235 protein-coding genes, 1 tRNA gene, 1 other RNA gene, 13 pseudogenes and 1 other annotated feature (2 of these 251 only partly in view) are annotated in these 226452 nt (G+C 53.1%); of the genes and pseudogenes, 92 read left to right on the forward strand and 158 right to left on the reverse strand.

The window, feature by feature from the left end; genetic code table 11:
• From pheP to NL510_RS16945, 5 genes and pseudogenes are all read right to left on the reverse strand, one after another.
• Window positions 1-1153: the 5' portion of a phenylalanine transporter gene (gene pheP, locus NL510_RS16925; protein ID WP_253378448.1), read on the reverse strand. Its footprint begins 233 nt before the window's first position; only the first 1153 of its 1386 coding nucleotides appear in the window; the start codon lies at window positions 1151-1153; the stop codon falls past the left edge of the window.
• A gap of 104 nt (window positions 1154-1257) precedes the next feature.
• Complete coding sequence (locus NL510_RS16930; RefSeq protein WP_253378451.1) at window positions 1258-3444, reverse strand: TonB-dependent receptor; 2187 nt, start codon at window positions 3442-3444, stop codon at window positions 1258-1260.
• A gap of 52 nt (window positions 3445-3496) precedes the next feature.
• On the reverse strand, window positions 3497-4576 hold the full coding sequence (locus NL510_RS16935; RefSeq protein ID WP_253378453.1) for a YncE family protein: 1080 nt from the start codon (window positions 4574-4576) through the stop codon (window positions 3497-3499).
• Window positions 4577-4864: 288 nt separating this feature from the next.
• Window positions 4865-5089 (reverse strand): annotated as a pseudogene (locus tag NL510_RS16940) (DUF943 family protein); the annotation flags it as partial.
• Window positions 5025-5316, reverse strand: a pseudogene (locus tag NL510_RS16945) (DUF3289 family protein); the annotation flags it as partial. The pseudogenes NL510_RS16945 and NL510_RS16940, both read right to left, overlap by 65 nt.
• Between NL510_RS16945 and NL510_RS16950 the strand changes: the two are divergent.
• Window positions 5314-5739: pseudogene (locus tag NL510_RS16950) on the forward strand (site-specific integrase); the annotation flags it as partial. The pseudogenes NL510_RS16945 and NL510_RS16950 overlap by 3 nt on opposite strands.
• Window positions 5740-5977: 238 nt before the next feature.
• Here NL510_RS16950 and NL510_RS16955 read toward each other — a convergent pair.
• The gene (locus NL510_RS16955) at window positions 5978-6301 is read right to left on the reverse strand and encodes a hypothetical protein (protein ID WP_253378455.1); all 324 of its coding nucleotides are present in this window, start codon (window positions 6299-6301) and stop codon (window positions 5978-5980) included.
• The gene (locus NL510_RS16960; protein ID WP_253378457.1) at window positions 6301-6540 is read right to left on the reverse strand and encodes a hypothetical protein; all 240 of its coding nucleotides are present in this window, start codon (window positions 6538-6540) and stop codon (window positions 6301-6303) included. Before NL510_RS16960 ends, NL510_RS16955 begins: the two co-directional genes overlap by 1 nt.
• A gap of 99 nt (window positions 6541-6639) precedes the next feature.
• Here NL510_RS16960 and NL510_RS16965 point away from each other — a divergent pair, with 99 nt between their 5' ends.
• Window positions 6640-6882 carry a DinI family protein gene (locus NL510_RS16965; protein WP_253378459.1) on the forward strand — a complete coding sequence of 81 codons (243 nt, stop codon included), beginning with the start codon at window positions 6640-6642 and terminating at the stop codon, window positions 6880-6882.
• A 62-nt stretch (window positions 6883-6944) separates the two neighbouring features.
• Here NL510_RS16965 and NL510_RS16970 read toward each other — a convergent pair whose 3' ends face one another.
• The 28 genes and pseudogenes from NL510_RS16970 to NL510_RS17110 all read right to left on the reverse strand — a co-directional run bounded on the left by NL510_RS16970 (window position 6945) and on the right by NL510_RS17110 (window position 33017).
• Window positions 6945-8180, reverse strand: a complete 1236-nt coding sequence (locus NL510_RS16970) for a phage tail fiber protein (protein WP_253378461.1) — start codon at window positions 8178-8180, stop codon at window positions 6945-6947.
• A gap of 60 nt (window positions 8181-8240) precedes the next feature.
• Window positions 8241-8474 (reverse strand): phage exclusion lipoprotein Cor, encoded by a 234-nt coding sequence (gene cor / locus NL510_RS16975; RefSeq protein ID WP_253378463.1) that lies wholly within the window; start codon window positions 8472-8474, stop codon window positions 8241-8243.
• Window positions 8475-8581: 107 nt separating this feature from the next.
• Window positions 8582-9256, reverse strand: a complete 675-nt coding sequence (locus NL510_RS16980; RefSeq protein WP_253378465.1) for a hypothetical protein — start codon at window positions 9254-9256, stop codon at window positions 8582-8584.
• Window positions 9257-9569: 313 nt separating this feature from the next.
• Window positions 9570-13019, reverse strand: coding sequence for a TipJ family phage tail tip protein (locus NL510_RS16985; RefSeq protein ID WP_253378468.1), 3450 nt, complete (start codon window positions 13017-13019; stop codon window positions 9570-9572).
• 51 nt (window positions 13020-13070) lie between these two features.
• Entirely contained in the window at window positions 13071-13673 is a 603-nt protein-coding gene (locus tag NL510_RS16990) for a tail assembly protein (RefSeq protein ID WP_253378470.1), read from the reverse strand.
• Window positions 13674-13753: 80 nt separating this feature from the next.
• Entirely contained in the window at window positions 13754-14206 is a 453-nt protein-coding gene (locus NL510_RS16995) for a hypothetical protein (RefSeq protein WP_253378472.1), read from the reverse strand.
• Window positions 14203-14775: a Panacea domain-containing protein gene (locus NL510_RS17000; RefSeq protein WP_253378474.1), complete on the reverse strand. Its 573-nt coding sequence runs from the start codon at window positions 14773-14775 to the stop codon at window positions 14203-14205. The genes NL510_RS16995 and NL510_RS17000 overlap by 4 nt, the downstream gene beginning before the upstream one ends.
• Window positions 14776-15112: 337 nt before the next feature.
• A complete protein-coding gene (locus NL510_RS17005) occupies window positions 15113-15832 on the reverse strand; it encodes a C40 family peptidase (protein ID WP_253378476.1) in 720 nt (239 codons plus the stop codon).
• A 1-nt stretch (window position 15833) separates the two neighbouring features.
• Entirely contained in the window at window positions 15834-16589 is a 756-nt protein-coding gene (locus NL510_RS17010) for a phage minor tail protein L (protein ID WP_253378478.1), read from the reverse strand.
• Entirely contained in the window at window positions 16586-16933 is a 348-nt protein-coding gene (locus NL510_RS17015; protein WP_253378480.1) for a phage tail protein, read from the reverse strand. The genes NL510_RS17010 and NL510_RS17015 overlap by 4 nt, the downstream gene beginning before the upstream one ends.
• A gap of 407 nt (window positions 16934-17340) precedes the next feature.
• On the reverse strand, window positions 17341-17550 hold the full coding sequence (locus tag NL510_RS17020) for a lipoprotein (protein WP_253378482.1): 210 nt from the start codon (window positions 17548-17550) through the stop codon (window positions 17341-17343).
• Between the two features lie 192 nt (window positions 17551-17742).
• Window positions 17743-17967, reverse strand: a complete 225-nt coding sequence (locus NL510_RS17025; RefSeq protein ID WP_253378484.1) for a hypothetical protein — start codon at window positions 17965-17967, stop codon at window positions 17743-17745.
• A complete protein-coding gene (locus NL510_RS17030) occupies window positions 17964-21152 on the reverse strand; it encodes a phage tail tape measure protein (protein ID WP_253378486.1) in 3189 nt (1062 codons plus the stop codon). Before NL510_RS17030 ends, NL510_RS17025 begins: the two co-directional genes overlap by 4 nt.
• Entirely contained in the window at window positions 21149-21460 is a 312-nt protein-coding gene (locus NL510_RS17035; RefSeq protein WP_366518968.1) for a DUF1799 domain-containing protein, read from the reverse strand. Before NL510_RS17035 ends, NL510_RS17030 begins: the two co-directional genes overlap by 4 nt.
• Window positions 21460-21771 (reverse strand): phage tail assembly chaperone, encoded by a 312-nt coding sequence (locus NL510_RS17040; protein WP_253378488.1) that lies wholly within the window; start codon window positions 21769-21771, stop codon window positions 21460-21462. The genes NL510_RS17035 and NL510_RS17040 overlap by 1 nt, the downstream gene beginning before the upstream one ends.
• A gap of 61 nt (window positions 21772-21832) precedes the next feature.
• Window positions 21833-22504 carry a phage tail protein gene (locus NL510_RS17045; protein WP_253378490.1) on the reverse strand — a complete coding sequence of 224 codons (672 nt, stop codon included), beginning with the start codon at window positions 22502-22504 and terminating at the stop codon, window positions 21833-21835.
• Window positions 22505-22573: 69 nt separating this feature from the next.
• The gene (locus NL510_RS17050) at window positions 22574-22984 is read right to left on the reverse strand and encodes a DUF4128 domain-containing protein (protein WP_253378495.1); all 411 of its coding nucleotides are present in this window, start codon (window positions 22982-22984) and stop codon (window positions 22574-22576) included.
• Complete coding sequence (locus NL510_RS17055; RefSeq protein WP_253378497.1) at window positions 22981-23565, reverse strand: hypothetical protein; 585 nt, start codon at window positions 23563-23565, stop codon at window positions 22981-22983. The genes NL510_RS17050 and NL510_RS17055 overlap by 4 nt, the downstream gene beginning before the upstream one ends.
• A gap of 1 nt (window position 23566) precedes the next feature.
• The gene (locus NL510_RS17060; protein ID WP_196372420.1) at window positions 23567-23917 is read right to left on the reverse strand and encodes a hypothetical protein; all 351 of its coding nucleotides are present in this window, start codon (window positions 23915-23917) and stop codon (window positions 23567-23569) included.
• 1 nt (window position 23918) lies between these two features.
• On the reverse strand, window positions 23919-24401 hold the full coding sequence (locus NL510_RS17065) for a DnaT-like ssDNA-binding protein (protein WP_196372421.1): 483 nt from the start codon (window positions 24399-24401) through the stop codon (window positions 23919-23921).
• A gap of 36 nt (window positions 24402-24437) precedes the next feature.
• Window positions 24438-24737, reverse strand: coding sequence for an Ig-like domain-containing protein (locus tag NL510_RS17070; RefSeq protein WP_196373398.1), 300 nt, complete (start codon window positions 24735-24737; stop codon window positions 24438-24440).
• Window positions 24719-25672, reverse strand: a complete 954-nt coding sequence (locus NL510_RS17075) for a major capsid protein (protein WP_029882052.1) — start codon at window positions 25670-25672, stop codon at window positions 24719-24721. The genes NL510_RS17070 and NL510_RS17075 overlap by 19 nt, the downstream gene beginning before the upstream one ends.
• Before the next feature lie 11 nt (window positions 25673-25683).
• Window positions 25684-26454, reverse strand: coding sequence for a hypothetical protein (locus tag NL510_RS17080; protein WP_022651278.1), 771 nt, complete (start codon window positions 26452-26454; stop codon window positions 25684-25686).
• An 80-nt stretch (window positions 26455-26534) separates the two neighbouring features.
• A complete protein-coding gene (locus NL510_RS17085; RefSeq protein ID WP_253378499.1) occupies window positions 26535-27632 on the reverse strand; it encodes a structural protein in 1098 nt (365 codons plus the stop codon).
• A 1-nt stretch (window position 27633) separates the two neighbouring features.
• A pseudogene (locus NL510_RS17090) lies at window positions 27634-29023 on the reverse strand (DUF4055 domain-containing protein).
• A 1-nt stretch (window position 29024) separates the two neighbouring features.
• Window positions 29025-30332 (reverse strand): terminase large subunit domain-containing protein, encoded by a 1308-nt coding sequence (locus tag NL510_RS17095; protein WP_253378501.1) that lies wholly within the window; start codon window positions 30330-30332, stop codon window positions 29025-29027.
• Window positions 30310-31290 carry a terminase small subunit gene (locus NL510_RS17100; protein ID WP_253378503.1) on the reverse strand — a complete coding sequence of 327 codons (981 nt, stop codon included), beginning with the start codon at window positions 31288-31290 and terminating at the stop codon, window positions 30310-30312. Before NL510_RS17100 ends, NL510_RS17095 begins: the two co-directional genes overlap by 23 nt.
• A gap of 1223 nt (window positions 31291-32513) precedes the next feature.
• Window positions 32514-33017, reverse strand: a complete 504-nt coding sequence (locus NL510_RS17110) for a hypothetical protein (RefSeq protein ID WP_253378507.1) — start codon at window positions 33015-33017, stop codon at window positions 32514-32516.
• Window positions 33018-33775: 758 nt separating this feature from the next.
• On the opposite strand from NL510_RS17110, the gene NL510_RS17115 reads away from it, so the two are divergent.
• The gene (locus tag NL510_RS17115) at window positions 33776-34060 is read left to right on the forward strand and encodes a hypothetical protein (RefSeq protein ID WP_253378509.1); all 285 of its coding nucleotides are present in this window, start codon (window positions 33776-33778) and stop codon (window positions 34058-34060) included.
• A 13-nt stretch (window positions 34061-34073) separates the two neighbouring features.
• Here NL510_RS17115 and NL510_RS17120 read toward each other — a convergent pair whose 3' ends face one another.
• The 8 genes and pseudogenes from NL510_RS17120 to NL510_RS17160 all read right to left on the reverse strand — a co-directional run bounded on the left by NL510_RS17120 (window position 34074) and on the right by NL510_RS17160 (window position 37680).
• Complete coding sequence (locus NL510_RS17120) at window positions 34074-34304, reverse strand: DUF1327 domain-containing protein (protein ID WP_253378511.1); 231 nt, start codon at window positions 34302-34304, stop codon at window positions 34074-34076.
• Between the two features lie 17 nt (window positions 34305-34321).
• Window positions 34322-34522, reverse strand: a pseudogene (locus NL510_RS17125) (glycosyltransferase family 2 protein); the annotation flags it as partial.
• Between the two features lie 203 nt (window positions 34523-34725).
• Window positions 34726-35001 (reverse strand): hypothetical protein, encoded by a 276-nt coding sequence (locus tag NL510_RS17135; protein WP_253378515.1) that lies wholly within the window; start codon window positions 34999-35001, stop codon window positions 34726-34728.
• A 7-nt stretch (window positions 35002-35008) separates the two neighbouring features.
• Window positions 35009-35638, reverse strand: coding sequence for a glycoside hydrolase family 19 protein (locus tag NL510_RS17140; protein ID WP_253378517.1), 630 nt, complete (start codon window positions 35636-35638; stop codon window positions 35009-35011).
• The gene (locus NL510_RS17145; RefSeq protein ID WP_253378519.1) at window positions 35638-35919 is read right to left on the reverse strand and encodes a phage holin family protein; all 282 of its coding nucleotides are present in this window, start codon (window positions 35917-35919) and stop codon (window positions 35638-35640) included. The genes NL510_RS17140 and NL510_RS17145 overlap by 1 nt, the downstream gene beginning before the upstream one ends.
• Window positions 35906-36301 (reverse strand): phage holin family protein, encoded by a 396-nt coding sequence (locus NL510_RS17150; protein ID WP_253378522.1) that lies wholly within the window; start codon window positions 36299-36301, stop codon window positions 35906-35908. Before NL510_RS17150 ends, NL510_RS17145 begins: the two co-directional genes overlap by 14 nt.
• 172 nt (window positions 36302-36473) lie before the next feature.
• Window positions 36474-37411, reverse strand: a pseudogene (locus NL510_RS17155) (phage antirepressor N-terminal domain-containing protein).
• Window positions 37412-37518: 107 nt separating this feature from the next.
• Window positions 37519-37680, reverse strand: a complete 162-nt coding sequence (locus NL510_RS17160; protein WP_253378524.1) for a hypothetical protein — start codon at window positions 37678-37680, stop codon at window positions 37519-37521.
• 99 nt (window positions 37681-37779) lie between these two features.
• On the opposite strand from NL510_RS17160, the gene NL510_RS17165 reads away from it, so the two are divergent.
• Complete coding sequence (locus NL510_RS17165; protein ID WP_253378526.1) at window positions 37780-38139, forward strand: Arc family DNA-binding protein; 360 nt, start codon at window positions 37780-37782, stop codon at window positions 38137-38139.
• 66 nt (window positions 38140-38205) lie between these two features.
• Here the strand turns inward: NL510_RS17165 and NL510_RS17170 are convergent, their stop codons facing one another.
• The 18 genes and pseudogenes from NL510_RS17170 to NL510_RS17255 all read right to left on the reverse strand — a co-directional run bounded on the left by NL510_RS17170 (window position 38206) and on the right by NL510_RS17255 (window position 46462).
• Window positions 38206-38595 (reverse strand): antiterminator Q family protein, encoded by a 390-nt coding sequence (locus NL510_RS17170; RefSeq protein ID WP_253378528.1) that lies wholly within the window; start codon window positions 38593-38595, stop codon window positions 38206-38208.
• Complete coding sequence (locus NL510_RS23170; RefSeq protein WP_253378529.1) at window positions 38592-38708, reverse strand: PPVAKH motif-containing phage-derived small protein; 117 nt, start codon at window positions 38706-38708, stop codon at window positions 38592-38594. The genes NL510_RS17170 and NL510_RS23170 overlap by 4 nt, the downstream gene beginning before the upstream one ends.
• On the reverse strand, window positions 38705-39337 hold the full coding sequence (locus tag NL510_RS17180; protein ID WP_253378531.1) for a recombination protein NinG: 633 nt from the start codon (window positions 39335-39337) through the stop codon (window positions 38705-38707). The genes NL510_RS23170 and NL510_RS17180 overlap by 4 nt, the downstream gene beginning before the upstream one ends.
• Window positions 39330-39500: a NinE family protein gene (locus NL510_RS17185; RefSeq protein ID WP_253378533.1), complete on the reverse strand. Its 171-nt coding sequence runs from the start codon at window positions 39498-39500 to the stop codon at window positions 39330-39332. The genes NL510_RS17180 and NL510_RS17185 overlap by 8 nt, the downstream gene beginning before the upstream one ends.
• Window positions 39493-39942 carry a recombination protein NinB gene (locus NL510_RS17190; protein ID WP_253378535.1) on the reverse strand — a complete coding sequence of 150 codons (450 nt, stop codon included), beginning with the start codon at window positions 39940-39942 and terminating at the stop codon, window positions 39493-39495. The genes NL510_RS17185 and NL510_RS17190 overlap by 8 nt, the downstream gene beginning before the upstream one ends.
• Before the next feature lie 182 nt (window positions 39943-40124).
• Window positions 40125-40601, reverse strand: a complete 477-nt coding sequence (locus tag NL510_RS17195; RefSeq protein ID WP_253378537.1) for a hypothetical protein — start codon at window positions 40599-40601, stop codon at window positions 40125-40127.
• Window positions 40602-40695: 94 nt separating this feature from the next.
• Window positions 40696-40872, reverse strand: a pseudogene (locus NL510_RS17200) (DNA polymerase III subunit theta); the annotation flags it as partial.
• A complete protein-coding gene (locus tag NL510_RS17205) occupies window positions 40872-41198 on the reverse strand; it encodes a hypothetical protein (RefSeq protein ID WP_253378540.1) in 327 nt (108 codons plus the stop codon). The gene NL510_RS17205 and the pseudogene NL510_RS17200, both read right to left, overlap by 1 nt.
• 93 nt (window positions 41199-41291) lie before the next feature.
• Complete coding sequence (locus NL510_RS17210) at window positions 41292-42056, reverse strand: hypothetical protein (RefSeq protein WP_253378542.1); 765 nt, start codon at window positions 42054-42056, stop codon at window positions 41292-41294.
• A 2-nt stretch (window positions 42057-42058) separates the two neighbouring features.
• On the reverse strand, window positions 42059-42250 hold the full coding sequence (locus NL510_RS17215) for a hypothetical protein (RefSeq protein WP_253378544.1): 192 nt from the start codon (window positions 42248-42250) through the stop codon (window positions 42059-42061).
• Between the two features lie 2 nt (window positions 42251-42252).
• On the reverse strand, window positions 42253-42615 hold the full coding sequence (locus tag NL510_RS17220; protein ID WP_253378546.1) for a hypothetical protein: 363 nt from the start codon (window positions 42613-42615) through the stop codon (window positions 42253-42255).
• Window positions 42612-43178: a hypothetical protein gene (locus NL510_RS17225; protein ID WP_253378548.1), complete on the reverse strand. Its 567-nt coding sequence runs from the start codon at window positions 43176-43178 to the stop codon at window positions 42612-42614. The genes NL510_RS17220 and NL510_RS17225 overlap by 4 nt, the downstream gene beginning before the upstream one ends.
• On the reverse strand, window positions 43175-43675 hold the full coding sequence (locus NL510_RS17230; protein WP_253378550.1) for a hypothetical protein: 501 nt from the start codon (window positions 43673-43675) through the stop codon (window positions 43175-43177). Before NL510_RS17230 ends, NL510_RS17225 begins: the two co-directional genes overlap by 4 nt.
• Window positions 43672-44244, reverse strand: coding sequence for an ArsR family transcriptional regulator (locus tag NL510_RS17235; RefSeq protein WP_253378552.1), 573 nt, complete (start codon window positions 44242-44244; stop codon window positions 43672-43674). Before NL510_RS17235 ends, NL510_RS17230 begins: the two co-directional genes overlap by 4 nt.
• Window position 44245: 1 nt before the next feature.
• The gene (locus tag NL510_RS17240; protein ID WP_253378554.1) at window positions 44246-44935 is read right to left on the reverse strand and encodes a replication protein P; all 690 of its coding nucleotides are present in this window, start codon (window positions 44933-44935) and stop codon (window positions 44246-44248) included.
• Window positions 44932-45840: a replication protein gene (locus tag NL510_RS17245; protein WP_253378556.1), complete on the reverse strand. Its 909-nt coding sequence runs from the start codon at window positions 45838-45840 to the stop codon at window positions 44932-44934. The genes NL510_RS17240 and NL510_RS17245 overlap by 4 nt, the downstream gene beginning before the upstream one ends.
• Window positions 45841-45873: 33 nt before the next feature.
• A complete protein-coding gene (locus tag NL510_RS17250; protein ID WP_253378558.1) occupies window positions 45874-46188 on the reverse strand; it encodes a CII family transcriptional regulator in 315 nt (104 codons plus the stop codon).
• 85 nt (window positions 46189-46273) lie between these two features.
• Window positions 46274-46462, reverse strand: a complete 189-nt coding sequence (locus NL510_RS17255) for a Cro/CI family transcriptional regulator (protein WP_253378560.1) — start codon at window positions 46460-46462, stop codon at window positions 46274-46276.
• A gap of 103 nt (window positions 46463-46565) precedes the next feature.
• Here NL510_RS17255 and NL510_RS17260 point away from each other — a divergent pair, with 103 nt between their 5' ends.
• The 3 genes from NL510_RS17260 to NL510_RS17270 all read left to right on the forward strand — a co-directional run bounded on the left by NL510_RS17260 (window position 46566) and on the right by NL510_RS17270 (window position 48882).
• On the forward strand, window positions 46566-47276 hold the full coding sequence (locus NL510_RS17260) for a LexA family protein (protein ID WP_253378562.1): 711 nt from the start codon (window positions 46566-46568) through the stop codon (window positions 47274-47276).
• A gap of 107 nt (window positions 47277-47383) precedes the next feature.
• Complete coding sequence (locus NL510_RS17265; RefSeq protein WP_366518886.1) at window positions 47384-48067, forward strand: HipA family kinase; 684 nt, start codon at window positions 47384-47386, stop codon at window positions 48065-48067.
• The gene (locus NL510_RS17270) at window positions 48064-48882 is read left to right on the forward strand and encodes a DUF3037 domain-containing protein (RefSeq protein ID WP_253378566.1); all 819 of its coding nucleotides are present in this window, start codon (window positions 48064-48066) and stop codon (window positions 48880-48882) included. Before NL510_RS17265 ends, NL510_RS17270 begins: the two co-directional genes overlap by 4 nt.
• A 145-nt stretch (window positions 48883-49027) precedes the next feature.
• On the opposite strand, the gene NL510_RS17275 is transcribed toward NL510_RS17270, so the two are convergent.
• Both NL510_RS17275 and NL510_RS17280 read right to left on the reverse strand, forming a co-directional pair.
• Complete coding sequence (locus NL510_RS17275; protein WP_253378574.1) at window positions 49028-49231, reverse strand: hypothetical protein; 204 nt, start codon at window positions 49229-49231, stop codon at window positions 49028-49030.
• A gap of 497 nt (window positions 49232-49728) precedes the next feature.
• A complete protein-coding gene (locus tag NL510_RS17280) occupies window positions 49729-49959 on the reverse strand; it encodes an ECs_2282 family putative zinc-binding protein (RefSeq protein WP_436298461.1) in 231 nt (76 codons plus the stop codon).
• Window positions 49960-50232: 273 nt separating this feature from the next.
• Here NL510_RS17280 and NL510_RS17285 point away from each other — a divergent pair, with 273 nt between their 5' ends.
• The 22 genes from NL510_RS17285 (at window position 50233) to NL510_RS17390 (ending at window position 60667) form a co-directional block, all read left to right on the forward strand.
• Window positions 50233-50406 (forward strand): hypothetical protein, encoded by a 174-nt coding sequence (locus NL510_RS17285; protein ID WP_253378578.1) that lies wholly within the window; start codon window positions 50233-50235, stop codon window positions 50404-50406.
• Window positions 50407-50408: 2 nt separating this feature from the next.
• Window positions 50409-50624 (forward strand): hypothetical protein, encoded by a 216-nt coding sequence (locus NL510_RS17290; protein ID WP_253378580.1) that lies wholly within the window; start codon window positions 50409-50411, stop codon window positions 50622-50624.
• Entirely contained in the window at window positions 50621-50779 is a 159-nt protein-coding gene (locus tag NL510_RS17295; RefSeq protein ID WP_253378582.1) for a hypothetical protein, read from the forward strand. The genes NL510_RS17290 and NL510_RS17295 overlap by 4 nt, the downstream gene beginning before the upstream one ends.
• Complete coding sequence (locus NL510_RS17300; protein ID WP_253378586.1) at window positions 50776-51006, forward strand: hypothetical protein; 231 nt, start codon at window positions 50776-50778, stop codon at window positions 51004-51006. Before NL510_RS17295 ends, NL510_RS17300 begins: the two co-directional genes overlap by 4 nt.
• Window positions 51006-51215 carry a cell division protein FtsZ gene (locus tag NL510_RS17305; protein WP_253378588.1) on the forward strand — a complete coding sequence of 70 codons (210 nt, stop codon included), beginning with the start codon at window positions 51006-51008 and terminating at the stop codon, window positions 51213-51215. The genes NL510_RS17300 and NL510_RS17305 overlap by 1 nt, the downstream gene beginning before the upstream one ends.
• A 70-nt stretch (window positions 51216-51285) precedes the next feature.
• Window positions 51286-52257, forward strand: coding sequence for a hypothetical protein (locus tag NL510_RS17310; protein ID WP_253378590.1), 972 nt, complete (start codon window positions 51286-51288; stop codon window positions 52255-52257).
• Window positions 52258-52265: 8 nt separating this feature from the next.
• Complete coding sequence (locus tag NL510_RS17315) at window positions 52266-52463, forward strand: hypothetical protein (RefSeq protein ID WP_001303341.1); 198 nt, start codon at window positions 52266-52268, stop codon at window positions 52461-52463.
• Window positions 52460-52618 carry a phage-type recombination accessory function protein gene (locus NL510_RS17320; RefSeq protein ID WP_253378592.1) on the forward strand — a complete coding sequence of 53 codons (159 nt, stop codon included), beginning with the start codon at window positions 52460-52462 and terminating at the stop codon, window positions 52616-52618. Before NL510_RS17315 ends, NL510_RS17320 begins: the two co-directional genes overlap by 4 nt.
• On the forward strand, window positions 52615-53340 hold the full coding sequence (locus NL510_RS17325) for a Rad52/Rad22 family DNA repair protein (RefSeq protein ID WP_253378594.1): 726 nt from the start codon (window positions 52615-52617) through the stop codon (window positions 53338-53340). The genes NL510_RS17320 and NL510_RS17325 overlap by 4 nt, the downstream gene beginning before the upstream one ends.
• Window positions 53341-53862: a single-stranded DNA-binding protein SSB1 gene (gene ssb1, locus NL510_RS17330; protein WP_253378596.1), complete on the forward strand. Its 522-nt coding sequence runs from the start codon at window positions 53341-53343 to the stop codon at window positions 53860-53862.
• A gap of 81 nt (window positions 53863-53943) precedes the next feature.
• Entirely contained in the window at window positions 53944-54636 is a 693-nt protein-coding gene (locus NL510_RS17335; RefSeq protein ID WP_253378598.1) for a 3'-5' exonuclease, read from the forward strand.
• A gap of 25 nt (window positions 54637-54661) precedes the next feature.
• Window positions 54662-54814, forward strand: a complete 153-nt coding sequence (locus NL510_RS17340) for a DUF1317 family protein (RefSeq protein WP_023306344.1) — start codon at window positions 54662-54664, stop codon at window positions 54812-54814.
• Window positions 54811-56628: a phage N-6-adenine-methyltransferase gene (locus NL510_RS17345; RefSeq protein ID WP_253378600.1), complete on the forward strand. Its 1818-nt coding sequence runs from the start codon at window positions 54811-54813 to the stop codon at window positions 56626-56628. The genes NL510_RS17340 and NL510_RS17345 overlap by 4 nt, the downstream gene beginning before the upstream one ends.
• Window positions 56625-56843 carry a hypothetical protein gene (locus NL510_RS17350; RefSeq protein ID WP_253378603.1) on the forward strand — a complete coding sequence of 73 codons (219 nt, stop codon included), beginning with the start codon at window positions 56625-56627 and terminating at the stop codon, window positions 56841-56843. Before NL510_RS17345 ends, NL510_RS17350 begins: the two co-directional genes overlap by 4 nt.
• A 91-nt stretch (window positions 56844-56934) precedes the next feature.
• On the forward strand, window positions 56935-57153 hold the full coding sequence (locus NL510_RS17355) for a TraR/DksA family transcriptional regulator (RefSeq protein WP_253378605.1): 219 nt from the start codon (window positions 56935-56937) through the stop codon (window positions 57151-57153).
• 1 nt (window position 57154) lies between these two features.
• Window positions 57155-57811: an AP2/ERF family transcription factor gene (locus NL510_RS17360; RefSeq protein WP_253378607.1), complete on the forward strand. Its 657-nt coding sequence runs from the start codon at window positions 57155-57157 to the stop codon at window positions 57809-57811.
• On the forward strand, window positions 57811-58308 hold the full coding sequence (locus NL510_RS17365) for a class I SAM-dependent methyltransferase (protein WP_045286666.1): 498 nt from the start codon (window positions 57811-57813) through the stop codon (window positions 58306-58308). The genes NL510_RS17360 and NL510_RS17365 overlap by 1 nt, the downstream gene beginning before the upstream one ends.
• A complete protein-coding gene (locus tag NL510_RS17370; RefSeq protein WP_063961319.1) occupies window positions 58286-58525 on the forward strand; it encodes a DUF4222 domain-containing protein in 240 nt (79 codons plus the stop codon). Before NL510_RS17365 ends, NL510_RS17370 begins: the two co-directional genes overlap by 23 nt.
• 9 nt (window positions 58526-58534) lie before the next feature.
• Window positions 58535-58891 carry a DUF551 domain-containing protein gene (locus NL510_RS17375; RefSeq protein WP_253378627.1) on the forward strand — a complete coding sequence of 119 codons (357 nt, stop codon included), beginning with the start codon at window positions 58535-58537 and terminating at the stop codon, window positions 58889-58891.
• A 191-nt stretch (window positions 58892-59082) separates the two neighbouring features.
• Window positions 59083-59283, forward strand: coding sequence for a hypothetical protein (locus tag NL510_RS17380; RefSeq protein WP_253378629.1), 201 nt, complete (start codon window positions 59083-59085; stop codon window positions 59281-59283).
• Between the two features lie 8 nt (window positions 59284-59291).
• Window positions 59292-59627: a helix-turn-helix domain-containing protein gene (locus tag NL510_RS17385; protein WP_253378631.1), complete on the forward strand. Its 336-nt coding sequence runs from the start codon at window positions 59292-59294 to the stop codon at window positions 59625-59627.
• Window positions 59510-60667, forward strand: a complete 1158-nt coding sequence (locus NL510_RS17390) for a tyrosine-type recombinase/integrase (RefSeq protein WP_253384988.1) — start codon at window positions 59510-59512, stop codon at window positions 60665-60667. Before NL510_RS17385 ends, NL510_RS17390 begins: the two co-directional genes overlap by 118 nt.
• 15 nt (window positions 60668-60682) lie before the next feature.
• Here the strand turns inward: NL510_RS17390 and NL510_RS17395 are convergent.
• Window positions 60683-60759, reverse strand: a tRNA-Arg gene (locus NL510_RS17395).
• 641 nt (window positions 60760-61400) lie between these two features.
• Here NL510_RS17395 and NL510_RS17400 point away from each other — a divergent pair.
• The gene (locus tag NL510_RS17400) at window positions 61401-62117 is read left to right on the forward strand and encodes a helix-turn-helix transcriptional regulator (RefSeq protein ID WP_253384990.1); all 717 of its coding nucleotides are present in this window, start codon (window positions 61401-61403) and stop codon (window positions 62115-62117) included.
• A gap of 807 nt (window positions 62118-62924) precedes the next feature.
• Window positions 62925-63557, forward strand: a complete 633-nt coding sequence (gene fimZ / locus NL510_RS17405) for a fimbria biosynthesis transcriptional regulator FimZ (protein WP_253378634.1) — start codon at window positions 62925-62927, stop codon at window positions 63555-63557.
• 51 nt (window positions 63558-63608) lie between these two features.
• On the opposite strand, the gene sfmF is transcribed toward fimZ, so the two are convergent.
• From sfmF to fimA, 6 genes are all read right to left on the reverse strand, one after another.
• Window positions 63609-64133, reverse strand: a complete 525-nt coding sequence (gene sfmF / locus NL510_RS17410) for a fimbria assembly protein (protein WP_301308572.1) — start codon at window positions 64131-64133, stop codon at window positions 63609-63611.
• Window positions 64134-64142: 9 nt separating this feature from the next.
• The gene (gene fimH / locus NL510_RS17415; RefSeq protein WP_253378652.1) at window positions 64143-65153 is read right to left on the reverse strand and encodes a type 1 fimbria D-mannose specific adhesin FimH; all 1011 of its coding nucleotides are present in this window, start codon (window positions 65151-65153) and stop codon (window positions 64143-64145) included.
• Between the two features lie 13 nt (window positions 65154-65166).
• Window positions 65167-67728 (reverse strand): fimbrial biogenesis usher protein, encoded by a 2562-nt coding sequence (locus NL510_RS17420; protein ID WP_253378654.1) that lies wholly within the window; start codon window positions 67726-67728, stop codon window positions 65167-65169.
• 14 nt (window positions 67729-67742) lie between these two features.
• Entirely contained in the window at window positions 67743-68435 is a 693-nt protein-coding gene (gene fimC / locus NL510_RS17425) for a type 1 fimbria chaperone FimC (RefSeq protein ID WP_253384994.1), read from the reverse strand.
• A 34-nt stretch (window positions 68436-68469) separates the two neighbouring features.
• Window positions 68470-69012 (reverse strand): type 1 fimbrial protein subunit FimI, encoded by a 543-nt coding sequence (fimI, locus tag NL510_RS17430; protein WP_253378657.1) that lies wholly within the window; start codon window positions 69010-69012, stop codon window positions 68470-68472.
• 62 nt (window positions 69013-69074) lie between these two features.
• Window positions 69075-69638 (reverse strand): type 1 fimbrial major subunit FimA, encoded by a 564-nt coding sequence (gene fimA / locus NL510_RS17435; protein WP_253378666.1) that lies wholly within the window; start codon window positions 69636-69638, stop codon window positions 69075-69077.
• A gap of 311 nt (window positions 69639-69949) precedes the next feature.
• On the opposite strand from fimA, the gene folD reads away from it, so the two are divergent.
• Together folD and ybcJ are read left to right on the forward strand one after the other, a co-directional pair.
• Complete coding sequence (folD, locus tag NL510_RS17440; protein WP_253378668.1) at window positions 69950-70816, forward strand: bifunctional methylenetetrahydrofolate dehydrogenase/methenyltetrahydrofolate cyclohydrolase FolD; 867 nt, start codon at window positions 69950-69952, stop codon at window positions 70814-70816.
• 2 nt (window positions 70817-70818) lie between these two features.
• Window positions 70819-71031, forward strand: coding sequence for a ribosome-associated protein YbcJ (gene ybcJ / locus NL510_RS17445; RefSeq protein ID WP_253378675.1), 213 nt, complete (start codon window positions 70819-70821; stop codon window positions 71029-71031).
• Window positions 71032-71084: 53 nt separating this feature from the next.
• Here the strand turns inward: ybcJ and cysS are convergent, their stop codons facing one another.
• Window positions 71085-72470 (reverse strand): cysteine--tRNA ligase, encoded by a 1386-nt coding sequence (cysS, locus tag NL510_RS17450; RefSeq protein ID WP_253378677.1) that lies wholly within the window; start codon window positions 72468-72470, stop codon window positions 71085-71087.
• A gap of 175 nt (window positions 72471-72645) precedes the next feature.
• On the opposite strand from cysS, the gene ppiB reads away from it, so the two are divergent.
• The 5 genes from ppiB to mnmH all read left to right on the forward strand — a co-directional run bounded on the left by ppiB (window position 72646) and on the right by mnmH (window position 76711).
• On the forward strand, window positions 72646-73140 hold the full coding sequence (gene ppiB / locus NL510_RS17455; protein WP_253378679.1) for a peptidylprolyl isomerase B: 495 nt from the start codon (window positions 72646-72648) through the stop codon (window positions 73138-73140).
• Between the two features lie 3 nt (window positions 73141-73143).
• Window positions 73144-73866 carry a UDP-2,3-diacylglucosamine diphosphatase gene (gene lpxH / locus NL510_RS17460; RefSeq protein WP_253378681.1) on the forward strand — a complete coding sequence of 241 codons (723 nt, stop codon included), beginning with the start codon at window positions 73144-73146 and terminating at the stop codon, window positions 73864-73866.
• 119 nt (window positions 73867-73985) lie between these two features.
• Window positions 73986-74495 carry a 5-(carboxyamino)imidazole ribonucleotide mutase gene (gene purE / locus NL510_RS17465; RefSeq protein WP_253378683.1) on the forward strand — a complete coding sequence of 170 codons (510 nt, stop codon included), beginning with the start codon at window positions 73986-73988 and terminating at the stop codon, window positions 74493-74495.
• Window positions 74492-75559 carry a 5-(carboxyamino)imidazole ribonucleotide synthase gene (gene purK / locus NL510_RS17470; protein ID WP_253378690.1) on the forward strand — a complete coding sequence of 356 codons (1068 nt, stop codon included), beginning with the start codon at window positions 74492-74494 and terminating at the stop codon, window positions 75557-75559. Before purE ends, purK begins: the two co-directional genes overlap by 4 nt.
• Before the next feature lie 84 nt (window positions 75560-75643).
• Entirely contained in the window at window positions 75644-76711 is a 1068-nt protein-coding gene (gene mnmH / locus NL510_RS17475) for a tRNA 2-selenouridine(34) synthase MnmH (protein WP_253378697.1), read from the forward strand.
• A gap of 246 nt (window positions 76712-76957) precedes the next feature.
• Here mnmH and NL510_RS17480 read toward each other — a convergent pair whose 3' ends face one another.
• From NL510_RS17480 to ybbA, 9 genes are all read right to left on the reverse strand, one after another.
• Window positions 76958-77509: a hypothetical protein gene (locus tag NL510_RS17480; protein ID WP_253378703.1), complete on the reverse strand. Its 552-nt coding sequence runs from the start codon at window positions 77507-77509 to the stop codon at window positions 76958-76960.
• A gap of 49 nt (window positions 77510-77558) precedes the next feature.
• On the reverse strand, window positions 77559-78377 hold the full coding sequence (locus NL510_RS17485) for a hypothetical protein (RefSeq protein ID WP_253378704.1): 819 nt from the start codon (window positions 78375-78377) through the stop codon (window positions 77559-77561).
• Between the two features lie 7 nt (window positions 78378-78384).
• Window positions 78385-78756: a hypothetical protein gene (locus tag NL510_RS17490; RefSeq protein ID WP_253378706.1), complete on the reverse strand. Its 372-nt coding sequence runs from the start codon at window positions 78754-78756 to the stop codon at window positions 78385-78387.
• 152 nt (window positions 78757-78908) lie between these two features.
• Window positions 78909-81428 carry a fimbria/pilus outer membrane usher protein gene (locus NL510_RS17495; RefSeq protein WP_436298469.1) on the reverse strand — a complete coding sequence of 840 codons (2520 nt, stop codon included), beginning with the start codon at window positions 81426-81428 and terminating at the stop codon, window positions 78909-78911.
• Window positions 81429-81526: 98 nt separating this feature from the next.
• Window positions 81527-82228 carry a fimbria/pilus periplasmic chaperone gene (locus NL510_RS17500; RefSeq protein ID WP_253378716.1) on the reverse strand — a complete coding sequence of 234 codons (702 nt, stop codon included), beginning with the start codon at window positions 82226-82228 and terminating at the stop codon, window positions 81527-81529.
• A 57-nt stretch (window positions 82229-82285) separates the two neighbouring features.
• The gene (locus tag NL510_RS17505; protein ID WP_253378718.1) at window positions 82286-82819 is read right to left on the reverse strand and encodes a fimbrial protein; all 534 of its coding nucleotides are present in this window, start codon (window positions 82817-82819) and stop codon (window positions 82286-82288) included.
• 878 nt (window positions 82820-83697) lie between these two features.
• Window positions 83698-84843 (reverse strand): porin, encoded by a 1146-nt coding sequence (locus tag NL510_RS17510; RefSeq protein ID WP_253378720.1) that lies wholly within the window; start codon window positions 84841-84843, stop codon window positions 83698-83700.
• Window positions 84844-85025: 182 nt separating this feature from the next.
• Window positions 85026-87440 carry a putative ABC transporter permease subunit YbbP gene (gene ybbP, locus NL510_RS17515; protein WP_253378722.1) on the reverse strand — a complete coding sequence of 805 codons (2415 nt, stop codon included), beginning with the start codon at window positions 87438-87440 and terminating at the stop codon, window positions 85026-85028.
• The gene (ybbA, locus tag NL510_RS17520) at window positions 87437-88123 is read right to left on the reverse strand and encodes a putative ABC transporter ATP-binding protein YbbA (protein ID WP_253378724.1); all 687 of its coding nucleotides are present in this window, start codon (window positions 88121-88123) and stop codon (window positions 87437-87439) included. Before ybbA ends, ybbP begins: the two co-directional genes overlap by 4 nt.
• Here ybbA and tesA point away from each other — a divergent pair.
• From tesA to NL510_RS17550, 6 genes are all read left to right on the forward strand, one after another.
• Complete coding sequence (tesA, locus tag NL510_RS17525) at window positions 88094-88717, forward strand: multifunctional acyl-CoA thioesterase I/protease I/lysophospholipase L1 (protein ID WP_253384996.1); 624 nt, start codon at window positions 88094-88096, stop codon at window positions 88715-88717. The two genes, ybbA and tesA, sit on opposite strands and share 30 nt — an antisense overlap.
• A 28-nt stretch (window positions 88718-88745) precedes the next feature.
• Complete coding sequence (locus NL510_RS17530) at window positions 88746-89516, forward strand: SDR family oxidoreductase (RefSeq protein ID WP_253378731.1); 771 nt, start codon at window positions 88746-88748, stop codon at window positions 89514-89516.
• Between the two features lie 58 nt (window positions 89517-89574).
• On the forward strand, window positions 89575-90429 hold the full coding sequence (locus NL510_RS17535; RefSeq protein WP_253378734.1) for a co-chaperone YbbN: 855 nt from the start codon (window positions 89575-89577) through the stop codon (window positions 90427-90429).
• A 221-nt stretch (window positions 90430-90650) separates the two neighbouring features.
• Complete coding sequence (locus tag NL510_RS17540; protein ID WP_253378736.1) at window positions 90651-91514, forward strand: hypothetical protein; 864 nt, start codon at window positions 90651-90653, stop codon at window positions 91512-91514.
• A gap of 155 nt (window positions 91515-91669) precedes the next feature.
• Entirely contained in the window at window positions 91670-92584 is a 915-nt protein-coding gene (locus NL510_RS17545; protein WP_253378738.1) for an SPFH domain-containing protein, read from the forward strand.
• Window positions 92584-93036: an NfeD family protein gene (locus NL510_RS17550; RefSeq protein ID WP_253384998.1), complete on the forward strand. Its 453-nt coding sequence runs from the start codon at window positions 92584-92586 to the stop codon at window positions 93034-93036. The genes NL510_RS17545 and NL510_RS17550 overlap by 1 nt, the downstream gene beginning before the upstream one ends.
• Here NL510_RS17550 and cueR read toward each other — a convergent pair.
• Complete coding sequence (gene cueR / locus NL510_RS17555; RefSeq protein ID WP_253378740.1) at window positions 93033-93443, reverse strand: Cu(I)-responsive transcriptional regulator; 411 nt, start codon at window positions 93441-93443, stop codon at window positions 93033-93035. The two genes, NL510_RS17550 and cueR, sit on opposite strands and share 4 nt — an antisense overlap.
• Before the next feature lie 108 nt (window positions 93444-93551).
• Here cueR and copA point away from each other — a divergent pair, with 108 nt between their 5' ends.
• From copA to ybaK, 3 genes are all read left to right on the forward strand, one after another.
• Window positions 93552-96050, forward strand: a complete 2499-nt coding sequence (gene copA, locus NL510_RS17560) for a copper-exporting P-type ATPase CopA (RefSeq protein WP_253378745.1) — start codon at window positions 93552-93554, stop codon at window positions 96048-96050.
• A gap of 50 nt (window positions 96051-96100) precedes the next feature.
• Window positions 96101-96895, forward strand: coding sequence for a TraB/GumN family protein (locus NL510_RS17565; protein WP_253378747.1), 795 nt, complete (start codon window positions 96101-96103; stop codon window positions 96893-96895).
• 199 nt (window positions 96896-97094) lie between these two features.
• Window positions 97095-97574 carry a Cys-tRNA(Pro)/Cys-tRNA(Cys) deacylase YbaK gene (gene ybaK / locus NL510_RS17570; protein ID WP_253378752.1) on the forward strand — a complete coding sequence of 160 codons (480 nt, stop codon included), beginning with the start codon at window positions 97095-97097 and terminating at the stop codon, window positions 97572-97574.
• A 43-nt stretch (window positions 97575-97617) separates the two neighbouring features.
• On the opposite strand, the gene ushA is transcribed toward ybaK, so the two are convergent.
• Complete coding sequence (ushA, locus tag NL510_RS17575; RefSeq protein WP_253378754.1) at window positions 97618-99270, reverse strand: bifunctional UDP-sugar hydrolase/5'-nucleotidase UshA; 1653 nt, start codon at window positions 99268-99270, stop codon at window positions 97618-97620.
• Window positions 99271-99432: 162 nt separating this feature from the next.
• On the opposite strand from ushA, the gene NL510_RS17580 reads away from it, so the two are divergent.
• Together NL510_RS17580 and ybaL are read left to right on the forward strand one after the other, a co-directional pair.
• Window positions 99433-100653 carry an MFS transporter gene (locus NL510_RS17580; protein WP_253378756.1) on the forward strand — a complete coding sequence of 407 codons (1221 nt, stop codon included), beginning with the start codon at window positions 99433-99435 and terminating at the stop codon, window positions 100651-100653.
• 230 nt (window positions 100654-100883) lie between these two features.
• Window positions 100884-102560 carry a YbaL family putative K(+) efflux transporter gene (gene ybaL / locus NL510_RS17585; RefSeq protein ID WP_253378758.1) on the forward strand — a complete coding sequence of 559 codons (1677 nt, stop codon included), beginning with the start codon at window positions 100884-100886 and terminating at the stop codon, window positions 102558-102560.
• Window positions 102561-102852: 292 nt separating this feature from the next.
• Here ybaL and NL510_RS17590 read toward each other — a convergent pair whose 3' ends face one another.
• The 9 genes from NL510_RS17590 to NL510_RS17630 form a co-directional block, all read right to left on the reverse strand.
• A complete protein-coding gene (locus NL510_RS17590; protein WP_253378761.1) occupies window positions 102853-104157 on the reverse strand; it encodes an inosine/guanosine kinase in 1305 nt (434 codons plus the stop codon).
• Between the two features lie 62 nt (window positions 104158-104219).
• A complete protein-coding gene (gene hemH, locus NL510_RS17595) occupies window positions 104220-105182 on the reverse strand; it encodes a ferrochelatase (protein ID WP_253378770.1) in 963 nt (320 codons plus the stop codon).
• A gap of 124 nt (window positions 105183-105306) precedes the next feature.
• Window positions 105307-105951, reverse strand: coding sequence for an adenylate kinase (gene adk, locus NL510_RS17600; RefSeq protein ID WP_253378772.1), 645 nt, complete (start codon window positions 105949-105951; stop codon window positions 105307-105309).
• Window positions 105952-106137: 186 nt separating this feature from the next.
• Window positions 106138-108012 (reverse strand): molecular chaperone HtpG, encoded by a 1875-nt coding sequence (htpG, locus tag NL510_RS17605; RefSeq protein ID WP_253378774.1) that lies wholly within the window; start codon window positions 108010-108012, stop codon window positions 106138-106140.
• A gap of 109 nt (window positions 108013-108121) precedes the next feature.
• A complete protein-coding gene (recR, locus tag NL510_RS17610; protein WP_008499298.1) occupies window positions 108122-108727 on the reverse strand; it encodes a recombination mediator RecR in 606 nt (201 codons plus the stop codon).
• Complete coding sequence (locus tag NL510_RS17615; RefSeq protein WP_003858972.1) at window positions 108727-109059, reverse strand: YbaB/EbfC family nucleoid-associated protein; 333 nt, start codon at window positions 109057-109059, stop codon at window positions 108727-108729. Before NL510_RS17615 ends, recR begins: the two co-directional genes overlap by 1 nt.
• A 53-nt stretch (window positions 109060-109112) precedes the next feature.
• Window positions 109113-111029, reverse strand: coding sequence for a DNA polymerase III subunit gamma/tau (dnaX, locus tag NL510_RS17620; RefSeq protein WP_253378776.1), 1917 nt, complete (start codon window positions 111027-111029; stop codon window positions 109113-109115).
• Window positions 109719-109783: a sequence feature (DnaX frameshifting element), on the reverse strand. (Overlaps the previous gene by 65 nt.)
• 88 nt (window positions 111030-111117) lie before the next feature.
• Window positions 111118-111669 carry an adenine phosphoribosyltransferase gene (gene apt, locus NL510_RS17625; protein ID WP_253378778.1) on the reverse strand — a complete coding sequence of 184 codons (552 nt, stop codon included), beginning with the start codon at window positions 111667-111669 and terminating at the stop codon, window positions 111118-111120.
• 151 nt (window positions 111670-111820) lie between these two features.
• Window positions 111821-112198 carry a DUF454 family protein gene (locus NL510_RS17630; RefSeq protein WP_253378780.1) on the reverse strand — a complete coding sequence of 126 codons (378 nt, stop codon included), beginning with the start codon at window positions 112196-112198 and terminating at the stop codon, window positions 111821-111823.
• Window positions 112199-112248: 50 nt separating this feature from the next.
• Here NL510_RS17630 and priC point away from each other — a divergent pair, with 50 nt between their 5' ends.
• Window positions 112249-112776: a primosomal replication protein N'' gene (gene priC / locus NL510_RS17635; protein WP_253378782.1), complete on the forward strand. Its 528-nt coding sequence runs from the start codon at window positions 112249-112251 to the stop codon at window positions 112774-112776.
• Window positions 112777-112790: 14 nt separating this feature from the next.
• Complete coding sequence (rsmS, locus tag NL510_RS17640; RefSeq protein ID WP_253378784.1) at window positions 112791-112949, forward strand: pleiotropic regulatory protein RsmS; 159 nt, start codon at window positions 112791-112793, stop codon at window positions 112947-112949.
• 20 nt (window positions 112950-112969) lie between these two features.
• Here rsmS and mscK read toward each other — a convergent pair whose 3' ends face one another.
• Window positions 112970-116317 carry a mechanosensitive channel MscK gene (mscK, locus tag NL510_RS17645; RefSeq protein ID WP_253385000.1) on the reverse strand — a complete coding sequence of 1116 codons (3348 nt, stop codon included), beginning with the start codon at window positions 116315-116317 and terminating at the stop codon, window positions 112970-112972.
• 82 nt (window positions 116318-116399) lie between these two features.
• A complete protein-coding gene (gene acrR, locus NL510_RS17650; protein ID WP_253378791.1) occupies window positions 116400-117068 on the reverse strand; it encodes a multidrug efflux transporter transcriptional repressor AcrR in 669 nt (222 codons plus the stop codon).
• A 141-nt stretch (window positions 117069-117209) separates the two neighbouring features.
• On the opposite strand from acrR, the gene acrA reads away from it, so the two are divergent.
• From acrA to NL510_RS17680, 6 genes and pseudogenes are all read left to right on the forward strand, one after another.
• Entirely contained in the window at window positions 117210-118403 is a 1194-nt protein-coding gene (gene acrA, locus NL510_RS17655; protein ID WP_253378793.1) for a multidrug efflux RND transporter periplasmic adaptor subunit AcrA, read from the forward strand.
• Window positions 118404-118425: 22 nt separating this feature from the next.
• Window positions 118426-121573 (forward strand): annotated as a pseudogene (gene acrB / locus NL510_RS17660) (multidrug efflux RND transporter permease subunit AcrB).
• A 512-nt stretch (window positions 121574-122085) separates the two neighbouring features.
• On the forward strand, window positions 122086-122460 hold the full coding sequence (gene tomB / locus NL510_RS17665; RefSeq protein ID WP_253378795.1) for an Hha toxicity modulator TomB: 375 nt from the start codon (window positions 122086-122088) through the stop codon (window positions 122458-122460).
• Window positions 122461-122487: 27 nt separating this feature from the next.
• Window positions 122488-122706: a hemolysin expression-modulating protein Hha gene (gene hha, locus NL510_RS17670; protein WP_253378797.1), complete on the forward strand. Its 219-nt coding sequence runs from the start codon at window positions 122488-122490 to the stop codon at window positions 122704-122706.
• Window positions 122707-122913: 207 nt separating this feature from the next.
• The gene (gene maa / locus NL510_RS17675) at window positions 122914-123465 is read left to right on the forward strand and encodes a maltose O-acetyltransferase (RefSeq protein ID WP_253378799.1); all 552 of its coding nucleotides are present in this window, start codon (window positions 122914-122916) and stop codon (window positions 123463-123465) included.
• A gap of 117 nt (window positions 123466-123582) precedes the next feature.
• Window positions 123583-124050 carry a YlaC family protein gene (locus tag NL510_RS17680; protein ID WP_253378801.1) on the forward strand — a complete coding sequence of 156 codons (468 nt, stop codon included), beginning with the start codon at window positions 123583-123585 and terminating at the stop codon, window positions 124048-124050.
• 43 nt (window positions 124051-124093) lie between these two features.
• On the opposite strand, the gene ykgO is transcribed toward NL510_RS17680, so the two are convergent.
• The gene (gene ykgO / locus NL510_RS17685; RefSeq protein WP_253378803.1) at window positions 124094-124234 is read right to left on the reverse strand and encodes a type B 50S ribosomal protein L36; all 141 of its coding nucleotides are present in this window, start codon (window positions 124232-124234) and stop codon (window positions 124094-124096) included.
• A gap of 2 nt (window positions 124235-124236) precedes the next feature.
• Window positions 124237-124497 (reverse strand): type B 50S ribosomal protein L31, encoded by a 261-nt coding sequence (locus NL510_RS17690; protein WP_253378805.1) that lies wholly within the window; start codon window positions 124495-124497, stop codon window positions 124237-124239.
• A 233-nt stretch (window positions 124498-124730) separates the two neighbouring features.
• Here NL510_RS17690 and NL510_RS17695 point away from each other — a divergent pair, with 233 nt between their 5' ends.
• Window positions 124731-126299, forward strand: a complete 1569-nt coding sequence (locus NL510_RS17695) for a cyclic di-3',5'-guanosine monophosphate phosphodiesterase PdeB (RefSeq protein WP_253378808.1) — start codon at window positions 124731-124733, stop codon at window positions 126297-126299.
• Between the two features lie 21 nt (window positions 126300-126320).
• On the opposite strand, the gene NL510_RS17700 is transcribed toward NL510_RS17695, so the two are convergent.
• The 3 genes from NL510_RS17700 to yczE all read right to left on the reverse strand — a co-directional run bounded on the left by NL510_RS17700 (window position 126321) and on the right by yczE (window position 131274).
• Window positions 126321-129410, reverse strand: coding sequence for a beta-galactosidase (locus tag NL510_RS17700; protein ID WP_253378810.1), 3090 nt, complete (start codon window positions 129408-129410; stop codon window positions 126321-126323).
• A gap of 104 nt (window positions 129411-129514) precedes the next feature.
• Entirely contained in the window at window positions 129515-130585 is a 1071-nt protein-coding gene (locus NL510_RS17705) for a LacI family DNA-binding transcriptional regulator (protein WP_253378812.1), read from the reverse strand.
• Window positions 130586-130662: 77 nt separating this feature from the next.
• Window positions 130663-131274: a membrane protein YczE gene (gene yczE, locus NL510_RS17710; protein WP_253378815.1), complete on the reverse strand. Its 612-nt coding sequence runs from the start codon at window positions 131272-131274 to the stop codon at window positions 130663-130665.
• A gap of 87 nt (window positions 131275-131361) precedes the next feature.
• Between yczE and yczR the strand changes: the two genes are divergently transcribed.
• Window positions 131362-132783 carry a MocR-like transcription factor YczR gene (gene yczR / locus NL510_RS17715; protein ID WP_253378817.1) on the forward strand — a complete coding sequence of 474 codons (1422 nt, stop codon included), beginning with the start codon at window positions 131362-131364 and terminating at the stop codon, window positions 132781-132783.
• A gap of 59 nt (window positions 132784-132842) precedes the next feature.
• Here yczR and NL510_RS17720 read toward each other — a convergent pair whose 3' ends face one another.
• The 3 genes from NL510_RS17720 to ffs form a co-directional block, all read right to left on the reverse strand.
• A complete protein-coding gene (locus NL510_RS17720) occupies window positions 132843-133058 on the reverse strand; it encodes a hypothetical protein (RefSeq protein ID WP_253378825.1) in 216 nt (71 codons plus the stop codon).
• The gene (locus NL510_RS17725) at window positions 133055-133306 is read right to left on the reverse strand and encodes a hypothetical protein (RefSeq protein WP_253378830.1); all 252 of its coding nucleotides are present in this window, start codon (window positions 133304-133306) and stop codon (window positions 133055-133057) included. Before NL510_RS17725 ends, NL510_RS17720 begins: the two co-directional genes overlap by 4 nt.
• Window positions 133307-133705: 399 nt before the next feature.
• An RNA gene (gene ffs / locus NL510_RS17730) (signal recognition particle sRNA small type) lies at window positions 133706-133802 on the reverse strand.
• Window positions 133803-133971: 169 nt separating this feature from the next.
• Between ffs and NL510_RS17735 the strand changes: the two genes are divergently transcribed.
• The gene (locus tag NL510_RS17735) at window positions 133972-134283 is read left to right on the forward strand and encodes an MGMT family protein (protein ID WP_253378835.1); all 312 of its coding nucleotides are present in this window, start codon (window positions 133972-133974) and stop codon (window positions 134281-134283) included.
• Window positions 134284-134316: 33 nt separating this feature from the next.
• On the opposite strand, the gene NL510_RS17740 is transcribed toward NL510_RS17735, so the two are convergent.
• Window positions 134317-134844, reverse strand: coding sequence for a YbaY family lipoprotein (locus NL510_RS17740; protein ID WP_253378838.1), 528 nt, complete (start codon window positions 134842-134844; stop codon window positions 134317-134319).
• 204 nt (window positions 134845-135048) lie between these two features.
• Here NL510_RS17740 and tesB point away from each other — a divergent pair, with 204 nt between their 5' ends.
• Window positions 135049-135909, forward strand: coding sequence for an acyl-CoA thioesterase II (gene tesB / locus NL510_RS17745; RefSeq protein WP_253378840.1), 861 nt, complete (start codon window positions 135049-135051; stop codon window positions 135907-135909).
• A 72-nt stretch (window positions 135910-135981) separates the two neighbouring features.
• On the opposite strand, the gene amtB is transcribed toward tesB, so the two are convergent.
• The 5 genes and pseudogenes from amtB to NL510_RS17770 form a co-directional block, all read right to left on the reverse strand.
• Window positions 135982-137268 carry an ammonium transporter AmtB gene (gene amtB, locus NL510_RS17750; RefSeq protein WP_253378842.1) on the reverse strand — a complete coding sequence of 429 codons (1287 nt, stop codon included), beginning with the start codon at window positions 137266-137268 and terminating at the stop codon, window positions 135982-135984.
• A 34-nt stretch (window positions 137269-137302) separates the two neighbouring features.
• Window positions 137303-137641 (reverse strand): P-II family nitrogen regulator, encoded by a 339-nt coding sequence (gene glnK / locus NL510_RS17755; RefSeq protein WP_253378849.1) that lies wholly within the window; start codon window positions 137639-137641, stop codon window positions 137303-137305.
• Between the two features lie 221 nt (window positions 137642-137862).
• Window positions 137863-139644 (reverse strand): SmdB family multidrug efflux ABC transporter permease/ATP-binding protein, encoded by a 1782-nt coding sequence (locus NL510_RS17760; RefSeq protein ID WP_253378850.1) that lies wholly within the window; start codon window positions 139642-139644, stop codon window positions 137863-137865.
• A pseudogene (locus tag NL510_RS17765) lies at window positions 139637-141408 on the reverse strand (SmdA family multidrug ABC transporter permease/ATP-binding protein). The gene NL510_RS17760 and the pseudogene NL510_RS17765 overlap by 8 nt, the downstream one beginning before the upstream one ends.
• 30 nt (window positions 141409-141438) lie before the next feature.
• Window positions 141439-141897: an Lrp/AsnC family transcriptional regulator gene (locus NL510_RS17770; protein WP_253378851.1), complete on the reverse strand. Its 459-nt coding sequence runs from the start codon at window positions 141895-141897 to the stop codon at window positions 141439-141441.
• 125 nt (window positions 141898-142022) lie between these two features.
• Between NL510_RS17770 and NL510_RS17775 the strand changes: the two genes are divergently transcribed.
• Window positions 142023-143090 (forward strand): PLP-dependent cysteine synthase family protein, encoded by a 1068-nt coding sequence (locus NL510_RS17775; protein ID WP_253385002.1) that lies wholly within the window; start codon window positions 142023-142025, stop codon window positions 143088-143090.
• Window positions 143091-143130: 40 nt separating this feature from the next.
• Here NL510_RS17775 and cof read toward each other — a convergent pair whose 3' ends face one another.
• Window positions 143131-143949 carry an HMP-PP phosphatase gene (cof, locus tag NL510_RS17780; protein WP_253378852.1) on the reverse strand — a complete coding sequence of 273 codons (819 nt, stop codon included), beginning with the start codon at window positions 143947-143949 and terminating at the stop codon, window positions 143131-143133.
• Between the two features lie 101 nt (window positions 143950-144050).
• Between cof and NL510_RS17785 the strand changes: the two genes are divergently transcribed.
• Together NL510_RS17785 and queC are read left to right on the forward strand one after the other, a co-directional pair.
• On the forward strand, window positions 144051-145751 hold the full coding sequence (locus NL510_RS17785; RefSeq protein ID WP_253378853.1) for an SgrR family transcriptional regulator: 1701 nt from the start codon (window positions 144051-144053) through the stop codon (window positions 145749-145751).
• Between the two features lie 65 nt (window positions 145752-145816).
• A pseudogene (gene queC / locus NL510_RS17790) lies at window positions 145817-146513 on the forward strand (7-cyano-7-deazaguanine synthase QueC).
• A gap of 315 nt (window positions 146514-146828) precedes the next feature.
• On the opposite strand, the gene NL510_RS17795 reads toward queC, so the two are convergent.
• The 9 genes from NL510_RS17795 to bolA all read right to left on the reverse strand — a co-directional run bounded on the left by NL510_RS17795 (window position 146829) and on the right by bolA (window position 157190).
• Window positions 146829-147227, reverse strand: a complete 399-nt coding sequence (locus NL510_RS17795) for a YbgC/FadM family acyl-CoA thioesterase (RefSeq protein ID WP_253378854.1) — start codon at window positions 147225-147227, stop codon at window positions 146829-146831.
• A gap of 97 nt (window positions 147228-147324) precedes the next feature.
• Window positions 147325-147705 carry a helix-hairpin-helix domain-containing protein gene (locus NL510_RS17800; RefSeq protein WP_253378855.1) on the reverse strand — a complete coding sequence of 127 codons (381 nt, stop codon included), beginning with the start codon at window positions 147703-147705 and terminating at the stop codon, window positions 147325-147327.
• Between the two features lie 148 nt (window positions 147706-147853).
• Window positions 147854-149725 (reverse strand): peptidylprolyl isomerase, encoded by a 1872-nt coding sequence (gene ppiD, locus NL510_RS17805; RefSeq protein ID WP_253378856.1) that lies wholly within the window; start codon window positions 149723-149725, stop codon window positions 147854-147856.
• 211 nt (window positions 149726-149936) lie between these two features.
• Complete coding sequence (gene hupB / locus NL510_RS17810) at window positions 149937-150209, reverse strand: nucleoid-associated protein HU-beta (RefSeq protein ID WP_002444653.1); 273 nt, start codon at window positions 150207-150209, stop codon at window positions 149937-149939.
• Window positions 150210-150419: 210 nt separating this feature from the next.
• Complete coding sequence (lon, locus tag NL510_RS17815; RefSeq protein ID WP_253378857.1) at window positions 150420-152774, reverse strand: endopeptidase La; 2355 nt, start codon at window positions 152772-152774, stop codon at window positions 150420-150422.
• A 184-nt stretch (window positions 152775-152958) separates the two neighbouring features.
• Complete coding sequence (gene clpX, locus NL510_RS17820) at window positions 152959-154233, reverse strand: ATP-dependent protease ATP-binding subunit ClpX (protein ID WP_253378858.1); 1275 nt, start codon at window positions 154231-154233, stop codon at window positions 152959-152961.
• 126 nt (window positions 154234-154359) lie between these two features.
• Complete coding sequence (gene clpP / locus NL510_RS17825; RefSeq protein WP_010428105.1) at window positions 154360-154983, reverse strand: ATP-dependent Clp endopeptidase proteolytic subunit ClpP; 624 nt, start codon at window positions 154981-154983, stop codon at window positions 154360-154362.
• 260 nt (window positions 154984-155243) lie between these two features.
• Window positions 155244-156542 carry a trigger factor gene (gene tig / locus NL510_RS17830; protein WP_253378859.1) on the reverse strand — a complete coding sequence of 433 codons (1299 nt, stop codon included), beginning with the start codon at window positions 156540-156542 and terminating at the stop codon, window positions 155244-155246.
• Window positions 156543-156872: 330 nt separating this feature from the next.
• Window positions 156873-157190, reverse strand: coding sequence for a transcriptional regulator BolA (gene bolA, locus NL510_RS17835; RefSeq protein ID WP_253378860.1), 318 nt, complete (start codon window positions 157188-157190; stop codon window positions 156873-156875).
• Window positions 157191-157495: 305 nt separating this feature from the next.
• Here bolA and NL510_RS17840 point away from each other — a divergent pair, with 305 nt between their 5' ends.
• From NL510_RS17840 to NL510_RS17880, 9 genes are all read left to right on the forward strand, one after another.
• Window positions 157496-158074: a lipoprotein gene (locus NL510_RS17840; RefSeq protein WP_253378862.1), complete on the forward strand. Its 579-nt coding sequence runs from the start codon at window positions 157496-157498 to the stop codon at window positions 158072-158074.
• A gap of 46 nt (window positions 158075-158120) precedes the next feature.
• On the forward strand, window positions 158121-159602 hold the full coding sequence (gene ampG / locus NL510_RS17845; RefSeq protein ID WP_253378864.1) for a muropeptide MFS transporter AmpG: 1482 nt from the start codon (window positions 158121-158123) through the stop codon (window positions 159600-159602).
• Window positions 159603-160073: 471 nt separating this feature from the next.
• The gene (cyoA, locus tag NL510_RS17850; RefSeq protein ID WP_253378866.1) at window positions 160074-161021 is read left to right on the forward strand and encodes a cytochrome o ubiquinol oxidase subunit II; all 948 of its coding nucleotides are present in this window, start codon (window positions 160074-160076) and stop codon (window positions 161019-161021) included.
• A gap of 16 nt (window positions 161022-161037) precedes the next feature.
• On the forward strand, window positions 161038-163029 hold the full coding sequence (cyoB, locus tag NL510_RS17855; protein WP_253378868.1) for a cytochrome o ubiquinol oxidase subunit I: 1992 nt from the start codon (window positions 161038-161040) through the stop codon (window positions 163027-163029).
• On the forward strand, window positions 163019-163633 hold the full coding sequence (locus tag NL510_RS17860) for a cytochrome o ubiquinol oxidase subunit III (RefSeq protein ID WP_253378870.1): 615 nt from the start codon (window positions 163019-163021) through the stop codon (window positions 163631-163633). The genes cyoB and NL510_RS17860 overlap by 11 nt, the downstream gene beginning before the upstream one ends.
• Window positions 163633-163959 (forward strand): cytochrome o ubiquinol oxidase subunit IV, encoded by a 327-nt coding sequence (locus tag NL510_RS17865; RefSeq protein ID WP_253378872.1) that lies wholly within the window; start codon window positions 163633-163635, stop codon window positions 163957-163959. Before NL510_RS17860 ends, NL510_RS17865 begins: the two co-directional genes overlap by 1 nt.
• Window positions 163960-163970: 11 nt before the next feature.
• Entirely contained in the window at window positions 163971-164858 is an 888-nt protein-coding gene (gene cyoE / locus NL510_RS17870; protein ID WP_253378874.1) for a heme o synthase, read from the forward strand.
• 191 nt (window positions 164859-165049) lie between these two features.
• A complete protein-coding gene (locus NL510_RS17875) occupies window positions 165050-166108 on the forward strand; it encodes a peptidase inhibitor family I36 protein (protein ID WP_253378876.1) in 1059 nt (352 codons plus the stop codon).
• 219 nt (window positions 166109-166327) lie between these two features.
• Window positions 166328-167689, forward strand: coding sequence for an MFS transporter (locus NL510_RS17880; protein WP_253378878.1), 1362 nt, complete (start codon window positions 166328-166330; stop codon window positions 167687-167689).
• Between the two features lie 30 nt (window positions 167690-167719).
• Here NL510_RS17880 and NL510_RS17885 read toward each other — a convergent pair whose 3' ends face one another.
• Window positions 167720-168211, reverse strand: a complete 492-nt coding sequence (locus NL510_RS17885; RefSeq protein WP_253378885.1) for a YajQ family cyclic di-GMP-binding protein — start codon at window positions 168209-168211, stop codon at window positions 167720-167722.
• A gap of 124 nt (window positions 168212-168335) precedes the next feature.
• Here NL510_RS17885 and panE point away from each other — a divergent pair, with 124 nt between their 5' ends.
• A complete protein-coding gene (gene panE / locus NL510_RS17890; RefSeq protein ID WP_253378887.1) occupies window positions 168336-169247 on the forward strand; it encodes a 2-dehydropantoate 2-reductase in 912 nt (303 codons plus the stop codon).
• Entirely contained in the window at window positions 169210-169800 is a 591-nt protein-coding gene (yajL, locus tag NL510_RS17895; protein WP_253378889.1) for a protein deglycase YajL, read from the forward strand. The genes panE and yajL overlap by 38 nt, the downstream gene beginning before the upstream one ends.
• 106 nt (window positions 169801-169906) lie before the next feature.
• Here the strand turns inward: yajL and thiI are convergent, their stop codons facing one another.
• Window positions 169907-171355, reverse strand: coding sequence for a tRNA uracil 4-sulfurtransferase ThiI (gene thiI / locus NL510_RS17900; protein WP_253378891.1), 1449 nt, complete (start codon window positions 171353-171355; stop codon window positions 169907-169909).
• Window positions 171356-171533: 178 nt separating this feature from the next.
• Here thiI and xseB point away from each other — a divergent pair, with 178 nt between their 5' ends.
• From xseB to NL510_RS17920, 4 genes are all read left to right on the forward strand, one after another.
• On the forward strand, window positions 171534-171776 hold the full coding sequence (xseB, locus tag NL510_RS17905) for an exodeoxyribonuclease VII small subunit (protein ID WP_253378898.1): 243 nt from the start codon (window positions 171534-171536) through the stop codon (window positions 171774-171776).
• Window positions 171777-172676: a (2E,6E)-farnesyl diphosphate synthase gene (ispA, locus tag NL510_RS17910; RefSeq protein WP_253378901.1), complete on the forward strand. Its 900-nt coding sequence runs from the start codon at window positions 171777-171779 to the stop codon at window positions 172674-172676.
• A gap of 23 nt (window positions 172677-172699) precedes the next feature.
• Entirely contained in the window at window positions 172700-174562 is a 1863-nt protein-coding gene (gene dxs, locus NL510_RS17915; protein WP_253378906.1) for a 1-deoxy-D-xylulose-5-phosphate synthase, read from the forward strand.
• A 62-nt stretch (window positions 174563-174624) separates the two neighbouring features.
• Window positions 174625-175599 (forward strand): aldo/keto reductase, encoded by a 975-nt coding sequence (locus tag NL510_RS17920; protein WP_253378910.1) that lies wholly within the window; start codon window positions 174625-174627, stop codon window positions 175597-175599.
• Window positions 175600-175665: 66 nt separating this feature from the next.
• Here the strand turns inward: NL510_RS17920 and NL510_RS17925 are convergent, their stop codons facing one another.
• The 9 genes from NL510_RS17925 to nrdR form a co-directional block, all read right to left on the reverse strand.
• Window positions 175666-176127 (reverse strand): DUF943 family protein, encoded by a 462-nt coding sequence (locus NL510_RS17925; RefSeq protein ID WP_253378912.1) that lies wholly within the window; start codon window positions 176125-176127, stop codon window positions 175666-175668.
• Window position 176128: 1 nt separating this feature from the next.
• Window positions 176129-176590, reverse strand: a complete 462-nt coding sequence (locus tag NL510_RS17930) for a DUF943 family protein (protein WP_253378913.1) — start codon at window positions 176588-176590, stop codon at window positions 176129-176131.
• 1 nt (window position 176591) lies between these two features.
• Window positions 176592-177053, reverse strand: coding sequence for a DUF943 family protein (locus NL510_RS17935; protein ID WP_253378914.1), 462 nt, complete (start codon window positions 177051-177053; stop codon window positions 176592-176594).
• 4 nt (window positions 177054-177057) lie between these two features.
• The gene (locus NL510_RS17940) at window positions 177058-177900 is read right to left on the reverse strand and encodes a DUF3289 family protein (protein WP_253378915.1); all 843 of its coding nucleotides are present in this window, start codon (window positions 177898-177900) and stop codon (window positions 177058-177060) included.
• Window positions 177901-178297: 397 nt separating this feature from the next.
• Window positions 178298-179269 (reverse strand): thiamine-phosphate kinase, encoded by a 972-nt coding sequence (gene thiL, locus NL510_RS17950; protein ID WP_253378920.1) that lies wholly within the window; start codon window positions 179267-179269, stop codon window positions 178298-178300.
• A gap of 76 nt (window positions 179270-179345) precedes the next feature.
• Window positions 179346-179765, reverse strand: a complete 420-nt coding sequence (gene nusB, locus NL510_RS17955; protein WP_253378922.1) for a transcription antitermination factor NusB — start codon at window positions 179763-179765, stop codon at window positions 179346-179348.
• 20 nt (window positions 179766-179785) lie between these two features.
• Window positions 179786-180256 carry a 6,7-dimethyl-8-ribityllumazine synthase gene (gene ribH, locus NL510_RS17960; RefSeq protein WP_006176874.1) on the reverse strand — a complete coding sequence of 157 codons (471 nt, stop codon included), beginning with the start codon at window positions 180254-180256 and terminating at the stop codon, window positions 179786-179788.
• 87 nt (window positions 180257-180343) lie between these two features.
• Window positions 180344-181447, reverse strand: a complete 1104-nt coding sequence (gene ribD / locus NL510_RS17965) for a bifunctional diaminohydroxyphosphoribosylaminopyrimidine deaminase/5-amino-6-(5-phosphoribosylamino)uracil reductase RibD (protein WP_253378924.1) — start codon at window positions 181445-181447, stop codon at window positions 180344-180346.
• A 4-nt stretch (window positions 181448-181451) separates the two neighbouring features.
• Complete coding sequence (gene nrdR, locus NL510_RS17970; protein ID WP_253378925.1) at window positions 181452-181901, reverse strand: transcriptional regulator NrdR; 450 nt, start codon at window positions 181899-181901, stop codon at window positions 181452-181454.
• A 150-nt stretch (window positions 181902-182051) separates the two neighbouring features.
• On the opposite strand from nrdR, the gene NL510_RS17975 reads away from it, so the two are divergent.
• Together NL510_RS17975 and NL510_RS17980 are read left to right on the forward strand one after the other, a co-directional pair.
• Entirely contained in the window at window positions 182052-182591 is a 540-nt protein-coding gene (locus tag NL510_RS17975) for a SadB/YajI family lipoprotein (protein WP_253378926.1), read from the forward strand.
• A 266-nt stretch (window positions 182592-182857) separates the two neighbouring features.
• On the forward strand, window positions 182858-183736 hold the full coding sequence (locus NL510_RS17980) for a nucleoside-specific channel-forming protein Tsx (protein ID WP_253378928.1): 879 nt from the start codon (window positions 182858-182860) through the stop codon (window positions 183734-183736).
• Window positions 183737-183871: 135 nt separating this feature from the next.
• Here NL510_RS17980 and secF read toward each other — a convergent pair whose 3' ends face one another.
• The 5 genes from secF to queA are packed head-to-tail and all read right to left on the reverse strand — an operon-like array spanning window position 183872 to window position 189336.
• Entirely contained in the window at window positions 183872-184843 is a 972-nt protein-coding gene (secF, locus tag NL510_RS17985) for a protein translocase subunit SecF (RefSeq protein WP_253378929.1), read from the reverse strand.
• Window positions 184844-184853: 10 nt separating this feature from the next.
• Window positions 184854-186701 carry a protein translocase subunit SecD gene (secD, locus tag NL510_RS17990; RefSeq protein ID WP_253378930.1) on the reverse strand — a complete coding sequence of 616 codons (1848 nt, stop codon included), beginning with the start codon at window positions 186699-186701 and terminating at the stop codon, window positions 184854-184856.
• Window positions 186702-186727: 26 nt separating this feature from the next.
• On the reverse strand, window positions 186728-187060 hold the full coding sequence (gene yajC / locus NL510_RS17995; protein ID WP_042320789.1) for a preprotein translocase subunit YajC: 333 nt from the start codon (window positions 187058-187060) through the stop codon (window positions 186728-186730).
• Window positions 187061-187082: 22 nt separating this feature from the next.
• Window positions 187083-188210 carry a tRNA guanosine(34) transglycosylase Tgt gene (tgt, locus tag NL510_RS18000; protein WP_253378931.1) on the reverse strand — a complete coding sequence of 376 codons (1128 nt, stop codon included), beginning with the start codon at window positions 188208-188210 and terminating at the stop codon, window positions 187083-187085.
• A 55-nt stretch (window positions 188211-188265) separates the two neighbouring features.
• Window positions 188266-189336, reverse strand: a complete 1071-nt coding sequence (gene queA, locus NL510_RS18005; protein WP_253378936.1) for a tRNA preQ1(34) S-adenosylmethionine ribosyltransferase-isomerase QueA — start codon at window positions 189334-189336, stop codon at window positions 188266-188268.
• A gap of 92 nt (window positions 189337-189428) precedes the next feature.
• Here queA and acpH point away from each other — a divergent pair, with 92 nt between their 5' ends.
• Window positions 189429-190010, forward strand: a complete 582-nt coding sequence (gene acpH / locus NL510_RS18010) for an ACP phosphodiesterase (RefSeq protein ID WP_253378942.1) — start codon at window positions 189429-189431, stop codon at window positions 190008-190010.
• A gap of 126 nt (window positions 190011-190136) precedes the next feature.
• Window positions 190137-190739 (forward strand): peroxiredoxin C, encoded by a 603-nt coding sequence (locus tag NL510_RS18015; RefSeq protein WP_253378943.1) that lies wholly within the window; start codon window positions 190137-190139, stop codon window positions 190737-190739.
• A gap of 40 nt (window positions 190740-190779) precedes the next feature.
• Here the strand turns inward: NL510_RS18015 and malZ are convergent, their stop codons facing one another.
• The 5 genes from malZ to phoB all read right to left on the reverse strand — a co-directional run bounded on the left by malZ (window position 190780) and on the right by phoB (window position 197921).
• Window positions 190780-192597, reverse strand: coding sequence for a maltodextrin glucosidase (malZ, locus tag NL510_RS18020; protein ID WP_253378945.1), 1818 nt, complete (start codon window positions 192595-192597; stop codon window positions 190780-190782).
• A gap of 131 nt (window positions 192598-192728) precedes the next feature.
• Window positions 192729-194102: a proline-specific permease ProY gene (proY, locus tag NL510_RS18025; protein ID WP_253378949.1), complete on the reverse strand. Its 1374-nt coding sequence runs from the start codon at window positions 194100-194102 to the stop codon at window positions 192729-192731.
• 80 nt (window positions 194103-194182) lie between these two features.
• Window positions 194183-195502 carry a branched-chain amino acid transporter carrier protein BrnQ gene (gene brnQ / locus NL510_RS18030; protein WP_253378956.1) on the reverse strand — a complete coding sequence of 440 codons (1320 nt, stop codon included), beginning with the start codon at window positions 195500-195502 and terminating at the stop codon, window positions 194183-194185.
• Between the two features lie 412 nt (window positions 195503-195914).
• A complete protein-coding gene (gene phoR / locus NL510_RS18035) occupies window positions 195915-197210 on the reverse strand; it encodes a phosphate regulon sensor histidine kinase PhoR (RefSeq protein ID WP_253378968.1) in 1296 nt (431 codons plus the stop codon).
• Between the two features lie 21 nt (window positions 197211-197231).
• Window positions 197232-197921 carry a phosphate response regulator transcription factor PhoB gene (gene phoB / locus NL510_RS18040; RefSeq protein ID WP_003859122.1) on the reverse strand — a complete coding sequence of 230 codons (690 nt, stop codon included), beginning with the start codon at window positions 197919-197921 and terminating at the stop codon, window positions 197232-197234.
• 185 nt (window positions 197922-198106) lie between these two features.
• Here phoB and sbcD point away from each other — a divergent pair, with 185 nt between their 5' ends.
• Both sbcD and sbcC read left to right on the forward strand, forming a co-directional pair.
• Complete coding sequence (sbcD, locus tag NL510_RS18045) at window positions 198107-199312, forward strand: exonuclease subunit SbcD (protein ID WP_253378970.1); 1206 nt, start codon at window positions 198107-198109, stop codon at window positions 199310-199312.
• Entirely contained in the window at window positions 199309-202440 is a 3132-nt protein-coding gene (sbcC, locus tag NL510_RS18050) for an exonuclease subunit SbcC (protein WP_253378972.1), read from the forward strand. Before sbcD ends, sbcC begins: the two co-directional genes overlap by 4 nt.
• 41 nt (window positions 202441-202481) lie before the next feature.
• Here sbcC and mak read toward each other — a convergent pair whose 3' ends face one another.
• On the reverse strand, window positions 202482-203387 hold the full coding sequence (mak, locus tag NL510_RS18055; protein WP_253378974.1) for a fructokinase: 906 nt from the start codon (window positions 203385-203387) through the stop codon (window positions 202482-202484).
• 123 nt (window positions 203388-203510) lie between these two features.
• Here mak and rdgC point away from each other — a divergent pair, with 123 nt between their 5' ends.
• Window positions 203511-204425: a recombination-associated protein RdgC gene (gene rdgC / locus NL510_RS18060; protein ID WP_253378976.1), complete on the forward strand. Its 915-nt coding sequence runs from the start codon at window positions 203511-203513 to the stop codon at window positions 204423-204425.
• A 69-nt stretch (window positions 204426-204494) separates the two neighbouring features.
• Here rdgC and ppnP read toward each other — a convergent pair whose 3' ends face one another.
• From ppnP to NL510_RS18085, 5 genes are all read right to left on the reverse strand, one after another.
• Window positions 204495-204782 carry a pyrimidine/purine nucleoside phosphorylase gene (gene ppnP, locus NL510_RS18065; RefSeq protein ID WP_253378978.1) on the reverse strand — a complete coding sequence of 96 codons (288 nt, stop codon included), beginning with the start codon at window positions 204780-204782 and terminating at the stop codon, window positions 204495-204497.
• A 71-nt stretch (window positions 204783-204853) separates the two neighbouring features.
• On the reverse strand, window positions 204854-205531 hold the full coding sequence (locus NL510_RS18070) for an AroM family protein (protein WP_253378979.1): 678 nt from the start codon (window positions 205529-205531) through the stop codon (window positions 204854-204856).
• 236 nt (window positions 205532-205767) lie between these two features.
• Window positions 205768-205959, reverse strand: a complete 192-nt coding sequence (gene yaiA / locus NL510_RS18075; protein WP_253378981.1) for a protein YaiA — start codon at window positions 205957-205959, stop codon at window positions 205768-205770.
• 44 nt (window positions 205960-206003) lie between these two features.
• Window positions 206004-206528 (reverse strand): shikimate kinase AroL, encoded by a 525-nt coding sequence (aroL, locus tag NL510_RS18080; protein ID WP_253378986.1) that lies wholly within the window; start codon window positions 206526-206528, stop codon window positions 206004-206006.
• 145 nt (window positions 206529-206673) lie between these two features.
• Window positions 206674-207132 (reverse strand): YaiI/YqxD family protein, encoded by a 459-nt coding sequence (locus tag NL510_RS18085; RefSeq protein WP_253378989.1) that lies wholly within the window; start codon window positions 207130-207132, stop codon window positions 206674-206676.
• A gap of 96 nt (window positions 207133-207228) precedes the next feature.
• Between NL510_RS18085 and proC the strand changes: the two genes are divergently transcribed.
• The gene (proC, locus tag NL510_RS18090) at window positions 207229-208038 is read left to right on the forward strand and encodes a pyrroline-5-carboxylate reductase (protein ID WP_253378993.1); all 810 of its coding nucleotides are present in this window, start codon (window positions 207229-207231) and stop codon (window positions 208036-208038) included.
• Window positions 208039-208310: 272 nt separating this feature from the next.
• On the opposite strand, the gene phoA is transcribed toward proC, so the two are convergent.
• The 4 genes from phoA to NL510_RS18110 form a co-directional block, all read right to left on the reverse strand.
• Window positions 208311-209726 carry an alkaline phosphatase gene (gene phoA / locus NL510_RS18095; RefSeq protein ID WP_253378995.1) on the reverse strand — a complete coding sequence of 472 codons (1416 nt, stop codon included), beginning with the start codon at window positions 209724-209726 and terminating at the stop codon, window positions 208311-208313.
• Window positions 209727-209823: 97 nt separating this feature from the next.
• Window positions 209824-210084 (reverse strand): anti-adapter protein IraP, encoded by a 261-nt coding sequence (gene iraP / locus NL510_RS18100; RefSeq protein ID WP_253378997.1) that lies wholly within the window; start codon window positions 210082-210084, stop codon window positions 209824-209826.
• Window positions 210085-210295: 211 nt separating this feature from the next.
• Window positions 210296-211510, reverse strand: a complete 1215-nt coding sequence (locus tag NL510_RS18105) for a multidrug efflux MFS transporter (RefSeq protein ID WP_253385004.1) — start codon at window positions 211508-211510, stop codon at window positions 210296-210298.
• 169 nt (window positions 211511-211679) lie between these two features.
• A complete protein-coding gene (locus tag NL510_RS18110) occupies window positions 211680-212363 on the reverse strand; it encodes an extensin-like domain-containing protein (RefSeq protein WP_253378999.1) in 684 nt (227 codons plus the stop codon).
• 102 nt (window positions 212364-212465) lie between these two features.
• Between NL510_RS18110 and ddlA the strand changes: the two genes are divergently transcribed.
• Window positions 212466-213566, forward strand: coding sequence for a D-alanine--D-alanine ligase (ddlA, locus tag NL510_RS18115; RefSeq protein WP_253379001.1), 1101 nt, complete (start codon window positions 212466-212468; stop codon window positions 213564-213566).
• On the opposite strand, the gene NL510_RS18120 is transcribed toward ddlA, so the two are convergent.
• Window positions 213563-213799, reverse strand: coding sequence for a DUF2754 domain-containing protein (locus tag NL510_RS18120; protein ID WP_253379003.1), 237 nt, complete (start codon window positions 213797-213799; stop codon window positions 213563-213565). The two genes, ddlA and NL510_RS18120, sit on opposite strands and share 4 nt — an antisense overlap.
• 248 nt (window positions 213800-214047) lie before the next feature.
• Between NL510_RS18120 and NL510_RS18125 the strand changes: the two genes are divergently transcribed.
• Window positions 214048-214350, forward strand: a complete 303-nt coding sequence (locus NL510_RS18125; RefSeq protein ID WP_253379005.1) for a DUF2755 family protein — start codon at window positions 214048-214050, stop codon at window positions 214348-214350.
• Here NL510_RS18125 and NL510_RS18130 read toward each other — a convergent pair.
• Together NL510_RS18130 and sbmA are read right to left on the reverse strand one after the other, a co-directional pair.
• Complete coding sequence (locus tag NL510_RS18130) at window positions 214347-215444, reverse strand: DUF1615 domain-containing protein (protein WP_253379007.1); 1098 nt, start codon at window positions 215442-215444, stop codon at window positions 214347-214349. The genes NL510_RS18125 and NL510_RS18130 overlap by 4 nt on opposite strands.
• A gap of 14 nt (window positions 215445-215458) precedes the next feature.
• Window positions 215459-216679 carry a peptide antibiotic transporter SbmA gene (gene sbmA / locus NL510_RS18135; RefSeq protein ID WP_253379010.1) on the reverse strand — a complete coding sequence of 407 codons (1221 nt, stop codon included), beginning with the start codon at window positions 216677-216679 and terminating at the stop codon, window positions 215459-215461.
• Between the two features lie 594 nt (window positions 216680-217273).
• Between sbmA and ampH the strand changes: the two genes are divergently transcribed.
• A complete protein-coding gene (gene ampH / locus NL510_RS18140; RefSeq protein WP_253379012.1) occupies window positions 217274-218434 on the forward strand; it encodes a D-alanyl-D-alanine-carboxypeptidase/endopeptidase AmpH in 1161 nt (386 codons plus the stop codon).
• A gap of 2 nt (window positions 218435-218436) precedes the next feature.
• Here ampH and NL510_RS18145 read toward each other — a convergent pair.
• Window positions 218437-219048: pseudogene (locus NL510_RS18145) on the reverse strand (helix-turn-helix domain-containing protein).
• A gap of 162 nt (window positions 219049-219210) precedes the next feature.
• Window positions 219211-220295, reverse strand: a pseudogene (locus NL510_RS18150) (autotransporter YaiT-related protein); the annotation flags it as partial.
• Between the two features lie 436 nt (window positions 220296-220731).
• Between NL510_RS18150 and hemB the strand changes: the two are divergent.
• Window positions 220732-221706, forward strand: a complete 975-nt coding sequence (gene hemB, locus NL510_RS18155) for a porphobilinogen synthase (RefSeq protein ID WP_253379014.1) — start codon at window positions 220732-220734, stop codon at window positions 221704-221706.
• Window positions 221707-221824: 118 nt separating this feature from the next.
• Window positions 221825-222175: pseudogene (locus NL510_RS18160) on the forward strand (GNAT family N-acetyltransferase); the annotation flags it as partial.
• Window positions 222176-222214: 39 nt separating this feature from the next.
• On the opposite strand, the gene tauD reads toward NL510_RS18160, so the two are convergent.
• The 5 genes from tauD to mmuM all read right to left on the reverse strand — a co-directional run.
• The gene (gene tauD / locus NL510_RS18165) at window positions 222215-223078 is read right to left on the reverse strand and encodes a taurine dioxygenase (RefSeq protein WP_253379018.1); all 864 of its coding nucleotides are present in this window, start codon (window positions 223076-223078) and stop codon (window positions 222215-222217) included.
• Entirely contained in the window at window positions 223075-223902 is an 828-nt protein-coding gene (gene tauC / locus NL510_RS18170; RefSeq protein WP_253379020.1) for a taurine ABC transporter permease TauC, read from the reverse strand. The genes tauD and tauC overlap by 4 nt, the downstream gene beginning before the upstream one ends.
• Window positions 223899-224666: a taurine ABC transporter ATP-binding subunit gene (gene tauB, locus NL510_RS18175; RefSeq protein WP_253379022.1), complete on the reverse strand. Its 768-nt coding sequence runs from the start codon at window positions 224664-224666 to the stop codon at window positions 223899-223901. Before tauB ends, tauC begins: the two co-directional genes overlap by 4 nt.
• A 10-nt stretch (window positions 224667-224676) precedes the next feature.
• Window positions 224677-225639 carry a taurine ABC transporter substrate-binding protein gene (gene tauA, locus NL510_RS18180; RefSeq protein ID WP_253379024.1) on the reverse strand — a complete coding sequence of 321 codons (963 nt, stop codon included), beginning with the start codon at window positions 225637-225639 and terminating at the stop codon, window positions 224677-224679.
• A gap of 146 nt (window positions 225640-225785) precedes the next feature.
• A protein-coding gene (gene mmuM, locus NL510_RS18185) for a homocysteine S-methyltransferase (RefSeq protein ID WP_253379028.1) crosses the window boundary here: on the reverse strand, window positions 225786-226452 show its 3' portion. Its footprint extends 266 nt past the window's final position; the window shows 667 of its 933 coding nt (coding positions 267-933); its start codon lies beyond the right edge, outside the window — the gene reads right to left on this strand; it ends in the stop codon at window positions 225786-225788.

The raw sequence follows: 226452 nt of genomic DNA on the forward strand, positions 1-226452 counted from the left end.
TCAGCAACAGCGTGGCAACCACCAGCGCCATCAGCAGACCAAACGCCTCTTTCGGCAACAGGTAGTTGATCAGCACCACCAGCGACGTGATAGCCCCGGAAAGTAATAATGAATTCACCGGCACGCTGCGACGGCTGACGCGGGTCAAGAATTTAGGGGCATTGCCCTGCACGGAGAGCCCAAACAACATGCGGCTGTTAGAGTACACGCCGCTGTTATAGACCGACAGAGATGCCACCAGGATGACAAAGTTCAACGCAGAAGCCACCACGTTACTGTTAAGATCGTGGAAAATCATCACGAACGGGCTGCTGTCGGATTTCACTTGCACCCAGGGATAGAGCGCCAGTAATACCACCAGGGAACCGATATAGAACAGCAGAATGCGGTAAACCACCTGGTTGACCGCTTTGGGAATGCTTTTATGCGGATCGCGCGCTTCAGCGGCGGTGATACCAATCAACTCCAGCCCGCCGAAGGAGAACATAATCACCGCCAGGGAGAGGATCAGTCCTTTCCAGCCCGTCGCCAGAAAACCGCCGTGCTGCCACAGGTTATCAATCGTGGCGCGTTCGCCGCCGTGACCGGAAAACAGCAGCCAGATGCCAAAGCCGATCATGCCGATAATCGCCAGCACCTTGATAAGCGCAAACCAGAACTCCGTTTCACCGTACAGGCGCACGTTCACGAGGTTAACAGCGTTGATAATGATGAAGAACGCCGCCGCCCAGATCCACGTCGGCACGCCCGTAAACCAGTACTGCATATAAATGCCTGCCGCGGTTAGCTCCGCCATCCCGACCAGCACGAACATCACCCAGTAGTTCCAGCCAGAGAGGAACCCGGCAAACGGGCCCCAGTATTTATACGCAAAATGCGCGAACGAGCCAGACACCGGCTCTTCTACCACCATCTCGCCGAGCTGGCGCATGATGAGGAAGGCGACAACCCCGGCGATACCGTAACCCAGCAGAACCGCCGGGCCAGCCATCTGTATAGCGGGGCCGATGCCAAGGAACAGCCCGGTACCGATAGCGCCGCCGAGGGCAATTAACTGAATATGTCGATTTTGCAAACCACGTTGCAGCGCCGGGATCTGTTCCGACGAGGCCTCAGGGCTAACCTTGCCCGAAGCGGATGACGCGTCTTTCACGTCCTACCCCTGTCTCTTTTTTAGAAGGGGCACGTTTTAACACTTCATGCTGGAAGGAGCAAGGGATTGGGGCATCCTTGCCCCGGATAACGAAAGTGGAACGCTTAGAACGCGTAGCCAACCGAAACCTTGAAGGTCCGTGGTTCGCCCTGAGTAACGTAGGTGCCGGAATCATCCACGCTTGCCCAATAGTTTTCATTGGTCACGTTGTCGATGCCTGCACGTACGGTCATTTGGTTTTCATTATGATTTACCGCGAAGCGATAACGCATGCCCAGATCCAGCGTCGTGTAGCTGTCCAGCTTTTTGGTGTTCGCCAGGTCAGCATACTGGGTACCGGAGTGGTTTACGCGCGCGGTGGCGGTGAGGCCCTCAATCGGTTTGATGTCATACTCCGCGCCGAGCACGGCATAAAAGTTCGGGGTGCCGATGGCGTCGTTACCCTGGTTCAGGCCGTTGTTGGTTTTCGTCAGTTCCGCCTGCAGCCAGGTGGCGCTGGCGTTCAGACGCATACCCAGCATCGGCTCGCCGAAGACGTTAAGTTCAACGCCGCGGTTACGCTGCTCGGCATCCAGACCATAGCGTTTGGTCACGCTGTCGAGAATAGCCGACGGCATTTTAATTTCGAACAGCGCCAGGGACCCGCCCACGCGGCCAAAGTCGGCCTTCACGCCCACTTCATTCTGTTTAGAGTGAACGATACCGGTGCTCTGACCGTAGTTGCTGGCGCTGTCAGGCGCGGTTTTGCCTGGCTGCAGCGCTTCGGTGTGGTTAGCGTAGACCGAGATCTCATCCCAGGGTTTGTAGACCACGCCATAGGTTGGCATCCAGCGGCTACCATCGAAACCATCTGCGGCATTTTCCGCCCCGGTGATTTTGTTGTAGCCGCGGATCACTACTTTCTGATGACGCGCCCCGGCGGTGAACAGCAGTTTATCGTCGAGTACCCCAAGCGTATCGCTCAGCAGCCAGCCCTGAGTGCGAGTGCGCCCGCTGGTCAGCGGATCGCTGTAGTTACCGCCCGAACCGTTGAAGTTAGAGCTGTCCGGCATCGCAACGCCGGTGTTGTGGTAAATATTCGTGGTCGGGTTGTCTGCCGCCGCCGACATTTTCCACCCAATTTTCTCGTTTTTACTCATCGCGGAGTAACCGACGTTTACCTTGTGCGACACGAAGCCGGTATCAAAGTTACCGCGAATCCCTGCCATTCCGCTGACGGAGTCGCTAATGCGGTTTGTATCCAGACGGCTGACCGTCGCCTCACCGCTCTTATCCAAAAGCTTCGGCGCGCTGTAGATCCCTTCCTCATGCGCGTGCTGTGCGCCAAGGCCAGTATAGGCAGTCCAGCTATCGGTGATGTCGTACTCGCTGCGCCACATCCCAAATTCGTTTTCGATATTACTGTAGGCCCATTTCTGCGAGAAGTTGCGATCGTTTTTCGGCGGTTCCGGGACAAAATCCACCGCCGAGATATTGACGCTGGTTGGGCTGCCGTGGAAGGTTTTCTTCTGATAACCCACATCCACGGAAGTGCGGAAGTTGTCACCTTTGTAATCCAGACCGGTAGAGAGCAGCGTGGTGCGGCGACGATCGTTCGCTACGCCGGTTTCGCCTTCACGATGGACAAGGTTCACGCGCGCGCCAAACTGATCGTTGTCGCCAAAGCGACGGCCCGCATCCAGCGTGGTACCAATCCGGGAATCGGAGGTGTAATCGACGCCAACTTTCGCCTGCGGGATTTCACCCGCGTGTTTTGGCTCAAGGTTGATCATTCCGCCCACGCCCGAGCTGGCCGCGCCGTTCATCAGGGAGTTTGCCCCTTTGAAGATCTCAATGCGTTCAACCATCTGCGCATCTATCACCTGACGCGGCAGCACGCCCGAAAGCCCGCCAAAGGTCATGTCGTCACCGTCAAACTTCAGACCACGGATACGGAAGGTTTCCGCGCTGTTACCGTAACCCTGAACGAACTGTACGCCCGCGTCGTTGGCGACGACATCAGCAATGGTTTTCGCCTGCTGATCTTCAACCAGCTTCGAGGTGTAGCTTATGATATTGAACGGCACATCCATCGCGTTTTGCTGACCGAGCATCCCCATGCGGCCACCGTTAGCAACCTGACCGTCGAGGAACGCCGGAACCAGGCTATCGCCGCCCGGTTTAAAATCACTGGCGGGTGTGGCTGTTACAATAAGGGTATCCTCTTTTTTAGCCTCCGCCGCGAAGGCGGTATATGTCGCCGCGCTAATGGCAAGCGCCAGCAGCGTTTTATGCATTTTGGTGTTGTTCATAAATGACTCATTAAAGTGCGCGCAAAAATGGTCCGTCACCGGGCCTTAGAATTTAGTTTAGTGCGATGCGAACAACGCTGTCCGGCCCGTTCGTCGAGTGGTCTTTATTGAAGGGCTGTTTAACGGTGACGTAGAGCGTCTGACCGTCCGCCGACAGCAGCAGGCTGTTCGGATTCGGTGGCAGATCCCAGGATTGTTTAACGGCATATGTGGTGGCATCAAGGCTCAGCAGTTTTCCACTTTCGCGCTGGGTAATGTACAGTTCGTTGCGCCTGGCGTTGAATTTCACCGCCAGCGAGTCGCCCACGTCCAGCAGTTTGATCACGTCACCGGTGTGAATATTCAGCACCAGCGTGGTTTTAGCTTTGGAATTGTCGGTAACGAACAGGCGGCCTGTCGCCGTGTCTTCCGCCAGATTCAGCAGCAGCGCAGGTTTGTCGCCCAGCGGCTTCCAGCGTTTTTCGATTTTGTTGGTGTGCGGATTGACAACCAGGATTTCGCCCCCCCCGTTGGCGGCATACAGGCGATCGGTTTGTTCAGACCACAGTAGCCCGGTCACCCACTGCCCGGCATTTTTGATGGTTTTCTTCAGCTTCAGCGTTTTTGCATCGACTACCCATATCACGCCAGGATCGCCCACGCCGCCTACGTACAGCGTTCCTTCATGCAGCAGAATTTCACGCGCACCAAACGGGAAACCCTCTTTGTTGCGCTCGGTGAACATCAGGCGTTTTATGATTTTGCCGTCTGCCGTATTGAAGGCGCCGATACCACCGTCAAGGGAATGCGTGACGTAAAGCGTTTGTCCATCAGGGGAGATAGCCAGTGCGAAATTTTTCAGATCGGTATGGCTGCGGCCTATCGTTTTCAGGGTTGCGGGATCGAGTTTGTAAATCACCCCGCCCTGCACGTCCTTGAAGCCTTCAGCGCTGGCGACAAACAGCGCATCGCCCTTCGGATTGAGCACCATTTCGTACAAACCATCGGCAAGTTCGCGCTTGATTACGTCCGTTTCAGCCGGGGCAGTGATGGTCTTCCGGGCCGCCGGAGCCGAAGTCGCGGTCTGCTGGACAGCACAGCCGGAAAGTGAAGCAGCGATAAGCAGTGCCAGCGCAGACATTTTTTTGGTCATCAGGAACATCCTTTACCGTTCAAAGAGAGTCAGGCGGGGATCTGCGTCGCACGGGGTGCGATTATGATTATGTTGGCAGGCTGTAAGGCCCGAGCAGGATCCACCGTTATACTCAGTGTTCCATGTGAGATCTGCTCACTGTTAATGCGGAAAATGTCCGTCAATGCCCGCAAACACTAAAGAGAATGAGAACTATACTCATTATACTTTTGCAATCAAGTGTAAACAGGCGTTTCTGTATAAAAAAAGCGGCAGGAAGGAATGCCATTTTTGACGTTGCTGCAGGCTTGGTACGTTATACTTTTCTTTAAACTTAATTTTATTTTTCAACCACCAGTTTATTTTCCCCTTATCCGTTAAAGGAAAGCTCTTAACTAAAACATCACTATAGTTATTTCTGTGATGAACGGCGACAACCTCCACCGAACGCAGAGACAGCCAAAGCCTGCTACCAGGTAGCACACAACCAGCCAGAAACAGCAGAGCAATAGCTTTCTTGCTTTTCACTCTCATTTTCTGGTTCCTGAGAATTCAATGGTGGTTTCCATATTGGCCATAAATGGCTTAAAACTAAACTGACTGTAACGCTGGAGCAAAGACCAGATACGGAAAAATCGGAACTGGCTAAATTTAAATTTTGATGTATCGTCACTGTCCAGCCCAAAGTGATCCTGAACTTTATAACGAACCACAGCCCGGAAACGATCATTATCAATCTGTAGTGATTTTATAGCGATATTGGCGTAGCGCTGAATGATACCTCATGTAAGGTGCTGCGCGATCAGATTGGCAATCATCATAAGTGGGTGTTCGTCCACATGAAAGCCGGTGTTCGACCTGATGGTTCTAAAACGCCATCAGTGAGGAAGATGCGGGTTGATGACCAGAGCGCATGGAATGCTGCATGTCGTCGAGCAGGTATTGAGGATTTCCGATTCCATGAGCTGAGACATACATGGGCGAGCTGGTTAATTCAGTCAGGGGTTCCATTATCTGTACTGCAGGAGATGGGCGGCTGGGAAAGTATCGAAATGGTCCGTCGATATGCCCACTTAGCACCTAACCATTTAACTGAGCATGCGAAGCAAATTGACTCAATTTTTGGGGTTGATGTCCCAAATATATCCCACACCGGAAATGAGGAGGAAGTGAAAGAGGCGTAAGTGCATGAAATTTAATGGTACGCCCTGTAGGATTCGAACCTACGACCTACGGCTTAGAAGAACGTAGAGTACTGTTTAACACACTGTAATATCATTGGTTTTTCCGCGCTCGCACCGCGTTTGTGTCATTACATGTCATTACTTGCTGTCGTATTTCCTTCTGATTCATCCATGCATGACACAACTGTGACACAGAGAGTACACAGCCATGCCTCATGGTATAGCTGTGTGTTTTCCTTCACATCACCGGGCAGTCGTCGTCATCCATCGCACGGTTGATGAAGAATGTCACCCGCCCCAGAACCTCAACTTCTTCAAGCGCCGCACCCTCTATCGCCTCGCCATCAACTGTAATGAGCGCCTTGCCAATCAGCCTGGCAAACTGCGTGTGACCGTCGCACAGGATCAGTAATACATCGCCAGGCGTTTTTTTCGTGGCCGGCTCAATTACAGCGAACCCAACATCAGTTTCAAGCACCCGGCTATCTGCACCAATATTGCAAAGAACGGCTGGAGAAAGCTGGCGCTCTACGTAATCCATCGCTGGTGAAGGAAAACCCATCAGTGAACCCTCCCCATGTTACGGAGAATCCAGTAGTGGTTATCGCTTCCATCAGTCGTCTTATCCGCGAAATCTGGCTGATAGCGTTCTATCCATGAGTTGGCATCAGACCGGGTAAAGTGCCAGTTGTACTCTCTCAGTTTTTCTATGAACCTATCCGTGCTCAGATAGCGATAACCTTTTGGATTGAGTTGAATAGTTGCAACAAAGGCTGCGTGTATATCCGATTGACGAGGCATAAGTTGAATCCTCACTCGCTCATTTACTGTATATGTATACAGTGGTATTTTTAAAAACGAAGATCAAGCACAGGCCTCATTACTCTCTAAGGAATCGTTATGTTTGTAGAACTCGTTTATGACAAAAGGAATTTTGATGGTTTGCCAGGGGCCAAGGATATAATCCTGGGCGAACTGACCAAAAGAGTGCATCGTATCTTTCCCGATGCAGAGGTGCGGGTTAAGCCGATGATGACGCTGCCAGTGATCAACACCGACGCCAGCAAACATGAAAAGGAACAGATAAGCAGAGCTGTTCAGGAGATGTTTGAAGAGGCTGATATGTGGCTGGGTTCTGAGTAGTGCTATCTTACCGCAGGTCATCAAACCATGAGGCGAACTGCGGCGTAAAAATTCGCTGATAGTTATTCTGCCGTAGTATCCGTAATAGAACCTGAAGAATCTAAAAGTTTGGTATTCCAGATACTATTTTTTGGCATATCAAGGCGAAGATCAATCCAGCGACCATCCGGAATATCCATCGAGCCACCAGCAACAACCATTGCCGATTCAACATCAAAACGTCGGCGGAAAACTGACACAGTCAAAATACCATCATCAGCAGTTGCGATATCGACGAAACACAGGAAATTGCCATTGATATCCTGGGGGATCTCCACAGTCCACCCTTCAGGGTTAAGGCCGCAACTCCCTTCGATGCAATAAACCCCTTCTGCAACTCTCGATGCAGTTACGCCCTCTGCCTCATCATTGCATTCAACCTGACCATTTCCAAAAAGTTTTATTACAGGAGATGCTCGCTTGATGAAGCCGTTGGTATCAACGGTAGTATTTCCTTCCATCCACACTTTGCGCCACTGAGGTGTGGCAGAAATATTTCCTACATACATTTCCCCATATGAAAATACGAGGCCAAATTTCAGGGTTGAATAGGGAATTGTTAATACACCATGAGCACTATTTGACGTAATGGGGGGCATGCCGGGTGTTGGGGAAGACGTTCCCTGAGCCAGTCCGTAACCTATCGCTGCACCTGGGTCAGTAACCAGGGATGTAAACATTCGCGTTGTGCCTAACCCAAATGCTCCACTTCGCAATACACGGCCTGAAGTGGTATCCAGAATGTCCGACTGAATATCAAACGTAGCCGAACTTCCTAAACCAAGGTTTGTGCAAGCGTCTTCCTTGGTTGTTGCCCCGGTTCCACCGTCTTTAACCGCCAGCGCTCCGTTGGTGTCCTTCTGCAGCAATTTGCCGATACCTGGAATGCTGCCGGAAGTTCCATTGATCGTTACTGTGATGATCTGGTTTGCTGAGGTAGTAGCGAATGTCTCCCACGCGCCAATATTCTCGTCATACTCTTTGATGAGCTGTGACATCGCCTGCGCCAGCCCGTCGACCGAGATAATGTCCGACACAAGGATTCCATACTTCTGTCCGCTCAGCGCCGGAGAAGCGGCAGGCGTCACTGTCAGAGACGTGGCGCTGTTAACGTTTGAAATCTGAAACATCTGTACCGGGTTAGACATGACGATAATCGTCTGGCCAGCGCGAACCTGGCTGGCCGGTGCCGTCCAGTTGGTTCCGGTTCCCGTTGCGGTGTTTCCGTTGATGGCGATGGTGCCAGTGTTATAAAGCATATTTTCTCCAGGCAATAAAAAACCTCGCCGGAGCGAGGTATGTGTTCGAAACAGAATGGATTACTGACAGGTGGTGCTGGTGAACGTGCCTGCACTCACCCAGGTCCAGTTAAATGGATATCCGGCACGGTACTGCGTCAGATTATTTTGTTTACGGACGCCGTAAATCTGAACGGTGCTTTCCTGCCCGCCGACCATCGCTGTTCCGGTACAAACAGGCTGCTGCTCTTTAAGAACGCCAGCGCAACCGGAAAGCAATATTGCCGCCGTCAGGCAAAGAATAATATTTTTCATATTGTCCATATCCCAGGGTATTCGCGAAGTTACACGATAACAATATGAAAATGAGGAGGATAATTGATTCGATAGATCAATTATGCGTTATTGATCGCTGAAAACGATCAATCGTAACTGGAAAGATTCAGTGCATATACCTGATTTCTCATATTGTGGTAGGTAACGTTCAGGGTTCCAACGGGAGGCGGGCCATTGGTTGAGCTGTTATTCAGTACAGTATTCGAACCATTCCATACCGCCGAAAAATGAAACTGCGATGAAAACGGACGCGTACCACCGGAGGTTATTACGCCTGTAACCAGTCCGCATATTGCCGGAATGATTCCGTATTTACCTGTTTTAGTGATATTTATATTGTACCCACTGGCTGTGTCACTACCGCTGGTACCTGCGGCTTCAATATCAGTCAGCACGCGGGTTTCATTAGTCAGTATGCAGACGCCATTTTCATCCCAGATTGCTATTCCCCAGTCCGGTAATGTTTGAGCAAATATAGTGAAAAAGTAAACATATGCTGTCCCGGCCCCTCTCGGATTGCTTATTCTGACAGAACATGTCGCCCCGCTGACTGAATAACTGACAACACAGTTCACCGATGTACAGACAAAAGGCACAATGGGTCTGCCGGACGTGAATTCCTGCGTAATGGTTGTGACTGCCCCCGACGCCGTTGCTATTGTTGCAGTCTTTTTACTGACCAGCGCCAGAGGTATTGACTGCGGAGTGATAAAAGGGGCTCCGTTGTCTGTCGTCAGCAACGCCCCCCATAAATCTGCCATTATGACGCCCTCAGATAAGCAATTATAAACCCGCCAATTGCCGGAAAAGTTCCGGCACCGAAATCTGTATCTGACGATGCGGCAGAGAGGGTGACTGTACCGCCTGATACCGTGATTTTTCTGCGCTTCGTCGTGTACGCTGTATCAGCGCATACCTGGAGCACCTCCATAATAAAGCCAGTCGGCACTGTGTACGTTGCACTACCGGACTGCTGTCCGTTTGTGACTGGGAAAAAGCCCAGCACACTTATCGGAACCAGACCATAGTTATTGAGGTTGCCGCTGGCATCCCACGTTTGTATTCCCCAGCTCATCAGAACGTCCCCGTAATTTTACCAATTTGCACACGCAGCCGGGCCGTGTCCTTAATGCTGATTGTTACGTTTGTCTGCTTCATTGCACCTGAACTGTCACTCCCGTAATTCTGCATCGTTCCATCCTTACCCCAGCGCCAGCCCGCAGAACCAGCAACGTAGTTTGAAGACTGGATGTAGCTACCAATTTTCGCGTTGCTGATTGTTCCGTCCTGAATGAATGTGTCACGAATAAAGGTCTGGCCGTTCTGAATTACAAAGGGAAGAGACACAGTGCTGCCAGCCTGCGTGGTGACGGCGAAGCGATCTGCCAGGAAGATAACCTGCGACTGCATGCCGTTTGGCGTATTCTCAACGCCGATCCCCATTCCCGCGGCGTAGTACTGCCCGTTGCTGGAGACACCAACCTTGATGTTGTACATCGCGCTGAGGTTATTGTTCACATCCGCCACGGCCTTCGCGTTTACCGTAATGGCTGCGGTATTCTCTCCAGAGGTCACCGTGAGTGTGTTGATTTTAGTGGCCGACGCCTGAGTGAAGTCTGCCAGCGTTTCGGTGAGGTCAGTCGCGTTGGAGATATTCCCACCAACTGACGCATCCAGCGTGACGAGCGCGCGCGCAACCGCCGAGCTGGTGTCGGCTATGGTCGTGTCGATACGGTCAATGCTGGCGCTGTTCCCTGCGTTTGTCGCCGTCTGAGAACGGCGAGCGCTAACTTGTGCCAGCCCGTTCTGGATAATCGCAATGGCTGAGTTCTTCACCCCGCCCGCCATGCCGTCCATCGAAACCGATATCTCGTCGATTTTCACCTCAGCCTGCGCCAGGCCATCAGCACTTTGCTGAATAGCCAGGGCCTGCTGTTCAAGGTCATCGGCGTTCTGTTTGATATCGTTCACCATATCAGCAATTTTTTCATTGCTGTCCACCGCGTTCTCGATCAGGTCTTTGAACGTATCGGAGTCTTTAATTTCCTCCAGGATCACGTCTGTGATGTCGGAAACATCGATGCTGGACTGACCCCGCACCCATTCTGTGTACCCTGATTCGTTGCCGCTGCGGTCCACCAGCTGCGCGCGGTACCAGAAAATTTGCCCAGCCTTAAGGCCCATCTGCTGATATTTGCGCTGCGGGTAAGGCACATCGGCCAGCAGCATCGCATCGTCTTCTGTACCGGTCAGGCTGTACTGAATTTCCGTCTTCAGCGTGTCGTCGGTATTCGCCGGGAACCCCCAGTTCAGCTCAATACCGAATACCACATTTTCAGAGGCGATGAAGCCAACCGGCTTCGGTGGATTGCCCACTTTACCCGTCAGCGTTTTCTCTTCTGAATAGCCCCATCCGGATGAAATTTCTGCGGCATTGATTGCGCGCACGCGCAACAGGTAGCGCCCGGCATAAATCCCCGGGACGTCGAATGACGTGGTGGAGCTGCGCGGCACGTTAACCCAGTTCCCGTCATTTCGGCGCCATTGCGCTTCATAGGCGATAGCGTTCTGCGCCTGGTCCCAGCTTACGCGCATCGTTTCGACGCTGATATTTTGCTGCACCACGGAAAACGAGCTGATCACGATGTTCTCAGGCGGCGACTGGTTGCCCAGCGGGATCACGCTCACCGGCCGCTGGTCAATGATGGCTCCGGTATCAATGCGATCGAATTTATCCGGATCGTGATTTGCACCGACGATTGTAAACGTGCCGTCATTATTATCAGTTACCGTAATAACTCGATACTGCTGTGCGTAGAGCTCATCAGACTCAATGACCCATACAGCCTCAGCCACAGGTGTTTCGCTGTAAGCGATCGTAACGGTCACTTTATTGCCCGTTATTGACTGAATGGTGCGTGACTGTGAAACACCCGATGGAAGATTGACAATCATCCTGTCGGCTGCCGAAGCATCCGGCGCCCTGTCCAGCGTCAACACGCGACCATTCACCGCAGAGATACGGCCGCCCAGGTCGCGCCCGGAGAGATTTCGGTCCGCTACAGCGATTACATAGCCGGGCTGTGGAATGTTGCCATCTTCCCCTACATTGAAAGTAACAACGCGATCTTTGTTATTGGTGAGGATCCCCCATCGCCCTTTCCGATTCGCTTCCGACTGACGGGTACAACCGATCGCAGTTATCTCAAGTTGATTAAACCCATAACGCGCAACCAGCGCCTGCTCAAAAACAGGCTCCATCGCATCAGAATAAGCGTTATCAGGATCTGACCAGGACACCAGCGCATTGGTATAACGGTTCTTTGTAGTGCTGCTGGAATAGGTAAAGCGCCCATCAATAACGTTCGCATGCGTGTATGTAAAATCAACATCTCTCGGCATGTCCGCCAGCGCCACAATCTGGTCGTCGCCCCAGTAGGTCATCCCGCGGAAGATAGCAGCAAAATCACGCAGGACTGTATAAGCGTCGTTGCGTTCCTGAATGTACACGTTGCAGGTATAACGTGGTTCGGTACCACTTCCGCCTTTGCCATCCGGTACCATTTGATCGCAATACTGTGCAACCTGGTAGAGCGTCCATTTATCTATGTTGGCCGTTGTAAGACGATCCCCAAGTCCGAAACGGTCGCTAACCACCAGGTCGTAGAAAATCCATGCAGGGTTATCGGTCCAGGCCCATTTAAATGTCCCAGTCCACGTACCACTATAAGTGCGGGTTTCGGGGGCGTAAGTATCTGGAACGCGGATAACGCGGCCGCGGGGCTCGCAGGAGATCTGCGGGATAGAGCCGTTAAACTGGCTGGAATCGAATTCGATATAGAGCAGCGCTGTGTTTGGATAGCGTAACTTGGCGTCAATTACCTCGGTGAAGCTCTGCAGCATCATCGTGTCGCCGATCTTCGCGCTGTTGGCATCAGAGGTAATCTTACGCAGTCGGATTGTCCAGGTGCTGCCAGCCTGAGGTAAATCGATACGGTGGCTGCGCTCGTAACCAGAAGTCGTTTTGCCGGTCACGCTGGTATTGAGTACCGTCTGCCATGTGCCGCCGTCCGTCTGCAGGTCAATCGCATAATTAACCGAGTAACCGACCAGATCGCCGTCGTCCTCCTGCTTGAAAAGCGAAGGCCATTTCAGACGCAGGCGAACTGCTGAAAGCTGCGTATTGGTAAACGTGCGCGTCCACGCTGTAGCGCTCGATACCTCAGTTCCCACGCTGATTTCGTTTTCGGTACCGGGTATGCCCTGAATATATTTTTGCGCCTGAGTTCCCGCGCGAAATTCCCATGTGACGCCGCTGAAGTTTTGGGAGCCGTCAGCATTCTCCAGAGCCGTTCCGTCCAAGTATATATCTTTCGCCGTCATCTGCCCTGCAAATTCACCCTCTCCCAGCGCAATGAGTATTTTTGCCTTCGCTACCGACTGCAGATCATCAGGCTGTTCGGTAGGAGTTCGGGAACTGGAGCTGCCGCCCTTGCGGCCCTTTAAAACTTTTTCTGTAGCCATATTGCGCCCATAAAAAAGCCACCCGAAGGTGACCTGAAAAAGGTTTGTTATCTACTGCTGATCTTCGACATAAATTCCGGCAGAAATAATCGCCCCGCCTATCCGCCGGCGACCATACAGGAGCGGTACCGGATTCCCTTGGGCTGTCGTATTTGTGACTCCACCAAAGGCATAACTGGCCTTGTTGTCCGCCGATTGCTTGCTGGCGAGTCCGGTTGTCTGCGGTGAGAGCATCTGCACAATGCCGCCCAAGGCCATTGCCCCACCGATCTGGAACATGATGTTGCTCGCCGCAATACCTACTCCTGGCATCCAGATTGCAGCAGCGACAAGTGCAACGCCAAGGATGGTCTGGAAGATACCTCCCCGCTTACTCCCGACCATAATTGGTGCTATTCGGATATCAGCTGAACTCTGATCCATAACGAGTTCATCATTGTTCAGGTTACGCTTGCCGCTGAAAACGGCATAAGTCAGGCCGCGCTGTTTGCTGGTATTCAGAAAACGCTCAAACCCCGGCACGATAACGCTCAGGGCACGGATGGCCTCTTTCGGTGATGCGACTGATAAACGATATTCGCGCCCGAAGGTAGCACCCAGTACACCGTAGAGCCTAACGGTTCGAACAGGCTCCATATTGAGTAAAGCGGCCATATTTTCTCCATAAAAAAAACCGCCGAAGCGGGTGTGTAAGGTAGCAAAAAGCAAAAAACCCGCCAGATGGCGGGTTTAAGTTATGTGCCTGTCAAACCATCTGTCGGTTCAGGCTGATCTATGAGAGGCGGGTTCGTACAATATTTATCTTTAAACCTGATGTGCTTTGGTTTTGCTTGTTCTGAAATATCGAATCCTGAGAGTACTCTTTCGAATGCGGCTTCTGGCATATCATCATGCGCCGTTATTTCACCGGCAGCATGCTTTCTTTCAACATTATCGACGCGCCAGATAACCGCCTCGGCATAGACTATATAACTGGGATGCTGGATAAATCGATGGTCGCCAGGGTTAAGCACGCACGCATCATCATGAGGAACGCCCGGCTTAATGCTGGACACATTAACAACCAAAATGCAGTAACAGTCGTTTACTGGGTAATAAACAGGATCGTTGCAAATCACATGAAGATGATTGCATGGCCCGCTTGGAGCTAAAACCGTTCCTTTTTTATATGGTTGAAATGTGCTCATGACAATTGAGAAGAAAACTCCTTAAGCTCTTGTGATTCGCACATGCTCCTGAAAATATTTTCTGCTTCTTCAGGAGTTTTACCCTCATTCAAAAAAATTTCACGCACATCAATGGGGGTTCTAGATCCGCGAGGGTCATGCCATTCCGGACAAACCTCACGCAGGTGAGTCATGTCGCGCAATTCATACCTATTCATGTGACCATACTGGGCATAAATTTCATCGAGAATGCGGACATCTGCCCGGCTCAATTCATCGAAAACTTCATCGGCATCCATTTCTCGCGGATCAGCACTCAGGCAGACATCATGTCCCGCTGTTTGTATCAGCCGATACCAATATTCACCGCCAGTTTCAGCTCTGCCACGGATTATATCCAAGGTAGTAGACATCACAGGGCCATGAGGCATTGAATAGAGGCGATCCTCACCCATCATGCGTCCATGGCGGATCATAGACTCACGATTGGCCAAGTATAATAACTTCATAAGCTTCAGATATGCCATGCGCCCGCCACGCTTAAGTAGCAGGTAAGCAGCCATCTGAGCTACTTTTTCTTCGCTAAACATATAGAACCTCTAAATCATTGATGAAAGCAGAACTCTACAGTGATTCTATAGCTAGCTATAACTTTTAAGCAATCAACATTTCGTCAAGATAGGCCCACGTTCGACGACGATCGCAATGGTCACTTTGCAAGTTATCGACGCATTCGGCGAAATTACCCCTCGATTATTAGTAAAGTAATATCACGATCTCAGGAGATAGGCTGGGCCTATGACGCGGCTCGGACTGTCAAAAAAGGCATAAATAGCACTTTTTGCACAAAAAGCATATCAAGCATGCAATGCATCACTTAACAAATTGCTGTAGTATCTTGCGCCCTCTGAATGCTGCGCTTATATTTTAACCACGTTCGGATATTGCTTTATGTCTGAGTATCTTCATGGTTCTTTCCATCCAGTAGCCCCCATACGGCACGCGCTGGCTCAAATGCCCATAAAGGTGATGCAGTAGCATATTGCCTTCCAGCAGAATCCCCGCATGATTCCACTTATCAGCCTGAACCTGCATGATCACCATATCGCCTGGTTTTGGTGGGCCGTCGAATTCCCGGAATCCGCACTCATACCAGCAATCCTGATAGAAGTTGTCCGGACAGTCGTTTTCCCACCAGGGATAATCGACCCGGTAATCGTGAAGCTCGATTCCGTGCGTTTGCCAGTAATAGCTCATCACCAGCCCCCAGCAGTCAAAGTGACCAAGCACAAACGGACGCTCGAGCAGCGGCAGTTCTCCACGCGGCTGGATGGTGCGTAAATCCCCCTCCGGCCAGCTCACGATATGCCAGGGTAAAAGGGTTGCATCACATTGCGCTTTATCCAGTTCGCTCGGTTGCGTCGAGGCATCAGGGTGACTGTGAGCGATGGCTATGACCTTCCCCCAGTCCTCAGCAGCTGCATAGTCTTCGGGGCAAAGTACAAAATTGTCCTCCGGCTCCGCGGCAAGATTCCGGCACGGAAAATATCGTTCAACACGGCTTTTCTGCGCCACCACGCCGCAGCACTCGCGAGGATACTCAGCTGCAGCATGGGCCATAATCGCATAGATGGTTTTCTGGCGCATATCAGCTCCTGATCAAAGACGTGCCCGGGAACCCACCATGCGAAAGCTCGTTATCTTCACCGAACCGAAGTTTGCAGGCCGTCAGCGTGCCATTGCATTCGTCCAGAGAAGGGTCGCTCACCGGGTTGTTGTTTTTATCGAAATAGCGGGTTCCGGCATAGTCGCAGCCATCGCCGGTGCGATATTTATTCCGGATACACCAGGTACACAGAGAATGAAGTTGACGTGTGGGGATCATCTTTCCCTGTAACGACATCGGGCTATCGAGCACGAATTCGATACTTTCGCTCGGAATTTCGCTGTTTTTGCTATCAATGTAAAAAACTCGTTTTCTGACCTGTTGCGGATCGGCTTTTGGGTTCCCTTCCGGGAAATTGCGGGCATCGAGATAATGCGCAAAAGTGTCATGGATCGTGACTTTAGCTTGCAGCATATCGTCATAAGCCAGACACAACGCCGTGATGGTGCTATCAATATTTCCCACGGTTAGCGTAGGCTGGGAACCACTTCCCTCTGTGGAAGCATCAAGGCCACTGATTTCATAGGGCCATGCGCCATACTCTTCTCCCTGCCACCAAATACTCTTCGCCTTCAGCTTTGATTCGTCACCTCCAGCGGCGGCAATTTCTTCTTCCGTGTGTGGGAGGTTGTACGCGTGAAATCGCAGTACATGATCCACGCCGAACGTAGAGCCATCAACTTCGATAAGCCGGACTTTATTGCAGGGCTCAAGGCTTTGATAGTCTGCTGTGATCATGGTGCGTACGCCTGTTTGAATGTTGCGGAAATGGTCATGACGTTGCTGGATAAGGGCTGTGACTTGATTGATTCAGCCTCAATCCGGTAGAGCCCAGTTTCACCAATTGGCGATGCCCAGATGAATGACTTTGTGACGTGAGAACGAAAGAACTTCAGGGCCTGAAGCATGTCCGCTTTTTTACCCGTCAGGGTGACAGGCCAAGACTGCTTTTCAGGGTTAATGCCTTCCCCGGTGATCTGCTCATAGCCGTCGCCAAAGGTAGCAGAGCGCGTTTTAAGGCTGAACGCCCCTTCCATTCCCGCCTGTATCTGTGTTCGCCAGGTGAATGTTTCGATTGCCATGCTTTCTCCGGGCATAAAAAAACCCGCCGAAGCGGGTTAAGTAAGAATTTATATGAACTCAATAGATAAATTTACCGACACATCTCATTAAATGAAACTGCTACGGCCTCCGTCTTGCTCGAAAAAATAACCTTTCGGTTGACTGTATAAGTTACCCCAGAAGAAAATATCCCCTTGGATTTCATGCTGAGAAAAATATAGAAAGGCGTATAACCCGCATAAGCCCCATAAGAATTTTTGGAGTTAAATAGCTGCGCGGAATAGTGCTCCACTTTTTGCTAGCCCTTGCGGAGCAAGGGATTGGGGCGGCCACCTCCGCTAAGTGGCATTACGTCCAGCTTGATGTGTTTACTCTTACGTGGCTACCATAGGTCAAAAAATGGGAAGTGTAGCGGTATTAGACGCAGCTATTTAATTTCTCCACATACATATCCTTCAATGGTGCCGTCTTCTTTCTCACCCGCTTTAATGAAACGTAACTCTCTAAACTTAGAACTTTCCGGATCTTTCATATCCGATGATATTTCATCTTTAGCAAGCGCAATAGCTTTGTCTGGACTGGGATTGCATCCAGCAAGCATTACAGCACCCAAAACCACAAGAAGTATTTTCTTCATATCCCTATTCCATCAGTAATAGATGGCTGAATCCTATCAGGGATTGAGCAATGACAAAACCCGCAGTTAAGCGGGTTTGAGATAGCCTGACTTCTCAGGAGATTGGCCGAGGTTTCGGCTGATTAAAAGATCTTGCTCAAATCTACGCCATAGACAAAAGCCCACCTGAGTAGGCCAATAACGTGCTAACCGTTACAAATTATCAATAGTTTTTCGGAGGACCGATTTAGCTTCATCAATCAATTGTTGCTTAACCTCAGAAAGGCTTGATTCCCAATTTAACGGGATCTGCGCATGTACAACCAAGTCGGCAAATGCACTTTCTTCGCTTCGATAAACGCTAACCTTTGCAATCGTGCTCTTACCATTTTCATTGTCAAACGGGGTGATATCATCAACTTGAAATCTCATATTCATCGCGTTCCTTTTATTGCATTCCACAGAGGCGTACCCGGTCGCTGTGCCTGCTCAGACACAACTTTCACTATTGCCGGTTTAAGCTGCTTCATTATATCAACATTGTTGGATGAACTGGTGTTTGTCGTCTGCTGTTGAGCCCCCTGAATCACAACGCCACCAACATTAACATTTATAGCCGCCCCTCCCCCCTGTAACCCATACATAGGTGCGGTTCCAACGTAACCACCGTTTGCATACCCTTGGGCGTTTCGCATCAAAGCGTAGAGGTTGCCAACACCCAACGCGCTCGTTGCTTCTTTCGTGAATACAAATTCCCCACCATGAACAATCCCTTTTGGTTGGTATTTGCCGCCGTCCCCTGTGTAACCACCCACATCGAACTCCGGCATCAGACCTCCGCCTGAAAGTCCAAATATCGCGCCGATACCGGTTCCACCAAAGGCGGATTTCATGCTGTTTACCATCGCCAACTGGACGAGCATTTGAGCCGTTCCCTTGAGAAAGGTAGTCAGGAAGTCAGAAAAATTCGCTTTGCCGGTCGTGAAGAAGTCCGTAAGGCTGCTTGCCATCCCTGTAAAAGCATTGCTGGTTATTGTCTGGATCTGTGAATAAACGTTTGTCGCGTTGTCCTCAAATTCAGCCCACCCTTTTTTTACACCAGCCTCCCAGCTACCACGGAGACGATCCTCTGCGTCGTAGTAGTCATTCGCGGCCTTGAGCTGATTTTTATATCTCTCATCAGCAAGTTTCCCACCAGCATTTATCCAACCGGCTGCCAATTGGCTCCTTGCCAGCTCGCGCTGAGCCAGGCGATCGCTTATGCCAGCGCTGGCAACTAATGCTGCCTGCTTCTCTGCCATTTGTGTGACATATTTCTGCGAGGTGTCCATGCGTTTATTTAGCTGCTCCTGGGCGGTAATCTGATCGCCCAAAAGCGCCTTTTGCCGCGCCAGCTGCAAAACCTGGTCTTTACTCGCAAGCAGTGATTTTTCCTGCTTCGATAGAGTGCGGGTGCGGGATGCCTCTTCCAGTACCTGGAATTTGGCCTCTGTAGTCCACAAATTTTTGCGCTGCTGACTTATCGTGTCATTGACGCTTTTATGCGCCTTAAGCGCCACCAGCTGCGCCTGGAGTGCCAGCAATTCAGCCTGTGCTGCGTCAGTGGTTCGATCGCCTGCAGAGACTGTGGCCTGTTTTCCTTTTGGGGTCTTTTTCCCGAACTCCGCAACTCCTAACCTGTCCTTTTGGGTGGTTACGGTCGCTGTAATTTTTCGGGTGCTGTCCAGATATTTCCCGGCGCTAACGTTGGCAGCATCCCAGTCTTTTTTGAGCTGGGAGACGCTATCACCATAAGCCACGGCCATATCCTCATTGTATTTTTGCCACTTCTTCATAGTGTCGGTTTTGGCAAAATCCGGAATGAGGTCGATAGCTTTGGCGATGGATAAGGAAATCACCTGGTTAAGTTTCTGGAATACGATCGCGATACTGTAATAAATCGCGTTAAATTCCCTCATCGTGTTAGATGCAAGCTCCGCCACCCACTGGCCGATGTTCTGCATTGCCTCAGAGGCCCAATCTTTAACAGACAGCCACAGACGCCCAAACGGCGTTAGAGAGTCATAAGCCTGCTTTCCTCTCGTCTCCATTGTATCGCCAAATAACTCTATAGCCTGTGTGACTGCGCCGGTCTGATCCTTCTGCTTAACCAGATCGTCAATATGCTTGAGCTGGGAAACCGTCAGAAAATTATATTGCTCATTCAGGCTCTGCAAAGCTTTGACAGGGTCTTTTTCAATATCCTTGTAAGCTTTGGCAATGTCCTGCGCCGAAACAATACCAGTTTGAACGGCCATAGAGGTTGCCTTTGCCGCCTTCTCAATCTGCTGTTCAGTCAGCGAACCGATCCCGATAAGTTCAGTCATTATTCCCTGAACGGTTCCCACCGTCGCGCCAGTGGATGCTGATATGGATTCAGAGGCCGCAATTACCTGAAGCGCTGAAGTCCCGGCGATGTTGCCGGTTCGAATAATGGCTTTGTTTATTTCGTCGTAGGTATTGAAATAATCAGTACCGGCTTTCGCCGCCAGGAGAACGGCACCAGCCAGACCACCGAGAGCCACGCGGGCAGGTGTTACCAGCGATAACATGGCCTTCATGGCGCTGCCTACGCCGCCAAATGAATCGCGCAGTTGCCCGCCCTGCTGAATAGCTACCATGTAGACAGGCATACCGGATGCCAGGGAGGTGACAATATCGGTGATCTGCATTGGTAAATATCGCATGGCATTACGATATTGCCCCGCGCTAATCGCTCCGTTCTTCCACGCTCCTTCCTGAGCTTTCAACTGTGCGATCATCGGTGCCACCTGCTGTGAAACACCCAATTCAGCGGCTTTTAATTCGAGGATCTCGGCGCGGGTTTTTCCGATGGCCGCTGCCTGTTCGTTAAGGGACGAAATAAACGAATCACGAATATTTTTAGACCGATTTAATTCTGCTGCTTCTGCCCTTTCAGCGGCCTCCATTTCCGCAATGGCCTTTTTCATCGCTCTGGACTGGCTGGCGGCAATCCTGCGCTGATTAGCCTCACTCTGTACGGCTCGCTCTTGCTCTCGCAGTTGAGCAATTAATGGCGCTGCCTGTTCGGATAGTCCCATCTGGGCAGCCCGATATTCAGCCAGATCCGCTTTAGTGGCTCTGAAGGTTGAAACCTGCGTTCCAAGAGTATCAATAAAGTTCTTGTTAGCCGCCTGCGCTTTTTGTGCCGCCTGCGCCTGCTCAAGTCTCGCCCGGCCCTCTTCGGTTTCCGCCTCCATTACCTGGGCAAGTTTCGTCCTGGTCGTTTCAAGAACGCTGTTGTAGCGCGTGAAATCTTCGTCATCCACCAGCCCTTTACCCCGAAATTTCGAAAGGCTTTCCTGGATGTTATCCAGCTCATCCAGAGCTTTGTTTACCGGGCTGATTTTATTCAGCAGGTTTTGTAATTCCTGGCGCTGTTGCTTCAGGCTTTCGGTGTTTTTTTTCTGGTGATCAACGCCAGTACGAAAAACACTGTTAAGGTCATCCGCTTTACCGGCTGCCGCGGTCGCGGTGTTCTGAAATTGATCCAGCGCCTGATTGCCGCGCTCCAGCTCGCTGGTATTCACGCGTAGCGAGATCGTAGCGATATCGTTGCTCATTTTGCGCCCTCTTTATGCATGATTTTTAGCGCGGCTTGCTCCATTACACGGATATCTGAAAGCGCGGCTGCCTCGTCCTCTACGCCGTGAAGACGCATAACCCACGGCAATACGTTATAGTCCAGCCCGGTCGCCCCACCCATTCCCGCCCGCCACTGCGTGCTGACAGCCTGAAACACCAGGAATGAAGGCCAGATGTCCGGCCAGACGTCGATGTATTGATCGTCGTAGTCATCCGGCGTAAGCCCGTAAGGCGCCAGGTCTGCCGCAGTGGGTTCAGGCGTATAGAACGCAGAGGCAACCGCTATTAGTTTTTTTCGCGCTGCCCCATCAGCTCGCGATAGTAGGTTTCAGGGATAGCTTTCATCGCCGCCGGATAGTTTTCCAGCAGCACCGACAGGTTTTCCGCGTTGAACGCATCAGGAAGTGCCCAGCCAGCAATGATTTCTATCAGAAAATCAGTGGCGGTTTTGCCTTCGAGTTTTTCCAGGTCAGCCAGCTCTTTGAGCGACTTATGATTGAACGTGAATGTCAGCAAACCATCCTCATCACCGGCGCGCGGGATCGAGACGTTGGCCTTGAAAGTTGGTTTTGGCTGTAGAGTGAATTTGGTCGCCATCGTTGCCTCTTCGTGAAAGAAAGCCTCCATGGGGGAGGCTCAGATTATCGTTATGCCTGGTTTATGCTGCGGTGCCTGTGATTTTGTAGAACGTCATCGCTGGCGATTGCAGGTTCAGCACGACGCTTACCGTTTCGACTTCGTTCACCGCCGTGGCCGGCGTGTCGTCAAAAGATGCCGTGGCCGTCCAGTAACGGTTTTCCTTCGCCTTCGGCACGTACATGTACGCCGCCACAGTCTCTTCGTCTTCGTCCAGCTGGCGCAGCAACGGATATACCGGGAGAGTTGAGTCGTGAGCGATCGAGTAAGTCTGAGAGACAGCAGATTTATAGGTGTTCAGGTTGCGCTGGCGATCATCGCTGAGGAACTGAATCTGTGTGGTGTTCTGATCGCCACCAGATTTAGATACCTCAGTGATTTGTGGAAGTTCGGTCCATTCTTCAATCTTGCGAATAAAGCCGGAACCGCCTCCCGGGGCATATTTGTTTTTGTTTGTGGTGTTGATGTTGCGAAGGGTGACGGCATTCTCCGCAATCGCGTCGATTTTCGCGATAACGTTATCAATACCCGACCAGTTGCAGTTCACGTGAACGATATCACCGACCGCAATATCGTCCGCGGCGCTGACGGTGATCACCGCGTGCTCAGCATTCGTCGTACCGGTGAAAGTAATGGCCGGGCCGTAGCCCGACGCCAGATAAACATGAGCGCCGTTAGGCAATGCAAAGCCCATAATGGTTTCTCCTTCAGAAACAAGATAATCGGCGTTAAGCCGGTCAGGTGTGGGATATCAGATAGGGAATCAGCTGGTAATGTCTGCCCGATAATTCAGGCTGACAGGAACGGTGTAGGACACAGGTGTAGGGACGCCGCGGAATATGCCAGGCGCGCTGCTAATCCAGCAGGTAAAGTCTTTACCTGCAATTTCCTGCCCCTCGGGGAACAATTCCGCCACTCTGCCCGCCAGGGCAACGACGGAGGTACGGCCGGAGCTGGCTGGCGCCACGACATTAATCTGGTACACGCCAGAATGAGTCCGGCAGCGCAAGCCGAGATCGATTGTTCGCGGCGTAACGGGCATATCGTGAACGGCCAGGTACATCTCGTTAGCAGGAGGTGTAAACGGCACGTTCTCCCATGCAACCGAAATGCCCTCGGCATCAGCCCAGGTACCCAGTCTGGCGGCCAGTGCAGATGCAATATCAGGAATCACTTAGTCACCTCCCTGACAGCTTCCTCAAAGAAGCGTTGAAACTCAGCTGCAGTTATGCGGACCATGCCGCCCGAAGCCTGTGTGGAATGCCCCATTTCAAGCGGATAGGCATAGGGCACGTTGTTGCAGAAATAAATGGCCTTCATCCCGACTTTGAAGAGCGACAGCGTATAGTTCCCGGCCGCTTTTGTCAGATCACCTGTCTTATCAACCCGGCCTGTCTCGTCAGTCGTTGGCGCATCAAAGGACACCTGCCAGTTACCGCGAAAGCGTCCGCCCGTATACCCCGGCGGTGCTTTGATAGCCATCCCATCCACCACCCGGGCTTTTTTCTTCAGTCGCCCGGTTTTGGTCAGGTTGTCGGGATTGGCGCGCTGCGCCTCGTTGTGGTCGTAAACAGCGCGATTATAGGAAACGGCTGTCTGGTTAACTTCCCACAACTCCGGGTTGCCCACTGGAGACATCACCACCAGCTGGTTAAGAATTTTGATTCCGACGGCGCGCACCACTGCTTCCTGATTCGTTTTCGCCTTGTTAACGAAAGCCGTGATTTCAGCCAGGAAAGCCGCGTTCTCGCCCATGCTAAGCTCTCAGTTGCGCTTTGTAGCAGAGCACCAGCACGGCAGGTTTTGCCGGGTTCGGTTTGACAACACGGTAGGCTGTGCCGTCAATATCAACCACATCACCGATTTTAATTTCCTGCTCTGCCGTAAAAACGATCTGCACGTCGCCGTTAACGATGACCGTTCCATCAATTTCGCCTGGCGCGTATTCGGTCTTCACGCCCACAGCAGTAAAACGGACCGCTTCAGTTTTATGCTCAACGCCGCCGATAACCGTTACTGAGCCTTTACGGGTGACGTTGTACGTCGCGCCGTTCTGCCTGAGCATGCGGGTCGCTCTGGCCTGCATACGTTGGTAATCAATCGCCATATCAGGCCCTCTCTGCAAATGCATTAATGGCGTAACCACGACCACCAGCGAGGTCGCCCAGCAGCGCCATCACGGCAGGATAGGACGGCGTGAAGACTTCACCATCTGCGACCGCATAGGTCATGGTTACAGCACCTTCCACACGTTCAGTTTTCACAGCGGCTTCGCGCACGCTGGAGAGTAAATCGCCCTCGATTGCCTCTACCGCCAGCATGCACTGCGCGGTTACAACCTGCCGTGGAACTTCATCCGGCGGGAAATCATGTTCATCCAGAACGACATTCACGCGTGGCCAGGCCAGAGCCTGTCTCGGGTCAGTTTTTGAGCCAACCCACTCCAGCCCCTCCAGGTAATCCATTGCCTTAATCAGCAAAGGTGTGAGCTTGTCAGGCAGTTCAATGCCGCGTATTTCCGCAAATGAGGCAAGATCCTCTTCACTGGCGTAGCTGTTGGCATCAGGAGAGGTGATATCGGTATTGATCATCGAATCATCCTGTTTATGGGGCTTTCGCCCCATTCGTTATTCTCCGGCAGGCGCAGTGAAGGTGATCTCATCCGTGGTTTTCGCCACTCCTTCAACCGTGCCGGTTACCTTGAAGGTGCCAGCAACGTCTGATGTGAGTTTCACCGTTGCACCACCAGCAGAGCCTGTTTGAGAACTGGCCGTGCTAAGCGTGCCACCTGTGGACGTCCACGCTACGGTTTTACCGGATACACCGGAGCCATTCAGCGTGTACTTCAGAGAAACAGTTACCGCGTCTGTGCTGTCAGCAGTTGCGGAGGTTTTATCCGCTGACAGCGTTACTCCCCCACTGCGGATTCCAGTTTAATCAGCACGCCTGCCGTAGATTTGTTGCTGGTGAAGTGTTTCTTCCAGTTGCCCGCAGTGCCGATGGCGGTCAGGTCAGGGTTATCACCTTTGGCGGTATCCCAGCTGTAGCCCAACAGGTCAACGTTCACCACGCCTTCAGCACGATAGCCAACCGCAAGGTTTTCCTGATCGTTGATATCGTAGGAACGGAAGCCCGGCGCCTGAGATTCGGTGACGGTAACCGCTCCGGCCACCAGCCCAAGGATCGCATCAGCGTCCATGGTGTCAGTAACCAGCACAGGTTTACCCAGGGTGCCCGGCTGCCCGCCGTAAACCACCACGCCCGCTTCTTCATAGATTTTGTTGGCGATCGCCTCATCCACGATGTCGAAGTAGGTAGCGGAGTGCATAACGAAGAGCACAACACGGTTAAACTTGTCGCCGTACTTACGCAGACCGCGCGTCAGGGTCTTCTTACCGTCAGTTTCAATGTCGGCTGTTACGACCATGTCGGCGTTGGCGCCAATAGCAGCCGTCAGCGCCTTCAGACCGTATTTCACGTAGCCTTCCAGCGTCGCGTCAGCCACATCAGTGCCGATCACTTCGGAGAACTCGTCAACCGAGCGGCCGCGGCGTTTGAACGCTTCTTCAGTCGTTTCGTATGGACCGTATTTCCACGGCGCTTTGACGGAAACTGCTTCGCCGGCGCCAATCTTCTTACCCGTCACTTTTTCGGTGGAGTTAACGTCACGCGATTCGATAGAGCCGCCAACCTTGTAGAAGGCACGCTTGCGGAAGTCGCCTTCAATCAGCTCGTTATCCAGCAGGATCGCGCCGTTGGAGGACGCGTTGAAAATAGCCAGGTTGTCCTGGCGGCGCTCGAGGAAAGCGGTCTGCGCCAGGTCATCATAAATAATCAGGTCACTATTAACAGTGGTAGGCATGGGTTAATCCCTTATTTCGGAAGTTTGAGGAAGGCCTGCTGGCCATGCTTGCGGATGTAGTCCGCTTTGTCGCTGGCGCTCATTTCGGAACGTTTCAGGCTGCCACCGCCGTTTGGTTTGTGTCCACCCGCGCCGGTGCCTTCTGCGCGTGGGAACAGATGCGGAGCCGTCTCCTTTAGAGACTCCGCCCACTCAAGTGGGCTTAGTGGAGTTTTGCCGTCTTTACCGAACAGAACATCGCCATTTGCATCAACTGCTACGGCCTCGCCTTCGTCGTTGAGCTGGAATGTGCCTTTGGCACGCAGAATCAGATCGTCGGATGCTTCCGGCAGCGCGCCAGCTTTTGAGGCTGCTGCACGGATTGCATCGCCCAGAACCCGGTCCCGGAATTTGTTGGAGAACGCTTCGGCTTTGTCGGCGCGTTCATTTGCGGCTTTAATCTGCTTATCAACGTCAGCACGCAGACGCTCGGTGCGCTTATCGAGCACCTCATCAATTTTTCCGGCGGCGATAAGCTTTGCCTCTTCGTCGTCGGAAAAACGCTGGAGGATCCCGCGCACTGCGTCAGGATCGATACCATCAAAGCGAGACAGGGTTTCTTTTTGCTGCTTGATGGTGCCCAGCAGCTCAGAGTTTTTTGATTTCAGGCCAGTGACTTCGCTGGTCACACGCTCATCAATCAGCTTCTGTATTTCTGGCGTGATTTCGATACCACCGCCACCGCTGCCCTCTCCGCCGCTTTCTGGTGCGTAAAATTTCAAGAGCATGTTTCGAATTAACATAATTTCCCCTTGGGATTTTGCCGGGCCTCGCCCATAAAAAAGCCCCGGCGGATGCCAGGGCGTGAAGAAAGTAATGGTTGTTAGTAGTCAGTACCTGAGAGCTGTTTCAGACGTTCCAGGCTGATCCATTCGCCTTTGTCAGTGAACATATCCTCCAGGTCGATTTCACCCGCGCGGAACAAACGGCCACGCTCGGCACCCAGAACCTGATCCTGCCGTTGAGCTGGCTGACGCGCGAGCCATTCCAGATACGAAGTTTTCCCCGGTACCTGTCCATCCATGCTGGCACGACTTCCCTCGTCCATCTCATCGATATCGATGCCAAGTTCGCGCCAGGATTTAAGGATTAGGGTTTCAGTAGAACGGCAGCAGAAATGAATTTTCCCTGGTCCCTGCAGGTAAGGCACCTTATGCCCGACCGGTTTGTTATCCAGGGTGTAGCGCAGCAGGTCACGAATAATGCAGTCATGACTTGTTTTATTGTCCAGCGTAGACAGCCACTGTTTGCCTTTCACGATATCGCTGTTGGCACTGGTGAAGCTGTTGCGTGCTGTGGCAGCCAGATGATTCACGGCTGTTTTAGCGATGCTGGCGGCGTTTGCCCTGCTCATCTGCAGCGCGCCGTCGCGATAATCTTTACTGGCGTGGCCGAGAACACTGCGCGCGATTGTTTCTACCGTGTCGCCGGCAAGATACCCCCTGCGGACGGCGTTCACTATCCGCGCCAGCCTGTCCGATTTCAGATTCTCCGCCCACTCACTCAGCAGCCTCCCCTGAAAGGGCTGCGCCATCGCCGCGGCATACACCATATCGGAGGTGATGCCCTGCAGCGGATAGTGAGACAGGACCTGTGAAGGCAGAAGGGAATCGAACAGGCTCATCTGATAACTGGCTTCGTTCTTTGCCAGCGCCACCAGCTCACTCTCGAGCCCGGCCTGCATGGTGGCTACGGCCTGATGGTTAAGATCGCGCACACTGCCCAGTAAACTCTGCAGACGGCTAACGGTGAAGCTCTCAGGAGGTAATCTGTCCAGCGCATCCAGTAGACGTGCCGACAGGTCAGCATCCGTCTCGTTAAGCAACTTCATCATCCGGTTTGCCACGCCTGTTGCATAGCGGCTCAACCAGACGGAATGTGCGATCGACTCATCGCGCAGGCTTTCGTTTACGGTTGCCATATCAGCCACCGGTCAATGTGGGGGCTTGGTTGCGAAGTGCATCAATCACTTCGTCCGGGCTGTCTGCCGGGTCGATGAGGTCGAGCTTCTGAAGCACCCTTATCATGTCGGTATCGCGCAGCGCGCCGGACTGCCACGCGTTTACAATAGCAGTTACCATGCCAGACTCTGCAACCTTCGCGATGAATTCCTGGTTGATGGTGTAGGCTGGCTCATCGCCTTTAATTCCCAGATATTTTGCGCACCAGCCCAGCGCCAGCGTATAGGCCTCTGATACGTTTGAAACGCAGATACCCAGCACAGAGGTTGATGCGCTCTGTTCACCGCTTGCCTGCGTTGCCGTCTTCGCCGTGGCGTTCTGCTCAATCAGCCGCGCGCCAAGCTGCACCATGTAATCACGCTTGCTGTCCATGGCCTCTTTCGCCAGCATGTTCGGCTGCGCCTGGGCATAGCCAAACGAGCCTTCTTTAGGAAGCAATAAGGGTGAGCGGGAACCGATTTTGACGCCTTTTTTTTCCAGGTGGTCGCGCCAGTTGGTATCAAGCCCAGTGATATACGGCTGAACCTGTCCGCAGAACCACACGCTGTCCTCATAGTCAGCACTGTTGCGGTAATGGCCGTGGTTAATTTCCACCAGCGTGGCCAGCGGAGAGTCATCGATAGTAGGGTCGTTGTTCTGGGCACCTACAAAGGTGAACGGGATTTCGTCCCAGTAGTCCTTTCCTTTCGGCTTCGGTTGATATTCGCTGCTAACGGTATAGGCTCCGCTTGCGCTACCACCAGCCCGGCGCCAGACCCGACAGATAAACTTCCCCTCTGCCAGCTCCAGTTCGCGGTACTGGATTTCGTCCTTATAAGCGAAACCGTCAGGCTCTTCTACACATTCACGCAGGATCACCAGCACCAGCTGATCGCGTCCATTGATACGCTTCGTTCGCCAGTTGATGATGTTCTCTGCCTGGTAGCGGAGGATAATCGCTTCGTCGGACTCTGCAGCGTAATCGACGTAAATGCCCTCTCGCGCAACCTCCAGCACGTTCTCGGTCACCAGCTGCGACTGCTGATAAATACTGGTACCGGCCCCGTCAGCATTGTCCAGCAGGTATTTCAGCTTTTCCGGACCGCTGAAGGTGGGATCCTTTCTAAACGCCATACCAAGCATGCCGATCTTCGTATTAGCGGCAATGGCATAGAATACCGCGCGGCTAAGATAGTCCTCATTGCGCTTACGGTTGCGCGTGGATTTATCGGTTGGGTCGAGATAAGGCAGGTACTTATTGCCCGCGGCTTTTACCGCCTCAACTCCCTTACAGAAATCACGATATTTCTTCCAGGCAGCAGAAGCCGCCCCGGTGTTCTGGTCGAACCCAGGTGATGTCGTCGTTTGCCATATCAGAAGGTGGTGTCCATGGTGATTGAGTATGCTGGTTTCACGATCGGGTAATCCTTCACGATGAAGTACCCACCAGCATCATTGGGGTGATCGTTATCCGCTTTTTTGTCCGGCTCGCCGTTCGCTGCCCAGACTTGTTGTTCAAGGCTTTCGGTATAGACCGGGCAGTTTTGCACGTTAACCAGATAGCGGCGTTCGCCGTTGGCGTTGCAGAACATGGCGCTCATCGAGTTGATGCGGTCTTTAACCGGCGGGTTGGCATCATCAACGATGACGCTGAATCCGGCATCGTTGAGCTGGGCGATATCGGTCTTGCTGGCGTTCTGGGACTTGCGGGAGTCGCCTGACGCATCCGGATAGATGTAAATCTCCCGGCTCTTCACGTAGCGACCATGCTCATAGCGCCAGAACTCTTCCTGAATGCGCTTAATCATCGCCGGCGTGTCGTAGACTTTCACTAACTCACGAACAGCGCGCGGCAGGCCGTTTCGCTTAACGTGAACAATCGCGGCCATTTTCCCCACGTTGAAGTCCATGCCGATAAACAGCGGATCCCCATCCTGAATCTCGTCAGAACAGTTATTTAGCTTGCGGTTGAAGGTGTGGTAGATGGTCCCGCTGTTGAGGTTGGTGAACTTCCCGCGCAGGTATGCCTGAATCAGTTCATCAGGATAAGAACTTAGCAGCGACGGGATGTAATCCGGGGGCAGATTCTTCGCGTTGTCGAACGTACTGGCCTGTATCAGACCGTACAGAGCAGAAAGCTCGGGCTTTTCACGCACCGCCTTCACGAACTGCTGGTAGACGAATTTGAAGCCTTCCGGCGTTGTGGTGACATCGATGCCGTTACGCAACCCATCGACCTTGTAACGCATACGGGCTATGATTTTTCGCCATGCCTGTTGCGCTTTGGCTGCCGCCATGACGTCCAGCTCATCAACCATCGCGTTACCGATTTTGAAACCGACTATCGAGCCGGGCTTCTCCATTGAGCGGCAGATTGTGGTCCCGCGGTATCGTCGCCCCTCGTAGAAGTGAACCTCTTTGTTCCCCTCATTGATTATGACGCTCAGCCCCCAGTCAAAGGCCACTTCCTCAATCGTCGGGTAGAAGATGTCACGGATCTGCGGGTACGTCGGCGCGAAATACCCCTGGTTGATTTTAGGGTGCTCCCACATCCCTTTGCAGATGCCGCCACAACCCACCCACGTTTTACCGGAACCAAACCCGGCAACGTAGGCTTTGAATTTGTGCTGCATCGCAAGGAAGCGCGCCTGAGGGATGTTAAGTGTCGGGCTGATCCCCATCCTCTGCCCTCGCATCCACTACGTTGATATTGATCTGCACTGGGGTAGGTTCATCGTCATTACCATCACCGGCTAGCTCTTTGCGGAGTTTCTCGACCTCAAGCTGCCGGCGTTCGATTTCAATCTGCTGCAGGCGCTGCGCGAATTCGCTATCGGCCAGGCCCAGGCGCCTCATAACCGCTTCGTACATGCGCTCGCGGCTTATGGCCTTTATCTCCACTCCACTCTTCCCCAGCTTGACGCCGGAGTATGCCAACGCAGCATCAGGGGAAAGTTTCCTTGTGTCAGCGAAGTAAGGCTGGCCAATGCCATCGCCATTGCAGCGCGGGCATTCAGGGTTTGGGTCTCGGTTGTGGTCATATCCATAGCCGCCCACGTCGACTGGCTCACGCTTGTCGCGTTCTTTAACTTCCAGCCGCTTCTCTTCAAACTCCACGGCATCGCGCCATTGATATTGATGGCCAAAGCCCCAGCAGTGACGACACGCACCACGACGATATTGTGAAAGCTGGTTTGCGTCGAAGGTGGCGAGCTGCCACATCTGCGCGAGGACTTCATCGGCACCGCCAAGCGTGCGCGCAATGGATGCTTTCTGCTGCTGCGCAATGGGCTGAGCAACGTTAGGATTCGTTATAAGCTGACGACCGTAATTTGGGTCACTATAACCAGCGCGTGCAGCGGCGGCGGTGGCGTTACCATCCTTCAGGTATTCTGCGACAAAACGTCTTTGCTGTGCCGTTAATCCATCATCATCCATCAGCTCATTTGCGCTTTGTTCTTTTTGCGCAGTGCGCACTTTTTTCTGCGCAGATTTTTGCGCAGAAGGTTTTTTGATATATCGACGGGCGGTAGCGTAATTCAGTCCCTGCGCTTCACACCATTCCTTTGGTGATACGCCGGTTGCGGCATGTTCGGACAGGAACCGTTGCTGAAGCTCGCCCCAGTCCGGTTTTGCCATTACTCACTCCAATAAAAAAGCCACCAGCGGATGCCAGTGGCTTGAATAGATGTGGTGTCCTGTGCTGCCACGGCGTGCATTACAAATTACACGGCGGGGATTCACCGAAGTGAATCTGGTTTCAGGCTTGCCCGTTTTTCACGGGACGCTTCTATGGCGCGCAGGTCAGCATCCTGCATTCACCACAATTCGTCATTATCACAGACACTCTGTGAATACCCATTGTAATGTTCAATGTGATGGCAATAAAAACCGCCCGGAGGCGGCCTGAAATAATCGAATCTTGTTCAGTGAGGTGGGGGTATTGGTCCTTTGAGAACGACAGCTTCACCGTTATGGCAAAGATCGTAGCCACGAGTTAGATGCCATATACCTCTGATTATTTTCCCTGTAACCATATCTTCGGTTTTACCATACGAAAAGTAAGCTATCTGGACACATTCATTGTGTCTGATCCAATAATATCCCTCTTTCATTATTCACCCCTTAAATTGTTTCATTAAGAAGTGTATATGACGATTCAGAACCCGGTGGTCGAGGAAATGTTTTTTTTCAAGTATGTGATGCCGGGTGCCTCCCGGTGACCTCTCGCTGGTTATCAAAGCCACGTGCATATATGCAGACAGAAGTCAACAAGGCGTACCACCGTCTGGAGGGATTCATCACATCAATAACTTAATCAAAATGAATTCATGCGGTCAATGAGTGGTTTAAGTTGCAAAAAAAAGCCAGTTCGGACTGAACTGGCTGGGTCTTGCAGTAAGTAGATAGCACATCACACTTAGCTCGATGTTTAGTCTATTCCTTTAGTTATGCCTTCGGATGCCGGGTGCCTCCCGGTGAATTTGCCACAGTCTGCAAATCCGCAAACGTTACGTGCAACAGCGACTGCTTGCCCCACCGCAGAGGGGGATTCAGCCGAATGACAAAGATATCGATTCACTTGTGTATATTGAAATTAGTACACAATTCCAATTTTGAAAGTCACTTTAGGAAAAACAAATAATTACAACACTAACTATAACTCATGAAATTAGTTATCACTTATAAATCACCATATAAAACATTTAAACTTATAACTGAGATTTCTCTTAGGCTTTGCTTTAAAGTCCGAGCCTCCTTGAAACGAAGACCGTTTTGGTCACCCTTCCGAAGTGCTGGATTTCAGTTCGGAAGGGAAATTTTTTCGAAGCATAACACAGTCAGATTAAACGCCTTAAGGTTCACTTACTTAGCCTCTCCAGGAGGTCTTTTTCGAATGCACCTGTGCTTTTGCATTCTACTGGCTTGACTTTATCATTCCCGTCCGCAGTTACGAGACCAGCAGTCCCTGTGACTGATACTGAGACATTTGATCCTTCTCCTGCACTCCATACCTGCGTGACTACACGATAACGCTCCTGAATGTTTTGAGTTTGCTTAACCTCTGTGCAATCGAGAATTAAGGAAGCAAATTCAACATCTTCACCAACAGCAGCAACGATCCCAATGGTTTGGTCATTTACAACAGGGGTCATCCCTTTTTTTTGATAATAAAGTTGAACTGCGTTAATCAGTTCATCAGGCTTGCGGTTGCCAATTTTTATTGAGGGGGCAGAAGTTAACATTCCTAACGCATCAACACTCTGCTCTGAATTACTTGACTGCCCTCCTGCTTTCACAGGGCCATAAACGTTAATACAGCCAGTGATGAAAAAGGGAATAAGGAAATGCTCAACCTTTAACATAACATTCACCGATAATATAGAGTGGTGCACGCAGAAAGCTGGGAGCATAAAACTACCAGTATAAAAATTCTAAATTTCATCACAGAACTCCTTTTTTATACAGGACCATTTTTGGTGTAAATAATCAGCTTTGAACGTCGTAAACAGTTTTGCTCAATCTGCCTACAAGCTTGGCTTTTGTTATAACGGTATCGGCTTAGATGTATCATCGACATATCCTCAGTAAGTTATGCCTGTTCCTTTATCCGCTTGTGAGGATATTGAAAAAGCATTTCCTGTAGGGAATAATCCTAAGGTAATTCCTAAAAATTACCGCTTACGCTTGTTAAAACGACAGTAGCGTCCATCATTAAGACTCTCTGAGCTGGCTCCTACCAACACCAGAGAGAGCAACTCCTTAGAGTAAGATGCTCAAAATTAAGCATCTGCCTGCCCTCCTCGTGAGGGCTTTTTTTCATTATCGAAGCCCTCAGTGAAGAGCTTCTGTAATGAGGTTTTGCATAATTTTCTTAAAAAATCAGCGGGCGCAATTTTACGCAGGCTACCCGTAAATGGTGGCCAACCACAACATACTTAATCTCTTCAGCCACCAGCGAATCTCCAATAAAAAAGCCGCACGATGGCGGCTACTGTCTGAATATCAGGGTGTTACTTCATATTAACCCTAGTCAAAGTTGTTGTTCAGCCCGTCAGTGATGGGACACTGTCGCACTCAGGCACGGAGGGATGGCTGATTACCTCTGGATTTGGAAATATAAATGGATCAACAAACAGCTTCTCTTCTGCACAAAATCGCTACTCTTGAACAGCAGATGGCAAAAAAAGGTGCAGCCGCAAACTTTGTAATCACTCGCATGATCAAGCTTCTCGATGAACAATCGGGCGATAGTCAGTTTTCTTCCAAACTCAGAGAGACTCTTTCAGAATCTCTGGATAAACTGAATCACAGTCAGTCAGCACCTATCAAGTCTGCCATCAACGAGTTGCTTCAGCCGTCTGTGCAAATAATGCTCCAGCCGAAACCAGAGAAGTTTATTAAATAATTGTGAGCGGCCTTCAGGCCGCTTTATTAATTTCGTCATTTACAACGCTGATGATATTTGCAGCAGTTTTTATGGCTTCACCTTCATAATATTCAAGCGTGCCTCCCTCAATTCGAGCAATATAAACCGCCATACTGAAAATGTTTAACATTGGTACCGCCTTCGCCCTTACGCTCACGGTAGCATTAATAACTTCACCGTTAGCGATGAAAGACGAAACTACTAACTCGTGGTTCTGCATCATTCTTAACCCCGTCAAAATTATTTATGTTTAAACCAAGCGCTTTCTTTACCGATACCATCAGTTTTAAAGATTGTATGAACCTTAGGGCCGGTAACAATGCAATCACCTAACGACTTCGCAGCCATACCAAACGCGCCCATATCCACCAGCGTGGCGGGTGCTGTCTCCATCTTCCAGAAACGATGGCTCTCTATCCGGTAGTTAAGGCGAATGATGCGAGGCTGTGAGAATTTGCTATGGTTAAAGTCCAGAGGAGAGACTGTGCCAGAACCTCAGGGACGAGGCTCTTTTTTCTCTTACATTCTCGCAATTGTTTTGCCACGATTTGTTGTGTGCCAGGACATCGCGCTTCGTCTGCCTGTCCATCACAACGATATCCTGTCTGGTCAGATAGAGCGGCTTACTCCATTCACAGGCAGTATCAATCACCACCGGGGCGCTGCCACGTGTCACGCAGCTCGCGATCAACATCGTCATCATGCATACGGTTAACAGTCTGCTGTACATTACTGGCCTCTTTTGCTGCCTCAACCCGGCGTTCCGCTGCTGCGATTTTTGCCGCTGCGTTCTCTTCGGTGCGCTGCTGGTTTGCTTTCACTTCTGCTTTGCTGGCGCCGCGCATGTGGCCCAGGCCAAAAGCGCCAGCGATGGCAGCTAAAACTGCGGCAACCAGGCCGATTAACGTTTCAATCCCCATAGTCACCTCACATCAGCACTGATTTCGCCAGGCTGAACCGCGCGCGGCGGTCATCAAGACCGTTGCGTCCACCATTAATAATAAGTGTTACGCGCTCCACGTCGCCGGAATAAAGCAGACAGCCGTGAGAGACATAGAACCATGCCGCTGAGCGGGCAGCATATTCATCCTGCTCCAGGAGTTCTGGCCGGGTTACAAGATCCAGCTTCAGTGCGTGGCCACAGTTGCGGTAATTGCTTAGCCCGGTGATTTGCTTCAGTCCGCGACCGCGATATCTCCAGCCATCACCAGCAACCTGATTACCCAGGTTCTTTTTACCCCACTCACCGCCGTAAACCAGATTGGCTATCGCTTTCTGATTTGCCGGTTGCGTTGCCGTTCTGCCGAGTGCGGCCGCCTGCTGTACGGTAATGCGGTGTCTTCCGAATGTCGGCACCAGATTTTCTGCCGCATAGTTCAGGTTTTCTACCAGCCGGGTGAAGCCGCCGGACTCATGGCCCATCTGCGCGATAAACATGGCCTGATCGATCGGTGCAATGATGCCGGATTCGCTCATAGCGGAATCAATATGCGGAAACCAGCGCGAAGCAATCCCGGCGCTAATGCCAGCCGCCTTCTGAAATTGTTTTTGGTTCATTAGTGCCTCAGAGCATCAACCAGGCGTGCAACGTTTCCCCTGGCCCAAAGAACAGCAGCGCAAATCAGGACATTCACCAGCACAATGAACCAGTGCGATTCATGGTAAAGGCCGAACAGGAAACGGAAAGGAACACTGGCGTATACCAGCACCGTGAAATAGGCCATCAGCGATATCAGTGGGCGATGTCTCGACCCGCCACGCTGGTAAAACATCAGGAGAATAACGATTACGCCGCAAATAAGGGCGTTGATCATTGCTGCAGGATCACTTGTTACCATTACTGGTCCCTCCTCCACGTAAGCGAGAGAGAATTCCAAACAGGCTACCCAAATCCTGATTATGGACAAACGTTAGCAACTTAATTGCCACGGCGGCCACCATTACCGCCCCCAGTGCATCAAGCGGCCTGTCGCTGTAGTTGGTCCACTTCGAGAAGAAGGAGCCAACCAATGGAGCACCAAGAACGCCAAAGATGAATGACGTGATGAAGTAGCCCACCAGCTTAAGGCGGGTGATATTTACCGCTGTAGCGACGTAGAACACCGCGCCAGCAAAAGCGCCAAACACCACACCGTAATCAATGCCGGTTGCCAGACCGAACATACTGGCACCCATCAGACCACCAGCTGCTACAGTAGTGCCAGAAACAGGATCAGACATTTAGTCCCCTCTTATTGCCGTGAGTCCTCTCAGAGTGAGGGGAATAAAAAAGGCCGTCAGATAGCAGCCCAAATAAAAAGCCCAAGGCGTTAACCTCGGGCTTGTTTGTTTAAGTTCGTGTCGAAGTGACCACTCTTACCATGATATTCATGTTTTTACGTACGTAAAGTATTTAGTTGATTACGAACTCAGCTTTAACCCCTCGGAAGGAGATTGTTTTATTGCCAGCCCGGCGGCAAGCGTCAGCGATGGCTTTCATTCCATATTCAACATTAGCCAGATGACTTCGCATTGCTACGATTTCAGCCTTGGGTGCAGACACATCAAATCCCGCAGCCTCAAGAATGTTGATCAGGCGAATGGCTGCCGACGTTGAATTATCACCCACAACATCGGCATGGTAACGTCAAGAGCCGGAGCGCACATTGACTTCCCGAATGACAGGTTTCCGCTGCGCACCACCGGATTGTTTTCGATCCACCACTGGATGGGAAGGTTAACGTCAAGCTTCGGTGCCGGAAGCACCTCCTGCTTTCCGAGGAACTCCCCATCCAGTGGTACACGCGCGGCGATAGAAAGTGCCTCGGTAAACTGATCGTCGCTGATTTCCTTGTAGCTGCAACCAAAGTGAGATTTCAGTGAGGACCACATGGTAATCATCGCCTTGGCCTGATTCTCTTTCGGCAGCGCCTTGCCGCGCGTCATTACCAGTTGCTTGATCGCCTCCTGCTGCTCAGCGGTGATTTTACCAGGTAACGCCTTTTTAGCTTTGCGCGGGTTTTTGACCTCGCCCTTCGTCCAGTATTCGTAGAGAACGTCGTCGCATTCTTCCTGGTACTGGATCACCCGGTCACGGATTTCAGGGCGAACCTTGTTCGGGCTAATGCTGTTCAGCCAAGCAGCTAGCTTGCGTAACGCCAGGCAAATCATAGATTGCATCCCGCCAGTCGAAGGTATGGTGATTTCGACCATACCTTTCGCAAAGCGTTGAGAAATCTTCTTATGTTGCGATTTCCAGTCCAACCCCATACCTTCAACAATCGGCTTCATTGGGGTGTACGCCTCTCCGTTATGCTCAACAACGAAAAGAGAATTACCATAGAAAGGCACGTTGATTGTACGATCTGCAATTGCTAAAATTGTCATGTCAATATTTCCCAATCAGATTTGTTGATATCGAAGCCTCGATGGTTGCAGCCATTGGGGCTTCATCATTTTTACAGTGCATGTTGCATTTTCTCTCTGTACTTGAGCCACCATACCAATCCTTGAACCAAAGCTGCATTTTCTGAAAGCCCCTCCTCATCGGCTATGCGTTTAAACTCCTCTTTCAACTTCTGCGGATAACGCAGGGTCGTTTTTACTTCAGTCTTTTCCACTCTCATCTCCTTAGAGGCCACAACGCCACCACGAGGCCATAATGCCACCATTGAAATGATATGGCAATATGGCACCATTGATTTTTTGAGGGATTTGCAATGGCCGAAAAACAAGTAAAAGACTACGACAAGTTCAACCTACGTTTCCCGGACGGGATGCGTGACGCCATAGCAGAGCGGGCCAAGCGAAATGGAAGGTCGATGAACTCTGAGATTGTGCAGATACTTCAAGAAACGCTGGATACCGATAAGGCTATTTCTGAAAGCGACCTTGTTGATTTCGACTCAACTCAAGCCGCTTTTAATGCCGCATCGACAGCAGAAGAGAAAGAGCGGTTCCTTGGTGACCTTGCGAAAAAAGATCCTTTCACAGCAGACATTCTTCGCGAGGGAGAAGAGCACGCTAGGCGACTTGCTGAGATACTTGGTCGCCGCATGGAGTATCTGGACGATAATTAAGTAAAGCCCACCTGAGTGGGCTATCTACGGCAACCATATTCATATGAATACAGTTTAATTTTCCTCTCATGCCGCCGGAAAAATCCTTACATCCCTGTCCATTTCCAGCCTGATTTCCAGCGCCATAAGGAGGCCATCAACAATCCCCTCAGCGTTGGATAGTTTTTTCCCTATGTGCCCGTCAGAACAATGATGCGCATTCGCCAGTTGCATGAAGGTTTTTCCGAAAACGTAGTAATCGAAAAGCAGGTCGTGAGCCACAGGATGCTTTGACCTTAATCCAGCCATCAGGTTTGAGATAATCAGACCATCATCATCGCAGCACTGAAGACGAGTGCGCACCTTCGATGGTATGAGCCCAGAGAAACCAGCTGCAATCGGCGGCCAGTAAACATCTTCGCTGTTATCGGCGGCCCACGCTCCCCAGCGCTCTAATACTTGCTGAATATTTCTCATGCGGCTTCCTTCTGAGGCTGGTTTATTTTGGTCTGGCCGTACTTTGCTACTGGAGGCATGCTGGCGCGCTTAACGCTTTCAGCCTGGTACCGGAGGAAGTCGGTAAGGTTCATGCGGCCTCCTGTCGGCGGGCCCGGCGTTTTTCCAGTGCGCGGGCTTTACGGGTGAAAATGGATTTGATGCGCTGCAGGTATGGGATGTCGAACCGGCGGACAGCGTTATCGTTGTTTATCGCCTCAACTTTCTCGGGACCGATGCGCTCAATAAGGCCCTGTTCAAAAGCCTTTTGCGCGCCGTCCCGATCCCGGTTGCAATAGACACACTGGGCTGCGGTATTGTGAAGGTTAAAAGCCAGATGCGCCGCTGCGCCGCGGGTGCGGTAGTGGCCGCAGTCCATGGTACCGCCAAACTTCTGCTCTGTTAGACGGCCGCAGCTGATGCACGGCTTACCGGCATCCCTCAAACGGACATACCGGTTGAAAGCCGCCTGCGCTTCAGCTCTCCACTGCGGTTTCGTTTTTAGTGCCACCTTTCTTGCTTTCAGATCCCGGCGTTCCGCGCGCTCCTTCTCTTTGCGTTCCTTGATGCGCTTAGCAGCGGCTTTAACCTTCTCCTTCTCGCGTTCTTCCATCGCGAGGATTGCGCCGTGCTCCGGGCAGCACCAGCGGATCCGGATGTCGTGAAATTTCGGCACGAAGTATTCACCGCATACTTTGCACTTACGGCGGGACGGTTTACGCATGCTTCCTCCTTGCCGCGAGACGCAGCCATTTCTGATCCACAAGACGGGCGGTGTAACCCTTCAGTGTCGGGATGTCGGACGAGTTAACCGCGCGCTTTCGCTGGCGGCGCGCCGGAACGCGGAAGATTTCGTTTGTGATGACGCGTGCGAGAGGATTACCCACGGGAGGCCCTCCATTCTTGCGCCCAAGCAATACGCTTACTGGATGCTTCGGAGAACTTTACGCCGCGCTCGGTGCCGAACCAGTAAATCGCCTCGATGACGTCGACCATGTAGCGCTTGCTGGATTTAGATGTGCGAACGCCGAAATAAACGCGGCCGCCGTTGATGCCCGGTGCGGATTTCTGCTCCTGGTCTTGAGTCTGATTCACCAGAACGGTGATCAGGTCCTTCCACTCTTCGCGGTTCAGCTTTTCTCCGTGCCACACTACCTGATCAGATAGGTCTTTCAGCAGCGGCCACATCAAACGATTTTGCTTGTCAGTGCGGGTTTCTTCCCGGGCCTCGACCACCATCGGCGCGCGAGGGTTTACCGGCAGGGTGCGAATGTACGCGATGAGGTTGTCTTTAACGGTGTCGTTAACGATGCAGTAGTGCTGCTTCATACGCCACCTCCTAGAGGTAACGCAGAATGCAGAAAATCGCAGGTGCATTTCTGCATCTGTGACAAGGTGAAGAGTTCAGGTTGTGATCGCATTTAAGTCCCCTTAAATGCGCAGAAGTCACCGCCGGGTGTTCAGGCCTACGGTGATTTAATTATGGCTGGTTGATTCCAGAAAATCAAAGGTCAGGGACTAAAATTAACATCTCTAAATCCCAAAAAATGGGCATTAGCATTCCATAGCGTAACTAATTCACGAATCTCCGATATAGGACCTTTGCTTTGGTAGGCCACATCAGGTGGTGATCCGTTTCTGAATGAGGTTACGATATTGTGGTTCAGCCGTTCTAAGAAATATTCCCCCGCTTCTTCCTTGCTCATTCCTGCGTTTTTATCCATACGCGATACCATGTTTCTCGCCGTATCGATGGCGAAAATAATGTTCGCAAATTGCGGAAAAGTCCATTCTGCGTCACTTTTCCCCGTAGAGGATAAATTTGCCCTCTCAGCCTGATAAGTGAGTGCATCCTGAATATTTCTTCTTAGTGTTTCTCTGAATGCTTGCTTCTGAAAATGAATTCCTTTGCATGTAACAAAAAGGCTGATGCCAGCAGCGACGGCAGAGGCGCAACCAGCTATAGCACTCCATGAGTCTGGGCTCATAAATCCCCTTGAGTTATTTTTTCTCGTTCTAGATGGCCATCTCGATATAACGCGGATCGGATGCCCGCGGCAACTGTATGCTCTGCTCGCGTTAGTATCGCACGCGATCCATGAAATACTCGCGTAGATGCTCTGGTTGCTCACGCGCTACTTGCTCTGCGATAACCGGCATGTTCAGACGTTCTTTGTACGCCACGCCGCTGGCCGCCAGGTCAACGTTAACCTTGTCGCGCTCTTCCTGTGGCTTTGCAGCAATATTCCAGTCAGACATTAGTCAGCAGTTCTCCCCCGCCAGCGTTTATTACTTTCTGAGATTCGATCCGTATCGACGGACTCGACCTCCCCTTCGGAAAATCTAATGGCATTTGCTTTATTTAGTACTGCCCTGGCTGCTTGTTCCGCCTTACTGAAATGTACTTTCTTTTTTCCCCTAAAACTGCCAACGAGGATTTTGGAAGAGGTATGCGTCTTGTACTTGCTGATCCGCAACTGTGCAGCCAAATGTGCTTTTGCTTCGGTCCGGTTAGCGGGCTTCTTCTTAACTAATTCAAGATCTAATTGATACTGCTGCTTAGCATTTAGCTTCTTCGGCTTCATGGTGTCACTCTCAAACAAAGTCCGTTTATCATAGAATAAAAGGCCACTAAGGGCCTTGATTTATATCTATGGTAATTCTCGTCAACTTTCTCGTCACTTCACCTCCTGCTGCGGTGCTGCTGCTATCATCCGGCGATACACATCGTAAGTTCCGAATTGTTCATCATCAGCCTCAAGCATTTCATGGGTGGGTTCTTCTGGAACAATCACCCAACCATCCGGAATCACCGGAGAGTTGCTGCTCATAGCATCCTGAAAGCGTTCAAGCTCCACGTATTCCTGACATGACCAGCCGCCATCAATGAAATCACGAGCTTCAACAGCGTCGAAAGTGAATGATGTTTCGCTGCCAGTTGGTGAGGTTAGGCCGTACAGGTCTGCTACCGACTTAAACTGTGTGACTGGAATATTTTCCGGAATATTTTGCGGTACGTTTTGTGGTCGATCTGCACCCTGAAGCATGGCGTTGCGTACGGTTCTGGCGATGCGTTCACGAAGCTGCTGTGTACCGTGATACTCTACGGCGATATCACGCAGCTCGTTCACCAGCTCACGAATCTGATGGTCTTTCATTGATACCGGCGCTGGCGGGGCGGCGTAGACCTCAATAACGCCGTCATCAATGGGCCACTCGCCATCCTTGATATAATCCGTGTTTCCGTCCACTTGCTGATCGGCGATGTGAAAAGCTCCTATCGGTTTAGCTTCGAGCGATGCCAGCGCGATACGCGCCAGCTCAAGCTCTTCTTCAAGATCAGCCCGTGAATCAGCGAAAGAGGTCTGCGTGACGGCAAACTCCAGACTTTTAACCTTTTCGCGCGCACGTTCGCGTAACTGCTCTCTGGTAATAGTGCTCATGGCTACTTAACCTCAATCTCAACGTTTCGCAACTTAAGCTCTGCCGGCAGGTCTGATTTGCCAGTTAATGCCAGAGCAAGGTTTTCTGGAGTCATCAGAGCGGTGATTGTTTTCCCCATCGCCAGACGAATGATTAGCCTGATTTCTTTGTCATCAGCAGCACCAGGCCGAACTATTGATATCTGCGCTTCCATGCTCAGTCTCCTTTACCGGCGGCTGTGTCGATACCAGCAGCGGACAAGGCAATGATGAATGCCTCTTTCAAATCTGCAATCTGCCTGTCTTTAGCTTCCAGCGCATCTTTTGTCTCTTTGAGCTTTTTATTCATCCGATCGTGTTCGTCAACTATTTTGCGCACCTCGCGCAGTAGATTTTCCTCAGACCTCTCCAGCGCTTCTCGGAATACGCGCATACTAACCACTTTCTGAGGTAGCTCGCTGACGTAATGCAGTGGCGTGAAGAGTTCACGACGGGCAATGCGAGCAGCCACAATGAGCAGGATGTTTCCTGATTCGCGCGCTGATTCAGCAGTCAACGCCTGTTTGTCGATGTTGCTCATTGGGCGGCCTCCCGGCTATCTGCGAGCACTAAGCGCCCATCACAAAGCGCCTTGATGATTTCCTGATACTCCCACCCGAAGTACATGCTCTCGACGTAGACCCGCAGAGGAGGATAATCATGCTGCTTACGGCGAATGAAAGCCTCCGCTGCTTCACGGGTAAGATGAGCGTTGATGTTCTGCCACTCTTTACGAGTTCCGCAGACAGTGTGGCCGTCAAGGTCAGCCAGCACTTCCCACTGAGCGTCTTCGTCGAGATCGGTAAATGCTGTATCGCACTTGTCAATGCAGAAGGCGTTTAACTCTTCCTGCTGCTGTTCATCCAGATCGTCCCAATATTCTTGCGGGCTATCCCATTCGCAGTCTTCGACATGGACTATCTTCGATTCTCCGAACTCCTCCGCCAAGCCATAAATGGTTGCCTGCTTCTGAACCATGAAAATTGGATCGGCGGTGGCATGACGATTAACCCCCTCGCCGCGATGGTGATACTTCAAACGCTCAATGAAATCTGCGAATGTTTCCGGCGTTAATTTCGCGCCGTCTGCGATAGAGTTGCTCATGACTGCACTCCTTTGCGAAGCTGGGCGGCGATGTCTTCGAGTACGCCATCAGCGAACGAGCGATCGAAATCCCCCTCCGGCGCATTAGCCATAAACTCTGTAGATGTGAGAATCATCCGCGCGATGTCAGCCGCGTTTTTCGCCGTGTCGTCGATAAAACCCGCATCCCATGCGGCCAGCATCCGGTTAGCAACAAAGTGAGCGCCTTCCTTGTGGGCCTGAGCCCGCACTCCAGCCAGAAAAGCGTCGGTCTCTGGGGTTTCCATTGAGCGATAAAGTGCAATGATATCGTCTGTTTCGCTCGGCTCTTCATGTGAGCAATTTGGACACACAGTAATGGATCCAGCGTGCTGCTCAATAAGCTCCTTCAGCTCCTCATTCTCCGCAGCCAGCGCAGCGGCTTCATTACGAACCTTACGTAGTTCCAGAACAGCAGCACGGAACTCGCGCTGTGACTCTGCAAGCTTCTGCTCTAACTCTTCATAACTCGGTTTCATGCTCTCACCCCGTATACGCTTAAAATTCGTTTCATCACCGCACTGTTGCGGCACTCCTGGCAGATCACGTTCACCGAATCAGCACGACGGCCGGCTTTCTTTTTTGCCTGCGCCAGCGAATAAACGCGGTGACCTTTCGGACCTTCAAACTTCAGCTCACCAGAGTTGACCATCACCGAAATAACGCTGGAGATGCTCCGGTAACTGGTACCCATGGCTTCAGCAATTTGAGCTGCTCCCAGTTTGCTGCCATCACTCAGTACAGACGCGATCCGCACCGGATAGCTGTCATCGCTTACTCGTCGCGCTGCCGCACTGCTGAATGCGCCATTCATCGCCCGGTTTTTCAGATGGAGAGCGCCTGCGCCTTTTCGCCATTCCTGATAGTCAGCTTCACTGGAGAAGTAGCCGAAGCCCGCCATGCTGAAAATCAGACCCAGACCGCGTAGTGCAGCGACTTCCCGATCGAGGCCCTTACCACTAATGCCAATCACCACAATGAGGTCAGCGCGCTTAACAGGCTGGTTAGCGGCCACGTAATCAACGATGCGTTGTTTTAAGCTATCCATCTCACACCATCCCGTTCGACTTGTTGCGGTTGTACTTCGCCTGGAGTAACTGGATCGGCGTCGGCCCGTGCTGGGCAGCCGGCGCCGCAATTGCCCGGCGTACCGGCGGCACTGGCTTACCCTCAGTGACACGCTTCTCCCACATATCCAGCAGATCACCCGCCTCGCGTGCCAGCTCACCATGAGTCAACTGGCGCTCTGTGCTGCGGTGGCGCAGTTCGACGCAGATGTGGTACATGACCGGCTGCGACCAGGGGTATTGTTCGCTGGAAGTGAACTCGAACGAACGGTTACGCCAGTCCCAGTATTCGGCGATCACCTGGTCAACGGTGATACCCAGCGCCCCGCCGCTCTGCTTGCACCATGCGACGAACTGGCCCGGCGATGGCAGGAATGGGCGCTCCTGGCGGCGGGCAATGCGCATGCCGGCATCGACCTGGGCCATTGAGTGGATCCCGTTCTCCTGGAACGCCAGCAGCCACTGACGGCGGAATTCGTTCAGGTCGTCCTGGCTACGGAAGTTCGCCATGCTGGCCGGGAATGCGGCGCGCAGCTCGTTGAACAGCTTGTTGAATACCTGCGCAACCTGCTCGACCGGCGCGCGCTCCTGGTAATGCTCTGGCAGGTTATGGGCCATGCGGCTCATCTGCTCGCGGTCGTGGTTACGCATCTGCTCTGCAAGAGATTTCATCGGATCACCCCGTAGGCCCAGTCAGTGTTGTTGAAGTCCAGGTCTGGCTTAGCGGCGCGCTGCTCGCCACCAGCATTGCGCTGCATCGTCAGCTTGTCCCACTGCTTGCGCAGGCTTTCAGGGCTGAGGATGTTGGTCTGCCAGAAGTGGTGTTTGCTGGCCCAGTCGTACAGCGCGCAGATGTCCTGGTGCGACCGGTTATCAATCTGGCGCATCAGGCGAACGGTGTTAGACCAGGAGGTTATGTCCGGGGCTTTGCAGGTTGGGTTAATCAGCTTTACCCTGGCAGATATCCATTGGGCGGTTTTTTGGTCTTCAGCCGATCCCCACTTCGCACCGGATGGTGTGTAGACTGCAGCTTCAGGATGAGCTGATAAAAATTTCTTCAGACGTGCGTCGGAGGATTCGTCAGAATTCCCGGACGAAGATCTTTTAATACTGTTCTTGTTCTTGTATTGGGTGTCTACCGTTTTCGGGAAGGTTATTCCTGATTTCGGGAAGGATTTTCCCGTTTTCGGGAATTTTCTTCCCGTTTCCGGTTTGTCTAAAATCCAGGCTGAAAGGTCAGTATTTACACCGACAATTTTCATCATTCCTTGCTTCTGAGAGAAGATGATTTTGCGCTCAGCGAGTGACTTAAGAGCGTCGGAAACATGGGTATCACTCAGGCCCGTAAGCTCTGCGATTACCGTATTCGTAACGCGGTCCTGTTTCTTGTTCCAGCCGTAGGTAAGCCAGATCACCGCCTCGAAACACTGCCATTCCCGACCTGACAATCTCAGGCGAGGCTTAAGCTGCTGGATCTCGTTAGCGACTTTGGTATACCCGTTCGACAGGTCGGCCATACGACCTCCCGTTTTTTCGGTATTGGTTGGGAAATTGATAATTTCAGCAGTATTTGACATACTTACTCCCGTTACTTGGCGTAACACAGTGTGTTAGAAATCCATACTGATCTGGTCTGAGCGCTCTGTTACCGCAGGGCGCTTTTTCTTTCCCAATCCCCTTTCCTCCAGCAAGTCAGCCAGCCCAACCACAACACGAGATATGTCGTCGTCAGTAATGGCGTAACCAATGAATTCCAGAAGCGCAGCCATGCGAGGGATGTAATGCTTCTTCCATTGAGTGACCGATGACTTGTTCACTCCGAGATGCTCAGCGACCTGAGTGGTACCGAGAATCGCGATTCGGTTGAGGATCCAGCTCTCAATTTTTCGAGCGCTGGTCTTGTTGCGTGTTGTTAAGTCTTCCATTAGTTAAAATCCTTAATAAGTTGTTGAGTCGGCTGATTACTCAGCCGGTTTAATTGGGTTCCAGATTGTTAAAGAGCGGTGGTGCTTACGGGGATTTGCTGTGCGGGAACGGCTTAATCTCTTCAGCCTTAATCTTCCCGCCTGGCAGTTTTTTGATAAAAATCTGACGCCCAACCCTAATTGCCTTGCTGATTGCCGTCTGGTGTACACCGATAGCGTCAGCTGCTTTGGCCTGGCCGACTTCGCCAACAAACTCAGCTAAAGAAATCTTCATGTGGTTGCTCCTTTGAGTGCATAAGCAAACAATACCATAAGTATTACATAAAGCAATACCTGCGGTATTTTTAAAATATGAGATTTGGTATTAATATTTGAAAATGGAAAAGAAAAAGATTCTCACCCCTGCTCAAGTGGCTGATTCACAGCGCCTCAAAGCCATTTACGAAGCGAAGAAGAAAGAGCTGGGTATTACTCAGCAATCCATTGCGGATGCGCTGGACATATCCCAGGGTGCTGTCGGCCACTACTTGAATGGAAGGAATGCTTTAAATACATCTGTAGCATCTGTATTTGCCCGGGTTCTCAGGGTTAGCGTATCTGATTTCAGTCCGACTTTAGCGAAAGACATCTCAGATATGAGTTCGGTAGCATCCGAAAATACTTCTTTCGCCGGACATTATTCCACGGGATCAAAGTATCCAGTATTAAGCAGGGTTCAGGCTGGCGCGTGGTGTGAGGCTGTTGAGCCATACACTCTGAAAGATATCGACTTGTGGCTTGAGTCTGATGCTCACATTCAGGGTGAGGCTTTCTGGCTACAGGTGGATGGTGACTCAATGACTGCGCCGGCAGGACTGAGCATTCCTGAGGGTACATTCGTTCTTTTTGATATGGGCCGCGAGGCGATAAGCGGCAGTCTGGTGATAGCAAAGCTATCCGATTCGAACGAGGCGACGTTTAAAAAATTGGTGATCGATGGGGCGCAGAAGTACCTGAAGGGGCTGAACCCGCAGTGGCCTCTTGTGCCAGTGAATGATAGCTGTCGAATTATCGGTGTTGCTGTAGAGACGAAGCTGCGGCTGGTTTAAGGGCTGAAACAGGCTTTTGATAGCGGAAAGGCGTACATCAGGGAGCATAGGTTTTGCAAAATAATTATCTGCCCGTTACGGCCTATACAAGACGAATGAATGATGGGATGACACAGCCTTTCCTATGCACTTGTCAGGATGGGTTCGCTTACATAGTCAAGGGAAGGCCAAAACTACGTCAAAGGGAGCTTGTGGCTGAATACGTCTCAGCTTATCTTGCAAAAAAGATTGGTCTAACATGCCCTGATTTTTGTATTGTGGAAGTTGGTCAAGAGATTATCGAATTCATGCCGGATCTGCGTGGGGAGCTTTCGCCCGGGCCAGCATTTGCCACAAGATTCGTCGAGAATGCATCAACGATTAACATTCAGCAGGCTCGTAATGCAGTTAACCTACAAGATCAAAAAAAGATTTACTTCTTTGATAGATGGATAAAAAACGCTGACAGATCCCTTACAGTAATTGGGGGAAACGTAAATATAATTTTCGACACAGTCAATAATAGGCATTTCCTGATTGACCACAATCTGGCCTTCGCTCACGATACAACTAATGATGAGTATGATGTCCATGTATACTCTCCAAAATGTAGAGACTGGGTCTATGACATAATCGATGAGCCTGAGCTTATGGATCTAGCAAATGATGCCATTGACACTTTAGGAGAGGCGTTCAATCAGATACCTGATGAGTGGTTTTTATCTGATGAAGAACGCGAACGTTTGCAGAGTGAGATCATGGCCTGCCTAAGCAGGGTAAGAAGCAAAGAATTTTGGAGTAACATCACATGACCACGCCATGCCTATACAGCATAATTAGATATGCGCCGTATGCTGAGACCGAGGAGTTTGCAAACATCGGTGTGGTTCTCTGCGCTCCAAAGTTAGGACAATTTCACTACCAGTTAACTCAAGGAAACAACGCCAGAGTAAAAAATTTCTTCCAAGACGAGATAATCTTTCCGCATGCGAAAGATGCAATCGCAAGAGAAATGAAATTTGCTCAAGAGCAAAGCTGTCAGTTTTTGACGCCGGAAAAATTGGCTAATTTTTTCAATTACATGGTTGCTAAAAAAGAATCAATTGTTCATTTCAGCCCTGCCAGAGTCATAATGTCTGACCGACCGCAGGAAGTGACATCTGAGCTGTTCAATAAGTATGTAAATCACTCAGAAATAACAAAAGAATCTCGTGAGGCCATCCTTACTAGAGAGCTAAAAAATCGTTTCTCCCATTATAACGACCTCAAGAATGCATTTAGAAAAGAAACGCTTGGCGGTGAATTGACACGGTTCTCTATACCCTTTGTGGCTCGGCAAGATGGAGAAATTCTATGCGCTATCAAACCACTGGCATTCACTCAAGATAAGCCAGAAAAAATGATGGAACACTGTGACTCTTGGACGGCAAAGGTTTTGCGTGCTGCCAGTGAGAAAATTTTATCAGTCTCTAATGTTTTGTTTACGATAGATCCACCATCCAAACCAAGTGACGTGGAAGTAAAGGCGATGCGTGAGATTCGCAAGACTTTTGATGATAAAGGAATACAGCATATAGAACACAAAGATGAGTCATCAATTATCAGCTTTGTCAGACAGGCTATCTAATCCAGCCCGGCCACCGCGCCGGGTTTTCTTTGCCTGCCGATCCCCATAACGACAGCACCCGCCCACCAGTATAAGCTATTGATAATTAACGGATACCGGATGATGCGGCGCCCACTTGCCCGCCAGCAGGTCACCACCACGATCCCTACTCTTTCGGCAAGCTCAGCACATCAATAGCCAGCTCTACAGCCAGATCCACATCATCCTCCTGCCATAGCACCTGAATCATCTCTATCAGCGCCTCACGTGACGGCTCGCGCTGCTCTACCAGCACCTGCATGACCGCCAAACCCAGCACCTCAACCACCTGCGGGTGCATCTCCGCGAAAAATCTATCTTCATACGACATACCCAGTCCTCAATGATGTTTTTTTCAGCATATCACCGGCATTTACAAAAATAAAATCACTTCAATTTCATATTCTTAGTATTAAACCATGATTTATTAATACTGGCGGTATTGCTAAATGTTAATACCTCTAGTATTTTTAATCCATCGAAACGAAACATCGACAGCTGAGCGAAGTTAGCCAGCGGCGGACAGCAAGTCGCCTGCTCATTAAGAATTCAGTCAAGCAGCAAATCACCCGGAGCGCTCCTGGCAAATTGAAATGGCGCCCAATGGGATTGAGGCAGGTGTGTAACGCGTGGCGGTTATAGCACACGAAGAGGACTCCGCACCGGAATGGTTTGCTGCTCAGTTCCCGAACATCGGGGAATCTTTATCAGCAGCTCTTTGCGAGGGGCTGACGATAAATGAATAGAAGTAGGTGGCAAAAAATAGCGTCCGCACAGGTTAATGCGAACGCCAGTTAAGTGTTAAATCTGATTACCTGTCTAAAACCACTAAAACTTCCAGTCAATCCCTTTAAGTGAATTTCTGAGCATGTCATCAAGTTTGTTTTTAACAGGGTCTGTGGCCTTACTTAAAAAATCATCTTTAGTGATTTCTCGACCACAATCTTCGCAACTGACTCCTGTGAAGTATCTATCAAATTCATAATTTTCGAACTTATTGGACATCTCACTTCCACAGTCCGGGCACACGGTATGTAAGATTGGCATAAAAATATCCATTTTATAAATATGGGTATTAAAAAGGTTAGACGAATTTTTGCTGTTGTGGAATAGCAGGAAAGCGTCTGCCGGGCGTGGCTAAACATCCCGGCACTAATTCAAATTGAGGCTGCCTGATGGCGGCCTTTTTAATACCTCATACCTCAGTCGCTTCACCGAGGCGGCTTAGTTATGACAACCGGCGGCAATCCACCGCCCATTGAAACACTGAATAAATGCGTTGAAGTCTTGTATTAACCGTTCGGCGGCGCGGCCTTAAGCGCGGAGATGATTATGAAAAATATAACTGTTTTAGATAACGAAGAATTTAAATCCTCAGTTGAAGCCGTGATGAAATACCTGGCTGAAAATCATCACCCACATACCAAGGTCATCATCGACAGCGATAGTGCTGAACTGGTTGAAGGCCTAGCAACCCACCGCACTGAAAAATTCATTAAGGATTAATCATGGATAAGTCCTTAGTCACAGTTCACCCAACTACTGAAGCTAACTGGCATAATAAGAACGTTCGCACCGAAGGGATGCTCCTCCGCGACTATTTCGCGGCTAAGGCCATGCAGGCCAGATTATCCAACCCGCAATGGATAGCCAGTGATGAGCGTACTGCGTTGGATGCTTACCAAGTCGCAGACGCAATGCTCCGCGCCCGGGAGGCATCATGACAGTCACCCACAACGGCAAGCAGTACACCGCCAAAAAGCTCAACGATAACGAGTGGCAGCTGACGTCGGTATCTAACCCGCGCGATAAGCTGACAATGAACCGATGGAACATGAAACTGGCAGGGTTACTTGAGCAGATGGAGAAGCAATCATGACGGTAATTGTTGAATGCACTGAAAGTAATGGAAATTGGACTGTCGGTCACCGCTACGCGGGAAGATTAGGACCGGGAGGTTTTTTGTACCTCAAAGATGATGATCAAGAAGATGACTTTGAGTGGTCTGCCGACTCCTTCCAGAAATACGGTAGTGAAACCGATGAATTTGAAACAATTTGGTTTCTGAATGGCATCGATGGAGTAGCGTTTAGGGAGGTGGAATAATGCTCAGTCATTACGGAACGACTCCAATTATTCGCCAGTGCGTCACGCCCGGCATGATGGCAATGCATGAAGGCCGAACCTATCGCGTCTCAGCAGTCATTCAGGAGCGCAAATGGGTGTACCTGCACACCGATGCAGAAATCATCCGCCTCAGTGACTGCGTGATTGATGTCCTTCTGGACGGTCACGGCAACCCTATCCAGCACTAACCACCCTATTCAACCGATCGGCCTGGCTCAATGCGGGCGGGATCTGCACATCCAAATTTCAGGAGAAACCATGAGCGAAGTAACGGACTTAACTGTCATCGAAATCAAGCCGGAGCAGGCGCCAGTACTTTACGTATCGGGCGGCCTTGATGCTTACCTCGAACAGATCCGCCAGGCGGTAAACGAAGTGCCGGACCTGTCCACGAAGAAAGGTCGTGACCGTGTCGCCTCTCTGGCGGCGCAGGTATCACGCAGCAAGACGGCAATTGAAAAGCCGGGCCGTGAGTACCTGAAGCGACTGAAAGAGGCTGTCCGTCCTGCTGAGGCCGAAATTAAGCGTTTCGTTGATGCCTGCGACGAGCTACGCGATGCCACCCGCCGACCACTCACCGAATGGGAAGCCGAGCAGGAACGCATTAAGGCTGAAGAAGCCATGAACGCGCTGCACACCGAAGCGTTGGTGATGAACGAAGAGTTCGACCACCAGCTCGCCGCGCAGATCGAAGCAGACCACGAAATGGCTCTGCTGATGAATGACAAGTTTGACCGTGACCGCGAAGAGCTACGCCGCCGGGCGGAACAGGCTCAGCGTGAACGTGACGAACGGCTGAAGCAGGAAGCGGCAGAACAAGCCCGCCGCGATGCCGAAGCGAAGCATAAAGCAGAGATTGAAGCCGCAGCGCGCCGTGAAGCTGATGAGAAAGCACGCGCAGAGCTGGCTGAGCGCCAGCGCATTGAAGCAGAACAGCGTGCGGCTCGTGAGAAGCAGGAAGCGGAAGCTAGGGCAGAACGCGAAAAAGCTGCGGCAGTGGAAGCCGAGCGCCTTAAGGCAAAGCAGGCAGACGAAGCCCGCCTAGCTGAGCAGAAGCGCATCGCCGACGAACAGGCAAAACGTGAAGCTGACGTTAAGCACCGCAAGACGGTCGGAACTAACATCGTTAACGCGCTCACCTGCCACACCAGCATTACGCGTGAACAGGCTATTGAGGTACTGACAGCTATCAAGGATGAGCTCATTCCAAGCACAAAAATTAACTACTGAGGTGAATCATGAATATTACATGCGAGTGCGTAGATATGCGCACGTCCGTCGGCCCCCACAACACCATCAAAGTAGAGATGGAAGGCGTTGTGCTGGCCGGTACCGTTAAAACCCGTGACGTACTACCCCAGCTCGACGGCGCAGAAGTCATCGAGTGGCTGGCTGAACAGGGATACGTCATCACTCATCAGGAGCGTGCAGCATGACGGCGGCAGAACGGTGGGATGAAGAGTCTTTCCTGCGCCTTATGCGCGACGAGCTGCCGGAAAAGCCGGAGGGTGATGACGAGCCAGTCAACCTGGACGCTGAGCGGCAGAACCCGGTCATTAGTTGGGATGAATTTGCGGGGAACTACACATGAACCTTGATGATTTAAATGCGCCATTTGCCAGTGAGGATATTGAGTGGCGCATTCAGCAGGTGGGAAAAAACAATAACGGCATCTGGGCAAAGGTGCTGGCCTACGTAACCAACCGCGCAATCATGAAGCGCCTGGATGAAGTCTGCGGCAAGGCTGGCTGGCGTAACGAGTACCGAGATATTCCGAACAATGGCGGCGTTGAGTGCGGTATTTCCATCAAGGTAGAAGGCGAGTGGATCACTAAGTGGGATGCGGCAGAAAACACACAGGTTGAAGCTGTGAAAGGTGGTCGCTCTGGCGCCATGAAGCGCGCCGCCGTGCAATGGGGTATCGGTCGTTACCTCTACAACCTGGAAGAAGGCTTCGCAGTGGTTTCAGCAACGCGCGCGCCCGGGTTCCAGTACGCCAAATCAAAAGAGGTTGGCGTGTTCTACTGGAAAGCGCCATCGCTCCCCGGATGGGCATTGCCATCAGGAACACAGATTGAGCAGAACCAGCAACCTCATGATGGTCACCAGCAGGAAGACCAGGCACCTCAGTCAGTGGATGCGGACAAGATCCTCGCCGAATTCTCTGCATACGCCAGTTCGGAAAATGATAGCGACCAGCTAAAGCATCGTTATGAAGATACATGGAAATTACTGAGCGGATTTGCTGAGCACCAGGCCAAATGCAAAGACGTTACTGGTATTCGACTCAAAGAACTTAAACAGGCGGCTTAAATGGCAAAGGGCATCAACAAAGTGATCCTCGTCGGCAACCTCGGGCAAGACCCCGAGGTCCGTTATCTTCCGTCCGGAGGCGCAGTATGCAGCCTGACGCTGGCGACATCGGAGTCATGGCGAGATAAAGCCACTGGCGAGCAAAAAGAGCAAACGGAATGGCATCGCGTTGTTCTGTTCGGAAAGTTGGCTGAGGTGGCCGGAGAATACCTGCGCAAAGGCTCTCAGGTCTATATCGAGGGCCAGTTGCGCACCCGCAAATGGACAGATCAGGCTGGCGTCGAGAAGTACACCACAGAGGTGGTGGTCAACGTCGGCGGCACCATGCAGATGCTTGGTGGCCGTAATGGCGGCGGAGCACCAGCAGGTGGCGGACAGCAGCATGGCGGGTTGGGTCAGCCTCAGCAGCCACAGGGCGGCAACCAGTTCAGCGGCGGCGCACAGTCTCGCCCGCAGCAGCAGTCCGCGCCGGCACCATCTAACGAACCGCCAATGGACTTCGACGACGATATCCCGTTCTGAATGACATAAACGCTTCGAAAAAAATGTAATGACTGCTCAGCAGCCATCGCAAACCCATGCCCAAATTTCATAGGAATTATCATGAATATTTTTATCGACATCGAAACAATCCCATCGCAAGACCCAGCCGTAAAAGAAAAAATCGCTGAATCCATCACTGCTCCTGGTCAGTATAAAAAGCCTGAAAGCATTAAGGAGTGGCTGGACGCTAACCGCGAAACAGCAGCAGAGGAGGAATGGCGAAAAACCAGCTTTGATGGAGGTCGAGGACAAATCTGCGTCATATCAGCAGCCGTTGGCAACTCACCAGCACAGACATTTTATTCAGAAGACTGGGGGAACTCAGAAAGATCTCTCATTACAGAATTTTTCCAGTTCCTGAATCAAAACTATGACCCGTCACGTAACGTTCCTCCTGTTTTTGTAGGCCATAACGTTGCCGCTTTCGATCTGCGATTTATATTCCAGCGCGCCGCTGTTCTTGGCATCTCCCCACCGCGCTTTATTCCTTTCCAGGCTCGCCCATGGGACAAAGCAGTGTTCGACACGATGGTCCAGTGGGCAGGGTATAACGGAAAAGTGGGTTTGGAAAAACTCTGCGAAGTGCTCGGATTGCCTGGGAAAGGTAGTGAAATTGGTGAAGAGATTGACGGAAGCAAAGTGTGGGATTTTGTCCGCGACGGGAAGATTTCCCAGGTAGCCAAATACTGCGAAGGCGACGTTGAGCGTGTGCGAGAAATTTATAAACGCCTCAATTTCACCGAAGAAGTCTAACTCATCAGGCTTGAGGTGCATCGTTATGACTCACGCTCACGACGACATCAGGGTTGGCACTCTGTGCCTTCCCTTCATTGGTAAAGGCTGGCTAATGCCATGGGGTGAAGTGGTCAGCAATCCATTAAAGGCGCAGCGGCTCGCTGAGGAATATCGTGAAAGGCAGGAGGCGGCATGAAATACGGAAGCGTGTGCAGCGGTATCGAAGCCGCCAGCAAAGCCTGGGAACCTCTCGGCTGGAAACCTGCATGGTTCTCTGAAATCGAACCCTTCCCCTCCGCTGTTCTTGCCCAGCACTGGCCGGAAGTATCAAACCTCGGCGACATGACCAAAATCGCGGACGCGGTGCGCGCTGGTGAAGTAGAAGCGCCGGATGTTCTTGTTGGCGGTACGCCGTGCCAGGCCTTCAGCATTGCTGGTTTACGTAACGGCCTCGCCGACGCGCGCGGGCTATTAACCCTTTCTTATGTGGAGCTGGCAGATGCCATCGATGACAAGCGCCGCGAAGCCGGTGAAGAAGAAGCCATTATCGTCTGGGAAAACGTCCCCGGCGTGCTCAGCAGCAAAGACAATGCCTTCGGGTGCTTTCTGGCAGGACTTGCCGGAGAAAGCAGTGAATTGCAGCCAGCAGGGGGAAAATGGACGCACTCAGGTTGTGTGTCTGGACCAGAAAGGGTTATTGCCTGGCGCATCCTTGATGCTCAATTTTTCGGAGTGGCCCAACGACGCCGCCGTGTGTTCGTTGTCGCAAGTGCTCGAAAAGGATTCGATCCCGCAGCGGTACTTTTTGAGCTCGACAGCGTGCGCCGGGATTCTGCGCCGCGCCGAGAAACGCAAAAGGCTGTTGCCGCCCTTACTGCACGAGGCGTTGGAACGTGTGGCGCAGACGACAACCAGGCACAAGCTGGACATCTGATTGCTTTTGGCGGTGGCAATACTACCAGCCATATTGATGTGGCAACCGCCTGCACCGCGCATGGGATCAGGTTGGATTTTGATACTGAGACTTTCGCAGTGCACGGTACGCAGGATCCTGACACCAACCGAGAACTGGCGCACACTCTTGGACGCAACAACGGACAGGAAAACGCTATAGTTACTGAACCATTCACATTGGCAATCCGTGGGCGCTCAGAAGGAAGTACGGTCGAGGTGAGAAATGACGGCACAGCCAACGCGCTGTTGACGCCGAATGGCGGCCGTGCAGGCATGGGTGTAGGGGCTATCGGGTGGGGTATGCAGGTTCGCCGCCTAACACCAATTGAGTGTGAGCGCCTTCAGGGTTTTCCTGATAATCACACTCTGATCGGCTGGCGCGGAAAGGATGCTGCCGAATGCCCGGACGGCCCACGATATAAAGCCATCGGCAATAGCATGGCGGTACCTGTAATGCGCTGGATAGGTGAGCGCATCGCCGCAGCACTGCCAGTAGAGAAGTTGAATGGTGATTATGGCGGAAGTACAACACCGCTCGACCAGCGTGACCTATGGCGCACTCCGCCAGCCCTCTTCGCTTCCCTTAATGCTGAGTTCTGCTTCCAGTTGGATGCCGCTGCGGCGCCGCATAACGCGCTGTGCAGCAAATTCATCACCGCCGAGCAGAACACGCTGCAAACGCCATGGGCTTATTACCTGAATGTTCCTGGCTACGTCTGGCTCAACCCGCCATATAGCGACATCACGCCGTTTGTGAAGAAGGCCGCCGCCGAGAGCGCCAATCAGATCGGCACGGTCATGCTGGTTCCGGCAGACACATCGGTTGGCTGGTTCAGGAAAGCTATCCAGACCGCCAGCGAGGTTCGCCTCATCACCGCCGGGCGGCTGGCATTTATCAACCCGGTCACCGGTAAGCCAGTATCGGGAAATAACAAAGGGTCGATGCTCATCATCTGGCGACCGTATCCGCGTACACACTGCCACTTCGCAACTGTGGACCGGGACGAGCTGATGGCTTTCGGGGCGAAACTTCTCGCCCGCCGGGAGGCCGCATGACGCCAGAAACAGACAATGCCATCCGCGCCGCCTGCCGCCGCTGCACCGAGGAAATCCAGCAGGCCATGCGCAAGAAGCCAAAGCCTAACTGGAACGAAACGGTGCCTCCCATCATCAACAAGCATCACAAGAAAATTGAAGCTCTTGGAGTTAGCCTCCCGGAGTTCGTCGTCAAAACTGGCCGCCTTAACAAGCGGTTTGGAGCCGAACAATGACAACATCATTCCCCGGGTCGCTAAGTCGGCCTTTTTTATTGCTGGCATTCACATTCAACCAAATTAACCGACAGTTCCGGGAGCATTGACCATGGCCGACATCATCGATACCGCAGCTGAGATTGAAGAGCTTCAGCGTAACGCTGCCCTTTCCGCTCACCGGCTCAACCGCAACGCCGTATCAGCTGAACGTTGTGAAGAATTCGACGAACCAATACCGGAGCTGCGTCGCGCTGCCGTTCCCGGCTGCCAGACGTGCGTTAGTTGCGCCAATGATATCGAACTACGGTTGAAACAGGTGGGGAAATGATATGCGCGTGAAATTTGATGTTGGCGAAAAGGTGGGCATGCTCACGCTAATTGAGCCTTTCCCCAAAGATGAAAAAGGGGTTTACAAGGGTAAATTTTCCTGTGATTGCGGAAGCACTAAAATTATTCGCCTTTGTTTCGTTAAAAGTGGACACACAAAATCATGTGGCTGCTTAAAGATTGAAGCAAAAAGGACTCACGGAATGTCGAGTTCTTCAGAATATAGGATTTGGGAGTTGATGTTACATAGATGCGAAAACCCTAAAGATAAGAGATACAAGGATTATGGCGGGAGAGGAATAACTGTCTGTCATCAATGGCATGACTTCAACTCGTTTTACGCTGATATGGGCGCTCGTCCTGATGGGCTTACACTGGACCGCATCGATAATGACAAAGGGTATTCACCGGAAAATTGTCATTGGGCCACGCCATCTGAACAGCAGTTGAACAGAAGGAAATTGAAGGGAAGCAAATCTCGATTTGTTGGTGTAACTCAACGTCCATCAGGTAGGTGGTCAGCAAGGATAACTGTCAATTACAAAGACATTTATCTTGGTGATTACGATACAGAAGAAGCGGCTTCCGAGGCCTACCAGAAAGCAAAGAAAAGGGTTCTTGAAGAGTTTGAACTAATGCGTAAGCAGAGGGGGCTGTAATGCAGCAGGCAATTTTAGACATGTGCTGCGGGTCGCGCATGTTCTGGTTCGACAAGCAGGACGAGCGCGCGGTGTTCAGTGATATCCGCGCCGAACAGCATGAGCTTTGCGACGGTCGCCAGTTGGTTATTAGTCCGGACCTTATTGCCGATTTTCGCGCCCTCCCTTTTGCCGATAACACTTTTCCTGTCGTCGTGTTCGATCCGCCGCATCTCGAGCGTGTCGGCGATAACGCGTGGATGGGTAAAAAATACGGGCGGCTCAATAAAGAAACATGGCGAGATGATTTACGCGCAGGCTTCGCCGAAGCGTTCAGGGTGTTGTGGCCACACGGCGTTCTCATCTTCAAATGGAACGAAACGCAGATCCCGGTAAGCAATATCCTGGCGCTTACCGACGAGAAGCCGGTCATCTGGCAGCGCACCGGCAAGTCTGACAAAACTCACTGGGTGATCTTCGTCAAAGGTGGTCCCAATGTTCAGGATAATCCAGCCTAATACCTGGTACGCCGATCCCCACGGCGCGCCATGCAAAATCCTCCGCGCTACCCACGAAGTCATTCACTACATCAGAAACGGCCGCACCTGCATCGCCAGCATGGGTCGCTTTCAGCAAGAATTCGAGCCGCTTACTAAAGCACAGGCCGAGCGGATCGCCGAAGAAATTGAAACAGCAGAGCACCTGAAGAAGCTGCGCGCCCAGCGTGCGGCGTAAGGAGTAATTATGGCAACAATGAAACAACTCGTTGAGTCAGAAATAAGTGACTTCTTTGCTATTTTTGGCAGCCCCGGCGAGCCGGTGACTATTGAGGAGGCGCAGAAAACGCTTCTCTCACGAATTTCCCATTTGCTCAGCACCGATATGGCATGGATCAAATGCGTCGAACGTCTTCCAGAAACACATGAACAGGTTTTGGTTAACGATCTCAATGGTGAGGGCGTGCTTATTGCCTGGCGGGCTGAATGGCAGAGCGTTTCCGGCCCCACAGGAAAGTGGCAGTGGGTTTTCCAGATCGAAGGCATTGAGCATGATGACGTTCGAATCGAAGAGTGGCTTCCATACCCATCCCCTTCTGCCTGACGCAACTGATAGCCGGTTATGAGCTGGCTATTGGGTGCGAAAGCACTGCCACGTAATCCCTTTTGCCCTCCACTGTGAGGGCATTCTTTTTGGGAGTTCACCATGCAATCAAACCCCATGACCTGGCTCATCGCAGCACTTATGGCACTGGGCGCTCTCATCTCATTTCTTCACGAACCGGAATGTGTGCAATGACTGCTTTTAATGTGGGTTCATTAGTCCAGAAGAAGACCGGCGGTATACATGGCGTGGTGGATGGCCAACTGGAGCCGGAAGGCGATCACCCGAAGGCCTGGGTGCGTTGGGATGACGGTAATTATTCAGTGCACGCGGAAAACGAATTACGCGCGGCCACGCCAGACGGACCGCAGTTTTATAAAACGATGTCATAGGAGGGGAGATGGTTACAGCAGAGCCACTCACTGCGCAAAAGGCGGCAAAACTCCTGAAGGTTTCACCAAGGACTGTCTATCGGCTAATCGACTCAGGCCAGCTCGCCGGGAAGAAGATCGGGAACAAATACCGCACGACCGACGTCGCCTGTATTGCGTATTTACATGACCCACGCGATCCTGTTTCCGCGAGCGCGGGTGAACATAAAGGAGAAATTTTATGTCAATCACCCTCAGAGGCGGCGTCTGGCACTGTCATTTCGTTACGCCGTCAGGGAAAAGAATTAGACAATCTCTTGCAACGGGGGACAAGAAACAAGCGCAGGAGCTGCACGACAAGCTGAAGGCTGAAGCATGGCGGGTGGATAAAATTGGGGAACTGCAGACGAGGACGTTCGAGGAGTGTTGCATCAGGTGGATCCGCGAGAAGGAACATAAGCGGTCCCTTGATGACGATAAGACCAAAATCAAATATTTCCTGCGGCATTTCTCCGGCCGGGATATTTCAACCATCACGGCTGATCAGGTGCATGAAGCTGTTTCTAATATGGTCAACCGTAAGCATATTCAGGTCTGGGAGTCTCGACGGGACGCGGCTATACGCCGGGGGAAAGAACCGCCGTCGTATGTTGAGAAACCGGTAAGCCAGGCTACAAAGAGCCAGCACCTTTCGTTCATGCGCTCTCTGTTCAAGGCTGCGGCTAATGACTGGGGCTGGATTAAAGCGGCCCCGGTTATCAAAACCAAAAAGCCGATCAGCAAGCGCATCCGATGGCTGACCAGGGGCGAGGCAGAACGGTTAATTGCCTGCATGCCGGAGTCGATAAAGCCGGTGGTGATATTTGCGCTGGCAACCGGCCTGCGCCGCTCCAACATCATTGATCTGGAGTGGCAGCAGGTCGATATGCAGAGAAAGGTTGCATGGGTAAATCCGGAGAACGCGAAGGCGGGCAAGGCTATCGGCGTGGCTCTGAATGATACCGCATGCAGGGTGTTAAGGGATCAGATTGGTAAAAGCTCGCGATGGGTATTCGTTCACACGAAGCCATCGACGCGCCCGGATAAAACACTGACTCCGGCAGTCAGGAAAATGCGAGTGGACGACAACAGCGCCTGGCGCATTGGTCTGGTAAAAGCGGGTATTGAGGATTTCCGTTTTCACGACCTCCGGCATACCTGGGCGAGTTGGTTAATTCAGTCCGGCGTGCCGCTGTCCGTACTGCAGGAGATGGGCGGCTGGGAGTCGATCGAAATGGTGCGTCGTTATGCTCACCTGGCACCGAACCATTTAAGCGAACACGCACGGAAAATAGATGCCATTTTTGGCAACCATGACACAAATACGACACAAGGAGAAAATCAGGCTGGTTTGAAACTGGCGTAAGTGCCTGTTTCTAAATGGCACGCCCTGTAGGATTCGAACCTACGACCTACGGCTTAGAAGGCCGTTGCTCTATCCAACTGAGCTAAGGGCGCACGGAGAAGAGTAAACTTCGTGGTGGTGAAACGCCTGGAATTATACGGCCAATGACAGGTGAGTCAATGCCTTTTCCATATTCTGCGCCGATAACGGCTAGCTGATTGTAAATACGGCTGTTTTTTCGACATTTTTGTACTTTATGCTGACACAATGAGACGCTGCGAAAAGGCTTAGCGCCATTTAAGTAACGCCTTCTGTTTTCTTGCGCATTACCTCGCCACACTGGATGACGTATCCCGGCCATCTGGATGCTGGCAGATAGCAGGACAGTGTCGAGACAGCGCCAAACCTCACGTATACGCCCTGCCCTGTTACAATATTTTCATCAACCTGCCGATAACTGTCTTAACGAAGCCAGAAAGTGTCAGCGGCTAACAATCCCGGGTCTTTGCCTCTGACAGGAGGATGTTGAGAAAGCGTTAGTCCACGCACTCTTATTCTGTCGGCGAACTCTATACGGCGTCAAAATCATTAAATACGCGTTCTGGCGTTACGTGCTCCCCCTGCGCGACGGAAATGGCTTTCGCATGGCGTTCAACTCGCCGGAATGCAGGCAGGAGCCTGGCTCGGCCAGGGACAATATTGGCCGTCCTGGACATGGCCGGAGGATTAAACAGCCATCTCCAGGAGGGAGGCCATACGAATGACAGTGCGACGTTATCGTCGGCGTCGTACAGGAAGTGATACTCTGGGATTTACGTACTCGCCTTTTGCTCCCCCCTTTTTCGACCGGCTTGAATTTTTGAGTCAGTCCATAAACCTGAGCCGCAAAACGGACGCCCCCTTTATCATTCTGGTTACGGAGGATAATTTTCTGCGCACCGGGTTTCTGCACGGGCAGTTTCCGCTCAATTGCTGCTGCGACTATGCAACGCTGGAGGACGCTTTTGGCGCGCTGAGCCAGTGGCCATCTGCTCGACTGGTGGTCGATATCGAAAGTCCTGCAACGCCCCTCATCGAGAGACTGGATCAACTGCGCAGGCATAGCCTGTACCCTCCCTTTCTGGTACCACATCTGTTAATCAGCGCTGATGATTACGACACCCGTTTGTTCTGCAAAGCTTCAGGACCTTTTCATGTACTCGAACGACAACTGACCGCCGCGACGCTACAGCAGAGCCTGCTGGAGGTAAAAAGCGCGCCGTTTTTAGCTAAAGAGTGGTTCACGCGCACCGAATGGCCCATTTTGCAGGCGCTCTCACAGGGTAAGACGCTGCGTCAGATTGCTTTGATACAAAACCGCCCTTACAGCCGCATCATTTATCGCCTCAGCGGTATCCTGTCTAAACTTGGGCTGACACATCGTCAGGAATTGCTGCACCTTATCAATAACATCTCAATTCACGCTATTTAACCTATTGACTTAACTATTAATTCTTAAATGCACTTAAGAATTTACTTAGCAATAATGTTGATTTTTTGTTTAATTCTAACAATTTTGTTGAAATTACAACTATTCCTAATTACTCCACTTCTTCCATGTTAAATGTTACAGAATGGCATAAAATCAGTATTTTACTCCATCCGTCAAGAGATGAGCTGTTCCGTTAATGGGATGATAATGATGAAAAAACACGCAACTCAGCGGCGGGAATGGCGTGTGTAAAACAGAATAGGCAGCATATCCTGCTGTTCGCGTAAGGATTTTTAGCAAAGGGACGGACGTGCTTTCAAACGAAGTTATCATGCCAAATGCAGACAAATTTTGAGCCAAAGAGTGATGGCGCTCAGCCGCTGAGTCGGCTTAATTTTATTAACAACTGTTCAACATACAGGGACATCTGTCATTTTTTGTTATTACATAAAGATGAAAGGACGCGGTAAACGGAATAGCAGGAGATTTGCGCTGATTTTAAAATAATAGCGATTAAGTTCCAGAATATAATACAAACGCAAATTCCGGACTAAATTTACAGGGTTTTCGGAAAAAACTTACGCGGTATAATAGGACGCGTTTCAAATATGAATAAGAAACCCCTTTTGCCAACACCAGCCAAATGAGACAACCGCGCTGAGGCACTGATTTCTCGCTACGTTAACAAGGATGCTTTCGCTCTTCCAGGGAAAACCACCGTATAAGGATCTGCATATTTATCCTTCCGGCTTTTGAGAGTTTTTACAAAACTCAGCATAACGCTTTTAACAATCTGAGGCATAAAAAATGAAACCGGCATCCGTTATCATTATGGACGAACACCCTATTGTCAGAATGTCGATAGAAGTCCTGCTACAGAAAAATAAAAATATCGTCGTCAAACTCAAGTCCGGCGATAGCCACGAAGTACTTGACTGTATCCGCAACCATGCGATTGACCTGGTAATCCTCGACATCGAACTCACGGGGACGGATGGGTTTGCATTACTTAAAAGAATCAAATACTTAAACAAAGATATCAAGGTACTCTTCTTGTCTTCTAAGTCAGAGTCGTTTTACGCGGGGCGGGCCATCCGCGCTGGCGCAAACGGGTTTGTCAGTAAACGAAAGGATCTGGGCGAAATCTATAATGCGGTAGAGATGATCCTCACCGGCTATTCATTCTTCCCGTCGGAGACGCTGAATTTTATAAACCATCTGGGTACGCGGACCGGAGCCGCGGTAGATATGCCATTATCCAACAGGGAGGTCACGGTACTGCGTTATCTGGCGAATGGATTATCAAATAAGGAGATTGCAGAACAGCTTCTTTTAAGCAATAAGACCATCAGTGCGCACAAATCCAATATTTATTCCAAACTTGGCGTACAAAGTATCGTTGAATTAATTGACTACGCCAAAGCGCACGAGCTGCTATAAGCAAAATTCACTCCCTGCAACCCAGTGGAGTTGCAGGGAGAAGAAGCAATGCTAATTGTAATTGATCATAAAGGTCGCATCGGCATCAGCCCGACCGGGCTGAGGGTTATCCGCCGTGGCAATATAGTTTGCATAAAACGATAATTCTGCATTCCCTTGCGCATCCACCATCACCGGCTGGCTGGCCTGCTGTAGCGCCAGGCGCGTTTTGTCTCCATTGCGGATCTCAACCGCAACCTTGCCTGCCGTACTGCCCTCGCTCAACGCCAGCAAATCGCCATTGCTGCCGTCCGCTTTACCTGAAAAGGTCAGAGAGGCGGCCCCGGGTGGACAACCGGTCAACTTCAGCGTAAAGGGGATGGGTTGCGTGCGGCTTCCCGTGGTACGGAGCTGCCTGGTCGGCCAGGTGCCCAGCGTAATAACCTTGTCGCTATCGCTACCCTCAGCCACACAGGTAAAGTCGATAATGTTGCCGTGCATCAGCATGTTGATTTCCCCCAATGCCGTTACGGCCTGCGCGGTAGAATGAATCATCAACAGTACCGTCGCGGCAAAATAGCGCCTGCGGATAAGCATCACTCCTCCTTAATCGTAATCCACACGCAAATAGCCGCGGGAAGTAAAACGTCCCTCAGCGGGCTTATTACCCGTCACGCTTACCGGCCAGACGCGGATGCCCACCTGCGCCTGGCCGCTATCGTCGAGGCGGAACGGGACTTTACTGGCCAGGCTGTTGGGCGTTAACGGCGTCCCGCTGGCGTTAGCCACTACAAACCCCAAATCTTTATTATCAGACACCAGCGCATTCCCCTGGACGTTGTCGCTATCCGCTTCAATGCGCATTGTCAGGTAGGCATTCGCCTCGACGTTGGTGCATTTAATGGCGACAGTTTTGCTTTGCGGGGAGATTTTTTGCGGTCGATTCCCTGCCCCGGCATCACTGAACAACGACGCGCGAATGTCACCGAAATCAAATTCCACTATTTGGCCTGCATTAATTGCACAACTCTGAGGTACCTGAATCGTCCCGCTGTAGCTTATGGAGTAGACCTCTGTATTGAGCGGATCGGACGATGTGGTCGTCACATAGACGCTAAACATCTTCTGCGGCGGGATCACCACCATGTTGATAAACCGGCGCGTGACCCTCAGGCGAAAGACCAGCCTCGAGTCGTTAACCGGGAAGGGACTGTTGTTCGAGACGTTATGATGCTCGCCCATCTGAATAAAATTGGCTGGCGGGTAAAACGTGCCGACGAAATCATCATGGATCTGCATCGCCCCATCAAGGTAATCATTAAGCTTCAAATATTTATAGCTATCTATCACTGTCGTCACCGGGAGGCTGGTGACATAGCTACGCATAGTGGACCGTCCGGTTGTTCCACGGGGACAAATGGCGTTTACCCCCACCAGCCCGGATTTTTGCGCCAGGGTGACAATCTCTCCCGGCCTGTTGTTGGCATGGTTAAATACGCCTGAGAGATCGTAAGAAATATCCTTCGCCACCCCTGTCGAATTTTGACAGACCGCCGCCCATGCGGGCAGCGCACTGCACAGCACTACAACGCCAAATACATAACGGCATCGGTTCATTATTGCGTTCCTTTTAGGGTTCACAGCGCGCTCCCGCTAAGGTAATAGCCTGACTCAGGCTTTCCGGCGGTAACTGGTAGCGCGCGCGGCACTGAGAGTGCATTCCATCGCCCCACTGAATAAGTAGCTCACCTTCCAGCGGCATCCCGCTGAGGTAAATTTGTCCGTCATCGCCCACCATGCTGGTGACGCCGCTATGGGTTTCGCGCACCACGGCACCAAACGGCACCGGCTGGTTGCCCCGCGTCACGGTCAGTAAGGCCCGCGCACCAATACGGGTATCAAAGCTGGCGCGTACCAGCGCGCCGTGCGTGGGTACGACGCTGCTGACGTTGTTTTCAATATCCGTGTTATTACTCATGGTGTTAGTATCCAGCGCCACGCGGTTGTAGCGGTAGACGGTGGCATATGGCATAACCGCATAGCCTCGCCAGTCGGTTTTCACCCCGGTCTGATTCTCTACGCTGACCCCCTGCGCGCCCGGCGCTTTAATCAACACGTTGGTGTCGCCCAGCGGCTGGCTGAAGGTCACGCCATCGGCATGACCGACCACGCCGCCGGAGAGCTGCCAGTTGAGATCGTGTTGATTTCGCGCGTAGTTATAGCCCGCGCCAAGCGTAGCGTACGTCGCCTGCCAGCCAGCACTGGCGCTGCCGCTTGAGCCGTTATTGCTGGTGTGCCCTTGCGTAACGCTGTAATTCAGGTTGCGATCCTTAAGCAAAGTACCGCTTACGCCGGTTTGCCAGCTGGTATCGCCGCTGCTACTGCGGCTGGCGGACGCCGTGGCGTAGGCGCGATCGATTGCGTTATCGCGGCGCAAGCCGTTACGGGTAAACAGGCTGAATGGCACAGAGACGTTAAATGACGCAATGCGGTCGGTACCCTCTATCCCGACCGCCTTGTTCCACGACCAGGAGAGCGAGTAGTTGATCCCCTGCACGCCTCCCGCGTAGCCGAGCTGGTACCAGAGGTTCGAATCCCCGGTTCCCCAGTAGGTCTGCTCGCTGCCGGAGACATACACTGAGCCATAGTCCCCTAGCGACTGTGAAAGGTTGAGCTGAAAGCGTCCTTTTTTATTCCAGGTCAGGTTATGATAGCTCTGCACATCCGGTACACCGTTCTCATCTTTGCTTTCGCCGTACTGATAACCTTCCATTGAGCGCCAGGCGACATCATCCAGGGTATAAAATCCTTTTGTGGAGTAGCGATAGCCCAGCAGTTGGATGTTGGTGCCAAAGCCGTTAAGCGATTTGGCATACAGGAAACGCAAGGATTGCCCTTCGTGGCGGCTGTCGTCCGCCAGCCGGCTACGGGCATGAGTGAGATCGAGCGAGACGGCTCCCCAGTCGCCGAGATTTTTCCCCGCCCCCACCGCCAGGGCGCTGTAACGCGACGCCATCTGCGTGCCGCCGTAGAGCGTAAAGCCGTTCGCCAGACCGGCAATCAGCGTTCCCTGGGTGAAAAACGGCTTGTCTTGCTCGCTGTTGCCGCTGCGGTAATCCCCCGCCACCAGGTCATACTTCCAGCGTCCTTCACGCTGCAGTAATGGCACGGTAGAGTACGGCACGGTGTAACGTTGCTGGCTGCCGTCCTTCTCTTCCACCGTCACGTCAAGATCGCCGCTGGAAGAGGTTGGGTTCAGGTCGGTAATCGCAAACGCGCCGGACTGCACATAGCTCTGATAAATGACATAGCCATTCTGGCGAACCACGACTTTAGCCGGCGTGCGGGCAATACCGCGAACGGTGGGCGCATACCCCTGGAGGCTGTCCGGGTACATACTGTCGGAAGAGTAAAGCCGTCCGCCGCGAAAACCGATGCTGTCGAAAACGTCATTGCCGGTGTTGCTATCGCCCAGCACCAGCTCGCTTTTAAGCGGGATAACCGTGCGCTGCGCCCAGGTACCGATATTCTGCCACTCGCTATGTCGTTGACCGCTACTTTGCGTATAGCGCCAGGCGCCGTTATTGCGCAGCCGCCAGGCATCGTAGTTCAAGCCGCTTTGCAGGTTAAGGTAGGCGCTGTCATCTTTGCTTCCCCGGTTACCGGTGAAGCTGTAATTTAGCAACGCAGCGGGGATGCCTTCATCCCATTGTTCGGGAGGAATATACCCCCGGGCGCTATTCTGCATCGCGACCTGCGGCAGGCTGATGTTCAGGCGCAGCGCCGCAAAGTTGAATGCCGTTTCGCTACCGGGAATGGCCGTTGTCAGCGGGACGCAGCTCTCCTGCGGCGCGTTAGCCAGCTCGGGGAATGCCGTGATATTCACGCCAAACCGATCGAGCATCGCGCGCGTAATACAGGCCGTTAACCCCCCTGCGATCGGCTGCGTATCGTCTGCGTGCTCAAAACGCACGTCCTGAGTGCCAATAAACTCGTCGTTGCGCCAGATATCCACACGATAGACACCCGGCGCCTGCTGGTGACCTTGCTCAAAACGTGATAAATCCGCCACGTTAGCCGTATCGTCAGATAAAAAGGCCGGGTTGAAGTAGCTTTCGCTCCAGCCAGAATGCGGCCAGAGCATAATCATCAATGCCAGTGCAACCGGACAGTAACGCCATTGCGTATTCATCGCCCTGACTCTGTTCACAGATTAACGCTACGCGGCGGCGTGATCGCGCCGTAGTCATTGACACTCTGCCAGGAGAGCGTGTCGCCAGCCCCCGCAGGCAGGACCTGTTGCACCGCGTTTTTTGGCGCAACCATCAGGTTATCCAGCGTTTGCCCGCCGAGCTTCAGATTGACCAGCGTGATGTAATACGGCGAGGCGTTGCTGACCTTAAGGTGGTTACCGACGCGTTCAAAACGCAGCTGTGAGAGCGCGTCCTGCGGCGGCATGGCCAGTTTGTCCGGACGAACAAAGAGTTTGATACGTGACAGGATGGCCAGTTGCAGAACGTTATTGTTTTCCGTTTTGCCTTTATTCATCGAAGGGATCGCTTTTACGTTCATATAAAACAGCGATTCACGGTCTACGGGCAGCGCCGGACCCGCATAAATAATGCGCAACGTATTTTCGCTGTCCGGCTCGCTCACAAACAGCGGCGGCGTAACGGCAAAGGTTTTTTCTTTTTGCCCGCTGGCATTCTCGATCCACGCGTTAATTAAATAACGCTCTTGCTTGTTACTGTTGGTTATCGAAAGCGAGGTCTGTTTCGCTTCTGCAGGGTAAATAACGCGTGTGGCCCCCAGAGCAATACCGCCGGAGGCATTGGCACACGTAGAAAACACCGTAAAAATAAAAAATAAAATCAGTCCGCGTTTATTCAGGATGTTCATCACAACCGTACCTTTAATATTGTGTTCGCAGGCGTTATGGATAAATCAAGGTGAACCAGACATCCGACTGAATATTGCCTGGTTCGAGGTGTTCGGAAATAGCCCGATAGCGGGCGCTAAAATGAAATGCCAGCTCACGGGTGTCGATCGCCAGCCAGCTGACCGCCGGGGCGTTCGGGATAATAAGACGCTGTTGTTCGTCGAAAAGAGCCAGCCCAACGCCGCTGCTTACTGGGCTTTCGCCTGACCGCGATGTCGCCAGGAAGACCTGCGGATCTTCGTCCGGAGTCACGCCCTGAAACTGGATCCCCACGGTGCGTGAGACATCCGCGCTGCAATCCAGCAACCGCACCGTGAAAGGCACATTAACAGTGGAAAAGCTGCCCGCACCGGTAAAGGCGTTGGTGCGGTACTGCCCCATATCTATGCGCATATACTGGCTGTCCGGTGCGACGGCACAGCCGCCGTTAACCAGCTCACCTTTGAGGTGAACTTTGCCGCCCTCAATCACCACGGTATGGGCATCGACCTCTGAGGCCATCGCCAGCGCGAACAGCAGTATCCCAGTCCTTATCATCCTTCGTTCCCGGTATTTACGTGAAAAGGCCTCATCCCTGAAGCCGCCGTTGAGCAATGCCGTTATTCGTGTTTCATCACGAAGGTCGCGTCTGCGTTTGCCAGGCCTGGCGCTGTTGTCGCCGCGGTGGCTTTATAGCGCGCGGTGAAGTTCAGGGTATTGGTTCCCTCAATCAGGCTTCTCGCCGCAGAGAAAGTCGCGCCGTCCGGCGTCAGGGTCGTGGACTGGCTGTCGAGGATCTCAATACCCACGCCTCTGGCGACGTTATCGTTATTTCCCGAGCTTACTGCCAGCAGGGTTTTATCGGTTGCGTCAATTTGTCCGGTAAAGGCCACCGCTGCCGTTCTGGCGACCAGCGGATCGCAATTGTTCAGTTCAATGGTGAAGGGAATGTTGGCCGTGGTGTCCCCCACTTTGGTGAATTTCGCGGTACGGTACTGACCAAGATTAACCGTCTGCTCGGAAGTCTCGGTGTTTACAGAACACGCCGCATTCACTAACTCACCTTTAAAATGGACGGTACCGCCATTTACCGAAACGGGCGTGGTGGTATTTTCTGCATGAGCGGCACCCGCGACCAGGGCCAACGTTGCCATAATGGCGGAAGCAATATTGCTGAGTTTCATGTCTATTCCTTTTAAAATATAAATAACCCTTCCCGCATGCATCCGGGAATAAAAAACCAGATTTAATCGTTTCAATGAAAGCTTATTTCAGAGCAGACAAAGTAGCGCAGGAGTGAAAAGTTAAATATGTCAAAACGCTGCCAATTAACCAGGACACATCCTAATCAGAACTGGGAAAATGGCCCGGTTAGGGTCAAGGTTTTTACGGCCAGCGGTGGAAAACTCGCAAAGGATGACTGACAGCCGCGCTCGCTTCTGACAAAATATAGGCAATCCCCCTTTCGAACGTTACAGACGGAATCTTCTCTCTGATGGCAGCAAAGATTATTGACGGTAAAACGATTGCGCAGCAGGTGCGCTCTGAGGTCGCGGAAAAAGTGAAGGCGCGTAAAGCGGCAGGTCTTCGTGCCCCCGGGCTGGCTGTGGTACTGGTTGGCAGCAACCCGGCATCGCAAATTTATGTCGGCAGCAAACGCAAGGCATGTGATGAAGTTGGCTTTCTCTCCCGCTCGTACGATCTGCCGGAGTCCACCAGCGAAGCAGAACTGCTGGAACTTATAGACACCCTGAATGCCGATAAAGAGATCGACGGTATTCTGGTTCAGTTGCCACTGCCTGCAGGCATCGATAACGTGAAGGTGCTGGAGCGTATCGCACCGGATAAAGACGTGGACGGTTTCCACCCATACAACGTTGGCCGTCTGTGCCAGCGTGCGCCGCGTCTGCGTCCCTGCACGCCGCGCGGTATCGTCACGCTGCTGGAGCGTTATAACATCGACACCTACGGCCTGAACGCCGTGGTCATTGGCGCGTCCAACATTGTCGGTCGTCCGATGAGTATGGAACTGCTGCTGGCGGGTTGCACCACCACCGTGACCCACCGCTTTACCAAAAACCTGCGTAACCACGTGGAGAATGCCGATCTGCTGATCGTGGCGGTCGGAAAGCCGGGTTTTATTCCAGGCGAATGGATTAAAGAGGGTGCCATTGTCGTGGACGTCGGTATCAACCGTCTGGAAAGCGGCAAAGTGGTCGGCGACGTGGTTTACGACGCCGCCGCCGCGCGCGCGTCTTACATTACCCCGGTCCCGGGCGGCGTTGGTCCGATGACCGTCGCCACCTTAATTCAGAATACCTTGCAGGCATGCGAGGAGTATCACGACGTAGAGGACGCGTAGAAATGGCAACGTTTTCTTTAGGTAAATACCCACACATAGAGCTGTGCGATCTGCTTAAGCTGGAAGGCTGGAGCGAAAGCGGTGCACAGGCCAAAATCGTTATCGCCGACGGGCGGGTTTTGGTGGACGGCGCGGTGGAAACCCGCAAGCGCTGCAAAATTGTCGCAGGCCAGACCGTGAGCTTTGAGGGGCAGAGCGTTACCGTGACGGCCTGAGCCGTCCCCCCGCCCTCTCTCCCGGGTTTGTACCGGTAGAGAGGGCGGGAAAATTACTTACGACGCCAGGTTGTGCCCTGCGGACCATCTTCCAGAATGATGCCCATCTCCGTCAGGCGGTTACGCGCGGCATCCGCCGCCGCCCAGTCTTTCGCCTGACGCGCTTCCAGGCGTGCTTTGATCAGCGCGTTAATTTCCGCGACTTCACCGTCGTCCGCCTGCGCGCCGCTTTGCAGGAACACGTCCGGCTCCTGCTCCAGCAGGCCAAGCACCGACGAGAGCTTGCGCAGGTGGGCGGCCAGCGCATTGGCAGCAGCCATATCTTCTGATTTCAGGCGGTTTACTTCACGCGCCATATCAAACAGCACGGAATAGGCTTCCGGGGTATTGAAGTCGTCGTTCATCACCTCAATAAAGCGGGCTTCAAACGCCTCGCCGCCCGCCGCCGCAACGGATTTATCGGTGCCGCGCAGTGCGGTATACAGACGTTCCAGCGCAGAGCGCGCTTGTTTGAGGTTCTCTTCGCTGTAGTTGAGCTGGCTGCGATAATGGCCCGACATCAGGAAATAACGCACGGTTTCCGCGTCGTAATATTTCAGTACGTCACGGACGGTAAAGAAATTGCCCAGCGATTTTGACATCTTCTCGCGATCAACCATCACCATTCCGGAGTGCATCCAGTAGTTAACGTATTCGCCGCCGTGCGCGCAGGTCGACTGCGCAATTTCGTTTTCATGGTGCGGGAACATCAGATCCGAGCCGCCACCGTGAATGTCAAAATGCTTGCCAAGCTGTTTGCAGTTCATTGCCGAACACTCAATGTGCCATCCCGGACGGCCATCGCCCCACGGAGAAGGCCAGCCTGGTTCGCCCTCTTTGGACATCTTCCACAGCACGAAGTCCATCGGATTACGCTTCACATCGACCACGTCGACGCGGGCGCCAGCCTGCAACTGGTCGAGATCCTGACGGGAGAGCGAACCGTAGGTTGGGTCCGTCAGTACGGAGAACATCACGTCGCCGTTATCCGCAACGTAGGCGTGACCGCGTTCGACCAGTTTCTCAGCGATCTCGATAATTTCATGAATATGGTGGGTCGCGCGCGGCTCGCTGTCCGGACGCAGAATGTTCAGGGCGTCAAAATCCTTGTGCATTTCGACGATCATACGATCGACCAACGCAACAAAGCTTTCGTCATTTTCATTAGCGCGCTTAATGATTTTGTCGTCGATATCGGTGATATTGCGCACGTACCTCAGGCGGTAGCCCAGAAAACGCAGGTAACGCGAAACCACATCGAAGGAGACGAAGGTACGCCCGTGACCAATATGACAGAGATCGTAAACCGTAATACCACACACGTACATGCCGACTTCCCCGGCATGGATAGGTTTAAATTCCTCTTTTTGGCGCGTCATTGTATTAAAAATTTTTAACATCGAAGATTCCATGTAAACACGTGTGTAGGTTGTTTGTTCCCTATAATACCTATAATTGGCAACAGGATCAGCAGACAATGCAAGGTGATCGTGTTCGGTGGTTATGCTATAACAAGCCCCTATATGTAACCCTATTACGGGTTAACGCACCACAATAACGGAACAGGATGCAAAAATGGTTACTTTCCACACTAATCATGGCGATATCGTAATCAAGACCTTTGATGACAAAGCGCCTGAAACAGTTAAAAACTTCCTGGACTATTGCCGCGATGGTTTCTACAACAACACGATTTTCCACCGTGTCATCAACGGCTTTATGATCCAGGGCGGCGGTTTTGAGCCTGGTATGAACCAGAAAGAAACCAAAGAAGCGATCAAAAACGAAGCGAACAACGGTCTGAAAAACACCCGTGGCACGCTAGCAATGGCTCGTACTCAGGCGCCTCACTCCGCAACCGCGCAGTTCTTCATCAACGTGGCTGACAACGACTTCCTGAACTTCTCCGGCGAAAGCCTGCAGGGTTGGGGTTACTGTGTCTTCGCAGAAGTGGTTGAAGGTCTGGACGTGGTTGATAAGATTAAAGCCGTTTCAACGGGCCGCAGCGGTATGCATCAGGACGTGCCAAAAGAAGACGTCGTGATCACAAGCGTGACCGTCAGCGAGTAATTCGTGGCGACACTCTTTATTGCAGATTTGCATCTGCAAACAGAAGAACCGGCAATCACTGCCGGTTTTCTACGTTTTCTGCGCGGTGAAGCGAAAGCCGCCGATGCGCTTTATATTCTGGGCGACCTGTTTGAAGCCTGGACGGGCGATGACGACCCCGATCCGCTGCATCGTGAGATCGCGCAGGCGATTAAAGCGTTGGTTGATTCGGCTGTGCCGTGCTACTTCATTCACGGCAACCGTGATTTCCTGCTCGGCACGCGCTACGCCCGCGAAAGCGGTATGCTGCTGCTGCCCGAAGAACAGGTGCTCGACCTTTATGGCCGCAAGGTACTGATCATGCACGGTGACACGCTCTGCACCGACGACACCGGTTACCTGGCGTTTCGCGCTAAAGTCCATACTCCGTGGATCCAAAAATTGTTTCTCTCCTTGCCGCTGTTTATCCGCAACCGTATCGCTGCCAGAATGCGCGCGGGCAGTAAAGCCGCTAACAGCACTAAATCGATCGCCATCATGGATGTTAACCCGCAGGCGGTTGTCAACGTGATGGAAAAGCATCAGGTTCAGTGGTTAATCCACGGCCATACCCATCGTCCTGACGTGCATAGCCTTTTCGCCAACGGCGAGCCGGCCCACCGCGTGGTTTTAGGCGCATGGCACAGCGAAGGATCAATGGTAAAAGTCACGCCAGAAGGTGTGGAACTGATCGCCTTCCCGTTTTAAAGGCTACTCGTCTTTTCGCCCATTTCTCCACTGCGCAACCGTTTTCCTTGCGCGTATAACATGCTATTCTCTGTACCCTCGAAAGCAGTGTGTTTCGCACCACAGGAGTTTTAAGACGCATGTCTTCCCGCAATAATCCGGCGCGTGTCGCCATCGTGATGGGGTCCAAAAGCGACTGGGCTACCATGCAGTTCGCCGCCGAAATCTTTGAAATCCTGAATGTTGCGCACCACGTTGAAGTGGTCTCCGCGCACCGCACGCCCGATAAACTCTTCAGCTTCGCCGAAAGCGCCGAAGAGAAGGGTTACGAGGTGATCATTGCCGGTGCGGGCGGCGCAGCACATCTGCCAGGCATGATTGCCGCTAAAACGCTGGTACCGGTGTTGGGTGTGCCGGTGCAGAGCGCCGCGTTAAGCGGCGTCGATAGCCTCTACTCCATCGTCCAGATGCCGCGCGGTATTCCTGTCGGCACGCTGGCAATTGGCAAAGCGGGTGCGGCAAACGCCGCGCTGCTGGCGGCGCAGATCCTTGCCACCCACGATAAAGACCTCCACCAGCGCCTGGCGGACTGGCGTAAAGCCCAGACCGATGAGGTGCTGGATAACCCGGACCCGCGGGGTGCGGCATGAAGCAGGTGTGCGTCCTCGGCAACGGTCAGTTAGGCCGCATGTTGCGTCAGGCCGGTGAGCCGCTGGGTATTACCGTCTGGCCCGTCGGGCTGGATGCTGAACCGGAAGCCGTCCCCTTTCAGCAGAGCGTGATTACCGCCGAGATCGAACGCTGGCCACAAACCGCCCTGACCCGCGAACTGGCACGTCACAATGCGTTCGTTAACCGCGACGTATTCCCCATTATTGCTGACCGTCTGACGCAAAAACAGCTGTTCGACAAGCTCGGTCTGCCGACCGCGCCATGGCAGTTGTTGTCTGATAAACGCGATTGGCACGATGTTTTCGCCACGCTGGGCGAGCTGGCGATCGTGAAGCGCCGCGTGGGCGGCTACGACGGTCGCGGACAATGGCGTCTACGTGCAGATGAAACCGCTGAACTGCCGGACGATTGCTACGGCGAATGTATCGTTGAGCAAGGCATTAACTTCAGCGGTGAAGTCTCGCTGGTGGGCGCGCGTGGGCGCAATGGCCATACCGTGTTTTATCCCCTGACCCATAACCTGCATCAGGACGGCATTCTGCGCACCAGCGTGGCGTTTCCCCATGCCAATGCCGGGCAGCAATCCCAGGCGGAAGAGATGCTTTCTGCCATTATGCAGGAGCTGGGCTATATCGGCGTAATGGCAATGGAGTGCTTTATCACCCCGGGTGGTCTGCTGATCAACGAGCTGGCGCCGCGCGTGCACAACAGCGGCCACTGGACGCAAAACGGTGCCTCCATCAGCCAGTTTGAGCTGCATCTGCGTGCCATTACCGACTTGCCTCTGCCGCAACCGGTGGTGAACAACCCGTCGGTGATGATCAACCTGATCGGGACCGAGCTCAATTACGACTGGCTCAAGCTGCCTCTGGTGCATCTGCACTGGTACGACAAAGCGGTGCATCCTGGCCGTAAGGTTGGTCACCTGAACCTGAATGATGCCGATACCGATCGCCTGAGCGCCACGCTGGAAGCGATCATCCCTCTGCTGCCGCCTGAATACGCGAGCGGCATTGTCTGGGCGCAGTCTAAGCTCATGTAAGACATTTACGCCGGGGAGTTGACCTTCCCCTTCCCCGGCGTACAATTCCCGCCCATTGCTGCTGAGTTTTCTTGTGGAATAACCATGAAGGATGGAATGGACTATCGCGCACTTCTCGCGTCCGATACCCCCTTAATCGACGTTCGCGCGCCAATCGAATTTGCCCAGGGCGCGATGCCCGCCGCGCTTAACCTGCCCTTAATGAACGACGACGAGCGTGCCGCCGTAGGGACGTGCTATAAACGCGAGGGACCTGACGCCGCGCTTGCGCTTGGTCACAGCCTGGTCAACGGCGACACCCGCGACGCACGCATTCATGCCTGGCGCGAAACATGCCTGGCCCACCCCGGGGGCTATCTCTGCTGCGCCCGCGGCGGCCAACGCTCGCACATTTCGCAGGCCTGGTTAAAAGAGGCCGGGGTGGACTACCCGCTGGTAAAAGGGGGCTACAAAGCCCTGCGTCAGACGGCGATTCAGGCCACCGCTGAGCAAGTGCAAAAACCGATGGTGCTGATTGGCGGTTGTACCGGGAACGGGAAAACGCGTCTGGTGAAGCAGCATACACAAGGGATTGATCTCGAAGGGCTGGCTCATCACCGCGGTTCGTCGTTTGGCCGCACGCTCACCCCGCAGCTTTCGCAGGCGAGCTTTGAAAATCAGCTTGCCGTCGAGCTTCTGAAAAAAGATGCCGCACGCTGGGTACTGGAAGATGAAGGCCGGATGATTGGCTCCAATCACCTGCCGGAGTGCCTGCGAGACCGTATGGAACAGGCATCTATCGTGGTGGTAGAGGACCCGTTTGAAATCCGTCTGGCACGCCTGCGCGAGGAGTATTTTGACCACATGTGGGCAGATTTTTCGTCCACTTACGGCGAAGACGCGGGCTGGAAGGAGTACAGCGACTATCTGCACCACGGTCTGTTCGCCATTCGCCGCCGTCTGGGTCTGCAGCGCTTTGCGGAATTTTCGGCGCTGCTTGATTCCGCCCTCATCCAACAACAGCGCTCTGGCAATACCGAGGCGCACTTTAGCTGGCTAGCGCCGCTGTTGAATGACTATTATGACCCGATGTACAACTATCAGCTTGAACAGAAAGCGGAGAAAATTGTGTATCGCGGAACGTTTTGTGATGTAGGTGATTATCTCAAATAGTATTATGCTGTTCGCAACCATGAGTAATGATGCTATTTCAGGAAATTAACTAAGGCCCATTATTGCAAGGAAATCAATATATTATTTTGCATTATAAAACTTCACATCCCGGCTTGAATTTAATCTCAAAAACCCTTCCAGTATGAGTGCTGTCGCCGGGGATCGTAGTCTATCTATAGCTATATCGAAAGGCGCTGCCAACAACGTCAACTAAACATTTGAAAGCGCTCGCTATGCCGTAAACAATCACTCTGGCGAGATTGAGATTGTCAACGAAACCGACTGTTCAGAGGGGACGGGTTCACGGGTATCTCTGCCGGGTACGACACGTAACGTCGTTGTATTTTCCGACTGCACTATGCTCGGATTAGCCGAGGTTGTTGCGATACTTATCATTTGATCGCCATGATACAGACAAAATTTTAACATTGAGTCTACTGTACCCAGACATCCATCTATTGTTCTTCCCCCCGGGATAAAAGTGTATCGATGACTAGTAGCCCCTGCACAATTAGCCTCCAGCTGAAACGTTGTTCCATACTCCGGCAGTTGTTCTCCTCGTTGCAACGCCTGAAGCGTCCCTAACGGAATAGGCGGTAGCTCAACCACGGGCGGTACGCTTATCGTACAGCTCGCATAAATTGTCGTTTTTAACTCCAGAGTAGATGTATCTCCTATTGCCTGCGCTTTTATTGGCATTAGCAACAAGCCAGATAAAATAAAAAAGGATGTTATCGCGTAATGAAGAATATTTTTTTTCATGATTTGCTCACCTTTTATAAGCGTTGTCTCGTTCATCCGGGGTTCCGGCTCTTGCCACTCGGGTCAATACTGTCTTCAGAATGCTTTATTCAATTGAATAAGTAATCACTGCCTGCCACTGATAGCTTCCGGCCTTTACTGGGCAAGGCGTCATGACCGTTAAGGGTGTTTCGCCCCGCTCCTGTCCCGTCAGATAAGGCTGTAATTCAAGATTAGTACCATCAGATGAGGTTATAGTGAGTGTCGATGTATCACCGGTAATACTGGCGCTTAACTTCCCGCTTAGCCCTGAATGATCGCCAGTATAATTTCGACTGACTCTGAGTTCATTTTTTAAAACAGTCTCGTCACCGGCAAAGCACTGACCCAAATCCAGTGTGCCCGGAACGGATATAGAAGGAACAGCAACAGTTCTGAAGTTATTAATAGTTATTTTAGAATAGGTTATTTTCTGGGCCTGTAGATTGGGATTTATAGCATCGAATACTGGTGCGCAGTACATAATCAACTGTCGCGCATCAAATGGCGCAGACGTACGGAATTGAAGCTGAAGCATTTGTTTGTAAGTGTCACCAGCATTGACATCCTTATATACGCTCAACGTATTAAGGCTGATACTTCCATATATCGTGCTCATCAGCTGGCTCTCATTTATTATCGGGTTTTCTGAGCACCTTAGATAATGATGAACGGTATCAGAAACACTTCCTGTGGTTTGGATCTCTGATGTCATTTCATACACTGGCCCGAAAGTATTTAGCCTCATGGGTTCATCAAGTTCAAAGCTATATTCCTGCCCTGCTATAAATTCGATAGCACTTGCCTTATTGACAAACAGCCCCGGTAACACAGCGGCTATTGTCATTACGGCGAGGCGACGCTTAAAGCGTATTACCCTTCTCATCTTTAAACTACTCCGGCTCTATGGTTACCGTAACGAAGACCGAGTGCGTTCCGACCTGCGGTGGATTTACATCACGCTGTAGAGTTACTTTAATGTCAGTGTTAGTTTCTGTGGTGCTGATGACTGCCGTCTGCGTTGCGAGATCCAGCTTAGTGTCTCCATTGTAGAGACAAAACTGAAGCGTAGAGTCATCCGTGCCGGAACAACCGTTAGCAACCCTGTTCTGGGTGGTAAAACGATAGCGATGGGATGTCGTTCCGATACAGGATGATATTATGCTGAAGGTTGCGTCATAGCCCGAAATTTGAGCCCCCTGCGGCAGACCATCGAATGCGGCCATTGGGATATTGGGTAACGCTACAACCTGTGGCGTCTCCATTGTACATACCGCATTGACTTTAGCGCTGATATATACCGTGGCACTGTCGCTAGCGGCCCGACCATTCTTTGGAAAAAATAGCACTGCCATCACAAGAATAAGGAGACGGTTAGCGGTAAAGTTGGGGTTCATAAATTCACACCTCCGGCCAATTACTGGCACTGAAGAGCTTGCAGGACAACAGCATTCATCATCTGGCTATCGGGAATAGAAAATCTCGCCCGGCATTGTTTATCCGGCTCATTTCCCCACTGAACATCAAGCAAACCTGATTGCGGCAGCCCGGTCAAATAGACTTCCCCTTCATCGCCAACAATACTGTTGTCATTATCCATTGTGACCCGGGCGCCAAAGGGAACAGGAATATCATGGTATCTGAGCGTGAATAGCGCTCGTATTCCTGTAGATGTCTCAAACCTGGTAAGAACAATCGCACCGCGGGTTGGAACCGTCCGGCTTACGTTATTTTGAATTTCAGTTCTGTTATCAAGATTGCTGACATCCAGCGCCACACGATTTTCTCTGTACGGTGTCGCATAGGGTTTTATGGTATATCCTCGCCAGTCTGTTCGGACGCCGTTACCATTTTCAAGTGGGATGGAAGAGGCTCCAGGTGCCGCAATTAAGATGCTGGTATCTCCCCCCGTTGGCTGACCAAGGGTCACACCCGAAGTGTGCATTGTGACAGAACCCGCTACACCATAGTTTAGTTGTCGGTAATTATCCGAATAGCTGTAACCGAGATTTGAATTTCCATACGTTCCGCGATAATTCATACTGCTGCTGCCGGTTAATTGATTTTGCCGTGAGTAGCCCTGGCTGACATTCCAGTTTAAATTTTGTTGTTCAAGCAACAGTCCGCTCAAACCGGCCTGTTGTGTCACATTGCCGTGGTTGTCCCGACTGGCGTTGAACGTAGCAAAAACAGTAGACGTATTTCCCGCCATGAGGCGTCCTACAGGCAAAGAGATATTAATGAAAGCGGCCCGATCGCTCCCGTTCAAACCGACGGTATGATTGTAGTTATAAGAAATGGTATAGTTAACCACGCCCAGACTGCTGCTGAATCCAAGCTGTAATGAAGAACTGTCCCCGCCTTTCCAGTATGTTTGTCTGCTACCGTTCAGGTACAGGAACCCCAGACTGCCAAGCCGCTGAGAAATATTGGCCTGAATACGATCCTTTTTACTGTTCCTGAGATTGTAGTAATCACTGTATGCCGGGATGACAGGTTCACCATCAACGTCAACGGTTTCCTGGTCATACAACCAGCCAGACATTCTTTTCAGAGCGGTCTCATCTAATGTATAGAACCCATCCGTCATGTTTCGGTTTCCCGTCAGCATGATGTTGGTTCCCGTCTCCGAGAAAGCCCTTCCATATGTCAGTCGCAAAGCGTGTGCATTATGGTTGGATCCATCGCTGAGGGTGCTTTTAGCCTGGGTAACATCAGCAGATATTCCCCCCCAAGAGTTCATGCTCAGGCCGACCCCTAACGCCAAGGCACGGTAATTCTGCGCATATTGCGTTCCGCCGTAGAGGGTAAAATCCCGGGGAAGTCCCCATAAAATCGTAGCTTGTGCAAAATCAGGGTCGTCATAGCGATCATTAAAACTGCGGTATTTACCTGCCGTGAGGCCATAGCGAACCCGGCCTTCACGCTGTAAGACCGGCACGGTCCCATACGGCACGGTGAAGGATTGCGTCACGCCGCTGGCTTCAGCAACATTCACTTCCAGATCTCCGCTGGAATACATTGGAAACAAATCCGTAATAACAAAATCACCGGGCGAGACGTTAGTCTGATAAATCAAATAGCCATTCTGGCGGATAGTCAGCATGGCATTGGAACTGGCGCTTCCCCTGATCACCGGTGCAAATCCCCTCTGGTTATCAGGATACATACTGTCATCGGTAGACAGTTGAACCCCTCTGTAGCCCAGTGAATCAAATACATCACCGCCGGTGGTGCTGTCTCCTAACGTGAACTGGCTCTTCCACGGAATAATGGCCCGCTCAAGATAGGTCGCGCCGTGTTCCCATGTGGTGTCGCTGCTATTGCCGCTACGGCTCTCAGACCAGGTTCTGTTATCACGAATCCGCAATGGCCCGAGATTGAGTCCGCTGTTTAACATCAAATATTGGCTGCGGCTGTCGCCGTACTGACCGCTATTGTTGCTTCCGCTATAGCTGTAATTGAGTTGCCCCGCAGTGATTCCTTCATCCCAACGTTCAGGGGGGATTTCTCCTCGACTATTATTCCGTAATGCGGCCTGAGGGATACTGATATTGAGGGCCATTTTCTGAAAATCAAAATACGCCCCAGCATTGGGGTATATACTCTGCGGATAAGTACAATTTCCCGCTAGTCCACGGGAGGCTGTGGTACGTAAAACCTCCGGTTTAATATTCAGTATGCTCAGATCGTCGACTGAGAAACATGCCACAAGACCCGTAACATCCTGTTTATCCGCTCTGCCAGAGTTATCTGATGCAATAAAATGGATGCTCCTCCTCGCTATTATTTCACCATTTAGAACAATATCAACCTCATAGGTCCCCGGAGGCTGCCTACCGGCGATGCCTAAATACGATAAATCCGCAACCTCATTCAGTCCGCCTGATATAAGTGAAGGGGGAAAATAAAAATCACTTTCTGCATACACAGACATCACCGTGCCAAAAGGAAAGGTAAGTAAAACAGACAGTACTAAGACACATCTGCTTTTTTGTGGACATGATCCCATTACCGTCACCTACCCGAAGAGGCTTAATTGAATCTGGCAGGCCGCGGAGGGCTTACAGCACCGAAATCATCGATAGTGCTAAATGTTAAATTATTACCCGCATCCCTGGGGAGAGCGACAGTGATCTGCCCTCGCGATGGCACCATTACACTATCTAATGCAGCATTACCCGCTTTGAAGTTGGTAAGAGTAATAAAATAGGGGGATGCGTTTTCAATAATGACACTATTATTACCGTTGCGGCGGAATTGCAACTGTTGAGCGGCTACCTGCGGTGAGGGCGTAAGCCCCGCAGGACGGACAAAAAGTTTTATGCGTGTTACCGCTGCGATGATAAGTGCGTTATGACCTTCAAGCGCTTTTTTATTAACAGAAGGCACACCTTTTACATTGAAATAATAAAGTGTTTCACGGTCCCGTGGCAACTGCTGGCCTGTAAACATCAGACGCAGGATGTTTTCATTTCCGGGGCCGCTAGTGAAAAGCGGTGGCGTTGCAATAAAGTCAGAGCTTCTTCTACCAGCAGCGTCTTCAATCCAGGCCTGAACCAGAAACGTGGTGTCAGTTGATGTATTTCTTATTGAGATGTTTCTTTGCTTCGCATCCTGTGCATAAATAATCCGGGTGCTGTCCAGCATAATGCCCCCGGCCTGAGAGTAAAAGGCAATAACCATAAACAACAAAGGGAATAAACGTCGATAACCTGAACGGGATGCAGTTGACATTGAAAGCCCTCAAATTTTTTAAACTTTCACCCTTGCCAGGGTGAAAGCCGTTTCGAGTCAATTGTAATTTACAACAAATTTCGCGGTGGCATTTGCGCTACCAGGCGTGACGTTTTCCGCAACTGAAATGTATTGTGCAGAGAAACTCATCACGTTAGTTCCTTCAACAATGGTGAAAGCTGGTGTCGCGTTGCTGCCGTCAAAATTGAGCTTAGTACCATTTTGCAAAATTTGCACCCCCACCCCACTCGCAGGCGTTTCACCATCCTCAAGCAGCGCAAGTACCGAAGCATTACCAGAAACAGTCTCACCCGTAAAGGTTACAGTCGCGTTATTAAATGTTTCTGTGCTGCAATTGAGAAGCTGAATATCAAAGTTCACTTCAGAAGTAACAGTTCCCTGGTTCGAGAAAAGCGCTACAGGAATGTCACCCAGAGGAATTGTCTGAGCAGCGGAGCTATTATCTACAACACAGGCATTACTGTTAATTGTACCCATAAAATTAACCACACCGCTGGAGTAATCTGATGCCCAGGCGGATGTTGTGAAAATAAAAGGTGCAAATGCTGTAATTAAAAATGTTTTCTTCATAGTGATGTTACTCCTGATAGATGATACTTAGTCAAATAATTTATTTAGACTCACTTTGCGTTTCGGTTATTGCATCTTATCAGAATGTTTTTTGAGCAACCAGCGCACTAAAATCACCAGTTATTTCTGGAAAGTTAAAATAGAAATACGGATACATGGATATATACATTTTTAGCAGGAGATGCATCGATTAAATTACAGTAACGAACATTTATTTACTCGAGTTGTAAAATAAAAAGATTATCTTGTGGATTAGGCCAGGCAATTCACGAAATCAATATTTAATTCGTTTAATAGTGGTTTAATATAAATTAGAAGAAAGGTGCATTTCAATAAAAAAACGACTATTGCACTATCTGCAGATGTAAAAAAAATGTATGCGGGGTTTATTTGTATGTTGCGATTATTTTGTGCAAGAACCTGGCGATGTACTGTCCTGAAAGCAGAGTAGTGATGGTACGAAGCTGTTGAACAAGGTGGAGTGCTTATCAATTTAAGCGCCAGAACAATAAAAGCCATAATTGAGCTGCCGTCGATTATCAACGCTGGCTATCACTGCGCATGCCTGCTGGCCAGCCTCAAGCAAAACGCATCCGGTCGCCATACTGATGAGAGTTGTACCGCTCCGGCCCCTGAAGCCTTTATTTATCATCATGCCAGGATTATCAGCAATTGTTTATAAATTTTTCTTTAATTGAACAGATAACGATTATTGTCGAATGACGGGTATCATCCTGGATTTATGCACAGCTATGCCTTCGAGAGTAAACGGGAAAACGCCTCGCCAAAAAAACCGGATGGCGCTAACGCTTATCCGGTTTTGAGAGTCTAAACGACTTCCCTCTCCCTTTCAGGCTAAGGGTTCCCCAGCAATTTTTTTAGAAATCGTAACGCAGACGAACCAGGTTCATATCGCCCAGGTTGTCGGTGCTGGAGGTGAACACGTGTTCGTAATCCACACGGAAGCCGTAATCCAGCTGGAAGCTGATACCCACGCCGTTATCGATGCGCTGGTAGTTACGGCCATTCACGTACTGGATACGGTCACCCATGAAGTAAGGCTGGATAGATTTAACCGCGTACTGGCCGATTGGGAATTTGTACCCTGCGAAGTATTCAATACCCCATGCATCACCGGCAAAGTAGTTGTCAGTTGAGATTTTTTTGGTGGTCATAAAGTTCTGATACCAGCCGCCGCCAGCCGAGAAGGTCCAGTTGTCCGGCGTCCAGCTCAGCGCCGTACCCAGGATGTTCTGGTCGTAGGTTTTGCTGTCGCCGTTGTCCGGGTTACGCATTTCGGCACGGGTGTAGTTCCACGCTGTACCCCAGGTCAGTTCATCGGTCAGGTGGTAATCCAGGCCCAGCGAACCGCCGCCTTTACGTTTGTAGCGCAGGCCATTGCCAGGCAGATATTCGCTGTCTTCAAACAGATAAGATGCATAGATGTCCGCATCGCCTACGGTTTTCTTATATTTCAGCATTTTGCGTGAACGGTAAGAACCGTCGTAATCGCCGTTAATGCCGTTACCTGGCGCCTGGCCGATCATGTCGTAGTCCCAGATATCGGTTTTCGCGCCGACCACGTCATAGTAAACGCTGTTCTGTTGACCGAAGGTCAGCGTACCCCAGGTGTCGCTCTTCAGACCGGTGTACAGCATACGGCGAGAGGTGTTATTTGCCCCTTCTGCGTGGTGGCTGTCCCAGTCAAAGAGAGCGGGAATGTTCACACCCAGCTCGTAGTAGCTCACCCAACTGAGGTCGTCAAACAGGGAGTAATCAGCGGCGAAACGGAAACGGGTACCGCCGTCAAAGCCATTACGCTTGTAGCTATTTTTACCGTCGTCGCCGGTCATATTCTGGAACTGCGGACGTATACTGCCGCCAACGGTGAAGTTGAGACGGCTCAGCGGATTACCCGCCTGAGGATCCTGTTTCAGAACGGTGATTTCTGCCTGGGATGCGAAGGACATCAATGCCACTGCCGCGCTGATCGTTGTCGCCAGCGCTGATTTTTTTATAGTCATTATTTTTCCTTAAAAGACACGCTGCTAAATATTTAGCGCGTGAATGTTAACCGGAAACAATCTGGCTGTGTGGGCGGTTTTTTAATGTTTTGTGCGACTAAAGTGAGGGGTATTATCGATTTATGCTACTAAGTGATTACACACCAGTATATAAACCGGTGCGTAATCATCACGGAACAGAACTAACTAACGAACTGACGGAACAGCGCTTTACCTCTTAACAACCGCGTCCCGAGCCAGCCGCCGCACAGTGACAACAACAGCGCACCGAAGACCGGCAGCGTGATCCACAGCCGCCAGTCAGGCTGCCACGGGAAGTCGAATACGCGGGTCTGCAATACCGCCAGCGCCGTCTCCGCGCCGATGGCCGCCACAAGGCCTGCCACCAGCCCCAGCAGAGCAAATTCGCTCCACAGCGTGGCGCGCAGCAGCCGTTTACCGGCGCCCAGTGTGCGGTAGACCACCAGCTCCTGATGACGCTGACGCATGCCAACCTGTACCTGCGCCAGCAGTAACAGTATGCCGCAGATCGTCACCAGCACCACCATCACCTCCAGAGCGCGACTGACCTGCTCCAGCACCTGTCCGACTTGTTTCAGTATCGCGCCGATATCCAGCAGGCTGACCGTCGGGAATTCCCGGTTAAGCTGGGTCAACATACCGTTGCCGTTTTCCCACCGGAAGCTGGTGAGCCAGCTTTGCGGCTGCCCGTCCAGCGCCCCGGCAGGAAAGATGAAGAAGAAGTTTGGCCGCAGGCTTTCCCAGTCTACTTTGCGCAGGCTGGTCACTTTAGCGCTAAAGTCCTGCGTATCGCCGGTAAAGGTCACGCTATCTCCCAGCTTGACGTTCAGCCGCTTCGCCAGCCCCTCTTCCATCGATACCTCACCCGCTTTTGGCGGCCAGGTCCCTGCGGTAATCGGGTTGTGGTCTGGTCGTGTCTCCTGCCAGGTCAGATTCAGTTCCCGGTTGAGCGATTCGTCCTTGTTGCCCTCTGTCGTCTGGCCGTTGATTTGCGTCAGACGCGCCCGCACGATGGGGTAGAACGACTCTGGCACAATCTGGTGCTCTGACAGGAAGCCTTTTAACGGCGTTACCTGCTCAGGGGCGATATTGATGAGGAAATAGTTCGGGCTTTCCGGCGGAAGTTGCTGTTGCCAGCGATCCAGCAGATCCCCGCGCAGGACCAGCAGAAGCGCCAGCAGCATAAACGACAGTGAAAATGCTGAAAGCTGGCTCAGCGTTGACCATGGCTGATGCAGCAACCGGTTGACCGCTAAGCGCACGGGCAGTGACTTAACGGTCAGCCTTCTCAGCACGTTAAGTAATATCCAGCCCAGCACGCCGCATAGCAGCGCTAATACTACTGCGCCCGCCAGAACGGCCCACAGTAGCGTGCTGCCCCCCATCAGCCAGGCCAACAGGCCAACCGCGACGGCAATAATCACCGGCAGGTAAAACTTCAGTGGCCAGACGTTGGCGACCACGTCCCGGCGAAGCACGCGTAGCGGCTGCGTCGCCAGCAACAGACGATAAGGGCGTAACCCCACCAGCAGCGAAATCACCGTCATCGCCCCAATGGCCCACAGCCAAGGCCATAGGCTGGCAGGCGGCAACGCGGCAGGCAGCACTGGCTTAAGCAGCACCATCAGCAGCTTTTCAAACAGCAGCCCTATCGCCCCGCCGGTGATGGCCGACAGGGCCAGTACCATCAGCCACTGGCCGACAATTAACTTACGCAGCTGCGCCCGGCCCGCGCCGAGCGTTTTGAGGATCGCCACCAGATCGTAGCGGCTGCGGCAATAGTGCCCCATTGCCACGGCAACCGCCGCCACGGCCAGCAGCAGCGTTAGCAGCGCGGACAGCAGCAGAAACTGCTGAGAGCGCTCAAGCGATTTACCCAGCGCCCCATCATCCTGCTCCAGCCCGTACCAGCGATGCTCCGGCTTCAACTGCGGCTGAAGCCATTTTTCGTATGCATCCAGTTGGGCTGGCGTTCCGCCAAATTTATAGCGCCAGGTCACGCGGCTACCGGGCTGAACGGCATCGGTTTTGGCCACATCGGCGTTATTCATCAGTAAACGTGGCGCGAGCTGGAAGGGGTTAAAACCTGAGTCAGGTTCCTGTACCACTTCTCCGGCAATTTTGAGCGTGGCGTCGCCAACATCGATGTTGTCACCCGTTTTCAGGTTCAGCAGCGCCATCAGACGCGGCGCCAGCAGCACCGTGCCGGATGTCGGTTTCAGCCCCGGTGGGCTGGTCTGCAATGCGCCATACATCGGGTAGATATCATCAACGGCTTTCACACTGGCAAGCTGCGGCGTGTCGCCTGCGAAGGTCATGGTCTGAAAACTAATCTGCTCCCCGACCTTCAGCCCCCGTTTACGCGCTTCATCAATCCAGCCCGGTGGGACGGCACGCGAGCTTTGTAACGTCCGGTCACCCGCCATGAACTCCCGGCTTTGCTGGCTTAGCCCTTTTTCCATTCGATCGCTGACGCTCCCCAGCGCCAGCACGCAGGCGACGGCCAGGCTTAACGCCATCCAGACAATCAGCAGCGAGGGCGAGCGCCACTCGCGCCAGAACCAGCGGGCAATCATGTTTCCTCCTGAAGCGTTCCGTTCACCAGACGCAGGCGGCGGTCACAACGGGCCGCGAGCTGTGGATCGTGGGTGACCAGAATCAGCGTAGTGCCATGCTCACGGTTGAGCGAAAACAGCAGGTCGGCGATTTTGTCCCCGGTTTTACGGTCCAGGTTACCGGTGGGTTCATCGGCAAACAGCACTTCTGGTCGCCCGTTAAACGCTCGGGCCAGGGCGACGCGCTGTTGCTCGCCGCCGGAAAGCTGCGCCGGAAGATGGTCGAGACGTTTGCCCAGACCCAGTTGTTCCAGTAACGCTTTTGCATGTTCACGGCTTTCACGGGTGTTGTCGCCGCGCAGCAGCCCCGGCAACTCTACGTTCTCCAGCGCGTTCAGGGTCGGGATAAGCATAAAAGACTGAAAGACAAAACCAATGTGTCTGGCACGCAGCGCGGCACGGGCCTCTTCACCAAGCTGGTGGAGCGGCTGGCCCACGAGGTGGACTTCCCCACTGCTACCGTCATCCAGCCCGGCCAGAATCGCCAGCAGCGTGGACTTACCAGAACCAGATTCGCCAATCAACGCGATGGTTTCAGCGCGTTTGACAACGAGTTCAACTCCGGTGAGGATGGACAACTCGTGTTCTCCCTGACCGACGGACTTCTTAAGATGATGAACTTCAATAATGTTTTCCGCTGGCATTTGCCCTTCCTGTTTTTGATTCTGATGACCTTCCGCGCGGCGGCGGCGGATACAATACTGGTGCTTGGCGACAGCCTGAGCGCAGGTTATCGCATGGCCGCCAGTGCGGCCTGGCCTGCTCTGCTTAATGATAAATGGCAAAGCAAGACAACAGTGATAAATGGCAGCATCAGCGGCGATACCTCGCAACAGGGATTGTCTCGCCTGCCAGCCTTACTCGAACAGCATCAACCGCGTTGGGTGCTGGTCGAGCTGGGGGGGAACGATGGCCTGCGCGGCTTCCAGCCTCAGCAAACCGAACAAACCCTGCGCACAATTTTGCAGAAAATTAAGGCAGCCAACGCGCAACCGCTGATGATGCAAATTCGCCTGCCCGCCAACTATGGTCGCCGATATAATGAGGCCTTTAGCGCGATCTACCCTAAGCTTGCCAAAGAGTTTGATATTCCGCTGCTGCCATTTTTCATGGAGGAGGTCTATCTGAAACCCCAATGGATGCAAGAGGATGGTATTCACCCCAATCGCGATGCTCAGCCGTTTATTGCCGACTGGATGGCAACCCGGCTGGCACCCTTAGTTAACCATGACTCCTGATTAAGCGGAGATCCTGACAGGTAAAGTTATGCAAAAATCGGTCTTAATTACAGGATGTTCCAGCGGAATTGGCCTTGAGAGCGCTCTGGAACTCAAACGACAGGGATTTTGGGTGCTGGCGGCCTGCCGCAAGCCCGAAGATGTCGAGAGTATGCAAGGCAAAGGGCTGACCGGCATATTGCTGGATCTGGATTCCCCCGAAAGCATTGAACGCGCCGCCGCCGACGTCATTGCCCTGACCGGTAACCGACTGTTTGGTCTGTTCAATAATGCCGGTTTCGGCCTGTATGGCCCACTGCAAACCATTAGCCGTGAACAGCTGGAACAACAGTTTTCCGCCAACTTTTTTGGCGTGCATCAATTGACCATGCGCTTGCTTCCCGCCATGGTGCCGCACGGCGAGGGCCGCATTGTCATGACCTCCTCAGTCATGGGGCTGATCTCCACGCCGGGGCGTGGCGCTTACGCCGCCAGTAAATATGCTTTAGAGGCATGGTCCGATGCCCTGCGCATGGAACTGCGCCACAGCGGCATTAAGGTGAGCCTGATTGAACCCGGGCCTATTCGCACCCGTTTCACTGAAAACGTTAACCAGACGCAATCGGATAAACCAGTCGAAAATCCGGGTATCGCCGCACGTTTTACCCTCGGCCCCGAAGCGGTTGTCGCCAAAGTGCGTCATGCATTTGAGAGTGAGTACCCCAAAATGCGCTACCCGGTTACGCTGGTGACCCATGCGGTTGGCTGGTTAAAACGCCTGCTACCGGGCCGGATGATGGACAAAATTTTACACGGTTGAGTTGAAGCGTCGCCGCTCACCCCCATGTAAAGATCAAACTGATAAAAGAGAATGCCGTATGTCCATACAGAATATCGTCAATATTAATGAAGCTAACCTGCAACAGACGCTCGAACAGTCGATGGCGCAGCCGGTGCTGTTTTACTTTTGGTCTGAACGTAGCCAACACTGCCTTGAACTGACGCCTGTGCTAGAACGTCTGGCCGCGCAATACGCTGGCCAGTTCATTCTCGCCAAACTGGATTGCGATGCTGAACCGATGGTCGCGTCTCAGTTTGGCCTGCGCGCTATCCCAACGGTGTACCTTTTCCAGAACGGTCAACCTGTTGATGGCTTCCAGGGGCCGCAACCGGAAGAGGCAATCCGCGCCCTGCTGGATAAAGTCCTGCCACGCGAAGAAGAGCTGAAAGCGCAGGAAGCGATGGCGCTGATACAGGAAGGCAAATACGATGAGGCACTGCCACTGCTGAAAGAGGCATGGCAGTTGTCTAACCAGGATAGCCAGATTGGCCTGCTGCTGGCGGAAACACAAATTCAACTGCACCGCTCAGACGATGCCGAAGCCGTGCTGAAAACCATTCCTCTGCAGGATCAGGACACCCATTATCAAGGCCTGGTGGCGCAAATTGAATTGCTGAAACAGGCGGCGGATACGCCAGAAATTCAGCTGCTTCAGCAGCAGGTCGCTGATCATCCTGCCGATGCGTCGCTTGCCAGCCAGCTGGCGCTGCAACTGCACCAGGTTGGGCGTAATGAAGAGGCGCTGGAACTGCTGTTCGGCCATCTGCAGAAAGATCTGGCTGCCGCCGACGGCCAGGCGCGTAACATGTTCCAGGAGATCCTGACCGCGCTGGGTACCGGTGATGCGCTGGCGTCGAAATACCGCCGTCAGCTTTACGCGCTGCTCTATTGATCCCACAAGCCCGGTAGCGTTCGCGCTTACCGGGCCTCTCGTCCACCGCCCAAACGTCTTATCTTTTCATTGTTGCCGTCACCGCTCACTTATTGAATACATTTTACACTTTTGGTTTACAGTTTACGCTGTGACATGGCTGTCACTTCCGCACCCTGAGTTTAGAACCTTCGTTAAAGTGGTGTTAAACTCTACGCGCGACACAATAAGGAAGTATAAGAATGTCTAACAAACACACTTTTTATGAGTTTTACGATCTCGAACCCGGCGTGAAAACAATAGACCAACTGCTTGCGGCAATCGCGTCTGAATCCATTACCGCCTACGTGTTTGGCGGCGAACTGGTAAGGTTCGTTAAAGGGCTGCTTAAGATGAAGCCTGTTATTCAGCTTAAGAATTGCCGCTTTGCCTTCGACGATGGCACTCGTTTTGTTGAAATAGACAGCAAAGGGAATGTCAAAGAGTTTGAACCCGGTAATGTTCCTGGCTGGTTCCAGTCTCCAGGTGAGTTTGCCCGCGGGCAATGGCTCGTCAACCATGACTTTGCGGATCTCATGACGCCGGAATTTATCAGTGCCTTTATCGAGCGTTTCCCGGACGCTAAGAAAAGACGTGAACACGCAAATCTGCTGTTTGACCTGCAGCTCAGCAGGATAACCACAGCACCCACCCACCCTACGGCGCGAAGAACTGGCAATATTCAGGGTAAAACCACAAAACCTAAAGTCACCGATCTGCAGTCATTTGAACTTTTCAGTCAGTTTTACGAGCGGATGCAAACCGCCGTTAACGCCGATCAGTTTCCCACCCTGCAGATCCTGACGGGTCACGAATCGGCTACTGAAGCGCCAACCTCTCTGAAAGGCGCAGTTCGCACCTGGTTTAAAGGCATTACAGGGCAATTGCCGCCCAATAACAAACGCGTGGGGGCTGGCAATGCGGAGCTTTTCTGCGCGCCAGTTCGTGAACAGCTGCAGCAGGTAGAAGAGATTGGCCTTGAGCTTTACTATCAGGGGCTGTCGAAAGCTATCGCTGATGCGGGCGAAGATGCGCTTATTGCAGACTTTACTTACAGTTATCGCTAAACCACACGCTCGCCCCGCGCAGATGCGGGGCATTTTACTCTTCGATGTTCGCATCCCACCTGTTTAAAGGGGCGAATTTCAGCCCGATAGCCGATATACTGATGAACAACAAACCCGCAATTTTTTTGCTATAGCATGCAAAACAGGAGGTTTTAATGCTCATCGTTGTTCCTGTCCTTATCTTCGTTGCGCTGGTTATCGTGGCCGCAGGCGTCAAAATTGTCCCACAGGGTTATCAGTGGACCGTTGAACGTTTCGGCCGCTACACCAATACGCTTCAGCCCGGCTTGAGCCTGATTGTTCCTTTTATGGACCGTATTGGCCGTAAAATCAACATGATGGAGCAGGTGCTGGATATCCCTTCCCAGGAGATCATCTCCAAAGACAACGCCAACGTTACCATTGATGCGGTGTGCTTTATTCAGGTTATCGATGCGCCGAAAGCGGCGTATGAAGTCAGCAACCTTGAGCTGGCTATCGTCAACCTTACGATGACTAACATCCGTACCGTGCTCGGTTCCATGGAGCTGGACGAGATGCTTTCCCAACGCGACAGCATTAACACCCGCCTGCTGCACATTGTTGATGAGGCAACCAACCCGTGGGGGATCAAAGTCACGCGTATTGAGATCCGCGACGTGCGTCCCCCGGCGGAGCTGATCTCCTCCATGAACGCCCAGATGAAAGCCGAGCGAACCAAGCGTGCCTATATTCTGGAAGCCGAAGGGGTACGTCAGGCCGAAATCCTGAAAGCGGAAGGTGAAAAACAGTCGCAGATCCTCAAAGCTGAAGGCGAACGTCAGTCGGCATTCTTACAGGCAGAAGCGCGTGAACGTTCGGCGGAAGCTGAAGCCCGGGCCACTCAAATGGTTTCAGAAGCCATTGCCGCCGGTGATATCCAGGCGGTGAACTACTTCGTTGCGCAAAAATATACCGATGCCCTGAAAGAGATTGGTTCGGCGAATAACAGCAAAGTGGTCATGATGCCGCTCGATGCCAGCAGCCTGATGGGCGCGATTGGCGGGATCGCCGAACTGATTAAAGACAGCGGCAACGAGCGTAAGAGATGATGATCGCGCTGATTGTTGCTCATCCTCATGCCTTCTGGCTAAGCCTCGGCGGCTTATTGCTGGCAGCCGAGATGCTTGGCGGCAACGGTTATCTGCTCTGGAGCGGTATCGCGGCGGTGATCACCGGGCTGCTGGTCTGGCTGCTTCCCCTTGACTGGGCATGGCAGGGCGCCCTGTTTGCCGCGCTCACGCTGGTGGCCGCATGGTTATGGTGGCGCTGGTTAAACAAACGCGTAAAGGCGCAGAAGCCAGCAGATGCGCATCTCAACCAGCGGGGACGGCAAATCATCGGGAAGCATTTTACGCTTGAGACGACGCTGGTGAACGGCCGCGGCCACATGCGCGTGGGCGACAGCTCGTGGCCCGTGGTGGCCGACGATGATCTTAACGCCGGGACGCGGGTCGAGGTCATCGCCATCGAGGGGATTACGCTACGCGTCAAAGCCTGTTAGGCATTCGCCTTACGATGACAGCAGCCGGAAAGATTATCGATGATCGGGCAATCGGCGCTGTCATCCCCCGGGCACGACGCCGCCAGCCCGAGTAACTGCTCGCGCATGGCCTGCAGTTCCACAATGTGGCGTTCAATTTCCGCAACTTTTTCCAGCGTACGCTTTTTGACATCGGCACTGTGGCGCTGCGGATCGTTAAACAGGTTAACCAGCTCGCCACACTCTTCCAGGTTAAAACCCACTTGCCTCGCCTGTCGCAGTAACGTCAGTTCATCAAGATGGCGTTGCGTATAACTGCGATAACCATTTTCGCTGCGCAGCGGTGGTGTCACCAGCCCCTTCTCTTCATAAAAGCGAATCGCTTTGCTGGTTAACCCGGTTTTTTTTGCCACATCACTGATATTCACTTTCCACCCTTGACCTTCCCCTTGATGGAAGGTTTACCCTTCATTACAGTTAACGAAAAGCATCACACTGGTCAATCACGGATCGGATCATTATACGGGAGTTATGCTATGTCTCACACTATCGACCTGACGCTGGACGGCCTCTCGTGCGGCCACTGCGTCAAACGCGTTAAAGAAAGCCTGGAGCAGCGCCCTGACGTTGAAAGCGCTGATGTAACTATCGAACATGCCGCCGTCACTGGTAGCGCCAGCGCCGATGCGCTGATTGATACGATTAAACAGGCTGGATATGGCGCGGCAGTAAGCCACCCAAAGGCTAAACCGCTGGCAGAATCATCACTCCCGTCGGAAGCACTGACAGCGGCCACTCCTGAGCTTCCGGTAGCGGATAACGTTGATGACAGCCAACAGTTGTTAATCAACGGCATGAGCTGCGCCAGCTGCGTCTCCCGGGTACAAAATGCCTTACAGGCTGTACCGGGTGTGGCACAGGCACGGGTGAATCTTGCAGAACGCACTGCGCTGGTGATGGGCAGCGCCTGTGCCGCCGACTTAGTCCAGGCCGTTGAGAAGGCGGGTTACGGCGCTGAGGCCATTGAGGATGACGTTAAACGCCGCGAGCGCCAGCAGGAAACCGCTATCGCCACCCTGAAACGCTTCCGCTGGCAGGCGATTGTCGCGCTGCTGGTCGGGGCTCCGGTGATGGTCTGGGGCATGCTCGGTGACAACATGATGGTTACCGACGACAACCGCACGCTGTGGCTGGTGATTGGGGCGATCACGCTTGCGGTAATGGTCTTTGCCGGGGGGCATTTTTACACCAGCGCCTGGAAAAGCCTTAAAAACCGCGCGGCGACGATGGACACCCTGGTCGCGCTCGGTACCGGTGCGGCATGGCTTTACTCGATAAGCGTTAATCTCTGGCCGCAGTGGTTTCCGATACAAGCCCGCCACCTCTACTATGAAGCGAGCGCGATGATTATCGGCCTGATTAACTTAGGCCATATGCTCGAAGCGCGTGCCCGTCAGCGCTCGTCGAAAGCGCTGGAAAGATTACTCGATTTAACCCCGCCTACCGCACGTATGGTGACGGACGAGGGAGAAAAAAGCGTCCCGCTGGCTAATGTTCAGCCCGCAATGACGCTGCGCCTGACCACGGGCGATCGCGTTCCCGTTGACGGCGAGATAACCCAGGGCGAAGCCTGGTTTGATGAAGCGATGCTGACCGGAGAGCCTCTCCCGCAGCAGAAAACCCCGGGCGATACCGTTCATGCCGGCACGGTGGTGCAGGACGGTAGCGTGCTGTTCCGCGCCAGCGCGGTGGGTCGCCATACTACGCTGTCACGTATTATTCCCATGGTGCGCCAGGCGCAGAGCAGTAAACCGGCAATCGGCCAGCTAGCCGACAGAATTTCCGCCATTTTTGTTCCGGTCGTGGTTGTGATTGCGCTGCTGAGCGCGGCGATCTGGTACTTTTTCGGCCCGGCGCCGCAGATTGTTTATACCCTGGTGATTGCCACCACAGTGCTGATTATCGCCTGTCCTTGTGCACTGGGCCTTGCCACGCCGATGTCGATTATCTCCGGTGTGGGGCGTGCCGCCGAGTTTGGCGTGCTGGTCCGTGATGCCGATGCCCTGCAGCGCGCCAGCACGCTCGACACACTGGTGTTTGATAAAACCGGCACGCTGACAGAGGGAAAACCGCAGGTCGTGGCGGTGCATACCGCTGCTATTTCGCAAGCGGATGCGCTGCGTCTCGCCGCCGCGCTGGAGCAAGGATCCAGCCATCCCCTGGCGCGCGCCATTATCGAAAAAGCTGAAAATAGCCAACTGCCACAGGTGAGCAACTTCCATACCCTGCGTGGGCTGGGCGTCAGCGGTGAAGCCGAGGGACACAGCCTGCTGCTGGGCAACAAGGCGTTGCTGAATGAAAACGGGGTAAACACCTCCGCCCTGGAAAGCGAACTGAATTCACAGGCATCGCAGGGGGCAACCCCGGTGCTGCTCGCCGTAGACGGCAAAGCCGCCGCGCTGTTAGCCGTTCGCGACCCGCTGCGCCGGGACAGCGTGGATGCCCTGAAACGCCTGCACGGCGCGGGTTACCGGCTGGTGATGTTAACCGGGGATAACCCAACCACCGCCCTCGCCATCGCTAAAGAAGCGGGGATTGATGAGGTGATTGCGGGCGTGCTGCCGGACGGTAAAGCCGACGCCATCAAGAGACTGCAAAGCGAGGGCCGACAGGTCGCGATGGTCGGTGACGGTATCAACGATGCGCCAGCGCTGGCGCAGGCAGAGGTCGGTATTGCGATGGGGGGCGGAAGTGATGTCGCCATCGAGACGGCGGCCATTACGCTGATGCGTCACAGCCTGATGGGCGTTGCGGATGCGCTGGCGATAGCAAAAGCCACGCTGCGCAATATGAAGCAAAACCTGCTGGGGGCATTCATCTACAACGCGTTCGGCATCCCGATTGCTGCCGGTATTTTGTGGCCACTGACCGGCACGTTGCTGAACCCGGTGGTGGCAGGAGCCGCGATGGCGCTTTCGTCTATCACCGTGGTGAGTAATGCGAACCGACTGCTGCGGTTTAAACCGAAGGATTGAACCTTCTTCGCCTACGCGCTAGCATGATCTTTTCCATTCAGGGAGTGCGTATGAGTCTGTTTAATCGTGTAAAAGCGTCGTTTCGCGCACTCTTCCCCCGTCGCTATGCCTGGCCCGGTATGGATATCTCACTGCCGGGAGGACAACATCTCCATCTGGTCGGCAGCATCCATATGGGCACCCAGGATATGTCTCCCCTGCCATCCGGGCTAATAACACTGTTAAAAAGCGCCGATGCCCTGGTCGTTGAGGCTGATATTTCCGGGCATGCCTCGCCGTTTGCGGGGCTTGAAAGCGATCGCTCTCTGGCAGAACGTCTTAGCGATACGCAGCTCGCAAAGCTGACGCGCGTCGCCGATGAAACCGGCGTGTCGCTGTACATGCTCGATACCCTGCCGCTATGGCAAATTGCCATGGTAATGCAGGCGACGCAGGCGCAACGTCTGGGATTACGCGGAGATTATGGAATTGATTATCAGTTATTGAATGCCGCCAGGGCGCGTAAAATACCGGTTATTGAGCTGGAAGGGACGGACAGCCAGGTAGCCCTGCTGCGAGAGCTTCCCGATGATGGCCTGATGCTGCTGGATGATACCCTGACTCACTGGCACACCAACGCCCGTCTGCTGCAGACCATGATAGGCTGGTGGCTGGATGCGCCCCCGACAGACAGTACGCTGACGTTACCCTCTACCTTCAGTGAATCTTTGTACGATGTGCTCATGAACGAGCGCAATCAGGCCTGGCAGTACCGGCTACAGGCTTTGCCTGCCGGACATTACGTTGTTGCGGTGGGGGCATTACATTTATACGGTGAAGGGAATTTGCCGTCACTGCTGAAATAAAAAAATGGCCAATATCGCTATTGGCCCGTCAAAGAGGAATTTCATCGTTTTTATTATGCCGAAGGTGACCTTCGGTTGAGCCGATTGTCGCTCAAAGTGACCATTACTGCCAATACTAATGCGCAAGATGGTGCTATTTTTTAGACAAATGTCAGGCGTATGCTGTCAACATAAATTGTCTGCCGTAAGAAGGATAGCTATGACTCCCGCCGTTAAATTACTCGAAAAAAACAAAATATCTTTCAAAATCCACACTTATGATCATGACCCGCATGAAACCAACTTTGGTGATGAGGTCGTGCGTAAACTGGGGCTGAGTGCCGACCAGGTTTATAAAACGCTGCTGGTGGCAATAAATGGCGATATGAAGCAGCTTGCCGTCGCCATCACGCCCGTTGCCGGACAACTGGATCTCAAGAAAGTGGCAAAGGCGCTGGGGGCCAAAAACGTTGATATGGCGGACCCGATGGTTGCGCAGCGCACCACGGGCTACCTGGTGGGCGGGATCAGCCCGTTAGGTCAGAAAAAACGCCTGCCGACGCTGATTGATGCGCCATCACAGGCATTCGGGACAATGTATGTTTCAGGCGGCAAACGCGGGCTGGATATCGAACTGGCACCAGGGGATTTGGCAAAAATGCTGGATGCAATGTTTGCGGATATCGCGCGCAGAGAGTGAGAGATGTGCCCGGTGGCGCGACGACCGGGCAGCAAAAAATGCGCTACTGCCAGCTCACTTCGCCTTTCGGCTCAAGCGCATTCGCATCGATCGGTGAATGTTGCTCAATGTACTGTTTGAGCACTTCGGCATCAATATAGCCGGTATTCACATAGCCCGGTTTGTTATCAAGATGCGGATAACCATCCCCGCCGGTGGCATTGAAGTTTAAGGTTGCTATGCGGTAAGTTTTCGCAGGATCAACGGGCTCGCCTTTGATTTTGAGATCGTTAAGCTTGCCGTCTTTGGCCACAAAGCTGACGTTGGCAAACTGCGGATAGGCTCCGGAGTCTGGCTTCATCTGCGCGACGGCGGTCAGGTACTCAATCACCTCTTTACCGCTCATATCGGCATACACCACCAGGTTACCAAACGGCTGAACCTTCAGCACATCTTTGTAGGTAATATTGCCCTCGTCGATGGCGTCACGAATACCGCCGCCGCTCATCACGCCGAAGTCAGCGCCAGTACGCGCCATTTGTGCCGCCAGCAACAGTTGGCCCATATTGGTCTGCACGAAACGAACCTTGCTGCGATCCCCTTCAAGACGACCAGTCAGCGTGCCGATTTTCGCCTCAAGCTGCGCTTTGCCCTTATTCTGGAAGGGGGTCAGCAATGAGAGCATCTGCGGGTTTTCTGCGATTTCTGGGGTATAAAGTATGCGCTCACTTTTTCCGTCCGGATAAACCACCTTCTTCTTCAGGTTAACCGGAATAAGCTGATAATGCACCAGCTTCGTCTCACCGTTACGGAACTCAAAATCGGCACGGCCCACGTATTTTCCCCACTCGTGGGCCTGTACAATCCAGATACCGTTCTGACGGTCTGGCGCGCACGGCGTACCGGGGACATAATCCACCTGTTTTTTATTCTCTGCCGCCATGCACACTGGGTTTTGTGAGTGACCGCCCACAATCATCGCCAGCGAGCCTGCTGGCAGGCTGCGCGCCATCTCCACGTCGCCCGGCGCATTTGAGCCGTGTTCACCGTTATCGTAGTGGCCCATGTGGGTGATGGCGATAATCATATCCGGCTTTTCATTTTGCTGTAATTCCTGAATAACCCGCTTCGCTTCGTCTGCCGGTTTGCGAAATTCGATATCGTCGAAGAATTCAGTATTACCCATTTTTGCCGTGTCGTCGGTGGTTAATCCCATGACCGCAATGTTCAGATCCTGACGTTTGAACAGCGCCCATGGCTTAAACAGACGTTCGCCGGTGCTTTTCTGATAAATATTGGCGGAAAGAAACGGGAATTTAGACCATTTTTCCTGCTGGCGCAGAACGGTTAATGGATTATCAAACTCATGGTTGCCTACGGCCATGGCATCATAGCCAATCAGATTCATACCGCGAAAATCAGGTTCTGCATCCTGGAGATCGGACTCTGGTACGCCAGTATTGATATCCCCCCCCGACAGCAGCAGTACGCTCCCCCCGTCTGCCGCCACCTCTTTACGAATGCCATCCACCAGCGTTTTCTGCGCCGACAGGCCATATTCGCCGTATTCACTGCGCCAGAAATGACCATGATGATCGTTGGTATGCAGGATGGTGATTTTATAGGTTTTATCTTTTTCATACGCCTGTGCGGGCAGGCTTGCCAGCCCACAGGCGGCTATCAGCGCCAGAGCGACGCCACGTTTTATTATTTTCATCTTCTCTCTCCCTGCCCCATAGACAAACGCAAAATTACAGTGACTGCCAACAATAGACAAATATGTTTTCAGAATTGCGACTTTCTTCAAATGCCGCAGACGGGTATCTTAGTCGGATAATAATTACACTCTGCATTTATGACAACTCACAACGTGGTATCTATGGCAACCAGTGAATCAACCCAACCTATTTCAGGCACGCCAGCAGCGTCACCGGAATCTCGTACCTCCTTTAAAGTACTGGGGGCAATCAGTCTTTCTCATCTGCTCAATGATATGATCCAGTCGTTGATCCTGGCCATATACCCGCTTCTGCAGGCCGAATTTTCCCTAACTTTTGTGCAAATTGGGATGATTACGCTGACCTTCCAGCTGGCCTCCTCGCTGCTGCAGCCGGTCGTCGGGTACTGGACGGATAAATATCCGATGCCGTGGTCGCTGCCGATTGGCATGTGCTTTACTTTAAGCGGGCTGGTGCTGCTGGCGATGGCAGGCAGTTTTGAGACAGTGCTGGTTGCCGCCGCGCTGGTGGGGACTGGCTCTTCGGTCTTTCACCCTGAATCATCGCGCGTGGCGCGCATGGCTTCCGGTGGCCGCCACGGGCTGGCTCAGTCGCTCTTCCAGGTGGGCGGTAACCTCGGTAGCTCACTCGGGCCGTTGCTGGCAGCGGTGATCATCGCCCCTTACGGCAAAGGCAACGTGGCGTGGTTTGTACTGGCCGCCCTGCTGGCGATTGTGGTGCTGGCGCAGATCAGCCGCTGGTATGCCGCGCAGCACCGGGTGAATAAAGGAAAACCTAAAGCAGTGGTGGTCAATCCCCTGCCACAGAACAAGATTGTTTTGGCTGTTTCCGTGCTGCTGGTGCTGATTTTCTCAAAATACTTTTATATGGCGAGCATCAGCAGCTATTACACCTTTTATTTAATGCAAAAATTCGGATTATCGGTACAAAATGCCCAGTTCCACCTGTTTGCGTTTCTTTTTGCCGTCGCAGCCGGCACTTTGATAGGCGGGCCGGTAGGGGATAAGATCGGACGTAAATACGTTATTTGGGGCTCTATCCTCGGCGTGGCGCCATTTACCCTCATTTTGCCCTACGCGAGCCTTGAATGGACGGGGATTTTGACGGTGATTATTGGTTTTATTCTCGCCTCCGCGTTTTCCGCCATTCTGGTCTATGCCCAGGAGCTGTTGCCGGGCCGAATCGGAATGGTTTCCGGGCTGTTCTTCGGTTTCGCCTTCGGCATGGGTGGCCTCGGCGCAGCAGTGTTAGGGATGGTTGCCGATAACACCAGCATCTTCCTGGTCTATAAAATCTGTGCTTTCCTGCCACTTCTCGGGATGTTGACCATATTCCTGCCTGACAACCGTCATAAAGCGTAGTTTAAGGGTCGCTAAAGTTTAACTTTGGCGACCCGTCGACCTGATGCTATAAGGGTTTCTTCTCGCTCCCCCGTCAAATTTCTCATAATCTGCTATTTTTTCACGATTATTGCTGTTTTATTCAAACTTCAATAATTATTCATAAACATAAGAGCAAAAATTGTCATAAACTGTAACTCGGCTTTTGGTTTTATCGCCAAAATGGAACACTCACTACCAAAGGAGACGGAATGCACCACGCCACACCGCTTATCACCACCATTGTTGGTGGACTTGTGCTCGCTTTTATCCTTGGCATGATTGCCAATAAACTGCGTATTTCTCCTCTTGTAGGCTATTTGTTGGCGGGTGTTCTGGCGGGTCCGTTTACGCCAGGTTTCGTGGCGGATACCAAACTGGCTCCTGAACTGGCGGAATTAGGCGTGATTCTGCTGATGTTTGGCGTGGGTCTGCATTTCTCACTGAAGGATCTGATGGCGGTAAAGTCGATCGCCATACCAGGCGCTATCGCCCAGATAGGGGTGGCGACGCTGCTGGGGATGGCGCTTTCGGCAATGCTTGGCTGGTCACTGATGACCGGTATCGTTTTTGGTCTGTGTCTCTCCACCGCCAGTACCGTGGTATTACTGCGTGCGCTTGAAGAGAGACAGTTGATAGACAGCCAGCGCGGACAAATCGCGATTGGCTGGCTGATTGTTGAAGATTTGGTAATGGTATTAACGCTGGTCCTGCTCCCTGCCATCGCCGGTATGATGGAAAAAGAGAACGTTGGCTTCGCCTCGCTGGCGCTGGATATGAGTATCACCATCGGTAAAGTTGTGGCCTTTATCGCCCTTATGATGCTGGTGGGCCGCCGTCTGGTGCCGTGGATCATGTCGCGCAGTGCAGCGACCGGCTCCCGTGAGCTGTTTACGCTCTCGGTCCTCGCGCTGGCGCTGGGGATTGCCTTTGGTGCCGTTGAGCTGTTTGATGTCTCCTTTGCGCTGGGCGCGTTCTTCGCCGGAATGGTGTTGAACGAATCCGAACTGAGCCACCGCGCCGCACACGATACCCTGCCGCTACGCGATGCATTCGCCGTGCTGTTCTTCGTCTCCGTCGGAATGCTGTTTGATCCGCTGGTCCTGATCCAGCAGCCGCTGGCCGTGCTGGGCACCCTGGCAATCATCATCTTTGGTAAGTCGGCCGTCGCCTTCTTCCTGGTCCGCATGTTTGGTCACTCGCCGCGCACGGCGCTGACCATCGCCGCCAGTCTGGCGCAAATTGGTGAATTCGCCTTTATCCTGGCGGGCCTGGGTATGGCGCTGAACCTGCTGCCGCAGGCGGGGCAAAACCTGGTGCTGGCGGGGGCAATCCTGTCGATTATGCTGAACCCGGTCCTGTTTGCGCTGCTGGAAAAATACCTCGATAAAACCGAAACGCTCGAAGAGCAGACGCTGGAAGAGGCCATTGAAGAAGAGAAACAAATCCCGGTGGATATTTGCAACCACGCGTTACTGGTGGGCTTTGGCCGCGTAGGGAGTCTGCTCGGTGAAAAGCTGATGGCGCAGGGTATTCCGCTGGTAGTCATTGAGACCTCCCGCACGCGCGTCGACGAGCTGCGCGAGCGTGGCATTCGTGCCGTGCTGGGTAATGCGGCTAATGAAGAAATTATGAACCTAGCGCATCTCGACTGCGCTCGCTGGCTGCTGCTGACCATCCCGAACGGCTATGAAGCGGGTGAGATTGTCGCCTCTGCGCGCGCGAAGTGCCCCAGTATCGAGATTATCGCCCGGGCGCATTATGACGACGAGGTAGAGTACATTACCGAGCGAGGGGCAGACCAGGTGGTGATGGGTGAACGCGAGATTGCAAACACAATGCTGACGCTGCTGGAGAAGCCGCCGGTTGAAGAGGCGGTGACGGGCTGAGTGTACTGATCACCGGAACGAACCGGGATCAAACGGCTATAAACGGGAATTGGTGGGATACACCCTTGATTGATGCGGCCAGGCTAGTGCAAAACTGGCGGGCCGCTTTACTTTTCCAGTTCACAAACAATTTTAGATCACTTCATGCCACGGCGCATTTTTGACAGATAACACGCGATCACCGCGGCTGATCTCAAGTTACGTGTCAAACGATCGCAATTTATGTGCCGCGCTACACTGAATTTTGTGCGCTCTGGCCCCCTCACCCCACCAGGGGAGAGAGGGCCATCTTTTACCTTTCCCAGTACGCCTCTTCCAGGCTATCTTCCCGTTCAGGCAGGCCTCGCGTTAAGCGTGGGGAGTGCTGGTTTAATACCTGATAACTGACGCGGTTTGCGTATTTACACACCTGTGCCAGCGAGGAGTAGGTCAACCAGCTGGATTTGTGCTTGCTGGAGTTCGGCACGTTAGCTTTGTGGTAGGCGTTGGCGGTAATGTCGTGCAGCAGCGCGGCCAGGGCACCATCTCCCGCGCCGTTGGTGTTCATTATCTTCTCCGGCCCGCCCATATACGGCGCGATATGAGAGTAGATACGTAGTGGATGAGTGCAGTCTTTGTGGCGCATACCACGGCTGAATTCATACTGGTTGAACTCGGCGATGGCTCCCGGCAGCAACGGATGCTGGGTTTTGCGCTTGCTCTCTTCCTCCGTAAAGCCCGCCATGTACAGACCTACCGGCCCGGCAGTGCAGAGCACCAGATCAACCCAATCCAGCGCCTTGTCGGACGCCAGGAGCGGATCGCTCTCACCGGTCAGGGCTTCGGCCTCTTCTTCATTCATTGCCAGAATGGAAACATGTTCCTTGAGGAACGCCTGCCACCACTCCGGGTTATCCGCGATGACAAACTTAGTCCCCAGCGTTAACACCACCGGCACGTTGTATTTCTTCGCGTACTCAATCGCCTTCATAGTGGCTTCAGGCATCGGCTCACCCGGCTTACAGCGCACCAGATAAGAGGTCAACACCAGCGCGGAGGCGCCCGCAATCACCGCCTCCGGTATGCTGTCGGCACGCAGCTTGTTCATGTGTCCTGGACTGATGGCAAAAGTACGCTCGCCGGAATCGCTAATCAGCGTAAAGCAGCGGCCAATTGGCCCGTTAACGCCCTGCAGGTAGTTGAGATCGGTACGGCTGGAGGTATTGCACAGATAGCGGTAGGCATAACCACCGATTTCGATATTGCTGCACATCACGCCGAGCAGTACCGAACGGTCGTCTGCCAGAACGGAGTAGTTGTGCATCGTATTACCGATGGTGCCGCCCGCAAACTGATGGGTAATAAGATTTTCGCGCACCAGCTCCTGATACAGGGCTTCGGCAACATCATCCTCAATCACCAGCGAGTGTCCGGCGCTCAAACCATAACGCGTGACAAACGCATCGTCCACTTTCGCTTCGATATCCACCAGCGTCTGATCGATACCCACCACCCATGCGGCGTTGGTCTCTTTTTCCGGCTGAATTTGCTGCAACAGCGGATCGCGGGAATTAACGGGAAAGTAGTGTTTGGATTTGCGTTTTCCGGGAAATTTCATGGTCTGGACTATACAAGGATTATGGGCCGGGAATGGTAGCACAAACCCGGCTCACAGCGCGATCAGCGGCTGCCCTGTACCAGCGACACCATCATCTCGATATGCTCAGGTGAGTCGTTAAGTGCCGGAATGTATTCGTACTTCGTTCCCCCCGCTTCCAGGAAGAACGCTTTGTTTTGCACGGCAATCTCTTCCAGCGTTTCAAGACAGTCCGCCGAGAAGCCCGGCGACATGACCTGTATATGCTTAACCCCCTTCTCACCTAACATTTTGAGCGTTTCGTCGGTATAGGGGGTGAGCCACGGCTCGCGTCCAAAGCGCGACTGGAAGGTCATCATCACTTTCTCCGGCGGCAGGCCGAGCGCAGAGACCAGCTCGCGGGTGGTATCCCGACAACGCTGCGGGTAATCATCGCCTTCGTTGGCAAACCGCTGTGGAATACCGTGATAAGAGAGCAGCAACAGATCCGGTTCACCGTGCTTTTCAAACGACGCCCGCGCGCTGCTGGCGAGCGCGTTGATGTACATCTCGTTATCGGCGTAATCACGAATGAAGGTTATACCCGGAATGCGGCGACGGGTCGCCAGAATGCGGGCCAGCGCATCCCAGACGGCGGCCACCGTTGAGCAGGAGTACTGCGGGTAGAGCGCCAGCACCACAATGTGGTCAACGCCCTGCGCCAGCAGTTGTTCAACCGCACTTTCCAGGGACGGTGTACCGTAGCTCATCCCCAGCGCGACAGGCGTATTCGGCAGGCGGGCAGCCAGCGCTTTTTCCTGACGACGGCTGTAGACCATCAGCGGCGAGCCTTCATCCATCCAGACTGACTGATACAGCCTGGCCACGCGCGGTGAGCGGATAGGCAGAATGACGCCACGCAGCAACGGCCACCACAGTAGACGTGGGGTATCAACAACGCGCGTATCGCTCAGAAACTGACGCAGATAACGGCTTACCGCTGCGGGGGTGGGGGCTTCGGGGGTACCAAGATTGGCAAGTAAGATGCCGGTTTTCGCCTGACTCATTCACGCCTCATAACCATTTAACTGGCTGATAATTGTATCTGAAAAGCGCGTAAACGGAACCAATTGCAGTGAAAGGAAAAATGAGAATTTTTCTCACCCGGAGGTCCGGGTGAGAACGGTGCACTTAGCCGAGGATTTTTTCCAGCTCTGCACGCACGTCAGCAACGGCCTGGGTGCCATCAACTTTGGCGTAGTGGGTGTTGCCCGCCTGCGCTTCTTTACTGTAGTAGCCGATCAGCGGTGCGGTCATCTGATGGTATTCCACCAGGCGCTTACGCACGGTCTCTTCCTGGTCGTCTTTACGGGTGGTTAGCTCTTCGCCGGTCACATCGTCTTTGCCTTCAACCTTAGGCGGGTTGAACTTGATGTGATAAACACGGCCAGAGGCAGCATGTACGCGGCGGCCAATGATACGGTCAACGATCAGCTCGTCCGGCACATCGAACTCCAGAACGTAATCCACGTTGATGCCCGCTTCTTTCATCGCATCAGCCTGGGGGATAGTACGTGGGAAGCCGTCCAGCAGGAAACCGTTACGGCAGTCTTCCTGCGCAATGCGCTCTTTAACAAGGGCGATAACCAGTTCGTCGGTAACCAGCTTGCCTGCGTCCATGATGTCTTTAGCTTGTTTGCCCAGCCCGGAGCCAGATTTAACAGCGGCACGCAGCATGTCACCGGTAGAGATTTGCGGAATACCGTATTTCTCCATGATGAACTGAGCCTGAGTTCCTTTACCCGCGCCCGGAGCGCCAAGCAGAATAATACGCATTGCGAAAATCCCCTCAAAAGTTGGTTCAATTTTTCAAAAGCGCTAAACAATACCATTAGAACGGATGTGGCTCAAGGAAGGCGGGAAGGCTGAAACGGTTAATGAGGGAGATAATTTGGGATAGTGCGGTTGACTCCCCCTAACCCTCAGTCCCAAAGGGGAGAGGGTTAGGGGGTCAGTGTTTAATTACGCCAGCAGCAGCGCATTCACGCGTTTAATGAACAGATTTGGATCTTCCAGCGTGCCGCGCTCGGCCAGCAGAGATTGATCCAGCAGCAGTTCAACCCATTCGGCAAAGCGAGCGTCTTCCTGGGTATCGGCCGCACGTTTCACCAGCGGGTGATCCGGGTTCAGCTCGAAAATATATTTCACTTCCGGCATCGCCTGTCCCGCAGCGGCGAACAGTTTCGCCATCTGGGTGCCCATTTCATCAGCGTCGGTAGTGACAATCGCCGGCGTATCGGTCAGACGGTGAGTAAAGCGCACCTCTTTCACGCGCTCGCCCAACAGCGTTTTCACGCGCTCAACGAACGGCTCCAGCGCCTTCTCGGCTTCTTTCACGCTTTCATCCACGTCGTCTGCGAGCTTGTCGATTGACTCATCGGCTTTGGCAACAGACTGGAAGGTTTTACCGTCAAATTCGGTCAGGTAATTCATCATCCACTCATCGATGCGGTCAGAAAGCAGTAACACTTCGATGCCTTTCTTACGCAGCAGCTCCAGGTGCGGGCTGCTCTTCGCCGCAGCATAGCTGTCTGCGGTGATGTAGTAGATTTTCTCCTGCCCTTCCTTCATGCGCGAAACATACTCTTCCAGCGACACGGTCTGCTCTGAAGAGTCGGTGTACGTGGAGGCAAAGCGCAGCAGTTTTGCAATCGTTTCAGCGTTCGCGCTATCTTCCGCCGGGCCTTCTTTCAGCACCAGGCCGAACTGTTTCCAGAAGGTCTGGTATTTTTCCGCATCGTCTTTCGCCAGTTTTTCCAGCATCTGCAGCGTACGCCTGGTCAACGCGTTGCGCAGGTTGCGGGTCACGGCGCTGTCCTGCAGAATTTCACGGGAGACGTTCAGCGGCAGGTCGTTAGAGTCAATCAGGCCACGGGTAAAGCGCAGGTAGTTCGGCATGAACTGTTCGGCATCGTCCATAATGAACACACGCTGCACGTACAGCTTCAGGCCATGCTTGTGATCGCGGTTCCACATGTCAAACGGTGCATGCGCCGGGATGTACAGCAGGCTGGTGTACTCCTGCTTACCTTCGACCCGGTTGTGGCTCCAGGTCAGCGGATCGGTAAAGTCGTGGGCGATGTGCTTATAGAATTCGTTGTATTCGTCGTCTTTAATTTCAGACTTGTTGCGCGTCCACAGGGCTTGCGCCTTGTTGATTTTCTCCCAGGAGACAACGGTTTCACCGTCCTGCTCTTCCTGTTTTTCAATCTCAACCGGCAGCGCGATGTGGTCGGAATATTTGCTGATGATGGAGCGCACGCGCCAGTCGTTCAGGAAATCATCGTCGCCTTCTTTCAGATGCAGGGTGATTTCAGTCCCGCGTTCCGCTTTAGTGATGTCATCAACGGTATAATTACCTTTACCCATTGATTCCCAGAACACGCCATTTTCGGCGCTTTCACCGGCCTTACGGGTGCGGACGGTAACTTTATCAGCCACCACAAATGCAGAGTAGAACCCTACGCCAAACTGGCCGATCTGCTTGCTGCCACCTGCCTGGTCGGCGCCAAGGGACTCCACGAACGCTTTGGTACCGGAATTGGCGATAGTGCCGAGATAGTCGATCACTTCGTCGCGAGTCATCCCAATACCATTGTCAGCGATGGTCAGGGTGCGATTCTCTTTATCAAGAGAGATACGCACGCGCAGCTCGCCGTCGTTTTCGTACAGATTCGGGTTAGAAAGCGCGTTAAAGCGCAGCTTGTCCGCCGCATCCGAGGCGTTGGAAATCAGTTCGCGCAGAAAAATTTCTCTATTGGAATAGAGCGAATGGCTCATCAGATGCAGAAGTTGTGTTGCTTCTGACTGGAAACCACGGGTTTCTTGTCCTTTCATCTAAGTCGACCTCAACAATGCCATTTAATGGGGTTTTACACGTTGAGTGAGAGATGGGGCCAGGCGGGGAAATTTTCAAGCGGAGGCAGCGGATGCCGCCCCCGTTTGGTCAGAAAATAATCTTGTGACGTCCGGCAAGAGAGTGCGACAGCGTGGTGCCGTCGACCATCTCCAGCTCGCCGCCAACCGGCACGCCATGGGCGATACGGCTGGCATCAACGCCATACTGCGAGCACAATTCAGCGATATAGTTGGCCGTTGCCTCGCCTTCCACCGTGGGGTTGGTGGCGAGAATCACCTCTTTGATCGTTTCCGATTCAAGACGCTGCTCCAGGCGGTCAAGACCGATATCGTCCGGGCCGATGCCGTCCAGCGGGGAAAGATGCCCCATCAGTACGAAATAACGGCCGGAAAATTGCCCGGTTTGTTCAATGGCGTAGATATCCGCAGGACTCTCCACCACGCAAATCTGACCGTTTTCCTGACGACGCGGGTTGGTGCAGATGTTGCACACATCTTGCTCGGTAAAGGTACGGCAGTCTGCACAGTGACCAATTTCTGACATGGCGCGGGTTAAAGCCTGCGCCAGGCGCATCCCGCCGCTGCGGTCGCGCTGCAGGAGCGTGAACGCCATGCGCTGCGCCGACTTCGGGCCAACGCCCGGCAGGCAGCGCAGTGCTTCCATTAACTGCGTGAGCAGCGGACTGGTTTGCATCAGAAGGGCATCTTGAAGCCCGGCGGCAGTTGCATACCGCTGGAAACAGAGGCCATTTTCTCTTTCTGAGTTTCATCGATACGCCGAGCAGCATCGTTAAACGCGGCTGCAACCAGATCTTCCAGCATCTCTTTATCGTCTTCGAGCAGGCTTGGGTCAATTTCAACGCGGCGACAGTTGTGCGCACCGTTGATGGTCACTTTGACCAGACCTGCGCCGGATTCACCCGTGACTTCCAGCTGAGCGATCTCTTCCTGCATTTTCTGCATTTTTTCCTGCATCTGCTGAGCCTGCTTCATCAGGCCACCCAGACCGCCTTTTCCACCAAACATAGGCTTCTCTCTCTTTCACGTTTAACGATTAAAACCGTAAGTCAGACTCACGATCAAATGGGGCGAATACTCTCTTCATCCAGATCGGCGTCAAAAAACCGACGCAGGGTCTGGATGTTGTTATCCGCTATAATTGACTCGCGCGCCTGCGCGAGCTTCTCTTCATAAATGGCCTGTCGCCACTCCAGTGGCGTGCGCACCGCCGGATTATCATCTTCAATGATAGTCAATTCAACCGGCCCCCCCTGTAATGCGGCGAGCGCGTCAGCCAGCGCTTTTTGTGCGCCAGGAGAATTGAGATGCCGCTGCCCGGGGCGCAGATGTAAACGCACCTGTTTGCCGTCCTGCTCTTTCCACGCATTTAGCGCGACCTGCTCAACCAGCTTCGGCAGTTGCAGTTTACTGACCTCCGCGGCCCAGGCATCGCGTTCAATCGACTCTTCAGCGAGCTTCGCAGAAAGTTCCGCTGTTTTTTCATGCTGCAGCGCTTTTTTCAGCGCTTTCGGCGTGGCAACCTCAACCTTAACCTCTTCAATGAGGGTGGTTGCCTTCCAGCGGTAAGCCTCTTCTTTCACCGGGGCGTGATGATCAGGCGCGGACGGCGCAGGGCGCGACTGTACGCGCTCCGTTACCGAGGCCAGTCGTTCAAGCGCGGCGTTGTTCACCGGCCGCGCTCTTGCGGGCGCTGCCGGTTCATTCTTTTTTGGTTTGGTTGCTCCCTGGGCGCGTTGCAGCTGACTCCGTGCGGCAAGCACCGAACTGGTGGCATTCGACAGCGGCACGTTTTGCGACTGCTGCGGCGGCGTCTGCGGCGGCGACATTACTGCCGTCGGGGCTGCCGGGGCGAAAGATTGCCGCGGCGCCTCCGGCTCGGGCAACGGCATTCGCGGGTGGAATGCCAGCGCGCGCAGCAAGGTCATTTCAACGCCCATGCGGCGGTCCGGTGCGAACGGTAATTCTTTACGGCCAATCAGCAGCGTCTGGTAGTAAAGCTGAACATCGGCAGGCGGTACGGTGCGGGCAAGTTCACGCATTCGCTGTTCAATCGCTGCCATATCGGTGCCCATGGCCGACGGAGAAAGCTGCAGCATCGCGACACGGTGCAGCAGGCTAAGCATCTCGACCAGCAGCGCTTCCCATTCCACGCCACGGGCGGCAGCCGCGTTGACCTGCGACATCACGCGTTCACCGTTAGCGGCAATCATCGCCTCGATTAGGGACAGCGCCTGATCGTCGTCCAGCGTGCCGAGCATGGAACTGACCGCGTCGGTGGAGAGTTTGCCGTCACCGCTGGCAATGGCCTGATCGGTCAGGCTCAGCGCATCGCGCAGGCTACCGTCAGCCGCGCGCGCTAACAGTTGAAGGGCACGCGGTTCATGGGCAATCTTCTCTTCATCAAGAATATGTTCAAGCTGAGCGCGGATCTGTTCAACGTCCAGTGCCTTGAGATGGAACTGCAGGCAGCGCGAGAGAATAGTGACCGGCAGCTTTTGCGGATCGGTGGTCGCCAGCAAAAACTTCACATGCGCAGGCGGCTCTTCCAGGGTTTTCAGCAGGGCGTTGAAGCTATGGCGCGACAGCATGTGCACTTCATCGATCAGGTAGACCTTGAAGCGCCCACGCGCTGGCGCGTACTGGACGTTATCCAGCAGATCGCGGGTATCTTCGACTTTGGTGCGCGAGGCGGCGTCGATTTCGATCAGATCGACAAAACGCCCTTGCTCTATCTCACGGCAGTTATCACATACGCCGCACGGCGTGGCGGTAACTCCGGTTTCGCAGTTAAGGCCTTTTGCCAGCAAACGGGCGATAGACGTTTTGCCGACGCCACGGGTGCCGGAAAAAAGGTAGGCGTGATGGATGCGACCTAGCGACAAGCCGTTCGCCAGGGCCGTCAGCACATGTTCCTGACCGACAACGTCAGCAAAGGTTTGGGGTCGCCATTTACGGGCTAACACCTGATAACTCATGGGCAGGCTCTGCAACGCTGGAAGGTGGATTTATAGAGGGGAATGCTACCACAACCTCACCCATTGAGCGAGGTTGTGAAAACCGGGATTAATGACCCGGGAAAGGGACCAGACTGTAGCTGGTAATACCCTGTTTTTCGAGACGCTGCTCGCCACCCAGATCGAACAAGTTGATGATGAATGCCGCGTCGGTCACTTCACCACCCAGACGACGGATCAGCTTCACGGTTGCTTCGATAGTGCCGCCCGTTGCCAGCAGATCGTCCACCACCAGCACTTTATCGCCTGGCGTGATGGCATCAACGTGGATTTCCAGCTGATCGGTGCCGTATTCCAGCTCGTAGCTCTCGGCGATGGTTTCGCGCGGCAGTTTGCGTGGCTTACGCACCGGCACAAAACCCACGCCCATCGCCAGCGCAACCGGTGCGCCAAACAGAAAGCCACGGGCTTCGGTACCAACTACTTTAGTGATCCCGGCGTTTTTGTATCGCTCGACCAGCAGTTCAATGCTGAGCGCATACGCTTTCGGGTCTTCCAGCAAGCTGGTGACATCACGGAAAAGAATGCCAGGTTTCGGATAATCCTGGATACTTTTGATGCTGTTTTTGAGATATTCAAGCTGCTGTGCAGTTGCGGTCATCGGTTTGTGCCTAAATGAAACAGTGTTACTCACAGTGCGCAAAGAGTCGATCAAGGCAACAATTGTTTAACCTTTAACCAGGCGCACCTGTGCTCGAAAACGGTCGAATTTACTGGCTGCGCACGATAATTGCAACAGCCTTTATAAGGCATCAGTGCTTTTGTTGCTTTTCACCCACCACGGGGATCCGCCCCATAAAGATAAGCAGGCAGGTCAGGATCGCCAGCAGCAGGATGCGCACCCACATCATTTTCACCAGCCATAATGAAATGGCGAAGGTGATCAGTATCACGGCAATCGCCCGTGGTTTAGCGCCGGGCGGCATTGCCCGGTGTGTTTGCCAGTGACGCAGATAGCCGCCAAACCACGAGCGATATAGCAGCCAGTGGTGAAAACGCGGTGACGAGCGGGCAAAGCACCAGGCCGCCAGCAAGATAAACGGCGTCGTCGGCAACAGAGGTAAAACCACGCCCAGCGTGCCAAGCACTACCGCCAGCCAGCCAATGATGATTAAAATAGTACGCTGCATAATGCGAATCTTTATCAAACTGAACGGCTACTTTACCACTGGAGAGCGCATTGAAAACAGACTTGCTTCTGGAGACACTGCAAAATCAGCTAACCGCACTGCGCGCGCAGGCTACACCGCTGATGGGCCATGCCACCCTAAAACCGCGCTTTGACCGGCAGCGCTTTCGAACCCGCAGTACGCTAATCCGGGATTATCTTGCCGAGACGCAAACGTATCTCGATGAACTGCGCCATGCCGTGGAGAATCACCAGCAGGAACAGGTGGTGTGGCTTGCAGAGCATCTCACGGAGCAAATCACCGCCCTGCACCGTGAAATTGCCGCCTGGCCGCTGCGCGTCTGGGACAGCCCATCACCGGGTCCTGGCAAATGGCAACGCAAACGGCTGGAGAATCAGGAGTTTGAACGCCGTCTGTTTGAGATGAAACGCGAGCGTGAAATGCGGCTTAACGCGGCAGAAACGCTTGAAGAACAACAATTATTGATGCGGGAAATTACTGCCCTTGAAGGGCGTATGGTCCGCTGCCGTCAGGCGCTGGAAGACATTGAACGCGTCATAGAACGCCTGACCCGCTAACTGGAGCCACACTGATGTCGCTGGAAAATGCCCCCGATGAGGTCAAGCTGGCCGTCGATTTAATTATGCTGCTGGAAAATCATCAACTCCCGGCAGAAACGGTGCTGAAAGCGCTGGAGATTGTTAAGCGGGATTTTGAGGGAAAATTGCCCTCACCTCAGCGCTCTCCCTGAGGGGAAAACATCCGCAGATGTTAAGCGGGAGTGGGATCGTCACCTTTAATCTCGCGCTTCACTTCCGTATGCTCTTCACCTTTCTCGTTTCGCAGGTGGACCTCAAGCTGGTTGAAGGCGATATTAATGTTGTTTTCACGGCATAAACGATCGATAGAACGATTCAGCTCATCCACGGTATAGCTGCGATCGCGCAGTTCACGCACGTATAAACGTAGCTCGTGATCCAGCGTGCTCGGGCCAAAAGTCGTGAAGAATACTGATGGCGCGGGATCGTGCATCACTTTTGGATGCTCGGCCGCCGCCTGCAACAACACCTCTTTGACCTTATCCAGATCCGAACCATAGGCCACGCCAAGGCGGATCACGACGCGCGTCACCGTGTCGGAAAGCGACCAGTTGATCAAACGCTCGGTCACGAACGCTTTGTTCGGAATGATCACCTCTTTACGGTCAAAATCCGTAATCGTGGTGGCGCGAATACGGATCTTGCTGACGGAACCGGAGAAAGTGCCGATGGTGACGGTATCGCCAATACGTACCGGACGTTCAAACAGGATGATCAGACCAGAAACAAAGTTACCGAAGATCTCCTGCAAACCAAAACCAAGACCGACGGAGAGCGCGGCCGCCAGCCACTGCAGTTTGTCCCACGACACGCCAAGCGAACCAAATATGACCATCGCGCCAACGATAATGATCACGTAGTTCAGGATAGTAGTGATGGCATAAGATGCCCCCTGACGCAGCTTGAGACGCGACAGCACCAGCACTTCCAGCAGGCCCGGCAGGTTGCGGATCAGCGCCCAGGCCACCACCAGCGAAACCAGCGCAAAGAGCAGACTGCCCATGGTCACGCTTTTCATGACCGTCACCCCGGCCTCGGTACCGTTGTAATGCCATAGCGTAATGCTATCAAGATAGGCAAATACGGTGATCAGATCGGACCAAATCGCCCAGAACATCACCCCGAACAGCGCCACCATCACCAGCATGGTGATACGCAGCGTCTGCTGGTTAACCTGCTCCAGGGCGATAGTGGGTTCTTCCTGCGGTTCCGCCCCCTCTGCGCCCTCTTTCGCCTGATGCTGACGGCGTGCAATCGCGCGGCGCCAGGCGATACGCCGGGCGGCCACGCTCAGGCCGCGCAGCACCGTCTGGTAAAGCAGGTTCCAGACAATTACCAGATAGACGGTTTCTATCCAGCGTCCGGAGAGGCGCAGCGTGGTATAGAAGTATCCCGTCGCCGTGAGCACCATCAGCCCCAGAGGAATCAGCCCCAGTACCGTCACGGTGACCAGACGAATGTTATGGGACTCTTTGTCGCGCCAGCTATCGAAGCACATGGGCCACATCAGGGCGGCAATCAGCAGCAGGTTCAGCATAATGACCAGCTGTCCCAGCACGTCATCCATCAGATGCAGCGGGGAAAGCTCGGCAACGACCGACCAGAAGTGCAGCGGCAGGAGCGCCAGGCTGATACGCACAATCTGGCGGCGCCAGTGGCTGGTCAGTTGTTCAGGCATAGTGAAATGACGCACCGCAACGCCGTCTTTCTCCAGCACTTTCCAGCTCACGCCAAACACCAGCCAAAACAGCGCCAGCTTCTTGCTAAAAGCCCACAGCAGATCGCTGATATTCAGCTGCATGGTGAGCAAAATGAGCCCGGCGGCCAGAATCAGCAGACACACCGGCAGCGCGCGGATCAGGTCAATCAGAATCGCTTTTGGCGTGTGAAGCTGGCTGTCGTTACGCAATTGCCCGACGTCACCCGCCAGCTTCGCCTGGTAATTTTTTAGCCAGCCGAGACGCCAGCGAATTAAGCCGGCAATCAGCAGCAGCGGCAACCCCGCGAGGAAGGCAATCATCACCGCGGGCCAGGCTTTTTCCCAGTTAACGGTGATTTTGATGCTCTTAATTTGGGCCTTCAGCGTTTCAGGGAAGGATTTAATCCAGTCCCAGTCCATCGGTTTATTGCTGTTCACCCAGAAAATTTGCTGGGTCAGGATCCCCTGCAAACTCTGGGAGACGCTGACTAACTGCTGTTGATTAATTTGCAGGTTAATCGCCATCATCAGCTGGTTGCCGAGCTGTTTATTGAGTTGGTCGAGCAGCTCGCGGCGCATATCTACCACCTGCAGCAGCGCGTCGTGAACGTCGTTGTTCACGTCGCTGGAATGGCCTTCTTCTACTTTGGCAACGAAGCTATCGGTCTGGAAAAGTGCGTCACGCTGTTGGTTGACATCAAATTGCTCGAGACGTAAATCAGCGATGCGGTTGGTCATGTCCTCAAGTTCATCGGCGGACGGCAGCGTCTGCTGCTGCTGGTAAAGAATGCGCGACAGCAGGAGGCTGCCCTTGAGGACCGCAATCTGTTCTTTGATGTTGCGCTCGGCCTGCAGCGCGCGATCCAGCCAGTTTTTCACTTTAATATTTTGCTGAACCAGCGTGTTACCGCTTTCGGTCGCCTGAATCAGGCGCTGGCTCAGTTGATGGTTAACCTCCAGCTCCTGCTGCACCAGCGGGTTAGACTGTATACGGGCGGTTTCGTCAGGCGTTACCGCTTCCTTGGCGGTCTTCTCAGTCAATGTCAGGCGCTTACTGTTTACGGCTTCCTGCAATAGCTGTAGCTGATGCTCCAGGCGATTAATGTTCGCCGTGACGTAGTCACGCTGTTTTTGCAGCGTATCCTGCAGCACCGTGTTCCCTTCCAGGCTCTTACGCTGCTGTTCAATTTGCGCATTAAGCAGCGATTGCTGGACTAAGAGTAACGTTTGCTGTGTCGGGCGTAGCGCCCCGTCACCGACCGACGTCCCGTTAAGACTGTTACGGATCTCCTGTAGTTGCTGAGACGCAGTGTACATGGCGTTTTGCACTCGCTCAGGCTGGGTTTGCAAGGAGACAAGCTGACTGTTGTAGGTCGCCAGATCGGACTGGGCGGTTTGTAAGTCGTCCAGCAGTTGCGCGACCCGCGACTCCAACTGACGCAGTGAAAGCGTGGCGAGCGTTTTGCGCGTTTCGTCATCGTTATCGACGTCGCTCAGGGCATTCAGGGAAACCGTTGCCTTACGCATGTTCTCCGGAGCCTGCGCGACCTTCTGGCGAAGCTGCGCAGTTTCGGCTTTTGTACGCTCGATTTTATCAATCGACTCCAGCATTTGGGTGAGATCCTGCTGGATGAGTTTATCCTGAGCAGAGAGATCTTTTTGTTTGTTCAGGGTGTCGAGTTGCGACTGAATATCGGCACGCGATGGGATATCATTGCTGTTATCGGCGCGGGCCCAGGAAAGCGGTGCTGTCGCAAAGAAAAACAGCGTCGCAAAAAGAAATGCAAGAACAGGATGTTGCGAGCGATTGGTGTGCAGCATAGTCGTGAATGATGTCAGAAGATGACCGAAAATAGTCGGCGTGCAGAATATCACGCTCTCCTGAAGCAGAATAGCGGCAACGTTAACCTTCGGGAGAATTCCTGGCGGGGCTCAACACCTCTTCGCGAAGCGTCGGGCAGAACTGACACATCTCCAGGAAAATAGCGACATAGCTACGCGCTTCCTGTTTGAGATCAAAAGATTGCGGTGCGAAAAGCCAGTTTTCCATTAGCCCTGATATATAGCTTCGCATCAGGATCGCCGCCCGTCGGGTGAGTAAATTTGCCGGTAACATGTTGGCCTGCATACACTGGGACAGCGTCTGTTCGATGCGATCATAACTCTCCAGACACAGGCTACGTTGTGCCTGCTGGACGACAGCCATCTCCCCCACAAACTCACATTTATGGAAAATAATCTCCATCATTAGCCTGCGGCGTTCTTCAATTACCGTTGCTTCAAGGATATATACTAATATTTCTCTTAATACTGAGAGTGGATCGTCAGGGAATTTTGCCCGATACTCATTCTCAAGATCGCTAATGCTGGACTCTGAGAGTTGCCAGATTTCGCTAAACAGATCTGACTTGTCTTTAAAATGCCAGTAAATCGCTCCCCGCGTGACGCCCGCGGCCTGAGCAATCTGCGCCAGCGAGGTCGACGAAACGCCCTGCTGAGAAAACAAACGCATTGCCACATCCAGGATGTGTTGTCGGGTTTCCAGCGCTTGTTGTTTGGTTTTTCGTGCCATACGTCAGTGAATTTACAGGAGTCAGATTTACATACATTTATGAATGTATGTACCATAGCATGACGATAATATAAACGCAGCAATGGGTTTTTAGACTCAGGACCCTTGATCAATTTGAAATCGGACACTCGAGGTTTACATATGAACAAAAACAGAGGGTTAACGCCTCTGGCGGTCGTTCTGATGCTCTCAGGCAGCTTAGCGCTTACAGGATGTGACGACAAACAGGCTCAACAACAAGCGCAACAGGCACCCGAAGTGGGTGTCGTGACGCTGAAGTCCGAACCCCTACAGATGACAACAGAACTGCCAGGCCGCACCAGCGCATACCGTATCGCGGAAGTTCGTCCTCAGGTAAATGGCATCATCCTGAAACGTAACTTCACCGAAGGCGGTGATGTGAAAGCGGGTGAGTCTCTGTATCAGATTGATCCAGCCACCTATCAGGCCTCGTTTGAAAGCGCGAAAGGCGATCTGGCAAAAGCAGAAGCGGCTGCCAAAATTTCCCAGCTAACACTGAACCGCTATAAAAAACTGCTTGGCACCCAGTACATCAGCCAACAGGACTACGATACAGCCCTGGCTGATGCGCAGCAGACCAGCGCAGCCGTCGTTGCAGCAAAAGCCGCGGTTGAGACGGCACGCATTAACCTGGCTTATACCAAAGTGACCTCCCCTATCAGCGGTCGCATTGGTAAATCTTCCGTGACGGAAGGGGCTTTGGTGCAAAACGGACAAACCACCGCGCTGGCTACCGTGCAGCAGCTTGATCCGATCTACGTTGACGTCACTCAGTCCAGTAACGATTACCTGCGCCTGAAACAAGAGCTGGCAAACGGCACCCTGAAACAGGAAAACGGCAAGGCTAAAGTGGAGCTTGTGACCAACGACGGTATTAAGTTCCCGCAGACAGGCACCCTGGAATTTTCTGATGTGACAGTCGATCAGACCACCGGTTCCATCACCCTGCGTGCGATCTTCCCAAACCCGGATAAAAATCTGCTGCCAGGAATGTTCGTTCGCGCACGTCTGGAAGAAGGGACCAACCCAACCGCCATTCTGGTGCCTCAACAGGGCGTAACCCGAACACCGCGTGGCGATGCGAGCGCGCTGGTTGTCGGTGCCGATGAAAAAGTCGAAACCCGCAATATTACCGCCACTCAGGCGATTGGCGACAAATGGCTGGTGACGGAAGGTCTGAAAGATGGCGATCGCGTGATTATCACTGGTTTGCAAAAAGTTCGTCCTGGCGCGCAGGTAAAAGCACAGGAAGTGAAATCTGACGAGAAACAACAAGCTTCGGCCGCAGGCCAGTCAGAACAAACCAAGTCTTAACTTAAACAGGAGCCGTTAAGACATGCCTAATTTCTTTATCGATCGCCCCATATTTGCGTGGGTGATCGCCATTATCATCATGCTGGCCGGGGGACTTGCGATCCTGAAGCTGCCTGTCGCGCAATATCCAACAATTGCGCCACCGGCGGTGACTATTTCCGCAACCTACCCAGGGGCTGATGCCAAAACGGTGCAGGATACCGTTACCCAGGTTATCGAACAGAACATGAACGGTATCGATAACCTGATGTACATGTCCTCAAACAGTGACTCAACCGGTACAGTTCAGATTACCCTGACCTTTGAGTCAGGTACTGATGCAGATATCGCGCAGGTTCAGGTGCAGAACAAACTGCAGCTGGCGATGCCGCTGCTGCCGCAGGAAGTGCAACAGCAGGGGGTGAGCGTCGAGAAATCCTCCAGTAGCTTCCTGATGGTTGTCGGCGTTATTAACACCAACGGCACCATGACCCAGGAGGATATTTCCGACTACGTGGGCGCCAACATGAAGGACGCTATCAGCCGTACTTCCGGTGTGGGTGACGTTCAGCTGTTCGGTTCCCAGTACGCGATGCGTATCTGGATGGATCCGAACAAACTGAACAACTTCCAGCTGACGCCAGTGGACGTTATCAACGCCATTAAAGCACAGAACGCCCAGGTTGCGGCCGGTCAGCTAGGCGGTACGCCACCAGTGAAAGGTCAGCAGCTTAACGCGTCTATCATCGCGCAGACCCGCCTGACCTCTGCCGATGAGTTCAGCAAAATTCTACTGAAAGTGAATCAGGACGGCTCGCAGGTTCGTCTGCGTGACGTAGCAAGAGTGGAGCTGGGTGGCGAAACCTACGACGTCATTGCGAAATTTAACGGCAAACCGGCCTCAGGCCTGGGGATCAAACTGGCAACAGGCGCTAACGCCCTGGACACCGCGACGGCTATCCGTGCAGAACTGAAGAAGATGGAACCCTTCTTCCCGTCAGGTCTGAAAATCGTTTATCCATATGACACTACGCCGTTCGTGCAAATCTCGATTAACGAAGTCGTTAAAACGCTGGTAGAAGCGATAATCCTGGTATTCCTGGTGATGTACCTGTTCCTGCAAAACTTCCGTGCGACGCTGATCCCAACCATCGCGGTGCCGGTTGTACTGCTCGGAACCTTTGCGATCCTGTCGATATTCGGTTACTCGATAAACACCCTGACGATGTTCGGGATGGTGCTCGCCATCGGCTTGCTGGTGGATGATGCCATCGTGGTGGTTGAGAACGTCGAGCGCGTCATGGCGGAAGAAGGGCTACCGCCGAAAGAAGCGACCCGTAAATCTATGGGTCAGATCCAGGGCGCACTGGTCGGGATTGCAATGGTGCTGTCGGCGGTATTTATTCCGATGGCCTTCTTCGGCGGCTCTACCGGGGCGATTTACCGTCAGTTCTCCATCACCATCGTTTCGGCGATGGCGCTGTCGGTACTGGTGGCGTTAATGCTGACGCCAGCCCTGTGCGCAACCATGCTCAAGCCGATTAAGAAAGGGGGCCACGGCGAGCACAAAGGGTTCTTCGGCTGGTTTAACCGCATGTTTGACAAGAGCACGCACCACTACACCGACAGCGTAGGCAACATTCTGCGCAGCACCGGTCGTTACCTGCTGCTGTATATCATCATCGTGGTGGGCATGGCCTATCTGTTTGTTCGTCTGCCCAGTTCGTTCCTGCCAGACGAAGACCAGGGCGTGTTCCTGACCATGGCACAGCTGCCAGCGGGGGCATCGCAAGAGCGTACTCAGAAAGTGCTGGATGAAGTGACCGACTACTACCTCACTAAAGAGAAAGCGAACGTTGAATCGGTGTTTGCGGTTAACGGCTTTGGCTTTGCAGGCCGAGGTCAGAACACCGGTATTGCCTTCGTCTCTCTGAAAGACTGGGGAGATCGTCCAGGTGATGAGAATAAAGTTGAAGCCATTACTGGCCGTGCGATGGGCACCTTCTCACAGATTAAAGATGCGATGGTCTTCGCTTTTAACCTGCCCGCGATTGTTGAACTGGGTACCGCCACAGGTTTCGACTTCCAGCTGATTGACCAGGGCGGTCTGGGTCACGAAAAACTGACTCAGGCACGTAACCAACTGTTTGGTGAAGTGGCGAAACACCCTGACCTGCTGGTCGGCGTGCGTCCGAACGGTCTGGAAGATACGCCGCAGTACAAAATTGATATCGACCAGGAAAAAGCCCAGGCGCTGGGCGTTTCCATCAGTGACATCAATACTACCCTGGGCGCGGCCTGGGGCGGTAGTTATGTCAATGACTTCATCGACCGCGGCCGCGTGAAGAAAGTGTACGTGATGTCAGAGGCGGAATACCGTATGTTGCCGAACGATATCAACACCTGGTACGTTCGCGGCAGCAACGGGCAGATGGTGCCGTTCTCAGCCTTCTCAACCTCGCATTGGGAGTACGGTTCACCGCGTCTGGAACGCTATAATGGTCTGCCATCTATGGAGATTCTGGGCCAGGCGGCACCGGGCCGAAGCACCGGTGAGGCCATGAACCTGATGGAAGAGCTGGCGGGCAAACTGCCTGCGGGTATCGGCTATGACTGGACGGGAATGTCCTATCAGGAACGTTTGTCCGGCAACCAGGCCCCTGCCCTGTACGCCATTTCACTGATTGTGGTGTTCCTGTGTCTGGCTGCCCTGTACGAGAGCTGGTCGATACCGTTCTCCGTGATGCTGGTAGTTCCGCTGGGGGTTATCGGCGCACTGCTTGCTGCAACGTTCCGTGGCTTGACCAACGACGTGTACTTCCAGGTGGGCCTGCTGACAACCATTGGCTTGTCGGCGAAAAACGCGATACTTATCGTGGAATTCGCCAAAGATCTGATGGAAAAAGAGGGCAAAGGCCTGATTGAGGCGACGCTTGATGCGGTGCGTATGCGTCTTCGCCCAATCCTGATGACCTCGCTGGCGTTCATCCTCGGCGTTATGCCGCTGGTTATCAGTTCCGGCGCAGGCTCTGGCGCGCAGAACGCCGTAGGTACAGGTGTAATGGGGGGGGATGGTTACCGCGACCGTTCTCGCCATCTTCTTCGTACCGGTGTTCTTCGTGGTGGTTCGCCGCCGCTTTAGCCGTAAGAATGAAGATATTGAGCATAATCACTCAGTAGATCATCACTGATACCGGTTTCACATCATACAAAGGCCGCATAAGCGGCCTTTTACAATCCTGAGAAGAGTCATAAATTACGCTTATTGTCGTTCTATTTATTTTATGCTTTCTCCGTAAGACATATCATAAATACGCTAGAAATGACTCGACGAAGTTAAGTCATTTTTAATTTCATATCGGCGCGTAAATATTAGGAATATTCCTAACAACTGAGGCTGGATTGCGATAGTTCCGCAAACAGACTTCATTTGAAGGCGCAACTTAACTCAATGAAACGTAAGGAAGCCGTAAAAACACAAGGATAAGTTTAGATAAAAATGTCTTACTCAGAATGTGCATTTGCTTGGACGATCGCAGCATGGCATGTTATTTGTAATTTTTCGTAATAGCGCGATGAAATCTTGATCAGAGTGGCTTATAGTTAGAGTTATCAGGAACACAGCACCCGTGGGCTAAGTTTGTTGTATCCATCCCGACACAGATGTTCGGTGAGTAAAAAATCACTCAAAAGGGGATGCGCTATGGACGAGTACTCGCCAAAAAGGCATGATATCGCGCAGTTGAAATTTCTCTGCGAATCCTTGTACCATGACTGCCTTGCCAATCTTGATGAAAGTAACCATGGCTGGGTGAACGATCCAACGTCTGCCATCAATTTACAGCTAAATGAGTTGATAGAGCATATTGCAACCTTCGCACTTAATTATAAAATTAAGTATAATGAAGATAATAAGCTGATTGAGCAAATTGACGAATACCTGGACGACACCTTTATGTTGTTCAGCAGTTACGGCATTAATGTACAAGATTTGCAAAAATGGCGTAAATCTGGAAATCGGCTATTCCGTTGTTTCGTCAACGCCAGCCGGGCTAACCCCGTTAGCCTTTCCTGTTAAAATTATTACAATTTCTAAGGTGAATTTATGACTGAAAAACCATTAACCAAAATCGACTATTTGTTGCGCTTGCGACGCTGTCAATCTCTGGACACGCTAGAACGTGTAATTGAAAAGAATAAATACGAGCTTTCTGATAATGAACTGGCTGTATTTTATTCGGCGGCTGACCACCGTCTTGCTGAGCTGACCATGAATAAGTTGTACGACAAAATTCCGTCATCCGTATGGAAATTTGTCCGTTAATCTTTGAAGCGTGCCTGTAGAGTTCTACGCCACTTTTTAAATAGAATTAAACTTTCGATTTATGCTCCCTGTGCGAATACTGGGTCTCCGTATTAACAGCGCTTATCAACAGTAATGTTGTGACTGTTGTCACAGTGACCTTTAGGGAACGTTCCCTTTCTGGCTAATCCCCTTTACCCTGCGGTAATTGATCCCAGAGAGGTTCCTATGAGCACAGAAAAACAGAAGATGATTGCGGGTGAATACTATCGTCCCGGTGATGAAACCTTACGGGCCGATCGGCAGAATGCCCGTCAACTGATTCACCGTTATAATCACACAGCTCCCAATGAGAAAACAGAACGCCAGACAATCCTGGCGATGCTACTCGGGCAAAGTGATGGGGCATATATAGAACCGAGTTTTCGCTGCGATTACGGCTATAACATTTACCTGGGTAAAAATTTCTACGCAAACTTTGATTGTGTGATACTGGATGTCTGTCCTGTCTATATCGGCGACAACTGTATGCTGGCGCCGGGCGTTCATATCTACACGGCAACCCATCCTCTGGACCCGATTGAACGTAACAGCGGTCTTGAGTTTGGTAAACCCGTACACATTGGCAACAATGTCTGGATTGGCGGGCGCGCCGTGATTAACCCCGGCGTGACCATGGGTGATAACGTGGTCGTGGCGTCCGGTGCAGTCGTGACCAAAGACGTTCCGGCAAACGTCGTCGTTGGCGGGAACCCGGCTAAAATCATCAAGACCCTGTAGGGCTGAATGACGCTAACTGTTATGGCCTTTCATTGCGTAACTGTTACTTTATTCAATTAACCGCCTCCCCTAAACTAGGCAGATCACCTGTATTTTCAAAATTCATAAAGGTAATAAATGACCGAGATACAGCGCCTGCTTACCGCCACTATCAACGATCTCAACATCCGCGAAAAGCGCGACAATCGCCCGCGCTTTAGCATTAGCTTTATCCGCAAACATCCGGGTTTGTTTGTCGCCATGTACGCCGCCTGGCTGGCAACGCTTGTGGTAATGCTGACCTCCGCCACGCTGGTAGATTCCGTCTGGCTTCTGGTGGTGCTGTTTGTGGTGTTCAACGCGTTCTTCTTTTTCGACGTTAACCCTCGTTATCGCTACGAGGATATCGACGTGCTTGATTTTCGCGTCTGTTACAACGGCGAGTGGTATAACACACGCTATGTGCCACCCGAGCTGATCGACACCATTCTGCACTCCCCAGCCGTGGATACGACGCTTAAACAAAAGCTGCAGAAAATGGTCTCCACCAAAGGCGAGCTCTCTTTCTATGATGTGTTTACGCTTTCACGCCCTGCTACGGCATAAAGCGCGGCTGGATGCGCCGGATCCCCGGCGCTGATAAGCGTGTTTAGCCTCTTTTTTTACCCCCCTGGACGGCTTTAAAGCGCGGGTTCGATTTGCAGATAACGTACAGACGTCCTTTGCGTTTCACTATCTGGCAATCCGGATGACGCTGTTTTGCGCTGCGCAATGAGTTAAGTACCTGCATGGTTAGCCTCGTTTCACGTTAAGAAAACCGCCAAAACGCTTGCGGAAGCGTGCCGCACTGCCGTCCGTGGAAAACGTCTTCTGTTTACCGGTATAAAACGGATGCGATTTTGACGAGACCTCAATGGTGATGTACGGAAACGTTTCACCGTCGAGTTCAATGACGCGGTCGGTCTTTATGGTCGAACCGACTTTAAAGTATTCATTTGCACTGGTGTCGTGAAACACCACAGTGCGATAGGCTGGATGGATATTAGGTTTCATCGTGGACTCTCAATGTTTTGTTATAACATAACAAAAGCATATCTGAGCCGTACTGTAAAAACAACCCCCTCTCCAGTTCACCCTCCCTGTGTTTTTTTTCTGATTTACGCGGTCAGACGTCAACTCTATGACCGCTGCATGCTATAACTTTATCATTTCGCGGTAAAATATCTCTCCTCTGGCGATGACACCCAGGGCTCCGGGAGCGGGCATATGAGGAAGGAAACAACAGCATGAAAAGCCGACATCTTATCAGCCTCGTGACAGGCGTCCTGATCTTTTCTGTGCTGGTCCCGATCTGCCTCAGCGTCTGGCTGGCTCACCGCCAGGCGGAAGAAAAATTCGTAGATTCGCTGGATAACTACGCCTCACGCGTGCTAATCCGTACCGACAAAGTCGTTGGACAAGCGAAGGATGCCCTTACATCACTGCAATCCCCTGATTTTGCCCCCTGCAGCCGTATGCATCTGCGCGAGATGCGTCGGGTCGCATTTTCGTTTCGTTATATTCAGGAGGTAATTTACGTTGAGGGTCTGACTCCCCTCTGCTCCTCGCTGGAACAGGTCAGCAATGCTAAACCTTTTCCCCCCGCGATGCGCGTGACATCAGACGGTTACAGCGCCTGGCTAACGACACACAACGATCTCGCCGTTAACCATTACATGGCCGTTTTGGGTAAAGGCCACTATATGGTGATGATCGATCCGGACTCACTGGTCGATGTCATTCCTTTTGGCGAGCTTCGTACCGATGCCGCGCTGATTGGTCATGGCAATAATATTATTTTTGCCCGCAGTAACACCCTCGAACCGCATATTCGCACCCTGCTGGAACACCAGAGCCTGACGCGTTTGCAATATAAGGGTTCAATGTACGTGGCAAAGTCGGCTTCCGATCTGGGCTTTAGCGTGGTGGCGTGGTCAGCATTAACGCCGCTACAGGAGAGCTGGCATAAGCAGCTTCTTTTTTGGCTCCCCTTTGGCATGCTGATAAGCCTGCTCGCCGCGCTCTTTATGTTACGGATCCTGCGCCGCATCCAGTCGCCGAAGAACCGTCTTCAGGATGCAATTAACAGCCGTAATATCGTGGTTCATTATCAGCCCATCGTCGCCTTAGCCAGCGGAAAAATAGTGGGAGCTGAAGCCCTTGCCCGCTGGCCACAGCCTGACGGTAGCAACCTTTCGCCCGATATCTTTGTCCCGCTGGCTGAACAGACAGGTCTTATTTCACAGCTGACCCGGTTAATCGTTGAAAAGGTTTTCGAGGAGATGGGCAACTGGCTACACCTTCATCCGGAACAGCATATTTCCATTAATCTCGCGCCCGCCGATCTCATTTCAGGCAAGCTGCCGCCCCTGCTGAGTGAGCGGCTGAACAAATGGCAAGTCCAGCCCGGGCAAATCGCGCTTGAGCTTACCGAGCGCGGTTTTGCCGATCCCAAAGTCAGCGCGCCGGCCATTGCCGCCCTCCGCCGCGCTGGTTATGCCGTTCATATTGATGACTTTGGTACAGGCTACTCCAGCCTCAGCTACCTTCAGGACCTGGACGTCGATACTCTAAAAATTGATAAATCTTTCGTGGATGCGCTGGAGTATAAGAACGTGACGCCGCACATCATTGAAATGGCAAAATCACTCAATCTGGCGATGGTGGCGGAAGGCATTGAGACGGAAGGTCAGCTCGCCTGGCTGCACCGCCACGGCGTGCAGTACGGCCAGGGCTGGTACTACAGCAAGGCGCTGGCGCAGGTCGAGTTTATTCAGTGGGCCGAAAATAACCTCGAAAGCCATGCGGTCACCTGAATGACCGCATGTGCGGCGGTATTACGCGTTCTGGCGCCAGCTTAGGGTATAGCGAAGCTGACGTTTTTGCAGAATGAATCCCGCTGAAACGCTCGGGCTCCACGAGTCGTCCCCGCCCACGCCCATGTGGAACGCATCGAGGTTGAGCCAACAGCCCGGCTCCTCGCGCAGCAGATGATGGTGAGTGGTCTCTTGCAACTGCTGCTGGCTATAGCGGCTCACTGAGAAATGGAACAGGCCCTGTATCTGGTGTGAACCTAATTTAAGCTCACGCGTATCGCAGCGCAGGCCGTTTTCCGTTGGGAAAATATACGGCGTGTGCATCTCCTCCAGCGGCGATGTCCAGCGCCCCTGCTGAGCCGCCAGCTTTCGGTCAGGATAGTTTTCATGCGGCCCCAGCCCGAGCCAGCAGGCCGTTTCCGGCGTACGAGAAAGTTGAACGCTCAGACCCACGCGCGCAGGCTCAGGGATATCAGAGGCAATCTCCACCTCAACTTCAACATGCAGTACACCGTGCGCATCCACCCGCCAGACTTTGCGGCTCAGGAACTGTATTTTGCCACCATATTCCCATGCATGCAGCGAGGTGACGACCGCATCGTCCTCCCGTTGCTTACCTTCACACAGCACCACCCGAGGCGTTAAATTATACATCCCCGCCGCTTTCCAACGCTCAACCCACGCATTCGGATCGATTCTCGTCGCCTCGCTCACGCCAATATCGTTATCCAGCGGCGCCCGGGTAAAATTATCTATCAGCGGCGAAAGCAATGTTTGAGCACCGTTGCACCACCATTGCGTCAGGTTTCCCGTCGTCCGGTTAAACTGCCAGCGCTGGTGCTGATGGCACAGCTCCAGCACCTCATCCGTCTGCGTAAAGCGCGGAGTCACTCCCGCCTGAACCGGTGGCGCAATAGCCAGCGGAGCAGGCAGCGGCCATTGCTCCCACGCACAGCGATGGTTGGCCGGCGACCACATCGTCGCCTGTGCTTGAAGCACCTCCACGTTGAACCAGAGTTCATCCCGTCCGGCCGCCAGCTCCGGCAGCGAGAGCGCCAGGCGCTGCACGCCCTGGGGGGGAATGGAAAGCGTTACCTCGCCGCAGGCCAGCACCGTTCCGTCGCGGGCAACCGACCATCTCAGCAACTCATTATCTGTATTACGGAACAGGTAGTCGCTCTGTATCTCAACCACCAGTGGAGAGGCACTCACCAGCCTGAAGGTGAAAAACTGCTGCGCGCGCTGCGCCTCGTATAACGCAGGATGGGGCGTGCGATCGGGAAATACCAGCCCGTTCAGACAGAACTGACGGTCGTTGGGTTTATCACCAAAATCCCCCCCGTAGGCCCAAAAGGGCGCGCCATTTTCATCCATTTTAGTGAGCGCCTGGTCAACCCAGTCCCAGACAAATCCTCCCTGCAGGCGCGGGTGGCTACGAAACGCCTGCCAGTATTTAGCAAACCCACCGAAACTGTTGCCCATCGCGTGGGCATATTCACACAGGATCAGCGGGCGCGTTTCATCGGGCATGCCGATCCATTTTTTAATTCCCCACTTAGGCACGGCCGGGAAAGGCTGATCCTGATCGACGCGAGCATACATCGGGCAAACAATGTCGGTGGCGGCGGTATTGGCTCCGCCGCCTTCATACTGTACCGGGCGCGTCGGATCGGTCGTTTTTAGCCAACGATACATGGCGTCGTGATTAGCACCGTGACCCGACTCATTGCCCAGCGACCAGATGATAATTGAGGGGTGGTTACGATCGCGCTGTACCATCCGGGTAACGCGCTCGCTCATGGCGGGCAGCCAGCGAGGATCGTCAGAAAGACGATTCATCGGAACCATGCCGTGGGTTTCGATATTGGCTTCATCGATAACATAGAGCCCGTAGCGGTCACACAGGCTGTACCACAGCGGGTGGTTCGGATAATGCGAGCAACGCACGGCGTTAAAATTGTGCTGTTTCATCAGTTCGATGTCGCGGCGCATCGTTGCTTCATCCATTACATGCCCGTTTTCAGGATGGTGCTCATGACGGTTCACGCCACGGAGCAGGAGAGGTTTACCGTTGAGCTTCAACAGGCCGTTGCTGATTTCAACCTGGCGCAGGCCTACGTCACAGGCTTCAACTTCCAGTAAATTCCCCTCTCCATCCACAAGCGCAAGGGTCAGGCGATAGAGCTCCGGCGTTTCAGCGCTCCATAACGCTGGGGCATCGACAGGGATCGTCATCGTAAGCCGCTCGGCCCAGTTCCCCCGCTCATCGACAATGGCTGACCCCGGACATTGCGTCGCACTGGCGCATTTTTCGCCGTTGCGCCAAAGCGTCATGGCCACCTCGCATTCGGTGAAACGAGAACCGGCCAGCGCGACCTCAACCTTCAGCACTGCCCTGTCACCTTCGCAGTTTAGCTCCGTGACGTGGTGATAATCCGCAATGTGGGTCTCCGGTTTATGCAGAAGTGACACGTCGCGGAAAATACCGCTCATTCGCCACATATCCTGATCTTCAAGGTAGCTACCGTCACACCAGCGAAGGACCATCACCGCCAGGCGATTTTGTCCGGGGCGCAGGGCAGCAGAGAGATCAAATTCGGCGGGCAGCCGGCTATCCTGCGAGTAGCCGATCCACTGACCATTGCACCACAGATGAAACGCCGAGTTCACCCCGTCAAAGATAATCCGCGTGTGTCCGCCTTGCAGCCAGGCATTATCCATTTCAAATGTGAGCGAATAACAACCGGTGGGATTCTCTGTCGGAACGGAGGGCGGATTTACAGGGATCGGATAGGTGACGTTGGTGTAGATAGGGGTATCGAATCCCTGCCTCTGCCAGTTTGACGGCACGGGCGTCGCGACGGCGGCGGCGGTATCCTCCGTTATCCAGACCTCTGGAACGTGCTCAGGGGCGGGATAAAAGTGAAAGCGCCATATCCCGTTGAGAGAACGCCGGCTTGCGGATCCCGTATTATCTCTGGCGCAAGAGGGGCTACGCCAGCTTTGAAATGGCGCGTGCGCCGCCAGACGGTTCCATTGCGTCACGCCGGGGTTTTCCCAGTCGCGACGCGCCAGAAGTGTGCTAAGAGTCAGCGGTGAAGCGGTAGACATAACAACCTCTTTGCGAAGCGCTCACAATTTTGAACCAACTTGCCCTGGTGGAATGCGCGGGTAAAGCTGCGGATCGCCAACTCGCGAGTCAGATCACAAAAGCCTTACCCGCGCGCAATTTTCTCCGCTAATACCGCCAGAAATTTTAGCTGCCGCGCCAGATCGTCGCGATCGACCCGATCGGCGGCACGGGGAGCGGTTGAATGCCGGGCAATAAGCGTAACGGGCAGCTGTACCTGCCAGCATTTGTCCGCCGGAGTGGGTGCCAGCAACCACTCCACGCTTCGCTCTCCCGCCTCACGAAAAGCCTGACGCACGGTGGTAAGCGGGGGCGAAAACCAGGCGCTGTCGGCAGTATCATCAAACCCGACGAGTGATATCTGGCCGGGTATGGCGACCCCCCTTTCAGCGCAGGCCCGCATCACGCCCAGCGCCATTTGATCGTTCGCCACCAGAATGGCATCAGGTAAATGCGCACCGGATAAAAGCCGGTGGCCTTTTTCATATCCGGATGCGGCACTCCAGTCGCCATGCTCCACCGCGACGGCCTCATGCCCGGCCTTCGCCAGAGCCGTTTTCCAGCCCAGCAGACGCGCGCGGGCAGAGACTGAACGTTCAGGGCCACCGAGCAGCGCAATATGCTGATGCCCCAGAGCGAACAGATGTTCAGCGCCAAGGCGCGCGCCCTGTGCGGCATCAAACGCCAGGCTGTTGACCTGCGCGCAGGGTGAAACATCCAGAAACAGCACCGGAACGGGCGAGGCCAGGGCATTGAGCTGTTCGGCGTCAGGATCGTCGAGCGGAACATTCACCAGCAAGGCTTCCACGCGCTGGGACAGTAGCTCCTGCACCGCAACCAGGCATTGTTGCGGATGTTCCACCATTGAGATAAGTACGCTTGCGCCCTGCTCTGAGGCACGGGATTTTACCGTCGAGGCAATTTGCGATGGCGCGTGCAGGGCCAGATCGGTGGTGATTAGCCCCAGCGTGTGGGTGCGTTTACCCGCCAGCTGTTGCGCGCCACGGTTAGGAACGTAGTGCAGCTCCGCCATCGCCTGCAGCACCTTATCCCGCGTGCGGGCGGAAACGTGCGCCGCGTCGTTAATCACACGGGAAACGGTCTGGTAGGAAACCCCCGCAAGGCGGGCGACATCATAAAGGGTAATCGCTTTCATGCAATCCGCCATCGCGATAAAACAGGCGGCTATTGTGCCACAGCGAGGCCCTTAAAACATGTGAGCGCTTCGCAAAATTAAACAACCCGCTCCGGCTGGACGATATGCTTGTTTCGTGGTTTCTGGCGAAACCATGGCAAACAGAGCTGGATCAGCGGGCCAATGGTCAATGCATACAGCACCGTTCCCACGCCGAACGAGCCGCCTAACAGGCAACCCACCAGCAGGACGGACACTTCAATGGCGGTACGGATACTGCGCACCGACCAGCCTGTTCGCGCATGTAGACCGGTCATCAGGCCATCCCGGGGTCCGGCCCCAAAACCGGCTCCGATATACATCCCTGTGGCAATCGCATTCACGATCACCGCAGAAATCAGCAGCATAATGCGAGCCGTTAATGAGGACAGCTCAGGGATCATAGCCAGCGCTGCATCGGCTGCTATACCCAGCACAATGACGTTACTGAGGGTCCCAAGCCCTGGACGCTGACGAAGCGGGATCCACAGCAGCAACACTGCGGCGCCGGTGAGGATCATGATGGCCCCAATATCCATCTGAAACAATTTTGCCACCCCCAGATGAAACACATTCCACGGATCGGCCCCCAGATCTGCGCGAACAAACATGGCCGTTGATACACCATAGAGCACTAACCCGATATAAAGCTGAACTAAGCGACGTACCATTTTTTATCTTCTCCAGTAAACCCGGCTTTTATCATGCGTGAAAATGGCTCTATGATTAATGTCCAGTTTATAAATAGTGGACTGCATATGTCATCTCGCCGTTTTGGAAGCCAGTCTTTGGTACGCCTTATAGGCCACTGGCAGCAACCCACCTCCCGGTTGCCGCTTTGGCGTCAACTGGCCGACGCATTACGCCTGATCGTCCTCGATGGCCGGCTGGCCCTCAATACGCGCTTACCGGGTGAACGGGAGCTGGCCGCTGCGCTGGCGGTAAGCCGTACTACCGTCAGCAGTGCGTTAGCTCACCTGCGGGAAGAGGGTTACCTGGAGAGCCGTCACGGCAGCGGTTCCCGGGTGATCCTGCCGGACACTCGTCCCGTCCCCACACTCTCGGCGGCAAGCGTTGCTCTGGATCTTTCTACGGCCGCGCTCAACGCCGGGCCTGAAATCCATCAGGCTTATACTCATGCCCTCACGGTAATCACTTCGCACCTTGCGCTAACGGGATACGATCGGCTTGGTTTGCCGGCGCTGCGTGAAGCTATTGCCGGACGTTATACCGCGAGAGGACTGCCTACACGGGCGGACGAGGTGATGGTGGTCAATGGCGCGGTGAGCGGTTTTGCCCTGGTACTGCGCATGATGACCGGCCCCGGAGACAGGGTCGTCGTTGACCATCCGACTTATCCCCTGGCGATAGCCGCTATTCAGGGCGCGCTGTGTCGGCCGGTGGGTGTAGCATTGCCTGAAAGCGGGTGGGATACCGATGGCTTTGCCGCCACGCTGGCCCAGACCGCGCCACGGCTGGCCTATCTGATGCCGGATTTTCACAATCCGACGGGGCGCTGCATGGATCTCACCACGCGCCAGACAATCGCCGACATTGCCGCGCGGACCCGCACCACGCTGGTGGTGGATGAAACCATGGTCGATCTTTGGTTTGATTCGCCACCGCCACCGCCGTTAGCCTCATTTAACCCGGACGCGACGGTCATCACGCTCGGCTCGGCGGGGAAAAGTTTCTGGGGCGGGCTTCGTCTCGGCTGGATCCGGGCATCGTCCCGCACTATCGCAACGCTTGCACAGATGCGCGATACCCTGGACTTAGGATCACCGCTGCTGGAGCAACTGGCGACGCAGTGGCTTATCGAAAACAGTGAGACGTTTTTACCTGCGCGACGAAAAATGCTAACTGAACGCCGTGACCGGTGCGGAGCGCTGTTGCGGGAACATTTTCCGCACTGGACATTCCAGCAGGCTGAGGGTGGACTTTCATACTGGATAGCCTTGCCGGATATGCAGGCAACGCAGCTTGCCGCACGGGCGGAAACGTTGGGGATCAATCTGGGGACCGGTACGCGGTTTGGTTTGTCTGGCGCTTTTGACCGCTATTTACGCATGCCCTTCTCGCTTGAGCCGGCAGAACTGGAGCAGGCGTTACTGAGGATTAAGCCGCTGTGGCTCACCATCAATAACAGCACGCTGTCCGTTAAACGAAGCCTGGTATAATGCAAATAAAAACGCCTGACTGTACTGGATGCAGTCAGGCGTTTTCACAGACAGGTGATTTAATGCTGCGGAGGAATGGGAAAACCCTTCAGCGAAATAACGAAGTCATCCCCCTCTTTCTTTATTTTTGCGCCAGTATCACACCAGTCTGACGCAATGCGAAAGAACTCATCACTTCCTACATTCCAGCCCAGACGGACATGCTTTACATAGCCTGAACGCAACAAATCGCAGGCTTGTTTGTAGTCTGTGGCAGTTGACAGTTGTTGTTTCATTTTTTCTTCTTCAGAATTTTACGTAGCGCCTTGATTTCTTTAGGCGTAAAAGGAGATGTGCTCTCTTCTTCCGTATGCTGATTATCAATGTCTTCTTCCGTTACTCCCGCCTCTGCGACTGCCTCAAACGCCAGTAGCAGCAGTTTTTCTGTGGTCACACTGAGATTCTCATTATTCACTTCTGCGTAGAGGCGAAGTCTTTCTTTTAGCGCGTCATCAATCTTAACGTTTAAAACCGCAGTAGCCATGATGGTCACTTCCATTCGGAATAAGTTATTTATTTAATACACGAAGTTAACAACTTGATCCAGAATTATATTTTTATCTTATGACAGAAAAAAGACACCCAATAATAAAATGACAGTCTATTATTACAGGTTTATGACAATATTATTTCAGTAGGATGAAAGATATATACCCTAAATAATTCGAGTTGCAGGAAGGCGGCAAGGGAGTGGATCCCCGGGAACGTACATAAGTACGTGACTGGGGTGAACGCGTGCAGCCAACGCACATGCAACCTGAAGTATGACGGGTATATTACGCAATACCTTATTACCCTTACAATAAAAGGGAATTATTTCAGAAATGCGCTTAGGGTGATAAAGGCGATGAGATTTATGAAGAGGACAAAAAATGGGTGGGGGCCCTGCCAGCTACATCCCGGCACCCACGTCCTCTGCCCTGGCTGCTTCCTTCCGGACCTGACCTGGTGAACAGAGTAGCGTTGCGAGAGAACCAACAGAGCCCCCATTGCGAGCGTTGATAACCAACGCGCTGGCGCATTATCCCTGTGCCGCCCTTCAATTGCAAGCTATCACGAACTGGATGGCGCTTTATTGCGCAAACAGCCGCGCAATCTCGTTTCTCCTGGTTTACCATTGTCCTGCATGACTTCTTTGAAGGAGAAAAAATGGACGAGTATGACGCTTTCCCGCAACGTGTCTGGCACATTGTGGCGTCGATCCCGGTAGGCTATGTCACCACCTATGGGGAGGTAGCGCGTCTTGCCGGTTCACCTCGCGCAGCCCGCATGGTCGGCGGCGTGCTGAGACGCTTGCCGCAAGGGAGCTCCCTACCCTGGCATCGGGTGGTGAATCGACACGGCGCTATCTCGCTGACCGGACCGGATTTACAGCGCCAGCGTCAGGCTTTACTGTCAGAGGGGGTGCAGGTATCCGGGACCGGAGAGATAGATTTGCAGACGTATCGCTGGGTTTACTGACCCCCTCTCCCGCAGAAGAAAGGGCAGTAGCGATTAAAGCTGTGTTGGAGGCGTTGGCAGCGCCGGCTGGTTGGTCTGTGGCGCGACCGGCAAAGCGGTCTGCGGGACAGGAACCAGATTCAGGTCAATTTTAGTGCCGCCGTTGTTAATCGCATCCTGCACCGTGTCGGTAATAAAGACCAGCCTATCGTTGATCGTCACCGCCGCACTCAGGAGGATACGTGCATTAGGCTGCACGTCAGAGGGGTTGTACGGTAACACAAAGCTGAACGGCGCCTGTTTACCCTCGGTACGTACGGCGCGCTGCGCCAGCACTTTTGACGGTGCGTCAGCCAGGGAAGCATCAGAAAGCGTTACCGTAATAACCGCATCCGGTGGTAACGCCACGCGCTGTTGAATCCGGATAGTCCCTGAAACATTTGGTTGCTGAATAGACTGCTGTGAAAGTGTGTTAATACCGTTCGGGTTTGCCGCTGGCACCGGCACCTGGGCGCTCTTTCCTGCACAGGCGGACAACGCCACCGCAATAGCTACACCACTTAGCATAGGCACGAGTTTCATTGAAGTCTCCTTATCATCAATGCACCAGCGGGATCGATCCCATCTGATGTCGTTTTATTCACATAACATAAGCAAGTGTGGCACAACTCACTGATTATTGCCTGGAATCGTCCTGATATTCAGACAAATCCACCCATCGGACCCCTTTCATTTCTGCGTTATACTCTGCCTATCTTTCGCCACGGCGTATTATTGAGGACGGCTATGAGTCAGGCACTGAACAATCTGCTGACATTACTAAATCTGGAAAAAATTGAGGAAGGCCTCTATCGCGGTCAGAGCGAAGATTTAGGCTTACGTCAGGTCTTCGGCGGACAGGTCGTCGGACAGGCGCTGTACGCTGCGAAGGAAACCGTCCCGACAGACCGTCTGGTACACTCTTTTCACAGCTATTTTCTACGCCCTGGCGATAGCGCGAAACCCATTGTGTACGATGTTGAAGTATTAAGAGACGGCAACAGCTTTAGCGCACGCCGCGTGGCGGCGATTCAGAACGGCAAACCGATCTTCTACATGACCGCCTCTTTCCAGGCCCCGGAACCAGGCTATGAGCATCAAAAAGTGATGCCGCCCGCCCCGTCGCCAGAAGATCTGAAATCAGAGACGGATATCGCCCGTGCGCTGGCGCATTTACTGCCGCCTCAGGTAAAAGAGAAGTTTCTCTGTGATAAACCGCTTGAAATCCGTCCTGTTGAATTCCATAACCCAATGAAAGGCCATGTGGCAGCGCCGAAACGCCAGGTCTGGATCCGCGCGAATGGCAGCGTACCGGAAGATTCGCGCGTTCATCAGTATCTGCTGGGCTACGCCTCAGATTTCAACTTCCTGCCGGTTGCGCTACAGCCGCACGGCGTGGGTTTTCTTGAAAAAGGGATGCAGGTTGCGACCATAGACCACTCCATGTGGTTCCACCGCCCGTTCGATATGAACGAGTGGCTGCTTTACAGCGTGGAGAGTACCTCGGCATCAAGCGCGCGCGGGTTCGTACGTGGGGAGTTTTATACGCAGGAGGGGATACTGGTGGCATCGACGGTTCAGGAAGGGGTTATGCGCAACCGCGGATAATGGTGTGCGGGTTGCTCCCCCGTGGGAGAGAATAAAGCACAACGGCAACCTCGGTTGCCGTTGTGCTGTTTATTAGGCGTTATACGCATTCTCGCCGTGGCTGTTGACGTCCAGACCTTCACGCTCCTGTTCTTCCGGTACACGTAAGCCGACGGTCATGTCCGCCAGCTTGTAGCCAATGAACGCGACGACCCCAGACCAGACGACGGTAATGGCGATACTTTCCAGTTGGACCAGCAGTTGGTGAACCATGGTAACCCCTTCTGCATAACCGACGCCTCCCAGAGATTTCGCCGCGAAGATACCGGTCATGATGCATCCGATGATGCCGCAGACGCCGTGCACACCAAACACATCGCAAGGGTCGTCAACGCGCAGAACACGTTTCAGCGCCGTCACGCCCCACAGCCCCGCCAGACCCGCAACCAGACCGATGAGCAACGCCCCGCCTACGCCGACAAAACCACACGCCGGGGTGATCCCTACCAGACCAGCGATGGCGCCCGAACAGGCGCCGAGCAGAGAAGGTTTACCGCGAACCGCCCACTCACCGAACACCCAGGAGAGGATCGCACCCGCCGTAGCCACAACGGTATTCACGAAGGCCAGCGCGGCGATTTCATTCGCGGCGCTTGCGGAACCGGCGTTAAATCCGAACCAGCCGAAGTAGAGAATGGCTGTCCCGGTGAATACCATAGGCAGGTTATGCGGTTTAAACGCCTCCTTACCGAAGCCTACGCGCTTGCCAATCAGATAGGCCCCGACCAGCCCGGCGACCGCGGCGTTAATGTGAACCACGGTCCCGCCGGCAAAGTCCAGTGCGCCATGAGACGCCAGCAGACCACCGCCCCAGACCATATGAGCAATAGGAACGTAAGAGAGTGTTAGCCAGACCACCACGAAAATCAGCACCGCAGAGAAGCGAATACGCTCAGCCAGCGCGCCTACAATTAAGCCCACGGTGATGCAGGCGAATGATCCCTGGAATGCCACGTGGATGTACTGGTAGAAACTGCCCATCAACGCGGTCAGCTCAATGTTTTTCAGCATCGCCCAGTTGACGTTCCCGAAGAAGGCGTTCCCTTCACCAAAGGCCAGCGAGTAGCCGTAAACCACCCACAGAACACATACCAGCGCGAAAGTGACGGTAACCTGGGTAAGCATGGAGAGAACGTTTTTACCGCGGATCAAACCGCCGTAAAAGAGCGCAATCCCCGGAATGGTCATAAACAGCACCAGGGCGGTGCAGATCATCATAAAAGCGTTATCGGCTTTGTCTGCTACCGCAGGGGCAGCCATTACCAGGCCCGGCAGCAGTGCCAGCGACCCCAGACCCGTTTTGATTGTTGCTATTTTCATTTTTCGATCCCTATCACTGTGTGCCAGACGTTACTCACAACGCCGCTTCGTCAGATTCGCCGGTACGGATGCGAATGACGCGCTGCAGCTCGGCAACAAAAATCTTGCCGTCGCCAATTTTGCCGGTGTAAGCCGCTTTGCTGATCACATCAACCACCTCATCAAGCTGGTCATCCGCAATTGCAACATCAATTTTCACTTTTGGCAGGAAGTTAACGCTGTACTCCGCCCCGCGATAAAGCTCGGCATGCCCCTTCTGACGACCAAATCCTTTCACTTCGGACACAGTCAGTCCCTGAATACCCACAGAAGACAATGCTTCGCGCACGTCTTCGAGTTTGAATGGTTTAATTACAACCGTAACCAGCTTCATAAATCCCCTCCAGTCAGAATGCAGTAATGGCCGCCGCTCACCCGGGAGATATTGCAAGGGATGTGCCACAATTGAAAACAGAGGGAATATGCGCGGTAACGCGCCAGTAAAGGGGTTTAGCCTGAGGCGGGCGAAAAAAAAACGCACCATGACAGTGCAGGGCGCGTTTCCGGTTTGCACCAACAGTAATGACTGTTAGCGCATTGCCTGATGTTGGTGCATCAGGCGCTAAGCGATTCTTCATCTCGTGCGCTGGCGGCCAGTTCGTCCCCCGCCAGCTGCAACTGGTACATCTGCCAGTAGCGCCCTTTCGCCTCCAGCAATTGCCGATGCGTTCCGCGTTCAACGGCCTGACCACGATGCAGAACCAGAATGGTGTCTGCGTCGACAATCGTTGAAAGGCGATGCGCAATGACCACCAGCGTCGTCTGGTTACGTACTGCAGCCAGCGCCTGTTGGATAGCCTGTTCAGTGCCGGAGTCAATACTGGCCGTTGCTTCATCCAGAATCAGCACCTGCGGCGTTTCAATCAGCACCCGCGCCAGCGCCAGGAGTTGCTTTTGCCCAACAGAGAGGTTATTCCCCTGCTCTCCCAGCCTGGTGTTAATCCCTTCGCTAAACCCGCGCGCCAGCGCTGCCAGTTGCACTTTTTCCAGCACATCCCAAACCTGTTCCGGGGTGTATGGCCTACCCAGCGTCACGTTGGCGAAGAAGGTATCGGCCAGCACCACAGGATCTTGCTGCACCATCGCGACGCCTTTGCGCAACGTGTTGTGGCTGAGCGAGGCAAGCGGGCGACCGTCGAGGCGAATTTCGCCATGCGTTAAGGGGTAATACCCCATCAGCAGACTGGCAAGGGTACTTTTACCGCTTCCGGTGTGCCCAACCAGAGCGACAAAACCCCGTGAAGGCACATCGAGTGTGATGTCCTGCAAGACAAGCCGGTCATCGCGGTAGGCAAAGGAGACGTTATCAAAGGCTATGGATCCGCTTTGCAGCGGACGGTCGTCATTACCGTAAGTCTGACGCGGTCGGTCCATCAGCTCAAAGACACGCTCACCAGCTACCACGGCCTGTTGCAACATGGATTGTTGGGTAGTGAGTTCAATGAGCGGCTCGTTAAGGCGTCCGAGATAGCTAATGAAGGCATACAACACGCCAACTTCAATCGTGCCGTGGTTTGTCAGGCCAAACAGCATTAGCAGACCACACAGTACCAGCGCCGAGAAAAGGCTGAGCAGCGGCCGTAACAGAAAACCGTCAAGGCGTAACGTCTGCATTCGCGCCATATAGTGTGAACGGCTGGCTTCGCCCATTCGCTCGCCAAAGCGCGCCTGCTGACGAAATTGCTGGATGACGCTCATGCCGTTAATCACTTCATTAAAGCCATCATTGATATCGGCCAGATAAGTGCGCACCCGGCGGACAATCGGCGTGCTGTAACGCTGGTAGATAACCATGACAATCAGCACCGCCGGGAAGATGGCAATCGCCACCAGCGCCATTCGCCAGTCGAGACTGAACATGGCCACCAGCATCGCCCCAATCAGGGCTGCGCTGCGCAGCACGGTTGCCACCACGGTGACGTACAGGTCACGGATCACCTCGGTATCATTCGTTACGCGGGAAATAACCTGTCCGACCGGCTGAGTATCAAATTCACTTAATGGCTGGCGCAGCGCTGCGTCCATCACGTCCGTGCGAAGCTGCTGTACCACGCCAACGGCCGCCCGGTTAAAGAGCAGAGCCTGCGCATAGTGCAGCCCGGCCGCCATCAGTTGTAACCCGACGTAAGCCACGCCCAAGCCCGCCACCAGCCCAAGCGGCATAAAGCTTTTCGCCACCATATTGTCGATGAAATAACTGATAAGCAGCGGGCCGCTCACCTCGGCTATCGCCGCAATCCACAGCAAAAATACCGCGATCGAGAGCGGCTTGCGCCACGGCGAGCCGTAGGCAAGCAGACGTTTAAGCGTCGGCCATATCGTTGCCGGTTTATGCATTGGCGGCCTCCTCGTCCTGTTCCGGGGCATCATCCAGCGCCGCTTCAAGCTGCTGATAACGATACATATCGCAATACCAGCCAGGTTGTTGAGCAAGAGAGTCGTGGTCTCCGCGCTGGGCGATATGCCCGTGCTGCAGCACCACAATTTCACTGGCTTCCGTCAGCGCCGACAGCCGATGGGCGCTGATAATAACCGTGCGTCCTTCGCCCCACTGACGCAGATTATGCAGAATCTGATGCTCGGTGCGGCCATCAACAGCCGAGAGCGCATCATCCAGAATGAGAATTTCGGCGTTAAGCAGCAGCGCACGGGCAATGGAAATTCGCTGTTTTTGCCCGCCGGACAACATCACGCCCCGCTCGCCCACCTCTGTCTCATAGCCCTGAGGCAGACGCAGAATATCCTCATGCACGCTGGCTAATCGCGCGACGTGCTCGATCTCTTGCTGGGTTGCAGAAGGACATCCAAGGGCAATATTGTTGCCGATGGTATCGGAGAATAAAAACGGCGTCTGGCTGACCACTGCCAGGCGTCTGCGCCAACTGTCCAGCAGCAGGTTCGTTAGCGGAATATCATGGAAACGAATGTCGCCCTGCGTTACATCAAAGTGACGCTGGAGCAGCGACAAAAGGGTACTTTTACCCGAGCCGGTAGGACCGCAAATCCCCAGCATCTGACCGGGCTGCAGCGTGAAGTTCAGGTTTTCGAGCACCGTTTGATCTGTCTGTGGATAACTAAACGACTGAATATCGGCTTTCAACACCCCGCGCCCTTCCGGCACCGGCTCGCTGCCGTCATTTACTACCGGTGCTTCAGCCAGCATGTCGCGAATACGGCTGTATGCCGCGCTGCCGCGCTCAACAATGTTGAACATCCAGGCCAGGGCCAGCATCGGCCAAATCATCAGCCCCAGGTACATCGCAAAACTGGTTAACTGGCCGAGGGTCATAGAGCCCTGCACCACCATCCAGCTCCGCCGCCAATCGCCAGCAGATTAGCCATGCCGATTGCGATATAAATAGTGGGATCAAAACGAGCATCAATACGGGCTACACGCATGTTTTTCGCCCCGGTGTCCGCCGCATCGGCGGCAAACAGCGCAGACTGTCTGTCCTCCAGACCAAAAGCTTTGATCATGCGAATACTGGACATGCTTTCCTGGGTGCGATCGTTTAACGATGAAAACGCAGCCTGCGCCAGTTTGAAGCGCGCATGTAATTTTTCCCCGTAGCGATTGATCGCCAGAGCCATAATCGGCATGGGCAGGAGCGCCATCAGGGTTAACTGCCAGCTGATCTGGGTCGACATGACAATCAACACCGCACAGCCCATAACCAGCGAATCCACCAGCGTTAGCACACCTTCACCGGCGGCAAACACCACGCGGTCGACGTCGTTAGTGGCGCGGGCAATGAGGTCGCCGGTACGATGGCGCAGGTAAAACTCAGGATGTTGTCGGCTAAGCTGTCGATAAAAATCCTCACGCAGCTCGACGGCCAGTTGATAGGACGCGCCAAATAACAGTACCCGCCAGACGTAGCGCAGCAGGTAAACAATCACCGCGGTCAGCACCAGCGTGCCAACCCACATCAGCACCCGTGCGGTGGTGTAATGCTGTTCTGTGACGCCATCCACGACATATCCCACCACTTTTGGCGGGATCAACTGCAAAATGGCAATGATAATAAGCAGGCATACTGCGCCGAGATAGCGTTGCCACTCCCGACGAAAGTACCAGCTTAATTGGGCAAATAATCGCACGCGGTTTGTTCCTGAAGGTATTTAACGAATTTATTCAATGGGTAATGCTGTGGTGTACTTTATCTGTTCCATGGCAAAACTTGAGGTGACGTCCGACAAGCCCGGCACGCTATTGACCAGCCGCTTATAAAAATCGTCGTAACGCTTCATGTCCGCGACCTGAACACGCATCAGGTAGTCGTACTCCCCTGCCATGCGCCAAAAACCAAGTACCTCCGGCATTTCGGCTACCTGAGTAACGAAGCGGCTATACCAGTCGCTGCTGTGGTGCTGTGTTTTTATCAGGACAAAGGCGGTCAGTCCAAGCCCCAGTTTTTCAGGATCTAATAACGCAACACGTCCCAGCAGGATGCCGTCATCTTCGAGTTTCTTGAGTCGCTTCCAGCAGGGCGTGGTGGTCAGATTAACGGCATCTGCCAGCGCCTGCAAAGAGAGGGTGCAGTCACCTTGCAGCAATGAAAGCAGCTTGCGATCGATTTTATCTAGCATACCCACCTCACAGAGAAAATTTTTCTCTCTTCATTCTATTTTAAAGGCCAGATAGCAACAATTTTTTCTGTGCTTTTCGCTATGCTTGGCACAAAATGACAAATCACATGAATACAAACAAAGAAATGATCAACATATCAAATACAACTAATCGCACCTGGCTTAAGCATGCCATCAGCGAAATCAATGCCGATTATCAACGCTCGGCAGATACCCATTTAATCCGCCTGAACCTGCCGGGGTTTAGCGGCATTCAGCTGTACCTTAAAGATGAAAGTACTCATCCCACTGGTAGCCTGAAGCATCGGCTGGCACGTTCTCTCTTCTTATACGGCTTGTGTAACGGCTGGATCAAAGAAGGCACCCCGATCGTTGAATCCTCATCCGGTTCAACGGCGGTTTCAGAAGCCTACTTTGCCCGCCTGCTGGGACTGCCGTTCATCGCGGTAATGCCCGCCTGTACCGCAAAACGCAAAATCGAGGAGATCGAATTTTACGGTGGACGCTGCCACTTTGTGCAAAGCGCCTGCGAGATTTATGCGGCCTCAGAAACGCTGGCCCGCGAGCTGAACGGCCATTATATGGACCAGTTCACTTTCGCCGAGCGTGCCACCGATTGGCGCGGCAATAACAACATCGCCGACAGTATTTTCCGCCAGATGACGCACGAGCCGCACCCGGTTCCCTCTTACGTGGTGATGAGCGCAGGTACCGGCGGCACATCCGCGACCATTGGGCGTTATATTCGCAGCCAGGGTTACGATACCCAGCTAATGGTGGTTGACCCGCAGAACTCTGTGTTCCTCGACTACTGGCAGAGCCGTAATACGGGCCTGCGTAGCCCGGTAGGCAGTAAAATTGAAGGGATTGGCCGCCCGCGTGTTGAGCCATCGTTCATTCCTGACGTGGTAGACGAAATGTTGCGTGTTCCGGATGCCGCCAGCGTAGCCACCGCACACTGGCTACAGACGCAGCTCGGCCGCAAAGTGGGCGCCTCTACCGGCACTAACATGTGGGGCGCACTGCAGTTGGCTGCCCGTATGCGGGATGAGGGCCGGACGGGGTCTATCGTTACGCTGCTGTGCGACAGCGGTGAGCGCTACCTGGAGACCTACTACAATGCGCAATGGGTGCAGGCCAACATTGGCGACGTAGCCCCCTGGAAAGCGCAGATTACCCAGTTGGTGCAATAAAAAAAGCCAGACCGACGTCTGGCTTGCTGGCAGGGTCTCACTATTCGGGGGAATATGGGAGGGTGTTTTTGTCCAGCCAATGGGTTAAAAAATGGGACACCGCCTCATTACGGCAGTGACCGATAACCGGTAGATGAGGAAGCTCGGCAATCAGCTGCGGCATCGCATTCCCCATGATAAGACCGCGCCCGACGCTGCCCAGCATCTCCCGGTCGTTCATTGCGTCACCGAACGCCATGCAATCCTGAAGCGTAAAGCCCAGGTGGTCGCTCAGTACCGCCAGGGCAGAACCTTTGTTACAGCCAGCCGGCAACACCTCCAGGCAATTCCATGCTGAAAACGTCAGGTGCGCCCGGTCGCCTAACGCATCATTAAGCTGAATGCGTAAGCGGCAGAGATCGTCATGATCGGCACAGAAACAGATTTTGGTCACAGCATGAGCAGGGATACGACGCAGATCGGTAAGCTGATACTTAAAACCGCTGTCAACATGCGCGTGCAGAATTTCGGGTATGTCGCGGCCGGTAAACCAGCCGTCATCATTAAAAACATGCACGCTGGCCTGCGTATCCCAGGTGCTGTGCAGCACGATTTCCGCCACTTCGGGATTGAGATCCTGTCGGTGCAACACCTCCCCTTCGACGGAGTGAATTCGCGTGCCGTTGCCGGTTATCAAAAACGCATCGAGAGAGAATGCTCCCAGCAGATAACGCATCTCCAGCACGTGGCGGCCGGTGGCAAACGTCAGGGTGACATCACGTTCATGCAGGCGCTTCAGGATGCTCAGGGTTTTATTCCCTAATCGGTGATCCGGCATTAACAGCGTGCCGTCCATATCAAATGCAGCGAGCCTGGCCATGATTACTCCCGAAATGTGATGCGTTTAACTTGTGCATCAGTATCCCGTGAGATATACGGAAGTAATAGTGAATAGATGAAAATTATTGTTCCGGGTTTACCATGCGCCAGCTTAACCGTCTCAACCAGTATCAACGCCTGTGGCGACCTTCAGAAGGTGCGCCGCAGCAGGTTACCGTCAGCGAACTGGCCAGCCGCTGTTTTTGCAGCGAGCGCCATGTCCGTACGCTTCTGCGTCAGGCTCAGGAGGCGGGCTGGCTTAGCTGGCGCGCGCAATCTGGTCGCGGTAAACGCGGTGAGCTGATATTTCATGTCTCCCCGGAATCATTGCGCAATGCGATGATGGAAGAGGCGCTGAAGAGCGGACAGCAGCACAACGCCCTGGAGCTGGCCCAGCTTGCCCCCGACGAATTGCGCGCACTGTTGCATCCTTTCATGGGAGGCCTGTGGCAAAACGATACGCCGACCCTGCGTATTCCCTACTACCGTTCGCTGGATCCGCTTGTTCCTGGCTTCTTACCCGGGCGGGCAGAGCAGCATCTGGCTGGACAGGTCTTCTCCGGCTTGACGCGTTTCAACGGTAATCACAGCGAACCCACGGGCGATCTGGCGCATCACTGGGAGGTATCGGATGACGGCCTGCGCTGGCATTTTTACATCCGATCCACTCTGCACTGGCATAACGGCGATAAAATAGAGACGGTACAGCTTCAGCGAAGCCTGATAGCGCTGCTGACCCTGCCTGCCCTGCGTAAACTTTTCCAGAGCGTCTTGCGTATTGAAGTCACCCATCCGCAGTGTCTGACCTTTATTCTGCATCGCGGGGATTTCTGGCTGGCACATCGACTGGCGACCTACTGTAGCCGCCTTGCTCATCCCGACCACCCCATGACGGGAAGCGGCCCTTTCAGGCTGAGCGTTTACGATCCCGATTTAGTCCGCCTTGAAAGCCATGAGCAGTACCATCTTAGCCACCCGCTGCTGAAGGCGATTGAGTTCTGGATAACCCCAACGCTGTTTGACTCCGGCCTGGGAACCAGCTGTCGTCATCCGGTGCAAATCGCGATCGGCGAACCCGATCAGCTGGAAAGCCTACGTCTTGTGAGTAACAGCACCAGCCTGGGTTTTTGTTATCTCACGCTAAAACAGAGCGTCCGTTTTGATGAAATGCAGGCACGGCGGCTTATCAATATCATTCATTTGTCGAGGCTTCTGCATACGCTACCGCTCAACGAGGGGTTAATCACGCCAACAGAGGAACTTCTCCCGGGCTGGCGTATTCCCCGGTGGGAGGACTTAGCGGACGTTCCTCTGCCGAAGGCGCTAACCCTGGTTTACCATCTGCCCGTAGAATTACACACCATGGCCAGCCAGCTAAAAGCGTATCTTGCGCAGCAGGGGTGTGAGCTTACCGTTATCTTTCACGATGCGAAAACCTGGGATGGATGCCAGCGAATTGCTAATGCGGACATCATGATGGGCGACAGGCTAATTGGTGAAGCACCTGAATATACGCTTGAGCAGTGGCTACGCTGCGATACGCTCTGGCCGCATCTGTTGAGCGCAGCGCAATATGCTCATCTTCAGGCTACGCTGGATGCCGTACAACGCCAGGGTGATGTACAGGCCCGGCATGCTGGCCTGAAGGTCATTTTCAATCAGCTTATGGAAACAGCGGTACTGACACCGCTGTTTAACTATCAGTATCGAATCAGCGCACCGCCAGGCGTTAAGGGGATACGGCTGAACACCCGCGGCTGGTTTGATTTCACCGAAGCTTGGATCCCGGCCCCTAAATCGTGAAGAAGCTGGTCGCCGCCCCGGCCAGGCGGTAACATGACGTTTTACCGTAATTGTCGAGATGATTTATGAAACGTGCCGTCGTCGTGTTCAGCGGAGGACAAGATTCTACTACCTGCCTGGTTCAGGCTCTTCATCAGTATGATGAAGTTCACTGTGTCACTTTCGATTATGGCCAGCGCCACCGCGCTGAAATCGACGTGGCCCGAGAACTGGCCCTGAAACTGGGTGCTCGCGCGCACAAGGTAATGGACGTTACGCTATTAAATGAACTGGCCGTCAGCAGCCTCACCCGCGACAGTATTCCAGTACCGGATTACGAACCGGACGCCAGCGGCATGCCGAATACGTTCGTGCCGGGCCGCAATATTCTGTTCCTGACCCTGACGGCGATTTATGCCTACCAGGTGAAAGCCGAAGCGGTGATCACCGGCGTATGTGAAACCGATTTTTTCCGGCTACCCGGACTGCCGCGATGCGTTCGTAAAAGCGCTCAATCACGCGGTGAACCTGGGTATGGCAAAAGAGACGCGCTTCGAAACGCCGCTTATGTGGCTGGATAAAGCAGAGACCTGGGCGCTGGCCGACTACTGGAGCAAACTGGACCTTGTTCGCAGCGAAACCCTGACCTGTTACAACGGTATCAAAGGCGACGGTTGCGGCCACTGCGCGGCCTGCAATCTGCGGGCAAAGGGGCTGAACCACTATCTTGCCGATAAAGCCGGGGTGATGGTCGCGATGCAGAAAAAGACCGGGCTGAAGTAAGGCTTCTTCACCGTGCTGTCGAAGAGTTTCACGCCGGCAGAGCGGTTCACTTTCATTAGCGTTGACAGACAAGGTTCGATATAGCTGCAGAGGTGACAAACCAGCTTTGGCAGAGTTTCACCCATGCCGCCGTAGGCTTCGATGACGTGCCTTAAGGCGATTAAATACGCAGAAGGATCCGAAACGCTAACGCCGGATCCTTTCTTTGCATCTACGCCTCCCACTCCTCAAACGGAATTTGCCGTCACGGGTCTGGTAACGCTCAATAACGTAATCTCTGAAAAAGCCTTTTGTCTGTTATAAAAGACAACACTTTTACACGATCATCAACTCTACCTTTTCGCGCAACGCCCCTTCCAGCGCCAATGCTTTCTGTGTTTTCAGATCAATACAGACAAAGGTGATCAGCGCATCGGCAACAACTTGCCCTTCAGGATCCAGCGTTACCACCTGACTTAGCACCCCGCTCTTCCCATTCAACTGTTGAACCTGACTGGTGATGGTAAGCACATTTCCCAGTACGGCCGGGCGGCGATAGTTGATATTAATGTTCACGACCACGAACGCAATGTTGTGCGCAGTCAGCCACTGAAAGCTATCGCTGTTTTCCAGCCCGTCCCAACGCGCCTCTTCAAGGAACTCAAGATAGCGAGCGTTATTCACGTGCTGGTAAACATCGAGGTGAAAACCGCGTACTTTGATTTTTGTCTGCATAGCGCGAAAGCCTTTCGTTGTTATAGGATGAGAGGTCACAACTGGTATGACCTCTTTATCCTGGCAAAATTTTGCTGCTGTGCAAGTAATTGTGCGATTACAACATCAGGTGTGAGAGGTTGCGCTCAACCAGTGAGCTTCCCATCCCAGGTACCTGCTTAAGATCGTCGACGGTTTTGAAAGGGCCATACTCTTCGCGATAGCTGACGATGGCCTGAGCTTTTTTGAGCCCAACACCGTTCATTGCGCGGGCGAGATCTTCTGCAGATGCCGAATTGATGCTCACTCGCGTACCTTCATCCTGCGTACCCTTAGCGGCATCGGTTGCTTTTGCCTGACCCGGGTTCTGCGCGGTTGAGTCGGTTTTGCTCTGTAATACCTGCGCTTTGGCCGCAGGTGTCGCCGCCAGTGCGCCTGCGCTTAGCCCGCAGGTGGCAAACGTTAGCGAAAGTAACAGTGCTTTGATTCCACATTTCATGCTGTTTTCTCCTTGTTTGTTGACAGCCATGTCACGATAGCCGCCCGCAAAAACAGGCACAAACAGCAGATTGCAGAAATGGAAAAGGCCGCGAAAGCGGCCTTTAGTTATTGCAGAGCGTTACGAAAATCTGCGAGCTGATACGTAGTTATTGCTGCTGAGTAATCACATCACCCAGTTTGATTTTGGCATCTTTACGCAGGTTGCTCATCATCGCTTCGAAAGCAATCTGGGCATTGTTCTGGGTGATACCCCGAACCATAGCTTTCTTCTGCTCTTCCGGCATGGTGCCTGCTTTAACGTCGTCCAGGGCCAGCAGAACAACGTTCCCGTGGTCATCGGTGGTCATACCGAAGCCTGGTTTGTCCTTCGCCGGCAGGCTCAGAGCAAATGCGGCCTGGCTGATCGGGTCCTGGCCGGTACGGCTCAGCGTTTTCGCCTCACCAAAGCTCAGCCCCGCCGCTTTAAGCGCATCCTCTTTGCCCGCTTTCAGCTCAACCAGGATCTTCTCTGCATCCAGTTTCGCCTGCTGCACCGCTTTGTTGTGCTGAACCTGAGCAATAACCCGATCTTTCACCTCCGCTAGCGGTTTGACTGCCTCAGCTTTGTGCTCACTGACGCGCAGGACAAAGGCACGGTCCCCGTCGACGGTAATGATGTCGGAGTTGCTGCCTGGCGTGCCGTTTTCGCCAACCAGACCACCGTTGAAGATAGCATCAGAAACCGGTTTGAAGTTCAGCTCTTCCGGCAGGTTGTCATGACCAAACCAGCCCGTTTCAACCGCCTTCACGCCCGCTGCCTGCTCTGCACCTGCCAGGGATTCGTTGTCGTTGCTCGCCGCGTCGCTCACTTTCTGCTGCAGGGCGTAGTAGGCATCCAGCGCTTTTTCCTGTTTCACTTTCGCCGCAATATCATCACGAACCTCGGCCAGCGGTTTGGTTTTCGCGGCTTCAATATCGTCAAGACGTGCCACCAGGAAACCAACGGAAGATTTGATCACCCCAGACAGTTGACCTTTCTCTTTCAGGCCTGCATTTTTCAGCTCGTCCGGGGTTGTCGCGTCTTCCAGCCAGCCCATATCACCGCCATTTTTGGCAGAGATAATATCGGTCGATTTCGCTTTTGCAACGGTCGCGAAATCAGCGCCCTTGTTCAGATCATCCAGTACCGCCCTCGCATCAGCCTCAGTTTTGGTCTGAATAATACTGTAACGGTTACGCTGCGGCTGGGTAAACTGATCCTGATGCTGATCGTAGTAAGACTGAATATCCGCGTCAGATGCCGTTTGTTGTAGCGCCGCGGCGTCCAGCTTGATGTAGCTCACGCGGAACTGTTCAGGGGACATGAATGCGTTTTTATTCTGCTCGTAGAAGGCGCTAATTTCTGCCTCGCTAACCTGCTGTTTTGCCATCAGCGCATTCACATCAATAGTCGCTTCCCGCACAACGCGCTGTTGAGCCACCAGGGCGGCCAGTTCGTCAGTTTCCCCTTTGAGCATAAAATCGGTGCCGACAACCGCGTTGATCAGTTGCTGAGTGGTCAGTTGATTACGCAGCGCCTGCGCGTATTGATCGGCGGTCATGCCCATCTGATTGACGATACTGTTATAACGCGCGTTGTCGAACTTGCCGTCGGACTGGAAGGCCTGAGTAGAGAAGATAGCTTTTTTAACCTGCTCGTCGCTAATGCCCAACCCTAAGTTTTTGGCATACTGGTCCAGCAGCGCTTCGTCAATAAGGCGGTTCAGCGTCTGTTGGCGCAGGGTTCTCATATAGCCTTCATTTGCAGCCAGCTCAGAGAATTGATCGCCCAACTGTTGCTGCATACGGTTACGTTCACCGGCGAAAGCGTTCTCGAACTGCCCACGGCTGATTTCCTGGCCATTCACTTTTGCGGCGTAGTTCGTGCCACCGCCGATAAGGTAACTGCTCACGCCGGTCAGAATAAACGACAGGATAATGAGACCAAATATAATCTTGAGCACGAGACTGTTAGCAGCCGTGCGTAAGCTGTCCATCATGGTGTAACAACACTCCGCTGTAGGTGACTGGTTACCTGACGCAAACGGAAATCCTTACCGTCGCGCCTAAAGATGTATTGTGACAAGAAAACAGGGCAATTGTCAGCCCACAACTCGCATAAACTCGCACAAATCAGCTCTTGAGAAACAAAAAAGGCACATCAGATGATGCGCCCTTGTACTTTTCGGCTTCCCTGAAGCGGGAAAGCAATCAGTTTACTGCGTCTTTCAGCGCTTTACCTGCACGGAAACCCGGCACTTTAGCGGCAGCAATGGTGATCTCTTTACCGGTCTGAGGGTTGCGGCCAGTACGGGCAGCACGCTCTTTAACAGCAAAAGTACCGAAACCTACCAGTGCAACGTCGTCCCCAGCCTGCAGAGATTCAGTAACAGAAGCAATTAATGCATCTAACGCACGTCCAGCTGCAGCTTTGGAAATATCGGCACCAGCAGCAATTTTGTCAATCAGTTGAGATTTATTCACTGTTCTCTTCCTCTCTTTATAATTTATATCGCGCCTGAATCCTTAACAACGCGACCGCGCAGCAGTTATATCAGGCCTGCTATGACCTTACAACACCCGTTGTAGATGGCTGGCCCAATCAGCAATCTAAATTAGCTATACAAAAAAAGGCTGGCAAGTGCGAAATGACTTACCAGCCTTATATTTATTGACGCTCTTTGCGCGAGGTCACTATTTTGCCGTTACAACCTGCATTCCGGAGGGTTCATTTTGCAGGGCAAGACTCAGAACTTCTTCAATACGTTTCACCGGATGGATCTGCAGATCGGCAATCACGTTGTCCGGAATCTCCTCCAGATCGCGTTTATTCTCGTAAGGAATCAATACGGTTTTGATCCCACCACGGTGTGCTGCCAGCAGTTTTTCTTTTAATCCGCCAATTGGCAGTACCTGGCCACGCAGGGTGATTTCACCCGTCATCGCCACATCGGCACGCACTGGGTTCCCTGTCAGACAGGAGACCAGAGCGGTACACATGGCAATACCTGCGCTTGGACCATCTTTCGGCGTTGCCCCTTCCGGGACGTGAACATGGATATCACGTTTTTCGTAAAAATCAGCGTTAATACCCAGTTTTTCTGCACGTGCGCGCACCACGGTCAGCGCAGCCTGGATGGACTCCTGCATCACTTCACCCAGCGAACCGGTGTAGGTCAGTTTGCCTTTACCCGGCACACAGGCGGTTTCGATGGTCAGCAGATCGCCGCCCACTTCCGTCCACGCGAGACCGGTTACCTGGCCCACGCGGTTTTCGTTATCCGCACGACCATAGTCGAAGCGCTGAACGCCCAGGTAGGTATGCAGATTGTCGCCGTTAATCACAATGTGTTTCAGGCTCTTATCCAGCAGCAGCTGTTTAACCGCCTTACGACACAGTTTAGAGATTTCACGCTCTAGGCTACGCACGCCCGCTTCACGGGTATAGTAACGAATGATGCCGACGATGGCGCTGTCTTCTACGGTCAGTTCGGTACCTTTCAAAGCATTACGCTCAATCTGCTTCGGCAGCAAGTGCTGTTTCGCAATGTTGAGCTTCTCGTCTTCGGTATAACCTGACAGACGAATCACTTCCATACGATCCAGCAGCGGGGCCGGAATGTTCATGGAGTTGGAGGTGGCAACGAACATGACATCACTCAGATCGTAGTCCACTTCCAGGTAGTGATCGCTGAACGCCACGTTCTGTTCTGGATCAAGCACTTCCAGCAGCGCAGACGCCGGATCGCCACGCATGTCCGAAGACATTTTGTCGATCTCATCGAGCAGGAACAGCGGGTTTTTAACCCCCACTTTCGCCATCTTCTGGATCAGTTTGCCCGGCATGGAGCCAATGTAGGTACGACGGTGACCGCGAATTTCCGCTTCATCGCGTACGCCACCCAGCGCCATGCGGATATACTTACGTCCGGTCGCTTTGGCGATAGACTGACCCAGAGAGGTTTTACCTACCCCTGGCGGCCCAACCAGACACAGGATTGGCCCTTTAATTTTGTTTACACGGCTTTGTACCGCGAGATACTCAAGAATGCGGTCTTTCACCCGTTCTAAGCCATAATGGTCGGTATCCAGAATCTCCTGAGCCTGACGCAGATCTTTTTTGACCTTGCTACGGGCACTCCACGGAACCTGAATCATCCACTCAATGTAGCCGCGCACAACGGTCGCTTCTGCCGACATCGGAGACATCATTTTCAGCTTCTGCAGCTCTGCTTCCGCTTTCTCTTTTGCCTCTTTCGGCATTTTCGCCGCATCGATCTTACGCTTCAGCGCTTCGTTTTCATCCGGTGCGTCGTCCATCTCGCCGAGCTCTTTCTGAATAGCTTTCATTTGCTCATTCAGATAGTACTCACGCTGTGATTTCTCCATCTGCTTTTTGACGCGGTTGCGAATACGCTTCTCAACCTGCAGCAGATCGATCTCTGACTCCATCATCGCCATCAGATATTCCAGACGTTCGTTAACGTCGGACATTTCCAGCACGGACTGTTTGTCAGCCAGCTTCAGCGGCATATGGGCAGCGATGGTATCCGCCAGACGCGCAGGATCGTCGATGCTGTTCAGCGACGTCAGCACTTCAGGTGGGATTTTCTTGTTCAGCTTGATATAGCCTTCAAACTGGCTAATCGCGGTACGCACCAGCACTTCCTGCTCGCGCTCGTCAAGCTCAGGCGAATCAAGGTACTCTGCCTTCGCAGAGAAGTGTTCGCCATCATCAGATAGCGTGGTAATACGCGCACGCTGTAAGCCTTCTACCAGCACCTTAACGGTGCCATCAGGCAGCTTCAGCATCTGCAAAATAGAGGCCACGGTCCCGACGGTGAAAAGATCGTTTACACCCGGCTCATCCGTTGATGCTTCTTTCTGCGCCACCAACATGATTTTTTTATCATGATCCATGGCGGCTTCGAGGCAACGGATAGATTTTTCCCGCCCTACAAATAAGGGTATGACCATGTGCGGATAAACCACCACATCGCGCAACGGCAATACGGGGATTTCAATGCGTTCAGAACGCTCAGGATTCATAGAGCTCTCTCTTAGTTTAGTGTCCGCCAGGTAAGCTGGTCATGTCACTGTGCTTCACATAACCAGTAACATGTAATCCAGTATATGGGGATGTATTCCCTACATTCAACGCCATGAATACGGAAAAAGTAAAGGGGAGATAAAATCCCCCCTTTTTGATTAACTGCTTGTATGATCTGATTAATTATTCGCCAGATGCCTGCTGGGCTTCGGGTTTGCCGTAAATCAGCAATGGCTTGGTCTGACCGCCAATTACAGACTCGTCGATAACCACTTTCTCAACATCTTCCATGGACGGTAAATCGTACATGGTATCGAGCAGCGCCGCTTCCACAATGGAACGCAGACCACGGGCGCCGGTTTTGCGAATCATGGCTTTCCTGGCGATCGCATCCAGCGCTTCATCACGAAATTCCAGCTCAACGCCTTCCAGATTGAACAGCGCCTGATACTGCTTGGTCAGCGCATTTTTTGGCTCTTTCAGGATTTGAATCAGCGCGTCTTCGCTCAGTTCATTCAGCGTAGCCACCACGGGCAGACGGCCAATGAACTCGGGGATGAGACCAAACTTGATCAGATCTTCCGGTTCAACCTGGGACAGCAGTTGGCCTTCGTTCGGTTTTTCAGCCGTGGATTTCACCGTCGCGCCAAAACCGATGCCGGAACCCGTTTCAACACGGTGGGAGATGACTTTATCCAGGCCAGCAAACGCACCACCACAGATGAACAGGATCTTAGAGGTATCAACCTGCAGGAACTCCTGCTGCGGATGTTTTCGCCCACCCTGCGGCGGAACCGCGGCGACAGTACCTTCTATCAGCTTCAGCAGTGCCTGCTGAACGCCTTCGCCGGACACATCACGGGTGATAGACGGGTTGTCTGACTTACGCGAAATCTTGTCGATCTCATCGATGTAGACAATCCCGCGCTGTGCTTTTTGCACGTCGTAATCGCATTTCTGCAGCAGCTTCTGGATGATGTTTTCAACATCTTCGCCCACGTAACCCGCTTCGGTCAGGGTGGTCGCATCCGCCATCGTGAACGGAACGTCCAGCAGACGCGCCAGGGTTTCTGCCAGCAGCGTTTTACCGGAACCGGTCGGGCCGATCAGCAAAATGTTACTTTTACCCAGTTCGACGCCATTGCTGGTATCGCCATTACGCAGACGTTTGTAGTGGTTATACACCGCCACCGCCAACACTTTTTTCGCCTGCTCCTGGCCGATGACATAATCGTCAAGATGATGACGGATCTCATGCGGTGTTGGTAGCGCGCTGCGCTCACGGTGAGGGGCTACTTCTTTAATCTCTTCGCGAATGATGTCGTTACATAAATCGACACACTCGTCGCAGATATACACGGATGGCCCGGCAATCAGTTTACGCACTTCATGCTGGCTTTTGCCGCAAAAAGAGCAGTACAGCAGTTTGCCCGAACCATCTTTGCGTTTATCTGTCATGAGTCCAAACCTCTTTTTAAGTTCTTTGTGCCGCACATGACGACGCAAATGCCATATTCAGACGCAAGCTGCTTAAAGCAACGTGACGCCCTACTTGAGTATAGCGGCACACTCGCGTCGCGGGCATCAATTACGATGGGTCAACACAGAGTCGACTAAGCCGTACTCGACTGCTTCTGGTGCAGAGAGGAAGCGATCGCGCTCGGTATCACGCTCGATCTGCTCGAGAGGTTGACCCGTATGCTGCGCCATAAGTTCATTCATGCGCGCTTTTACTTTCAGAATTTCACGGGCATGGATTTCGATGTCCGTTGCCTGGCCCTGGTAACCCCCCAGCGGCTGGTGAATCATCACCCGGGAGTTCGGCAGGCAGAAACGCTTGCCCTTAGCCCCTGCGGTTAACAGGAAAGCCCCCATGGATGCTGCCTGACCCATACAGATCGTGCTTACATCTGGTTTAATAAACTGCATGGTGTCGTAAATGGACATCCCTGCCGTGATCACGCCACCCGGTGAGTTAATATACAAGTAAATGTCTTTTTCCGGGTTTTCCGCTTCCAGAAACAGCATCTGTGCCACAATCAGGTTTGCCATATGGTCTTCGACCTGGCCTGTCAGAAAGATAACGCGTTCCTTGAGCAGGCGGGAATAGATATCAAAAGAACGCTCACCACGGGAGGTCTGTTCAATAACCATTGGCACCAGAGCCATATGGGGTGCAAAGTTATCTCGTTCGCCACTGTATGACATTTCCGTCTCCTGGATCAAAATTGAAAACACCTGCGGTACTGATTGTAACCTTATGGACGGATTATCAGCCAGTCTCAATCATCGCGATTTCATATTTATGGGGTTCACACTGCCCTATTTCAAGCATAACAATCTTTTGTTGTTACGCTAACACTGAAAGGGCGTTTTAGCACTCTTCCTGGCATAAAGCTGTGATAAAAAAAAACCGTCGCCGAAGGGCAACGGGTTTTTTGTTTAAACTTTGGACCGTTAGGGCGAAATTACGCCTGCTGGTTCATCAGTTCGTTGAAAGAGGTCGCTTTTTCGGACACTTTAGCTTTCGCCAGTACCGCTTCAACAGCCTGCTCTTCCAGTGCGACGTTACGCATGTTGTCCATCAGCTCTTTGTTCTTACCGTAGAACTCAACAACTTCTGATGGATCTTCGTATGCGGAAGCCATCTCTTCGATCAGGCCTTTAACACGCTCTTCGTCAGCTTGCAGCTCGTGGGTGCGAATCACTTCGCCCAGCAGCAGGCCAACAACAACACGACGTTTAGCCTGCTCTTCGAACAGCTCGCGCGGCAGTTCCATCGCTTGCTGCTGGTTGCCACCGAAACGCTGTGCAGCCTGGCGGCGCAGAACGTCGACTTCGCCGTCAATCAGAGCAGAAGGAACGTCGATCTCGTTCGCTTTCACCAGACCATCGATTGCTTGAGATTTGATACGGTTACGCACCGCGCCGTTCAGCTCACGCTCCATGTTTTTACGCACTTCAGCACGCAGACCTGCCACAGAGCCATCTTCCACGCCGAAACGTTTGATGAATTCTTCAGTCAGTTCTGGCAGTTCGCGCTCTTCAACTTTCTTCAGGTTGATGGCGAACCTGGCTGCTTTACCTTTCAGGTTTTCAGCGTGGTATTCTTCCGGGAAGGTCACGTCGATGGTGAACTCTTCGCCAGCTTTATGACCTTTGATACCCTCTTCGAAGCCTGGGATCATACGGCCCTGTCCCATTGCCAGTACGAAGTCAGACGCTTTGCCGCCTTCGAACTCTTCTCCGTCAACAGAACCGGTGAAGTCAACGGTGACACGGTCTTCAGCGTCAACTGCGCTATCTTTGTCTTTCCAGTTCGCCTGCTGTTTACGCAGGGTATCCAGCATGCCGTCAACGTCTTCGTCAGTCACGGTTACGATCGGTTTTTCTACTTCGATAGTTTCCAGACCTTTCAGCTCGACTTCCGGGTACACTTCGAACTCAACAGAGTAGGTGAAGTCTTCACCCTGCTTGTATTCGCCTGGAACATAGTTCGGCGCACCGGCTGGATTAATTTTTTCTTTAATGATCGCATCAATAAAGTTGCGGCTCATCAGTTCACCCAGCACATCCTGACGCACGGAAGCGCCATAACGCTGAGCAACGACATTCATTGGAACTTTGCCCTTGCGGAAGCCGTCAATACGTACTTTTTTTGCTACGTTGACCAGCTCGCTTTTCACAGCAGTTTCGATGCTGTCAGCAGCGATAGTAATCGTTACACGGCGGCCAAGGCCTTGAGTGGTTTCAACTGAAACTTGCATCTTGTTACCTCAAAAAAATCACAGTGCTCGGTCAACTCTGAATCTGTCTGTTATACCGGGATGCTCTCTTAGTGCAGATTCACATTCCCTGTCGCCAGAATCATCCCGAAGACATTCATTAAGACGCGGCATTATAGCGGCATCACTTAGGTGAGTCGAGAACGGTTGGGGCATGTTGCTGCGGCTTTTTTTCACACTTTAAGGCTATTTTTAGTCTTAAAAACGCACCATCCGCTCAAAACTCAGACAAAACAAAACGGCCCGCAGGCCGTTTAACGAAATCTGTATGCAACATACTGGAAAAACTCCAGTGGTTGCAAATCCGATTTATCAGGCTATAGAGCCTGCACCGCGACAAGGAGGTGATGCGAAAACCGTATCCTGCAGCCCTTCCCACTCCTTAATAGTGTAGGTATGCAACGCCAGCGCATGTACGGTCGTGGAGAGTTCTTCCGTCAAGGTGCTGTAGATCAAGCGGTGTCGGTTCAGGAAACGCTCTCCCAGGAAACGATCGCTGACCAGAACCACTTTGAAGTGGCTTTCAGAACCTGCCGGCACGTTATGACGATAGCTTTCGTCGACAACTTCGAGAAACACAGGGTCGAACGCTGCCCTTAATTTATCTTCTATCTGTTCACGTATCATCATGAAATTACTCCTCCGACAACGCCAGGATGTCACCCATCCCTTTAAATGTTAGCCGCTTTTACCGTTTCCATTACATCAAAACAACAATTATTTAGCTTACGTCCGATTTTCTCCTCCAGGCGAATGAAGTTCACTATAAGGTTCAACCGTTTTGTCATTATGACGTGAGATAAAGGTTAGGCTGGTCAGTTTTCAGACAAGACGATGAATTTACATGCATTGACCACTTCCCCTGACCGTTAGCGATGTTATGATGATGACAATTTTTCTCTATAAACATGCTTACGATTCGTTGAGAACCTGAAATGTTAAAAAAACTCTTCTTTCCGTTGGTAGCCCTTTTTATGCTGGCAAGCTGCGCGACTCCGCCAACCACCATTGATGTTTCACCAAAAATTACCCTGCCTCAGCAGGATCCAAGCCTGATGGGTGTAACGGTCAGTATCAACGGTGCCGATCAGCGTCAGGATCAGGCTCTGGCAAAAGTCACCCGCGACAACCAGCAGGTTACGCTGACCGCCTCCCGCGATCTGCGCTTCCTGCTCCAGGAAGTGCTGGAAAAACAGATGACCTCCCGCGGATACATGGTTGGCCCAAGCGGCGCAGTTGATCTGCAGATTATCGTTAACAACCTGTACGCTGACGTTTCGCAAGGTAACGTTCGCTACAACATCTCCACCAAAGCGGATATCGCCATCATTGCGACGGCGAAGAACGGCAACAAGATGAACAAAAATTACCGTGCCAGCTACTCTGTCGAAGGCGCTTTCCAGGCCTCCAACAAAAATATTGCTGATGCGGTTAACAGCGTGCTGACCGACACCATCGCCGATATGGCGCAGGACACCAGCATTCACGACTTCATCAAGCAGAACGCCCGTTAATTCTGCCCTCTGACCCGGTACTTCACCGGGTCAGCATGATAAAATTATGTCCAACCATTACTTACGCATTTTCCAGCAACCCAAATCAGCCATTCTGCTGATCCTTGGCTTTGCCTCCGGTTTACCGCTCGCGCTCACCTCCGGCACTCTGCAGGCATGGATGACCGTCGAGAATATCGATCTCAAAACCATCGGCTTTTTCTCCCTCGTCGGCCAGGCTTACGTCTTTAAGTTCCTGTGGTCGCCGGTGATGGACCGCTATACTCCCCCGTTCCTCGGGCGGCGTCGCGGGTGGTTAATCATGACGCAGATCCTGTTATTGCTCGCCATTGCCGCAATGGGGTTCCTCGAGCCGTCGACGCAGCTACGCTGGATGGCCGCGCTTGCCGTGGTGATTGCCTTTTGTTCCGCCTCGCAGGATATCGTTTTTGATGCCTGGAAAACGGACGTGCTGCCCGCTGAAGAGCGCGGCACCGGAGCCGCAATCAGCGTGCTGGGCTATCGTCTGGGAATGCTGATTTCCGGCGGGCTGGCGCTGTGGCTGGCAGACCGCTATCTTGGCTGGCAGGGCATGTACTGGCTGATGGCGGCCCTGCTCATTCCCTGCATTATTGCCACCCTTATGGCACCTGAACCGAGCGATGTGATCCCAGCTCCACGCTCGCTGGAGCAAGCGGTCGCCGAACCTTTACGTGACTTCTTTGGCCGCAATAACGCCTGGCTTATCCTGCTGCTCATCGTCCTTTATAAGCTGGGTGATGCGTTCGCTATGAGCCTGACGACCACCTTCCTTATACGCGGTGTTGGCTTTGATGCCGCAGAAGTTGGCGTAGTCAACAAAACGCTGGGGCTGTTCGCCACCATTGTCGGGGCGCTGTATGGCGGCGTGTTGATGCAACGCCTCACGCTTTTTCGCGCACTCCTGATTTTTGGCATTCTGCAAGGGGTGTCTAACGCGGGTTACTGGCTGCTGTCGATCACCGATAAAAATATGATCAGTATGGCGTCAGCGGTGTTCCTGGAAAACCTCTGTGGCGGGATGGGAACCGCAGCGTTTGTCGCCCTGCTGATGACGCTGTGCAACAAGTCGTTTTCCGCCACGCAGTTTGCGTTGCTTTCAGCCCTTTCCGCCGTTGGACGTGTTTATGTCGGCCCTGTTGCAGGCTGGTTTGTTGAAGCCTACGGCTGGCCGTCGTTTTATCTTTTCTCAGTTGTGGCAGCAGTACCCGGTATTTTATTGTTGCTGGTATGCCGCCAGACGCTGGAATATACCCAGCAGACTGAACACTTTATGCCGCGCACGGAGTATCACCGCGCCTACTGTTTTGCTTTACGCCTGTTAATGTTGGGCTGTTTAGCGCTGGCTCTGTGGTTGGTGGTGCTGATTATTAATGCCACCACCACGCTTGCGCTTGCGCTCGACGCCATTCTCCTCGACGTCGGGGCGGTTCTGGCCGTCGCTGGCATCCTGACGGGGGGGATACTTGACTATCTGGCGCTGCGTAAAACGCCGGTAACGCGAAGGTAAAAACGAAAGGTTATTTCCCGTTGTAATCACCATCTGAAATTATAACGGGCTAATGTCCCGCACTTTACAAAAAAATATTTGTTGTTTTGTGCGGGATAGTTTTTGGAAATTACTGGAGCATGTTCCGAAATGCTATTTTTCGTTAAACGATTCAGCGTTTGAAAGATTGAATTTTCGTTTTTCAAATGTCTTTTTATTGATAATTAAATGTTAATTTTATGTTTATTATTGATAATGGTTATACCAATTGCCCCTTTTAGGCTATGCTTGGGGGTCCATTCGTTATAAAGCCCATAGCCTGCGGCCTGTGTATTAAAAATCGACATAATTTGCAACACATGTGACATGTACAGCAGAACCCGGTAACACCTTCCTGACACAGGTCTAATGATGTTTACAGTAATGTAACCTTCCCGTAAAATGCCCCCACACTTTAAACGCCACCAGACTCTGTGGAATTGAGGTCGTTAAATGAGACTCAGGAAATACAATAAAAGTTTGGGATGGTTGTCATTATTAGCAGGCACTGTATTACTCAGTGGCTGCGATTCTGCACTACTAGACCCCAAAGGACAGATTGGACTGGAACAACGCTCATTGATTCTGACGGCATTTGGCCTGATGATGATTGTGGTTATTCCCGCCATTTTGATGGCTGTTGGTTTCGCCTGGAAGTATCGTGCGAGCAATAAAGATGCGAAGTATAGCCCTAACTGGTCACACTCCAATAAAGTTGAAGCTGTGGTCTGGACAGTGCCAATTCTGATCATCCTGTTCCTTGCCGTATTGACCTGGAAAACCACTCACGCGCTTGAGCCGAGCAAACCGCTGGTTCACGACGAGAAACCCATTACCATCGAAGTGGTCTCCATGGACTGGAAATGGTTCTTTATCTACCCGGAACAGGGTATTGCTACCGTGAATGAAATCGCCTTCCCGGCGAACACTCCGGTTCAGTTCAAAGTGACCTCCAACTCCGTAATGAACTCCTTCTTCATCCCGCGTCTGGGTAGCCAGATTTACGCGATGGCCGGTATGCAGACTAACCTGCACCTGATTGCCAATGAAGCAGGCACCTACGACGGTATCTCCGCCAGCTATAGCGGCCCGGGCTTCTCGGGTATGAAGTTCAAAGCTATCGCGACGCCAGACCGTGCCGCATTCGACCAGTGGGTTGAAAAAGCGAAACAGTCTACAAACACCATGTCTGACATGGCGGCGTTCGAGAAAGTGGCTACGCCTAGCGAATACAACAAGGTGGAGTACTTCTCTAATGTGAAACCTAATTTGTTTAAAGACGTTATTGGCAAATTTATGGATCACGGCAAGAGCATGGACATGACCCAGCCTGAAGGTGAGCACAGCGCACACGACGGAATGGAAGGTATGGACATGAGCCACGCGGAAACCGCTCACTAAGGGGCCGAGGAAGAAAATGTTCGGAAAATTGACACTGGATGCAGTGCCCTACCATGAACCCATTATCGTGGTTACGGTGGCTGCAATTATCATCGGTGGCGCAGCCTTACTGGGCTTGATCACTTACTTTGGTAAGTGGAGCTACCTGTGGAATGAGTGGCTGACTTCGGTTGACCACAAAAAACTCGGCATCATGTACTGCATCGTCGGTATCGTCATGTTAATTCGTGGCTTTGCGGATGCAATCATGATGCGTAGCCAGCAGGCGCTCGCGTCTGCGGGGGAAGCGGGCTTCCTGCCGCCGCACCACTACGATCAGATCTTTACCGCCCACGGCGTTATCATGATCTTCTTCGTGGCGATGCCGCTGGTTGTAGGCCTGATGAACGTTGTCGTTCCGCTGCAAATCGGCGCCCGCGACGTTGCGTTCCCGTTCCTGAACAACCTGAGCTTCTGGCTCACGGTGGTCGGCGTCATTCTGGTTAACCTGTCACTGGGCGTGGGCGAATTTGCACAGACCGGCTGGCTAGCTTATCCGCCGCTGTCGGGCATTGAGTACAGTCCGGGTGTAGGCGTTGACTACTGGATTTGGGCGCTTCAGCTCTCCGGTGTCGGTACTACCCTGACCGGTATTAATTTCTTCGTGACCATTATCAAGATGCGTGCCCCTGGCATGACCATGTTTAAGATGCCGGTATTTACCTGGGCCTCTCTGTGCGCCAACATCCTAATTATCGCGTCATTCCCAATTCTCACCGTCACCATCGCGCTGCTGACCCTGGACCGCTACCTGGGCACCCATTTCTTTACCAATGATATGGGTGGCAACATGATGATGTACATCAACCTGATTTGGGCATGGGGCCACCCGGAAGTTTACATCCTGGTTCTGCCTGTGTTCGGCGTGTTCTCCGAAATCGCGGCGACCTTCTCGCGTAAACGCCTGTTTGGTTACACCTCACTGGTGTGGGCAACCGTGTGTATTACCGTTCTGTCGTTCATCGTTTGGCTGCACCACTTCTTCACCATGGGTGCGGGCGCGAACGTAAACGCCTTCTTCGGTATCACCACGATGATTATCGCAATCCCTACCGGGGTTAAGATCTTCAACTGGCTGTTCACAATGTATCAGGGCCGTATTGTGTTCCACTCAGCAATGCTGTGGACCATCGGCTTCATCGTTACCTTCTCCGTAGGTGGCATGACTGGCGTACTGCTGGCGGTACCAGGCGCTGACTTCGTTCTACACAACAGCCTGTTCCTGATTGCGCACTTCCATAACGTTATCATCGGCGGCGTGGTCTTCGGTTGCTTCGCGGGCGTAACCTACTGGTGGCCAAAAGCGTTCGGTTTCACCCTGAACGAAAAATGGGGTAAACGCGCGTTCTGGTTCTGGATTATCGGCTTCTTCGTGGCATTTATGCCGCTGTACGTGCTGGGCTTCATGGGGATGACCCGTCGCCTGAGCCAGCAAATTGATCCACAGTTCCACCCAATGCTTATGATTGCAGCGGGTGGCGCAGTCCTTATTGCATGTGGTATCGCCTCTCAGCTGATCCAGTTCTACGTTTCTATTCGCGACCGCGATCAGAACCGTGACCTGACCGGTGACCCATGGGGTGGCCGTACGCTGGAGTGGGCAACCTCTTCTCCACCGCCTTTCTATAACTTCGCCGTTGTGCCGCAGATCCATGAACGCGACGCATTCTGGGAAATGAAAGAAAAAGGTGAAGCGTACAAGCAACCTGCGCATTACGAAGAGATCCATATGCCGAAAAACAGCGGTGCGGGCATTGTGATTGCCGCCTTCGCGACGGTATTTGGTTTCGCAATGATCTGGCACATCTGGTGGATGGCGATTGTTGGCTTCGCTGGCATCTTAATCAGCTGGATTGTGAAGAGCTTTGACGAGGACGTGGACTACTACGTACCAGTCCGTGAAGTTGAAACGCTGGAAAAGCAGCATTTCGACGAGATTTCTAAAGCGGGGCTGAAAAATGGCAACTGATACTCTGGCGCACTCAACTGCCCACGCGCATGAGCATGCGCACCACGATACAGGACCGATGAAAGTCTTCGGTTTCTGGATCTACCTCATGAGCGACTGCATTCTGTTCTGCTGTCTGTTCGCAACCTATGCCGTTCTGGTGAACGGCACTGCGGGCGGGCCAACCGGCAAGGACATTTTTGAACTGCCATTCGTTCTGGTTGAAACCGCACTGCTGTTAATCAGCTCCATCACCTACGGCATGGCGGCTATCGCCATGTACAAAAACAACAAGAGCCAGGTTGTCTCCTGGCTGGCGTTGACCTGGTTGTTTGGTGCTGGATTTATCGGGATGGAAATCTATGAATTCCATCACCTGATTGCGGAAGGCTTCGGCCCGGATCGCAGCGGCTTCTTGTCAGCGTTCTTTGCGCTGGTCGGTACGCACGGTCTGCACGTAACCTCGGGTCTGATCTGGATGGCGGTACTGATGTTCCAGGTATCCCGCCGCGGCCTGACCAGCACTAACCGTACCCGTATCATGTGCCTGAGCTTGTTCTGGCACTTCCTGGACGTGGTGTGGATCTGTGTGTTCTCTGTTGTTTATCTGATGGGGGCGATGTAATGAGTCATTCAACCGATCACGGCGCTTCCCACGGTAGCGTAAAAACCTACATGACAGGTTTTATCCTGTCGATCATCCTGACGGTTATCCCGTTCTGGATGGTGATGAACGGTTCTGCGTCGAAGCCGGTCATTTTGGGTGTCATCCTGGTGACTGCGGTGATTCAGATTCTGGTGCATCTGGTCTGCTTCCTGCACATGAACACCAGGTCCGATGAAGGCTGGAATATGACTGCCTTTATCTTTACCGTGATTATCATCGCTATCCTGGTAGTCGGTTCCATCTGGATTATGTGGAACCTTAACTACAACATGATGGTTCACTAAGAGCGGCGAGTATGTTTAAGCAATACCTGCAAGTCACGAAACCAGGCATCATCTTTGGCAACCTGATCTCCGTAATCGGAGGGTTCCTGCTGGCCTCTAAGGGCAGCATTGATTACACCCTCTTTATCTCTACGCTGGTCGGCGTGTCACTGGTTGTTGCGTCCGGTTGTGTATTTAACAACTACATCGACATGGATATCGACAAGAAGATGGAAAGGACCAAAAATCGGGTGCTGGTGAAAGGTCTGATCGCCCCTTCCGTCTCGCTGGTGTACGCCACCTTGCTGGGTATTGCTGGCTTTATGCTGCTGTGGTTTGGCGCTAACCCCTTGGCCTGCTGGCTCGGGGTGATGGGTTTCGTGGTTTACGTGGGCGTTTACAGCCTATATATGAAGCGTCACTCCGTCTACGGTACGCTGATTGGTTCTCTCTCCGGCGCCGCGCCGCCGGTGATTGGTTACTGCGCCGTCACGAACGAGTTCGACAGCGGTGCGCTGATCCTGCTGGCTATCTTTAGCCTGTGGCAGATGCCGCACTCCTACGCCATTGCGATTTTCCGCTTTAAGGATTATCAGGCAGCGAACATCCCGGTTCTGCCGGTCGTGAAGGGTATCTCGGTTGCCAAGAACCACATCACGCTGTACATCATCGCCTTTGCCGTGGCGACGCTGATGCTCTCTCTGGGTGGTTACGCTGGATATAAATATCTGGTGGTGGCTGCGGCGGTGAGCGTCTGGTGGCTTGGCATGGCGTTGCGCGGTTACAAAGTGGAAGATGACAAAGTCTGGGCACGTAAACTGTTCGTGTTCTCGATTGTCGCCATCACTTCCTTGTCGGTGATGATGTCCGTGGACTTTATGGTGCCCGATTCACAGCACCTGCTGACTTACGTCTGGTAACAGCGTTCCGTTTTAAAAAGGCGGGGTTATCTTCTGATAATCCCATCTTTTATTATCATGCCGTCTATAAATTGCATCATTTAGCGCCTTTCCCCCGCCTCCCCGCCATCTACATCCTATAGACTTCCTCCAACTTGCAAACGTCAGCAAGTAAAAAATTAATTGCTATATCACTCATTGAGGAAATTATCATGTCCAATGAACAAGTCTATTTGATCAAAAACAGTACAGGCGCAGACAAATGCCCAGCTGGAAAACTGGCGCTTTATACCAATATAAATTTCAACGGCGGCGAAATTGGCGACATTCTTATCATGTCACCTGACGTTGAACTGGATAAAGCACAACTGGAAAGTTACGGTTTTATTCTCGGCGAGCACGATGGCGTTTCAAGCGTCGTGAATAATATGGATCAAGATGCGACCCTGGTTTCCGGGTTATATCTTGACGGGCAAATTCTAACGGTAAAAGCGGGAACGCAAATCAAAACCCTGGTTGATTTTCCACTGGGTGCTAAAAACTGGAACGACGCCGTAAACTCCGTTGTCTCTGCAGGGGTAGATACGGTAAATGTTACCATGAGTATCGAAGATAATCTTACGATACAGGATGGCGAGGTTTATTCCGCGCTGCTGTTGCTGCGCAATAACTCCAGCAAAGATGTAAACGGAGCGGTCATCACCGCGACAACCAGCAATGCATCCGTTTTTACCATTCAGCCCTTCACACAAACGGTAAATATTCCGGCAAAGGGCACCGCGACCGTGCGTATCCCGCTGGAAGGCGAAGCAATGGGCACCGCTACGCTAACCTGTACCCTGAATATGCCATTTGGGATCATTAACAATGCTAACAATATGAGCTATACCACCGTGCGGATCACTGAACCCCGCGATCTCGAGGTAACTCAGCAGTATTTAAGCAGCTGGCAGGACACATGGCCAAGCACCGATTATCTTTATAGTTACAAACTGATGCTGAGTTCCGCCAAAACGCGTGTTGTAAGATGGGAGCTTTCATTTATTCTGCCAGAAAAGGCGAAGGTTTATCCACAATGGCTGGAAAGTGAAAGTAGTTGGATCAGCCTGAATGTCGAGAAATCCGTCAATGGGAATATTTATCTGGACAGTCAATCAGGTCATACGATTGATCCAGGAAAATCTGTAGAACTGGATATTCAGATCCTGTACCCCAATCAGAGCGAAGAAAATAAAACGCTGAAGAACCTTCGTCTGGTTCAGCTGGCGTAATCTGAGCCAGAGTGCTTTAGCTTAATACGCCACAGGATACGTTATTTCATTCAGAATAAACGTATCCTTTTCACATGACTTATGTCTCTGCACTGGCTAACCTCCTGCCTGATTTAAACTGCTCTGACCAGCACTCATGTAATATTTATTAATTATCACTCTGTTTACCCCGCCCCTTCCCCGCACTACACTATGGCCTGCTTTTGAATTGAGGTGGTAATGAACGATTATAAAATGACGCCAGGCGAGCTTCGCGCGACCTGGGGTTTAGGGACTGTCTTCTCGCTACGGATGCTTGGCATGTTTATGGTCCTGCCTGTTCTGACCACCTACGGTATGGCGCTACAGGGAGCCAGTGAAGCCTTGATTGGCCTCGCAATTGGCATTTATGGTTTGGCCCAGGCGGTTTTTCAAATCCCCTTTGGCTTGCTCTCCGACCGCATTGGTCGCAAGCCACTGATTATTGGGGGATTACTGGTCTTTGTGCTCGGCAGCATCATCGCCGCCCTCTCTCACTCAATATGGGGGATTATTCTTGGCCGCGCCCTGCAGGGTTCTGGCGCTATCGCCGCTGCGGTGATGGCGCTGCTGTCCGATTTAACCCGTGAACAGAACCGCACCAAAGCGATGGCCTTTATCGGCATCAGCTTTGGCGTCACCTTTGCGATTGCAATGGTGCTTGGCCCGATCATCACCCATACGCTGGGCCTGCACGCGCTATTCTGGATGATTGCGGTGCTGGCAACCGTCGGTATTGCGTTAACCCTGTGGGTGGTACCGGACAGCAAACATCACGTCCTTAACCGTGAATCCGGGATGGTGAAAGGCTGCTTTAACAAAGTCATTGTTGAGCCACGCCTGCTCAAGCTGAACATCGGCATTATGTGCCTGCATATTTTGCTGATGTCGACCTTCGTCGCTCTACCCGGCCAGTTGGCGGCGGCAGGTTTTCCTGCGTCTGAGCACTGGAAAATTTACCTCGTGACGATGCTGATTTCATTCATCTCCGTGGTGCCGTTTATCATTTACGCCGAAGTGAAGCGCAAGATGAAACGTGTCTTCGTTGGCTGCGTCACCGTACTGCTGATTGCTGAAATCGTACTGTGGGGCTCCGGTCCGCACTTCTGGGAACTGGTGGTGGGCGTACAGCTTTTCTTCCTGGCATTTAACCTGCTGGAAGCACTCCTGCCGTCACTGATCAGTAAAGAATCCCCCGCTGGCTACAAAGGTACGGCGATGGGCATTTACTCCACCAGCCAGTTTATCGGCGTTGCCATCGGCGGTGCGATCGGCGGGTGGATTGATGGCCTGTTTGATTCACAAACCGTGTTTCTGGCAGGCGCGCTGCTGGCTATGGTCTGGCTGCTGGTCGCCAGCACCATGAAAGAACCGCGCTACGTGAGCAGCCTGCGCGTGGAAATTCCTGATGATGTCGAGATTAGCGAGACCTTGAAACAGCGTCTCGAAGCCACTGAGGGGGTAAGTGAAGTGCTTATTGTCCCACTGGAGCGCAGCGCTTATGTCAAAATAGACAGCAAGGTGACTAACCGCTTCGAAGTGGAACAGGCCCTGAAAGCCTGAAAAATGCCCGGGAAAGCGGGCATTTTCGTTTTAATCGCGGAAGTTTTTAAACTGGAACGGCTGTCCCAGATCGCCGCCGCGGATTAGCGCCATCACGCCCTGCAGGTCATCGCGTGATTTTCCGGTCACGCGGATCTCTTCGCCCTGAATCTGCGCCTGGACCTTCAGCTTACTGTCTTTGATAAGCTTAACGATTTTTTTCTGCATCGCGCTCTCAATACCCTGCTTCAGCTTCGCTTCAACGAACCAGGTTTTGCCGCTGTGCACAAACTCTTCCGGCACATCCAGCGACGTGCCTTCAATTCCACGTTTTAACAGCTTGGCACGCAGAATATCGAGCAGTTGGTTGACCTGAAAGTCTGATTCGCTCAACACCTTAATAGTCTTATTCGCATCATTCAGTTCAAAAGTGGCCTCAACGCCGCGAAAATCGAAACGAGACTCAACTTCACGGCTTGCGTTATCCACGCCGTTACGCACTTCCTGGATATCAACTTCGGAAACAATATCGAAAGATGGCATCTTTTCTTCTCCATTCATTTTTGTTGCGTTGCATAATACCCGCAACGAGGCATAACGAGAAGCTTAGCTGACGGCGCTATACTTAAGCCGTAACACCTGGCGCAGTTGCAGGTGAGGAGGAACCATGAAAATTACAGTGCTCGGTTGTGGAGCCCTTGGTCAATTGTGGCTTACCGCGCTATGCAAGCACGGTCACGAAGTACAGGGCTGGCTGCGGGTGCCACAACCCTACTGCAGTGTAAACCTGATTGATGAAGACGGAAGTATCTTTAACGCATCACTGATCGCTAACGACCCTGATTTCCTCGCACAAAGCGATCTGCTGCTGGTTACGCTTAAGGCGTGGCAGGTTTCATATGCGGTGAAAACCCTGGCGGCTCAGCTCCCCGCCACATCGCCTGTTTTGCTGCTGCATAACGGTATGGGAACGATCGATGAGTTAAAAAGTGTCCCGCAGCCGCTGCTGATGGCCATCACCACCCACGCCGCGCGCCGGGATGGCAATATTATCGTGCATGTCGCCAGCGGCGTAACGCATATTGGCCCAGCTCGTGAACAGGATGGCGACTACAGTTATCTGGCAGATGTTCTGCAAACCATCCTGCCAGACGTGGCCTGGCACAATAATATTCTGCCGCAACTGTGGCGCAAGCTGGCGGTTAACTGCGTGATCAATCCACTGACGGCGCTGTGGGATTGCCCGAATGGAGATCTGAAAAACCACCCACAGGAGGTCGCGACGCTATGCGCTGAGGTGGCCTCAGTCATCGAGCGAGAAGGGCTGCACACCTCTGCAGAGGATATACATTATTATGTCGGGCAGGTCATTGGCAGTACGGCAGAAAATATCTCCTCGATGTTGCAAGACGTCCGGGCATTGCGTCACACCGAAATCGACTATATTACCGGTTATCTGTTGAAACGCGCCCGTGCGCACGGCATTGCAGTGCCTGAAAATGCCCGTATGTATGACCTGGTTAAACGTAAGGAGAATGAGTATGAGCGCGTCGGCACTGGTATGTCTCGCCCCTGGTAGCGAAGAAATGGAGGCCGTGACCACCATCGATTTAATGGTGCGTGGCGGTATCGCGGTGACCACGGCCAGCGTCGCCAGCGATGGCAATCTGGCTGTCACCTGTTCACGCGGGGTAAAGATCCTTGCGGATGCCCCGCTTGTCCAGGTGGCAGATGGAGAATACGACATCATCGTACTTCCCGGCGGACTGAAAGGGGCAGAGTGTTTTCGCGACAGCCCTTTACTGGTTGAAACCGTTCGTCAGTTCCATCTCTCTGGTCGTATCGTCGCGACGATTTGCGCCGCCGCCGGAACGGTGCTGGTTCCTCACGATATCTTTCCCATCGGCAATATGACCGGTTTCCCGGGGCTGAAAGATACGATCCCGGAAAACCATTGGGTGGATAAACGCGTCGTCTGGGATCCGCGCGTCAACCTGCTCACCAGCCAGGGGCCGGGCACCGCGATTGATTTCGCGCTAAAGATTATCGACCTGCTGGTCGGGCGTGAAAAAGCGTATGACGTCGCGTCGTCGCTGGTGATGCCCGCGGGGATTTATAATTATTACCAATAAAAGCAAAACGGCAACCACACAGGCTGCCGTTTTTACGGTTTTCGCCCCCCTCCCGGCGGGATAGGGTCGGAGTGAAGGCATTCCGCCGCACTCCCCTGCAATAAAACTATGGGCGATACACCTTCACATTGGCAAAGCCCTGCTCGCGCAGATACAGCGCCTGCAGGCGGCTCATCACCCCGCGCTCGCACCACAGCAGATAGGTTTTGCTCTTGTCGAGGTCGCCAAACTTGGTGCTCAACCTGTAGAACGGCAGAGAAACCACGTCAACACCGTCGACGTTAAGCGGCTTAGCATCCTGTTCGTCAATCGAACGGATATCCACAATCACATCGCTGGTGCCAAAACCGCTGACGGTTTCCACTTCCACCACCTCCTGCTCGGTCTGCTGGGCAATCTCGCGGATATCAATGTTAGACGCTTCGGCGACCACCTTCTCAAGAATGGCAAAATCGAAGTGCTCTTCTTCCGCTTCAATCTTCGCCTTCACCGCTTTAACGGTGGGACTTTTTGAGATAACACCGCAATACTCCGGCATGGTACGGGCAAAATCTTCGGTACCGATTTCGCGTGCCAGGTCGATGATATGCTCTTTATCGTGGGAGATCAGTGGACGCAGGATCAAGGTATCAGACACGTTGTCGATAAGACGCAGGTTGGTCAACGTCTGGCTGGAAACCTGGCCCAGCGCTTCGCCGGTGACCAGTGCCTGCACGCCATAGCGCTCTGCAACTTTGGACGCCGCACGCACCATCATACGCTTTAACACTACGCCCATCTGGCCGTCGTCCACTTTCTCGAGGATTTCACCGACCACAGGTTCGAAGTTGATTGCCACGAAACGCACGCGATGGGAGCTACCGAAGCGGTTCCACAGATAATGCGCCACCTGACGCACGCCAATTTCATGCGCCGCGCCACCCAGGTTAAAGAAACAGTAGTGTACGCGGCACCCGCGACGCATCAGCATATAGCTGGACACGCCAGAGTCGAAACCACCGGAGATCAGCGACAGCACATCCTCCTGGGTACCGATCGGGAAACCGCCAATGCCCTCATAGCGACCTTTCACCAGCAGCAGGCGATCGTTCTCGATCTCCAGATTGACGGTCACGTCGGGGTTAGACAGCCGCACGCGCGCGCTCTCAACGTGTTGGTTAAGCCCACCCCCCACGTAGCGCTCCGCTTCAATAGAGCTAAACTCATGCTTACCCCGGCGCTTCACGCGCACGCAGAAAGTTTTGCCTTCGATCTGGTCACGGTACTGGAGCAGCGCTTTCTCGAAGATGTCATGCAAAGAGGTGAACGGAACGTCTTCCACCTCCAGAATATGGTGGATCCCAGGAATACGGGTCAGCGCATCGCGAATATCAAGACGCTTGTTCTCGTCCTTCGCGCGCACTTCAACGTGATCCCAGTGACGAACCACAGCAAGCGTTTCGTCATAATTTTTTAATACGTTACGGATGTTCCCGGTGAGAATTTTAATAAAGCGCAAACGGACAGATTGGCTTTTGATGGTGATTTCAGGGAACAATTTAATGATAAACTTCATGGCGGCAATGTTTCTTAGGCAAGCGGATTAAGGCTTGTATTGGAAAATGATACAGCAGCCCACACCCGTGGCTGCATCCAGGCGCGCAAGTATACCACCATCGCGCCGCTCGCGTTATTTGATAATTCCCCCAAGTTCGTTACCATGTCGGGGCGAAGAATAGAAGAGTCAATTTACTATGCCGAAGAAGAATGATGCACCAGCCAGTTTTGAAACTGCGCTGAATGAACTGGAGCACATTGTTACCCGCCTTGAGAGCGGCAATCTCCCGCTGGAAGAGGCGCTCAACGAATTCGAACGCGGCGTGCAACTGGCGCGCCAGGGTCAGGTCAAACTGCAGCAGGCTGAACAGCGCGTGCAGATCTTACTTTCCGACAGCGAAGATGCAAAAACAACGCCCTTCACACCGGACGCCGAATAAATGGATTTTGCCAACGAGCTTCAGGCGTGCGTCGTTCGCGCCAACGACGCCCTGCGCCGTTTTATCGCGCCACAACCTTTTCAGAACACTCCTCTGGTTGAAGCCATGCACTATGGGGCACTCTTGGGTGGTAAGCGCCTGCGGCCGTTCCTGGTGTATGCCACGGGCAATATGTTCGGTATCAGTGATAACACGCTGGACGCCCCGGCCGCGGCCGTCGAGTGCATCCATGCCTATTCACTGATCCACGACGATCTGCCAGCCATGGACGACGACGATCTGCGTCGTGGTCAACCAACCTGCCATATCCGGTTTGGTGAAGCGAATGCCATTCTGGCGGGTGATGCTCTGCAAACGCTGGCATTCTCAATATTAAGCGATGCGCCAATGGTTGAAGTCAGCGACCGCGATCGTCTGGCGATGGTCTCCGAACTGGCAATGGCCAGCGGTGTCGCCGGAATGTGTGGCGGTCAGGCGCTGGATTTAGAGGCGGAAGGACACCAGGTTAATCTGGAACAGCTGGAGCGCATTCATCGTCATAAGACGGGCGCACTGATTCGCGCCGCCGTTCGGCTGGGCGCGCTGAGCGCGGGTGAACAAGGACGGAAAGCCTTGCCGATACTGGACATATACGCAGAAAGTATCGGTTTAGCGTTCCAGGTACAGGATGACATTCTGGATGTGGTGGGCGATACTGCAACATTGGGTAAACGTCAGGGTGCCGACCAGCATCTTGGCAAAAGTACCTACCCCGCCCTGCTGGGCCTTGAGCAAGCCCAACGTAAAGCCCGGGATCTGATAGCCGATGCCCGCCAGTCGTTGAATGAACTGGCAGCACAATCGCTGGATACCTCGGCACTGGAAGCGCTAGCGGAATACATAATCCAGCGTGATAAATAACAACCTATCTCAATGAGCCTTTGATGAGTTTTGATATTGCCAAATACCCGACACTGGCGTTAGTTGACTCCACCCAGGAGTTACGTCTGTTGCCGAAAGAGAGCCTGCCGAAGCTGTGCGACGAACTGCGTCGTTACCTCCTCGACAGCGTCAGCCGCTCCAGCGGCCATTTCGCCTCCGGGCTTGGCACGGTTGAGTTGACCGTGGCGCTGCATTACGTCTATAACACGCCCTTCGATCAACTTATCTGGGACGTCGGCCACCAGGCCTATCCGCACAAAATTCTGACCGGACGTCGCGATAAAATTGGCACTATCCGCCAGAAAGACGGCCTGCACCCGTTTCCGTGGCGCGGTGAGAGCGAATATGACGTGTTAAGCGTCGGTCACTCTTCCACGTCCATTTCTGCGGGTATCGGTATTGCCGTCGCCGCCGAAAAAGAGAACAAACAGCGCCGCACCGTCTGCGTAATAGGCGACGGGGCGATCACTGCCGGGATGGCCTTTGAGGCCATGAACCACGCGGGTGATATTAAGCCGGACATGCTGGTTGTCCTCAACGATAACGAAATGTCGATTTCCGAAAACGTCGGCGCGCTGAATAACCATCTGGCGCAGCTGCTTTCCGGCAAGCTCTACTCCACCCTGCGCGAAGGCGGCAAAAAAGTCTTCTCCGGCGTACCGCCGATTAAAGAGCTGCTCAAACGCACTGAAGAACACATCAAAGGCATGGTTGTCCCCGGCACTCTTTTTGAAGAGCTGGGCTTTAACTACATAGGCCCGGTCGACGGCCATGACGTGCTGGGGCTGGTGTCGACGCTTAAGAACATGCGTGACCTGAAAGGCCCGCAGTTCCTGCACATCATGACCAAAAAAGGGCGTGGCTACGAGCCGGCGGAAAAAGATCCGATCACCTTCCACGCGGTACCGAAATTCGACCCGACCAGCGGCTGTCTGCCAAAAAGCAGCGGCGGCATGCCGAGCTACTCGAAAATCTTTGGCGACTGGCTGTGTGAAACGGCGGCCAAAGACAACAAGCTGATGGCGGTAACGCCTGCCATGCGTGAAGGCTCCGGCATGGTGGAGTTCTCAAAAAAATACCCTGACCAGTATTTTGACGTGGCGATTGCCGAGCAGCATGCGGTGACCTTTGCGGCGGGCCTGGCAATTGGCGGCTACAAGCCGGTGGTGGCGATTTACTCTACCTTCCTGCAACGCGCCTACGACCAGGTTATCCACGACGTTGCCATTCAGAAGCTGCCGGTACTGTTCGCGATTGACCGTGCGGGCATCGTGGGGGCGGACGGCCAGACGCACCAGGGCGCATTCGACCTGACGTTCCTGCGCTGTATCCCGGACATGGTGATTATGACGCCAAGCGACGAGAACGAATGTCGCCAGATGCTGTTTACCGGCTACCACTATCAGAAAGGTCCCAGCGCGGTGCGCTACCCGCGCGGCAATGCCGTTGGCGTTGAGCTGCAGCCGCTGGAAAAACTGGCGATCGGTAAAGGACTGGTGAAGCGTCGCGGTGAAAAAGTGGCCATCCTGAACTTCGGCACATTAATGCCGGAAGCGGCCAGCGTTGCCGAGACGCTAAACGCAACGCTGGTGGATATGCGCTTCGTGAAACCGCTTGATGAATCCCTGATCCTCAGCATGGCGGAAGGCCATGACGTGCTGGTAACGCTGGAAGAGAACGCCATCATGGGCGGCGCGGGCAGCGGCGTAAATGAAGTGCTGATGGCGAACCGTAAAATGATCCCGGTGCTGAACCTCGGCCTGCCGGATCGCTTTATTCCTCAAGGCACGCAGGACGAGGCCCGCGCGGCTATTGGCCTTGATGCCGCCGGTATCGAAGCCAAAATCCGCTCCTGGCTGGCATAACCCCTCCCCTTTTCTGCTCCTGCTATGCTTAAACGTAATGTTTAAAACAGCAGGAGCGGACCGTGCAATACAATACATTAGGAAAAACTGACCTTAAGGTTTCCCGACTGTGCCTGGGCTGTATGAGCTTTGGCGAGCCTGACAGGGGTAAACACGCCTGGACGCTGCCGGAAGAGAGCAGCCGCCCCATCATTAAACGCGCCCTCGACGGCGGCATTAACTTTTTTGATACCGCCAACAGCTACTCCGACGGCAGCAGCGAGGAGATCGTAGGCCGCGCCCTGCGCGACTTTGCCCGACGCGAGGACGTGGTCGTTGCGACCAAGGTGTACCATCAGGTTGGCGATTTGACTGAAGGTCTTTCCCGGGCGCAGATCCTGCGCTCCATTGACGACAGCCTTCGCCGCCTGAACATGGATTACGTGGACCTGCTGCAGATCCACCGCTGGGATTACAACACCCCAATTGAAGAGACGCTGGAAGCCCTGAACGACGTGGTGAAAGCCGGGAAAGCGCGCTACATCGGCGCGTCGTCTATGCATGCTTCGCAGTTTGCCCAGGCGCTGGATCTGCAGGCGCAGAACGGCTGGGCGCGTTTTGTCAGCATGCAGGATCACTACAACCTGATCTACCGCGAAGAAGAGCGCGAAATGCTGCCGCTGTGCTACCAGGAAGGCGTGGCGGTGATCCCCTGGAGCCCGCTGGCGCGCGGCCGCTTGACCCGCCCGTGGGGCGAAACCACGGCCCGCTCGGTGTCTGACGAGTTTGGCAAAACGCTGTATGAAGGCACCGAGGGCAGCGATGCGCTGATTGCCGAACGTCTGGCAGGCATTGCCGACGATACGGGCGCAACGCGCGCGCAGGTCGCGCTGGCGTGGCTGCTGAGCAAACGTGGTGTTGCGGCACCGATCATTGGCACGTCTCGCGAGGAACAGCTGGATGAGCTGCTGAGCGCGGTGGATTTAACGCTAACGCCAGAGCAGATTGCCGAGCTGGAAACGCCGTATCAGCAGCATCCAGTGGTGGGGTTTAAGTAAACACAAGCCGGGTGGCGCTGCGCTTACCCGGCCTACACTCTCTGACGCCATTATAAGCAGCAGCTTTTAATACCGCTCTTTGGTCATTGAGCCATCTTTTTTATTCATAATGTACAGATTACCATCAACATAAAACTTGATTTTATTGCTTTCAGGAAATCTGAAAGCAACCTCAAGAAGGTTATTTTTCTCAATGCAATTTTTCTCTGAAGTCATATCAGAAAAACAAAAATAATCCTCGTGCAGCGAATCCCGCAGATACCCGTCCCCCACGTCCCAGACCGTCAAAACAAATCTCTGTCCGGAGGGAATATTGTATTTTTTCTTAAGCATATCCCGCTGAGATAACCACCAGTTAATTCTCCCCCGGTCCGTTAACGGGAAATGGTCTACGATAATATAATCATAGCCAAGGCTATTCGTACTGCGATGAACATCAATGATTTTCACAGGATAAATATGTCCCCAGGAACTATAAACAATCACAGCCAAAGCAATCGCCGTATAAATAAACCAGGATTTTTTCATATTAGTTCCGTTCTTTAGTCATTAAGCCATCTTTTTTATTCATAATGTATTTATTATCACCAATAATAAAATTAACATTGTTTTTATCAGAAAATCTGGCATCAACTTTAAGAAGTTTATTTTTCTCAATACAGTTCTTCTCTGATGTCATATCAGGAAAACAAAAATAATCCTCTCGCGGCGAATCCCGCAGATACCCGTCCCCCACGTCCCAGACTGTCAAAACAAATTCCTGCCCGGAGGGGATGCTGTATTTTTTCTTAAGCATATCCCGCTGAGATAACCACCAATTAATTCTTCCTCGATCCGTTAACGGGAAATGGTCAACGATAATATCATCATAATCAAATCTATCAGTGCTGAGATGGACATCAATTATTTTCACGGGATAGATATAATCCCATAAGCTAACAACAATCACAGCCAAAGCAATTGCCGTATAAATAAACCAGGATTTTTTCATGTTAATACCGCTCTTTAGTTATCGAGCCATCCTTTGTATTCATAATGTACATATTATCACCAACATAAAACCTGATCTTATTGCTTTCAGGAAATCTGAAAGCAACCTCAAGGAGGCTAATTTTCTCAATACAATTCTTCTCAGAAGTCATATCAGGAAAACAAAAATAATCCTCGTGCGGCGAATCCTGTAGATAGCCGTCGCCCACGTCCCAGACCATCAAAACAAATCGCTGCCCGGATGGGATATTGTATTTTTCCTTAAGCATATCCCGCTGAGATAGCCACCAGTTAATGCGCCCCCGGTCCGTTAACGGGAAATGATCAACGATAATATCATTATAGCCCAGCCTATCCGTACTACGATGGACATCAATGATTTTCACAGGATAGATATGGTCCCAGGAACTATAAATAATTACAGCCAAAGCAATCGATATATAAATAAGCCAGGTTTTTTTCATATCATTATTGCCCCGTCAGTTTTACAGAAGCATTGAAGTTCGTCACAAAAGGTTTAAATGAAAAGCGGTTATATCGTTGAAGAACAAACCATATCCGAAAAAACCTGAAGTTTTGGTATAGTTTTTTCGTGATATCTTCTCGCCCCAGGCCAAAATGATCCTGAGCCTCAACTAATATCTCCGCCTCCCATCCAATCTGGTATCGTCTAAAATTAAGCATAACAATTCTCTGGAAATAGATATCATGGACGGTGATCCCCATTCCATTAAATCTGTCTTCGAAATCATTAAACTTAGGCAATATCGTCCTCGATATTTCCGTTCGTACATCCCAAATAAAACTCTGACTACCAACGTGTTTATGCCTATCACTGACATATTTATTAATTACATCCCTGATAACACCGAGCGTAGTATCTCTATATTGCCTTGCCCTGAGAAGATCAGAAAATGATCTGTTGAGTAACGCACTATAACCATAAGGCCTGCCATCGCCATGCTGAAAATGGTTAATCATCTCTCCAATTAAGTTTTTATATTGCCCGAACGCAAACGCCCCTGACAACTCCCTCATTTCATCGAAAAGTATACTGGCGCATTGATCAGGGGTAACGCTTTTATCGTCTTTGAGAGAGTACCCAGTAAAGAATGGAGCGTTAAGATATTTAACTGTGTTATCTTTGAAGGACATACTATAAGGATCGACTATAGTCGAAACATCGTTAAGCCCTAGTGACTGTAATTCTACAGCAGACAGATCGCTATACTGCATGTCATCTGTACTTGCATCATTAATTCTATGTTTTGTCTGAAAAAGTATTTCGCAAGGAAAATTCATTTCGTACATATTCATCCCTTAATAGTACACGTGCTAACAATCCTATAACTTACATCCTCATTCCAAGGTCATCATACGCCAGACGGCAAGACAAAAACACGATAAATAAATCAAATAGCGGAATTATATAAATTACATTTATTTAATGAATAAAGTTTTATTTACAAATTCATTAGATTAATTAAATCATTCGTTCGTCGCCAATGAAAGACTGAGCAGAAGTGGGGGATATAGGTGTCATTGCCTTCCACCTTACAACCCTAACCTGAATCTTTTAGAGCGAAAGTGGAAGTTAATGAACGAGCATACCGGGAACAGTCGTTATTTCAGTAATCCCCGATGTTTCAGAGATGACATTTGCAACCTGAGGTAACGGGTGTAGGTATTAAACCGGACAAGCTCTACGTTAAGCAAAGTGATCAAATCCTTTCCAGTCCAGCGTTACCGGTGCGCCCTCGCGGACAAATTGTAGCCCTTCGCTCTCCGGCATAATCTGCCCAATACAGGTGAACCGCGCGCCAAGATGCGCCAACGCTACGTCGAGCGTGCCGCGGTTCAATTCCGGAACGGTAAAGCACAGCTCGTAATCTTCACCGCCGGACAGCGCCCAGCGCAGAGCCTGCTCGGGTTCAGCGTGGCGGAGAAGTTGTTCTGAAAGCGGGAACGAGTCGAGATCGATCCGCGCCCCCACGCCGCTGGCTTTCAGGATATGGCCGAGATCGGAGATCAGCCCATCGGACAGATCGATAGCCGAACTGGCGCGATCGCGCAGCGCCTGGCCGTGCAGAATACGTGGCGTTGGGCGCAGATGGCGCTTCACCAGATACGCCGCATCGTCAGCCTCTTCAACCGTTAAGCGATTCTGAAGGATAGCTAACCCCGCGGCGCTGTCACCCGGCGTACCGGTCACGTAGATCCAGTCCCCCGGCTTCGCGCCCGAGCGCTTCAGCGCACGGCCAACCGGCACATAGCCGTGGATTGCCAGCGTCATCGACAGCGGCCCGGCGGTGGTATCGCCCCCAATCAGCTGCATATCGTAGTAGTTAAGCTGGTCAAATAGCGCGTCGCTAAAGGCCTCAAGCCAGGCTTCATCAACATCGGGAAGGGTCAAGGCCAGGGTTAACCACGCGGGATCGGCCCCCATGGCGGCCAGGTCGCTCACGTTGACGGCCAGCGCTTTATACGCCAGATCGGCAGGATTGATGTCCGGTAAGAAATGTCGCCCACACACTAAGGTGTCGGTGCTGATTGCCAGCGTCTGTTTTTCGGGAACATTGAGAAGTGCACAGTCATCGCCGATGCCGGTTTCAACGTCAAGACGAGAGGTTCTGACACGGTCGAAATAACGGGCAATCAGGGAAAATTCGCCGCATGCCATACGTTATGCCTCAGCAAAGAAAAGAAAAACCGGAGCCGCACTGCCGGTTGCGCAGTGCAAGACTCCGGTTTGCGGATCACTTTTTGTGGGGACGAATTGCCGGTGCGGCTTTATCCAGCACGCCATTAACAAATTTATGGCTGTCTTCTGCGCCAAAGGTTTTCGCCAGCTCAATCGCTTCGTTGATCGCCACTTTGTACGGCACATCATCACGTTTAGACAGCTCGAACAGCGCAATGCGCAACACGGCTTTTTCAACCTGGCCCAGCTCTTCAAGCAGACGAGACAGGTATGGCTTCATCAGGCCATCGAGATACGCGCTATTAGTCGCCACTCCCGACAGCAGTTCACGGAAGTACAGAACGTCAACGTCTTTCACGTCCTGTTCTGCCAGGAACTGGTATTCAACATCAGCGATGTCGTTCTGGGACAACTGCCAGGAGTAAAGTGCCTGAACGGCACATTCACGGGCGCGGCGACGAGCAGCAGGTTTCACGGAATTCCCCTTACAAAAAATCAGGCCTTGATGGCTTTCAATACATTGATCATTTCAAGCGCGGTCAGTGCAGCTTCTGCACCTTTGTTACCGGCTTTGGTGCCAGCACGTTCGATGGCTTGTTCAATACTTTCGGTGGTCAGCACGCCGAACGCGACAGGAATTTCAGCATCCTGTGCAACGTGTGCCAGACCGTTGCTTGCACCGCCCGCAACGTATTCGAAGTGCGCAGTGCCGCCACGAATAACAGTACCCAGCGCAATCACCGCGTCGTATTTACCGGTTTTCGCCAGCGCGCCGGCTGCCAGAGGCAGTTCATAAGCACCTGGAACCCAAACAACGGTAATGTTGTCATCTTTAACCTGGCCGATACGTTTCAGGGCGTCAATCGCACCTTCCAGCAGGCTGTCGTTGATGAAGTTGTTGAAACGCGCAATGGTGATGGCGACGCGAGCGTCCGGGGTAGCTACAGCAGCTTCAATAATGTTCATACTCTTCCTTTACGGGTTCATTTGGCCCCGCAGGGGGGCGGATTTTATCATAATACTTTGCGCACTGCTTCCCTATTTCAGGGGCAATTACGCTGTCGTTAAGTGGAGGCAGACATCCGGACCTACCGGACGAATCTCGCTGAATTTGAGTTGCGGTGCATCGGCCAGTTTTTCAAGACCGGGCAGCACAAACAGGCCGCGCGCATCGTTGCCTAACAGTTTAGGCGCAACGTAGACAAGAAGCTCGTCCACCAGCCCCGCCTGAAGCAGCGCACCGGCGAGCGTTGGGCCCGCTTCGACCCAGATGCTGTTCACCTGCTGCTTACCCAGCAGCATCATCAGCACCACCAGATCAAGATGCCCATTGTGCTCCGGCACCATAATGCTGCGCACCCCTTCCGGCCATTCACGCGTATCTTCCTTCGTGCGGGCAATCCAGGTTTCCCCTGGCTGCTGCACGATACGGTGTTCCGGCGACACGCGGTTCTGGCTATCAATGATAATCCGCAGCGGCTGGCGCAGGTTTTCCTGCGGGTAGAGCGCCTGGGTATCCGCATTCAGCTCGTTCCAGCGCACGGTCATGGCCGGATCGTCAGCCAAAACGGTTTCACTGCTGGTGAGAATAGCATGGCTTTGCGCGCGCAGACGTTGCACATCGCGCCTTGCCTGTGGCGAGGTTACCCACTGGCTCTCGCCGCTTGCCATTGCCGTGCGGCCATCCAGCGAGGCGCCAAGCTTCAGCTGAATAAACGGGAAGCCGGTGCGCATACGCTTCAGGAAGCCTTTGTTGATCGCTTCTGCGTCTTGCATCATCAGACCGTGGCTGACGTCGATCCCTTCCTGCTGCAGACGATAAAGACCGCGCCCGGCCACCTGCGGATTTGGATCCTGCATCGAGGCGACCACCCGCGTGACCCCCGCCGTAATCAGCGCGTCGCAGCACGGCGGCGTGCGGCCGTGGTGGCTGCAGGGTTCAAGGGTCACGTAGGCCGTGGCGCCGCACGCCTTTTCTCCGGCCATGCGCAAGGCATGGACTTCGGCATGCGGCTCACCGGCACGATAGTGAAAGCCTTCGCCCACAATTTCGCCATCTTTAACGATGACGCACCCGACGTTGGGATTAGGATGGGTAGTGAATCGACCGCGCTGCGCCAGTTTCAAGGCGCGCGCCATGTAAATCTCATCCTGCATGAGCTCAATCCTGTAAGCGGGCGATCTCTTCGCCAAACTCTTTGATATCTTCGAAGCTGCGGTACACAGAGGCGAAGCGGATATAGGCAACCTTATCGAGCTTTTTCAATTGCTCCATCACCAGGTTACCGATCATTTTACTCGGCACCTCGCGCTCGCCCAACCCCCGAAGGTGAGACTTAATATGGTTCAGCGCCATTTCCACGTCGTCTGCGCTGACGGGGCGCTTTTCCAGGGCTTTGAGCATCCCGCTACGCAGTTTCTCTTCATTAAAGGGTTCACGCACGTCGTTACTTTTCACCACCCGCGGCATGACCAGTTCGGCCACTTCAAAGGTCGTGAACCGTTCGTTGCACACCAGACACTGCCGACGGCGGCGTACGGAAGACCCTTCGCTCACCAGGCGAGAGTCGATGACTTTGGTATCCACAGCGGAGCAGAATGGACAATGCATACGGTATCCCTGTTATCTGGTTAACTCTTTTCATTTTACCCTGATCTGGGCTGACAACAAAGGAACTGCTTTTGAGACAAAGGATCTATGCCCGGCAGGACGATGCTGGCTACCATTACGCTAATCCGTTATTACAAGGAAATACATGCCATGACAAGACGTTACCTGAAGTTGCTGCTGGTGGGGAGCCTCTTTACACTTAGCGCCTGCGCACCGCAAAGCGAAGTCCGTCAGATGAAACAAAGCGTGAACACGCTGAATACGGCAATGAACAAACTGAACAAAGAAACCGTGAAGATCGCGCAGCAAAACGCGCTGAATAAAAAATCCAGCAGCGGCGTTTATCTGTTGCCAGGAGCAAACACGCCTGCGCGCCTCAATAGCCAGCTCGGCATGTTGAAAATGTCGCTGGTTAACGTGGCCGCGAATGCGGAGGGTACGCGCGCAACATTACGCATTCAGGGTGAATCCAACGATCCGCTCCCGGCGTTTAGCGGGACCGTTGAGTGGGGTCAAATCCAGGGCACAACCGACAGCTTCGATGAGGTGAACGTGAAGAACCAGCTCTTCACCGTACCGGCCAGTGCGCTGGCTCCGGGCGATGTTGATATCCCGCTTCAGTTAAGCGGCCTTACGCCAGAGCAGTTAGGGTTTATCCGCATCCACGATATCCAGCCTGCCGCGCAATAATCCTCCCTACGCGGGGTACAAAGTTACTCCGCTAACATTTACATCTTGCAAAGATTGGCAACATAAATAATTGCGGCTACAATCCCCGCCGTTTAAAGTACGCAAACGTGAACGCAATCGATTACGCATGTGAGAGATATGTGAAACAACACATATTTTTGTGAGCAGGGATTCCTATAATAGGCTCCGCAGAAACACGAAATATTTAGAAACGCAATTCGCGCATTTTTCACTCCCGCAAGGGAATTTCAATCAGTGGCATGATTATGAAAAAAACATTACTCGCAGCTGGCGCAGTGCTGGCACTGTCCTCCTCTTTCACTGTAAACGCAGCTGAAAACGACAAACCACAGTACCTCTCTGACTGGTGGCATCAGAGCGTTAACGTGGTAGGCAGCTATCACACCCGGTTCGGACCACAGATCCGCAACGATACCTACCTCGAGTACGAAGCATTTGCTAAAAAAGACTGGTTTGATTTCTACGGTTATATGGATGCGCCGGTCTTCTTCGGCGGTAATACCGATGCAAAAGGTATCTGGAACCACGGCTCTCCCCTGTTTATGGAAATCGAACCGCGTTTCTCCATCGATAAGCTGACGGGTACCGATTTGAGCTTCGGTCCGTTCAAAGAGTGGTACTTCGCCAACAACTACATTTACGACATGGGCCGCAACTCAGCGGGCCGCCAGAGCACCTGGTACATGGGTCTGGGGACTGACATCGACACCGGTCTGCCGATGAGCCTGTCCTTGAACGTCTATGCGAAGTACCAGTGGCAAAACTACGGCGCAGAAAACGAAAACGACTGGGATGGCTATCGTTTCAAGGTGAAATACTTTGTGCCAATCACCCAGCTGTGGGGCGGTAACCTGAGCTACATCGGCTTCACCAACTTTGACTGGGGTTCAGACCTGGGCGATAAGAGCGCGTACGCTGAGAACGGTATTAAACAACGCACGAATGACTCCATCGCTTCCAGCCATATTCTTGCGCTGAACTACGATCACTGGCACTACTCTGTTGTGGCGCGTTACTGGCACAACGGTGGTCAGTGGAACGATGATGCAGACCTGAGCTGGATGAAAGAGAACGTACGCTCTACCGGCTGGGGTGGATACCTTGTTGTAGGTTACAACTTCTAATCGGTGCGGGGATGCCCCCACTGTACTCTGGCTTCCCGCACACGAAAAAGCGCCCTTGTCCCTGCCGGGAGAGGGCGCACACGTAAAAAATCCCGGTCAGTTGACCGGGATTTCGATAACACATCAGATAATGTCTTACGGCAGAATAGACGGCTGATCCGCCCCTTCTTTTTCGACTTTCTGCTGAAGCAGATGCTCGCGCTTCATACCCAGTTTCAGTGCAAGTGCGGACGCCACGTAAATAGACGAAGCCGTACCAATAGTGACACCAATCAGCATGGTCAGCGAGAAGCCTTCCAGTACCGGACCCCCGAAGAGATACAGCATCAGGATCACCATCAAAGTGGTGCCGGAAGTTATCAAAGTACGGTGCAACGTCTGGGTCAACGACACGTTAAAGATTTCGTACGGCGTGCCGCGACGGATCTTACGGAAGTTTTCACGGATACGGTCAGATACCACGATACTGTCGTTCAGTGAGTAACCGATAACGGACATCAGCGATGCCACAATCGTCAGGTCAATCTCAATGTGAAACAGAGACAGTATGCCCATGGTGATCACCACATCGTGCGCCAGCGCGATGACGACGCCTGCCGCCAGTCGCCACTCGAAGCGGAAACCAACGTAAACCAGGATAGAGATCAGCGCCACCATCAGCGCCATCGCACCGGTCTGCGCCAGGTCCGCACCCACGCTTGGCCCGACGAACTCAATACGCTTCACCGTCGCATTCTGGCTGGTCGATTCGTTAATGACGTTAAGGACCTTGCTGCCCAGCTCCTGGCTGCCGTTAGCATCGTGTACCGGCGGCATACGCACCATGATGTCACGGCTGCTACCGAAGTTCTGCAGCAGCGGCTCTTCGAAGCCCGCTTTCTGCAGAGACAGACGCATTTCGTCCATATCGACCGGTTTTTCAAGGGTGATTTCAATCACCGTACCACCGGTGAAATCGAGGCCCCAGTTAAAGCCCTTCACGCCCATAATGACGATAGACAAAATCAGCAGAAAACCTGAAATGCCGAAGGCCCAGTAGTCCCAGCGCATAAAGTCCCAGACTTTACGGCCATGGTTCAATTGTTCAACAGTATATTCCTGTGCCACAACGCACTCCTCAGATAGACAGCTTTTTGACGCGCTTGCCGCCGTACAGCAGGTTCACGATGGCACGGGTGCCGACAATAGCGGTAAACATCGACGTTGCGACACCGATACCGGTAGTAATCGCAAAGCCTTTGATCGCGCCGGTACCCACTGCATACAGGATGAGAACCTTAATCAGTGTTGTTACGTTCGCATCGAAGATAGAGCTGAACGCGCCTTTGTAGCCTTCTTCAATCGCCTGCTGCACAGAACGACCGTTGCTCAACTCTTCTTTTATGCGTTCGTTTATCAGTACGTTAGCATCGACCGCCACCGCAAGGGTGAGAACGATACCGGCAATCCCCGGCATGGTCAGCGTTGCCCCAGGCAACAGTGACATGATACCGATGATCAGCACCAGGTTCGCCACCAGCGCGGACGTCGCGATCAGACCAAACTTCTTGTAGAAGAAGATCATAAAGATAATCGAGACCACCAGACCGGCCAGACACGCTTCCAGACCCTGTTTGATGTTCTGCATACCCAGGGTTGGCCCAATGGTACGTTCTTCAACAATCTGGATTGGCGCAATCAGCGCACCGGCACGCAGCAGCAGCGAGAGCTGACGCGCTTCGTTCGGGTTGTTAATACCGGTGATACGGAAGCTGTTACCCAGACGAGACTGGATGTTGGCGATGTTAATCACCTCTTCCTCTTTCACCAGCACCGCACGACCGTTAGCATCTTTCTTACCGCTGTCTTTGTACTCCACGAACAGGGTCGCCATCGGTTTACCGATATTGTCCTTGGTGAAGTTAGACATGATGTTACCACCCGCGCTATCAAGCGAGATGTTAACCTGCGGCTGGTTGTACTCGTCCTGGCTTGAGGTGGAGTCGGTGATGTGGTCACCGGTCAGGATCACGCGTTTGTAAAGCACAACCGGCTGGCCTTCGCGGGTCTGTTTCACTTCGGAGTCGCCCGGAATACGGCCAGCGGCAGCGGCGGCCTGATCGACGTTAGCGTTAACCAGACGGAATTCCAGAGTTGCAGTCGCCCCCAGAATCTCTTTCGCACGCGCCGTATCCTGGATACCCGGCAGCTCAACCACAATACGGTCGGCCCCCTGACGTTGTACCAGCGGCTCGGCCACGCCCAGTTGGTTTACACGGTTACGCAGAATGTTGATGTTCTGCTGAACGGCGTATTCACGCGCTTCACTCAGACGCGCATCCGTCATCACCGCACGCAGTTGGTTGCTGCCCTGAGAGGTGATCACCAGATCGCGGTGACGTTGAGACAAATAACTAACGGCCTGATCGCGTGCCGCGCTGTCGCGGAACTGGATGCTCATGCCGTATTTATCTTCTTTACGCACGGTGGTGTACGCAATGCCTTTCTCGCGCAAATCGCTGCGCAGGCTGTCGATATTCTGTTCCTGCAGCTTACCCAGCGCGGTATCCATATCCACTTCCATCAGGAAGTGAACACCACCACGCAGGTCAAGACCAAGTTTCATTGGCTCTGCGTTCAGCGCAGCCAACCAGCGCGGCGTTGCAGGAGCAAGGTTCAGCGCCACGACGTATTTATCCCCCAGCACGCCCATCAGCGCTTCACGGGCGCGGAGCTGCGTGTCGGTGGTGTCGAAGCGAGCGAGAATTGCGCCCTCTTCCAGTGCCACAGACTTAGCGGTAATTTTTTCTTCTTGTAACGTTTTCTGGACCTGGATCAGCGTTTGCTCACTGGCGGCGACACCGCGCGCGCCAGTGATTTGAACGGCCGGATCCTCACCATAAAGGTTGGGAAGTGCATACACCAGGCCGACAACAATGACGACCACCAGCATGACGTACTTCCACAAAGGATAACGGTTTAACACGGCAATTCCCTTTGGGAAAGTTGGGATTACAGCGCCTTCATGGTGCCTTTCGGCAGAACGGCAGCTACGAAGTCACGTTTAATAACCACTTCAGTGGTGTCGTTCAGTGCGATTGCAATGTAGCCGCTTTCAGCTACTTTGGTCACACGGCCCACCAGGCCACCGTTGGTCAACACTTCATCGCCTTTCGCGATGGAGTTCATCAGATTTTTGTGCTCTTTGGTACGCTTCTGCTGTGGACGCAGGATCATGAAGTAGAAGATCAGACCGAACACAACCAGCATCAGAATCAGAGACATCGGGCTGCCCTGAGATGGTGCGCCAGTTGCTGCTACCGCATCAGAAATAAAAAAGCTCATTCAAATTCCCTCATTATTAACATTAATCAACGTTCAAAGGTGGGACATCCCGGCCCTGACGTTGGTAGAAATCGGTCACGAAGCTCTCTAATTTACCCTCTTCGATAGCCTTACGTAAACCAGCCATTAAGCGCTGGTAATAACGTAGATTATGAATGGTATTGAGACGCGCGCCTAAAATCTCGTTGCAACGATCGAGATGATGCAGGTACGCGCGAGAATAATTGCGACAGGTATAGCAATCGCACTCGGAATCGAGCGGGCTGGTGTCACTCTTATGCTTCGCATTTCGGATTTTTACCACGCCATCGGTAACAAACAGATGACCATTACGCGCATTGCGGGTTGGCATAACGCAGTCGAACATATCAATGCCGCGACGCACGCCTTCAACCAGATCTTCTGGTTTCCCCACCCCCATCAGGTATCGTGGTTTATCCGCCGGGATTTGCGGGCAAACATGCTCCAGAATACGGTGCATATCTTCCTTCGGCTCACCCACAGCCAAACCGCCGACAGCGTAGCCATCAAAGCCTATCTCTACCAGACCTTTAACGGAGATATCACGTAAATCTTCGTAAACGCTGCCCTGGATAATGCCGAACAGCGCATTTTTGTTCTGTAGAGAGTCAAAACGGTCACGGCTACGCTGCGCCCAACGCAGGGACATCTCCATTGAACGTTTGGCGTAATCCCAGTCCGCCGGATACGGCGTACATTCGTCGAAGATCATCACGATGTCGGAGCCGAGATCGTACTGAATCTCCATCGATTTTTCAGGATCGAGGAAAATAGGATCGCCGTTGATCGGGTTACGGAAGTGAACGCCCTGCTCGGTGATCTTGCGGATATCGCCCAGACTGAAGACCTGGAAACCGCCGGAATCGGTAAGAATGGGGCCTTTCCACTGCATAAAATCATGCAGGTCGCCGTGCAGCTTCATGATCTCCTGACCAGGACGCAGCCACAGGTGGAAAGTGTTACCGAGAATAATCTGTGCGCCAGTGGCTTCCACTTCTTCCGGCGTCATCCCTTTTACGGTGCCGTAAGTGCCTACAGGCATAAACGCGGGGGTTTCCACCACACCACGATCAAACACCAGGCGACCGCGACGCGCGCGGCCATCGGTGGTATCGAGTTCAAATTTCATTTCTATTCCTCTGTGCCAGAAAAACAGTCCAACACATTATCCTGGTGCCGCGGAGTTATTCCCCGACACGCTCATGCAAAGCCTGCGGATTGTACGTGATAAACATCGCGTCCCCGTAGCTAAAAAAGCGATATTTTTGTTCTACCGCAGACTTATACGCAGCCATAGTGTGTTGATAACCCGCAAAGGCCGAAACCAGCATAATCAGCGTGGATTCCGGCAGATGGAAGTTGGTCACCAGCGCATCAATCACCTTGTATTGATAACCCGGGTAAATGAAGATCTGCGTGTCGCCAAAGAACGGCTCAATCAGGTCATTTTTGGCGGCCTGCGCGGCGCTCTCAAGAGAACGTACAGACGTGGTGCCAACGGCAATCACGCGGCTGCCGCGGGCTTTCGCAGACAGAACAGCGTCTACAACGTCCTGCGGCACTTCGGCATACTCGGAATGCATAATGTGATCTTCAATGCTGTCCACGCGCACGGGCTGGAAGGTACCCGCCCCGACGTGCAACGTCACGAATGCCATCTCAATGCCCTTTGCGCGCAGTTTTTCAAGCAACGGCTCATCAAAGTGCAGGCCCGCGGTTGGCGCAGCTACCGCACCCGGCTTTTGGCTGTAGACGGTTTGATACAGTTCGCGATCGGCCTCTTCGTCGGGGCGCTCGATATACGGCGGCAGCGGCATATGGCCGATGGCGTTGAGGATGTCCAGCACCGTGCGCTCGTCATTGAACGCCACTTCAAACAGCGCATCGTGACGCGCGGTCATGGTCGCTTTAATGCTCTCGTCGTCACCCAGCAGCAATTCTGCGCCCGGCCTGGGTGCTTTAGATGCGCGAATGTGTGCCAGAATGCGTTTATCATCAAGCATACGTTCAACCAGCACTTCAATCTTCCCGCCGCTGGCTTTACGGCCAAACAGACGCGCGGGGATCACGCGGGTATTATTAAAGACCAGCAGATCGCCAGGGTTGAGCTTATCGTGCAAATCGGTGAAAGTACCGTGCGTCAGCTCGCCCGTTGGCCCGTCCAGTGACAGTAAGCGGCAGCTACTGCGCTCAGGCATTGGATAGTGAGCAATCAGGGATTCGGGTAGTTCAAAGGAGAAATCGGCGACGCGCATGACGTATACTCGTGACTTAAAAACAGGCGGCATAGTCTAGTGCTCACACCACTTTGCTGCAACAACTAGCCGCCACTGGATAAAAAAAACGCATGAACTTTCTCGCTCATCTGCATCTCGCTCACCTCGCTAACAGTTCCCTTTCTGGCAATTTGCTGGCCGATTTCGTGCGCGGCAACCCCACTGAGGCGTATTCTGCCGAGGTCGTTGAGGGGATTTTTATGCACCGCCGTATCGACGTCCTGACCGATAACCTGCCCGAAGTGACGGAGGCCAAAACGTGGTTTCGCCCGCAAACGCGCCGCGTTGCGCCGATTACGCTCGACGTAATGTGGGATCATTTCCTGTCGCGCCACTGGTCGCAACTTTCGCCAGAGATGCCGCTACCGGCGTTCGTGCGCTATGCCCGGGCACAGATCGCTATTATTTTGCCGGACTCACCGCCACGCTTTGTCACTCTTAACCATCATTTATGGTCAGAGCGCTGGCTTGAACGCTACCGCGAGATGGATTTTATTCAGAGTGTGTTAAACGGGATGGCGAGCCGTCGCCCGCGGCTGGACGCCCTGCGCAACTCCTGGCACGATCTGGATCAACACTACGAGGCGCTGGAAAGGCTTTTCTGGCAGTTTTACCCACGTATGATGGCCCTGGCGCAAAATAAACAGCTTTAATTGTGGGCTGGTGATAGTTCAAAGCCCGGTCACCGATCGTCAACGCCTCTTTGTCTTATCGCTAAACACGCTCTATACTGGCCCGCGTTGCGCTCTAAATACCCTTATTATCTACAGGAGAATCATATGGTTCTGGTCACTCGTCCGGCCCCGGATTTTACCGCTGCAGCCGTTCTGGGCAACGGTGAAATCGTTGAAAATTTCAACTTCAAACAGCACACTAACGGTAAAATGACCGTTCTGTTCTTCTGGCCAATGGACTTCACTTTCGTTTGCCCGTCTGAGCTGATCGCATTCGACAAACGTTACGAAGAATTCCAGAAGCGTGGCGTAGAAGTTGTTGGCGTCTCCTTTGACTCTGAATTTGTACACAACGCATGGCGTAACACCCCTGTCGACAACGGCGGCATTGGTGCAGTGAAATACGCGATGGTTGCGGATATCAAACGCGAAATCCAGCAGGCTTACGGTATCGAACATCCGGACGCTGGCGTTGCGCTGCGTGGCTCTTTCCTGATCGACGCTAACGGCATCGTTCGTCATCAGGTTGTGAACGATCTGCCGCTGGGGCGTAACGTCGATGAAATGCTGCGTATGGTTGACGCGCTGCAGTTCCACGAAGAGCACGGTGAAGTGTGCCCGGCTCAATGGGAAAAAGGCAAAGAAGGGATGAACGCCTCTCCGGACGGCGTGGCAAAATACCTGTCCGAGAACGTATCCAGCCTGTAATCTGAGGCCCGCTTATGCGGGCCTTCTTATAGGTTAACGCTCAGTTACCTATCCAGAGGGTCGCCGAAATGGCCGGTAATGAGAGTACGCCGCCCTGCACTGCCCCTTTCCCCTCCTTTAAGCGCCACACCTTCACGTTCAGCAGCGGAGACTCATCCATCACCACGTCACAGGCTTCTCCCCGGTTAATCGCCACCAGCACGCGCTGCTGGTTATAGACGCGGACAAACACCACTACGTCATCCTGTGCGTAAATCACCTGGCAGCCGCCATAGCGCAGGGCCAGGTTCTGTTTACGCAGCTTCGCCAGCCGCTGATACAGGCTGAACAAGACCTTATCCTGTTTTTCCGGCTCCCACGGGAACGTTTTACGGCAGAACGGATCGTTGTTACCGTCCAGCCCGACTTCATCGCCGTAGTAAATGCAGGGCACTCCCGGCCAGGTAAAAAGCCAGGTCACAGCCAGCGGCAGCCGGGCGATATCCTTGCCGAGCAGGGAGTTAAAACGCGCGGTATCGTGGCTATCCAGCTGGTTAAACATCCGCAACTGCTGCTGATGCGACAAACCGGCACGGTAATTATCCATCCACTGCATGCAGGTTTTGGCGTCGATATGATTGGGATCGTATGAAATATCGGTATTCGCCAGAAATCCCCACAGCGGGAAGGTAAAACCGCGATAGTTCATCGCCGCATCTTCCACATCGGCCTGCAGCCACTGACGCGCATCACCAAAATGCTCACCAAAAACAAATGCCTCCGGCTGGGCCGCTTTTGCCGAACGCGCGATCCCGGCGACGTGCTGGAGGTTATTGCGCGCCCCGCCCGCTTCGCCAAGCATATGCACCACGTCCAGCCGCCAGCCGTCCATATTCCACGGTGCTTTAAGCCAGTGACGCACGATACTGTCTTCACCACCGTAAATTTCATTTACAAGCGTGGGTGACTGGAAATCCAGCTTCGGCAGGCTGGCATAGCCCAGCCAGTCCAGGGCATGGCCCTCCTCGTTAAAGCTATACCAGTCACGCTGCGGCGAGTCCGGATTGTGACACGCCCCGCTCATCGACTGGTTATGACGGTCGAACCAGGCATGAGAATCCCCGCTGTGGTTGAATACGCCGTCCAGAATCAGGCGTATACCTTCATTTTTGGTATTCTCTCTCAGGCGTAACAGCGCCTCATCGCCCCCGAACCGGGCATCAACCTGACGATAATCTTCGGTATCGTATTTATGCACGCTCGGCGCTTTAAAGACCGGATTGAGATACAGCGCGTTGACACCGAGTTTTTTCAGATACGGCAGTTTTTCGCTGATACCATCAAGATCGCCGCCGTAAAAGGTCGAACCTCCCGCCTGAGCGGTAAGCGGTTCTTCCCACGCTTTCAGGATAATGTCATGGCCCGCCGCCGCGTGGTAATAGACCTTGTCCTGCTGTGCGGTTCTTTTTTCACTGCGTGCAAAACGATCGGTGAAAATCTGATAAAAGACCCGATCGTTTAGCCACTGCGGGCCATTGTCCGGGTGATCCACCGCAAATTGCTCCAGACGGGCCGGCGGAAAATGGCTGAATCCCTGCGGGGTAAACCACAACTGGCGGTCGTTCCACAGCAGTTTGAAACTGTAGCGGCGGCGCGGCTGCCCGCTGTTAAGGTCAATGTTTGCCCGCCAGGCGGTGATCCCAGGCTGGGGCTGGCTGCGCTGCTTGTGCATTTTCAGCGTCGTTTCTTCGTTATCCACTTCAGCGCGTAGCGTTATACGATCCGGCTGATTTTCTCCCGCCAGCCAGAGCGTAATCACCAGGCGGTCTTTATTTTGCTTAACAAATGGAGCAACCGGAAGGTGCCAGGCATTTAACATCACGAATCCCCTTAGATGAAATTGACGTCACCTTGCCACAGGGTTGTTAAGGTTAGCTCATCATGATGCAGTTTATTCAGGGAGGAGGACGGGGGAGGAGAAATAATGCCCGGCATCGCCGGGCATTAAGGTTACTGCGCTTGCGCCAGCCTGCGGTCATGACGGCGTTTAAACACCCAACCGACCAGTAGCAGGAGGAGCCACGCGAAGCCCACGTACAGCGAAATACGGGTATCCGGGTGGTAGCCAATCAGGGCGATAATCAACACCAGGAAGACCAGACCGACCGCGGTTGTTGCCACGCCGCCCGGGACTTTGAACTTCAGCGCTTTCGTCTCGGATGGCGATAGACGGCGGCGGAACGCAATCTGCGACAGCAGGATCATTATCCACACCCACACGGTCGCGAAGGTTGCCAGCGAGGCAATCACCAGGAAGACGTTTTCCGGCATGATATAGTTCAAATAGACCGAGAACAGCAGTGCCACGGTCATCACCACGACCGTCACCCACGGCGTACCGCGGCGAGAGGTTTTGGCAAACACCTTAGGTGCGCTGCCCTGCTCCGCCATTCCGTGCAGCATACGGCCCACGCCGAAGACGTCGCTATTGATGGCAGACAGCGATGCGGTGAGCACCACAAAGTTGAGGATACTGGCGGCAAACGCAATACCCAGGTGCTGGAAAGTCAGCACAAACGGGCTGCCGTTAGTGCCCACCAGGTTCCACGGATAGATGGACATAATCACGAACAGCGTACCCACATAGAACACCAGAATACGCATGGGCACAGAGTTAATGGCGCGCGGAATCGATTTCTCCGGGTCTTTCGCTTCCCCGGCGGTAATCCCGATAATCTCGATACCGCCATAAGCAAACATCACCATCTGTAACGACATCACCATGCCCAGCCAGCCGTTGCTGAAGAAGCCACCGTTGCTCCACAGGTTATGGATCCCGGTGGGTTGCCCGCCGTTTCCTATTCCCCAGATGATGATGCCGAAACCGGCGAGGATCATGATGATAATGGTGGCAACTTTGAAGAAGGAGAACCAAAATTCCAGCTCGCCAAACACCTTCACGCTCATCAGGTTGACGGCGCAGATGATCAGCACCACGCTCAGTACCCAAATCCAGTGCGGAACCGCCGGGAACCAGACGCCCATATAAATGCCGAACGCGGTAACGTCGGCAATCGCGACAATCAGGATCTCAAAGCAGTAGGTCCAGCCGGTGATAAAGCCCGCCAGCGGGCCTAAATTTTCCTGGGCGTAGCGTGAAAATGAGCTGGCGGACGGATTGTGAACCGACATCTCCCCCAGCGCACGCATGATGATATACGCCGCGACACCGCCGATGATATAGGCTAACAGCACGCTTGGACCGGCCATTTTGATGGCATCTGCCGAACCATAAAAAAGACCGGTGCCGATAGCGGAGCCGAGCGCCATAAAGCGGATGTGGCGCGTGCTTAGCCCACGTTTAAGTTTGTTAGTGCTTTCCATTTGAGTCTTGCCATTCAACACGAAAAAACAAAAAACCACGGGGCCTTAAGCCCCGTGGTTAAACAGTTTGTTGCCGTTGATTAATGGACGTTGGGTGCAACCTGACGCCCTGCGGCTCGGTCCCAGATAATCGCCAGAACCAGCGCAACAACGGTAGGCATCAGCCAGGCCAAACCTTGCTCGGACAGCGGGAGACGCTGTGTCCAGGCAGGCAGGATTTCTGCGAACGCTGATGCTTTAATACCGTCAAGGATACCAAAAATCAGGCTGATAAACATCGCTGGTGCAATAATTCGTGAGGAGTTATGCCACCACGAGCGGGTGAAGCTCAGCACCACCAGCGCAATACACGGCGGGTAGATAGCCGTAAGCACCGGGATAGAGACATGGATCAGATGGCTCAGACCAAGGTTCGACACCGCCATAGAGAAGATACCGAGGATAAACACCAGCGTGCGATAAGAGAGCGGCAGGTACTGGGCAAAGAATTCAGCACAGGCACAGGTCAGGCCAACGGCGGTGACCAGACACGCCAGGAAGATCAGCACCGCCAGCATCATACTGCCAGCCCCACCGAAGGTGTGCTGCACGTAAGCATGCAGTATTGCAGCGCCGTTCGCATTTTGATCGACAAGCGTTGCGCTATCGGAGCCCAGACGGAACAGCGCAAGATACAGCAGCGTCAGGCCTACGCCAGCCATCAGGCCCGCCCAGATGGTGTAGCGGGTCAGCAGGCGCGCTTCGGTTACGCCACGGGAACGGGCGGCGTTAACAATCACGATACCAAATACCATCGCCCCCAGCGTATCCATGGTCAGGTAGCCATTCACAAAGCCGTTAGAGAAGGCGGCGTTTTGGTAGGCATCCATCGCCGTGCTGATTGGGCCAGCAGGCCAAATGATGGCGGCAATCGCCAGCACGATCAGCGCGACAATTTTCAGCGGAGCAAGGAAGTTACCCACGGTATCGAGCAATTTACCCGGATACAGGGAAACCAAAATCACGATGGCGAAGTAGACCAGGCTGTAGATAAACAGCGGCATAGCCCCATCACCGGTCAGCGGAGCAATCCCCACTTCGAAGGAGACGGTGGCGGTACGCGGGGTCGCAAACAGTGGGCCCACGGCCAGATAACAGACGGTCGCCAGCAGAACGCCAGCCACTTTGCCAATTGGGGTACTGAGGCTATCAACGCCGCCGCCGACTTTCGCCAGCGCCACCACGGTCAATACCGGTAGACCCACGGCAGTAATCAGGAAGCCCAGCGCAGCAGTCCAGACGTGTTCTCCCGCCTGCAAGCCAACCATGGGAGGAAAGATGATATTACCTGCGCCAACGAACAGCGCAAATGTCATAAAGCCCAGCGCGATGATGTCACGCGATTTTAAATGATGGGTCATAGAACCTTACTGCCTGTGGATGTGGTGTTGAAAACGTTGAGATTTCCCCCCCTCCCTGACGGGTCAATACGGCGGAAAATTTACTCAATTTCAGCGGGATATGCTCCCGTCCTGGCGTGGCGAAGAATAGTTTTTCGATTTACCACGCAAATACAGTCGGTCTGACAGTATATGGGGGGCAATTTAAACGCTTATAACGTTTAAAGGCAAGATGGGATCGCAAAACCAGAACAATATACCAGTAAGAAAAATCGCATCAGCACGATCCACCATGTATAAGAAAAAGCCATGGCTAATCATGCGAACAGAAAACAACCAACCGTATAAAAAATCCACCCGCGTTTCGCTTGACTGCAACGTAAACGGGCCAGCATTGGCTGGCCCGTGGAAACGTATAATGACACGCCTGCTGTCAGGCGAGGTTTTTGGCCATTAATCGTTCCGGGATAACAAAGCTAAAACGCGTACCCGCTCCCAACGTGCTCTGGATATCCAGACGCGCATCGTGATGATTAACCGCGTGTTTCACAATCGCCAGCCCTAACCCACTTCCGCCAGTCTGTCTGGATCGCGCTTTATCCACACGGTAGAAACGCTCCGTGAGGCGAGGAAGGTGTTCCTGCGAAATACCGGGGCCATTATCCTCGACGCTGAACTCTGCCCCCGCAGGAACATGCTGCCAGCGCACCACAATATGTGTCCCTTCCGGGGTATGATTGACCGCGTTATAGACGAGGTTCGAAATGGCGCTTCGCAACTCGTCCTCGCTGCCGAGAACTTTCAGCGCGTTATCCACCTCAAACGTTAGCCGATGCTTACTGTGGCTTAACGTCTGCGCTTCACGCTCCACCACGCGCAGCATCATCGGCACGTCAATGGTGTCTGTCAGCGCAAGCGTAGGAGCAGCCTCAATTTTCGATAACGTCAAAAGCTGTTTGACCAGCCCTTCCATCCGGTGCGTTTGCTCACGCATAGTATGCAGCGCTTTCTCACGCGGCACCCCTTCCAGCGTTTGCTCCTGCATCATTTCCAGGTAACCCTGAAGCACCGTCAGCGGCGTGCGTAACTCGTGGCTAACGTTGGCAAAGAAGTTGCGGCGCGCTCCTTCGAGCTGATGCATCTGGGTGACATCACGCGCCACCATCAACCATTGCCGATCGCTGTAGGGCATGATGCGAATTTCAAGATGGCGACCGTTGTTCAGCTTCAGATTATGCGGGCGCGTGAAGTCACGCTTTTTCAGATACAGCGTGAATTCAGGGTAACGCAGTAGGTTGAGAATGTTCTGGCCGTTGTCGTCCGGCCAGCGCAGGCCCAGCAGCTGTTGGGCGAGACCGTTACACCAGAAGATGGTGCCTTCTTCTGTGGTCATAATGACGGCATCGGGCAGAGATTCCGCTCCGCTGCGAAAGCGTTTGATCAGGCTTCCCAGCTCGCGGCGGCGCTTTTTATTGCGCATCTGCATCTGATGGAGGCCATAAAGCAAAGGCTCCCAGCTTCCGCTTCCCGGCGGAGGCGTCATACTTCTGTCAACCCAAAGCCACCAGGAGAGGCGCAGTAAGTTCCAGAAATGCCAGATTAACAGTCCGGTCACGGCTGCCAGCAAAAACCACGGCAGATGTCCGAGAAAGGCCCCCAGAATGAAGGCCGGCATACAGCATAAGATCAGTTCAAAGACAAGCCTTTTCCATGACAGACGTTCCAGCACGCGTCACACTCCAGTCATTGTTCAGAAACGGGTAGAAAAACGATAACCCGTGCCACGGACCGTTTGTACCATGCGATCGTGGCCGCTCAGCTCCAGCGCTTTACGCAGGCGGCGAATATGGACATCAACCGTCCGGTCTTCGACATAGACGTTAGTTCCCCAGACGTTATTCAGCAACTGCTCACGGCTGTACACACGCTCCGGATGCGTCATAAAGAAATGCAGGAGTTTGAATTCGGTAGGTCCCATATCGAGGGGATTTTCGCCGGTCATCACGCGGTGCGAGGTTGGATCAAGGCTCAGGCCCTGCATCTCTATAACCTCTTCTACCGCCATCGGTGAAATACGGCGCATGACCGCTTTAATACGCGCGACCAGCTCTTTCGGGGAGAAGGGTTTGGTAATGTAATCGTCCGCGCCGGTCTCCAGACCGCGCACGCGGTCTTCTTCTTCGCCGCGCGCCGTGAGCATTACCACCGGAATATCACGGGTCATCGCTTCACGTTTTATGTGTTTGATAAACTGCAGGCCTGAGCCGCCCGGGAGCATCCAGTCAAGCAGAATCAGATCGGGCCAGGGTTCATTCAACTGGTTCACCGCGCTGTCATAATCTTCCGCTTCAACCGGCTGGAAGCCATTTTGTTCGAGCACGAAACACACCATTTCACGAATTGGAGCTTCATCTTCTACGACCAGAATACGTCTCGCCATACTTTGCCCTGTCTTATCATATTAAGTTACAAGTTTGTAATTCGGCGCCATTATGCGTCAGATTTATGACAGATTTATGAAAAACATTACCACTATAAATGGCAAACTGTTGTTTTATTACAACGGTTTTTTCCGTTCTCTGAACGTTTATAATCCCCCTACACCATTTTTGCCACGGAACAGCTATGCGCATACTTCACACCTCGGACTGGCATCTGGGTCAAAATTTTTACAGTAAAAGCCGTGCGGCTGAGCATGAATCGTTCCTGAACTGGCTGCTTGAAACGGCGCAATCACAGGATGTGGATGCCATTATCGTCGCGGGTGACATTTTTGATACGGGCTCTCCGCCGAGCTATGCGCGTGAGTTATATAACCGCTTCGTGGTCAACCTGCAGCAAACGGGCTGTCATCTGGTCATTGTTGCCGGAAACCACGACTCCGTTGCGACGCTAAATGAATCCCGCGATATTCTGGCCTTCCTGAACACCACCGTCGTGGCCAGCGCCGGACATGCTCCGCACATGCTAAAAAAACGAGACGGCACGCCGGGCGCGATCCTGTGCCCGATCCCTTTCCTGCGCCCGCGCGATATCGTGCAAAGTAAGGCGGGTCTCTCCGGCGGCGAAAAACAGCAGCATCTGTTGCAGGCCATCACCGACTATTATCACCAGCAGTTTGCCGATGCCTGCGCTTTACGGGGCGACCAGCCCATTCCGGTGATTGCCACCGGGCATCTGACCACCGTAGGAGCCAGCAAAAGTGACGCGGTGCGTGACATCTACATCGGCACCCTTGACGCGTTCCCGGCGCAAAATTTCCCTGCCGCCGACTACATCGCGCTGGGGCATATTCACCGGGCGCAGGTTATCGGCGGTTGTGAGCACATTCGCTACTGCGGCTCGCCCATTTCGCTCAGCTTTGATGAAACTGGCAAAGCGAAATCCGTGCATCTGGTGAGCTTTACCGATGGCAAACTCACCGCCGTCGAGACGCTGGAGGTTCCCGTGACCCAGCCGCTGGCTGTGCTGAAAGGCGATCTCGCCGCGATTTCCGCTCAGCTTGAGCAGTGGCGTGACCGGGCTCTCCACCCTCCCGTCTGGCTGGATATCGAAATCACCACCGATGATTATCTGCACGATATGCAGCGTAAAATTCAGGCGCTGACGGAAGAATTGCCTGTCGAGGTTTTACTGGTACGCCGTAGCCGTGAGCAGCGCGAAAAAGTTCTGCTGAGCGCGCAGCGCGAAACGCTCAGCGAGCTGAGAGTAGAAGAGGTGTTCGAACGTCGGCTGGCCCAGGAAGAGATTGATGATGCGCAACGAGTCCGCCTCAACGAGCTGTTCACCCACACCCTGCATGTGCTCAATGATGAGGAAGAAAACGCATGAAAATTTTGAGCCTGCGCCTGAAAAACCTCAACTCTCTCAAGGGCGAGTGGAAGATTGACTTCACCGCTGAGCCGTTTGCCAGCAACGGTCTGTTTGCCATCACCGGCGCCACTGGCGCCGGTAAAACCACGCTGCTCGACGCCATGTGTCTGGCGCTCTACCATGAAACACCGCGTCTGCAGAAAGTTTCGCAGGCACAAAACTTTCTGATGACCCGCGATACCGCCGAGTGCCTGGCAGAAGTGGAATTTGAGGTAAAAGGCATCGCCTACCGCGCCTTCTGGAGCCAGAGCCGGGCGCGCAATCAGCCAGACGGAAACCTGCAGGCCCCCCGCGTCGAGCTGGCGCGCTGCGAGGACGGTAAAATCCTCGCCGACAAAGTGACGGATAAACTCGAGCAAACGGCTGCGCTCACCGGACTGGATTATGGTCGGTTTACCCGTTCGATGCTGCTCTCGCAGGGTCAATTTGCCGCCTTCCTCAATGCCAAACCGAGCGATCGCGCTGAGTTGCTGGAAGAGCTGACCGGCACCGAGATTTACGGCCAGATTTCCGCCAGGGTGTTTGAGAAACACAAAGCGGCCCGTACTGCGCTCGGGATGTACGAAGCGCAGGCCGCCGGCGTGGTGGTGCTGAGCGAAGAGCAACAGCAGCGGCTACTGCAAAGTTTGCAGGCGCTTACTGACGAAGAGAAAACAGTGTTGGCGCAGCAGCAAAGCCAACAAAAAGCGTTTCAGTGGCTTACACGCAACGACGAGCTGGAGAGCGAGCAACGTCGCGCTACGGCCCAACAACAGCAGGCGCAGCAGGCGCTCACTGACGCTGCGCCGAAACTGGCGAAACTCCAGCTGGCCCAGCCCGCCGCCCAGTTACGCCCGCTTTGGGAGCACCAGCAACAGCAGGCTACCCGGCGTGCGCAAACCCGGCAGCGAATTTTTGAAGTAAATGCTCGCTTACAGGATAAAACCGCGCTGCGCTCACGTATCCGCAACAGCGCGTTACACAGCCATGCGCGTCTGCAGGCCAATCTTAGCGCCCTGGCGCAGTGGCTCGCAGAACACGATCGATTCCGCTTGTGGGGCCAGGAGATTACTGGCTGGCGCGCGCAGTTCAGTCAGCTTGATCGTGATAAAAACCAGCTTACTGCATTGGCTGCCCGCATGACGGAGTTACGCCACAAGCTGGCGGGTCTGCCGGAAAATCCCCTGACGCTCACGGCGGATGAGGTCGCGCAGGCGATGGAGCAGCAAGCGCAGTCGCGAACGCAGCGTCAGCATTTGACCGCGCTTCATACCCGCTACCAGCCGCTGCAAAAGCGCCTGCGCCAGAACGGTGAAAGCATACAAAAAGCGCAGGCGGAGCTGGCAACACTCAACGAGACGCTGGCACAGCGTCGACAGCAGTATAAAGAGAAAAATCAGCACTACCTGGACGTTGAAACCCTCTGCAAACAGGAAGAGAAAATTAAGGGCCTGGAGGCTGAGCGCGCGCTTTTACAGGCCGGACTCCCCTGTCCGCTGTGCGGCTCCTCATCACATCCCGCGGTGACGGAATACCAGGCCCTGGAACTCAGCGCAAACCAGCGTCGACGCGACCAGCTAGCGACAGAGGTGACTGCGCTTAAAGACGAAGGTTTGTTGGTGCTCGGGCAGGTCAATGCCCTGACCCGGCAGATCCAGCGCGAGACAGATGAAGCCCTGGCGCTTGCTCAGGAAGAGCAAGCACTTATGAAAGCGTGGCTGGAGGCTTGCGCCGCGCTGACTGTTACGCTGAATATTCAGGAAGATATTAACGCCTGGATGAGCGAACAGGAGCACTATGAGCGCCAGCTTTTCCAGCTCAGCCTGCGATTGACGCTGCAAAACCAGCTCAACGATTGGCAAGAGCAGGAGAGCCAGCATCAGCAACAGCTGGCGATGACGCGTCAGGGGCTCGAAAACACCCTTACCGCGCGCGCGCTCAACGTACCTGAAGAGGGGACAGAGGCCGACTGGCTGCACGCCCGCGAAGCTGAGTTTGTCCAGTGGCAGGACAAGCAGGCCCGGCATGGCGCGCTTCAGGAACAGATTAATGCCCTGAAGCCATTGCTCGATACCCTCCCGGTAACGGATATCAGCGAAGCGGAAGCGGCGATTCCCGACAACTGGCGCGACGTTCACGACGAATGCGTGTCGCTGCAAAGCCAGCTTAGCGCACAGCAGCAGCAGGAGGCGCTGGAGAATGAACGCCTGCGCCAGGCGCAGGCACAATTTACCTCGGGGCTGGTAGCAAGTCGCTTTGCCGATGAGGAAGCGTTCCTTGCCGCATTGCTGGATGATGAAACCGTCCGACAGCTTGAGCAGTTGAAACAGACCCTTGAAAATCAGATGCAGCAGGCGACGGCGCTGTCGGGGCAAGCAAACCAGCAGCTACTGGCGCATCAGGCGCTGCGTCCTGAAGGGCTGGACGCCGATAAGCAAACCCTGCAAACGCAGTTGCAGCAACTGACGCAGCAGCTTCGCACTAACACCTCCCATCAGGGAGAGATCCGCCAGCAGCTTAAACAGGACAGCGATAACCGCCAGCATCAGCAGGCATTAATGCAGCAAATTGAAGAGGCGGCGCGTCTGGCAGATGACTGGGGGTATCTGAATTCACTGATTGGCTCCAGCACCGGTGACAAGTTCCGTAAGTTCGCCCAGGGGCTAACGCTGGATAATCTGGTCTGGCTTGCTAACCAGCAGCTCAACCGCCTTCACGGACGTTATTTGCTACAGCGTAAAGTCAGCGACGCGCTGGAGCTTGAAGTGGTTGATACCTGGCAGGCCGATGCAGTACGCGATACCCGCACTCTGTCTGGCGGCGAAAGTTTTCTCGTCAGCCTGGCGCTGGCGCTGGCCCTTTCAGACCTGGTGAGCCATAAAACGCGGATTGATTCCCTGTTCCTGGATGAAGGTTTTGGCACACTCGACAGCGAAACGCTCGATACCGCCCTGGATGCTCTCGACGCGCTGAACGCCACGGGCAAAACCATTGGCGTGATAAGCCACGTCGAGGCGATGAAAGAACGCATTCCGGTGCAGATCAAAGTGAAGAAGATCAACGGGCTGGGATATAGCAGGCTGGACAGGGCGTTTGCGGTAGAGTAAGTGAGGGCTTGCGCGGTCTGGCACCCTCACCTGGCCTGCTTTTATTCCGGCCACAGCCAGGCGGCACCGCGCACGCCGCTTGAATCACCGTGAACCGCTTTGAGGATCGGGGTTTCACACTCGCCGCCAAACACCCACTGCTTTAGCAGATTCGGCACGGTAGCGTACAGCCGGTCGTTATTGCTCATGCCTCCTCCCAGCACAATCACGTCGGGATCGAGAATATTCACCACGTGCGCCAGCGATTTCGCGAGGCGCATTTCGTACCGACTGAGCGCCAGTTCTGCCAGCGGATCCTGCTCTTCAACCAGACGGATAATTTCGTTACCCTTGAGCGATTGTCCACTCAGGCGCTGATAATCGGTGGCAAAGCCGGTGCCGGAGATAAAGGTCTCAATACAGCCCTGCTTACCACAGTAGCACGGCACGTCAACCCGATAATTAAGCTCATCATCATCCATCCACGGTAACGGGTTATGCCCCCATTCGCCCGCCACGCCGTGACCGCCAATATGAGCGCGTCCCCCGAGGGCCACGCCCGCGCCGCAACCGGTACCAATGATGACCGCAAAGACGGTTTGCACCCCTGCCGCCGCGCCGTCTATCGCCTCCGATACCGCCAGACAGTTGGCGTCATTTGCCAGACGCACTTCGCGGTTCAGCCGCGCGCTCAGATCCTTATCAAAGGGCTGGCCGTTAAGCCAGGTAGAGTTAGCATTTTTGACCACTCCGCTATACGGCGAGATTGACCCGGGGATCCCGATCCCCACAGTGCCCGTCTCCCCGGTCGCCTGCTCTGCCATCTCAACAAGCCGGGCAATCGTCTCGATTGTCTGATGATAATCATCCCGCGGCGTCGGCAGGCGGTGGCGGAACAGTTGTTCCCCCTGCGCACTCAGCGCGATGACTTCTGTTTTCGTGCCGCCCAAATCAATCCCAATACGCACAAAACTCTCCTCATTATTTTGATTATCAACAGAGTAGAAGCACGCCTCCCGATTAGCAATGCAAGCGCGGCGACAATTCGTTATCATGCCCGCTGATTTAACGACAAGGCCGTGGAAATTATCATGCTGTGGTTCAAAAATTTGATGGTTTACCGTCTCAGCCGCGACGTTTCGCTGCGTGCAGAAGAGATGGAAAAACAGTTAGCCGCTTATACCTTTTCCCCTTGCGGTAGCCAGGATATGGCAAAAACCGGTTGGGTTGCGCCAATGGGCTCACAAAGCGATGCCCTGACTCACGTCAGCAGCACGGGTCAAATCATGGTTTGCGCCCGCAAAGAAGAAAAAATCCTGCCGACGCCGGTGGTGAAGCAGGCACTTGAGGCGAAAATCGTTAAGCTGGAGGCCGAACAGGGCCGTAAGCTGAAAAAGACCGAAAAAGATTCGCTGAAAGATGAAGTGCTGCACTCCCTGCTGCCGCGCGCGTTTAGTCGCTTCAGCCAGACCATGATGTGGATTGATACCGTTAACGGTCTGATCATGGTGGATTGCGCCAGCGCTAAAAAAGCGGAAGACACGCTGGCCCTGCTGCGTAAAAGCCTCGGCTCATTACCGGTGGTCCCGCTGGCGCTGGAAACGCCCATCGAGTTAACGTTGACCGAGTGGGTGCGCAGCGGTACGGCCGCACAGGGCTTCCAGATCCTCGATGAAGCAGAACTGAAAGCGTTGCTGGAAGATGGCGGCGTGATCCGCGCGAAGAAACAGGATTTGGTGAGCGATGAGATCGCCGTACATATCGAGGCGGGTAAAGTGGTCACCAAACTGGCGCTCGACTGGCAGCAGCGTATTCAGTTTGTCATGTGCGACGATGGCTCCGTGAAGCGCCTGAAGTTTTGCGATGAACTGCGCGATCAGAATGAAGATATCGACCGGGAAGATTATGCTCAGCGCTTTGACGCAGACTTTATCCTGATGACCGGGGAGCTGGCAGCGTTAATTCAGAACCTGGTAGCAGGCCTGGGCGGAGAAGCGCAGAGGTAATCTCGCTAAAATGCCTGCACTAAACAGTCCCCTCGCCCCCTCTGGGGTTAGGATGAGGGGACACGTATCTTATTTCAGATAACGACAGAGGTAAGAGGTTGGCTCAGCCACCTGAAGATGGAACTCGCTGTGACCAGGGACATTGAAAACCTCTCCGGCAGCATAAATTTTCCACTCGGTCTCACCTGGCAGTAATACGTTCAGCGCGCCGCTGACAACCGTCATCTCTTCTGCTTCAGCGGTGCCAAAGGTATATTCCCCTTCAGCCATCACGCCTACGCTGGCGCGACCAGTGCTGCTACTGGTAAAACCGATGGATTTCACTTTACCGGAAAAGTATTCGTTACTTTGAAGCATGAACTGGCCCTTATATTTAGCATTAAAAATTCACTATAGGGGCCATGCTCCTCACCTGTCACGCAAAATCATCACACCAGTAACTCTGCAGCCAGACGCGCCATCAAAACGTTGGACAACAGCACCGGAACATCCAGCGCCTTTTGCAGCAAATCACGATGGCGCTGATGGAAACCGAGGCAGTCCAGCATCAACACATCAGCCCCTCTGTCCAGCAGCTCTTGCCCTGCCGCTATCAGCTTAGCTTCGCTATCCCAGATGGGGTTGGCAAGCGCGTACAGCGGAATTTGTTCTAGCACGCTCCACTTCGCAACCTGGCTATCCAGCAGCTCCTCAATGGGGACAATAACCCCCACCTGATGGCCATCGACAATCGACGCCACCAGCGGAGGAATAATTCGCATCGGTTCGAGCAAAATAGTATTACGCGTGATGAGCCCCTTAATGGGTGCGGTACTCATCAGTAAAATCACGTAATAGCCTTGATTATCGAGGACTTCTATTATCCCCTGAAGCGAGCGCTCGATTTTCTGACGTGACACATACGCCAGTTTACCGTCACTTAACAACGTCGTCAGGGGATCCTCCCCGGTATCGACAGCGTAGTCTTCCATGACCTCTTCCCGACTCATCTTTCCCAGCAGGCTAAGATGGGTGATCTGTTGTTCAGAGACATGCTCCGTTAAGAGCGGTAACACTTCGCTTACAGGGACCACACCAATGGTGAGGATCGCCAACGTCGCCTTCATTTTGATTGCCTTTCATCACTGCTATCGCTGCCACACTGGTACAGGCTCACTACGCTGCACAGTTCTTTTTTTAACAAAGCAGCAGCAAGCGTAGCAGGTGATCCCGACAACAATATGTAAAGATCGCCTGGCCAGTTCGACACCACCTGTAATAACTAAATATTAACCCTTACTTAACATTCGCGACGAGTAAAAAGTGTGATTCAGGCACGATCTTAAGCGCTTTAGGAATTCATTCAGGATTTTTCAGGATCTTCGTAGCGCCGCTTCGCATCCAGCGCTTCGTGTTCAGTTTCGTGTTCGCTGATAAGCGAATCGGGCTTAGGGTGGTCTGCGCGCAGTTGATACCATGTAACGGTTTGATCGCCACTACCTTTTTCGACGGTAACAATGCGGGCTTCACGCGGATAGGGAGGTCTGGTTGGCATAGCTTATCCTTTTAACATGTCTGAGCTATGAGTATAGACAGCGATTAGCTGGCGCAGGCTAAATCCAGGACGGTAATAATCTGAATAACGACCTCTTCTGGGGGGGCCGATGCATCCACAACGTGGTGTGCCGCTTCGCGGTATAACGCATCGCGCTCTGCGAGGACCTCGCTTACCTCTTCACTGAGCGGCTTCGCGGTGAGAGCGGGGCGTTGACCTTCTTGCGGAAACGCTTCCAGCCGCCCCACCAGGATAGACACCGGCGCACAGAGATAAATCACGATCCCATTTTCGCGCATAAACTGACGGTTGCACGGTGCGAGGATAATACCGCCCCCGGTCGCAATCACGCTGGAGGGCGCCGTCACGGCCTGAAGCGTGGCCGTTTCCCGCGCACGAAAGCTGCCCCAGCCCTCTTTTTCGACAATCTCGGCGATGGATTGTCCAGCATGTGTTTGCAGCCAGTGGTCGGTGTCGACAAACTGGCTTTGACACACGCGTGCCAGTGCCAGGCCAACGGTGGTTTTGCCACAGCCGCGGGGGCCAACTAAAAAGATAGGTTGGGTCATAACCAGGTGTTTCCCCTCGATGCCGGATGGCTGAAGACTGTAAAGAAATAATTGCAGAAGATGTTGCGTTTACTTTACTGCAAAGCGGTACGGGATGACAACCCTGCGGAGACCACACTGTACCACAACTTGACAATCATTATCATTACGCCGTGCGGCGTTTCACTTCCAGCAACCATTTATCCAGCTCGGCGGCAAACTGCTGACGGTCGCGCTGAGACAGGCTATCCGGCCCGCCGGTCTGTACGCCACTGGCGCGCATGGTATCCATAAAATCGCGCAGGGTGAGCTTTTCCCGAATCGTTGCGGGGGAGTATCGTTCGCCGCGCGGGTTCAGCGCCGCCGCCCCTTTTTTCAGAACGTCTGCGGCGAGGGGAATATCCGCCGTGATCACCAAATCTTCGGCGCTGCACAACCGCACAATCTCATTGTCCGCCACGTCAAACCCGGCAGGCACCCGCAAAGCGCGAATAAACTTCGACGGCGGCACGCGGATGTTCTGGTTCGCCACCAGCGTAAGCGGCATCTGCACGCGTTCGGCGGCACGGAACAAAATTTCTTTAATGACATTCGGACAGGCGTCCGCATCAACCCAAATCGCCATGTTGGCTCCTCATAATGATACTGGCGACTATTGTCGCCTGCATTTCGTTGTTAAGCTATCACCAGAGACAACAACGCATGATAACGGAGAGACGTGATGGACAAAAAAATCGGGTTTATCGGCTGCGGTAATATGGGCAAGGCGATTCTTGGCGGCCTGATTGCCAGCGGACAGGTCCTGCCGGGACAGATTTGGGTCTATACCCCATCACCGAATAACGTCGCCGCGTTACGCGACCATTACGGCATAAATGCTGCCGAGAGCGCGCAAGACGTTGCTCAGGTCGCCGATATCGTCTTCGGTGCCGTTAAACCTAACATCATGGTCAAAGTGCTGAGCGATATCACCTCCAGCCTGAACAATGAAACGCTGGTGGTCTCGATTGCCGCAGGCGTTACCCTCGATCAGTTGGCTCGTGCCCTGGGTCATGACCGTAAAATTGTGCGGGCGATGCCCAATACCCCTTCCCTGGTCAACGCGGGTATGACTTCCGTCACCCCGAATGCGCTGGTCACTCCGGAAGACGTGGCGGATGTACTGAACATTTTCCGCTGTTTCGGTGAGGCGGAAGTCATTGCCGAATCCATGATCCATCCGGTTGTCGGGGTGAGCGGCTCCGCGCCTGCGTATGTCTTTATGTTTATCGAAGCGATGGCAGACGCGGCTGTACTTGGCGGCATGCCACGCGCGCAGGCCTATAAATTTGCAGCACAGGCCGTGATGGGCTCAGCCAAAATGGTACTGGAGACCGGCAAGCATCCGGGCGAGTTGAAAGATATGGTGTGCTCGCCTGGTGGCACCACCATTGAAGCCGTGCGTGTGCTGGAGGAGCGGGGATTCCGCGCTGCCGTCATTGAAGCGATGGCAAAATGCATGGAAAAATCAGAGGCGCTGAGTAAAGCCTGATATCACCCACCGGGCGTCAGGCAGCTACTTTGGGGCGGCCTCGTCCGGTATTTTGGCTTTATACAGGGCGATATCTGTCGCGTTGAGCCACTCCCGGTCATCAGCTAAGAGCGCCCTTCGAAGCGATGGTGTTGCTGCTACGTCTCCCGGTAATGTATGAAATGTCGGATGAGTTTTTTCATTGCGCCATCCTTAAAGTGAAGTTCCACCATAAGTCTGGTTCGTGGCGCAAAAAACCACCCGGCGCTTATGATTAACGCCGGGCGTTGCATTTATTTCAGGCCCAGAGCCGCTTTCATGGTGTAGAACAGATCCGTTTGATCGGTTAGCCCTACCACGTTAGCCGCATGCGGGCCATAGGCGGCAATGCGCAGTTGAGTGCCGGTATGCTCCATGGACTCTTCTTCAGAGTTGCCATAGCTCATGACCATCACCGCGCCATCTTTTGTGTTCAGCGCCTGAGTCAGGCCAGGTGCTTTGGCGTCTGGCGGGATAATCTGGCTGGCGTGCGCATGGTCAGCGGTGACCACCACCAGGGTGTTGCCGTCTTTTTTGGCAAACGCCAGCGCTTTCTGCACCGCTTCGTCCAGATCGACCGTTTCACCAATCTGGCCGCACGGATTGGCCGCATGATCCTGCTTATCGATTGACGCGCCCTCTACCTGCAGGAAGAAGCCTTTGTCGTTCTTGCTCAACAGAGAAATCGCTTTATCGGTCATTGCCGCCAGCGTCGGTACGCTGTCGTTACGTTTCGGGTTGGCCGTACAGGTCACCACTGGCTTATCAACATTACCATGGTAAGAGGCTTTTGGCCCTTCCCAGCGCACGGGCATATTACCGTCAGAGAAAAGCCCCAACAGTGGCTTATCCTGGTTCGCATCGGTGATGGCGGCCAAAGACGTTGCATCGTTGACCATCTGATAACCGCGAGCCTGGGCCTGCTCACGCAGTGTTTTGCCCTGCCATTCGCCAGCTGTCGCCGTTTCAGCGAAGGTTTTCGCTCCACCACCCAGCGTCACGTCGGCGCGGGCATTCAACATTTGCTCGGTAATCGACCCCTTACCGCCCTTCTCCAGCGCATTCGTTGGGCATTTTTCGCTGGTCACGGACGGGCCATAGCATTTACGCGAGGTGACATGGGCGAACAGAGCGGCTGGCGTGGCATCCTGAAGCTCAGCAGTAGAGACGTTGCCGGTTGCCAGGCCAGCCGCTTTTGCCATCTCCAGAATGGTTTGATGATCTTTTTCGTGGATATCGACCCCCAGCGCACCGTTATAGGTTTTCACGCCAGTGGACCACGCCGTGGCAGACGCGGCTGAATCGGTGACGTAATCTGGTTTGCCGGTTTTTTTATCCAGTGCGTAATGGGTATATTGTCCGGTCAGAGGCAACGCATCGATACCTTTAAAATAACCGCCTGCGCCTTCAGCATAATTTCGTGCCGCCGTGATTTCGGAATCCCCCATACCATCACCTATAAGCAGAATGATATTTTTGGCGGGCTTCTCATTCAACGATGCGCGAATGGCAGCGGTCTGATCTTCTGACAAACGGCGGGCGCCACCAGGTTGGGTGATATCGCCTTTTGCCGCGCGGTTATCCAGCACGCTGGTATTATTGGTCTCAGCATGAATAACCGGAGTAAATAACAGGGGAAGTAATGCGATGAAAAGTGCGCTCTGTTTCAATTTATTTCTCCATGTACAAATACATAAAATTTAAACAGAGCGACTATAGGCATCCTGCATGACAAAACTATGACACGTCATGATATTCAGTGACGGTTTAGCTGCGCGGATGCCTTAAGAGCTTCTTTACGTATTGGTTGAGCATTTCAGCATCCTGAACCGGTACCAGTGAATCAGGCCTGGCGCTGTCCAGTGCACCTTCGACACTTTCAATCAGTGCCTGCTGATCGCTTTTCGCCATATGTCGTAGCAGCGCGGTGACGACGATTTCCAGCGCTTCGACCTGGGCGACCAGCTCTTTGGACTCTTCTTCCTTTTGTGCAAGCTTAACCAGCAACTCAGCAATGAGATTTTTCATCGTGCTATTTCCTTATGTGGATTTTCCTGAAATTAGCATTCTCAATCAATAATGCAAAGAGGAGAAAAGTATTATCTTATGCAAAAGTGATGTTGCTGCCAGAATAGATATCTGCGTCGGCTAGCGAAACGTTTTTCTATAAATAAACAGCCGCATTTTGTGATATAAAAATGCGACCGCCATAAGAATATATTATGTATGACTTACGGATTCAGCGGGTGCCTTTCGCCTCGGCTATTTGACGGCGACGACGCAGCGCCAGGGCCAGTTGAATAATATTAAGCAACACCACTACCGCCGTGGCAGCAAATACCCAACGAAAACCCGCCATAGCCGAAACAGAAGCGCCAATAAGCGGACCGGCAACATTACCCAGATACATAAACGACTGGTTGTAGCCGAAAATACGTCCTGTCACCCGATCGCTGGAATATTTAACCAGCAGGGTTTGTACCGCAGGCAACATTGCGCCATCGGCAAACCCAAGCAGGAAACGCAGGACACCAAGCTGAAGCGGAGAGGTCACAAACGACATCGCAAAAAAGAGCACTACCGCAAAAATCAGCGTCGCCATCAGGATCCGCGCCGTACCTATCCGGTCCCCCAGTTTTCCCAGACGTGGCGCAGAGATCAACGCCGATACGCCCGGCACTGCCGCAATCATCCCGGCAAGGAAAGCAATATTATTGCTCTCTGGCGCCATTGATTTAATAAACAGCGCCAGGATGGGGCCGACCGAGCCATTACAGAGTTGAATGACCAAGGTTGTCACAAACAGGCTGATCATCAGGCCTGGATAAGGTAACGAGGCAAAAACCGCTTTACCGCTCAGGCGTTCAGCTTTGTTGACGACGCGACGCCCTCCCTCTTTAATCAGAAAAAGGGTGACCAGAAAACTGACCACCAGCAGAATAGCGGTAATGATAAACACCGCGCGCAGGCCCACGTGGTCAGCCAGGAACCCGCCCAGCAGCGGACCGCCGATGACCCCGCTTATCTGAGCCGTGGATAGCGTGCTTAGCGCCCAGCCGCTACGCTCGCGGGGTACCTGCGAGGCGACAAGCGCCATGGCGTTGGGAATATACCCGGATGTTAGCCCCATGATTGCACGCAAGATAAACAGTTGCCAGACGTTGGTGGCGAAGGCCTGCAGGAAAATGGCTATCGCCATCCCAAGCGATGCACGTAAGAGCATGAGCTTGCGCCCTTTACGATCCGCCAGACTGCCCCACATCGGCGAGACAATGGCCGACACCAAAAACGTCACGCTGAACGTCAAACCAGACCACATCGAGAGGGCTTCATGGGAGGTGACGCCCAGTTGCGATACGTACAGCGGCAAAAAGGGCAATATCTGGCTGATGGCCAGTCCGGTGAAAAAACAGCCGAACCAGACCGAGATGAGGTTAACTTTCCAGGATTCCATAACAGAGATAGTCTTCATTTTTAGGCGAATTCGCCGACAGATTAGCAAGTTACCTGCCCCCACGTAGCGCCAGAGATGCAAACTTACCGACTTTGGTGTTTTATGTTATCAGTCATCATATTTGTAATACATATCACAAATTATCCAGTTTCTGGTGGAAGATTATGCTTCAACGGCAGAGGCCGTATCCACGCATGCCAAAATGAAAGTGGTTTGCATGCGCCGCGTTATAGTCTGGTCCCAGACCATTGCCATAGTAGCCGCAGCTTGCCGCCAGCATCGCCTTAAGCCACGGCTGTGTTTTTTCCGACCGCCAGCCATTAAGGACGGTGATCCGTTGGCCGTTCGCCAGGCGAAACGCACTGATATCCAGCGCCTCTGCCGTCGCATGCTCGCTACGTCGCGCATCCGGGCGATGGTAAATATTTCGGCAGGCAAAGCTCCCCAGGTGCTCAATGCGCGTCAATTCGCTTCCCAGATACCCCCTGGTGAGCGGCCGGGCCTGATGGCTGACATACAGTGCAGAGCTTAACGCCAGCGGGCAACTGGCAAGAAAGCTGCTGTTCAGACTCACCGGGCCGAAGTCACGCACCCGAACCACATCGTTGAGTGGGCATTCACCGCGACTGTCGGCGACCGGCTGCGTGCGGATAAGCCGCCTTTGATTTGCCTGCGATAACAGCGCCTCGCACTCCTGTGGCGTTAAACGTCGAAGCTTAAATTGGGTGATTTTACCGGGTGGGTCGTCAAGCGTGAGCGGAACAAACGGGTTGTAATGAGACGGCAGCCAGCGGTAACCCACGGTTGCGATTGCCACGATGATGACAACTGTCAGCAGACTTTTTCCTTTCACGCTCCCCCCTTTGCATCCCTAAAACATTATGGCAGAAGGCCGCGAAACCCGCAGGGCATCGTGGTATGTTATTGGCTTTTCGTCAGACTGGAAGAGAGTGAGATGGCAAAGCAGCGCGTAGGTATTGTCTTTGGGGGAAAATCAGCGGAGCACGAGGTTTCATTGCAATCGGCTAAAAATATTGTCGATGCTATTGATAAAAATCGTTTCGAGGTGCTGCTGCTGGGCATCGATAAGCAGGGCCTATGGCACGTTAGCGATGCCAGCCAATATCTGTTAAATGCCGACGATCCGGCGCGTATCGCTCTCAATCCTTCAGACATGCGTGTCGCCTCCGTACCCGGTGTTTTTCAGGGGCAGTTTATCGACGCCGGTAATGCTCAGGCAGTGGCACAGATAGACGTTATTTTCCCCATCGTGCATGGCACCCTGGGCGAGGACGGATCGTTACAAGGCATGCTGCGCATGGCTAACCTGCCGTTCGTCGGCTCTGATGTGCTCGGCTCTGCAGCCTGTATGGATAAAGACGTCACCAAACGCCTGCTGCGCGATGCCGGGCTGAATATTGCCCCCTTTGTGACCCTCACCCGCGCCAGTCGCGATAAGCATAGTTTTGCGAACATTGCGGCTCAGTTGGGTCTTCCGCTGTTTGTGAAGCCCGCTAATCAGGGCTCTTCCGTAGGTGTGAGTAAAGTCACCAGCGAAGCGCAGTTCACCGAAGCCGTGCGTCTGGCGTTCGAATTTGACCATAAAGTAGTGGTTGAACAGGGGATCAACGGCCGCGAAATAGAGTGTGCGATACTGGGCAACGATTTCCCCCAGGCCAGCATCTGCGGCGAAGTGGTGTTAAACAGTGATTTCTACTCTTACGACACTAAATACATTGATGATAAAGGGGCACAGGTGGTGGTGCCTGCCGTTATCGATCCAGCTACCCACGACAAGATCAGGGCGATCGCCGTTGAGGCTTATCAGGCGCTTGGCTGTAGCGGAATGGCGCGCGTTGATGTGTTCCTCACGCCGGAAAACGACGTGGTTATCAACGAAATTAACACCCTGCCGGGCTTTACCAACATCAGCATGTACCCGAAACTGTGGCAGGCAAGCGGTATAGATTATCCCGAGCTTATCACCCGCCTGATTGAACTCGCGCTGGAGCGTCATGCTGCCGACAGCGCGCTTAAAAGTTCAGTAACCGGTTAATCAGCGTTCTTCGCCGTCCGGGTTTTATCCGCTGGTGCCTCTTCGGGGCGACGGCGGATAATCAAGCCTGCCAGCCAAAAGCTGATGATCCAGGTGACCAGCCCAACGGCATAGGTTTGCCAGCCTTTAGCCTCGAACCCCAACAATCCCACCACGCCGTTGAGAATAAAAATCAGCCCGATAGCAAAGGCGTAATAATGCCAGTCACGGCGTAGTTTGGGCGTGAGCTTCATGGCAACTCCGACAGAGAAAAAACACATCCTCTCACAGTTTTAAGGCCAGGTCTGTGGCTGGTGCGGAAATTCTGAAATGCGACACAGTTTCACTTAAGTCATCAATTTGTGATGTGCTGCAGAATTCAGCACTTCCGGACAATTCCTGCACCGAAATTACCACGATTCTGATATTGACAAATGATATGACCTGTCACACTCACACTGTACGGCATGAATTAAACAGAGTGAAATTTCTGGAGGTCTTTATGGCTGACTTTACACTGTCGAAACCGATTTTTGGCGGCAAACAACCAAAAACCTCTACGGCGGGTAATATCGCCTATGCCCTGTTTGTCTTATTCTGTTTCTGGGCAGGCTCGCAATTGCTTAACATGCTGGTCCATGCGCCCGGCGTTTACGAACATCTGATGCAGGTTCAGGACAACGGACGCCCGCGGGTAGAGATTGGCTTTGGGGTGAGTACCCTGTTTGGCCTTATTCCCTTTCTCGCAGGCTGTATGATCCTGGGCGTTGTCGGCTTAGTTCTGCGCTGGCGTCGTCGTCACTAGCGCCCCATACAGCGAGCCCGGCGATCTTCTACGCGTTTCGCGAACCACGCGGTGGTCAGATTACGCGTGATCTTCGGGCTTTCCAGCTGGATCCCCGGCAGGATGGCCCTCGGCAGTGCTTTCCCGGTTTTCTCTTCTGCCAGCGCAAAGACTTTTTGATACAGTTCAGTTTTTTCAAACGTCAGGCTGTCGCCTTTCTCGAGCTGGCGACGTATTGCGCTGTCGCTCATGCCGAGCGTTGATGATAATTTTCGGACCGCCAGTTCGGTGGTTCCCGCAGCGCTGCTGCCATACGCAATAAGATCGCCATCCAGCGCCAGCTTGACGCCGCTTGCACGGCTGACGGCATGCTGGAAAGCCGCGTTACGGCTCGCATACCAGCCTGCATTAAAGTCCGCAAAACGGTACAGCGGCTCGCTGTAGTTCACCGGGTAGTTCAAAAGATGGTAGGTACCGAACCATAATCCGCCCCGCAGCGAGAAGACCTCCTGGCGCACCGTCCCTTCGATGTCCCACGGGTAGCCGTCGGTATGTTTCTCGGCAAAGGCAATACTCACCTGCATCGGCCCGCCGGTGTGAACCGGGTTGAGCGAGCCAAACAGTTTTTGCCCCATCGGCACCATACTGATCAAATCATCAAAGATGGCGCTCAGCTGTTTCTCGGTTTTCACCGTATCCAGCCGTTCACTGTAGCTTTTGCCGTTGGGTGAGCTAATTTTGAGTGCGGTATGCACCAGGAAGAGCGGGATATGCAACGATTGCGCACGGCGGTCGATCTCCTTCCAGGCAATTTTGTTCAGACCCGGCACTGTCGGATCTGACTGGTACATCGACTCCTGTTGCGCCACCGCCAGCACCGAGCAGATATTCTCCTCGGTGGGGGCAATCTTCTGGCTTTCAAAAGTTTTGGCTAATGCATCCGCCCACGCATTGCGATCCTTCACGGTCGCGGGCATTTTTTGCCGCACAACGCTCGCTACATCCACCGCTTTTTCCCCCTCTTTGAGCGGGGTGGCCCCTTTTTCAGCACAGCCCGCCAGCACAAGGGCGGCGAGTAAGGACAGCGATAACGCGCGCGGTACGGCAAAAGACATGGCAACTCCCTGTATTAGCTAAAAGTATGGGTTACTTCCGACAGATCCTTATCGTCCAGTTCACGCTCAAAGCTGCGTAAACGTTTATAGATGGACATCAGTTCCACAAGCGTCGTCCACGAGCTGATCAAATACTGGAACGAGCCGCGAACCTGGCCAAAGACGTTCGTGATCTGCGTCATCAGACCCAGCGTTATCGTACCCGCAACAATGGACGGGAACAGCAGGAACAAACCGAAAACGTTATCGACCTGCAAATAAAGAATGCGCGCGATATTAAAATACATGTAGTGGAAATAGAGGCGGAAATAGTTACGACGCACGGCGCCAAACAGCTCACGTACCGTCGGTGGTGACGCACGTTCGGCATCGTCCTCACCGTAGACCAGCTCTTTACGATAAGCCGCCTCGACGCGCTGATTTTTGAATTCCAGGCCCGGCAGTTTGATTCCGACCACCGCCAGCAGCCCTGTCCCCATTAGCGACCAGACGATGGCGGCGATCACCAGCCCGTAGGGTAAATGACCAATTACAGGCAGTTCCGGTACGTGCGCGGAGAGCGTCACCAGCACCGGCAGGAAGGCAATCAACGTCATAATGGCGTTGATAAAGCTGGTGCCCATACTTTCAAGGGTCGAGGCAAAACGCATGGTATCTTCCTGCACACGCTGCGCGGCGCCCTCGATGTGGCGCAAGTGCTGCCAGTGCGCCATATAGTGTTCGTTCATCGCGGTGCGCCAGCGGAAAACGTAGTGGCTAACGAAGAAGTTATTCATCACGCCGATCACCACCGCAATCAGGGCGATACCCAGGAAAATGCCCACCTCATGGTAGAACTGATTGATGGTCACCTTATGCGGGGAACTCAACGCTGTCTGGATCAGGTCGTAGAAAGGGGCATACCACGCGTTAACCGCCACCCCCACTTCCACTAAAAACCAGGTGACGAAGATAATCAGCGACGTGCCGAGAATCGACCAGTATTGCCAGCGGTGGGGGGAATAGACAAACCAGAACAGCGCGAACAGACCAACGCAGACGATGTAGTAAGCGTAAAACAGCAGATATCTCAGCGACCAAAAACGCGCCGCGCTAATGGGGACATCGCGCGTCGCGCCGACGATGCCGGTCAGCCACGCGCCACCACCAGCCTGCCAGAAAATGACAGCGACCAGTGCCCAAAGAAATGCCGAGAGAAAAAAAGGCCCCGGCTTTGGGAAAAAAGACGTAAACATATTGCTTCCTTCTTGTTGTTATGGATGCTGCTGTATTCAACACATCACCACACGAAAAGCCGCCACGGCCACTCTTCGGACCGGGCAAAAAGCTCAGACCCGAGGGTTTATTATTAGTTCGCTTTCCCGTTTTCGAGAATTGTTTCGCTGAGTTTCACCCCGGGTGGGTTGGCCGGGGCAATAAAGCCGCGCCAGCCAGTGTTGTACTCAGCGCTTTCCCCCATTCTGCCTGCAGATAAGCCTCACTACACGCATTTCAGACATTCCCGTCCCCGTTACCTTGAGCCACGCTGCGGCATATCATAAGCCCGATTTCCCAAAATGGGAGGCGGGTTGGCAGTAATTTATGCGTATTTACTCGCAGTTACGTTTTTATCACCAGGGTTATACCCTAAATAATTCACGTTGCAGGAAGGCGGCAAGCGAGCAAATCCCCAGCAGCTTACACCAGTAAGTGACTGGGGTGAGTGAGTGCAGCCAACGCACATGCAACTTGAAGTATGACGGGTATATGCTATTCAGGGCATTGCGTCGTTCCCTTAAGTAGTATAAATACCCATATACTTTATTTATTAACTTCATGGATGCTTTTCGTTGAAACGTTGTCTGCTCTCTTTCGCTGCGCTGTGTGCGCTGAGCCTGTCCACCGCTCAGGCAGTCCAGCCGCTAACGGCCCCGGTTTTAGCTTCAGATATTGCCGATCGCTACGCAAACCTTATCTACTACGGAAGCGGCGCCACGGGAATGGCGATGGTCGTCATTGACGGTAACCAGCGCGTGTTCCGCAGTTTTGGCGAAACGCGTCCCGGCAGTAACGTGCATCCACAGCTGGATTCCGTGATCCGCGTAGCGTCTATAACCAAGCTGATGACCAGTGAAATGCTGGTCAAACTGCTCGACCAGGGAGTGGTAAAACTCAACGATCCGCTCAGTAAATATGCGCCTGCGGGCGCACGGGTTCCAACGTATCAGGGCACGCCGATCACACTGGTGAACCTTGCAACCCACACCAGCGCTCTGCCGCGCGAGCAGCCCGGCGGCGCGGCGCACCGTCCCGTTTTTGTCTGGCCGACACGCGAACAGCGCTGGAACTATCTGAGCACCGCCACACTGAAATCCGCGCCGGGATCGCAGGCGTCCTACTCCAACCTGGCGTTTGATCTACTGGCCGATGCACTGTCGACGGCCTCCGGAAAACCTTATCCGCAACTGTTTGAAGAGCAGATCACACGCCCGTTGGGCATGAAGGACACCACCTTTACGCCTTCACCGGATCAGTGCCGCCGCCTGATGGTTGCCGAGAAAGGCGCCAGCCCGTGTAATAACACCCTGGCCGCCATCGGCAGCGGCGGGGTCTATTCCACCCCGGGCGACATGATGCGCTGGATGCAGCAGTTCCTCTCTTCTGATTTCCATTCCCGCACCCACCAGGCCGACCGAATGCAGACCCTGATTTATCAGCGTAGCCAGCTGCACCGCGTGATCGGGATGGATGTCCCAGGAAAAGCCGATGCACTCGGCATGGGTTGGGTTTATATGGCGCCGAAAGAGGGTCGTCCGGGAATCATCCAAAAAACCGGCGGCGGCGGCGGGTTCATTACCTATATGGCGATGATCCCCCAGTCTAACGTAGGTGCGTTTGTGGTGGTCACCCGCTCGCCAAATACGCGTTTCGTCAATATGAGTGATGGCATCAATAACTTAGTCGCTGAACTGAGCGCCAATAAAGCACAGGTGCTCACCGCGTCCAACTAAACTTAATATTCCGTGGACAAACGGTTGATGCTGACCTGTTTGCCCCGGCTCATATTGATGTAATTATCCTGACGAAGCGCGGCCAGAATTTCTGCGACCACCGAGCGTGAAATACCCGTGCTGCGTTGAATATGATTCATTACACCAATTTTTAAGCGCAGCGTATCGTCCCACTCGGCCATATTCAGCAGCATGGCGCGAATTTGCGCGTAGGAATTATTGCCCACCAGCTGCATATCTCGTTTCTCAAGGATATGATTTATCCAGGAGAGCCAGCAAAAAGCTTCATGCCAAAGCGAGCCCTGTTGAATGAGTTAGCGGGTGGTTGCGGCGGCTAGATAAAAACCTGTGCAGGGCGTTTGTGCAACCATTATATATTCCTGACAAGTATTCAGCATTCCTGCATTTAATCCCAATATAAATGGGGCTGTGGCTATACCAATTAGCAGCTCATCAGACTGGCGATAGATATCAATACTTCCGGTTTGTATCACAAACGTGTGAGGTTCATTTGGGATTTTTTGCTGTGAAGCACTTGTAAATGGCGTACTGGCGGACCTGAGACACTGTTCGAGCCGGCTTAATTCAGAAAGTGGTTTCGCATTAACGTTCATGCACACCTCAAGTCATCTGTCTCTGTCGGTTCTGTCTATCTTGATCGATGTTTGTAAAAAACGGGGATAGTGCACCCCCGTTGTTTATCTTTTACCAGGTATATTTCACACCCAGATTTACGCCCCAGTTTTGTTCAACGTCACCGTTTACCGCCAGATGGCCGTCAGCGTGGCAAGGCTGCCGCTATCGAGTATCAGGCTGTCGGTTGCCACCGCCCCGCTATCCCCGATGTTCAGCGAGGATGCGCGGGTTAAGGTAATAGTGTCCGATAGCAGGCTTGAGTCTTCAACATTAACCTGAGAATGACCGTTCACAGTCAGGGTATCGATACTGGAAGTCTTGCGCGTATCCCATTCAGAGCCATCGTTCAGCGTTACCGTGAATAATCCACTCTGGTAGACATCTTCGCCCGCCACCATCCAGCTTATCGGTACCGTCCCAGCCGTTAGTGGTTGGATTATACACGCCGTCATCGGTGGTATCGGTTGCAGGATCGCTATTAACATAGAAGTTGTTATCGAAGGTGCTGGCGAAGAGAATGTCGTCGGTAATAGTCGCGTTGTCGAACGTGGCGGTCGTTTGCATGGCGTTCTCAAAGGCGCTTGTCCCGAGATCGCGATACGCACCTGAAGTCAGAACCGAGTCTTTCACCACCAGCGTGTCGGTAAATACATTGCTGCTGTTGGCAACCCCTTCTACATCATCATAAGGGGTATATCCCGCTCCTGCGTTCACTGGCTTAGGGTAATACCCGCAATGTGTGAGTTATTCTGTATAACGATATCGGATTCAACATCAAGCGTGATGGCATTGCCCAGATTATAGGTATCCTGGTAATGGGTTTCGGTCGTGTACCCATTCACAACATCATAAGCATAATGCTCGTAGGTATCCTTATGGTGGTGTTATCAATCGTCAGGCTAAATCGATCGTACTGAGTACCGTCGTTTTCGCTGCAGGTGGAATCCATGCACCCTGAGGTGATCATGCCATTAATTGTGCTGTTAAAGAGCGTTGATGAATTGGTTTGTCCATCCGCACAGTCGTTCAGGGTATACCATTCACCGTCGAGGCTACTCTTCCAGTCGGCATAACCATAATACCAGGGAGTAGATGCGGTATTATCATATCCGAAGGTGTTATAGGTGCTACCCGATATATCTTTCGCATTTTCCTGAGAAGCGTTAGCCAGGGCACAGGCTAATGCAAGTTGAGATACAACCCGTTTCTTTTTCCATGTTTGCATTGTGTCATCCCTCCTCAGGGACGTAAGGAAATTTGTCTATCAAATCATTTAGCAATAACTTATTACGCAGGGGATCATGCAGTTTCATTTGAAAAAGGTTCAATGAATGATTCCATTAAATCCGAATCCAGACTAATAACTAAACGCGCCACCACATTGCAATAATGAGCAAATAAAATATCAAAATCATGCAGTTAAATATGACCATGATAATACCGAATGAAGATAAGAAAATAATAAATCACTTATAATAATGCATTGAATTAAATTTCACGCTCATATCAATCTTTCTGTTTAAACATGCTGCCAGAATAAATACTGAAGATGGCATAAATGAGAGTTACCCTGTATCGCCCAAAAAGCCCACTTTCGTAAAACACCCGGGCCTGCTTTCAGGTACACTGCTCTTCTTTGTTCAACAAACGTCAGGCATATCATGACCGATTTAATTGCTCGTCCCCGTCGCCTGCGCAAGTCTCCTGCTCTGCGCGCTATGTTTGAAGAGACAACACTGACCTTAAACGATCTGGTGTTGCCGATTTTTGTCGAAGAAGAGATCGATGACTACAAAGCCATCGAAGCGATGCCGGGCGTAATGCGTATTCCGGAAAAACATCTCGTGCGTGAGATCGAACGTATTGCCAATGCGGGGATCCGCTCAGTGATGACCTTCGGGATCTCGCACCATACCGATGCCACCGGCAGCGATGCCTGGAAAGAAGACGGTCTGGTTGCGCGTATGTCGCGCATCTGCAAAGAGAGCGTGCCGGAGATGATCGTCATGTCTGACACCTGTTTCTGTGAATATACCTCTCACGGCCACTGCGGCGTGCTGTGCGATCACGGCGTGGACAACGATTCCACCCTGTTGAACCTGGGTAAACAGGCTGTGGCGGCGGCCGCTGCGGGGGCGGATTTCATCGCGCCATCTGCAGCGATGGATGGTCAGGTTCAGGCGATCCGACAGGCGCTGGACACGGCGGGCTTCACCGACACCGCCATCATGTCTTACTCCACCAAATTTGCCTCCTCCTTTTATGGCCCGTTCCGCGAAGCGGCAGGCACGGCGCTGAAAGGCGATCGTAAAACCTATCAGATGAACCCGCTGAACCGTCGCGAAGCGATTCGTGAGTCCCTGCTTGATGCAGCCCAGGGCGCAGATTGCCTGATGGTTAAACCGGCTGGCGCGTATCTGGATATTCTGCGCGACATTCGCGAGCGCACCGAGCTGCCGCTGGGGGCTTACCAGGTAAGCGGCGAGTACGCGATGATCAAATTCGCCGCCCAGGCAGGCGCGATTGACGAAGAGAAGGTGATCCTTGAAAGCCTGGGGTCTCTCAAACGCGCGGGCGCGGATCTGATCTTCAGCTATTTCGCTCTGGATCTGGCCGAGAAAAAAATTCTGCGTTAATCCTCATGGCCTTACTTGCGCCGTGAGAGAGGCATTACGCGCAATAACTTCACCGAACTGAAATACAACCGACATCTTCTCCTTCTACTGTCTGGGCAAGACGGCAGGAGGAGTTACCATGTTTAGTCTCGACAATGTTCTTGATGATCTTTGGCCTCAGGCGAGGCCCGCCCCCTGGCAAAAAAGTCTGTTAAAAAGACTGTTCTACGAACAAGAATTCCAGCAATTTGCAGCAACCCACCGCCACCTGAAGGGGCTGGATATGGTAGAACAAATTCTGGAGCACCTCGATATTCTCTGCACCGTTTCCGCCCGCGATCTCGAACAAATCCCCGAACATGGCCCGCTAATTATTATTGCCAACCACCCGACAGGCACCCTCGACGGACTGGTCCTGGTGGATTTATGTTATCTGAAGGCAAACCGCTATCAGCGGTATATTGAGGCGCATTTACAACCCTCATCCTCGCCAAAAACCGCACCGGCCACTCCCCACGCCCCTTCGGGGTCAGGATGAGGGGCTCACCGCACGGTAAAACGGTTTATCCCCCAGAATCGTCGCTCGCTGCATAATTCTGCGCTGCGGCAGGTAATCCGCATTGGCATAATGCTGCGTCACGCGATTATCCCAAATCGCCAGATCGTTCTCCTGCCAGCGCCAGCGCACCTGAAATTCCGGTTTGGTGATATGCGCAAACAGGAACCCCAGCAATGCCTCACTCTCTTTCTCGCTGACGTCCACAATGCGCGTGGTGAACCCTTCGTTTACAAACAGCGCCTGCTTGCCCGTTACCGGATGCGTTCGCACCACCGGGTGCAGCAGCGGAGGATGTTTCGCCACCGCCTCCTGCCAGCGCCGATGTTCCTCTTGCGTTTTACGGTACTTGTACTCCGGGAATGATTTCTTGAAATCATGCTCCGCTCGCAGCCCGCTCAGCAACGTCTGCAACGGCGCGGAGAGCGCTTCAAAGGCCGCGATCCCACTGGCCCACAGCGTATCCCCGCCGGTTTCCGGTAACCGCTTAGCCGCCAGAATCGCCCCGGCAGGTGGCGTGTCGATAAAGGTCACATCGGTATGCCAGTTGTCATTATCCGGCGGATTATCGTTATGAGTATCGAGGACAATAATTTCCTCCACGCCTTCCGCATGCGGATAAACGGGGTGGATGTGCAGATCGCCAAAACGCAGGGCCAGCGCGCGCTGCTGCGGCGGGGCGATCGCCTGCTCGCGCAGGAACACCACCTGATGGCGCAGCACCGCATGATACAGTTGCTCGAACTGGTTATCGCTCAGCGGGCGGCTTACGTCCAGGCCCGAAACCTGCGCGCCAATATACGGCCCCAGCGGGGTAATCGTCAGTCGTTCACTCATTGTATTTCTCCATGCCAGGGCGTCAGGCGGCGCTGTAACGCGCGCAGCCCCAGTTCTAAACCAAAGGCAATCACGGCGATCGCCGCGATCCCGGCCAGTACCACATCAGTCGCCAGAAATTCGCCCGCCGACTGCACCATAAACCCAAGCCCGCGCGTGGCCGCAATCAGTTCCGCCGCTACCAGCGTGGACCAACCCACACCGAGACCGATGCGCAGCCCGGTTAAAATTTCCGGCAGTGCGCCTGGTAAAAGAACGAACAGCAGCACCTGACCCCGGCTGGCCCCCAGCGACTGCGCCGCCCGAATACGCACCTGTTGGGCACCCTTGACACCAGCCAGCGCCGACATAGCAACGGGCGCGAATATCGCCAAATAAATCAGCAGGATTTTTGAGGTTTCACCGATGCCGAACCAAATCACCATCAGCGGCAGGTACGCCAGCGGAGGTACCGGCCGGTAAAGCTCAATCAGCGGGTCGAGAATGCCGCGCAACGTCGGACTTAACCCCATCGCGATCCCGACCGGAATGCCAATAACCACCGCCGCCAGCAGCGCCAGCAGAATACGCGCCAGGCTTGCTCCCAGATGCTGCCAAAGCGTGGCATCCATAAAGCCCTGCGGCCCGGCGATAGCAATCAGTTTTGTCAGCACCTGCCCCGGCGGGGGCAGAAACAGTGGACTGATCCACTGCCCGGCAGCTACGGCCCACCATATCGTCAGCAGTACCAGCAGCGTCCCGACGCTCAGCGTGATGTGACGAGAGAACGGCCAGCGTAATGCGAAACGCGCGCGCCGCGTTTTTTCGCTGAAAATAAGGCTCATGAGAACGCCTTCCGTTGTTCGAACACGCGGCTCAGCACGTATTCACGCTGGACAATAAACTGCGGATCGGACTTGATGCTGCGCACCGGCTCGCCCGCCACATAGCGGCGGGCGAACTCAAGCGGCAATTTCTCAAGCACCCGGCCCGGCCCCGGAGAGAGCAGTACCAGTTCGGTGGCCATAAACACCGCTTCTTCGATGTCGTGCGTGATAAGCAGCACCTGCTTGCCGGTCTCGTGCCACAGGCGCAGAAGCAGAGTTTGCATCTGCTCGCGGGTGAAGGCATCCAGCGCACCGAACGGCTCATCCAACAGCAATAGCTGCGGGTTTGCCGCCAGGGCACGAGCAATCCCGACGCGCTGACGCTGGCCGCCGGAAAGCTGCCATATAAAGCGTTTTTCAGCGCCTTCCAGCCCGACCTTTTTCAGCATCGCCCGCGCCGTTATCAGCCGTTGTTCACGGCCAACGCCCGTCAGTTGCAAACCAAAGGCGACGTTTTCCAGCACATTGCGCCAGGGAAGCAACCCTTCACTCTGGAAAACCACGCCACGCTCCGCGCCCGGGCCTTCCACCTTTTTACCTTCCAGGTGAATAGAGCCATGCTGATAAGGCACAAACCCGGCGATCAGATTCAGCAGCGTGGTTTTCCCGCATCCGGACGGCCCCAGCACCACCAGCAATTCACCGCTGTCCAGCGTCAGGTTGATCTCCTCCAGCGCGGGCTTGCCAGCGTAATCAGCAGAAAGATCGGTAATATTCAGCATTGCAGCCTCTTTATTTCACAAAGCGATCGGTAACGTACTGGCTGTAATCCTTCGCCACAGCCGGCACGTTGCCCTGCTCTTTCAGGAAGGTCGCGGTATCCACAATCGCTTTATTGACAGGGCCGGTCAGTTGTCGCACCTGCTGCGCGGGGGTCAAATAGGTATTGCCTTTTACCAGGCCCGGAACGTCCGCTTCAGGCACGCCGCTGAGGCGGGAGAGTTTCTCCAGGTTGGCAGGCTGGTTCAGCCAAGCGTCGGGGTTGCTGATATAGGGCTGCTGGGCGTCGATGGCGCTTTTCGCAAACGCTTTCACCAGCTCAGGATGTTTCTCAGCAAAGTCTTTGCGCACCACCCACACGTCGAGCGTCGGCGCCCCCCACTGGCCGACCTTTTCCGAATCGGTCAGCACGGTCCCGTCTTTTTCCAGTTCGTTCACGGCGGGGGCCCAGACGTAGGCGCCATCAATGTCGCCGCGCTGCCAGGCCGCGATTATCGCCGGTGGCTGAAGGTTGAGGATTTGAACCTGGCCCGGCTTAATGCCCCAGTGCTTGAGAGCCGCCAGCAGGCTGTAGTGGGTGGTTGAAATGAACGGCACGGCGATACGTTTGCCAATCAGATCTTCCGGCTTAATGATGTTTTTCTTCACCACCAGCGCTTCGGAATTGCCGAGCTGCGATGCCAGCAGGAAGACTTCAATCGGCACCTGCTGGCTGGCTGCCACCGCCAGCGGGCTGGAGCCGAGGTTACCAATCTGCACATCGCCAGAGGCTAATGCCCGCACAATGGCCGCGCCGCTGTCGAACTTGCGCCAGTCAACGTTTGCCCCGCTCTCTTTAGCAAAGGTGTTATCCGCCTGGGCGACTTTCGCCGGTTCCGCAGAGGTTTGATACGCGACGGTGACGTCCACCGCCTGCGCCTGGAATACCCACAGCGCCAGCGCGCTGAATAAAGTGATCCGCGATGAAATTGCCATAGTGCCTGCTCCCCGTGTTGTTATGAGAGCAGTATTTCCGGGGCGGGAATTTTGATAAAGGAATAAAAACGAATCGCTAATAACGATTCGTTTTTAGATAAAAAGCGGCAAAGGATAGTGAATTTTGTGCGATGTTTTAGGTTCTCTCAGCGCTGCGCGTTAAGCTCAGCAATATCCTTCGGCGTGGTACGGCAGCACCCGCCAATCAACTTCGCTCCCGCCTGTAGCCACTGCGGTAAATAAGCTGACAGCGTTTCGCAGGCTTCACCATGATGATGCCAGGTTTTGCTCAGCGGATCATAATGCTCGCCCGAGTTCGGGTAGACCACCAGCGGCAGCGACGTCAGGCTCTGCAGGTGTTTCAGCGCCGTAGTGGTATTTTCCAGGGCGATACAGTTTATGCCCAGTGCGACAATCTGCGGGCAGTTATCCAGTTCAGCAATCACCTCCCACAGCGGCGTCCCGTCGCTCAGATGTTCATCGTCACGCAGGGTAAATGAGAACCACGCCCGGGCGCGGGGATATTCCCTGAGCAACGCGACCAACGCTTTTATTTCGCTAAAAGAGGGCAGCGTCTCGCAGGCCAGCAGATCCGCCCCCGCATCCAGCAACGCTTCCACTCGCGGGCGGTGAAACGCGATAAACTCATCAGCGCTGCGCGCATAATCGCCGCGATATTCAGAGCCGTCCGCCAGATACGCGCCATACGGCCCGACGGAACCGGCCACCAACAGCGTGCCCGCCGCGGTATTCTCAGCCAGATACGCTTCACGCGCCTTGCGCGCCAGCTCTACGCTTTTGCCAATCAGCGCA

The sequence above is a fragment of the unidentified bacterial endosymbiont genome (assembly GCF_918797525.1).
Classification (GTDB): Bacteria; Pseudomonadota; Gammaproteobacteria; order Enterobacterales; family Enterobacteriaceae; genus Enterobacter.

Excerpts from the sequence above, each read along its gene's own strand:
- NL510_RS16930 (WP_253378451.1), bottom strand. The coding sequence starts at position 3,444 with ATGAACAACACCAAAATGCATAAAACGCTGCTGGCGCTTGCCATTAGC.
- NL510_RS16935 (WP_253378453.1), bottom strand. The coding sequence starts at position 4,576 with ATGACCAAAAAAATGTCTGCGCTGGCACTGCTTATCGCTGCTTCACTT.
- NL510_RS16955 (WP_253378455.1), bottom strand. The coding sequence starts at position 6,301 with ATGGGTTTTCCTTCACCAGCGATGGATTACGTAGAGCGCCAGCTTTCT.
- NL510_RS16960 (WP_253378457.1), bottom strand. The coding sequence starts at position 6,540 with ATGCCTCGTCAATCGGATATACACGCAGCCTTTGTTGCAACTATTCAA.
- NL510_RS16965 (WP_253378459.1), top strand. The coding sequence starts at position 6,640 with ATGTTTGTAGAACTCGTTTATGACAAAAGGAATTTTGATGGTTTGCCA.
- NL510_RS16970 (WP_253378461.1), bottom strand. The coding sequence starts at position 8,180 with ATGCTTTATAACACTGGCACCATCGCCATCAACGGAAACACCGCAACG.
- cor (WP_253378463.1), bottom strand. The coding sequence starts at position 8,474 with ATGAAAAATATTATTCTTTGCCTGACGGCGGCAATATTGCTTTCCGGT.
- NL510_RS16980 (WP_253378465.1), bottom strand. The coding sequence starts at position 9,256 with ATGGCAGATTTATGGGGGGCGTTGCTGACGACAGACAACGGAGCCCCT.
- NL510_RS16985 (WP_253378468.1), bottom strand. The coding sequence starts at position 13,019 with ATGGCTACAGAAAAAGTTTTAAAGGGCCGCAAGGGCGGCAGCTCCAGT.
- NL510_RS16990 (WP_253378470.1), bottom strand. The coding sequence starts at position 13,673 with ATGGCCGCTTTACTCAATATGGAGCCTGTTCGAACCGTTAGGCTCTAC.
- NL510_RS16995 (WP_253378472.1), bottom strand. The coding sequence starts at position 14,206 with ATGAGCACATTTCAACCATATAAAAAAGGAACGGTTTTAGCTCCAAGC.
- NL510_RS17000 (WP_253378474.1), bottom strand. The coding sequence starts at position 14,775 with ATGTTTAGCGAAGAAAAAGTAGCTCAGATGGCTGCTTACCTGCTACTT.
- NL510_RS17005 (WP_253378476.1), bottom strand. The coding sequence starts at position 15,832 with ATGCGCCAGAAAACCATCTATGCGATTATGGCCCATGCTGCAGCTGAG.
- NL510_RS17010 (WP_253378478.1), bottom strand. The coding sequence starts at position 16,589 with ATGATCACAGCAGACTATCAAAGCCTTGAGCCCTGCAATAAAGTCCGG.
- NL510_RS17015 (WP_253378480.1), bottom strand. The coding sequence starts at position 16,933 with ATGGCAATCGAAACATTCACCTGGCGAACACAGATACAGGCGGGAATG.
- NL510_RS17020 (WP_253378482.1), bottom strand. The coding sequence starts at position 17,550 with ATGAAGAAAATACTTCTTGTGGTTTTGGGTGCTGTAATGCTTGCTGGA.
- NL510_RS17025 (WP_253378484.1), bottom strand. The coding sequence starts at position 17,967 with ATGAATATGAGATTTCAAGTTGATGATATCACCCCGTTTGACAATGAA.
- NL510_RS17030 (WP_253378486.1), bottom strand. The coding sequence starts at position 21,152 with ATGAGCAACGATATCGCTACGATCTCGCTACGCGTGAATACCAGCGAG.
- NL510_RS17040 (WP_253378488.1), bottom strand. The coding sequence starts at position 21,771 with ATGGCGACCAAATTCACTCTACAGCCAAAACCAACTTTCAAGGCCAAC.
- NL510_RS17045 (WP_253378490.1), bottom strand. The coding sequence starts at position 22,504 with ATGGGCTTTGCATTGCCTAACGGCGCTCATGTTTATCTGGCGTCGGGC.
- NL510_RS17055 (WP_253378497.1), bottom strand. The coding sequence starts at position 23,565 with ATGGGCGAGAACGCGGCTTTCCTGGCTGAAATCACGGCTTTCGTTAAC.
- NL510_RS17060 (WP_196372420.1), bottom strand. The coding sequence starts at position 23,917 with ATGGCGATTGATTACCAACGTATGCAGGCCAGAGCGACCCGCATGCTC.
- NL510_RS17065 (WP_196372421.1), bottom strand. The coding sequence starts at position 24,401 with ATGATCAATACCGATATCACCTCTCCTGATGCCAACAGCTACGCCAGT.
- NL510_RS17075 (WP_029882052.1), bottom strand. The coding sequence starts at position 25,672 with ATGCCTACCACTGTTAATAGTGACCTGATTATTTATGATGACCTGGCG.
- NL510_RS17080 (WP_022651278.1), bottom strand. The coding sequence starts at position 26,454 with ATGTTAATTCGAAACATGCTCTTGAAATTTTACGCACCAGAAAGCGGC.
- NL510_RS17085 (WP_253378499.1), bottom strand. The coding sequence starts at position 27,632 with ATGGCAACCGTAAACGAAAGCCTGCGCGATGAGTCGATCGCACATTCC.
- NL510_RS17095 (WP_253378501.1), bottom strand. The coding sequence starts at position 30,332 with ATGGGGATCAGCCCGACACTTAACATCCCTCAGGCGCGCTTCCTTGCG.
- NL510_RS17100 (WP_253378503.1), bottom strand. The coding sequence starts at position 31,290 with ATGGCAAAACCGGACTGGGGCGAGCTTCAGCAACGGTTCCTGTCCGAA.
- NL510_RS17110 (WP_253378507.1), bottom strand. The coding sequence starts at position 33,017 with ATGTTAAAGGTTGAGCATTTCCTTATTCCCTTTTTCATCACTGGCTGT.
- NL510_RS17115 (WP_253378509.1), top strand. The coding sequence starts at position 33,776 with ATGGATCAACAAACAGCTTCTCTTCTGCACAAAATCGCTACTCTTGAA.
- NL510_RS17120 (WP_253378511.1), bottom strand. The coding sequence starts at position 34,304 with ATGATGCAGAACCACGAGTTAGTAGTTTCGTCTTTCATCGCTAACGGT.
- NL510_RS17135 (WP_253378515.1), bottom strand. The coding sequence starts at position 35,001 with ATGGGGATTGAAACGTTAATCGGCCTGGTTGCCGCAGTTTTAGCTGCC.
- NL510_RS17140 (WP_253378517.1), bottom strand. The coding sequence starts at position 35,638 with ATGAACCAAAAACAATTTCAGAAGGCGGCTGGCATTAGCGCCGGGATT.
- NL510_RS17145 (WP_253378519.1), bottom strand. The coding sequence starts at position 35,919 with ATGGTAACAAGTGATCCTGCAGCAATGATCAACGCCCTTATTTGCGGC.
- NL510_RS17150 (WP_253378522.1), bottom strand. The coding sequence starts at position 36,301 with ATGTCTGATCCTGTTTCTGGCACTACTGTAGCAGCTGGTGGTCTGATG.
- NL510_RS17165 (WP_253378526.1), top strand. The coding sequence starts at position 37,780 with ATGGCCGAAAAACAAGTAAAAGACTACGACAAGTTCAACCTACGTTTC.
- NL510_RS17170 (WP_253378528.1), bottom strand. The coding sequence starts at position 38,595 with ATGAGAAATATTCAGCAAGTATTAGAGCGCTGGGGAGCGTGGGCCGCC.
- NL510_RS23170 (WP_253378529.1), bottom strand. The coding sequence starts at position 38,708 with ATGAACCTTACCGACTTCCTCCGGTACCAGGCTGAAAGCGTTAAGCGC.
- NL510_RS17180 (WP_253378531.1), bottom strand. The coding sequence starts at position 39,337 with ATGCGTAAACCGTCCCGCCGTAAGTGCAAAGTATGCGGTGAATACTTC.
- NL510_RS17190 (WP_253378535.1), bottom strand. The coding sequence starts at position 39,942 with ATGAAGCAGCACTACTGCATCGTTAACGACACCGTTAAAGACAACCTC.
- NL510_RS17195 (WP_253378537.1), bottom strand. The coding sequence starts at position 40,601 with ATGAGCCCAGACTCATGGAGTGCTATAGCTGGTTGCGCCTCTGCCGTC.
- NL510_RS17205 (WP_253378540.1), bottom strand. The coding sequence starts at position 41,198 with ATGAAGCCGAAGAAGCTAAATGCTAAGCAGCAGTATCAATTAGATCTT.
- NL510_RS17210 (WP_253378542.1), bottom strand. The coding sequence starts at position 42,056 with ATGAGCACTATTACCAGAGAGCAGTTACGCGAACGTGCGCGCGAAAAG.
- NL510_RS17215 (WP_253378544.1), bottom strand. The coding sequence starts at position 42,250 with ATGGAAGCGCAGATATCAATAGTTCGGCCTGGTGCTGCTGATGACAAA.
- NL510_RS17220 (WP_253378546.1), bottom strand. The coding sequence starts at position 42,615 with ATGAGCAACATCGACAAACAGGCGTTGACTGCTGAATCAGCGCGCGAA.
- NL510_RS17225 (WP_253378548.1), bottom strand. The coding sequence starts at position 43,178 with ATGAGCAACTCTATCGCAGACGGCGCGAAATTAACGCCGGAAACATTC.
- NL510_RS17230 (WP_253378550.1), bottom strand. The coding sequence starts at position 43,675 with ATGAAACCGAGTTATGAAGAGTTAGAGCAGAAGCTTGCAGAGTCACAG.
- NL510_RS17235 (WP_253378552.1), bottom strand. The coding sequence starts at position 44,244 with ATGGATAGCTTAAAACAACGCATCGTTGATTACGTGGCCGCTAACCAG.
- NL510_RS17240 (WP_253378554.1), bottom strand. The coding sequence starts at position 44,935 with ATGAAATCTCTTGCAGAGCAGATGCGTAACCACGACCGCGAGCAGATG.
- NL510_RS17245 (WP_253378556.1), bottom strand. The coding sequence starts at position 45,840 with ATGTCAAATACTGCTGAAATTATCAATTTCCCAACCAATACCGAAAAA.
- NL510_RS17250 (WP_253378558.1), bottom strand. The coding sequence starts at position 46,188 with ATGGAAGACTTAACAACACGCAACAAGACCAGCGCTCGAAAAATTGAG.
- NL510_RS17255 (WP_253378560.1), bottom strand. The coding sequence starts at position 46,462 with ATGAAGATTTCTTTAGCTGAGTTTGTTGGCGAAGTCGGCCAGGCCAAA.
- NL510_RS17260 (WP_253378562.1), top strand. The coding sequence starts at position 46,566 with ATGGAAAAGAAAAAGATTCTCACCCCTGCTCAAGTGGCTGATTCACAG.
- NL510_RS17265 (WP_366518886.1), top strand. The coding sequence starts at position 47,384 with ATGACACAGCCTTTCCTATGCACTTGTCAGGATGGGTTCGCTTACATA.
- NL510_RS17270 (WP_253378566.1), top strand. The coding sequence starts at position 48,064 with ATGACCACGCCATGCCTATACAGCATAATTAGATATGCGCCGTATGCT.
- NL510_RS17275 (WP_253378574.1), bottom strand. The coding sequence starts at position 49,231 with ATGTCGTATGAAGATAGATTTTTCGCGGAGATGCACCCGCAGGTGGTT.
- NL510_RS17280 (WP_436298461.1), bottom strand. The coding sequence starts at position 49,959 with ATGGATATTTTTATGCCAATCTTACATACCGTGTGCCCGGACTGTGGA.
- NL510_RS17285 (WP_253378578.1), top strand. The coding sequence starts at position 50,233 with ATGAAAAATATAACTGTTTTAGATAACGAAGAATTTAAATCCTCAGTT.
- NL510_RS17290 (WP_253378580.1), top strand. The coding sequence starts at position 50,409 with ATGGATAAGTCCTTAGTCACAGTTCACCCAACTACTGAAGCTAACTGG.
- NL510_RS17295 (WP_253378582.1), top strand. The coding sequence starts at position 50,621 with ATGACAGTCACCCACAACGGCAAGCAGTACACCGCCAAAAAGCTCAAC.
- NL510_RS17300 (WP_253378586.1), top strand. The coding sequence starts at position 50,776 with ATGACGGTAATTGTTGAATGCACTGAAAGTAATGGAAATTGGACTGTC.
- NL510_RS17305 (WP_253378588.1), top strand. The coding sequence starts at position 51,006 with ATGCTCAGTCATTACGGAACGACTCCAATTATTCGCCAGTGCGTCACG.
- NL510_RS17310 (WP_253378590.1), top strand. The coding sequence starts at position 51,286 with ATGAGCGAAGTAACGGACTTAACTGTCATCGAAATCAAGCCGGAGCAG.
- NL510_RS17315 (WP_001303341.1), top strand. The coding sequence starts at position 52,266 with ATGAATATTACATGCGAGTGCGTAGATATGCGCACGTCCGTCGGCCCC.
- NL510_RS17320 (WP_253378592.1), top strand. The coding sequence starts at position 52,460 with ATGACGGCGGCAGAACGGTGGGATGAAGAGTCTTTCCTGCGCCTTATG.
- NL510_RS17325 (WP_253378594.1), top strand. The coding sequence starts at position 52,615 with ATGAACCTTGATGATTTAAATGCGCCATTTGCCAGTGAGGATATTGAG.
- ssb1 (WP_253378596.1), top strand. The coding sequence starts at position 53,341 with ATGGCAAAGGGCATCAACAAAGTGATCCTCGTCGGCAACCTCGGGCAA.
- NL510_RS17335 (WP_253378598.1), top strand. The coding sequence starts at position 53,944 with ATGAATATTTTTATCGACATCGAAACAATCCCATCGCAAGACCCAGCC.
- NL510_RS17340 (WP_023306344.1), top strand. The coding sequence starts at position 54,662 with ATGACTCACGCTCACGACGACATCAGGGTTGGCACTCTGTGCCTTCCC.
- NL510_RS17345 (WP_253378600.1), top strand. The coding sequence starts at position 54,811 with ATGAAATACGGAAGCGTGTGCAGCGGTATCGAAGCCGCCAGCAAAGCC.
- NL510_RS17350 (WP_253378603.1), top strand. The coding sequence starts at position 56,625 with ATGACGCCAGAAACAGACAATGCCATCCGCGCCGCCTGCCGCCGCTGC.
- NL510_RS17355 (WP_253378605.1), top strand. The coding sequence starts at position 56,935 with ATGGCCGACATCATCGATACCGCAGCTGAGATTGAAGAGCTTCAGCGT.
- NL510_RS17360 (WP_253378607.1), top strand. The coding sequence starts at position 57,155 with ATGCGCGTGAAATTTGATGTTGGCGAAAAGGTGGGCATGCTCACGCTA.
- NL510_RS17365 (WP_045286666.1), top strand. The coding sequence starts at position 57,811 with ATGCAGCAGGCAATTTTAGACATGTGCTGCGGGTCGCGCATGTTCTGG.
- NL510_RS17370 (WP_063961319.1), top strand. The coding sequence starts at position 58,286 with ATGTTCAGGATAATCCAGCCTAATACCTGGTACGCCGATCCCCACGGC.
- NL510_RS17375 (WP_253378627.1), top strand. The coding sequence starts at position 58,535 with ATGGCAACAATGAAACAACTCGTTGAGTCAGAAATAAGTGACTTCTTT.
- NL510_RS17380 (WP_253378629.1), top strand. The coding sequence starts at position 59,083 with ATGACTGCTTTTAATGTGGGTTCATTAGTCCAGAAGAAGACCGGCGGT.
- NL510_RS17385 (WP_253378631.1), top strand. The coding sequence starts at position 59,292 with ATGGTTACAGCAGAGCCACTCACTGCGCAAAAGGCGGCAAAACTCCTG.
- fimZ (WP_253378634.1), top strand. The coding sequence starts at position 62,925 with ATGAAACCGGCATCCGTTATCATTATGGACGAACACCCTATTGTCAGA.
- sfmF (WP_301308572.1), bottom strand. The coding sequence starts at position 64,133 with ATGCTTATCCGCAGGCGCTATTTTGCCGCGACGGTACTGTTGATGATT.
- fimH (WP_253378652.1), bottom strand. The coding sequence starts at position 65,153 with ATGAACCGATGCCGTTATGTATTTGGCGTTGTAGTGCTGTGCAGTGCG.
- NL510_RS17420 (WP_253378654.1), bottom strand. The coding sequence starts at position 67,728 with ATGAATACGCAATGGCGTTACTGTCCGGTTGCACTGGCATTGATGATT.
- fimC (WP_253384994.1), bottom strand. The coding sequence starts at position 68,435 with ATGAACATCCTGAATAAACGCGGACTGATTTTATTTTTTATTTTTACG.
- fimI (WP_253378657.1), bottom strand. The coding sequence starts at position 69,012 with ATGATAAGGACTGGGATACTGCTGTTCGCGCTGGCGATGGCCTCAGAG.
- fimA (WP_253378666.1), bottom strand. The coding sequence starts at position 69,638 with ATGAAACTCAGCAATATTGCTTCCGCCATTATGGCAACGTTGGCCCTG.
- folD (WP_253378668.1), top strand. The coding sequence starts at position 69,950 with ATGGCAGCAAAGATTATTGACGGTAAAACGATTGCGCAGCAGGTGCGC.
- ybcJ (WP_253378675.1), top strand. The coding sequence starts at position 70,819 with ATGGCAACGTTTTCTTTAGGTAAATACCCACACATAGAGCTGTGCGAT.
- cysS (WP_253378677.1), bottom strand. The coding sequence starts at position 72,470 with ATGTTAAAAATTTTTAATACAATGACGCGCCAAAAAGAGGAATTTAAA.
- ppiB (WP_253378679.1), top strand. The coding sequence starts at position 72,646 with ATGGTTACTTTCCACACTAATCATGGCGATATCGTAATCAAGACCTTT.
- purE (WP_253378683.1), top strand. The coding sequence starts at position 73,986 with ATGTCTTCCCGCAATAATCCGGCGCGTGTCGCCATCGTGATGGGGTCC.
- purK (WP_253378690.1), top strand. The coding sequence starts at position 74,492 with ATGAAGCAGGTGTGCGTCCTCGGCAACGGTCAGTTAGGCCGCATGTTG.
- mnmH (WP_253378697.1), top strand. The coding sequence starts at position 75,644 with ATGAAGGATGGAATGGACTATCGCGCACTTCTCGCGTCCGATACCCCC.
- NL510_RS17480 (WP_253378703.1), bottom strand. The coding sequence starts at position 77,509 with ATGAACGAGACAACGCTTATAAAAGGTGAGCAAATCATGAAAAAAAAT.
- NL510_RS17485 (WP_253378704.1), bottom strand. The coding sequence starts at position 78,377 with ATGAGAAGGGTAATACGCTTTAAGCGTCGCCTCGCCGTAATGACAATA.
- NL510_RS17490 (WP_253378706.1), bottom strand. The coding sequence starts at position 78,756 with ATGGAGACGCCACAGGTTGTAGCGTTACCCAATATCCCAATGGCCGCA.
- NL510_RS17495 (WP_436298469.1), bottom strand. The coding sequence starts at position 81,428 with ATGTCTGTGTATGCAGAAAGTGATTTTTATTTTCCCCCTTCACTTATA.
- NL510_RS17500 (WP_253378716.1), bottom strand. The coding sequence starts at position 82,228 with ATGTCAACTGCATCCCGTTCAGGTTATCGACGTTTATTCCCTTTGTTG.
- NL510_RS17505 (WP_253378718.1), bottom strand. The coding sequence starts at position 82,819 with ATGAAGAAAACATTTTTAATTACAGCATTTGCACCTTTTATTTTCACA.
- NL510_RS17510 (WP_253378720.1), bottom strand. The coding sequence starts at position 84,843 with ATGACTATAAAAAAATCAGCGCTGGCGACAACGATCAGCGCGGCAGTG.
- ybbP (WP_253378722.1), bottom strand. The coding sequence starts at position 87,440 with ATGATTGCCCGCTGGTTCTGGCGCGAGTGGCGCTCGCCCTCGCTGCTG.
- tesA (WP_253384996.1), top strand. The coding sequence starts at position 88,094 with ATGAACTTCAATAATGTTTTCCGCTGGCATTTGCCCTTCCTGTTTTTG.
- ybbA (WP_253378724.1), bottom strand. The coding sequence starts at position 88,123 with ATGCCAGCGGAAAACATTATTGAAGTTCATCATCTTAAGAAGTCCGTC.
- NL510_RS17530 (WP_253378731.1), top strand. The coding sequence starts at position 88,746 with ATGCAAAAATCGGTCTTAATTACAGGATGTTCCAGCGGAATTGGCCTT.
- NL510_RS17535 (WP_253378734.1), top strand. The coding sequence starts at position 89,575 with ATGTCCATACAGAATATCGTCAATATTAATGAAGCTAACCTGCAACAG.
- NL510_RS17540 (WP_253378736.1), top strand. The coding sequence starts at position 90,651 with ATGTCTAACAAACACACTTTTTATGAGTTTTACGATCTCGAACCCGGC.
- NL510_RS17545 (WP_253378738.1), top strand. The coding sequence starts at position 91,670 with ATGCTCATCGTTGTTCCTGTCCTTATCTTCGTTGCGCTGGTTATCGTG.
- NL510_RS17550 (WP_253384998.1), top strand. The coding sequence starts at position 92,584 with ATGATCGCGCTGATTGTTGCTCATCCTCATGCCTTCTGGCTAAGCCTC.
- copA (WP_253378745.1), top strand. The coding sequence starts at position 93,552 with ATGTCTCACACTATCGACCTGACGCTGGACGGCCTCTCGTGCGGCCAC.
- NL510_RS17565 (WP_253378747.1), top strand. The coding sequence starts at position 96,101 with ATGAGTCTGTTTAATCGTGTAAAAGCGTCGTTTCGCGCACTCTTCCCC.
- ybaK (WP_253378752.1), top strand. The coding sequence starts at position 97,095 with ATGACTCCCGCCGTTAAATTACTCGAAAAAAACAAAATATCTTTCAAA.
- ushA (WP_253378754.1), bottom strand. The coding sequence starts at position 99,270 with ATGAAAATAATAAAACGTGGCGTCGCTCTGGCGCTGATAGCCGCCTGT.
- NL510_RS17580 (WP_253378756.1), top strand. The coding sequence starts at position 99,433 with ATGGCAACCAGTGAATCAACCCAACCTATTTCAGGCACGCCAGCAGCG.
- ybaL (WP_253378758.1), top strand. The coding sequence starts at position 100,884 with ATGCACCACGCCACACCGCTTATCACCACCATTGTTGGTGGACTTGTG.
- NL510_RS17590 (WP_253378761.1), bottom strand. The coding sequence starts at position 104,157 with ATGAAATTTCCCGGAAAACGCAAATCCAAACACTACTTTCCCGTTAAT.
- hemH (WP_253378770.1), bottom strand. The coding sequence starts at position 105,182 with ATGAGTCAGGCGAAAACCGGCATCTTACTTGCCAATCTTGGTACCCCC.
- adk (WP_253378772.1), bottom strand. The coding sequence starts at position 105,951 with ATGCGTATTATTCTGCTTGGCGCTCCGGGCGCGGGTAAAGGAACTCAG.
- htpG (WP_253378774.1), bottom strand. The coding sequence starts at position 108,012 with ATGAAAGGACAAGAAACCCGTGGTTTCCAGTCAGAAGCAACACAACTT.
- recR (WP_008499298.1), bottom strand. The coding sequence starts at position 108,727 with ATGCAAACCAGTCCGCTGCTCACGCAGTTAATGGAAGCACTGCGCTGC.
- NL510_RS17615 (WP_003858972.1), bottom strand. The coding sequence starts at position 109,059 with ATGTTTGGTGGAAAAGGCGGTCTGGGTGGCCTGATGAAGCAGGCTCAG.
- dnaX (WP_253378776.1), bottom strand. The coding sequence starts at position 111,029 with ATGAGTTATCAGGTGTTAGCCCGTAAATGGCGACCCCAAACCTTTGCT.
- apt (WP_253378778.1), bottom strand. The coding sequence starts at position 111,669 with ATGACCGCAACTGCACAGCAGCTTGAATATCTCAAAAACAGCATCAAA.
- NL510_RS17630 (WP_253378780.1), bottom strand. The coding sequence starts at position 112,198 with ATGCAGCGTACTATTTTAATCATCATTGGCTGGCTGGCGGTAGTGCTT.
- rsmS (WP_253378784.1), top strand. The coding sequence starts at position 112,791 with ATGTCGCTGGAAAATGCCCCCGATGAGGTCAAGCTGGCCGTCGATTTA.
- mscK (WP_253385000.1), bottom strand. The coding sequence starts at position 116,317 with ATGCTGCACACCAATCGCTCGCAACATCCTGTTCTTGCATTTCTTTTT.
- acrR (WP_253378791.1), bottom strand. The coding sequence starts at position 117,068 with ATGGCACGAAAAACCAAACAACAAGCGCTGGAAACCCGACAACACATC.
- acrA (WP_253378793.1), top strand. The coding sequence starts at position 117,210 with ATGAACAAAAACAGAGGGTTAACGCCTCTGGCGGTCGTTCTGATGCTC.
- tomB (WP_253378795.1), top strand. The coding sequence starts at position 122,086 with ATGGACGAGTACTCGCCAAAAAGGCATGATATCGCGCAGTTGAAATTT.
- hha (WP_253378797.1), top strand. The coding sequence starts at position 122,488 with ATGACTGAAAAACCATTAACCAAAATCGACTATTTGTTGCGCTTGCGA.
- maa (WP_253378799.1), top strand. The coding sequence starts at position 122,914 with ATGAGCACAGAAAAACAGAAGATGATTGCGGGTGAATACTATCGTCCC.
- NL510_RS17680 (WP_253378801.1), top strand. The coding sequence starts at position 123,583 with ATGACCGAGATACAGCGCCTGCTTACCGCCACTATCAACGATCTCAAC.
- ykgO (WP_253378803.1), bottom strand. The coding sequence starts at position 124,234 with ATGCAGGTACTTAACTCATTGCGCAGCGCAAAACAGCGTCATCCGGAT.
- NL510_RS17690 (WP_253378805.1), bottom strand. The coding sequence starts at position 124,497 with ATGAAACCTAATATCCATCCAGCCTATCGCACTGTGGTGTTTCACGAC.
- NL510_RS17695 (WP_253378808.1), top strand. The coding sequence starts at position 124,731 with ATGAAAAGCCGACATCTTATCAGCCTCGTGACAGGCGTCCTGATCTTT.
- NL510_RS17700 (WP_253378810.1), bottom strand. The coding sequence starts at position 129,410 with ATGTCTACCGCTTCACCGCTGACTCTTAGCACACTTCTGGCGCGTCGC.
- NL510_RS17705 (WP_253378812.1), bottom strand. The coding sequence starts at position 130,585 with ATGAAAGCGATTACCCTTTATGATGTCGCCCGCCTTGCGGGGGTTTCC.
- yczE (WP_253378815.1), bottom strand. The coding sequence starts at position 131,274 with ATGGTACGTCGCTTAGTTCAGCTTTATATCGGGTTAGTGCTCTATGGT.
- yczR (WP_253378817.1), top strand. The coding sequence starts at position 131,362 with ATGTCATCTCGCCGTTTTGGAAGCCAGTCTTTGGTACGCCTTATAGGC.
- NL510_RS17720 (WP_253378825.1), bottom strand. The coding sequence starts at position 133,058 with ATGAAACAACAACTGTCAACTGCCACAGACTACAAACAAGCCTGCGAT.
- NL510_RS17725 (WP_253378830.1), bottom strand. The coding sequence starts at position 133,306 with ATGGCTACTGCGGTTTTAAACGTTAAGATTGATGACGCGCTAAAAGAA.
- NL510_RS17735 (WP_253378835.1), top strand. The coding sequence starts at position 133,972 with ATGGACGAGTATGACGCTTTCCCGCAACGTGTCTGGCACATTGTGGCG.
- NL510_RS17740 (WP_253378838.1), bottom strand. The coding sequence starts at position 134,844 with ATGAAACTCGTGCCTATGCTAAGTGGTGTAGCTATTGCGGTGGCGTTG.
- tesB (WP_253378840.1), top strand. The coding sequence starts at position 135,049 with ATGAGTCAGGCACTGAACAATCTGCTGACATTACTAAATCTGGAAAAA.
- amtB (WP_253378842.1), bottom strand. The coding sequence starts at position 137,268 with ATGAAAATAGCAACAATCAAAACGGGTCTGGGGTCGCTGGCACTGCTG.
- glnK (WP_253378849.1), bottom strand. The coding sequence starts at position 137,641 with ATGAAGCTGGTTACGGTTGTAATTAAACCATTCAAACTCGAAGACGTG.
- NL510_RS17760 (WP_253378850.1), bottom strand. The coding sequence starts at position 139,644 with ATGCATAAACCGGCAACGATATGGCCGACGCTTAAACGTCTGCTTGCC.
- NL510_RS17770 (WP_253378851.1), bottom strand. The coding sequence starts at position 141,897 with ATGCTAGATAAAATCGATCGCAAGCTGCTTTCATTGCTGCAAGGTGAC.
- NL510_RS17775 (WP_253385002.1), top strand. The coding sequence starts at position 142,023 with ATGATCAACATATCAAATACAACTAATCGCACCTGGCTTAAGCATGCC.
- cof (WP_253378852.1), bottom strand. The coding sequence starts at position 143,949 with ATGGCCAGGCTCGCTGCATTTGATATGGACGGCACGCTGTTAATGCCG.
- NL510_RS17785 (WP_253378853.1), top strand. The coding sequence starts at position 144,051 with ATGCGCCAGCTTAACCGTCTCAACCAGTATCAACGCCTGTGGCGACCT.
- NL510_RS17795 (WP_253378854.1), bottom strand. The coding sequence starts at position 147,227 with ATGCAGACAAAAATCAAAGTACGCGGTTTTCACCTCGATGTTTACCAG.
- NL510_RS17800 (WP_253378855.1), bottom strand. The coding sequence starts at position 147,705 with ATGAAATGTGGAATCAAAGCACTGTTACTTTCGCTAACGTTTGCCACC.
- ppiD (WP_253378856.1), bottom strand. The coding sequence starts at position 149,725 with ATGATGGACAGCTTACGCACGGCTGCTAACAGTCTCGTGCTCAAGATT.
- lon (WP_253378857.1), bottom strand. The coding sequence starts at position 152,774 with ATGAATCCTGAGCGTTCTGAACGCATTGAAATCCCCGTATTGCCGTTG.
- clpX (WP_253378858.1), bottom strand. The coding sequence starts at position 154,233 with ATGACAGATAAACGCAAAGATGGTTCGGGCAAACTGCTGTACTGCTCT.
- clpP (WP_010428105.1), bottom strand. The coding sequence starts at position 154,983 with ATGTCATACAGTGGCGAACGAGATAACTTTGCACCCCATATGGCTCTG.
- tig (WP_253378859.1), bottom strand. The coding sequence starts at position 156,542 with ATGCAAGTTTCAGTTGAAACCACTCAAGGCCTTGGCCGCCGTGTAACG.
- bolA (WP_253378860.1), bottom strand. The coding sequence starts at position 157,190 with ATGATGATACGTGAACAGATAGAAGATAAATTAAGGGCAGCGTTCGAC.
- NL510_RS17840 (WP_253378862.1), top strand. The coding sequence starts at position 157,496 with ATGTTAAAAAAACTCTTCTTTCCGTTGGTAGCCCTTTTTATGCTGGCA.
- ampG (WP_253378864.1), top strand. The coding sequence starts at position 158,121 with ATGTCCAACCATTACTTACGCATTTTCCAGCAACCCAAATCAGCCATT.
- cyoA (WP_253378866.1), top strand. The coding sequence starts at position 160,074 with ATGAGACTCAGGAAATACAATAAAAGTTTGGGATGGTTGTCATTATTA.
- cyoB (WP_253378868.1), top strand. The coding sequence starts at position 161,038 with ATGTTCGGAAAATTGACACTGGATGCAGTGCCCTACCATGAACCCATT.
- NL510_RS17860 (WP_253378870.1), top strand. The coding sequence starts at position 163,019 with ATGGCAACTGATACTCTGGCGCACTCAACTGCCCACGCGCATGAGCAT.
- NL510_RS17865 (WP_253378872.1), top strand. The coding sequence starts at position 163,633 with ATGAGTCATTCAACCGATCACGGCGCTTCCCACGGTAGCGTAAAAACC.
- cyoE (WP_253378874.1), top strand. The coding sequence starts at position 163,971 with ATGTTTAAGCAATACCTGCAAGTCACGAAACCAGGCATCATCTTTGGC.
- NL510_RS17875 (WP_253378876.1), top strand. The coding sequence starts at position 165,050 with ATGTCCAATGAACAAGTCTATTTGATCAAAAACAGTACAGGCGCAGAC.
- NL510_RS17880 (WP_253378878.1), top strand. The coding sequence starts at position 166,328 with ATGAACGATTATAAAATGACGCCAGGCGAGCTTCGCGCGACCTGGGGT.
- NL510_RS17885 (WP_253378885.1), bottom strand. The coding sequence starts at position 168,211 with ATGCCATCTTTCGATATTGTTTCCGAAGTTGATATCCAGGAAGTGCGT.
- panE (WP_253378887.1), top strand. The coding sequence starts at position 168,336 with ATGAAAATTACAGTGCTCGGTTGTGGAGCCCTTGGTCAATTGTGGCTT.
- yajL (WP_253378889.1), top strand. The coding sequence starts at position 169,210 with ATGAGCGCGTCGGCACTGGTATGTCTCGCCCCTGGTAGCGAAGAAATG.
- thiI (WP_253378891.1), bottom strand. The coding sequence starts at position 171,355 with ATGAAGTTTATCATTAAATTGTTCCCTGAAATCACCATCAAAAGCCAA.
- xseB (WP_253378898.1), top strand. The coding sequence starts at position 171,534 with ATGCCGAAGAAGAATGATGCACCAGCCAGTTTTGAAACTGCGCTGAAT.
- ispA (WP_253378901.1), top strand. The coding sequence starts at position 171,777 with ATGGATTTTGCCAACGAGCTTCAGGCGTGCGTCGTTCGCGCCAACGAC.
- dxs (WP_253378906.1), top strand. The coding sequence starts at position 172,700 with ATGAGTTTTGATATTGCCAAATACCCGACACTGGCGTTAGTTGACTCC.
- NL510_RS17925 (WP_253378912.1), bottom strand. The coding sequence starts at position 176,127 with ATGAAAAAATCCTGGTTTATTTATACGGCGATTGCTTTGGCTGTGATT.
- NL510_RS17930 (WP_253378913.1), bottom strand. The coding sequence starts at position 176,590 with ATGAAAAAATCCTGGTTTATTTATACGGCAATTGCTTTGGCTGTGATT.
- NL510_RS17935 (WP_253378914.1), bottom strand. The coding sequence starts at position 177,053 with ATGAAAAAAACCTGGCTTATTTATATATCGATTGCTTTGGCTGTAATT.
- NL510_RS17940 (WP_253378915.1), bottom strand. The coding sequence starts at position 177,900 with ATGTACGAAATGAATTTTCCTTGCGAAATACTTTTTCAGACAAAACAT.
- thiL (WP_253378920.1), bottom strand. The coding sequence starts at position 179,269 with ATGGCATGCGGCGAATTTTCCCTGATTGCCCGTTATTTCGACCGTGTC.
- ribH (WP_006176874.1), bottom strand. The coding sequence starts at position 180,256 with ATGAACATTATTGAAGCTGCTGTAGCTACCCCGGACGCTCGCGTCGCC.
- ribD (WP_253378924.1), bottom strand. The coding sequence starts at position 181,447 with ATGCAGGATGAGATTTACATGGCGCGCGCCTTGAAACTGGCGCAGCGC.
- nrdR (WP_253378925.1), bottom strand. The coding sequence starts at position 181,901 with ATGCATTGTCCATTCTGCTCCGCTGTGGATACCAAAGTCATCGACTCT.
- NL510_RS17975 (WP_253378926.1), top strand. The coding sequence starts at position 182,052 with ATGACAAGACGTTACCTGAAGTTGCTGCTGGTGGGGAGCCTCTTTACA.
- NL510_RS17980 (WP_253378928.1), top strand. The coding sequence starts at position 182,858 with ATGAAAAAAACATTACTCGCAGCTGGCGCAGTGCTGGCACTGTCCTCC.
- yajC (WP_042320789.1), bottom strand. The coding sequence starts at position 187,060 with ATGAGCTTTTTTATTTCTGATGCGGTAGCAGCAACTGGCGCACCATCT.
- tgt (WP_253378931.1), bottom strand. The coding sequence starts at position 188,210 with ATGAAATTTGAACTCGATACCACCGATGGCCGCGCGCGTCGCGGTCGC.
- queA (WP_253378936.1), bottom strand. The coding sequence starts at position 189,336 with ATGCGCGTCGCCGATTTCTCCTTTGAACTACCCGAATCCCTGATTGCT.
- acpH (WP_253378942.1), top strand. The coding sequence starts at position 189,429 with ATGAACTTTCTCGCTCATCTGCATCTCGCTCACCTCGCTAACAGTTCC.
- NL510_RS18015 (WP_253378943.1), top strand. The coding sequence starts at position 190,137 with ATGGTTCTGGTCACTCGTCCGGCCCCGGATTTTACCGCTGCAGCCGTT.
- malZ (WP_253378945.1), bottom strand. The coding sequence starts at position 192,597 with ATGTTAAATGCCTGGCACCTTCCGGTTGCTCCATTTGTTAAGCAAAAT.
- proY (WP_253378949.1), bottom strand. The coding sequence starts at position 194,102 with ATGGAAAGCACTAACAAACTTAAACGTGGGCTAAGCACGCGCCACATC.
- brnQ (WP_253378956.1), bottom strand. The coding sequence starts at position 195,502 with ATGACCCATCATTTAAAATCGCGTGACATCATCGCGCTGGGCTTTATG.
- phoB (WP_003859122.1), bottom strand. The coding sequence starts at position 197,921 with ATGGCGAGACGTATTCTGGTCGTAGAAGATGAAGCTCCAATTCGTGAA.
- sbcD (WP_253378970.1), top strand. The coding sequence starts at position 198,107 with ATGCGCATACTTCACACCTCGGACTGGCATCTGGGTCAAAATTTTTAC.
- sbcC (WP_253378972.1), top strand. The coding sequence starts at position 199,309 with ATGAAAATTTTGAGCCTGCGCCTGAAAAACCTCAACTCTCTCAAGGGC.
- rdgC (WP_253378976.1), top strand. The coding sequence starts at position 203,511 with ATGCTGTGGTTCAAAAATTTGATGGTTTACCGTCTCAGCCGCGACGTT.
- ppnP (WP_253378978.1), bottom strand. The coding sequence starts at position 204,782 with ATGCTTCAAAGTAACGAATACTTTTCCGGTAAAGTGAAATCCATCGGT.
- NL510_RS18070 (WP_253378979.1), bottom strand. The coding sequence starts at position 205,531 with ATGAAGGCGACGTTGGCGATCCTCACCATTGGTGTGGTCCCTGTAAGC.
- yaiA (WP_253378981.1), bottom strand. The coding sequence starts at position 205,959 with ATGCCAACCAGACCTCCCTATCCGCGTGAAGCCCGCATTGTTACCGTC.
- aroL (WP_253378986.1), bottom strand. The coding sequence starts at position 206,528 with ATGACCCAACCTATCTTTTTAGTTGGCCCCCGCGGCTGTGGCAAAACC.
- NL510_RS18085 (WP_253378989.1), bottom strand. The coding sequence starts at position 207,132 with ATGGCGATTTGGGTTGATGCGGACGCCTGTCCGAATGTCATTAAAGAA.
- proC (WP_253378993.1), top strand. The coding sequence starts at position 207,229 with ATGGACAAAAAAATCGGGTTTATCGGCTGCGGTAATATGGGCAAGGCG.
- iraP (WP_253378997.1), bottom strand. The coding sequence starts at position 210,084 with ATGAAAAATCTCATTGCTGAGTTGCTGGTTAAGCTTGCACAAAAGGAA.
- NL510_RS18105 (WP_253385004.1), bottom strand. The coding sequence starts at position 211,510 with ATGGAATCCTGGAAAGTTAACCTCATCTCGGTCTGGTTCGGCTGTTTT.
- ddlA (WP_253379001.1), top strand. The coding sequence starts at position 212,466 with ATGGCAAAGCAGCGCGTAGGTATTGTCTTTGGGGGAAAATCAGCGGAG.
- NL510_RS18120 (WP_253379003.1), bottom strand. The coding sequence starts at position 213,799 with ATGAAGCTCACGCCCAAACTACGCCGTGACTGGCATTATTACGCCTTT.
- NL510_RS18125 (WP_253379005.1), top strand. The coding sequence starts at position 214,048 with ATGGCTGACTTTACACTGTCGAAACCGATTTTTGGCGGCAAACAACCA.
- NL510_RS18130 (WP_253379007.1), bottom strand. The coding sequence starts at position 215,444 with ATGTCTTTTGCCGTACCGCGCGCGTTATCGCTGTCCTTACTCGCCGCC.
- sbmA (WP_253379010.1), bottom strand. The coding sequence starts at position 216,679 with ATGTTTACGTCTTTTTTCCCAAAGCCGGGGCCTTTTTTTCTCTCGGCA.
- hemB (WP_253379014.1), top strand. The coding sequence starts at position 220,732 with ATGACCGATTTAATTGCTCGTCCCCGTCGCCTGCGCAAGTCTCCTGCT.
- tauD (WP_253379018.1), bottom strand. The coding sequence starts at position 223,078 with ATGAGTGAACGACTGACGATTACCCCGCTGGGGCCGTATATTGGCGCG.
- tauC (WP_253379020.1), bottom strand. The coding sequence starts at position 223,902 with ATGAGCCTTATTTTCAGCGAAAAAACGCGGCGCGCGCGTTTCGCATTA.
- tauB (WP_253379022.1), bottom strand. The coding sequence starts at position 224,666 with ATGCTGAATATTACCGATCTTTCTGCTGATTACGCTGGCAAGCCCGCG.
- tauA (WP_253379024.1), bottom strand. The coding sequence starts at position 225,639 with ATGGCAATTTCATCGCGGATCACTTTATTCAGCGCGCTGGCGCTGTGG.